The sequence below is a fragment of the Sphingobium sp. B2D3C genome (genome assembly GCF_025961835.1).
Taxonomy (GTDB): Bacteria; Pseudomonadota; Alphaproteobacteria; order Sphingomonadales; family Sphingomonadaceae; genus Sphingobium.
In genome coordinates this window covers 2,958,050-3,181,901 of record NZ_JAOQOK010000001.1, presented here as the reverse complement: position 1 = coordinate 3,181,901, position 223,852 = coordinate 2,958,050, and the positions used below count along the sequence as shown (strand labels likewise).

General features: G+C 64.4%; 222 protein-coding genes, 2 tRNA genes, 1 pseudogene and 1 riboswitch (2 of these 226 cut by a window edge). Of the genes and pseudogenes, 102 read left to right on the top strand and 123 right to left on the bottom strand.

Annotated features, from left to right (window positions below; translation table 11 throughout):
• From M2339_RS14770 to M2339_RS14700, 15 genes are all read right to left on the bottom strand, one after another.
• A protein-coding gene (locus tag M2339_RS14770) for a beta strand repeat-containing protein (RefSeq protein ID WP_264606448.1) crosses the window boundary here: on the bottom strand, window positions 1-6,688 show its 5' portion. It extends 233 nt beyond the left edge of the window; the window shows 6,688 of its 6,921 coding nt (coding positions 1-6,688); the start codon lies at window positions 6,686-6,688; its stop codon lies beyond the left edge, outside the window.
• A 51-nt stretch (window positions 6,689-6,739) separates the two neighbouring features.
• Window positions 6,740-8,401, bottom strand: coding sequence for a ShlB/FhaC/HecB family hemolysin secretion/activation protein (locus tag M2339_RS14765; protein WP_264588092.1), 1,662 nt, complete (start codon window positions 8,399-8,401; stop codon window positions 6,740-6,742).
• Window positions 8,402-8,836: 435 nt separating this feature from the next.
• Window positions 8,837-8,916, bottom strand: a riboswitch (cyclic di-GMP riboswitch).
• A gap of 453 nt (window positions 8,917-9,369) precedes the next feature.
• Window positions 9,370-9,894, bottom strand: a complete 525-nt coding sequence (gene ssb / locus M2339_RS14760) for a single-stranded DNA-binding protein (protein WP_264588093.1) — start codon at window positions 9,892-9,894, stop codon at window positions 9,370-9,372.
• A gap of 108 nt (window positions 9,895-10,002) precedes the next feature.
• A complete protein-coding gene (gene feoB / locus M2339_RS14755; RefSeq protein ID WP_181561161.1) occupies window positions 10,003-11,868 on the bottom strand; it encodes a ferrous iron transporter B in 1,866 nt (621 codons plus the stop codon).
• A complete protein-coding gene (locus tag M2339_RS14750; RefSeq protein WP_181561160.1) occupies window positions 11,868-12,131 on the bottom strand; it encodes a FeoA family protein in 264 nt (87 codons plus the stop codon). The genes feoB and M2339_RS14750 overlap by 1 nt, the downstream gene beginning before the upstream one ends.
• 104 nt (window positions 12,132-12,235) lie before the next feature.
• Complete coding sequence (locus tag M2339_RS14745; RefSeq protein ID WP_264573941.1) at window positions 12,236-12,931, bottom strand: COQ9 family protein; 696 nt, start codon at window positions 12,929-12,931, stop codon at window positions 12,236-12,238.
• A gap of 62 nt (window positions 12,932-12,993) precedes the next feature.
• The gene (gene ribH / locus M2339_RS14740) at window positions 12,994-13,413 is read right to left on the bottom strand and encodes a 6,7-dimethyl-8-ribityllumazine synthase (protein WP_264577097.1); all 420 of its coding nucleotides are present in this window, start codon (window positions 13,411-13,413) and stop codon (window positions 12,994-12,996) included.
• Between the two features lie 32 nt (window positions 13,414-13,445).
• Complete coding sequence (locus M2339_RS14735; RefSeq protein WP_264588094.1) at window positions 13,446-14,309, bottom strand: DMT family transporter; 864 nt, start codon at window positions 14,307-14,309, stop codon at window positions 13,446-13,448.
• Window positions 14,310-14,311: 2 nt separating this feature from the next.
• Window positions 14,312-15,598 carry a 3,4-dihydroxy-2-butanone-4-phosphate synthase gene (gene ribB, locus M2339_RS14730; RefSeq protein ID WP_264588095.1) on the bottom strand — a complete coding sequence of 429 codons (1,287 nt, stop codon included), beginning with the start codon at window positions 15,596-15,598 and terminating at the stop codon, window positions 14,312-14,314.
• Between the two features lie 55 nt (window positions 15,599-15,653).
• Entirely contained in the window at window positions 15,654-16,262 is a 609-nt protein-coding gene (locus M2339_RS14725; protein ID WP_264588096.1) for a riboflavin synthase, read from the bottom strand.
• A 10-nt stretch (window positions 16,263-16,272) separates the two neighbouring features.
• Window positions 16,273-17,229 (bottom strand): bifunctional diaminohydroxyphosphoribosylaminopyrimidine deaminase/5-amino-6-(5-phosphoribosylamino)uracil reductase RibD, encoded by a 957-nt coding sequence (gene ribD / locus M2339_RS14720; protein WP_264573943.1) that lies wholly within the window; start codon window positions 17,227-17,229, stop codon window positions 16,273-16,275.
• A gap of 26 nt (window positions 17,230-17,255) precedes the next feature.
• The gene (locus M2339_RS14715) at window positions 17,256-17,714 is read right to left on the bottom strand and encodes an OmpH family outer membrane protein (protein WP_181561153.1); all 459 of its coding nucleotides are present in this window, start codon (window positions 17,712-17,714) and stop codon (window positions 17,256-17,258) included.
• Between the two features lie 60 nt (window positions 17,715-17,774).
• Window positions 17,775-18,455, bottom strand: a complete 681-nt coding sequence (locus M2339_RS14710; protein ID WP_264573944.1) for an energy transducer TonB — start codon at window positions 18,453-18,455, stop codon at window positions 17,775-17,777.
• A gap of 129 nt (window positions 18,456-18,584) precedes the next feature.
• Window positions 18,585-19,925 (bottom strand): glutamate--tRNA ligase, encoded by a 1,341-nt coding sequence (gene gltX / locus M2339_RS14705; RefSeq protein ID WP_264573945.1) that lies wholly within the window; start codon window positions 19,923-19,925, stop codon window positions 18,585-18,587.
• Between the two features lie 3 nt (window positions 19,926-19,928).
• A complete protein-coding gene (locus M2339_RS14700) occupies window positions 19,929-21,593 on the bottom strand; it encodes an NAD+ synthase (RefSeq protein ID WP_264573946.1) in 1,665 nt (554 codons plus the stop codon).
• A gap of 174 nt (window positions 21,594-21,767) precedes the next feature.
• Here M2339_RS14700 and M2339_RS14695 point away from each other — a divergent pair, with 174 nt between their 5' ends.
• Window positions 21,768-22,703, top strand: a complete 936-nt coding sequence (locus M2339_RS14695) for a ribose-phosphate pyrophosphokinase (protein ID WP_181561149.1) — start codon at window positions 21,768-21,770, stop codon at window positions 22,701-22,703.
• A 32-nt stretch (window positions 22,704-22,735) separates the two neighbouring features.
• Here the strand turns inward: M2339_RS14695 and M2339_RS14690 are convergent, their stop codons facing one another.
• Both M2339_RS14690 and M2339_RS14685 read right to left on the bottom strand, forming a co-directional pair.
• A complete protein-coding gene (locus M2339_RS14690) occupies window positions 22,736-22,873 on the bottom strand; it encodes a hypothetical protein (RefSeq protein ID WP_264577676.1) in 138 nt (45 codons plus the stop codon).
• A gap of 166 nt (window positions 22,874-23,039) precedes the next feature.
• Complete coding sequence (locus tag M2339_RS14685) at window positions 23,040-23,741, bottom strand: NnrU family protein (RefSeq protein ID WP_264588097.1); 702 nt, start codon at window positions 23,739-23,741, stop codon at window positions 23,040-23,042.
• Window positions 23,742-23,842: 101 nt separating this feature from the next.
• On the opposite strand from M2339_RS14685, the gene M2339_RS14680 reads away from it, so the two are divergent.
• From M2339_RS14680 to M2339_RS14670, 3 genes are all read left to right on the top strand, one after another.
• Window positions 23,843-25,030 carry an aminodeoxychorismate synthase component I gene (locus M2339_RS14680; RefSeq protein ID WP_264606447.1) on the top strand — a complete coding sequence of 396 codons (1,188 nt, stop codon included), beginning with the start codon at window positions 23,843-23,845 and terminating at the stop codon, window positions 25,028-25,030.
• A 35-nt stretch (window positions 25,031-25,065) separates the two neighbouring features.
• Window positions 25,066-25,659, top strand: a complete 594-nt coding sequence (locus tag M2339_RS14675) for an aminotransferase class IV (protein ID WP_264588407.1) — start codon at window positions 25,066-25,068, stop codon at window positions 25,657-25,659.
• Window positions 25,660-25,733: 74 nt separating this feature from the next.
• Window positions 25,734-26,936, top strand: coding sequence for a pyridoxal phosphate-dependent aminotransferase (locus tag M2339_RS14670; RefSeq protein ID WP_264583821.1), 1,203 nt, complete (start codon window positions 25,734-25,736; stop codon window positions 26,934-26,936).
• A gap of 320 nt (window positions 26,937-27,256) precedes the next feature.
• Here the strand turns inward: M2339_RS14670 and cobT are convergent, their stop codons facing one another.
• On the bottom strand, window positions 27,257-29,083 hold the full coding sequence (cobT, locus tag M2339_RS14665; RefSeq protein ID WP_264588099.1) for a cobaltochelatase subunit CobT: 1,827 nt from the start codon (window positions 29,081-29,083) through the stop codon (window positions 27,257-27,259).
• Between the two features lie 749 nt (window positions 29,084-29,832).
• Here cobT and M2339_RS16240 point away from each other — a divergent pair.
• Window positions 29,833-29,940, top strand: a pseudogene (locus M2339_RS16240) (PEPxxWA-CTERM sorting domain-containing protein); the annotation flags it as partial.
• 45 nt (window positions 29,941-29,985) lie between these two features.
• On the opposite strand, the gene cobS reads toward M2339_RS16240, so the two are convergent.
• The 3 genes from cobS to M2339_RS14645 form a co-directional block, all read right to left on the bottom strand.
• The gene (gene cobS / locus M2339_RS14655; protein ID WP_264571700.1) at window positions 29,986-30,993 is read right to left on the bottom strand and encodes a cobaltochelatase subunit CobS; all 1,008 of its coding nucleotides are present in this window, start codon (window positions 30,991-30,993) and stop codon (window positions 29,986-29,988) included.
• Between the two features lie 84 nt (window positions 30,994-31,077).
• Window positions 31,078-32,385, bottom strand: coding sequence for an Hsp70 family protein (locus tag M2339_RS14650; RefSeq protein ID WP_264588100.1), 1,308 nt, complete (start codon window positions 32,383-32,385; stop codon window positions 31,078-31,080).
• A 65-nt stretch (window positions 32,386-32,450) separates the two neighbouring features.
• The gene (locus M2339_RS14645; protein WP_264588101.1) at window positions 32,451-33,074 is read right to left on the bottom strand and encodes a J domain-containing protein; all 624 of its coding nucleotides are present in this window, start codon (window positions 33,072-33,074) and stop codon (window positions 32,451-32,453) included.
• A 50-nt stretch (window positions 33,075-33,124) separates the two neighbouring features.
• Here M2339_RS14645 and M2339_RS14640 point away from each other — a divergent pair, with 50 nt between their 5' ends.
• Genes M2339_RS14640 through M2339_RS14630 form a run of 3 tightly spaced genes read left to right on the top strand, consistent with a single transcriptional unit; the run spans window position 33,125 to window position 34,777 of the window.
• The gene (locus M2339_RS14640) at window positions 33,125-33,409 is read left to right on the top strand and encodes a BolA family protein (RefSeq protein WP_181561141.1); all 285 of its coding nucleotides are present in this window, start codon (window positions 33,125-33,127) and stop codon (window positions 33,407-33,409) included.
• Between the two features lie 7 nt (window positions 33,410-33,416).
• Window positions 33,417-33,872, top strand: coding sequence for an NUDIX hydrolase (locus M2339_RS14635; RefSeq protein ID WP_264606446.1), 456 nt, complete (start codon window positions 33,417-33,419; stop codon window positions 33,870-33,872).
• Complete coding sequence (locus M2339_RS14630; RefSeq protein ID WP_264588103.1) at window positions 33,869-34,777, top strand: tyrosine recombinase XerC; 909 nt, start codon at window positions 33,869-33,871, stop codon at window positions 34,775-34,777. Before M2339_RS14635 ends, M2339_RS14630 begins: the two co-directional genes overlap by 4 nt.
• A 7-nt stretch (window positions 34,778-34,784) precedes the next feature.
• On the opposite strand, the gene M2339_RS14625 is transcribed toward M2339_RS14630, so the two are convergent.
• The 4 genes from M2339_RS14625 to rsmI form a co-directional block, all read right to left on the bottom strand.
• Window positions 34,785-35,396, bottom strand: a complete 612-nt coding sequence (locus tag M2339_RS14625; RefSeq protein WP_264588104.1) for a DedA family protein — start codon at window positions 35,394-35,396, stop codon at window positions 34,785-34,787.
• A 50-nt stretch (window positions 35,397-35,446) separates the two neighbouring features.
• Window positions 35,447-36,406, bottom strand: a complete 960-nt coding sequence (gene gshB / locus M2339_RS14620) for a glutathione synthase (protein ID WP_264588105.1) — start codon at window positions 36,404-36,406, stop codon at window positions 35,447-35,449.
• Window positions 36,407-36,497: 91 nt separating this feature from the next.
• On the bottom strand, window positions 36,498-36,872 hold the full coding sequence (locus M2339_RS14615; protein WP_264571693.1) for a YraN family protein: 375 nt from the start codon (window positions 36,870-36,872) through the stop codon (window positions 36,498-36,500).
• A complete protein-coding gene (gene rsmI, locus M2339_RS14610) occupies window positions 36,869-37,705 on the bottom strand; it encodes a 16S rRNA (cytidine(1402)-2'-O)-methyltransferase (protein WP_413714863.1) in 837 nt (278 codons plus the stop codon). The genes M2339_RS14615 and rsmI overlap by 4 nt, the downstream gene beginning before the upstream one ends.
• Window positions 37,706-37,715: 10 nt before the next feature.
• Between rsmI and M2339_RS14605 the strand changes: the two genes are divergently transcribed.
• Window positions 37,716-38,930: a penicillin-binding protein activator gene (locus M2339_RS14605; RefSeq protein ID WP_413714862.1), complete on the top strand. Its 1,215-nt coding sequence runs from the start codon at window positions 37,716-37,718 to the stop codon at window positions 38,928-38,930.
• Window positions 38,931-39,011: 81 nt separating this feature from the next.
• Here the strand turns inward: M2339_RS14605 and fsa are convergent, their stop codons facing one another.
• Window positions 39,012-39,665 (bottom strand): fructose-6-phosphate aldolase, encoded by a 654-nt coding sequence (fsa, locus tag M2339_RS14600; RefSeq protein ID WP_181561134.1) that lies wholly within the window; start codon window positions 39,663-39,665, stop codon window positions 39,012-39,014.
• 144 nt (window positions 39,666-39,809) lie between these two features.
• Here fsa and M2339_RS14595 point away from each other — a divergent pair, with 144 nt between their 5' ends.
• On the top strand, window positions 39,810-41,978 hold the full coding sequence (locus tag M2339_RS14595) for a primosomal protein N' (protein WP_264573961.1): 2,169 nt from the start codon (window positions 39,810-39,812) through the stop codon (window positions 41,976-41,978).
• 78 nt (window positions 41,979-42,056) lie between these two features.
• On the opposite strand, the gene M2339_RS14590 is transcribed toward M2339_RS14595, so the two are convergent.
• Window positions 42,057-42,617, bottom strand: coding sequence for an LPXTG cell wall anchor domain-containing protein (locus tag M2339_RS14590; RefSeq protein ID WP_264573962.1), 561 nt, complete (start codon window positions 42,615-42,617; stop codon window positions 42,057-42,059).
• A 704-nt stretch (window positions 42,618-43,321) separates the two neighbouring features.
• On the bottom strand, window positions 43,322-44,365 hold the full coding sequence (ada, locus tag M2339_RS14585; protein WP_264573963.1) for a bifunctional DNA-binding transcriptional regulator/O6-methylguanine-DNA methyltransferase Ada: 1,044 nt from the start codon (window positions 44,363-44,365) through the stop codon (window positions 43,322-43,324).
• 199 nt (window positions 44,366-44,564) lie between these two features.
• Here ada and M2339_RS14580 point away from each other — a divergent pair, with 199 nt between their 5' ends.
• Entirely contained in the window at window positions 44,565-46,169 is a 1,605-nt protein-coding gene (locus M2339_RS14580; RefSeq protein ID WP_264588107.1) for a S1C family serine protease, read from the top strand.
• A gap of 44 nt (window positions 46,170-46,213) precedes the next feature.
• Here M2339_RS14580 and rnk read toward each other — a convergent pair whose 3' ends face one another.
• The 3 genes from rnk to M2339_RS14565 all read right to left on the bottom strand — a co-directional run bounded on the left by rnk (window position 46,214) and on the right by M2339_RS14565 (window position 47,889).
• Window positions 46,214-46,612, bottom strand: coding sequence for a nucleoside diphosphate kinase regulator (gene rnk, locus M2339_RS14575; protein WP_264571686.1), 399 nt, complete (start codon window positions 46,610-46,612; stop codon window positions 46,214-46,216).
• Window positions 46,613-46,853: 241 nt separating this feature from the next.
• The gene (locus tag M2339_RS14570) at window positions 46,854-47,219 is read right to left on the bottom strand and encodes a hypothetical protein (protein WP_264588108.1); all 366 of its coding nucleotides are present in this window, start codon (window positions 47,217-47,219) and stop codon (window positions 46,854-46,856) included.
• Between the two features lie 4 nt (window positions 47,220-47,223).
• On the bottom strand, window positions 47,224-47,889 hold the full coding sequence (locus tag M2339_RS14565) for an EI24 domain-containing protein (RefSeq protein WP_264588109.1): 666 nt from the start codon (window positions 47,887-47,889) through the stop codon (window positions 47,224-47,226).
• 129 nt (window positions 47,890-48,018) lie between these two features.
• On the opposite strand from M2339_RS14565, the gene M2339_RS14560 reads away from it, so the two are divergent.
• Entirely contained in the window at window positions 48,019-49,029 is a 1,011-nt protein-coding gene (locus tag M2339_RS14560; RefSeq protein ID WP_264588110.1) for an adenosine kinase, read from the top strand.
• Between the two features lie 28 nt (window positions 49,030-49,057).
• On the opposite strand, the gene M2339_RS14555 is transcribed toward M2339_RS14560, so the two are convergent.
• From M2339_RS14555 to M2339_RS14535, 5 genes are read right to left on the bottom strand one after another with little or no spacing between them, the layout of a single operon-like run.
• The gene (locus M2339_RS14555; protein ID WP_264606445.1) at window positions 49,058-49,309 is read right to left on the bottom strand and encodes a ribbon-helix-helix domain-containing protein; all 252 of its coding nucleotides are present in this window, start codon (window positions 49,307-49,309) and stop codon (window positions 49,058-49,060) included.
• Window positions 49,306-50,028, bottom strand: coding sequence for an acetoacetyl-CoA reductase (gene phbB / locus M2339_RS14550; RefSeq protein WP_181561125.1), 723 nt, complete (start codon window positions 50,026-50,028; stop codon window positions 49,306-49,308). The genes M2339_RS14555 and phbB overlap by 4 nt, the downstream gene beginning before the upstream one ends.
• 34 nt (window positions 50,029-50,062) lie before the next feature.
• Entirely contained in the window at window positions 50,063-51,085 is a 1,023-nt protein-coding gene (hemH, locus tag M2339_RS14545; RefSeq protein ID WP_264588112.1) for a ferrochelatase, read from the bottom strand.
• The gene (locus M2339_RS14540) at window positions 51,082-53,361 is read right to left on the bottom strand and encodes a xanthine dehydrogenase family protein molybdopterin-binding subunit (protein ID WP_264606486.1); all 2,280 of its coding nucleotides are present in this window, start codon (window positions 53,359-53,361) and stop codon (window positions 51,082-51,084) included. The genes hemH and M2339_RS14540 overlap by 4 nt, the downstream gene beginning before the upstream one ends.
• Before the next feature lie 20 nt (window positions 53,362-53,381).
• Window positions 53,382-54,395, bottom strand: a complete 1,014-nt coding sequence (locus tag M2339_RS14535) for an Mrp/NBP35 family ATP-binding protein (protein WP_319799457.1) — start codon at window positions 54,393-54,395, stop codon at window positions 53,382-53,384.
• Window positions 54,396-54,519: 124 nt separating this feature from the next.
• Here M2339_RS14535 and hflK point away from each other — a divergent pair, with 124 nt between their 5' ends.
• The 4 genes from hflK (at window position 54,520) to M2339_RS14515 (ending at window position 59,855) form a co-directional block, all read left to right on the top strand.
• On the top strand, window positions 54,520-55,644 hold the full coding sequence (hflK, locus tag M2339_RS14530) for an FtsH protease activity modulator HflK (protein WP_264588114.1): 1,125 nt from the start codon (window positions 54,520-54,522) through the stop codon (window positions 55,642-55,644).
• The gene (hflC, locus tag M2339_RS14525) at window positions 55,641-56,486 is read left to right on the top strand and encodes a protease modulator HflC (protein ID WP_264588115.1); all 846 of its coding nucleotides are present in this window, start codon (window positions 55,641-55,643) and stop codon (window positions 56,484-56,486) included. The genes hflK and hflC overlap by 4 nt, the downstream gene beginning before the upstream one ends.
• A gap of 151 nt (window positions 56,487-56,637) precedes the next feature.
• Complete coding sequence (locus M2339_RS14520; protein ID WP_264588116.1) at window positions 56,638-58,137, top strand: DegQ family serine endoprotease; 1,500 nt, start codon at window positions 56,638-56,640, stop codon at window positions 58,135-58,137.
• A gap of 116 nt (window positions 58,138-58,253) precedes the next feature.
• Window positions 58,254-59,855, top strand: coding sequence for a DUF853 domain-containing protein (locus tag M2339_RS14515; RefSeq protein ID WP_264588117.1), 1,602 nt, complete (start codon window positions 58,254-58,256; stop codon window positions 59,853-59,855).
• Between the two features lie 20 nt (window positions 59,856-59,875).
• On the opposite strand, the gene queF is transcribed toward M2339_RS14515, so the two are convergent.
• Complete coding sequence (gene queF / locus M2339_RS14510) at window positions 59,876-60,322, bottom strand: preQ(1) synthase (protein ID WP_264571677.1); 447 nt, start codon at window positions 60,320-60,322, stop codon at window positions 59,876-59,878.
• A gap of 75 nt (window positions 60,323-60,397) precedes the next feature.
• Here queF and sseA point away from each other — a divergent pair, with 75 nt between their 5' ends.
• The 3 genes from sseA to M2339_RS14495 all read left to right on the top strand — a co-directional run bounded on the left by sseA (window position 60,398) and on the right by M2339_RS14495 (window position 63,541).
• A complete protein-coding gene (sseA, locus tag M2339_RS14505; protein ID WP_264588118.1) occupies window positions 60,398-61,243 on the top strand; it encodes a 3-mercaptopyruvate sulfurtransferase in 846 nt (281 codons plus the stop codon).
• Complete coding sequence (metC, locus tag M2339_RS14500; protein WP_264588119.1) at window positions 61,240-62,484, top strand: cystathionine beta-lyase; 1,245 nt, start codon at window positions 61,240-61,242, stop codon at window positions 62,482-62,484. Before sseA ends, metC begins: the two co-directional genes overlap by 4 nt.
• 319 nt (window positions 62,485-62,803) lie before the next feature.
• Window positions 62,804-63,541, top strand: coding sequence for a TorF family putative porin (locus M2339_RS14495; protein ID WP_181561116.1), 738 nt, complete (start codon window positions 62,804-62,806; stop codon window positions 63,539-63,541).
• Between the two features lie 130 nt (window positions 63,542-63,671).
• Here the strand turns inward: M2339_RS14495 and M2339_RS14490 are convergent, their stop codons facing one another.
• The gene (locus M2339_RS14490) at window positions 63,672-64,217 is read right to left on the bottom strand and encodes a peptidylprolyl isomerase (protein ID WP_264588409.1); all 546 of its coding nucleotides are present in this window, start codon (window positions 64,215-64,217) and stop codon (window positions 63,672-63,674) included.
• Window positions 64,218-64,531: 314 nt separating this feature from the next.
• On the opposite strand from M2339_RS14490, the gene M2339_RS14485 reads away from it, so the two are divergent.
• The 4 genes from M2339_RS14485 to pgeF all read left to right on the top strand — a co-directional run bounded on the left by M2339_RS14485 (window position 64,532) and on the right by pgeF (window position 67,791).
• The gene (locus M2339_RS14485; protein WP_264588120.1) at window positions 64,532-65,032 is read left to right on the top strand and encodes a sterol desaturase family protein; all 501 of its coding nucleotides are present in this window, start codon (window positions 64,532-64,534) and stop codon (window positions 65,030-65,032) included.
• A 125-nt stretch (window positions 65,033-65,157) separates the two neighbouring features.
• Window positions 65,158-66,021, top strand: coding sequence for a prolipoprotein diacylglyceryl transferase (lgt, locus tag M2339_RS14480; RefSeq protein ID WP_264583850.1), 864 nt, complete (start codon window positions 65,158-65,160; stop codon window positions 66,019-66,021).
• Window positions 66,011-67,030 carry a class I SAM-dependent methyltransferase gene (locus M2339_RS14475; RefSeq protein ID WP_264588121.1) on the top strand — a complete coding sequence of 340 codons (1,020 nt, stop codon included), beginning with the start codon at window positions 66,011-66,013 and terminating at the stop codon, window positions 67,028-67,030. Before lgt ends, M2339_RS14475 begins: the two co-directional genes overlap by 11 nt.
• Window positions 67,027-67,791 (top strand): peptidoglycan editing factor PgeF, encoded by a 765-nt coding sequence (pgeF, locus tag M2339_RS14470; RefSeq protein ID WP_264588122.1) that lies wholly within the window; start codon window positions 67,027-67,029, stop codon window positions 67,789-67,791. Before M2339_RS14475 ends, pgeF begins: the two co-directional genes overlap by 4 nt.
• A gap of 28 nt (window positions 67,792-67,819) precedes the next feature.
• Here the strand turns inward: pgeF and M2339_RS14465 are convergent, their stop codons facing one another.
• Window positions 67,820-68,488, bottom strand: coding sequence for an HAD family hydrolase (locus M2339_RS14465; RefSeq protein WP_264606444.1), 669 nt, complete (start codon window positions 68,486-68,488; stop codon window positions 67,820-67,822).
• 92 nt (window positions 68,489-68,580) lie between these two features.
• Here M2339_RS14465 and M2339_RS14460 point away from each other — a divergent pair, with 92 nt between their 5' ends.
• The 4 genes from M2339_RS14460 (at window position 68,581) to M2339_RS14445 (ending at window position 72,174) form a co-directional block, all read left to right on the top strand.
• Window positions 68,581-69,690: an ABC transporter permease gene (locus M2339_RS14460; RefSeq protein WP_264588123.1), complete on the top strand. Its 1,110-nt coding sequence runs from the start codon at window positions 68,581-68,583 to the stop codon at window positions 69,688-69,690.
• A complete protein-coding gene (locus M2339_RS14455) occupies window positions 69,687-70,487 on the top strand; it encodes an ABC transporter ATP-binding protein (RefSeq protein WP_264573979.1) in 801 nt (266 codons plus the stop codon). The genes M2339_RS14460 and M2339_RS14455 overlap by 4 nt, the downstream gene beginning before the upstream one ends.
• A 74-nt stretch (window positions 70,488-70,561) precedes the next feature.
• Window positions 70,562-71,524, top strand: a complete 963-nt coding sequence (locus M2339_RS14450) for an MlaD family protein (RefSeq protein WP_264571667.1) — start codon at window positions 70,562-70,564, stop codon at window positions 71,522-71,524.
• Window positions 71,521-72,174, top strand: coding sequence for an ABC-type transport auxiliary lipoprotein family protein (locus M2339_RS14445; protein WP_264573980.1), 654 nt, complete (start codon window positions 71,521-71,523; stop codon window positions 72,172-72,174). The genes M2339_RS14450 and M2339_RS14445 overlap by 4 nt, the downstream gene beginning before the upstream one ends.
• Before the next feature lie 24 nt (window positions 72,175-72,198).
• Here M2339_RS14445 and pepN read toward each other — a convergent pair whose 3' ends face one another.
• The 3 genes from pepN to argH all read right to left on the bottom strand — a co-directional run bounded on the left by pepN (window position 72,199) and on the right by argH (window position 76,631).
• Window positions 72,199-74,799, bottom strand: a complete 2,601-nt coding sequence (gene pepN / locus M2339_RS14440) for an aminopeptidase N (RefSeq protein ID WP_264588125.1) — start codon at window positions 74,797-74,799, stop codon at window positions 72,199-72,201.
• Window positions 74,800-74,964: 165 nt separating this feature from the next.
• Window positions 74,965-75,252, bottom strand: a complete 288-nt coding sequence (locus M2339_RS14435) for a hypothetical protein (protein WP_264583856.1) — start codon at window positions 75,250-75,252, stop codon at window positions 74,965-74,967.
• Entirely contained in the window at window positions 75,249-76,631 is a 1,383-nt protein-coding gene (argH, locus tag M2339_RS14430; protein WP_264588411.1) for an argininosuccinate lyase, read from the bottom strand. Before argH ends, M2339_RS14435 begins: the two co-directional genes overlap by 4 nt.
• Before the next feature lie 31 nt (window positions 76,632-76,662).
• Between argH and M2339_RS14425 the strand changes: the two genes are divergently transcribed.
• Window positions 76,663-77,292, top strand: coding sequence for a TlpA family protein disulfide reductase (locus tag M2339_RS14425; RefSeq protein ID WP_264588126.1), 630 nt, complete (start codon window positions 76,663-76,665; stop codon window positions 77,290-77,292).
• Window positions 77,293-77,307: 15 nt separating this feature from the next.
• On the opposite strand, the gene M2339_RS14420 is transcribed toward M2339_RS14425, so the two are convergent.
• Together M2339_RS14420 and M2339_RS14415 are read right to left on the bottom strand one after the other, a co-directional pair.
• Window positions 77,308-78,939, bottom strand: a complete 1,632-nt coding sequence (locus M2339_RS14420; protein ID WP_264588127.1) for a cisplatin damage response ATP-dependent DNA ligase — start codon at window positions 78,937-78,939, stop codon at window positions 77,308-77,310.
• The gene (locus tag M2339_RS14415; protein ID WP_264577712.1) at window positions 78,939-79,940 is read right to left on the bottom strand and encodes a ligase-associated DNA damage response exonuclease; all 1,002 of its coding nucleotides are present in this window, start codon (window positions 79,938-79,940) and stop codon (window positions 78,939-78,941) included. Before M2339_RS14415 ends, M2339_RS14420 begins: the two co-directional genes overlap by 1 nt.
• A gap of 77 nt (window positions 79,941-80,017) precedes the next feature.
• Here M2339_RS14415 and tldD point away from each other — a divergent pair, with 77 nt between their 5' ends.
• Window positions 80,018-81,460, top strand: coding sequence for a metalloprotease TldD (gene tldD, locus M2339_RS14410; protein ID WP_264588128.1), 1,443 nt, complete (start codon window positions 80,018-80,020; stop codon window positions 81,458-81,460).
• 30 nt (window positions 81,461-81,490) lie between these two features.
• On the opposite strand, the gene M2339_RS14405 is transcribed toward tldD, so the two are convergent.
• Window positions 81,491-81,787 (bottom strand): CcdB family protein, encoded by a 297-nt coding sequence (locus M2339_RS14405; RefSeq protein WP_181561103.1) that lies wholly within the window; start codon window positions 81,785-81,787, stop codon window positions 81,491-81,493.
• Window positions 81,787-82,032, bottom strand: coding sequence for a type II toxin-antitoxin system CcdA family antitoxin (locus M2339_RS14400; RefSeq protein WP_181561102.1), 246 nt, complete (start codon window positions 82,030-82,032; stop codon window positions 81,787-81,789). Before M2339_RS14400 ends, M2339_RS14405 begins: the two co-directional genes overlap by 1 nt.
• A gap of 67 nt (window positions 82,033-82,099) precedes the next feature.
• On the opposite strand from M2339_RS14400, the gene M2339_RS16210 reads away from it, so the two are divergent.
• Entirely contained in the window at window positions 82,100-83,215 is a 1,116-nt protein-coding gene (locus M2339_RS16210) for a DUF924 family protein (RefSeq protein WP_319801024.1), read from the top strand.
• 27 nt (window positions 83,216-83,242) lie between these two features.
• On the opposite strand, the gene M2339_RS14385 is transcribed toward M2339_RS16210, so the two are convergent.
• The 4 genes from M2339_RS14385 to M2339_RS14370 all read right to left on the bottom strand — a co-directional run bounded on the left by M2339_RS14385 (window position 83,243) and on the right by M2339_RS14370 (window position 88,906).
• The gene (locus M2339_RS14385; protein WP_264588129.1) at window positions 83,243-84,733 is read right to left on the bottom strand and encodes a DUF389 domain-containing protein; all 1,491 of its coding nucleotides are present in this window, start codon (window positions 84,731-84,733) and stop codon (window positions 83,243-83,245) included.
• A 98-nt stretch (window positions 84,734-84,831) separates the two neighbouring features.
• Complete coding sequence (locus M2339_RS14380; RefSeq protein ID WP_264573987.1) at window positions 84,832-85,968, bottom strand: ATP phosphoribosyltransferase regulatory subunit; 1,137 nt, start codon at window positions 85,966-85,968, stop codon at window positions 84,832-84,834.
• Window positions 85,969-86,060: 92 nt separating this feature from the next.
• A complete protein-coding gene (serA, locus tag M2339_RS14375) occupies window positions 86,061-87,644 on the bottom strand; it encodes a phosphoglycerate dehydrogenase (RefSeq protein ID WP_264571656.1) in 1,584 nt (527 codons plus the stop codon).
• Window positions 87,645-87,757: 113 nt separating this feature from the next.
• A complete protein-coding gene (locus M2339_RS14370) occupies window positions 87,758-88,906 on the bottom strand; it encodes a phosphoserine transaminase (protein WP_264588130.1) in 1,149 nt (382 codons plus the stop codon).
• 262 nt (window positions 88,907-89,168) lie between these two features.
• Between M2339_RS14370 and M2339_RS14365 the strand changes: the two genes are divergently transcribed.
• Together M2339_RS14365 and M2339_RS14360 are read left to right on the top strand one after the other, a co-directional pair.
• The gene (locus M2339_RS14365) at window positions 89,169-89,837 is read left to right on the top strand and encodes an extensin family protein (RefSeq protein WP_264588131.1); all 669 of its coding nucleotides are present in this window, start codon (window positions 89,169-89,171) and stop codon (window positions 89,835-89,837) included.
• Window positions 89,838-89,881: 44 nt separating this feature from the next.
• Entirely contained in the window at window positions 89,882-90,757 is an 876-nt protein-coding gene (locus tag M2339_RS14360; protein ID WP_264588132.1) for an LOG family protein, read from the top strand.
• Between the two features lie 117 nt (window positions 90,758-90,874).
• On the opposite strand, the gene M2339_RS14355 is transcribed toward M2339_RS14360, so the two are convergent.
• Window positions 90,875-91,516, bottom strand: a complete 642-nt coding sequence (locus tag M2339_RS14355) for a c-type cytochrome (RefSeq protein ID WP_264577048.1) — start codon at window positions 91,514-91,516, stop codon at window positions 90,875-90,877.
• Window positions 91,517-91,701: 185 nt separating this feature from the next.
• Here M2339_RS14355 and M2339_RS14350 point away from each other — a divergent pair, with 185 nt between their 5' ends.
• The 4 genes from M2339_RS14350 to M2339_RS14335 all read left to right on the top strand — a co-directional run bounded on the left by M2339_RS14350 (window position 91,702) and on the right by M2339_RS14335 (window position 95,080).
• Window positions 91,702-92,592 carry a prephenate dehydratase gene (locus tag M2339_RS14350; RefSeq protein ID WP_264588133.1) on the top strand — a complete coding sequence of 297 codons (891 nt, stop codon included), beginning with the start codon at window positions 91,702-91,704 and terminating at the stop codon, window positions 92,590-92,592.
• 199 nt (window positions 92,593-92,791) lie between these two features.
• The gene (locus M2339_RS14345) at window positions 92,792-93,130 is read left to right on the top strand and encodes a P-II family nitrogen regulator (protein WP_181561093.1); all 339 of its coding nucleotides are present in this window, start codon (window positions 92,792-92,794) and stop codon (window positions 93,128-93,130) included.
• A gap of 17 nt (window positions 93,131-93,147) precedes the next feature.
• Window positions 93,148-94,479, top strand: a complete 1,332-nt coding sequence (locus M2339_RS14340) for an ammonium transporter (RefSeq protein ID WP_181561092.1) — start codon at window positions 93,148-93,150, stop codon at window positions 94,477-94,479.
• A 199-nt stretch (window positions 94,480-94,678) separates the two neighbouring features.
• Complete coding sequence (locus M2339_RS14335; RefSeq protein WP_264588134.1) at window positions 94,679-95,080, top strand: MAPEG family protein; 402 nt, start codon at window positions 94,679-94,681, stop codon at window positions 95,078-95,080.
• A 22-nt stretch (window positions 95,081-95,102) separates the two neighbouring features.
• On the opposite strand, the gene M2339_RS14330 is transcribed toward M2339_RS14335, so the two are convergent.
• On the bottom strand, window positions 95,103-95,537 hold the full coding sequence (locus M2339_RS14330) for a TIGR01244 family sulfur transferase (protein ID WP_264577046.1): 435 nt from the start codon (window positions 95,535-95,537) through the stop codon (window positions 95,103-95,105).
• Between the two features lie 91 nt (window positions 95,538-95,628).
• Window positions 95,629-96,738 carry an N-acetyltransferase gene (locus M2339_RS14325; protein WP_413714916.1) on the bottom strand — a complete coding sequence of 370 codons (1,110 nt, stop codon included), beginning with the start codon at window positions 96,736-96,738 and terminating at the stop codon, window positions 95,629-95,631.
• Between the two features lie 207 nt (window positions 96,739-96,945).
• On the opposite strand from M2339_RS14325, the gene M2339_RS14320 reads away from it, so the two are divergent.
• Together M2339_RS14320 and M2339_RS14315 are read left to right on the top strand one after the other, a co-directional pair.
• Window positions 96,946-98,049, top strand: a complete 1,104-nt coding sequence (locus M2339_RS14320) for a fatty acid desaturase family protein (protein WP_413714860.1) — start codon at window positions 96,946-96,948, stop codon at window positions 98,047-98,049.
• A gap of 80 nt (window positions 98,050-98,129) precedes the next feature.
• The gene (locus M2339_RS14315) at window positions 98,130-98,468 is read left to right on the top strand and encodes a DMT family protein (protein ID WP_264577726.1); all 339 of its coding nucleotides are present in this window, start codon (window positions 98,130-98,132) and stop codon (window positions 98,466-98,468) included.
• Between the two features lie 23 nt (window positions 98,469-98,491).
• Here M2339_RS14315 and M2339_RS14310 read toward each other — a convergent pair whose 3' ends face one another.
• The 3 genes from M2339_RS14310 to M2339_RS14300 are packed head-to-tail and all read right to left on the bottom strand — an operon-like array spanning window position 98,492 to window position 100,710.
• Complete coding sequence (locus tag M2339_RS14310) at window positions 98,492-99,397, bottom strand: YdiY family protein (protein ID WP_264588136.1); 906 nt, start codon at window positions 99,395-99,397, stop codon at window positions 98,492-98,494.
• A gap of 58 nt (window positions 99,398-99,455) precedes the next feature.
• On the bottom strand, window positions 99,456-99,947 hold the full coding sequence (ruvC, locus tag M2339_RS14305; RefSeq protein WP_181561085.1) for a crossover junction endodeoxyribonuclease RuvC: 492 nt from the start codon (window positions 99,945-99,947) through the stop codon (window positions 99,456-99,458).
• Between the two features lie 19 nt (window positions 99,948-99,966).
• Entirely contained in the window at window positions 99,967-100,710 is a 744-nt protein-coding gene (locus tag M2339_RS14300; RefSeq protein WP_181561084.1) for a YebC/PmpR family DNA-binding transcriptional regulator, read from the bottom strand.
• 178 nt (window positions 100,711-100,888) lie between these two features.
• Between M2339_RS14300 and M2339_RS14295 the strand changes: the two genes are divergently transcribed.
• Genes M2339_RS14295 through kdsA form a run of 4 tightly spaced genes read left to right on the top strand, consistent with a single transcriptional unit; the run spans window position 100,889 to window position 106,578 of the window.
• The gene (locus M2339_RS14295; RefSeq protein WP_264588137.1) at window positions 100,889-101,998 is read left to right on the top strand and encodes a glycerophosphodiester phosphodiesterase; all 1,110 of its coding nucleotides are present in this window, start codon (window positions 100,889-100,891) and stop codon (window positions 101,996-101,998) included.
• A gap of 43 nt (window positions 101,999-102,041) precedes the next feature.
• On the top strand, window positions 102,042-104,840 hold the full coding sequence (gene polA / locus M2339_RS14290; RefSeq protein ID WP_264606443.1) for a DNA polymerase I: 2,799 nt from the start codon (window positions 102,042-102,044) through the stop codon (window positions 104,838-104,840).
• Window positions 104,841-104,867: 27 nt separating this feature from the next.
• The gene (locus tag M2339_RS14285; protein WP_181561082.1) at window positions 104,868-105,686 is read left to right on the top strand and encodes an SDR family NAD(P)-dependent oxidoreductase; all 819 of its coding nucleotides are present in this window, start codon (window positions 104,868-104,870) and stop codon (window positions 105,684-105,686) included.
• A 55-nt stretch (window positions 105,687-105,741) separates the two neighbouring features.
• Window positions 105,742-106,578, top strand: a complete 837-nt coding sequence (gene kdsA, locus M2339_RS14280) for a 3-deoxy-8-phosphooctulonate synthase (RefSeq protein WP_181561081.1) — start codon at window positions 105,742-105,744, stop codon at window positions 106,576-106,578.
• Between the two features lie 16 nt (window positions 106,579-106,594).
• Here the strand turns inward: kdsA and M2339_RS14275 are convergent, their stop codons facing one another.
• From M2339_RS14275 to hemE, 10 genes are all read right to left on the bottom strand, one after another.
• Window positions 106,595-107,527: a ParB/RepB/Spo0J family partition protein gene (locus M2339_RS14275; protein ID WP_181561080.1), complete on the bottom strand. Its 933-nt coding sequence runs from the start codon at window positions 107,525-107,527 to the stop codon at window positions 106,595-106,597.
• A complete protein-coding gene (locus tag M2339_RS14270; protein ID WP_181561079.1) occupies window positions 107,524-108,306 on the bottom strand; it encodes a ParA family protein in 783 nt (260 codons plus the stop codon). Before M2339_RS14270 ends, M2339_RS14275 begins: the two co-directional genes overlap by 4 nt.
• On the bottom strand, window positions 108,303-109,037 hold the full coding sequence (gene rsmG / locus M2339_RS14265; RefSeq protein WP_264588139.1) for a 16S rRNA (guanine(527)-N(7))-methyltransferase RsmG: 735 nt from the start codon (window positions 109,035-109,037) through the stop codon (window positions 108,303-108,305). Before rsmG ends, M2339_RS14270 begins: the two co-directional genes overlap by 4 nt.
• Window positions 109,034-110,908 carry a tRNA uridine-5-carboxymethylaminomethyl(34) synthesis enzyme MnmG gene (mnmG, locus tag M2339_RS14260; RefSeq protein ID WP_264606442.1) on the bottom strand — a complete coding sequence of 625 codons (1,875 nt, stop codon included), beginning with the start codon at window positions 110,906-110,908 and terminating at the stop codon, window positions 109,034-109,036. Before mnmG ends, rsmG begins: the two co-directional genes overlap by 4 nt.
• Before the next feature lie 78 nt (window positions 110,909-110,986).
• The gene (gene mnmE / locus M2339_RS14255; RefSeq protein ID WP_264588141.1) at window positions 110,987-112,282 is read right to left on the bottom strand and encodes a tRNA uridine-5-carboxymethylaminomethyl(34) synthesis GTPase MnmE; all 1,296 of its coding nucleotides are present in this window, start codon (window positions 112,280-112,282) and stop codon (window positions 110,987-110,989) included.
• Window positions 112,283-112,305: 23 nt separating this feature from the next.
• A complete protein-coding gene (locus M2339_RS14250) occupies window positions 112,306-112,572 on the bottom strand; it encodes a DUF6489 family protein (protein ID WP_264571637.1) in 267 nt (88 codons plus the stop codon).
• Window positions 112,573-112,750: 178 nt separating this feature from the next.
• Window positions 112,751-113,431 carry a YjbE family putative metal transport protein gene (locus tag M2339_RS14245; RefSeq protein ID WP_181561075.1) on the bottom strand — a complete coding sequence of 227 codons (681 nt, stop codon included), beginning with the start codon at window positions 113,429-113,431 and terminating at the stop codon, window positions 112,751-112,753.
• A gap of 28 nt (window positions 113,432-113,459) precedes the next feature.
• The gene (gene rho / locus M2339_RS14240) at window positions 113,460-114,716 is read right to left on the bottom strand and encodes a transcription termination factor Rho (protein WP_181561074.1); all 1,257 of its coding nucleotides are present in this window, start codon (window positions 114,714-114,716) and stop codon (window positions 113,460-113,462) included.
• A gap of 176 nt (window positions 114,717-114,892) precedes the next feature.
• Window positions 114,893-115,333, bottom strand: coding sequence for a CopD family protein (locus M2339_RS14235; RefSeq protein ID WP_264572334.1), 441 nt, complete (start codon window positions 115,331-115,333; stop codon window positions 114,893-114,895).
• A gap of 140 nt (window positions 115,334-115,473) precedes the next feature.
• A complete protein-coding gene (gene hemE / locus M2339_RS14230; protein WP_413714856.1) occupies window positions 115,474-116,520 on the bottom strand; it encodes a uroporphyrinogen decarboxylase in 1,047 nt (348 codons plus the stop codon).
• Window positions 116,521-116,812: 292 nt separating this feature from the next.
• Here hemE and M2339_RS14225 point away from each other — a divergent pair, with 292 nt between their 5' ends.
• The 23 genes from M2339_RS14225 to M2339_RS14115 all read left to right on the top strand — a co-directional run bounded on the left by M2339_RS14225 (window position 116,813) and on the right by M2339_RS14115 (window position 139,098).
• Window positions 116,813-117,655 carry a pyruvate, water dikinase regulatory protein gene (locus tag M2339_RS14225; RefSeq protein ID WP_181561073.1) on the top strand — a complete coding sequence of 281 codons (843 nt, stop codon included), beginning with the start codon at window positions 116,813-116,815 and terminating at the stop codon, window positions 117,653-117,655.
• On the top strand, window positions 117,652-118,257 hold the full coding sequence (locus M2339_RS14220) for a Maf family protein (RefSeq protein WP_264588142.1): 606 nt from the start codon (window positions 117,652-117,654) through the stop codon (window positions 118,255-118,257). The genes M2339_RS14225 and M2339_RS14220 overlap by 4 nt, the downstream gene beginning before the upstream one ends.
• Window positions 118,254-119,078 (top strand): shikimate dehydrogenase family protein, encoded by an 825-nt coding sequence (locus M2339_RS14215; protein WP_264588143.1) that lies wholly within the window; start codon window positions 118,254-118,256, stop codon window positions 119,076-119,078. Before M2339_RS14220 ends, M2339_RS14215 begins: the two co-directional genes overlap by 4 nt.
• Window positions 119,079-119,100: 22 nt before the next feature.
• Window positions 119,101-119,706, top strand: a complete 606-nt coding sequence (gene coaE, locus M2339_RS14210; RefSeq protein WP_264588144.1) for a dephospho-CoA kinase — start codon at window positions 119,101-119,103, stop codon at window positions 119,704-119,706.
• Between the two features lie 27 nt (window positions 119,707-119,733).
• Window positions 119,734-120,435: a DNA polymerase III subunit epsilon gene (gene dnaQ / locus M2339_RS14205; RefSeq protein WP_264588145.1), complete on the top strand. Its 702-nt coding sequence runs from the start codon at window positions 119,734-119,736 to the stop codon at window positions 120,433-120,435.
• Window positions 120,436-120,502: 67 nt separating this feature from the next.
• Complete coding sequence (gene hpf, locus M2339_RS14200; protein WP_181561069.1) at window positions 120,503-121,090, top strand: ribosome hibernation-promoting factor, HPF/YfiA family; 588 nt, start codon at window positions 120,503-120,505, stop codon at window positions 121,088-121,090.
• 181 nt (window positions 121,091-121,271) lie between these two features.
• The gene (locus M2339_RS14195; RefSeq protein ID WP_181561068.1) at window positions 121,272-121,739 is read left to right on the top strand and encodes a PTS sugar transporter subunit IIA; all 468 of its coding nucleotides are present in this window, start codon (window positions 121,272-121,274) and stop codon (window positions 121,737-121,739) included.
• Window positions 121,726-122,211 (top strand): PaaI family thioesterase, encoded by a 486-nt coding sequence (locus M2339_RS14190; protein ID WP_264588146.1) that lies wholly within the window; start codon window positions 121,726-121,728, stop codon window positions 122,209-122,211. Before M2339_RS14195 ends, M2339_RS14190 begins: the two co-directional genes overlap by 14 nt.
• The gene (locus M2339_RS14185) at window positions 122,208-122,549 is read left to right on the top strand and encodes a DUF1491 family protein (protein WP_264577027.1); all 342 of its coding nucleotides are present in this window, start codon (window positions 122,208-122,210) and stop codon (window positions 122,547-122,549) included. Before M2339_RS14190 ends, M2339_RS14185 begins: the two co-directional genes overlap by 4 nt.
• Before the next feature lie 174 nt (window positions 122,550-122,723).
• The gene (locus M2339_RS14180; protein WP_264588147.1) at window positions 122,724-123,344 is read left to right on the top strand and encodes a cell wall hydrolase; all 621 of its coding nucleotides are present in this window, start codon (window positions 122,724-122,726) and stop codon (window positions 123,342-123,344) included.
• A 105-nt stretch (window positions 123,345-123,449) separates the two neighbouring features.
• The gene (locus M2339_RS14175) at window positions 123,450-123,971 is read left to right on the top strand and encodes an MmcB family DNA repair protein (RefSeq protein ID WP_264588148.1); all 522 of its coding nucleotides are present in this window, start codon (window positions 123,450-123,452) and stop codon (window positions 123,969-123,971) included.
• Window positions 123,972-124,077: 106 nt separating this feature from the next.
• A complete protein-coding gene (gene acs, locus M2339_RS14170) occupies window positions 124,078-126,021 on the top strand; it encodes an acetate--CoA ligase (RefSeq protein ID WP_264606441.1) in 1,944 nt (647 codons plus the stop codon).
• Window positions 126,022-126,107: 86 nt separating this feature from the next.
• Window positions 126,108-127,640, top strand: coding sequence for an NAD(P)/FAD-dependent oxidoreductase (locus M2339_RS14165; RefSeq protein WP_264588150.1), 1,533 nt, complete (start codon window positions 126,108-126,110; stop codon window positions 127,638-127,640).
• 7 nt (window positions 127,641-127,647) lie between these two features.
• Complete coding sequence (locus M2339_RS14160; protein WP_264588151.1) at window positions 127,648-128,049, top strand: GtrA family protein; 402 nt, start codon at window positions 127,648-127,650, stop codon at window positions 128,047-128,049.
• Entirely contained in the window at window positions 128,046-129,821 is a 1,776-nt protein-coding gene (locus M2339_RS14155) for a hypothetical protein (RefSeq protein WP_264588152.1), read from the top strand. Before M2339_RS14160 ends, M2339_RS14155 begins: the two co-directional genes overlap by 4 nt.
• A 152-nt stretch (window positions 129,822-129,973) precedes the next feature.
• A complete protein-coding gene (locus M2339_RS14150; RefSeq protein WP_264577021.1) occupies window positions 129,974-130,528 on the top strand; it encodes a F0F1 ATP synthase subunit delta in 555 nt (184 codons plus the stop codon).
• 30 nt (window positions 130,529-130,558) lie between these two features.
• Window positions 130,559-132,088, top strand: a complete 1,530-nt coding sequence (gene atpA, locus M2339_RS14145) for a F0F1 ATP synthase subunit alpha (protein WP_264588153.1) — start codon at window positions 130,559-130,561, stop codon at window positions 132,086-132,088.
• An 84-nt stretch (window positions 132,089-132,172) separates the two neighbouring features.
• A complete protein-coding gene (locus M2339_RS14140; protein ID WP_181561057.1) occupies window positions 132,173-133,045 on the top strand; it encodes a F0F1 ATP synthase subunit gamma in 873 nt (290 codons plus the stop codon).
• A gap of 27 nt (window positions 133,046-133,072) precedes the next feature.
• A complete protein-coding gene (gene atpD / locus M2339_RS14135) occupies window positions 133,073-134,518 on the top strand; it encodes a F0F1 ATP synthase subunit beta (RefSeq protein WP_181561056.1) in 1,446 nt (481 codons plus the stop codon).
• Window positions 134,519-134,670: 152 nt separating this feature from the next.
• A complete protein-coding gene (locus M2339_RS14130) occupies window positions 134,671-134,925 on the top strand; it encodes an ATP synthase F1 subunit epsilon (RefSeq protein ID WP_181561055.1) in 255 nt (84 codons plus the stop codon).
• A 227-nt stretch (window positions 134,926-135,152) separates the two neighbouring features.
• A complete protein-coding gene (locus M2339_RS14125; RefSeq protein ID WP_264588154.1) occupies window positions 135,153-136,649 on the top strand; it encodes an ArnT family glycosyltransferase in 1,497 nt (498 codons plus the stop codon).
• Window positions 136,650-136,707: 58 nt separating this feature from the next.
• Entirely contained in the window at window positions 136,708-138,204 is a 1,497-nt protein-coding gene (locus M2339_RS14120) for a CpaF family protein (RefSeq protein WP_264571622.1), read from the top strand.
• 87 nt (window positions 138,205-138,291) lie between these two features.
• Entirely contained in the window at window positions 138,292-139,098 is an 807-nt protein-coding gene (locus M2339_RS14115) for a class I SAM-dependent methyltransferase (RefSeq protein ID WP_264588155.1), read from the top strand.
• A gap of 28 nt (window positions 139,099-139,126) precedes the next feature.
• On the opposite strand, the gene M2339_RS14110 is transcribed toward M2339_RS14115, so the two are convergent.
• On the bottom strand, window positions 139,127-139,804 hold the full coding sequence (locus tag M2339_RS14110) for a DsbA family oxidoreductase (RefSeq protein ID WP_264588156.1): 678 nt from the start codon (window positions 139,802-139,804) through the stop codon (window positions 139,127-139,129).
• A gap of 166 nt (window positions 139,805-139,970) precedes the next feature.
• Complete coding sequence (gene acnA, locus M2339_RS14105) at window positions 139,971-142,646, bottom strand: aconitate hydratase AcnA (protein ID WP_264606440.1); 2,676 nt, start codon at window positions 142,644-142,646, stop codon at window positions 139,971-139,973.
• A gap of 296 nt (window positions 142,647-142,942) precedes the next feature.
• Between acnA and M2339_RS14100 the strand changes: the two genes are divergently transcribed.
• Window positions 142,943-143,998, top strand: a complete 1,056-nt coding sequence (locus M2339_RS14100; RefSeq protein WP_264588158.1) for a hypothetical protein — start codon at window positions 142,943-142,945, stop codon at window positions 143,996-143,998.
• A gap of 143 nt (window positions 143,999-144,141) precedes the next feature.
• Here the strand turns inward: M2339_RS14100 and M2339_RS14095 are convergent, their stop codons facing one another.
• The 10 genes from M2339_RS14095 to M2339_RS14055 form a co-directional block, all read right to left on the bottom strand.
• Entirely contained in the window at window positions 144,142-145,203 is a 1,062-nt protein-coding gene (locus M2339_RS14095; protein ID WP_264588159.1) for a tyrosine-type recombinase/integrase, read from the bottom strand.
• On the bottom strand, window positions 145,089-145,388 hold the full coding sequence (locus M2339_RS16235; RefSeq protein WP_413714853.1) for a helix-turn-helix domain-containing protein: 300 nt from the start codon (window positions 145,386-145,388) through the stop codon (window positions 145,089-145,091). The genes M2339_RS14095 and M2339_RS16235 overlap by 115 nt, the downstream gene beginning before the upstream one ends.
• On the bottom strand, window positions 145,385-146,008 hold the full coding sequence (locus M2339_RS14090) for a hypothetical protein (RefSeq protein WP_264606439.1): 624 nt from the start codon (window positions 146,006-146,008) through the stop codon (window positions 145,385-145,387). Before M2339_RS14090 ends, M2339_RS16235 begins: the two co-directional genes overlap by 4 nt.
• Window positions 146,009-146,108: 100 nt before the next feature.
• Window positions 146,109-146,354, bottom strand: coding sequence for a DUF2312 domain-containing protein (locus tag M2339_RS14085; protein ID WP_264606484.1), 246 nt, complete (start codon window positions 146,352-146,354; stop codon window positions 146,109-146,111).
• A gap of 159 nt (window positions 146,355-146,513) precedes the next feature.
• Window positions 146,514-149,228 (bottom strand): toprim domain-containing protein, encoded by a 2,715-nt coding sequence (locus M2339_RS14080; RefSeq protein ID WP_264606438.1) that lies wholly within the window; start codon window positions 149,226-149,228, stop codon window positions 146,514-146,516.
• An 88-nt stretch (window positions 149,229-149,316) separates the two neighbouring features.
• A complete protein-coding gene (locus M2339_RS14075; RefSeq protein ID WP_264577011.1) occupies window positions 149,317-149,589 on the bottom strand; it encodes an ogr/Delta-like zinc finger family protein in 273 nt (90 codons plus the stop codon).
• Window positions 149,590-149,620: 31 nt separating this feature from the next.
• Window positions 149,621-150,124 carry a hypothetical protein gene (locus M2339_RS14070; protein ID WP_264606437.1) on the bottom strand — a complete coding sequence of 168 codons (504 nt, stop codon included), beginning with the start codon at window positions 150,122-150,124 and terminating at the stop codon, window positions 149,621-149,623.
• Complete coding sequence (locus tag M2339_RS14065; protein ID WP_264606436.1) at window positions 150,121-150,462, bottom strand: hypothetical protein; 342 nt, start codon at window positions 150,460-150,462, stop codon at window positions 150,121-150,123. The genes M2339_RS14070 and M2339_RS14065 overlap by 4 nt, the downstream gene beginning before the upstream one ends.
• Window positions 150,462-150,725 carry a hypothetical protein gene (locus tag M2339_RS14060; RefSeq protein WP_264606435.1) on the bottom strand — a complete coding sequence of 88 codons (264 nt, stop codon included), beginning with the start codon at window positions 150,723-150,725 and terminating at the stop codon, window positions 150,462-150,464. Before M2339_RS14060 ends, M2339_RS14065 begins: the two co-directional genes overlap by 1 nt.
• A 133-nt stretch (window positions 150,726-150,858) precedes the next feature.
• Window positions 150,859-151,149, bottom strand: a complete 291-nt coding sequence (locus tag M2339_RS14055; RefSeq protein ID WP_264606434.1) for a carph-isopro domain-containing protein — start codon at window positions 151,147-151,149, stop codon at window positions 150,859-150,861.
• Window positions 151,150-151,157: 8 nt separating this feature from the next.
• Between M2339_RS14055 and M2339_RS14050 the strand changes: the two genes are divergently transcribed.
• The 5 genes from M2339_RS14050 to M2339_RS14030 all read left to right on the top strand — a co-directional run bounded on the left by M2339_RS14050 (window position 151,158) and on the right by M2339_RS14030 (window position 154,905).
• Window positions 151,158-151,754: an XRE family transcriptional regulator gene (locus tag M2339_RS14050; RefSeq protein ID WP_264606433.1), complete on the top strand. Its 597-nt coding sequence runs from the start codon at window positions 151,158-151,160 to the stop codon at window positions 151,752-151,754.
• A gap of 257 nt (window positions 151,755-152,011) precedes the next feature.
• Window positions 152,012-152,653, top strand: a complete 642-nt coding sequence (locus M2339_RS14045) for a hypothetical protein (protein WP_264606432.1) — start codon at window positions 152,012-152,014, stop codon at window positions 152,651-152,653.
• 9 nt (window positions 152,654-152,662) lie between these two features.
• On the top strand, window positions 152,663-153,136 hold the full coding sequence (locus M2339_RS14040; RefSeq protein WP_264606431.1) for a thermonuclease family protein: 474 nt from the start codon (window positions 152,663-152,665) through the stop codon (window positions 153,134-153,136).
• A gap of 85 nt (window positions 153,137-153,221) precedes the next feature.
• A complete protein-coding gene (locus M2339_RS14035) occupies window positions 153,222-154,385 on the top strand; it encodes a hypothetical protein (RefSeq protein ID WP_264606430.1) in 1,164 nt (387 codons plus the stop codon).
• Window positions 154,375-154,905, top strand: a complete 531-nt coding sequence (locus tag M2339_RS14030) for a hypothetical protein (RefSeq protein WP_264606429.1) — start codon at window positions 154,375-154,377, stop codon at window positions 154,903-154,905. The genes M2339_RS14035 and M2339_RS14030 overlap by 11 nt, the downstream gene beginning before the upstream one ends.
• Window positions 154,906-154,937: 32 nt before the next feature.
• On the opposite strand, the gene M2339_RS14025 is transcribed toward M2339_RS14030, so the two are convergent.
• From M2339_RS14025 to M2339_RS13960, 14 genes are all read right to left on the bottom strand, one after another.
• Complete coding sequence (locus M2339_RS14025) at window positions 154,938-155,939, bottom strand: contractile injection system protein, VgrG/Pvc8 family (RefSeq protein ID WP_264606428.1); 1,002 nt, start codon at window positions 155,937-155,939, stop codon at window positions 154,938-154,940.
• On the bottom strand, window positions 155,936-156,346 hold the full coding sequence (locus M2339_RS14020) for a phage tail protein (protein ID WP_264606427.1): 411 nt from the start codon (window positions 156,344-156,346) through the stop codon (window positions 155,936-155,938). The genes M2339_RS14025 and M2339_RS14020 overlap by 4 nt, the downstream gene beginning before the upstream one ends.
• 12 nt (window positions 156,347-156,358) lie before the next feature.
• On the bottom strand, window positions 156,359-158,707 hold the full coding sequence (locus M2339_RS14015; RefSeq protein ID WP_264606426.1) for a phage tail tape measure protein: 2,349 nt from the start codon (window positions 158,705-158,707) through the stop codon (window positions 156,359-156,361).
• Window positions 158,708-158,709: 2 nt separating this feature from the next.
• Window positions 158,710-158,841, bottom strand: a complete 132-nt coding sequence (locus M2339_RS14010; protein WP_264606483.1) for a GpE family phage tail protein — start codon at window positions 158,839-158,841, stop codon at window positions 158,710-158,712.
• Between the two features lie 11 nt (window positions 158,842-158,852).
• Window positions 158,853-159,164 (bottom strand): phage tail assembly protein, encoded by a 312-nt coding sequence (locus M2339_RS14005; protein ID WP_264606425.1) that lies wholly within the window; start codon window positions 159,162-159,164, stop codon window positions 158,853-158,855.
• A 56-nt stretch (window positions 159,165-159,220) separates the two neighbouring features.
• Window positions 159,221-159,733 carry a phage major tail tube protein gene (locus M2339_RS14000; protein WP_264573695.1) on the bottom strand — a complete coding sequence of 171 codons (513 nt, stop codon included), beginning with the start codon at window positions 159,731-159,733 and terminating at the stop codon, window positions 159,221-159,223.
• Between the two features lie 39 nt (window positions 159,734-159,772).
• The gene (locus M2339_RS13995; protein ID WP_264606424.1) at window positions 159,773-160,942 is read right to left on the bottom strand and encodes a phage tail sheath C-terminal domain-containing protein; all 1,170 of its coding nucleotides are present in this window, start codon (window positions 160,940-160,942) and stop codon (window positions 159,773-159,775) included.
• A 17-nt stretch (window positions 160,943-160,959) separates the two neighbouring features.
• On the bottom strand, window positions 160,960-161,310 hold the full coding sequence (locus M2339_RS13990; RefSeq protein WP_264606423.1) for a GPW/gp25 family protein: 351 nt from the start codon (window positions 161,308-161,310) through the stop codon (window positions 160,960-160,962).
• On the bottom strand, window positions 161,307-161,879 hold the full coding sequence (locus M2339_RS13985; RefSeq protein WP_264606422.1) for a phage baseplate assembly protein V: 573 nt from the start codon (window positions 161,877-161,879) through the stop codon (window positions 161,307-161,309). The genes M2339_RS13990 and M2339_RS13985 overlap by 4 nt, the downstream gene beginning before the upstream one ends.
• 604 nt (window positions 161,880-162,483) lie before the next feature.
• Entirely contained in the window at window positions 162,484-162,891 is a 408-nt protein-coding gene (locus tag M2339_RS13980) for a response regulator (protein WP_264606421.1), read from the bottom strand.
• A 155-nt stretch (window positions 162,892-163,046) separates the two neighbouring features.
• Window positions 163,047-163,286, bottom strand: a complete 240-nt coding sequence (locus M2339_RS13975) for a hypothetical protein (protein ID WP_264606420.1) — start codon at window positions 163,284-163,286, stop codon at window positions 163,047-163,049.
• A 1-nt stretch (window position 163,287) separates the two neighbouring features.
• Window positions 163,288-164,886 (bottom strand): hypothetical protein, encoded by a 1,599-nt coding sequence (locus M2339_RS13970; protein ID WP_264606419.1) that lies wholly within the window; start codon window positions 164,884-164,886, stop codon window positions 163,288-163,290.
• A gap of 11 nt (window positions 164,887-164,897) precedes the next feature.
• Entirely contained in the window at window positions 164,898-165,449 is a 552-nt protein-coding gene (locus tag M2339_RS13965) for a phage tail protein I (protein WP_264606418.1), read from the bottom strand.
• Window positions 165,446-166,441 (bottom strand): baseplate J/gp47 family protein, encoded by a 996-nt coding sequence (locus tag M2339_RS13960; protein ID WP_264606417.1) that lies wholly within the window; start codon window positions 166,439-166,441, stop codon window positions 165,446-165,448. Before M2339_RS13960 ends, M2339_RS13965 begins: the two co-directional genes overlap by 4 nt.
• A 463-nt stretch (window positions 166,442-166,904) precedes the next feature.
• On the opposite strand from M2339_RS13960, the gene M2339_RS13955 reads away from it, so the two are divergent.
• The gene (locus tag M2339_RS13955) at window positions 166,905-167,684 is read left to right on the top strand and encodes a hypothetical protein (RefSeq protein ID WP_264606416.1); all 780 of its coding nucleotides are present in this window, start codon (window positions 166,905-166,907) and stop codon (window positions 167,682-167,684) included.
• A gap of 21 nt (window positions 167,685-167,705) precedes the next feature.
• Here the strand turns inward: M2339_RS13955 and M2339_RS13950 are convergent, their stop codons facing one another.
• The 11 genes from M2339_RS13950 to M2339_RS13900 all read right to left on the bottom strand — a co-directional run bounded on the left by M2339_RS13950 (window position 167,706) and on the right by M2339_RS13900 (window position 174,112).
• Window positions 167,706-168,389 (bottom strand): phage virion morphogenesis protein, encoded by a 684-nt coding sequence (locus tag M2339_RS13950; RefSeq protein ID WP_264606415.1) that lies wholly within the window; start codon window positions 168,387-168,389, stop codon window positions 167,706-167,708.
• Window positions 168,386-168,904, bottom strand: coding sequence for a phage tail protein (locus tag M2339_RS13945; protein WP_264606414.1), 519 nt, complete (start codon window positions 168,902-168,904; stop codon window positions 168,386-168,388). The genes M2339_RS13950 and M2339_RS13945 overlap by 4 nt, the downstream gene beginning before the upstream one ends.
• A complete protein-coding gene (locus tag M2339_RS13940) occupies window positions 168,904-169,101 on the bottom strand; it encodes a hypothetical protein (protein ID WP_264606413.1) in 198 nt (65 codons plus the stop codon). Before M2339_RS13940 ends, M2339_RS13945 begins: the two co-directional genes overlap by 1 nt.
• 28 nt (window positions 169,102-169,129) lie before the next feature.
• Complete coding sequence (locus M2339_RS13935; protein WP_264606412.1) at window positions 169,130-169,582, bottom strand: hypothetical protein; 453 nt, start codon at window positions 169,580-169,582, stop codon at window positions 169,130-169,132.
• 35 nt (window positions 169,583-169,617) lie between these two features.
• Entirely contained in the window at window positions 169,618-170,070 is a 453-nt protein-coding gene (locus tag M2339_RS13930) for a D-Ala-D-Ala carboxypeptidase family metallohydrolase (RefSeq protein ID WP_264606411.1), read from the bottom strand.
• 3 nt (window positions 170,071-170,073) lie between these two features.
• The gene (locus M2339_RS13925; RefSeq protein ID WP_264606410.1) at window positions 170,074-170,409 is read right to left on the bottom strand and encodes a hypothetical protein; all 336 of its coding nucleotides are present in this window, start codon (window positions 170,407-170,409) and stop codon (window positions 170,074-170,076) included.
• A gap of 2 nt (window positions 170,410-170,411) precedes the next feature.
• The gene (locus tag M2339_RS13920) at window positions 170,412-170,627 is read right to left on the bottom strand and encodes a tail protein X (RefSeq protein ID WP_413714848.1); all 216 of its coding nucleotides are present in this window, start codon (window positions 170,625-170,627) and stop codon (window positions 170,412-170,414) included.
• Window positions 170,628-170,635: 8 nt separating this feature from the next.
• Window positions 170,636-171,115: a head completion/stabilization protein gene (locus M2339_RS13915; RefSeq protein ID WP_264606408.1), complete on the bottom strand. Its 480-nt coding sequence runs from the start codon at window positions 171,113-171,115 to the stop codon at window positions 170,636-170,638.
• Between the two features lie 205 nt (window positions 171,116-171,320).
• Window positions 171,321-171,968, bottom strand: coding sequence for a phage terminase small subunit (gene gpM / locus M2339_RS13910; RefSeq protein WP_264606407.1), 648 nt, complete (start codon window positions 171,966-171,968; stop codon window positions 171,321-171,323).
• 197 nt (window positions 171,969-172,165) lie between these two features.
• Window positions 172,166-173,248, bottom strand: a complete 1,083-nt coding sequence (locus M2339_RS13905; protein WP_264606406.1) for a phage major capsid protein, P2 family — start codon at window positions 173,246-173,248, stop codon at window positions 172,166-172,168.
• 48 nt (window positions 173,249-173,296) lie between these two features.
• Window positions 173,297-174,112, bottom strand: coding sequence for a GPO family capsid scaffolding protein (locus tag M2339_RS13900; RefSeq protein ID WP_264606405.1), 816 nt, complete (start codon window positions 174,110-174,112; stop codon window positions 173,297-173,299).
• Window positions 174,113-174,259: 147 nt separating this feature from the next.
• Between M2339_RS13900 and M2339_RS13895 the strand changes: the two genes are divergently transcribed.
• The 3 genes from M2339_RS13895 to M2339_RS13885 all read left to right on the top strand — a co-directional run bounded on the left by M2339_RS13895 (window position 174,260) and on the right by M2339_RS13885 (window position 177,534).
• A complete protein-coding gene (locus tag M2339_RS13895) occupies window positions 174,260-176,119 on the top strand; it encodes a terminase large subunit domain-containing protein (RefSeq protein ID WP_264606404.1) in 1,860 nt (619 codons plus the stop codon).
• Entirely contained in the window at window positions 176,116-177,138 is a 1,023-nt protein-coding gene (locus M2339_RS13890; protein ID WP_264606403.1) for a phage portal protein, read from the top strand. Before M2339_RS13895 ends, M2339_RS13890 begins: the two co-directional genes overlap by 4 nt.
• Window positions 177,139-177,369: 231 nt before the next feature.
• Entirely contained in the window at window positions 177,370-177,534 is a 165-nt protein-coding gene (locus tag M2339_RS13885; protein WP_181561007.1) for a hypothetical protein, read from the top strand.
• Window positions 177,535-177,862: 328 nt separating this feature from the next.
• Here the strand turns inward: M2339_RS13885 and M2339_RS13880 are convergent, their stop codons facing one another.
• The gene (locus M2339_RS13880) at window positions 177,863-178,468 is read right to left on the bottom strand and encodes an SOS response-associated peptidase (RefSeq protein WP_264606402.1); all 606 of its coding nucleotides are present in this window, start codon (window positions 178,466-178,468) and stop codon (window positions 177,863-177,865) included.
• Between the two features lie 805 nt (window positions 178,469-179,273).
• On the opposite strand from M2339_RS13880, the gene M2339_RS13875 reads away from it, so the two are divergent.
• The 5 genes from M2339_RS13875 to M2339_RS13855 all read left to right on the top strand — a co-directional run bounded on the left by M2339_RS13875 (window position 179,274) and on the right by M2339_RS13855 (window position 184,250).
• Window positions 179,274-180,737, top strand: a complete 1,464-nt coding sequence (locus tag M2339_RS13875) for a hypothetical protein (protein WP_264606401.1) — start codon at window positions 179,274-179,276, stop codon at window positions 180,735-180,737.
• 92 nt (window positions 180,738-180,829) lie between these two features.
• On the top strand, window positions 180,830-181,621 hold the full coding sequence (locus M2339_RS13870) for a helix-turn-helix domain-containing protein (RefSeq protein WP_264606400.1): 792 nt from the start codon (window positions 180,830-180,832) through the stop codon (window positions 181,619-181,621).
• Window positions 181,596-183,131 carry a GNAT family N-acetyltransferase gene (locus M2339_RS13865; protein WP_264606399.1) on the top strand — a complete coding sequence of 512 codons (1,536 nt, stop codon included), beginning with the start codon at window positions 181,596-181,598 and terminating at the stop codon, window positions 183,129-183,131. Before M2339_RS13870 ends, M2339_RS13865 begins: the two co-directional genes overlap by 26 nt.
• Window positions 183,128-183,694, top strand: coding sequence for an ATP-binding protein (locus M2339_RS13860; RefSeq protein ID WP_264606398.1), 567 nt, complete (start codon window positions 183,128-183,130; stop codon window positions 183,692-183,694). Before M2339_RS13865 ends, M2339_RS13860 begins: the two co-directional genes overlap by 4 nt.
• 480 nt (window positions 183,695-184,174) lie before the next feature.
• Window positions 184,175-184,250: transfer RNA gene (locus tag M2339_RS13855), tRNA-Val, on the top strand.
• Window positions 184,251-184,266: 16 nt separating this feature from the next.
• Here M2339_RS13855 and M2339_RS13850 read toward each other — a convergent pair.
• The 5 genes from M2339_RS13850 to metX all read right to left on the bottom strand — a co-directional run bounded on the left by M2339_RS13850 (window position 184,267) and on the right by metX (window position 188,795).
• Entirely contained in the window at window positions 184,267-185,133 is an 867-nt protein-coding gene (locus M2339_RS13850) for a pirin family protein (RefSeq protein WP_264588200.1), read from the bottom strand.
• A 115-nt stretch (window positions 185,134-185,248) separates the two neighbouring features.
• Window positions 185,249-186,472, bottom strand: coding sequence for a multidrug effflux MFS transporter (locus M2339_RS13845; RefSeq protein ID WP_264571617.1), 1,224 nt, complete (start codon window positions 186,470-186,472; stop codon window positions 185,249-185,251).
• Between the two features lie 136 nt (window positions 186,473-186,608).
• Complete coding sequence (gene metW, locus M2339_RS13840) at window positions 186,609-187,202, bottom strand: methionine biosynthesis protein MetW (RefSeq protein ID WP_181561002.1); 594 nt, start codon at window positions 187,200-187,202, stop codon at window positions 186,609-186,611.
• Window positions 187,195-187,650, bottom strand: a complete 456-nt coding sequence (locus M2339_RS13835; RefSeq protein WP_264588416.1) for a GNAT family N-acetyltransferase — start codon at window positions 187,648-187,650, stop codon at window positions 187,195-187,197. The genes metW and M2339_RS13835 overlap by 8 nt, the downstream gene beginning before the upstream one ends.
• A 5-nt stretch (window positions 187,651-187,655) precedes the next feature.
• Complete coding sequence (gene metX, locus M2339_RS13830; RefSeq protein WP_264588201.1) at window positions 187,656-188,795, bottom strand: homoserine O-acetyltransferase MetX; 1,140 nt, start codon at window positions 188,793-188,795, stop codon at window positions 187,656-187,658.
• A 138-nt stretch (window positions 188,796-188,933) separates the two neighbouring features.
• On the opposite strand from metX, the gene hisC reads away from it, so the two are divergent.
• Complete coding sequence (gene hisC, locus M2339_RS13825; RefSeq protein WP_264588202.1) at window positions 188,934-190,049, top strand: histidinol-phosphate transaminase; 1,116 nt, start codon at window positions 188,934-188,936, stop codon at window positions 190,047-190,049.
• Complete coding sequence (locus M2339_RS13820) at window positions 190,049-190,957, top strand: prephenate/arogenate dehydrogenase family protein (RefSeq protein ID WP_264588203.1); 909 nt, start codon at window positions 190,049-190,051, stop codon at window positions 190,955-190,957. The genes hisC and M2339_RS13820 overlap by 1 nt, the downstream gene beginning before the upstream one ends.
• 40 nt (window positions 190,958-190,997) lie before the next feature.
• On the opposite strand, the gene M2339_RS13815 is transcribed toward M2339_RS13820, so the two are convergent.
• Window positions 190,998-193,364 carry a ribonuclease R family protein gene (locus M2339_RS13815; protein ID WP_264588204.1) on the bottom strand — a complete coding sequence of 789 codons (2,367 nt, stop codon included), beginning with the start codon at window positions 193,362-193,364 and terminating at the stop codon, window positions 190,998-191,000.
• 237 nt (window positions 193,365-193,601) lie between these two features.
• Here M2339_RS13815 and M2339_RS13810 point away from each other — a divergent pair, with 237 nt between their 5' ends.
• The 3 genes from M2339_RS13810 to M2339_RS13800 all read left to right on the top strand — a co-directional run bounded on the left by M2339_RS13810 (window position 193,602) and on the right by M2339_RS13800 (window position 196,073).
• Window positions 193,602-194,234: a PilZ domain-containing protein gene (locus M2339_RS13810; RefSeq protein ID WP_264588417.1), complete on the top strand. Its 633-nt coding sequence runs from the start codon at window positions 193,602-193,604 to the stop codon at window positions 194,232-194,234.
• Window positions 194,235-194,364: 130 nt separating this feature from the next.
• Complete coding sequence (locus M2339_RS13805; protein ID WP_264574049.1) at window positions 194,365-194,685, top strand: DMT family transporter; 321 nt, start codon at window positions 194,365-194,367, stop codon at window positions 194,683-194,685.
• Window positions 194,686-194,822: 137 nt separating this feature from the next.
• Window positions 194,823-196,073, top strand: a complete 1,251-nt coding sequence (locus M2339_RS13800; protein ID WP_264588205.1) for a mechanosensitive ion channel family protein — start codon at window positions 194,823-194,825, stop codon at window positions 196,071-196,073.
• Between the two features lie 46 nt (window positions 196,074-196,119).
• On the opposite strand, the gene dapD is transcribed toward M2339_RS13800, so the two are convergent.
• A complete protein-coding gene (dapD, locus tag M2339_RS13795) occupies window positions 196,120-196,962 on the bottom strand; it encodes a 2,3,4,5-tetrahydropyridine-2,6-dicarboxylate N-succinyltransferase (RefSeq protein WP_264588206.1) in 843 nt (280 codons plus the stop codon).
• Between the two features lie 252 nt (window positions 196,963-197,214).
• Here dapD and M2339_RS13790 point away from each other — a divergent pair, with 252 nt between their 5' ends.
• Together M2339_RS13790 and M2339_RS13785 are read left to right on the top strand one after the other, a co-directional pair.
• Window positions 197,215-197,643 carry a GlcG/HbpS family heme-binding protein gene (locus tag M2339_RS13790; protein ID WP_264588207.1) on the top strand — a complete coding sequence of 143 codons (429 nt, stop codon included), beginning with the start codon at window positions 197,215-197,217 and terminating at the stop codon, window positions 197,641-197,643.
• 18 nt (window positions 197,644-197,661) lie between these two features.
• On the top strand, window positions 197,662-199,776 hold the full coding sequence (locus tag M2339_RS13785; protein WP_264588208.1) for a malate synthase G: 2,115 nt from the start codon (window positions 197,662-197,664) through the stop codon (window positions 199,774-199,776).
• Window positions 199,777-199,834: 58 nt separating this feature from the next.
• Here M2339_RS13785 and M2339_RS13780 read toward each other — a convergent pair whose 3' ends face one another.
• Window positions 199,835-200,275 (bottom strand): DUF4168 domain-containing protein, encoded by a 441-nt coding sequence (locus M2339_RS13780; RefSeq protein WP_181560990.1) that lies wholly within the window; start codon window positions 200,273-200,275, stop codon window positions 199,835-199,837.
• Window positions 200,276-200,479: 204 nt separating this feature from the next.
• A tRNA-Thr gene (locus M2339_RS13775) sits at window positions 200,480-200,554 on the bottom strand.
• A 110-nt stretch (window positions 200,555-200,664) separates the two neighbouring features.
• Between M2339_RS13775 and M2339_RS13770 the strand changes: the two genes are divergently transcribed.
• From M2339_RS13770 to M2339_RS13730, 9 genes are all read left to right on the top strand, one after another.
• Complete coding sequence (locus M2339_RS13770) at window positions 200,665-200,832, top strand: hypothetical protein (RefSeq protein ID WP_264588209.1); 168 nt, start codon at window positions 200,665-200,667, stop codon at window positions 200,830-200,832.
• 267 nt (window positions 200,833-201,099) lie between these two features.
• Window positions 201,100-201,741, top strand: coding sequence for a CerR family C-terminal domain-containing protein (locus M2339_RS13765; RefSeq protein WP_264606397.1), 642 nt, complete (start codon window positions 201,100-201,102; stop codon window positions 201,739-201,741).
• A gap of 4 nt (window positions 201,742-201,745) precedes the next feature.
• Window positions 201,746-202,750 (top strand): HlyD family efflux transporter periplasmic adaptor subunit, encoded by a 1,005-nt coding sequence (locus M2339_RS13760; RefSeq protein WP_264588210.1) that lies wholly within the window; start codon window positions 201,746-201,748, stop codon window positions 202,748-202,750.
• 49 nt (window positions 202,751-202,799) lie between these two features.
• Entirely contained in the window at window positions 202,800-204,554 is a 1,755-nt protein-coding gene (locus M2339_RS13755; protein ID WP_264588211.1) for an ATP-binding cassette domain-containing protein, read from the top strand.
• Window positions 204,551-205,735 carry an ABC transporter permease gene (locus M2339_RS13750; RefSeq protein WP_264588212.1) on the top strand — a complete coding sequence of 395 codons (1,185 nt, stop codon included), beginning with the start codon at window positions 204,551-204,553 and terminating at the stop codon, window positions 205,733-205,735. Before M2339_RS13755 ends, M2339_RS13750 begins: the two co-directional genes overlap by 4 nt.
• Entirely contained in the window at window positions 205,735-206,862 is a 1,128-nt protein-coding gene (locus M2339_RS13745; protein ID WP_264588213.1) for an ABC transporter permease, read from the top strand. Before M2339_RS13750 ends, M2339_RS13745 begins: the two co-directional genes overlap by 1 nt.
• Window positions 206,863-206,867: 5 nt before the next feature.
• Window positions 206,868-208,319 carry an efflux transporter outer membrane subunit gene (locus M2339_RS13740; RefSeq protein ID WP_264588214.1) on the top strand — a complete coding sequence of 484 codons (1,452 nt, stop codon included), beginning with the start codon at window positions 206,868-206,870 and terminating at the stop codon, window positions 208,317-208,319.
• A 426-nt stretch (window positions 208,320-208,745) separates the two neighbouring features.
• Window positions 208,746-210,263 (top strand): chromosomal replication initiator protein DnaA, encoded by a 1,518-nt coding sequence (gene dnaA, locus M2339_RS13735; RefSeq protein WP_264588215.1) that lies wholly within the window; start codon window positions 208,746-208,748, stop codon window positions 210,261-210,263.
• Window positions 210,264-210,642: 379 nt separating this feature from the next.
• Entirely contained in the window at window positions 210,643-211,245 is a 603-nt protein-coding gene (locus M2339_RS13730) for a murein L,D-transpeptidase catalytic domain family protein (RefSeq protein ID WP_264588216.1), read from the top strand.
• Between the two features lie 29 nt (window positions 211,246-211,274).
• Here the strand turns inward: M2339_RS13730 and M2339_RS13725 are convergent, their stop codons facing one another.
• Genes M2339_RS13725 through M2339_RS13715 form a run of 3 tightly spaced genes read right to left on the bottom strand, consistent with a single transcriptional unit; the run spans window position 211,275 to window position 213,764 of the window.
• On the bottom strand, window positions 211,275-212,471 hold the full coding sequence (locus M2339_RS13725; RefSeq protein ID WP_264588217.1) for a L,D-transpeptidase family protein: 1,197 nt from the start codon (window positions 212,469-212,471) through the stop codon (window positions 211,275-211,277).
• A gap of 30 nt (window positions 212,472-212,501) precedes the next feature.
• Window positions 212,502-213,476 (bottom strand): TauD/TfdA family dioxygenase, encoded by a 975-nt coding sequence (locus M2339_RS13720; RefSeq protein WP_264588218.1) that lies wholly within the window; start codon window positions 213,474-213,476, stop codon window positions 212,502-212,504.
• Between the two features lie 57 nt (window positions 213,477-213,533).
• On the bottom strand, window positions 213,534-213,764 hold the full coding sequence (locus M2339_RS13715) for a zinc-finger domain-containing protein (protein ID WP_264588418.1): 231 nt from the start codon (window positions 213,762-213,764) through the stop codon (window positions 213,534-213,536).
• A 122-nt stretch (window positions 213,765-213,886) separates the two neighbouring features.
• Between M2339_RS13715 and M2339_RS13710 the strand changes: the two genes are divergently transcribed.
• Together M2339_RS13710 and M2339_RS13705 are read left to right on the top strand one after the other, a co-directional pair.
• On the top strand, window positions 213,887-214,546 hold the full coding sequence (locus M2339_RS13710) for a hypothetical protein (protein WP_264588219.1): 660 nt from the start codon (window positions 213,887-213,889) through the stop codon (window positions 214,544-214,546).
• 108 nt (window positions 214,547-214,654) lie between these two features.
• Window positions 214,655-216,256 (top strand): ABC-F family ATP-binding cassette domain-containing protein, encoded by a 1,602-nt coding sequence (locus M2339_RS13705; RefSeq protein WP_264588220.1) that lies wholly within the window; start codon window positions 214,655-214,657, stop codon window positions 216,254-216,256.
• A gap of 15 nt (window positions 216,257-216,271) precedes the next feature.
• On the opposite strand, the gene M2339_RS13700 is transcribed toward M2339_RS13705, so the two are convergent.
• From M2339_RS13700 to M2339_RS13680, 5 genes are all read right to left on the bottom strand, one after another.
• Window positions 216,272-216,604, bottom strand: coding sequence for a zf-TFIIB domain-containing protein (locus M2339_RS13700; protein ID WP_264588221.1), 333 nt, complete (start codon window positions 216,602-216,604; stop codon window positions 216,272-216,274).
• 333 nt (window positions 216,605-216,937) lie between these two features.
• Window positions 216,938-217,462 carry a 30S ribosomal protein S9 gene (gene rpsI / locus M2339_RS13695; RefSeq protein ID WP_264571594.1) on the bottom strand — a complete coding sequence of 175 codons (525 nt, stop codon included), beginning with the start codon at window positions 217,460-217,462 and terminating at the stop codon, window positions 216,938-216,940.
• Window positions 217,462-217,941, bottom strand: a complete 480-nt coding sequence (gene rplM, locus M2339_RS13690; protein WP_181560974.1) for a 50S ribosomal protein L13 — start codon at window positions 217,939-217,941, stop codon at window positions 217,462-217,464. The genes rpsI and rplM overlap by 1 nt, the downstream gene beginning before the upstream one ends.
• A gap of 145 nt (window positions 217,942-218,086) precedes the next feature.
• Window positions 218,087-218,419 carry a divalent-cation tolerance protein CutA gene (gene cutA / locus M2339_RS13685; RefSeq protein ID WP_264588222.1) on the bottom strand — a complete coding sequence of 111 codons (333 nt, stop codon included), beginning with the start codon at window positions 218,417-218,419 and terminating at the stop codon, window positions 218,087-218,089.
• Complete coding sequence (locus M2339_RS13680) at window positions 218,416-219,549, bottom strand: COX15/CtaA family protein (protein WP_264588223.1); 1,134 nt, start codon at window positions 219,547-219,549, stop codon at window positions 218,416-218,418. Before M2339_RS13680 ends, cutA begins: the two co-directional genes overlap by 4 nt.
• 111 nt (window positions 219,550-219,660) lie before the next feature.
• Between M2339_RS13680 and M2339_RS13675 the strand changes: the two genes are divergently transcribed.
• The 3 genes from M2339_RS13675 to M2339_RS13665 all read left to right on the top strand — a co-directional run bounded on the left by M2339_RS13675 (window position 219,661) and on the right by M2339_RS13665 (window position 221,432).
• Window positions 219,661-220,044 carry a MerC domain-containing protein gene (locus M2339_RS13675; protein WP_264574071.1) on the top strand — a complete coding sequence of 128 codons (384 nt, stop codon included), beginning with the start codon at window positions 219,661-219,663 and terminating at the stop codon, window positions 220,042-220,044.
• Window positions 220,045-220,175: 131 nt separating this feature from the next.
• Entirely contained in the window at window positions 220,176-220,565 is a 390-nt protein-coding gene (locus M2339_RS13670; protein ID WP_264576948.1) for a protocatechuate 4,5-dioxygenase subunit alpha, read from the top strand.
• 3 nt (window positions 220,566-220,568) lie between these two features.
• Entirely contained in the window at window positions 220,569-221,432 is an 864-nt protein-coding gene (locus M2339_RS13665) for a class III extradiol dioxygenase family protein (RefSeq protein WP_264588224.1), read from the top strand.
• A gap of 129 nt (window positions 221,433-221,561) precedes the next feature.
• Here the strand turns inward: M2339_RS13665 and M2339_RS13660 are convergent, their stop codons facing one another.
• Window positions 221,562-222,737, bottom strand: a complete 1,176-nt coding sequence (locus tag M2339_RS13660) for an L-lactate dehydrogenase (RefSeq protein WP_264588225.1) — start codon at window positions 222,735-222,737, stop codon at window positions 221,562-221,564.
• A 353-nt stretch (window positions 222,738-223,090) separates the two neighbouring features.
• Here M2339_RS13660 and M2339_RS13655 point away from each other — a divergent pair, with 353 nt between their 5' ends.
• The gene (locus tag M2339_RS13655; protein ID WP_264588226.1) at window positions 223,091-223,390 is read left to right on the top strand and encodes a hypothetical protein; all 300 of its coding nucleotides are present in this window, start codon (window positions 223,091-223,093) and stop codon (window positions 223,388-223,390) included.
• Window positions 223,391-223,464: 74 nt separating this feature from the next.
• On the opposite strand, the gene M2339_RS13650 is transcribed toward M2339_RS13655, so the two are convergent.
• A protein-coding gene (locus M2339_RS13650; protein WP_264588227.1) for a glutathione S-transferase family protein crosses the window boundary here: on the bottom strand, window positions 223,465-223,852 show its 3' portion. 269 nt of this gene lie beyond the right edge of the window; 388 of the gene's 657 nt are visible here — the last part of the coding sequence; its start codon lies off the right edge, out of view — the gene reads right to left on this strand; the stop codon is at window positions 223,465-223,467.

The following is a 223,852-nucleotide window of genomic DNA, read 5'->3' as shown; positions in this document are numbered from 1 at the left end:
GCGTGATGAACGTGTCCGTGATAATCTGGTTCGGGTTGATCTTGCCGCCAGCCACTACGGGCTGATCGTTGACCACGAACGACCCGTCGCCATTGCTGCTGATCTCCTTGAACACACCCTCGATGGTGCCGCCGGGCGCATCGACGACGAGCGCGCCGCCGTTGACCTGCACGTTGAGCGGCGTGTTCGACTGAAGCGAGATCGTGCCGCCCGAGCTGATGGTGCTGGTCACCGCGCCCGGTGCCGCCACCGACACGGCGCCACCGGCGTTGATCGCGCTGGAAATGCTGCCCGTGCCCGAGGTGACCGAGGCGCTGCCCGCCGTGACGATCTGCGAACTGATCGATCCGGCACTGGCCAGCACGGTGACCGGGCCGGTCGCCTTGATCGATCCGCTCACATTGCCGGACCCCGCCAAGACGCTCACGCCCCCGCCGGCATTGACCGTGCTCGATATGCCCGACTGCGAGGCGATGGACGCCGAGCCCCCGGAGGTGACGGACGAGCTGACCGGCCCCGTCGCGCTCAGCGCCACCGGCCCGGCGGCCTGGATGGAGCCACCCACGCTGCCGCTCGAGGTGAGCGAGACGCTGCTTTGCGAACTGACATCGCGCGAGACATTGCTGGTGTATGCAAGCTGCACCGGGCCACCCGCTATGATCGAGCCCGTGCCCGAACCGCCCGCGCTCACCGCCACGGAGCCACCCGCCACGATGGGGCCGCTCTCGCTGCCAGTTACCGAAGCGCTCACATTGCCGAGCGTATCCAGCGTGTTCGCGCTGAACAGCTGGTTGCCACTCAGTTGCGAGGTGAAGTCGCCCGCCAGCTTGACGGTTGCGGCGGAGAAGTTCCCGCCCGTGACGGACAGGCTGCCCAGCCGCACGCTTTCGCTGCCCAGATTGCCGAGGCTGACGTCACCATCCCCGGTGGCACCCGCAAGACCGGTGCCGGTGAGGAACGCCACGCTTTGCGCGGCATTGGCGGTGCCGATCAGATTGGGGCTGATCGCGATCGACCCGCCGGGACGCGCATCGAATTGGGTGAGCGCCTGTGTCAGGCGCAGCGTTGATCCGGTCGCCGTTCCGCTGAACGTCAGCCCGCTCGCCGTGTAGCTGCTGCCGTTCAGCACGACCTGATTGCCGATTACACGCGTTGCGCCGAGCCGGGTGATCTGGCCGATATTGCCCAGAGCGACCGTGCTCGCATTGAGCGTGAACGTCTGGCCACCGCCTGCACCCCCGTTGATGCCGAGGAAACTAGCCACCGCCAGCGCATCGACCGTGGTGGCGCCGGCCAGCGTCGTGGCGCCGTTCACGGAGAAGCTGGTTGCGCTGTACGTGCCGGCCAGCGTCGTCGCGCCGGTGTAGCTCTGCGCTCCCGTCGTGACAGTGCCCGCGGTCATGATCTGACGCCCGGTCGCCGTAATGCTGCCGACGTTCACCGACCCCAGCTCGATCGCGCCTTGCCCGGCGTCCACGGCCAGCGTCTGGGGTCCGCTGACGACACCCAGACGGACAGCCCCACCGTTCGTCACCAGCGTGGTTGCGCCACCGAGCATGGTCGCGCCATCCACGCGGAAGGCGCCTCCGCCTGTGCTGAACGTGCCGGAGAGGATGGTCGCGCCGGTGTAGGTCTGGGTGGCGGTCGTTGCGATGTTGGAGGCCGAGAGCATCGTGCCCGTGGCGTCCAGACGACCGATTGCCGCGCTTCCGATGGCGGCAGTGTTGCCGCTCAGGCTCAGCCCATGGTTTCCGTCGACCGAGGCAAGGCTGATCGTGCCCGCCGGCGCTCCAATCACCATATCCCCGGAGAGGGTGAGGAGACCGGCGGCGGTGAAGCCGCCCTGTCCCACCGTCACCGAGCCCCTGACACTGCTGCCAGCCGCGCCGCCGCCAAGTGTCATCCCGTCCAAAGTCGCGCCCTCGAAGATGAGCGCGCGCAAGCCGGACAGGCTGGCCGCTTCGCTATAGCGGCCGGCACCGACGAAGATCGCATCACCCATGCTGGAGCCGTCGAGCGCCGACTGGAGCGAGAGCATCGCCGTCCCCCCAGCATCGAGCTGCCCCTCGCCGACATAATAGGTGCCGCTGCTCGCCGTGCCAGACCAGCCCTGAACAAGGCTCGCGTTTGCCGCTGCAAGGTTGACGGCATAGTCGAAGGCGTCCTGCCGGCTCTTCTGGAAGAAGGTGAACTGCGCGCCGTCCTGCCGGTGCTCAGCATTCCGGACGATATAGTCGTAGCCCAGGATATTAATCGCACCTGGCGCCGTCATCGTGGAAGAATTCTGCAGGTAGAGGCCGTTCGATTCACCGAAGCTGTTGCTCGCCTCGATCGCGATATTGGTGAGTTGCTGGGTACTGCCACCACCGTCGATGTTGTTGGCCTGATAGAGCGCCAGCCCACCCCAGGCATTGCCGGCCGTCTGGCTGTTGCGCACAATGACATTGGCGCTGTCGGTGATCGAAATGCCGTTGCCGGCCACGACGCCGCTGACCGAAACCCCATCGATGATCGCGCCGACGACGGCGTTCAGATCGAGACCGGTTTTGTGCGATCCGCTGATCGCCACATCAGTAATCGCAAAGCCGGTGTTGCGAGAGTCGGCATCGCCGCGCTTTTCAACCTTGATGCCATAGGTAGAGCTGGTGTTCGCTTGCGAGCCGAGCAACGCGAAACCGCTCAAGGCGACATCGTCGGCATTCACTCTTATGCCGTAATGGCCGTGCCCGCTGGCATCGATCACGGTCAGCCCGGAGCCTTGGCCAACCACGTCGATATCCTTTGTGATAAACAGCGTGTCGGTGAGACTATGGGTGCCCGCCGACAGGTTCAGCCTGTTGCCATCTTGGCCCAGCGCCAGGGCGCGCCGCACAGCATCCGGGCCGGATGCCGTGGTGACGAAGAGCTGGCCGGCCACCACATGGGCGAGACCCGCGCCGGCCACGTCGACGCCATGGGTAATCCGATCTTCGACAGCGAAGAGCTGGTCCAGCGTCAGTGCGCTCGCCAGCACCCCGTTGAAGCTGACTCCGGTCAGATCGAGATCATTCGCGCTGCGCCACACAATATGCTGCACAGTGGCGTCACCCGCGACGAAATTGTTGCCGCTGCCGAAGCTGAGTGTCCCCCCGCCGGCGACATTGGTCGGCAGGTAGAAATCATAGCGATTGTTGATGAAGCTGTTGCCGGTGATGGTCGTCGCCGTCGGCAGGCCAAAGCCGGGCTCGACAGCCAGAACCTGATTGTTGTTGGTGAAGATGTTGTCGGTGAGGTTCAGCGCCTCGACGCCGCGCATCATCAGCACGGCGCCGTAGGTGGCTTCGCCGCCGGGAGTCCAACTGCTCACGCCGACATCGCTGACGCTGTTGCCGACGAAATCGACGGTTCCGGCGCGGAACGCCTTGAAGATCGCGCCAAACGAGAGGTCCGAATCGCCGCCATTGCGCACGATATTCTGGGCGATCGTTACATCCGGATAATCGAAGTCGCCGCTCTGCTGCCGGAAGGCGATGTGCCCTGCCGTGTGGTCGAGCAGATTGCCGCTGAACACGACACTACCAATCTGTGCGCCGTCACTGGCGCCGCCGGCGCCGCTGCGCGTATCGAACGCTGCCCAGCCGCGGATATTGAGGAATTCCGAGCCGGTGATCGCGATATCGCCGCCAATCTGCCCGCCAATGAAGCCGTGACGGCCCGCGGCATTTTCGCCGTCGATCCGCACGCCGCTCAGGGTCAGCCCGGTGATCGTCCCGCTGTTGCTGATCACCGCGGAGCCGGCCGAGCCCCGCACCGCAAAGTTCCGCAGGGTCAATCCGCTCGGGCTGCCGCTGATCGTCATGCCGCCGGTGATGACCGTCTCGTTCATGCCCGCGCCACTCAGGGTCAGCGCCTTGGTGACGGCTGCGGTCTCTTCATAGGTGCCGGCGGCGACATTCACCGTCGCGCCGGACCGCGCATCGCCGATCGCGGTGTTGATCGACAGACCTTCGGCCACGGTGAAGATGTTGGTCAGGCCGCCCGGGCCGTATCCCTCGATCGAACTGGCCGCAGCATTGCCCACGTCCCGCGCGAAGCTGAGCGCATCCGCCAGATCCGTGCGATAGAAGATGAACTGCCGGTCGAGATCATCGCTGCGATGATCGCTGTTGCGCACCGCATAGTCGAAGCCGGTCAGGTTGAGCTGGCCGAACTGCTGCGTGGTCGATTCAAGCTGGCTGAACAGACCCAGCTGTTCTTCGAAGCTGTTGAGAGCAGCATCGATGGTGATGTTCGTCGTCTGCCCGTTATAGCCGCTGCTCTTGTTGCTCTGATACAGCGCAACGCCGCCCCAATCATTGCCGAGCGTATGCACGCCCTCCAGCACCACATCGGCACTGTCGGTGATCTGCACGCCAGCACCCTCCGTGAGAATTGCGTCATCGGCGACGCTGCGGCCATCGGCGGTGAAGTTGGTGATGCGGGCGCCGACCACGCCATTGAGGTCCAGTTCGGCTCGCCGCGAGCCACGCACCGTCACATTGCTGATCGCAAAGTCGTGGACCCGCTCGCTCGTTCCGCCCGGCGTGCTGACATGCCCCGCCGGATTGGGCTGGACCTTGATGCCGTAATTACCGCCGGCGAGCGTGCTGCCATATAGCGTGAAATTCGACAGAGACACATTGTCGGCAAAGACGGAGATCGTCCCGAGCCCGTTGCCGCTGACCGCGCGCCCATCGAGGATCACGCCGCTTTCCGACTGGCCAGTCAGGGTCAGCGCCTTGCGGATGACGAGTTGCGAACTGCCAAGATCGTAGGTGCCGTCCCGCACCTCCACCATGCCGCCGGACACGACGGCGTTCACGCCAGCCTGTACCGACGACAGAGGCGTCGCCGCCGATCCCTGAGCGCCTCCAGAACCGTTTGTTGCGACCGTGACATGCGTTCGGTTCGAGGCGGTATAGGCCTGGTTGAACACGGACATACCGCCATTGGCGCCGCTCAGTGCCAGCAGTCGCGCCTGCTCCTCCAGAGAGATATTGGCGCCGAGCAGGCCGTTTCCGGACGTGGTCGTGGTGCCGTTCCACACCCCGTTCAGATGCAGGTTCATGCCCCACTCGTTGCCGAAAGCACCCGCGCTGTTGCCGCTGATCACGAACCCGGGGGCGGAACCATCGACATATTGGAGGGAAATGCCGCTCTTTGTATTGTCGATCAGATTGCCGGTGATCCGCAGATCGGCGACATTGCGTCCATCGACGAGAATACCGTTGCGCACGCCAATGATGCTGTTGCCGGCGATCGTTGCGTTATCTGCGCCATTGAGCAGCGCGATGCCACGCGTAACCGAGCCTCCCCAATCAAAACCCGATGCGGTCGCTCCTTCGGGCAGCGTACCGATGAACCGCATGCCGGTAATCGTCACGTCATCGGCATTGACGGTCAGGCCGTTGATCTGCCCGCCGGTTAGCGGGAGCAAAATTGTCGCGAGACCATCTCCATTTATGGTGACGTTGTTACGCGAAACGGTCGCGCCGGCGGCGTAGATGCCCTCGCCCAGGTTCAGCAGTGTGCCACCGGCGACGGTGCCGATCACACCGAGCGCATCCCCGATCACATCGCCATTGCCGCTCACATCGGCACCGCCGATGCTGAGGGACATTTCCAGCGCCCCATTGCTTACATTGATCTGCCCGGCCCCGCCGATGCGGGCGCCCTCCACGAGCATATCGCCAGACACAGACAGCGCCGAGGTGACGTCGATCCCGCCGGCCGCTCTCGCACCAACCAGACCGTCCGCACCGGCATCGATGGTTCCGCTCATCGCAAGGTCACCGCTCTGGGCGAACAGCACGACCGTCCCGTCGGGTTCGGAGGTCATGCCGGACGCCGTGAGCGTGCCGCTATTGACCACCTGATCGATCAGGGCTCCGGCTGTCCGGGCGGTGAGCAGGATCTGGCCGCCGCGCGCGGCAATCGTGCCGCTGTTCTCGACCAGCGCATTGTCCGCGCCGAGGCCGATCTCGAGAAAGCCGGTGCCATCCAGATCCAGCGTAGCGCTGCTACCCGAGGCGAGCACGACGCGCCCCAGCCGGGCCGAAATCACGCCCTGATTGCGCACGCTCGGCGCAAAAAACGCGGCAAGGCCCTGATCGGCAATGCTGATATTGGCGCCGGCGCTGACCACGATCTCGGCTGTCGATCCCTGCATACCGGTGAAGGCGAGCGGGCCGCCGTTCATGAAATCGGCATCCACCACATTGGCGCTGCTTGCGATCAAACCGCCGACGTTCACGTCCGCCGTGCCGGCAAACATCACACCATTGCTGTTGATCACCCCGACGATCCCGTTGGCATTGAGCGACCCGGCAATCTGCGATGGCGCGGTGCCCCCGACGACGCGGTTCAGCACAATGGCGCTGGCGCTGGGCTGTGAAAAGGTGACCTGCGCGTTCGACCCGATGTCGAAGCTGTTCCACTCGATCAGCGCCCGATCGCTCGTCTGGGTGATGGCGAGGCTGGAGGAAGCAGGCGCGCCAATGGTGGCGCTGCCGCCGACCACGACGCCGCCCGTCGGCAGGGCATTTGCGTCCTGCGCGAGAACGGGGCGTGCGCTGGCCAGCGCGAGAATGGCTGCCGAGAGCAGCAGCGCGGTCCGGCGGCCCCGAAGGGGTGAGAGGGCGGGCTGTGCTGCGAGAGTGGACGTGCTCATATCAGGTCTCCACGAAATCGGAACGATCGGCGCGACGAGGGTCGCGCCGGCTCAGTAAGCGGCGCTCAGGGACACGAAGATGCGGCCATCCCGGTTGCCCTCTGCGCTGACGGCGCGGCGGACGGGCTTGGCGTATTCCATCGAGAGGCTGAAACGGTCGGCAATGCCAGCCCGCAGGCCGGCGCCATAGGATCGCAATCCGGCGCGCGGGCGCTCGCCTGGCAGCAGATCGTTCTGCCAGACACGGCCGCCTTCATAATAGACATAGGGTTCGACCGTCCCCATGCCGCGCGCGGCGATGGTGTAGAAAAGCTCCACCTTGCCGGCGATGCCCTTGTCCCCGGTGATTTCGGAGGGATCATAGGCACGGCCATATTGGGCGCCGCCCAAGCCGAACTCCTCGGAGGCCAGCAAGCTTTCGGCCGACCACTGACCTGTGGCGCCGAGCAGAAGATGCAGGCCGCGATAGAGGGGCTGCACCCGCGTGACTTCGCCATTGAGACGGGTGAACATCGCCGATGCGGTACCCCGTGATTTCGCGGGGTCGCCCAGCCTTGTCGCATCGAAAACGTCGAGCCCCTGCGTCACGGAGGCGCGCAGCGTCGTCTGGCCGCCCAGCCGGTCGGCATGATTGCCCAGCAATTCGGCGGTGACGGTCCGAATGCGGTCATCGAAAACCGGATCGATCAGGCGATTGCGGGAACTGCTCTCCCGCGATTGCCAGGAGAACCGCCCGAGAACGTTGGTCTGCCGGCTGCGCACCAAGGGGTATTGGAGAGCAAGGCCCCAGCTGAAGCTCTTGCCCTTCACGGCCAGCACTCGCAGCTCGTCGCCCGGCTTGGTGCGCGCAAAGCTGGCAAAGCCGCTCATCCGCAGCCCGGAACCGCCGAGCGGCTGATCATAGGCGCCGGACACGAAGGCCAGTTCACCGCTTTCGTCGGGCGCGGCCACCGCGGTGAGTGCGAGGCGTCCGCCCAGCTGCGCGAGATCGTTGAAGACCAGCCCTCCGAAGAGTTGCACCGGCCCGAGCCAGCGCGATCCGCGATTATCCACCGCGACGAAGGCCTCAATCGGTTGGCGCGCGACGAGAAGAGAGAGGTCGGCGGCCCCTTCGTCGCTCGACGGGGTCAGCACGGCCCGCACGCTGGCGCCTTTGAGGTCGCGTGCGAGCAGCAGCGCACGTGCGAGATCATCGCCCGAGGTCGGCCGCTCGGCCCGCACCGGCGCGAAATAGCCTTCGAGGAGCGGGCGATAGCCGCCGGGATCGCCCTCGACGCGCACGTCACCGATGAAGCCCTCGACAATGTTGATCGTCGCAACGCCGTTTTCGATACGCTGCGGCGCGACCACCGCGCGGGACAGCACGAAACCCCGGCGCCGATATTCCGTCGTCACCGCTTCGGCGAGCCGGAAAAGGTCGGCCAAGGTGATGTCGCGGTTGAGATAGGGTTGGGCCAGAGCGTTCAGAACGTCGAGCGGCACCGCGGTCGCTCCCTCGAACCGGATGAGGGAGAGGCGGAGCGGCGCCGTGCTCTCCGGCGCAGCCTCCGATGTGGGCGCCTGCGGGAGTTCCGCCGGCGAGACCGAGGGCATGGCCGGCTGCCCGCGCAAACGCTCATCGACCCGCCCGGGATCGACAGTCTGCTGCGCGTGCGCGGATGTGCCCGCCAGCGCAATGGCGGCCAGCAATAAGCTACGAGTCGTCATGGTCATTCCGATCCCCTTGTTCCCCATCGGAAAGTGATTGAGCGCCACGATGCAGCCCCCCTGCATCGCGGTGTGCGAGCGCCGTCAGGCGGCTCTGAAATCTTTAACGAGAGCGGTTGTCGCGCGGCGGTCGGTAACCGTGACAGGCTGGCGGCCAAGTCCCTGACCGGCTGAAGCCCGACCCGCCTCTTGCTCTTGCTGCAAAGCCCGTGATCGCAGGGCGCCGCAGGGCCGCCTCACCGTGCCGGCCCGCTCATTCTGCGGTGACAAGAATGTGAGAGACGCCAAGCCTCGCCATCGCGCGCGCCACATTCGGCGCGCGAAAACACGCCTGTTTTCAAGATATTCAAAGGAAAACCCGAATAGCTCCGCTACGGAGCATGGTGGCTTTCGAAGGCTCCTGGGGGAGCCCGGAAGATCACGCGGTGTCATGTTCGACCTTTCGGCAACCCCGCTATCCTGAAGGCTCAGGACCGGAGGCTTTGCGTCCCGCCGTTACCGACGGTTTGCCCTTTCGAGATCATGGCGATCTCATCGGTCTGTTAATGGGCATAGTTAATCGAGCCCGTCAAGGTTAATGAGAGCCGATTGCAAAGATGAAGGATTAATAGAAATTTCACACTGACCCACGTTTGCGTAAAAATTTCGTAGATTCCGGAATGATCCGGGCATTTGCGAAGATAAGGAGCGAAATTTGTCTTATGGCATCGCGGGGTCGCCAATCGTGGGTCGCAATTGCTCTGCGAGATTGCGCTGAAGACTATAGTTAAACTCTATTTAACTGACGTAGACCCTGGGATTTGGACATGCTCACTATAATCAGCGGCGGCGCGGCCGACTCTTCGGCGGCCAATTGCTTACGCCGCAGGCCCGGACAGACCCACGCACAGAAGCGCTCCGCGCGTCCATTCAGACTGCCGGCGCTAGCTTTATCGCTGCAAGGAATCCGCGCGCCTTGTGCGCCGGACGACTCGTCAGAACGGAATTTCGTCGTCGTCCAGCCCGTCGTCGAACGCGCTGCTGCTCGAGCGCGCGCCACTGCCGCCAGACGAGGAGCGACCACCGCCGAAGTCGTCATTACCGCCGCCCCAGCTATCGTTGCGGCTGCCGCCACCACCGCCCTGACCGCCGCCACCGCCGCCGCCCTGGCCGCCATCGAGCATCGTCATCACAGCGCCGGGGCCGGAGAGCACGATCTCGGTGGAATAGCGGTCCTGCCCGTTCTGGTCCTGCCATTTGCGGGTCTGCAGCGAGCCTTCGAGATAGATCTTCTTGCCCTTGCGCAGATATTTTTCGGCAATGCCGATCAGGCCATCCGAGCGGATCACGACGCTGTGCCATTCAGTCCGCTCACGGCGCTCACCGGAGGCGCGATCGGTCCAGTTTTCCGACGTCGCGATGCGCAGATTGCAGATGCGTCCGCCATTGCTGAAGCTCTTCACTTCAGGATCGGCACCGAGATTGCCGACCAGAATGACCTTGTTGACGCTGCCTGCCATGGAGCTCTCCGAAAAACGCGACGAGGATAGGAAATCGAACGGCTGCTTATAAAGCTGAACGGCGTCTCGTCCAGATCGCAATACCGCTCTGCATCCGCCTCGCGTCGATTAAAGGCCGAAGGCGACCGCCGTCCAATAGGTCGCGCCCGCGGCCAGCCAGGCCAGCCCGAACAGATAGGCCGTCATGAAAAGCGGCCAGCGCCAGCCATTGGTCTCCCGCCGGGCAACCGCGATGGTCGACAGGCATTGCGGAGCGAACACGAACCAGGCGAGGAAGGCCAGCGCCGTCGGCAGCGACCAGCGCCCCTGCAGGCGTTCGCCAAGTGTGCGGGCGGTCTCGTCCTCATCCTCGCTCGCTTCGATGGCGTTGGCCGTCGCGAGCGCCGACACGGCGACCTCACGCGCTGCCATGGCCGGGATCAGCGCCAGTGCGATTTCATGGTTGAACCCCACCGGCCGCAGCACCGGCTCGATCACGCTCGCGATGCGCCCCGCCGCGCTATACTCGACCAGGCTGGCCGAACTGCCCGCCGGCGGCTTGGGGAAGGAGAGCAGCAGCCACAGGACAATGGTGGTGCCGAAGATGATCGTGCCGGCGCGGCGCAGGAAGATCCACGCACGCTGCCACAGGCCGATGATGACGTCGCGCAGCATCGGCATCTGATATTTCGGCAACTCCATCAGGAAGCTGCCGCCGGGCCCCTTGATGACACCCATACGCAGCAGCATCGCGACGATGACCGCGCCGATGATGCCGGAGACATAAAGCGCAAACAGCACCAGACCCTGCAGGCCAACCCCGCCCCAGACCGTGGTCGAGGGAATGAAGGCGGCGATGATCAGCGTATAGACCGGCAGGCGCGCCGAGCAGGTCATCAGCGGCGCAATGAGGATGGTCGTGAGGCGATCCTTGGGGTCCGAGATGGTCCGTGTGGCCATGATGCCGGGAATGGCGCAGGCAAAGCTGGAGAGCAGCGGAATGAACGCGCGACCGGACAGGCCGACCCGCGCCATCAGACCATCCATCAGGAAGGCGGCGCGGGTCATGTAGCCCGTCGCCTCCAGCATCAGGATGAAGAAGAAGAGAATGAGGATCTGCGGCAGGAAGACCACCACTGACCCCACGCCGTTGATGACGCCCTGCACGATGAGATCGCGCACGAAACCTTCGGGCAGGATCGCTTCCATCGCTGCCTGCAGAGAGGCGAACGCTTCCTCGATCATTGCGATCGGCGCCTCGGACCAGGCGAATACGGCCTGGAAGATAACGAACAGCAGCGCCAGCAGGATGAGCGGACCCAGGAGCGGGTGGAGCACGATCCGGTCGATCTGTGCCGTGATCCGGCGGGTCGGCGTTTCGGCGACGATGGCACGCTGGGCGATTCGGCGCGCTTCGCGACGCAGATCATCGGCGTCCCGCGCTGCGTGCGTTGCGAGGACGGCGGGCGCGGGGGCATGGGCCGGCACTGCCGCCACCATGGCCGCCTTCAGATCATCCAGCCCGCGCCGGCGCACGGCGACGGTCGGGATGACCGGTACGCCGAGGTCGGTCGCAAGCTGCGTCGCATCCAGTTCGAGCCCGTCGCGGGTCGCCAGATCGACCATGTTCAGCGCCAGAACGCAGGGCGAGCCGAGCGCGATCAATTCCAGCGCGAAGCGCAGGTGATTGTCGAGATTGGCGGCATCGACGACGATGACGAGGAGGTCCGGCCGCCGTTCGCCTTCCTGATGGCCGAACACGACGTTGCGGGTCACCTGCTCGTCCGGGCTCTTCGCATCGAGACTATAGGTGCCGGGAAGATCGACGAGATCGGCTGTCCGCCCATCCGGCAGCACCAGCCTTCCGAGCTTGCGCTCAACGGTGACGCCCGGATAATTGCCGACCTTCTGGTGCGCGCCGGTCAGCGCATTGAAGAGCGCGCTCTTGCCGGCATTGGGATTGCCGACCAGCGCGATGGTGAAGCGATCATCCATCACGCCGCTGCCTCACCCGCATCAGCCGCAGTACGGACGTGGATGGCATCGGCATGCGCCGCCCGCATGGCGACGATCATGCGCCCGATGCGGCAGGCATGAGCCCCGCGACCTGTGAATCCGGCGCGATGGAGCAGTTCGACGCTGGCGCCCTCATGCAGGCCGAGCTCACGCAAGCGGCGACCGTCCATCTCGGATATGGCGTTCCAGTCGACACTGTCGACATAGGCGGGGCGATTGGGTTCTAGGGAGGTCAGGCGCAACGCAATATCGATCTCTGGTGGTTTTGCGAACGACTATCAATATCGCCCGATAGAAGCAAGGCGATGCTGGCGCGGCCGTGGCTTATCGGCAGGACGCCAGATGTTTAGCGCCCCCGGTAGCGCAGCCGGCCCAGGAAGCGCGCCATGCTGAAATGCTGGTCGGTCTGCCCAGTCAGCCGGCCCTTGGCTTTCTCGAACCGCATGATCCCTTCGATCCGCCGCGCCAGAAAGGCACGGGTGTCGGCATAATCTGCGCTCTCGTCATTGACGAAGACGAGCAGGGTCGCGGCATAGACTCCCGCCAGCGTGGTGCGCTTGGAATAATGATTATAGTCCACCGCGCGGTCGCCAGCGGCACGCCACATCGCATCGGCAGCGCGCCAGCCCAGCCGGGTCGCCCGCGGCAGGTTGAGCGGCATCGCCAGCACGGCCTGAGCGCGGCGCAGCGCCTCGCGATTGGGCGCCAGCACCGCAAGCCGGGCTTCGACCAGTGCCGTGATCCGCTCACGAATTTTCATCGCAGCCAGACGCTCCGCCGGCAGGGCATCGAGCATGGCCTGATCGACGCTGGCGAACCACGCATCGATCATGGTCAGAGCGCCGCCGGAGAAAGCCAGCGCCGCCACGTCCCGATCCACACCAGCTGTGTCGGCTGCGACCGCGAGAGCCGCATCGGACCAGCCATCGAAGGCGGCATTGGCCGCGATCAACGGCGCGAGCCGCAGTCGCAGGTCGTCCAGGGTCTCATCAGCCAGCAGACCGGCAGTCTGCGGCGCGGCGGTGGAGGGCGCGAGGGTCATGGCCCCTGCTCTACGGCATTTTCACGCGCGAGGAAATCGCTGCCGCCATCGCGATGGCCGTCTCAGCGATACTCTTCGGCGATCTCCAGCATGCGCATCGCAGCAACGGCGGCCTCGCCACCCTTGTTCTTGCGGGCCGGATCGGCGCGTTCGAGCGCCTGCGCCTCGTTTTCCACGGTCAGAATGCCATTGCCGATCGGGATGCCATCCATGGTGAGCGCCATCAGTCCACGCGCGCTCTCGTTGGAGACGATCTCGAAATGATAGGTTTCGCCACGGATTACGACGCCGATGGCGACGAAACCCTCATAGCGCCCGCTCTCCGCGGCCAGCGACACGGCAGCCGGAATCTCCAGCGCGCCGGGCACGGTGAGTACGTCGACCAGATGGCCCGCCGCCTCCAGCGCCGCCCGCGCGCCGGCGATGAGCATATCATTGAGGTGGTCATAGAAGCGTGCTTCGACGATCAGAAACTTGGCCATGTCGGTTCCTTTCAAGACATATGTTCGTGAGCTTATCTGAACGCCGTGCCGGCAATCACCGCGAGCGTGCCCGCCATCACCAGCAGACCGCCCGTCAGGCGGCGCCAGCCGAGCCTCTCCTTGAGCATCCAAGCGCCGAGCACAAGCCCGAAGACGATGCTCGATTCGCGCACCGCCGCCACCGCGCCGACTGGCGCCAGACCAAGCGCGAACAGCGCCGGGGCAAACGCAACCACGGCCATCACCCCCGCCCGAAGCCCGGCGACCTTGTCGCGGATCATGAGGAACAAGGCGTTGCGACCGTGGCGCACCACCAGCGCGGCCGGCATGGGGAATGACCCGAGCAGGAAGAACCAGGCAATGAAGGTCAGCGAATCCGGGGCAGCTCGCACGCCCTTGGCATCGACCAGCGTGTAGCAGGTGGTCAGCAGCCCGGCGATGGCAGCGGCGGCAAAGCCGGCTGGTGAAATGGAGCGGCCGCTCGCCAGCACCAATATGCCGGCGCTCACGACCGCGATCCCGGTCAGGACGAAACCGTCGAGCCGGTCCCCCAGCAGCGCCATGCCGAGCAAGGCGGTGAACACCGGCACGAAGCCGCGGGCAATGGGATAGGCGGCATTGAAATCGCTGACCGAATAGGACCAGGAGAGGACGAGTTGATAGATGGCATGAACCACGACGGCCGCGAGCAGCCAGGGCCAGAGCCCAGCGGGCGGCAGGCCGATCCACAGCACGAATGGCAGGGCGAGCACGAATTCGACGCAGCGAATCCAGGCTAGCACCGCCAGCTTGTTCTCGCCCGATTTGAGCAGCGCATGCGCTGCCGCCGAGGCGAGCGCCGAAAACAATGCGAGCAGGAGGCCGGTCAGAACCGCCGCAGCGCTCCCTTCGATCATGGTCAGACGCCCGTGATCGCCCGCTCCTCGACAACCGCCAGATCATAGCCATCCAGCGCGATCAGATTGTGGTGGCTGTTGGTGAGCAGGATCATGTCATGCACGCCGAGATCGGCCAGGATTTGCGCGCCAACGCCATAATCGCGCAGCTCATCCATGCCGGCAGGGCTCGCCTCACCGGTACGGATCTTCATCTGCCGGCTGAACCGGTCTTCGCTCGGGCGATTGATGACGACGATGACGCCGGCCCCTGCCTCGGCGATCATTTCCATCGCGCGGGAGAGCAGGCTGGCGCGCGGCCCTTCTTCCCCGAAAATATCGGTGAAGACAGACACCTGATGCATGCGCACGAGCGTCGGCTGCTCGGGCGTGACATGCCCCTTGATGAGCGCAACCTGTTCGGACTCGGTCGCCCGATTGAAGAAGGTCACCGCGCGCCACTCGCCGCCCCAGCGGCTGGTGAACGTGGCTTCTGCGCGCCGCTCCAGCATGTGATCGTTGCGGCGGCGATAGGCGATGAGATCGCGAATGGTGCCGATCTTGAGGCGATGCTTCTGCGCGAAGGGGATGAGATCATCGAGGCGGGCCATGGTCCCGTCGTCCTTCATGATCTCGCAGATCACGCCGGAGGGATTGAGCCCCGCCAGCCGCGAGACGTCCACGGCCGCCTCGGTATGGCCGGTGCGCACGAGCACACCGCCGTCGCGCGCGATCAGCGGGAAGACATGCCCCGGGGTCACGATAGACTCGCGCCCCTTGGAGGCATCGATGGCGACGGCGACGGTCCGTGCACGATCGGCTGCGGAGATCCCGGTGGTCACGCCCTCGCGGGCCTCGATCGATACCGTGAAAGCCGTCTCATGCCGGGTGCCGTTGCTGGCGCTCATCAGGTTAAGGCCCAGCGTTTCGACGCGCTGACGGGTCAGCGCCAGACAGATGAGGCCGCGGCCGTGCGTGGCCATGAAGTTGATTGCATCCGGGGTCGCCATCTGCGCAGGGATGACCAGATCGCCCTCATTCTCGCGATCTTCGTCGTCGACTAGAATGAACATCCGGCCATTGCGCGCCTCGTTAATGATCTCCTCGGCGCTAGCCAAGGCCGTCCCGTGCGCGCGGGCAAGCAGATAGCTTTCCAGCTTGCCCAGTGTGTCGGCGGTGGGATTCCAGTCGGCTTCATCCAGCCGGCGCAGGCTGTTGGCGTGGAGCCCGGCGGCACGGGCGAGACCGGAGCGGGACAGAATGCCATCCCGCACCAGCTTACGGACGTTTTCGATCAATTCGCTGCTCATGACGGGCAGATATCACATTGTAATGTGATTGCCAACGTTTCCCGGCAGCTGCGCCTTAGTTGCGGGCCTGATGATCCTTCATGCGCGCCAGATATCGGGCCAGCACGTCGATTTCCAGATTGACCGGCTGGCCCGGTGCGAGCTGGCCGAAGGTCGTCACCGACCAAGTGTGCGGAATGATGTTGAGGCCGAAGGTCGAACCCTCCGGACCGTCTTCCACGGAATTCACGGTCAGCGATACGCCATCGACCGTGATCGACCCCTTGGCCGCGACATAGGGGGCAAGATCGGCCGGAAGCCGCACGGTGACCCGGTGCGAATCACCTTCGGCTGTGATGTCTGCGACTTCGCCGATGCCATCGACATGACCCGTGACGATGTGCCCGCCCAGCTCGTCCCCGAGCTTGAGCGCGCGCTCCAGATTGAGCAACCGCCCTTCTGCCCAGGCGCCCTGCGCGGTGCGCGAGACGGTCTCGGCAGACAGATCGACCGCGAACCAGTCGGCGCCCTTGTCCACCACGGTGAGGCACACGCCGGAACAGGCGATGGAAGCGCCGATATCCACGCCCTCCATGTCGTAATGGCAGCCGATGACCAGACGCAGGTCGCCGCGCTGCTGCGCGCTCTGGATGGTGCCGATGTCGGTGATGATGCCGGTAAACATGCCTGCTGCTCTATGCGGGCCGCACGCGTTCGTAAACCTCCAGCCGGTCTGGCGCGAAATCGCGCGCGTCGACCAGCCGCCAGCGACCGTGGGCCTCGGCCAGACGATTGAGCCCGATGTCGCCCAGCGCCGCCTTGCCGCGCCCGATGAGGATCGGCGCGCGATACAGCAGCAGACGATCAACCAGATCGGCCGCAAGAAAGGCGCCAGCCGTCTGAGCGCCGCCCTCGACCATCAGATGATCGCCGGGAAGGCCCGCAATTTGAGCCGGCGTCTGGATCGAAAGCCAATCATCCGGCGCCGCACCGCTGCGACTTAGGAGCACCCGGACGGGCGAACGCGACTCCAGCCCGGGCAGGCGCACGTCCAGCCGGGGCTGATCCTGTGCGAGCGTGCCGCGCCCAACCAGGATCAGCTCGTGCCGCGCCCGCTCCAGATGGGTATGTGCCCGCGCCGCCGGACCGGTAATCCACTGGCTCGTCCCGTCTTCCAGCGCAATGCAGCCATCGAGCGAAGTGGCGAGCTTGAGCGTCACGTGAGGTCGCCCCGCCCGCTGGCGCGTGAAGAAGCCAGCCATTGCGGCCCGCGCCGCGGGCGCCAGCTTTGGCAGAGTATCGACGATCAGCCCCGCGTCCCGCAAGCGCGCGATGCCGCGACCGTTGGTCCGTGGATCGGGATCGCCTGCCGCCACGACGACGCGGCGCACGCCGGCCTCCACCAGCAGATCCGAACAGCAAGGGCCGCGCGCGGATTGGTGCGCGCAGGGCTCCAGGCTGACATAGGCCGTGCTGCCCCGCGCCGATGCCCCGGCCATGGCCAGTGCCATCGCCTCGGCATGGGGGCGGCCGCCAGGCTGCGTCCAGCCTCGCCCGACGACGCGGCCTGCGGCATCGAGCATTGTGCATCCGACATTGGGATTGGGCGCGGTGCGACCGCGGGAACGGTGGGACAAGGCGATGGCTGCCATCAGCCAGGCGCTGTCGCCCGGAAGAGTCAGGGCGTTGCCGTGGCGGTGTTGCCCGCTACGCCGCCTTCCTTGGCCAGAGCCGCAGCAAGCTTCTGCTGCAGCTCCTTTTCCTTCGCATCGAACAGTTCTTCGCGCTCGCGCTTGGTGCGCGCGGCATCTTCGCGCCAGTCGATACCGAGACTATCGGCGAGGCGCTGAAACTCGCCCTGCTTGCTCTCAAGCGCCACCCGATACCGCGCGAAATCCTCAATCTGGCGCTGGATGATCGCACTGTCCGGCCGGTTGGCCTCCCAATTCTCGATGTAGATGATCTGCCGTTCCTGCTCCGGCTTGCGCGAGTCGATCGCGAACCCCCAGAGCAGAACGCCAGTCAGCGTCACCGAGAGCGCAAGAATGCTCCAGCGGTGCGGGCGATCGGGCGCGAACATCTCGCGCAGATCGGACGCAGCACTCCGTGGAGAAACCGGGCGGGGAAAAATGGCCATGGCGCCTACATAGGGAGGCACCATGGCCTTGAAAAGCAGCGCGTCATCGTGACGCCCCGCTTAACGCTCCAGTTCGAAGCGCAAGGTGAGCACCTGCTCGGACGCGACCGGTACGCCATCCCGCGTGGCCGGGCGGAAACGCCAAGCCCGCAGCGCGTGGCGCTGGGCCGCCTCGAAGAAGGCCGGATCGCTCGCGCGGACCTGCTCGACCGCGGTCACCCGTCCACGCTCGTCGATGCTGACCCGCACCGTGACGCTGCCCTCGCGCCCTTCGCGCTGCATGGCGGGCGGATAAGGCGGGCGAAACCGGTCAGCAAACCGCGCATCCGGCTGAGCGGGCACGATGACTGGCGCAGCGGGCGGCGTGACGATGGTCTTGCCGGCATCCGGGTCAGGCAAAGGCGGGTAGGGCTTCGTCGTCAAATCGGTCATGGTGCCGAGGTTGATTTGCGGATCGACCCTCACCGGGTCGCGTGGCGTATCGAGCGGGCGAGCCGGCTGAGTCTCCACTTTCGCGTCCGGCTCCGGTGTGACGGGCGGCGGCAACGGAGCGGTCGGCACGAACCGTACATCAATGGGAGGGGTCGGTGCGGGCCTCAGATAATGTGTGGCCGGCAAGGCGATCAACAGCCCGATGAGCCCGCCATTAAAGGCAATGGCCGCTGCCAGCGCGCCCGGTGACCGCCGGGCCGCATAGCGGGTCCGGGGTGCATAGGATGATTGAGACGACACAAGGGACATGACACCTCTCCTAATTTTATTTGTGATGTTATACTATCACTAAAAAGAGGCTACGCGAAGCGGTTTTTATCGGGTGTCAGAGCGCGCATGGATCGGCCGCCGGCGGGCGTTACCGGCGCCGACGATCGCTCAGCTGCTGGCGGCAGCGCGCAGCCGTGCGAGCGCGCGATCCTGCCCGATCAGCGGCAGCAGGGCGGCCATGTCAGGGCCGTGATCCACGCCGGTCAGGGCGAGGCGCAACGGCAGGAAAAGCGCCTTCCCCTTGCGCCCACTGCTCTGCTTGAGGGCGCTCGTCAGCGTGCGCCAGGGATCGGCGGCAAAGTCGATATCCGCTGCCACCTCGGCAGCCTGGGCGAGGAACGCGCGGTCGTCGGCATCGAGATCGGGCCGCGCGATCTCACCGTTGAGCACCGCCACCCAACCCGCTGCCCCGGCTACCGTTTCGAGGTTGGGCTGCACGACTGGCCATGCGGCAGCATCGATCTGCGCCGGGAGGCGATCGGCGACCGCCTCATAGGGCAGCATGTGGACGATCTTGGCGTTGAGGCCGAACAGCTCTTCATCCGAGAAGCGGGCGGGCGCTCGCCCGAAATGCGCGAAATCGAAGCGCTCGACCAGCGGGGCCATGTCGATCACCGGCTCCACCGGATCGCTGGTGCCGAGCCGCGCAAGCAGCGCGCTGATGGTGATCGCCTCGACCCCCGCTTCCCGCAGATCGCCAACGCCGACCGCGCCGAGTCGCTTGGAGAGCTTCCCTTCCGCGCCGGTGAGCAGGGCCATATGGGCAAACTGGGGCAGCGGCGCGCCCAGCGCAGCAAACATCTGCAACTGCGTGGCCGTGTTGGAGACATGATCCTCGCCGCGCAGCACATGGGTGACGCCCATGTCGATATCGTCGATCACCGAGGGCAGCATGTAGAGCCAGCTTCCATCGGCCCGGCGAATCACCGGATCGGAGAGCAACCGGGGGTCGAAGTGCTGGTCGCCCCGGATCAGGTCGACCCATTCGATCGGCGCATCATGATCCAGCTTGAAGCGCCAGTGCGGCTGCTCGCCGGCCGCCTGCTTCGCCGCGATCTCGTCCGCGCTCAGCGCCAGCGCCGCACGGTCATAGACCGGGGGCAGACCGCGCCCGAGCAGGATCTTGCGCCGCAAGTCCAGCTCCTGCGCCGACTCAAAGCAGGGATAGACCCGCCCGGCGGCCCGCAGAGCCGCCAACTTCTCCTCATAGAGATCGAACCGCGCGGACTGGCGCACCTCGCCGTCCATATCGAGGCCGAGCCAGGCGAGATCAGCCCGGATGCCCTCGACAAAGCGCTCTTCGCTGCGCGCGGTGTCGGTATCATCGATGCGCAGCAGGCACTGCCCGCCCATCTTGCGCGCCCACAGCCAGTTATGCAGCGCCGCGCGGATGTTGCCAACATGCAGATGGCCGGTCGGCGACGGCGCGAAACGGGTGATGACGGTCATGGTTCAGGCGGTCCGGAAAGCATTGGTGATGGGATAACGTCGGTCGCGGCCGAAATTGCGGCCACCCAGCTTCACCCCCGGCGGCGCCTGACGACGCTTATACTCCGCCACATAGAGCAGCCGCTCGATGCGGGCGACGGTTGCGCGATCGAAACCCATGGCAGCAAGCTGATCGACCGACTTTTCCTGTTCGACCAGGCCGTAGAGGATGGGGTCCAGCACCTCATAAGGCGGCAGGCTGTCCGAATCCTTCTGGTTCTCGCGCAACTCTGCGGTGGGCGGCTTGGTGATGACCCGCTCCGGCATCACCGGCCCATCCGGCCCTAGCCCAAGCGACGGCTTCTCCGCGTTGCGCCAGCGCGAGAGATCGAACACGGTTGTCTTATAGGCATCCTTGAGCACCGAATAGCCGCCGGCCATGTCGCCATAAATGGTGGCATAGCCCACGCTCATTTCGCTCTTGTTGCCGGTGGTCAGCAGCATGTGGCCGAACTTGTTGGAGAGCGCCATCAGCGTCACACCGCGAATGCGCGACTGGATATTCTCCTCGGTCAGATCCGCGGTCCGCCCGGTGAACGCCTCCGCCAACATGGCATCGAACGCGCCGACAGCGGGTGAAATCGGGATGGTATCGAGCCGGCAGCCGAGCAGCCGCGCGCATTCCGCTGCATCGTCCAGGCTTTCCTGGCCGGTGAAACGCGACGGCATCATCACGCACCAGACGCGATCCGCCCCCAGCGCATCCACCGCCACAGCTGCGGAAAGCGCGCTGTCTATCCCGCCCGAAAGGCCCAGCACCACGCCGGGAAAGCGGTTGCGATTCACATAGTCGCGCAGGCCCACGACCATCGCGTGATAAATATCCGCCGGATGCGCATCGAGCGCGTGCACCTCGCCCGGCTTGCAGAACCACCGGCCATCGTCGCCTCGGTCCCACTGAGTGATGACCAGCGCTTCCTCCCAGTCCGGCAGCATATGGGCGATGTCGCCATCCGCATTCAGCACGAAGGAAGCACCGTCGAACACGAGCTCGTCCTGCCCGCCGACGCGGTTGAGATACAGGAGCGGCAAGCCTGTCTCGTTGACGCGCTCCATGCACACGCCGCGGACGCGGAAATCATCCTTGGCCACCTCATAGGGGCTGCCGTTGATCGAGATGAGCAGCTCCGCGCCCTTTTCCGCCAGATGCCCGGTGACGAAGGGGAACCAGATGTCCTCGCAGATCGGCAGACCCAGCTTCACGCCGCGAAACTCGACTGGGTCGGGCAGTGGCCCGGGCGCGAACAGGCGCTTCTCATCAAAGGTTCCGTAGTTGGGCAGCTCGCGCTTCTGGCGGATCGCGACGACCTTGCCGCCATCGAGCAGCGCCACGCAATTGAACAGCAGGCCTTTGTTGGCGATGACCGTGCCGACAAGCATCGCCGGGCCGCCATCCGCCGTCGCCTCGGCAAGCCGATGCAGCGCGGTCTCGGCGCGTGCGGCCAGCGCGGGCTTGAGCACCAGATCCTCGGGCGGATAGCCGATGAGCTGCAACTCGGGATACACGATCAGATCCGTGCCCTGCTCGCGTGCTTTGTCCCGGCAGGCCAGCATGGCCTCTGCATTACCCGTGATATCACCCATGCTCTGGTTGAGCTGGGCCATGGCGATCCGGAGAGAGGCTGTCATAGCGCCGCTTTATGGGCGGGCGGGGGCGGGAGCAAGGGCGTCGCCGAGCCGGATATGCGGCCTTGCCGCACCATTGACCGCAACCCCTTGTCCCCGAACCGTCACAAGCGCCTTTTCAGCGGCGCACCTGCTCGCTAGAGGGGCCGCGACAACCGCAGCCATGGGGACCCCGACATGAAGATCATCTCTGGCAACGGCAACATGCCGCTCGCCCAGGCGATTGCCGATTATGTGGAGCTCCCGCTCACCGATGCGAGCGTGCGGCGTTTTGCGGACGAGGAAATCTTCGTCGAGATCCACGAGAATGTGCGCGGCGAGGATGTGTTCGTCGTCCAGTCGACCAGCTATCCGGCGAACGACAATCTCATGGAACTGCTGATCATGATCGATGCGCTCAAGCGCGCCTCGGCGCGGCGCATCACGGCGGTGGTTCCCTATTTCGGCTATGCCCGGCAGGACCGCAAGCCCGGCCCGCGCACGCCGATCTCGGCCAAGCTGGTGGCGAACCTCATCACCACCGCCGGCGCCAACCGCGTTCTTTCGGTCGACCTCCATGCCGGACAGATCCAGGGCTTCTTCGATATCCCGACCGACAATCTGTTCGGCGCGCCGGTGATGTCCGCAGACATTCAGGCCCGTTTCCCGAATGAGAATCTGATGGTCGTCTCGCCGGACGTCGGCGGCGTGGTCCGTGCTCGCGCGCTGGCCAAGCGGCTCGACAATGCCCCGCTCGCCATCGTCGACAAGCGCCGCGAGCGCGCCGGCGAATCGGAAGTGATGAACATCATCGGCGACGTGAAGGGCCGCTTCTGCATCCTGATCGACGACATCGTCGATTCGGCGGGCACGCTCTGCAACGCAGCCGCCGCGCTGAAGAATGCCGGCGCGACCGACGTCGTGGCTTATGTGACGCATGGCGTGCTCTCGGGCGGCGCAGTCGCGCGGGTGGAAGGCTCGGCTCTGCGCGAGCTGGTCATCACCGATTCGATTCTCGCCACGCCCTCCGTCGCGGCCTCGACCAAGATCCGTCAGTTGCCGATTGCGCCGCTGCTCGGTGAAGCGATCCGCCGGATCGCGGACGAAAGCTCGGTCAGCTCGCTGTTCGACTGATCGGGCGCCGGGGCAGTTCCCACGGCCGCAGATCAGAAACCGGCGTCGAGTCGGCGCAGACGCATGGTGGCGCCGATGAAGCCCATCACGCAGATCATCAGCGACCAACGCGCCGCCTCGGGCGCGGAACGCAGCAACAGCGCAAGGCCCAGCGCCGCGAACAGAGCCATTATTGCGCCTGCGATCCTGCCAAACCCGAACATGATACGCCTTCCGCTCCCGCGATAGCCGATGACACGGATTCGCCATGCGCCGAACAGCGGCTGACAATCCACGACATTGACGGTGCCGGCCGGCCCAAACCGGGGGGGCGCGTCGATTTTGGGAGAGACTGTGTCATCCAATCCACAGCCAAGGCGGCACGAACGGTCCGCCCAGCAAGGGATGCGCCCAGGTGGCACCGAGCCAGAGGATGACGCCGCCGAGCACCGGAACGACGCCCGGCCACAGCGCGTGCCACTCCGCCTTCCCGGACAGGAGCGCGACGAATGGCACAAAGCTCGTGCGCGCCTGCCACTGGCGCCATGGCGCACCCAGGAGCCGAGCCTTCTTCCGGTCCTGCCCCAGCGCGCCCACACAAGCGAGCACGGCGATGCCGCCCGTGAGGATCAGCGTCCGTCCGGATGGCCAGAGCGTGGCGTGAACCAGCGCCCAGAGAATGAAGCTCCACATCATCGGGTGGCGCGTCACGGCATAGACACCCCGGGCGCGCTCGGGCGCGGTCATCTGCCCGGTGGGGTCGACCATCGCGGGATTGCCGATGAGCGAGCCAACCAGCATCACGCCGGCGAGCGCCATCACCAGCCCGCCAAGGTGCCACAGGCCGATGGGCGCGATCCACAGCAGCGGCGCGGCGGGCGCGGCCCGGAAAGCGAGGATCGTCCAGCCCAGCGTGGCAAAGGCGGTGAGGGTATAGAGGCCAAGAAAGCCCCGCTCGCCCAGCCCCGCGACCAGAGGCGCGCGAAGGGGATGGGACAGGAGAAGGTGCATGCCCACGAAGCTCCCCATCGCCAGAGCCAGATGTATCAAAGCCTGCATGAGACGTGCCTCCTCAACGCTGCCGCCTGTGCAGCTTCTACACCGAGTCTGACGGTGCTGAAACGCTGGCCTTGATGCCATCACGCTGCCAATAGGGCCCCATGAATCGCGCCGCCCTGCCCATATCGTCCGACGCACCCTTCGTGCTGCTCGATGATGCGCGGGCAGACGGATCCGGCAGGGCGACGCTGTTCCGCGACCCGGTCGAGATCATCCGCGCCGATCGGCTGGTCGATGTGTTGCCTGCGCTGGCGCGGGTTGAGGCGGCGGTCAAAAGCGGGCTGCACGCCGCCGGCTACCTCTCTTATGCGGCGGGCCACGCCTTCGAGGCGCGGCTGAACGGCTATGTGCCGCGCGAGGGCGATGCCGGGCCCTTGCTCTGGTTCGGCTTGTTCGACGCGCCCCAGCCCATCGCGGCGGATGCCGTGGACGCGCTGCTCCCGGAGACGCCCGTCACGATCGGCCCGATCCAGCCGATGATTTCGCGCGCCGACTATGACTGCGCCATCGGGACGGTGCTGGACTATATCCGCGCCGGTGACATCTATCAGGCGAACCTGACTTTCCCCGCGCGCGTCGCCATCGATGGCGATCCCCTCGCCGCCTATCGCGCCATCCGGCCCCGTGCCGCCGCCGGCCACGGCGCCTTGCTGCGCCATGATGGACGGCATGTCCTGTCTTTCTCGCCTGAGAGCTTCTTCACGCTGGCCAATGGCATGGTGACGACCCGGCCGATGAAAGGCACCGCGCGGCGCGATGCCGATCCGGACCGCGATGCCGCCGCCGCGCGCGACCTCGCCAGCGACCCCAAGCAGCGCGCCGAAAATCTGATGATCGTTGACCTGTTGCGCAACGACATCTCGCGCGTGACGCAGGCGGGCAGCGTCGCGGTCCCGGCGCTCTTCCATGTCGAGCATTATCCGACGGTCCATCAGATGATCTCCGTCGTCGAGGGCCGGCTGCAACCGCAACTTGGCCCGGCGGACGTGCTGCGCGCCCTCTTCCCCTGCGGATCGATCACCGGCGCCCCCAAGCTGCGCGCCATGGAGATCATCCGCGAGGTCGAACGGTTCGGGCGCGGACTCTATACGGGCAGCATCGGCCATATTGCACCGGACGGCACCGCACGGTTCAATGTCGCCATCCGCACCATCGTGTTGGAGAAGGATGCGCGGGCGGGCATCGTGGGGCTGGGCTCCGGCATCGTTGCGGACAGCCAGCCCGAGGCAGAATGGCAGGAATGCCTCGACAAGGGACGGTTTCTGGCCGTTGAGGAGAACGTGCTTTGATCGCAAAGGCCCATCATTTCGACCTCATCGAAACCATGGCCTTCGATCCCGAAATCGGCCTGCCGCTTCTCGACCTTCACATCCGGCGACTCGAACGCAGCGCGCACGAACTTGGCTTCATTCTCGACCGGCATGAGCTGCGCAACGAACTGCAGGCCGCGACCTTCGGCTTTGTCGAGCCGAGGCGCGTGCGCATCCTGCTCGGCCGGATCGGCACGCTCAGTATTGAGGTTCGCGAAATGCCGCCCTTGCTGGAGGGACCGGCGTCGGTGAGCATCGCGCCTCGCCTGCTCGGCGGAGACGATATTCGCGTGCGGCACAAGACCACGGACCGGCGCCATTACGAGGTGCCCCTGCGGCAATCGGGCACGTTCGAAGTGCTGCTGACCGACGAGGCCGGCTATCTGACGGAGGGTTGCTTCACCAACCTGTTCGTCCAGCGGGGCGAAACCCTGCTGACGCCGCCCCTTGCACGCGGCCTGCTGCCGGGCGTGTTGCGCCAGAGCCTGATCGACCAGGGCAAGGCGCAGGAGGCCGACCTACGGCCCGAGGATCTGTCGGATGGCTTCCTCATCGGCAATGCCGCGCGCGGGCTGATGGCTGCGAGGCTGGTTGCGCCGCAAGGCTGAGCGCACTATGCACCGCGCCGTCCGGGAGCGTCCCGGGCGCCACGCGCATCATCCCTGACTGTCAGGAGCTTTCCATGTCCCGGACTTCCGCCGCCCTCGGCCGTATTCAGCCCAGCGCCACGCTCGCGATGACCGACAAGGTCATTGCCCTCAAGCGGGAAGGCAAGGACATCATCGGCCTTTCCGCCGGCGAGCCGGACTTCGACACGCCCGATTTCGTGAAGGATGCCGCCATCGCCGCGATCCGCGGTGGGCAGACCAAGTACACGAATGTCGACGGCACCGCCGAGCTGAAGGAAGCGATCGCAGCCAAGTTCAAGCGCGATAACGAGCTCTCCTACAAGACGAGCGAGATCAGCGTGAACTCGGGCGGCAAGCACACTCTGTTCAACGCGCTGATCGCGACGGTGGAAGCCGGCGACGAGGTCATCATCCCCGCGCCTTATTGGGTGAGCTACCCCGACATCGTGAACTTTGCCGGCGGCACGCCGGTGATCATCGCGGCCGGTGCCGACCAGCTCTACAAGATCACGCCGGCCCAGCTCGACGCGGCGATCACCCCCAAGACGCGCTGGGTGCTGCTCAACTCGCCCTCCAACCCGACGGGCGCGGCCTATTCCGGCGAGGAGTTGATGGCGCTCGGTGAGGTGCTGCGCAAGCACCCGCATGTGCTGATCCTCACCGACGACATGTACGAGCATGTCTGGTATGCGCCGACCCCGTTTAAGACGATCGCGCAGGTCTGCCCGGATCTCTACGAGCGCACGCTGACGGTGAACGGCGTGTCCAAGGCTTATTCGATGACCGGATGGCGCATCGGCTATGCCGGTGGTCCGCAGTGGATCATCAAAGCGATGGCCAAGCTGCAGTCTCAGTCGACCTCCAACCCCTGCTCGATCAGCCAGGCCGCGGCGACGGCCGCACTGAATGGCGACCAGAGCTTCCTCATCGAGCGCAACGAGGCATTCCGCAAGCGCCGCGATCTGGTGGTGGCCATGCTGAACGATGCGCCGGGCCTCAATTGCCCGACGCCGGAAGGCGCCTTCTACGTCTATCCCGATGCCGCCGGCTGCATCGGCAAGACCACGCCCGAGGGCAAGACCATTGCCACGGACGAGGACCTCATCACCTATTTCCTCGAGAGCAAGGGCGTCGCAGCCGTCCACGGCGGCGCCTTCGGCCTCGCCCCGGCCTTCCGCGTGAGCTACGCGACCTCGGAAGAAATCCTGCGCAAGGCCTGCACGCGCATCCAGGAAGCCTGCGCCGCGCTGAAGTGATAAAGGACAGGCCGGCCTGAGCGGGAACGCTGGGCCGGCCTGCCTCCAGCGCTGCTTGATGGGCGCCATTGCCGGCGTCGGCACGGATATTCTTCGAGCAGCTCTCCGTTCGTCCTGAATAGCTGCTGAGCCCGTCAAAGCAGCGTATCGAAGGACCGGCCCGTGCGCTGCGATGCTTCGATACGGCTCTTCGATATGCGCCTGCGGCGCTCCTCAGAGCCTACTCAGCACGAACGGTAAAGATCGGCGAAGACCGCTTCGGTGTCATGATCGGAGCTTCCCCAGGCGAAGAAACGCTCCCCGACGCAAGGCTCGTCCAATTAGTCCTTGTCGAACAGCGCCGCGAGCTGCTCCACCATCGCACCGCCCAGTTGCTCGGCATCCATGATCGTCACGGCGCGCTTGTAATAGCGGGTGACGTCGTGGCCGATGCCGATGGCGATCAGCTCGACCGGTGAGCGGCCTTCGATCCAGCCGATCACTTGCCGCAAATGCCGCTCCAGATAGGTTCCGTTGTTCACCGAGAGCGTCGAATCGTCGACCGGCGCGCCGTCGGAAATCACCATCAGGATGCGGCGTTCCTCGGTCCGGGCGAGCAGGCGATTGTGCGCCCAGAGCAGCGCCTCGCCGTCGATATTCTCCTTGAGTAGCCCCTCGCGCATCATCAGGCCGAGGCTGGCCTTGGCACGGCGCCAGGGCTCATCCGCCTTCTTGTAGATGATGTGGCGCAGATCGTTGAGACGACCGGGCCGGGGCGGGCGCCCGGCGGCGAGCCATTGTTCGCGACTCTGCCCGCCTTTCCAGGCGCGGGTGGTGAAGCCGAGCACTTCGGTCTTCACGCCGCAGCGCTCCAGCGTGCGCGCCATGATGTCCGCGCTGATCGCTGCGATGCCGATGGGGCGCCCCCGCATCGAGCCGCTATTGTCGATCAGTAGCGTCACCACCGTATCGCGGAAATCGGTGTCCCGCTCCATCTTGTAGGAGAGCGAGTGCGCGGGATTGACGACAACGCGCGCCAGTCGCGCGGCATCGAGCATGCCTTCCTCCTGGTCGAAATCCCAGCTGCGGTTCTGCTGGGCCTGCAGGCGCCGCTGCAGACGGTGCGCCAGCTTGGAGACCGCGCCCTGGAACGGGGCGAGCTGCTGGTCAAGAAAACCACGCAGGCGCACGAGTTCATCGGCATCGCACAGGTCGAGCGCCGTCACCACCTCGTCGAACTTCGTCGTATAGGCGTGGTAGTCGAAGTCCGGCGGCAGGTCCGACAAGGGGCGATTGGGGCGCACGGGCATGGCGCCATCGTCATCCTGCGCGTCGCCATCGCCATCCTCGTCCGAGTCGCCGTCCTGCTCCTCGCGCTCTTCGGACATCTCCTCGCCCGGCTCGCCCTTATCCTCGCCGCGCGTGTCGGCGCGGGACTGATCGTCCTCTTCGCCCTCGTCTTCTTCCTTGTCCTCATCCTGCTGCTCGGATTGCTCGTCCTGGTCCTCGTCATCCTCATCGGGCGATTCGGGGGGAACCTCCGCGCGCACCAGCTCGAGATGCTGGAGCATCGAGAGCACCTTGTCCTGAAAGGCCTGCTGATCGTCGAGGCACAAAGACAGGCCTTCAAAGTCGTCAGCGGCCTTCTCGTCGATCCACTCGCGCAGAAATTCGATGCCCTTGAGCGATTCGGGCGGCGGCGCTTCCCCGGTCAGCTTCTCGCGCAGCAGCAAGGCAACGGCGCCCTGCACCGGCACTTCATCGGCCGATTGCGCGCGCGTGATCGGGTCGGAATGGGTGCGCATGTCCAGCGCGGCGGCGAGATTGGCCCGCATGCCGGCGTAGTTCTTGGACCCCAGCGCCTCATAACGGACCATCTCGACGGCATCATAGACGGCGCGCGCAGCGGGCTCGCTCGGCGCCCGCGCGGAATGGAGTCGCGCATCATGGTGGCGAAGCTTGAGCGCGAAGCTGTCTGCAAAGCCGCGCGCGAGCGCGACCTGATCCGCCGGCAGATTGCGCGTCGGCGTGGGCACCTTGATCTGCTTGCCGGCGAGGTGCGGTGCATCGGGCGTGAAGCCGAGCTCAACCTCGGCATCATGCGCGACAGCGCGCGAGGCGCCGGTGAGAACTTCCTTGAAGCGGTCGAGGGGGGAACGGTCAGCCATGATGTACAATGGGCTGGTCCAGTGCCCCGATCCTGTCAACCCTCCTGCCCTTTGGCAGAGCGGCCCATCTCAGCTCGTCAACCTTTGCGCGCTCAACTGTGCCGCTGTGGAACAGCACCCAAATTATTAGGATTTCTTGGTTAAATCCATTTTCGAACGCGGCCTGCCTGCCTATCAGCGTCCCCAAGGGACGGTGCTGGAGCGGCTAGGTCGCGCAGCTTTTTGTGATAGGACGATTGCCCATGATCCGGACTGCCTGCCTTGCCGCGATGCTGACGAGCGGCGCACTCCTGCCGATCCAGAGCGTCAGCGCGGCGGTCAATCTCAATGCGCGCATCGCCCTGCTGACCAGCATTCTGCACACCGAGGCCAGCTTCTCGCAGCGCGATTTCAGCTTTGCGATCAACAGCGGCGGCAGCCAGCAGATGGTCTTCAAGGGCCTGGATGGCGTGCGCAACTTCAACAATTATGCCCAGCTCAACAATTGGCTGGGCCACTATGCGGATTCGCAAGGCGTTTTCGAGGGCGGCCAGTACAAATTCACCCACTCCGTGCTCGACAGCTATTTCACCAGCCCGGCGCCCGCCACGCCGATGGCGACCGTGACCGAACCGACGCCAACCGTGTTCGAAGGCGCGCCCTACAAGTTCACCCATTCGGTGCTGGGCAGCTATTTTGACGAGGCCGCGGAGCCGCAGGCAGAGTCGCACACGGAGACCGCCGGCCCGCTGATGCGCGCGATGATGGCGCCGCCGCCCGCCATTCCCGAGCCGGCAACCTGGGCCATGATGATTGCCGGCTTCGCGCTGGCCGGCGTCGCCCTGCGCTACCGGGTGACCCGCACGCGCATCGCCTGATCACCCATTCGCGAAGGCGGCCCGCGCTCGGGCCGCCTTGCCGCGTCAGGCGCTCTTGCCGACGACGCTTTCCGGCAGATCCTTGCCGAACACGCGCTGGTAATATTCCGCCACCAGCGCCCGCTCCGCCTCGTCGCACTTGTTGAGGAATGACAGGCGGAAGGCGAAGCCGACATCCTTGAAAATCAGCGTGTTCTGCGCCCATGAGATCACGGTGCGCGGACTCATTACGGTGGAAATGTCCCCGTTGATGAAGCCCTGACGGGTCAGTTCCGCGACGCGGATCATCTTGGCGACTTCCTCGCGACCGCCCGGATGATCATATTCGCCGGACTTGGCGAGCACGATCTGCGCTTCGGTCTCGGCCGGCAGATAATTCAGCGTCACCACAAGGTTCCAGCGGTCCATCTGGCCCTGGTTGATCTGCTGGGTGCCATGATAGAGGCCCGTGGTGTCACCCAGGCCGACCGTGTTGGCGGTGGCGAACATGCGGAACCAGGGGCTCGGACGAATCACCCGGTTCTGGTCGAGCAGGGTCATCTTGCCGTCGGCTTCCAGCACGCGCTGGATGACGAACATCACGTCGGGCCGACCGGCGTCATATTCGTCGAACACCAAAGCCACCGGACGCTGCAAGGCCCAGGGCAGCAGGCCTTCCTTGAACTCGGTGACCTGCTGACCGTCCTTGAGGACGATGGCGTCACGTCCGACGAGGTCGATGCGGCTAATATGCGCATCGAGGTTGATGCGGATGCAGGGCCAGTTGAGCCGCGCCGCGATCTGCTCGATATGAGTCGACTTGCCGGTGCCGTGATAGCCCTGCACCATCACCCGGCGATTATAGGCATAGCCGGCCAGGATCGCGAGCGTCGTGTCCGGATCGAACACATAGGCGGGGTCCGTATCCGGAACGCGCTCGTCCGCTTCGGAAAAGGCGGGGATCTCCATGTCGATATCGACCCCGAACACCTCGCGCGCGCTCACGACGCGATCGGGCGCATCGAGCAGCACCTCGCTGCGCATGTCGGAATTGGTGTTGGGCAGATCGGTCATAGTCATCATCTTCCTGCGAGTCACACAGCCCCTAACCGATTGCCGCGCGCCCTGTCGATAGAAGGTAGGGTTCCATCAGGCGGATCAGACCGCCCATTCCGCCGGATCGTGCTCCAGCCCGATCAGCGCGAGACCGTGCGCGATGGATGTCAGTTCTCCGCCGGTCGCGATCCGCTCGGCACCGAACCGGCGTTCGAATATGGCGCGAATCGCGGGGATGAGCGACGATCCGCCTGTGAGGAACACGCGGTCGATGGCGTCGGCGTCCAATGCGGCGTCTGCCAGGGCCTGATCGACCGTCTCCTCGATCCGCGCGACATCCGGCGCGATCCATCGCTCAAACTGGGCACGCGTCACATCGGCATCGATCACCAGATCATCGCTCTCAAAGCGGAAATGCGCTTCATCCTCGCTCGAGAGCGCACGCTTGAGCTGGCCGACCGCATCGTAGAGCGCATAGCCGAGCTCCCGCTCGATGATGGCAATCATGCGCCCGATGGCAGCGGGATCGACGGCAGCGCGCTGCAGCCGCGCCAGCTCTTCCATGGTCCGCCGGTTGCGCATCAGGGCGAGTCGGGACCAGTCGGCAAAGTCCGCGAAATGGCTGCGGGGAATTTCCAGAACCTTGTCGAAGGAGCGATAGCTGCTGCCCTTGCCAAGTATGGGAAGCACGAGATGATCGACGATGCGGTAATCGAACCGGTCGCCCGCAATGCCGATGCCGGCATGGCCGAGCGGCTCGCAGCGCCGCCCGTCGCCCGCCGGGCGCATCCGCACGATGGAGAAATCGCTCGTGCCACCGCCAAAGTCCGCGACCAGAACCGTCGCCGGCTCCGACAGGCGGCTGGCGAAGCTGAACGCCGCGCCGAGCGGTTCGTAGACATAATGGATATCGGTGCCGAAGGTGCGGAACATGGCATCGTAGCGCGTGCGGGCCAGCCCCTCATCCGGTCGCGAGCCCGCATACCGCACCGGCCGGCCCACGATGATCCGTTCGGGCCGCTCCGGCCCGGAGCCCAGCGCGCCACCGGCATGGGCGACCATGCGCTCCAGAAAGGCCTCGCCCAACTGCTCGAAGGTCATGCGCTGATCAAAAATGCTGGCATGATCGAACAGCGGGCTGGCGGCGACCGACTTGAACGACTGGATGAAGCGCGAGCCCTGCGGAAAATCCAGATATTCCGCGATGGCCCACGGCCCTGCCTCGCGCGCCAGCGCCGCCCGGCTCTCGCCCTCTTCCCAGAAGCACAGGGCCGAGCGGAAAACGGCGCCTGTCGCCTTGTCGCCCGAGAACTCCAGCATATGGGACGTGCCGTCCTGGGCAATCGCGGCAACGCTGTTGGTGGTGCCGAAGTCGAAGCCCATCGCACGGGCCGGCGTGCCGGTCGCCATATCAATCACCTTCCTGGAAGCGGGCCGGCGCCTATGGCAGCGTAGACCCGGCGCGGCAAGGTCCGTCAGGCGAAGGCCGGCGCCTTGCGGAGATGGGAATAGGCCGCGATCACGTCTTGCAGCGCTTTCTCATGCGCGCGGTCGCCGCCATTATGATCCGGGTGAAAGCGGCGGACCAACTCGGTATAGCTGGTGCGCAAGGCGCGCCGGTCGGCATCGGTCGAAAGACCAAGCGTCTTGAGGGCAGACCGATCCGCGCCAGACAGCGGCTTGCCATCCTGCCGTTGCGCGGTTTCCGCTGCCCGCATCTTGAAGCGGGCGCCAATCGCATCGAGCGGATCGGAGAAATCGGCCCAGCGTGGCGGCGGCGTGCCACTCGCTGCGGCCGACGAAAAGGCCCGCGTCTCTCGCTCCCAGCCGCCATAAGGACGCTGCGCCTGCGTGATCTCCTCCGGGCTCATCCCCTTGAAGTAATTATACTCGGTGTTGAACGCGCGGATGTGCTCCAGGCAGAACCAGCGCCATTGCGGCGGACCATCGGGTGCGCCGCGCTTTTCCTCTGGCGGCGCGCGGAACTCACCTGCTTCCATGCAGCCGGGATGCGAGCAGCGGCGCGCCTCACCTTCCACGCGACCGTGAAAGCGCGTGTGGCGGCGCGATGCACCCTGATTGAACCCCGACCCTGACACGACTGTCTCTTCCCTGTGGCTGCGTGACCCAAAACGCTTATATAGGGCGCATGGTTGACGCTTCGCTAGGCCCGGTCGGGCAAGAGATCGCACAGCGGCTGGAAAATGCCCTGTCCCCGCAACAGCTCGCCGTCATCAATGACAGCGCCAAGCATCGCGGGCATATGGGCGATGATGGCAGCGGCGAAAGCCACTTCACCGTGGAGATCGTCGCCGACTCCTTCACCGGCCAATCCCGCGTTGCGCGGCAGCGCATGGTCAACGCGGCGCTCGCCGATCTGCTGCGTGAGAAGGTGCATGCCCTCGCCATTCGAGCCCGCGCGCCGGGTGAATGAGCGGGGCGTGACCCGTCGCGCGAAACGTCCAGCGGCCCGCCTGCTGGTCACCGATCCGCAAGGACGGCTGCTGCTCTTCCGCTTCACGCCCGATGATCGCCCGCCTTTTTGGGTGACGCCCGGCGGCGCGGTCGATCGGGGCGAAACCTTTGAGCAGGCCGCGCGGCGCGAACTGCGCGAGGAGACAGGGCTCGACCTCGAACCCGGTCCGCTCGTGGCGGTGCGCGATGTCACCTTCGTCACGCTCGAGGGCATTCCCGTCGATGCCGAGGAGCGCTTTTACGCGGTCCCCGTCGCGGAGGCGCGAATCGACACGGCGGGTCACACCGATCTCGAGAAGGCCGTCATGCTTTCGCACCGCTGGTGGACGCCACAGGAACTGGCGGCCCATGACGAGGCCTGGTATCCGGTCGATTTGCTGGACATCTGGCAGGAGCTGCTCGCCGGCACCGTGCCGTCATGACCGGCGAAACGCGGGCAGGGCTGCTGGAAGGCTGGCGCGCGCATCTCGCCGAAGGCCGGCGCCGCTCGCTTCACACCGTGCGCGCCTATGTCTCCACCGCCGAACGCCTGCTCGACTGGATGGCGGACATGGACGGCCGCGCGCCGACATCGGCGGCCATCACCACGCTGACGACAAGCGATCTGCGCGCCTTTCTGGCGGCGCGCCGGGCGGAAGGCATCGGCAACAGTTCGGCGGCGCGGGAGCTCTCTGCCCTGCGCGCCTTTCTGCGGTTTGTGGGCGGCGAGGGCGCCACGATTCCGGTGATGCGCGGGCCGCGCGTCAAGCCCGGCGTGCCGCGACCGATCAGCCCGGATGAAGCCGTCGCGCTTGCCGAGGACATTGCCGAAACCGCGCGAGACGGATGGATCGGGGCGCGCGACTGGGCCGTGCTGATGCTGCTCTACGGCGCGGGCCTGCGCATCAGCGAAGCCTTGGGACTGACAGGCGACGCCTTGCCGCTGGGTGAAACGCTGCGGGTGCTGGGCAAGCGGAGCAAGACGCGGGTGGTGCCGCTGCTGCCGCAAGTGCGCAGCGCGATCGAGGAATATATCGCGCTCTGCCCCTATCCGACGCGCAAGGACGCACCCCTGTTCCGGGGCGCGCGCGGCGGCCCCCTTTCCCCGGCGCTGATTCGTCGCGCCGTTCAGGGGGCACGCGGGCGCCTTGGCCTGCACGATCGCACGACGCCGCATGCGCTGCGCCACAGCTTCGCCACCCATCTGCTCGGGCGCGGCGCGGACCTGCGCTCACTGCAGGAACTGCTCGGTCATGCCAGCCTGTCCTCGACGCAAATCTACACGCAGGTCGATGCGGTGCATCTGCTCGATGTCTATCGCAACGCGCACCCGCGCGCGGAAGGATAAGACATGATTACGGCTGGTCGCGCGGCTCGCTCTTCCAAGTGAACAGCCGCCAGAAATAGCCGACGACCAGAAACGCCACCGCGATATTGGTGAGCGGGCCAAGATAATCATCGATGCGCTCGAACCGCACGCCAAGATAATAGCCGGCCCCGACCAAGACGACGTTCCAGATCAGCGCGCCACCGGTCGTCCAGATGACGAAGCGCCAGAACGGCATGGCGAACAGCCCGGCCGGGAGCGAGACGATCGTGCGGAACACCGGCATGAAGCGGAAGATGAACACGATCTTGTCGCCATGGCGCAGGAAGATCCGCTCCAGCCACTCGACCTCCCGCCACCGCAACGTTGCCCAGCGGCCATAGCGCTCGACCAAGGGTCTCAGGCGCGCATAGCCGAGGCAGAGCCCCAGATAATACCAGAACAGATTGCCGATGGTGGTGCCGATGGTCCCCGCTGCCAGCAGGGGCACCACATCCATCTTCCCCTGGCCGACGCGAATGCCGCCAATGCCCATGATCAACTCGGACGGAATGGGCGGAAACACATTTTCCAGCACCATCAGCAGGGTGATGCCCCAATATCCGCCGGCATCGATCAGATGAACGACCCAATCGCTCATCTGTCGTCACCCATCATCGGCTTATCAATCATCTGGTTGTTGCAGCAGCCTCAGGCCGCCCGCTCCGCCAGTCGACGCTCGACCGCATCCCAGATCATGCCGCCGGTATCCGTGCCGTTGAAGGTATCGATGGCAACGATGCCGGTCGGTGACGTCACGTTGATTTCGGTCAGCCATTTGCCGCCAATGACATCGATGCCGACGAACAGCAGGCCGCGCTTCTTGAGCTCCGGCCCCAGCGCGGCGCAGATCTCCTGCTCCTCCGCCGTCAGCTCGGTCTTGGCGGCGGTGCCGCCGGCGGCCAGGTTGGAGCGGATCTCGCCCTTGCCGGGAATGCGATTGATCGCGCCGGCCACTTCGCCATCGACGAGAACGATCCGCTTGTCGCCTTGCGCCACGTCCTTGAGGAAAGCCTGCACCATGAAGCTTTCGACCCACATCTCACCGAAAAGTTCCACCAGAGCGGCGAGATTGGCCCCATCTGCGCCAATGCGAAACACGGCCGAGCCGGCATTGCCGTACAGCGGCTTCACGACGATCTCGCTATGCTCGGCAAGGAAGTCGCGCGTTTCCTCAAGGCTGCGCGTGATCATCGTGGGCGGCATGAAGCGCGCGAAATCCAGCACGAACAGCTTTTCCGGCGCGTTGCGCACGGCCACCGGATCGTTGACGACCAGCGTTTCGCCGGTGATCCGCTCCAGCAGATGCGTCGCGGTGATATAATTGAGGTCGAAGGGCGGGTCCTGCCGCATCCAGACCACATCGACATCGCGGCCAAGGTCCAGCTTGACCGCCTCGCCGAAGCGATAGTGATCGCCTGCAACCTTCTGCACCGTCACCTCACGCGCCTGCGCATAGAGCCGTCCGCCGCGCCAGCTCAGATCATCGGTACGATAATGGTAGAGCCGGTGCCCCCGCGCCTGGGCGGCGATCATGATGTGAAAGGTCGAATCGCCGGCAATGTTCAGCGACTCCATCGGGTCCATCTGCAGAGCGACCTTGAGCGACATCCGTTCTTACCTTCCACCGTTCGGGCTGCTTCGAGCCCTGCCTTGTTCTGAACCGAGACGCTGACACGTGACGCAACCGGGACCGCAGGCGCTAGCCGCCGTGCCAGACATTTTCCAGATGGCGTGGCCGATGACCCGGCGCAAGCAGCATCACGTCGATGCGCATGTCGTCATCCGGCCCCAGCCAGTTATGGGCGACCGCTTCCGCCGCCGCCGCGACGCGCGCCAGCCGCCGCTCATCGATCGCTTCATCGAGCAGCGCCTCGCTGGCCCGCGTCTTCACCTCGACGAAGGCGACGATCTTGCCACGCCGGGCAATCAGGTCGATCTCGCCGGCGCGGGTGCGCACCCGCCGCGCGAGGATCGTCCAGCCCTTGAGCCGCAACCACCAGCCCGCGATCCGCTCGCCCTGCCGGCCGCGCTTCTCGGCGGCGAGCCGCGCCGGCGTGGGCGGGCTGCCTTTCACTTCCCCTTGAGCTCCATGGCGCGCGCGTAGAGCGCCTTGCGGTCCGCCCCCAATGCGCGGGCGACTTCGCCTGCCGCTTGCGAGACAGTCAGCCGCTCCAGCGCCTCGCGCAGCGCTGCATCGATCTCGTCGGCTTCCGGCGCGGCGCGCTCTCCCGGCGGACCGACGACCAGCACGATCTCGCCCCGTGGCTCCTTCTGCGCGCAGGCCGCCGAGAGTTCGGTCAGCGTGCCGGTCAAGCTTTCTTCATAGGCCTTGCTGATCTCTCGACAGAGCGCGGCCGGACGATCGCCGAGCACGGCCGCCATGTCCGCCAGCGATGCCGCGCAGCGCGGCCCGCTCTCGTAGAAAACCAGCGTCGCACGGAGCGCCACCACTTCCATCAGCGTATCAGTGCGGGCCTTCGTCTTTGGGGGCAGGAAGCCCATGAACAGAAAACGGTCACTGGGGAGGCCAGAGAGCGTGATCGCCGCAATCGCCGCGCAGGGACCGGGCACCGTATTGACGGATCGGCCTGCCGCACGGGCGTCTCGCACCAGCTTGTATCCAGGATCTGAGATGAGCGGCGTTCCTGCGTCCGACAACAGCGCTATAGCTTCGCTCCCCATCCGCTCGACCAGACGAGCGCGAACCCGCTCATCGCTGTGGTCATGGTAGGGAATCATGGGCCGGTCGGACCCGGCATGGCGCAGCAATTTAGCACTGACCCGGCTGTCCTCTACGGCCACTACGTCCGCGCCTTGGAGGACCGCGGCAGCGCGGGGCGACAGGTCGGACAAGTTGCCGATCGGTCCCGCAACGATATATAGGCCAGGCTCAAGTGAAGCGGACATGAGGTGTGCCATGGCAGAGAGGAGCCTTGCGGGGCAAGTGAGGTTCGACATCGCGGCTGGAGGCACCCCGACGCCCCGTCGCATTCTGCAGGGCATTGTGCTGATCGGCGCCATGCTGCTGGCGGCCTGTACGCGCGTGGTGCCGCCGGCGCAGCAGCCTGCTCCGCCGCCCAAGACACAGCAGCCGGATGTGACGCAGGGCCTGCCGACCGATACCGAGCGGCACCGCATTGCCCTGCTTGTGCCAATGAGCGGCGCAAATGCCGGCGTGGGGCGCTCGCTGGCCAATGCCACCACCATGGCGTTGCTGGATACCAAGACCGAGCGACTGCGCGTCACCACCTATGACACCGGGCGCAACCCGGCCGAGGCCGCGCGCAAGGCCGTGGCGGAGGGCAACAAGCTCATCCTCGGCCCGCTGACGGCGGACGAGGTGCGCGCGGTTGCCCCGATTGCGCGCGCAGCCAACATTCCGGTGCTGAGCTATTCCAATGACGAGAGCGTCGCAGGCAATGGCGTCTATCTGCTCGGCTACAGCCCGGAGCAATCGGTCTCCCGCGTCGTGCGCTTTGCAAGGGCGCGCGGCCTGAGCGATTTCGCAGCGCTCGTGCCGCGCGGCGTGTATGGCGAGCGGGCCGGCAAGGCATTTCTCAGCGAGGTGAAAGCCGCCGGCGGCACGGTCGTGGCGATGGAGACATTCGATCGCTCGGCCAATTCGGTTCAGTCCGCAGTCCAGCGCCTGTCGGCCAGTTCCAGCTATGATGCGCTGCTGATCGCCGATGTCGGTCGCATCGCGCTGCAAGCCGCGCCGCTGGTCCGCACGGCTGGCGCCAGGGATGCGCGCATCCTCGGCACCGAACTGTGGGCGACCGAAGCAGGTTTGTCCGCCAGCACGGCGCTGCGCGGTGCCTGGTATGCCGGCGTATCCGATGGGTTGTATCGCACGCTCGCAACCAAATATCGCTCGACCTACGGCGCCGCGCCATATCGCCTCGCGTCGCTGGGTTATGATTCGGTGCTGCTCACCGTGCGGATCGCGCAGGACTGGAAGCCCGGGAGCGCCTTCCCCGCAGCGCGACTTCGCGATGCCGAGGGCTTCGCCGGCATCGACGGCGCCTTCCGCTTCGGCCGGGACGGGATCGCCGAGCGCGCACTGGAAGTCCAGCAGGTCGGCGCCAGTGGATCGACGGTGGTGGATACCGCGCCCAAGGGCTTCGGGCGGTAGATCGCGCCGCCCTGCGAGCCAAAGAAAAGGGCCGCTGCCTCCCAGGAGACAGCGGCCCTTCTTATTGAAATGCGGCAGGTCCTAGAGGATCGACTGACCCGTCTTCTCCCAGTCCGAAGCGAAAGCGGCGAGGCCCTTGTCGGTCAGCACATGGTTGACCAGCGACTTGATGACCGCTGGCGGCGCCGTAATCACGTCCGCACCGATCTTCGCGCATTCGAGCACATGGATGGGGTGACGAAGCGAAGCCGCGAGAATCTCGGTCTCGAAGGCGTAATTGTCGTAGATCAGCCGGATGTCCTCGATCAGCCGCATGCCATCGAAGCCATTGTCATCGTGCCGTCCGACGAAGGGCGAGATGAACGTCGCGCCTGCCTTGGCGGCGAGCAGGGCCTGATTGGCCGAGAAGCACAGGGTCACATTGACCTGGCAGCCATCCTGCGTGAGCGCCTTGCAGGTCTTCAAGCCATCGATGGTGAGCGGCACCTTGATGCAGACATTCTCGGCGATCTTCCGGAGCACAGCGGCTTCCTTCATCATCGTCTCATGATCGAGCGCCACGACTTCTGCTGAGACGGGGCCATCGACCAGCCCGCAGATTTCTTCCACCACTTCGAGGAACTTGCGGCCCGATTTGTGGATGAGGCTGGGATTGGTCGTCACGCCGTCCAGCAGGCCAGTGGCGGCAAGCTCGCGAATGTCGGCAGTGTCGGCGGTATCGACGAAGAATTTCATGGCCAGAGGTTCCCGGTTGTGGAGAGATTGGCGCCGCCTATAGCGCCGCACGCCCCCGGATGTAAGGCCCGCCTGCCGTGCGGAGGCGCAAGCGAGGCCGACGATGCCATTTCCTCCGAGCCAGACAGTCTCTAAGGCCGGAGCATGACCCGCGCCCGGATCATTCTGCTCAACGCCGCGCTAGGCCCGCTCGATTACCGGGTGCCGCATGGCATGAGCGTGGAGCCCGGGCAGATCGTCGTCGCCCCGCTGGGTCCGCGCCCCATGATCGGCGTGGTGTGGGAAGCGGACCGCTTTCCGGACGTCGCGCCGGTCGGCGACAATCGTCTGCGCCCCATTACCGGCGTGCTGGATGCGCCGCCTTTGCCCGCTTCGCTGCGCCGCCTCATCGAGTGGACGGCGGATTATTATCTCGCCCCGCCCGCTGCCGTGCTGCGCATGGCGCTCGCCTCCATGTCCGCGCTGGATGGCGAGAAGACAGTGGTGGAATATCGTCCAACCGGCGCCGTGCCGGATCGGCTGACGCCCCAGCGCGCGCAAGCGCTGGAACGCATCGGCGAGCGTCAGGGGCTGGTGCGTGAACTTGCCGCCATTGGCGAAGTCAGCGACGCGGTGATTCGCGGGCTGGTAAAGCAGGGCGCGCTGGAGGCTGTCGAAGTCTCCACCGATCAGCCCTATCCCGATCCGGACCCCGACTTCGTGACCGTCACGCTCAGCGCCGACCAGCAGGCCGCGGCCGACAGGCTGACAGAGCATGTTCGCGCCCATGCCTTCCAGACCGTCCTGCTTGATGGCGTCACCGGATCGGGCAAGACGGAGGTGTATTTCGAGGCGCTGGCCGAGACTCTGCGGCAAGGCAAGCAGGCGCTGGTGCTGCTCCCCGAGATCGCGCTGACCGAGCCGTTTCTCGACCGGTTCACCGCCCGCTTTGGCTGTGAGCCGGTGCCCTGGCATTCCGGCCTCAAGCAATCCGACCGGCGTCGCGCCTGGCGGGCGATCTCACGCGGCGAGGCGCAGGTGGTGGTGGGCGCGCGCTCGGCGCTGTTCCTGCCTTACCCCAAGCTCGGCCTCATCATCGTGGACGAGGCTCATGAGACCAGCTTCAAGCAGGAAGAAGGCGTGCGCTACCATGCGCGGGACGTTGCGGTGATGCGCGGCATGTTCGAGAGCTGCCCGATCATCCTCGCTTCGGCGACGCCGGCCATCGAGACGCGCCATCAGGTCGCTCTGGGGCGCTATGAAGAGATTGCCCTGCCCAGCCGGTTCGGCGGCGCCGAACTGCCGGAGATCATCGGCCTCGATCTGACGCGCGACCCGCCCGACCGGGGACGATGGCTCGCGCCGCCGCTGGTCAAGGCCATGGCGGAGACGCTGGAGCGCGGCGAACAATCTTTGCTGTTCCTCAACCGGCGCGGCTATGCGCCGCTCACCCTGTGCCGCCATTGCGGCCATCGCTTCCAGTGCCCGCACTGCACCGCCTGGATGGTCGAGCATCGCCTGACCCGGCGCCTCGCCTGCCATCATTGCGGCCACAGCATCCCCACGCCCGACGCCTGCCCGGAATGCCATGAAAGCGATGCACTGGTCGCCTGCGGCCCCGGCGTCGAGCGTATCGCGGACGAGGTGAAGCTGCTCTTCCCGCAGGCACGCACCGCCATCGTCACCTCCGACACCTTATGGTCTCCGGCTCGGGCGGCTGCCTTTGTGCGGGACGTGGCGGGCGGGGCCGTGGATATCATCATCGGCACGCAACTGGTCACCAAGGGCTATCACTTCCCCGAACTGACGCTCGTCGGCGTGGTCGATGCCGATCTTGGGCTGGATGGGGGCGACCTGCGTGCCGCCGAGCGCACCTATCAGCAGATCATGCAGGTCTCGGGGCGCGCGGGGCGTGGCGAGAAGCCTGGACGGGTCTTCATCCAGACCCGCGCCTCGGAGACACCGGTGATCCGCGCCCTGCTCGACGGCGATGGCGCGCGCTTCTACGCGATGGAGACGGAAAGCCGGCGAATAGCCAACGCGCCGCCGTTCGGGCGCTTCGCGGCAATCATCGTCAGCGATGCCGACGGCGCGCTGGCCCGCGAGACGGCCCAGCGAATCGGTAAGATTGCGCCGCATCAGGATGGTCTGGACGTTTATGGGCCAGCCGAAGCGCCGCTGGCCGTGCTGCGCGGTCGACACCGGTTCCGATTGCTCGTCCACGCGCGGCGCGGGGTGGATTTGCAGGCCATCGTCCGCAAATGGCTGGGCCAGATCGATTGGAAGTCCACGACGCGGGTGAGTGTGGATATCGATCCCTACAGCTTCGTCTGATTGCGAACGGCGCTGTAGTGAAACAGCCGCTCCTCGTTACGAAGAGCGGCTGCATCTTAATCTACGGACCGATGGAGATCAGGTCGTGCGCGGCTTTAGGGTCGGGCGGACGGTCGTCCCGCCGAAGCTATAAATCGTCTGACGCGCAGGGGCTTGCGGCTGGGTTGCGGGCGCTGCCGCGGTCTGGCGGTCCATCGTCGCCGGCGCAGCCTCAGGCAGAGCGCCTTGGCGCATCAGGAAGTTGGCGCGACGCAGACGGTTCTTGCGGGTAAGAAACGGGTTTTCCCGCGACGGCGCCGCCGCCACCTGTTGTTCCAGATCGCCCTCGCGGACCACAGTGGAGCGCTGCATGATCGGAGCAGAAGAATCAACCGGTGCACGGGGCGCTACGGCAGGTGCAGAGGCTGGATTCACGACCGTATCCTGCTTCGGCGTGACGACGGGTTCACGGATCACCTCCCGCTCCATCGCATCTGCTTCGATCTCCCGATCATAGGTCTTGCGGCGACGGAAGGCCATGAAGCCGGCTCCAAGCAGGACGAGCGCACCAGCACCGCCGATGATGATCGCGGTGTTATCGCTGGAAGCAGCCTCACCGGTGGTTTCAAGCGGCGCGGGTTGCGGTGTCTCATTGACCATCGGCGCCTCAGTCGCAGAGGCTGCCTCAACCGCCTGGGGTTGGGCTTCGGCCGGCGCGACAGTATCGCTGGCGACCGGCTGCGGAGCCGGTTCACGCGCCGCAGTCGGACGCGTCGATTCCGCGCGGGCACTCGATGTGCGCTCGGCAGGTGCTGAGGCGGTCTCCGCGGACGCCGGAACGACCTGACGCGCCTGGGGAGGGCTTTCAGCAGTACGGGCGGTTGTGGCCTCCGGGGCAACAATGGGCGCAGCGGTTAAGGCGCTCGATGAAGGCGCTGCCGGGCTCTGCGTGACGATCGGAGCCACGGTCGTCAGGGGCGGCGCGGTTGTCGGGAGCGGGACCGCCGTAGGCGCAGGCTGCGCATCCGGAATCACGATTTCACTACCTGCGGGATCGACCGCGGGTGGAGCGGTTCCGGCCTCCTGCGCCAGAGCCGAGGTGGAGCCAAGCGCCAAGACGGCGGCAATCGCGGTCAGCGCTGTACGAGGGGTTTCATGGTTGCGTGTCATAGTATGGGAAAAACCGCTGAACATGTCTGCTGGTTTCGCGTCCCCTGGCTGAATCCGGCCAGTTGTTAGGCAATGGCGACAAGTTGAACTGAAAATTTACTTGGCAGCCGGCGCGTAAGGCAATGAGTTTTCGTTGTTTTTTCGCCACTGATCTATTGGGGCCGACTCTATCCTCATGTTCCCCCAGAAAAGTCCTACTTCAGCCGTTTTTCCTTCTCCAGCAGGACCGTCTTGCGATCCGTCCCATAGGCATAACCGCCCAATCCGCCATCGCTGCGAAGAACCCGGTGGCAGGGAATGAGCACCGCCAGCTTGTTATCGCCACAGGCCGACCCCGCCGCGCGGACGGCAGCCGGCTTGCCGACCGCTGCTGCGATCTGCGTGTAGGTGCGCGTTTCACCGATGGGGATCGCCCGCAAGGCCGCCCATACCGCCTGCTGGAATGCTGTGCCGGCGACATCGACCGGCAGATCGACCGCGCGTGTCGGATCGTCGACCAGCGCCACGACCTGCGCTACCAATGCCGCAAAATCGGCACCCCCGGCAACGATCGTCGCGCGCGGGAAATGCCGCCGCAGGTCGCTTTCCTCCTCATCAAAGCTGATCCGGCACAGGCCCTTGTCGGTCGCCGCGACGAGCATGTCGCCCAGAGAGGTCGCCGTGACCGTGAAGCGAATCGTCACGTCCGCGCCGCCGTTGCGCCAGGCGGATGGTGTCATGCCAAGTCGCGTCCGCGCGTCGGCATAAGCGCGGCTGGGTGCTTCATAGCCGGCATCGTAGATCGCATCTGTGATCCTTTCGGTCTGGTGGAGCGCGCGCGTCAGCCGGTCCGCTCGCAGGCCGCGCCAGTAGGCCGCGGGCGAGACTCCGACGGCCCGCTTGAACAGGCGCTGGAAATGGTGGGGCGTGTAGCCGACGGCGCGTGCCAGCTCGGCCAGCGGCGGCATGACCTCACCAGCTTCTAGCAACGCCAGCGCTTGCGTGACGGCAGCGCGATCCGGCGCGACATCGTCCGGGCGGCAGCGCAGGCAGGGACGGTAACCCTCCGCTCGTGCCGCGCCGCCATCGGGCAGGATCGTGACATGCTCCGGCCGGGGGCGGCGCGCAGGACAGCTCGGTCGACAATAGATGCCGGTCGTCTTGACCGCGACGACGAAATGCCCGTCCATGCGGCGGTCGCGCGCCGCGAAGGCCGCCCATGCCGTCTCTTCATCAATGGCCGGCGCGATGGCGGGCATAGCAATTTTCCTGTCTCTTCCGCAATCGAGCGGGGGCTATCCGATGTAAGCGGGCCGGTCATGCTTACGCAAGGCGCGGGGTCAGCGGCGGGTCCTTGTCGCACCGGCAATGCGGGCAAGCTTCCCGTAAATTGCTTTCAAAGCGCGTGGACCGTGAAAACCTCTGTCGAGAGCTCGAAGGGCGCGTTAAAGGTTCCCCATGATCAAGCCTCGCACCGGACTGTTCGGTTCCTTCAAAGCGGTCCTCCACCTCGCCCTTGCGCTGCTGCTGCCTCTTGCCCTGACGCCGGCGCTGGCAGATGTGCAGGACATCGCCGCCGCCTCGCGCAGCGTCGTGCGGGTGGCGCTGGTGGCAACGGACGGCCAGAATGCCTATTTCGTCGGCCATGGCAGCGGCGTCATGATCGCGCCGGGCCGCGTGCTCACCAATGCCCATGTCGTCGAACTCGCCCGCAGTGAATCCAACATCGTCATCGGCATCATCCCGTCCGAGGGCACGAACAGCTATGGCGGCCGCATCCTGGCCTATTCGCCGGGCAATGATCTGGCCTTGCTGGCGGTCGACGATGCCCCATCGATCCCCATCGCGACCTTTCTGGCCGGCCCGGTGGAAGACGGCACGCGGGTGACCGCCATTGGCTATCCCGGCTCGGTCGATCGCGCGCAGGGCATGAGCATCGAGGATATCATTCGCCCGATGAGCGCCGTCCGCACCTCTGGCAATGTCTCGGCAGGGCGCGCCTCCCGCCAGTTCGACACCGTGTTGCACACCGCGCCACTGGCGGCGGGAAACAGTGGCGGGCCGCTGGTGGACGATTGCGGCCGCGTCATCGGCATCAACAGCTTTGGCTCGCTCTCGGACGGCAGCGACGCCGAATATGGCTTTGCGGTATCGACGCGCGAGATTGCGAGCTTTCTGCGGCAGGCCAATGTTCAGGTGCGCCGATCGAGCGAAACCTGCCGATCCATGGCGGAAATCGACGCGGCCCAGCAGGCCGCCGACGAGCGCGCTCGGGCCGAGGCGGCGCGGCGGCAGAACGAAGCCGCCCTGAAAGACCGCGAACGCGCCATCGCCGCGCGCGAGCAGGCCCAGCAGCAGGTCATCGCCCGCCGGGAGAACATGATCGCCATCGCCGCGCTGCTTCTTGCCGCTGCGGCTCTCACCGGCGGTGCCGCGGTACTGGGCCAGTCGCGCGGCAACATCCGCCACGCCCGGCGCTTTGGCGGGGCGGCAGGCGTGCTGCTGCTGGCTGCAGTGCTGACCTTTGCGCTGCGCCCAAGTTTCGACAGCGCCGACGCACCGGCCGAGCCGCTGCCGGATGCCGGCAATGCGGTCGGCAACGAGACGGACGGCGCGGCGTCGGCCGAAAGCGGTCGCTGGCTATGCCGGCTCGAACCGGGGCTGAGCCGAGTCACCGTCTCGGAAACGGCGGATCTGAGCTTTACTTGGACGCAGCAGGGGTGCCTTGACGGGCGCACCCAGTTCCAGAACGGCGCGACCGGTTGGTCCCGCGCCCTCGTGCCGGCTGACGAGGCCGCTGTTTCGGTGCGGCGCTTCGACCCCGGTATCGGCCGCTACCGCACCGATAACTATCTCGTGAGCGCGCAGAGCGCCGCCGAGATGCGCGCGCTGCGGGACAAGATCGGCTGGTCCGGCTGCTCGAGCGACCCAGAGCGGCTCGCCAAGCTGATGCAGATTCAGGGCGAGATCGAGGCGCGGCTGCCATCCAGCCCGAACGAGCGCCTCGTCTATCGCTGCGAGCGGCAGGTGCCCAAGACGGCGGGACCAGGCACAGCGCCCTAAGTCCCGACGCCCTGTCCCGACGCCCGGCCTGCCCACATGGCGCTTCAGTGGCTGACGGACTGGATGCGCAGCCGCCGCCGCTTGCCGCTGCGATCCGGCCAGTTGATCGACTGACCCTCGCGCAGGCCGATCAGCGCCGCGCCGATCAGGGTGAGGATGGAGACGCGGCCGGCATTGATGTCCGCCTCGCCGGGATAGACGAGCTGGACAGACCGTTCGGCGCCGCTTTCTTCGTCGATGAACGCCACCGTGGATTGCATCCTGACGACATCGGGGCCGATCTGGCTGGCGGTCTTCACCGTCGCGCGCCCGACTTCATCGAGTAACAAGGCGCTGACCTCGGGAAACCGGTCTTCGGCGCCGAGCGCAAGTTCGGTCAGGCGATCGGCTTCGGTGTCGATCATATGGATGGCCGGCCTGCGGCCCGCCTGTGTGCTGGTCATGGATGGATCTTTCAAGATGGAGGGCCAGCGCCACCTAGGGGGGACGCTGGGCAAGATGCGCGAATTCACCCCGACAGTCGGGGCGAGACGCGCCGACTCCCGGGGCTATCGTCCCGTGAGGATCTGACCTCGATAAGATCGGTTGCCCGACAGGCAACAAGGCTGGCCAACATGCTCAGTCATGCCTGCAAGCTGTCATTGCCTGATCGGGAAGTCAATCGATGCGCCCCGGCGCGCCATCCTACCGCCTGCGGAGCAGGCCTGCGCAGGCAGCGGCGTCCATGTCATCGCCCGCGCTGTTGCGGGCATCGACATGCGTCACAACGGGCTCCCGATTCGCGGCCGGGGGATAGAGATAGGCATCCAGCACGCACTGGCCGTTGGCAAACTGCAGCTTGCGCACTGCAGGATCGCGAATGTCCAGCCGAGGCTCCCCGAAAAGCCGTTGCAGGCCCCGCGCATCCGCGCCGACGATGCCGCCCGGCTGGGACCGCTTGGCCGGCGCATAGCCGACCGCGGGCGCCTGGCCGCCAGTCTGCGGGACAAGCGACGCGCCGCAGCCGGAGAGGAGCAGGGCAAGCAGGGGAAAGCCAAAGCGCAAGAGCATCTGTTCAGGTCTTCCGCGGGGCGTGAAACATGTGCGCGGCCATAGCTACGCTCCAGATCGGCGCCAACAGGTTCACGACGGGTGGCAGGAATAGAAGCGCCGAAACGAGGCCCAGCTGCCAGCGCTGGCCAGCGGTGAACGCCGCCAGGCCCGGATGCCGCCCCTCGATCAGTTCGGCGAGGTCGCGGCCGAGCAGATAGGCATTGAGCACAAGGAACAGGATCGGCGCGCCGACGCCTGTGACCAGCAGCGCTACATAGAGCGGCAGCACCGCCAGATTCCAGCCGACCGCGCGGCCGGCCGAGCGCAAGGCGATCCGCATTCCGGTGGCGAAAGGCACGGCCGCCGCCTGCGCATGGCGTGTGGGATAGTCCGTCTGCTCGACCACCGCCACGATGCGATCCGCATAAAGTCCAACGATGGCAATCGCCACGGCGCGAAACAGCAACCAGCCGATGACCAGCGCGATTGCGACGGCGAGCGCTGCGCCGGCGAAACCGTCTGCATCCAGCCAGCCGGTCCGGGTCAGCAGCAGGCGCAATCCAAGCCAGACGCCCGCGCCGATAAGCGCAAAGATCGCCACGGTGATGGCGAGACTCTGCCAGAGCACCGCGCGAATGCCGGGCAACAGGATTTGCGGGAGGGCGCGCAGCAAGGCGGGAAACACCATGGGACAGGTTTTGCCCGAGCACGCGCGGCGGTCAAGCGGCCGGCGTTCCCCATGCCCTGCCCCACGCTGCTTGCCGGGGCGAGATCAGGCGGATAAGGACGGGCTTTCTCCCGCCCTGCCTCATCCTTCATGAAGGAATGCCTCTTGTCCGAAGCTGTTCTTGATGTCGTCGCCATCGGCAATGCCATTGTCGATGTGATTTCCCAGGAAAACGATGCCTTCATCGCCAGCCGCGCGCTCACCAAGGGCGGGATGCAGCTTATCGATGCCGACCAGGCCGAGGCACTGTATGCCGATATGGCGAGCGGCCTTGAGATTTCCGGTGGGTCGGCGGCCAACACCCTGGCCGGCATGGCCGCACTGGGCGGCAAATGCGGCTTCATCGGCCAGGTCGCCGACGACCAGCTCGGCCGCATCTTCGCGCATGATATTCGCGCACTGGGCATTCGCTATGAAACCGAGGTGGCGAGCGACGGCCCGCCCACCGCGCGCTGCCTCATCATGGTGACGCCCGATGCTCAGCGCACGATGAACACCTTCCTTGGCGCATCCCAGTTCCTGCCCGCGGCCGCGCTTGATCTCGACATGATCCGCTCGGCCCGCATCCTCTATCTTGAGGGCTATCTGTGGGACCCCGAGCAGCCCCGCGCCGCGATGCGCGATGCCATCGCCGCCGCGCGCGAGGCGGGCCGCGAGGTGGCCTTCACGCTGTCCGACGCGTTCGTCATCGAGCGCCATCGCGAGGACTTCATCAGCCTGATCGACGGCGGGATGATCGACATCCTCTTCTCCAACGAAACCGAGATCTGCTCGCTGGCGCAAACGCAGGACTGCGAAAAGGCCATTGCGCGCTTTGCGGACAAGCTGCCGACGCTGATCGTCACCCGCAGCGAGAAGGGCGCCATCGCCATCCAGAACGGCACGCGTTATGAAGTGGCGGCAGCGCCCGTCGAGCGAGTGATCGACACGACCGGCGCGGGCGATCTCTTCGCCGCTGGCTTCCTGACCGGCCATGTGCGTGGGCAGGACCCGACGACCTGCCTTACGCTCGGCGCCATCGCCGCTGCAGAAGTCATCTCACATTATGGCGCGCGGCCCGAGGCCGATCTCAAGGACCTGGCCGGCACGCTGCTCGCCTGAGGCTTGGCAGGCGCCGGAACACCGGCGCCTATCCTGCCCGCACCAGCAACCAGCACCGGATCGCGCTGGCGAGGTTGGGCGGCTCGCTCTGTCGAATCCGCTCGGCATCGATGCGGGCGACGAGCGCGCTCAGCGGCAGGTCTGCCGCGCGGGCGCTGTCTTCCAGCGCCCGCCAGAAGACAGGCTCCAGGCTGATCGAGGTCGTGTGGCCGGCAATGGTCATGCTGCGCTTGACCGGGCCGGCATAAAGCGGTGGCGTCTCTTCCACCGCCCGGCTCAATACATGTGCTGGCCGCCGTTGATCGACAGGGTCGATCCGGTCACAAACCCGGCATCCTCGCTGCACAGGAAGGCCACGCCGCGCGCGATTTCTTCCGCATGGCCCAGACGCCCGACGGGAATGCGCGCCACGATCTTCTCCAGCACCGCGGCCGGCACGGCGGCGACCATGTCGGTATCGATATAGCCCGGCGCGATGGCGTTGACGGTGACGCCATATTTGGCGCCTTCCTGCGCCAGCGCCTTGGTAAAGCCGTGGATGCCCGACTTGGCTGCGGCATAGTTCACCTGGCCATATTGGCCGGCCTGACCGTTGATCGAGCCGATGTTGACGATGCGCCCCCAGCCGCGCTCGCGCATGCCGGGGAAGGTGGCCTTGGCCATGTTAAAGCAGCCGCCGAGGTTGATGCGCATCACCTCGTTCCAGTCCTCGAAGCTCATCTTCATGAGCACGCCGTCTCGCGTGATGCCGGCGTTGTTCACGACAACGTCGATCGGACCAAGGTCGGACGCGACCTGGGCGCAGCCATCGAGGCAGGCCTGATGATCACCCACGTCCCACGCGTAGGAGCGAATGCCGGTCTTGTCCGTGAAAGCCTTGGCGCGCTCGCTATTGCCCGCATAGTTGGCAGCGACCTCAAACCCCTTTTCGCGCAGTGCCAGACTGATTGCTTCGCCGATACCGCGGGTTCCGCCGGTCACGATCGCTACTCTGCTCATTCAATGCCTCTCCTGCGCGTCATCAAGGGTTCGGTCAAATGCTGGACGGCTCTACCCAGCCGGCAAGTTCTCGCCCGAGAAGCTGCCGATACATGGCAATAGCGTCCGCCTGAGCGTTAAGACAGGGCAAAAAGGCGAAATGCTCGCCACCCGCGGCGACGAAGCTCTCCTTGCCGCGCAGGGCGATTTCCTCAAGCGTCTCCAGGCAGTCCGCCGAGAAGCCGGGCGTCATCACCGCGACCGAGCGCACGCCCTGGCCGGGCAGTCCCTCAAGCACGGTGTCCGTCGCCGGCTCCAGCCATTTGGCGGGGCCGAAGCGGGACTGGAAGGTGACGATGATCTCACGCCCGAGCGCCTCGCCGAGCAGACGCGCCGTCTCCACGCACTGCGCATAATAGGGATCGCCCAGTTCGCGGGTGCGCTTGGGCATGCCGTGGAAGCTCACCAGCAGGCGATCCGGGGCGAATGGCAGGGCCGCCAACTGGCTTTGCGTGCGGGCGCGCAATGCCTCGATATAGGCGGGATCGTCGAAATAGGGCGGCAGGGTGCGGATGGCGGGCTGCCACCGCATCGCTTCCAACGCCTGACCGACTGCATCCATCACGCTCGCCGTCGTGGCGCCACAATATTGGGGATAGAGCGGGGCGATGAGAATGCGCTCATGGCCGCTCTCTTTCAGTGCGGTCAGCCGGTCGGCGATGGATGGCGCGCCATAGCGCATCGCCCAGTCGACCGTGATCGCGTCCTCCCAGATGACCCGCAAGCCCCGCGCCGTATCCCGCGTGTGCATCGCCAGCGGGGAGCCATCGTCCGTCCACACCTGCTGATAGGCATGCGCCGACTTGCGCGGGCGCACATTGAGCACGACACCGCGCAAGATCGGCTGCCAGACTGCCTGCGGAATCTCGACGACGCGCGGATCGGACAGGAACTCGCGCAGATAGCGCTTCACCGCTGCGGGCGTCGGCGCATCAGGGGTGCCGAGATTGACGACCAGCACGGCCACCCGGCCCCCTTGAGCGCCCATGGCGCCGCCCGTCATCTGCGCTTCGTTCATCCATCTTCTCCCATGACCGGCAAGCGACGGTAGCGCCGCCCCGTGACCGTCGCCAACGCACTGGCGAGCGCTGGCGCAACCGCCGGCACGCCGATTTCCCCAAGGCCGGACTGGGTCGCGCTGCTGTCGATGAATTCCACGCTCACCTCCCCCACATCCGCCATGCGTGGCAGGGCATAATCGCCAAGCTGCAGACCGGCTGGCAACGATCCGGCATAGGTCGGCGCGCCACCGAGCGCCATGGCGAGGCCGAAGATCAGTCCCCCTTCGATCTGCTGACGGGCGATCCCCGGATTGATCAGCTTCCCGCAATCGGCGACCGCGCAGATTTTCTTCACCGCGACCCGTCCCTGCGACAAGCCGGCCTCCACCAGCACCGCGATGTGGCCGCCAGCCATGCTGTGGCAGGCGATGCCCTGACCGCTGCCCGGCACGCCGCCCTGCCAATCGCCAAGCGCGGTGACGGCGGTGAGGCATTGCGCCAGACGGGGATTGTTGCCGAGCAACTGCATCCGGAAGGAAAGCGGCTCGACCTGCGAGACCACCGCCAGCTCGTCGATGAAGCTCTCGGAAAAGAAGCAGCCATAGCTGTCCGCATTGCCCCGCCAGCGACCCGCCGCCAGCGCGAGGTCGGCGGGGAAATGATCCACCGCGAAATTGGGAATCGCATAGGGCAGGTCCATGCCGGAGACAGCCAGAGCGTCGGCCTTGTTTGCTGTGTCGGCCCGCGCTTGCGCGCGCGTGCGCCCATGCGCGATCCGCCGCCACTGCTGAGCCAGCGCGGCGGGTGCAGCCACCTTGGCGGACCAGCCCTCGATCAGACCGGTCGGCCCCAGCTTGGCAACCATCCGCGCGCGGGCCGGCGGCCGCGGATAATCGCGGATGATATCCTCCGCGCGGGACCACATGAGCTGCACCGGCGCATTGGCGGCACGGGCGATGAGCGCTGCCTGGACGCCGGCATCGACCTCCATCTTGAGCCCGAAGGAGCCGCCCGCGAACAGGGGATAAATGGTCACGTCGCGGGCTGACACACTCAGCGCCTTGGCCACGGCGTCGCGGGCCAGCGTCGGGGCCTGGGTGGGCATCCACAGCTCCACGCCCTCCGGCCGCACGCGCGCCGTTGCCGCCATGGGTTCGAGCGCGAGATGCAGCGCCGGCGCCACATCGTAAACGGCGCTGACGACCTGCGCACCGGCAAAGACCGGCTCCAGATCACCCCGGCGGAAATAGCGCCCGCCCTGACCGCTCTCGAACGCCGCTTCCAGCGCGGTATCAATGGCTGCGTCGTCCAACTCCGGCCCATCGAGCCGGAACACGGGATCCAGCCGGCTCAACGCCTGATTCGCCGCCCACCAGGTGCGGCCGGTCACCGCGACCCAGCCTGCCTCCCGCACGATGTCGATCATGCCAGGCACCGCGCGCGCCGCCGCCTCGTTGATCGATTCGAGCGCGACGGCGTTGACCGGCCCCTGCCGAATCGAGGCATAGATCATGTCCGGCAAGCGGATGTCGGCCGCGTAATTGGCCGATCCGTCGATCTTCGCCGGCACATCCAACCGGGGCGCTTCGGTGCCGATCAACGCATCCTCGCGCCCTTCTGGCCGGAAGGGCAGCGGCTCGGGCGGCGTGAAAGCGGCGGCCTCTTCGGCCAGCGCGCCGATCCGCGCCTTGTTGGTCCCATCGCTGACAATCCCCGCGACAATATCGCAGCTTTCCCAGCCGACGCCCCAGCGATCGGCCGCCGCCATGCAGAGCAGCACCCGCGCGGTTGCACCGGCCTCGCGCAAGGCGTCGCGGAAATTGGCAACCGAGGTCGCCCCGCCCGTCAGGACCAGATTATACCGACGCGCATATTCCGCGATCGCCCGATCGCTCAGATCCCCGAACTGCTCGGTGACCGGGCCGGAGAACCATTGCCGCAGGAGCGTGGGATTGGCATAAAGCGGTCCGGGCGGGGCGGGCTGGACCGCGACGGTGCGCCAGTCAGCGCCGAGCTCATCCGCAACGAGTTGCGCGAACAGCGTGAAGATGCCCTGCCCCAGCTCCGCTTGCGGCACCATGACGATGACCTGCCCATTCCGGTCGATCTTCAGGAACGCGCCGAACGCGGTCTCGCTCTCCGTTGCATCGGCGGTTTGCGCATAATCGCGCGGCCAGAGCCCCCAGGCCAGGGCCAGTCCGCCGCCTGCCGCAGCCCCGATCAGGAGCGTTCGGCGGTTGATGGATGAACGAAGCCCCTTGCCGGACTTCTCTGCGCCGCCGCTGCTGCCCATCCTGTTGCGCGGCGTCCGCATCAACCGGCCGTGGCGCCCGACCCGTTTCGATCGAGCCAGCGGGCGACGCGCTCGGCAATGGCTCGGAACGGCTGGCCAGCCACGCCCTCATCAGCAGCGGGCGGCTTGCCGGCATCCGATGCGGTGCGGACTGCGATATCCAGCGGCACGCGCCCGAGGAACGGCAAGCCCATTTGCGCGGCGCTCGCTTCTGCTCCGCCGGACCCGAACGGATCGGATACCTCGCCGCAATGCGGGCAGACATAGCCTGCCATATTTTCCACCATGCCGATCACCGGCACCTTTGCCTGATCGAAGAAGCTCACCGCGCGCGTCGCGTCGATCAGCGCCAGATCCTGCGGCGTGGAGATGATCACCGCCCCGGCCGGCTTGTAGCGCTGGATCATGGTAAGCTGCACGTCGCCTGTGCCCGGTGGCAAATCCACCACCAGAAGATCGATGCCCTGCCAGTCCGCATCCAGCAACTGCCCCAAGGCATTGCCGGCCATCGGGCCACGCCAGGCAATCGCCTGCCCCTTTTTGGCCAGATGCCCCATGGACAGCATCGGGATGCCATAGGCGTTCTGGACCGGGAACAGGCGGTTGCCTTCCGCCTTGGGTTTGGCATCCTCGCTGTCCAGCAAACGAGGCAGCGACGGGCCATAAATGTCCGCGTCCACCATGCCGACACGCTTGCCGAGCGCCTTGAGGGCAACGGCGAGGTTGACCGAGAGCGTCGACTTGCCGACGCCGCCCTTGCCCGACCCCACCGCAATGATCGTGGGGCGCGCGGCGCGTTCCGCCGTCATCGCGACCCGCACATCCTCCAGACCGAATTCGCTCGTCCCCGCGGCAACGAGCTGCGCGGCGAGGGAATCGCGCTGCTCCGCGTCCAGCCCGCTCACATCCAGCACCAGGCTGAGGACATTGTCGCGCAGGCGAAGTCCCCCGGCGCGGCCCGCTGCCAGGCCTTCGATCCGGGCGGTGAGAGCGGGAGGAAGGGCGGACGCATCATCGATCGGAGAGTCAGTCATGCGGGCGCTCTAGAACATGCCGACTGTTTTGTGAATCGAAGAGCGCCCGAATACGCCCTCACCAAGGGGCAATTATCGCAGCACGGCCCTGTATTTCCGCAAAGACCGTCCCTATAACCACGGCATGAGTAAGGAATTGATGGAAAATCCCGGCCAGACTTTGCCAATGAGCGAGGGTGGTCCTTGGGGCACGCAGGGCGAGGAGCCGTCTTCCGGCAAGGGCAAGGAAGGTCCGCGCAACCCGTGGACCCCACCGCCCCGGGATGACAGAGGTGGCGCGGATTCGCGCGGCCCGAGCGCAATCGATGAGTTGATGCGCCGCGCGCGGGACAGCTTCGGCGGCCAGGGTGGCGGCACGCCACGCAGCCCCGGCGGGCGCGCGATCTGGTTCTATGCCGCCATCGCCATCGTCGTGCTGTGGATTGCCACCACCAGCATTCACAGGATCGGCCCGCAGGAGCGCGGCATCGTCTCCATCCTGGGCAGCTACAGCCGCACCCTTGGCCCCGGCATCAACTGGTCGCTGCCCGCCCCGCTCGAAAATGTGACCATCCTCGACGTCGAAGAGATCCGCACGGTCGATCTCGGCTCGGCGGGCGATGAATCCGAGAAGCTGGTTCTCACCGGCGACCAGAACATCATCAATCTGGGCTATTCTGTCCGCTGGAATATCCGCGACCCGCAGCAATATCTCTTCCAGATCGCCAATCCTGAGGAAACGATCACCGCCGTTTCCGAATCCGCCATGCGCGCAGTGGTGGCGACGGTCTCGCTGACCGACGCGCTCGGCGCGGGGCGTAACGCCATCGAGGCACAGGTGCAGGAGCGGATGCAGCAGATTCTCGACAGCTACGGCGCGGGCGTGCGCATTCAGGGCGTCGCCATCAAGCAGGCCGATCCGCCAGCCGCCGTGAACGATGCCTTCAAGGAAGTCAGCGCTGCGCAGCAGGCTGCCGAAACCTATCTCAATCAGGCCCGCGCCTATGCGCAGCAGCTCTCTGCCCGCTCACAGGGTGAGGCCGCCGCGTTCGACAAGGTGTATGAGGAGTATCGCCTCGCACCTGACGTGACGCGTCGCCGCATGTATTATGAAACCATGGAAAGTGTGCTCTCCGGCGTGAACAAGACCATTGTCGAAACCCCCGGTGTGACGCCCTATCTGCCGCTACCAGCCCTTCGCCCCCGCGCGAATGTGAGCGTGGAGACGCCTGCACAGCCGCAAGCCCAGCCGCAGGGAGGCGCACAATGAACCTCTCCTTGCGCAACCCCATCCTGCTGGCCGTTCTGGCGACCGTCGGCCTGATCCTGCTGGCCAGCACCTTCTCGATCGTCCCGGAAACCAAGCAGGCCGTCGTGCTGCGCTTCGGCGAACCGGTCCGCATCTACAATGCCTACAAACCCAATGAGGTGTTCGGGAACACTGGGGCCGGCCTCAAGGTCCGGCTGCCGTTCGTCGATCAAGTCGTGTGGATCGACAAGCGCGTGCAGTCGGTCGCCATGGAGCGCCAGCAGGTGCTCTCCACCGATCAGCTGCGCCTTCAGGTCGACGCCTTTGCGCGCTATCGCATCATCGATCCCCGGCGCATGTTCATCTCGGCCGGTAGCGAAACGCGGGTGGAGGACGCGCTGCGCCCGATCTTGGGTTCGGCTCTGCGCAACGAGTTGGGCCGCCGCCGCTTCGACCTGTTGCTCAGCCCTGAGCGTAGCGAGGTGATGAACAACATCACCGCCAGCCTGAACCGCGTCGCGCGGCAATATGGCGCGGAGATCATCGACGTGCGGATCATGCGCGCCGACCTGCCCGACGGCACGCCGCTGCAGAGCGCGTTCCAGCGGATGCGCACCGCGCGCGAGCAGGAGGCTCTGACCATCCGCGCAGAAGGCGCCCGGCGCGCCCAGCTGATCCGCGCCGATGCCGATGCCGCCGCAGCCAAGGTCTATGCCGCCAGCTTCGGCAAGGATGCGCAGTTCTACGATTTCTATCGCGCCATGCAGTCCTACCGGACGACCTTCGCCGAAACCGCACCGGGCGAAACCAGCGCCGTCCTGTCCACGGACAACGACTATCTCCGCCAGTTCCGGGGGCGCTAAGGCTGATTGAGGGCGCGGCGTCTTTACGTCGCGCCCTGACCATTCAATGCCCGTTCATCCGGGCGATTCCATGGCCGGTGGGTCACTCCCCGGCTCCGGGCCTTCCGTTCCGGAACACCCGGCGAAAGATGAAGAGAAGAGGAACATCTTCGTGCGCTACGCTTATGCTATTACCGCAGCCCTCCTCCTCGGCGGCACCGCCATTGCCCTGACATCCAATTCATCCACCGTCGTCGCGCAGACCGCGCAGAACGAGAATATGGCCGCAGCCGCGCCGCGCGGCGCGCCAATGAGCTTCGCCGACATGTCGCAGCGCCTGCAGCCGGCCGTGGTGAATATTTCCACCCGCCAGCGCGTGCAGGTGCAGAACCCGTTCGCAGGCACGCCGTTCGGCGCCCTGTTCGGCTCGGGCGACCAGCCGCAGACGCGCCAGGCGCAGTCGCTCGGCTCGGGCTTCATCATCTCGGCAGATGGTTATGTGGTCACGAACAACCATGTGATCGCGCCCGGTGCGCGGGGCGCGCGGGTCGACTCGATCACCGTCACCCTGCCCGACCGCACGGAATATGAGGCCAAGCTGATCGGCACCGATCCGCGCTCGGACCTTGCCGTGCTCAAGATCTCCACCACCAAGCCACTGCCCTTCGTGAAGTTCGGCGACTCGACCCGTGCCCGCGTCGGTGATTGGGTGATCGCCATCGGCAATCCCTTCGGCATCGGCAGCACGGTCACCGCCGGGATCATCTCGGCGCTCCACCGTAACACCGGCGGCGGCGAGCGCTTCATCCAGACCGACGCGTCGATCAACCAGGGCAATAGCGGCGGCCCGATGTTCGACATGAACGGCAATGTGATCGGCATCAACAGCCAGATCCTCTCGCCCACCGGCGGCAACATCGGCATCGGCTTTGCGATCCCGGCCGAGCAGGCTGTCCCGATCATTGAGACGCTGCGGAAGGGCCAGACGATCACGCGCGGCTATCTCGGCATCCAGATCGGCCAGCTTTCCGAAGACATGGCCGATTCGCTCGGCCTGCCCCGCAACCGTGGCGAGTTCGTGCATGGCGTCGAGCCGGGCCGCGCTGCCGACAAGGCCGGCATCAAGGCTGGCGATGTCATCGTGAAGGTCAACGATCGCGAGGTGAACCCGGACGAGACGCTGTCCTACATCGTCGCCAATCTGCCGGTTGGCTCCAGCGTGCCGATCGAGCTGATCCGCAATGGCAAGCGCATGACCATTCGCGCGACGATCGAGGAGCGTCCGGCGGAAGAGGAACTGGCCAACTTCAGCCAGCCGGCCGAGGACGATTTCTCGGACCAGGATGCCCAGGCCACCAAGGAAGCCTCGCAGCAGTTGCTCGGCATCGCCGTTCAGTCGCTGACGCCCGCCATCGCCCGCCAGCTTGGCGTGCCGGCGGATACGCGCGGCGTGGTGGTGACAGCTGTCGACCCCGCGACCGATGCCGGACAGAAGGGGCTGCGCCGCGGCTTCGTCATTACCACGGCCAATGGCCAGCCGGTCACCAGCGAGGCGGAACTGGGCAAGGCCGCGCAGGCTGCCAAGGATGCCGGCCGCAACGCCGTGCTCCTGCAGGTGGTCCGCCGCGGATCGCCGCCGGCCTTCGTGCCGATCCGCCTGCGCGGCATGTAAGCGCGGGGCATCCCGACGGAGTGAAAGGGCGCGATGACCTCGCGCCCTTTTCTGTTTGTGCCGCTTTTCTTGCTCCCTTTGCCAAGCTACCTCTGGCCTGTGGTTGGAGAACGGGCATGAGCGACGACACGAGCATCTTCATTGGCCAAAGTCTCGACGGCGAACCGCAGCGTCTGGTCCTGCGTCGCGCCAACCGGCACGGCCTGATTGCCGGCGCAACTGGAACCGGCAAGACGGTCACGCTGCAGGGATTGGCCGAGAGCTTTTCGGCGCAGGGCGTTCCGGTCTTTCTTGCCGATGTGAAGGGCGACTTGTCCGGCATCGCCATGGCCGGCTCGCCGACCGCCAAGAACGCCGACAAGCTGATCGCCCGCGCACAGGAAATCGGCATGACCGATTATGCCTTCTCGGATAATCCGGCGATCTTCTGGGATCTCTATGGCGAGCAGGGCCATCCGGTCCGCGCCACCATTTCCGAAATGGGGCCGTTGCTGCTCGCCCGGCTGATGGGGTTGAATGAAACGCAGGAAGGCGTGCTGACCATCGCCTTTCGTTATGCGGACGACGAAGGGCTTCTGCTCCTCGATCTGGGCGATCTGCAGGCGATGCTGGCTTATTGCGCCGACAATGCCGACATGCTCACCAGCCGCTATGGCAATGTGACCAAGGCCAGCGTCGGCGCCATCCAGCGCCAGCTTTTGCAGCTCGAATCGCAGGGTGGCGACAAATTCTTCGGCGAGCCCGCGCTGGAGATCAGCGACCTGATCCGCACCGATGAAAAGGGGCGCGGGTTCATCAACATCCTCGCCGCCGACAAGCTGATGCGTAGCCCGAAGCTGTATGCGACTTTCCTGCTCTGGCTGCTGTCCGAGCTCTTCGAAACGCTGCCCGAGGTCGGCGACCCTGCAAAGCCCGTGCTCGTCTTCTTCTTCGATGAAGCGCATCTGCTGTTCGACGATGCCCCCAAGGCGCTGGTCGACAAGATTGAGCAGGTCGTGCGCCTGATCCGGTCCAAGGGCGTGGGCGTATATTTCGTGACGCAGAACCCTATCGACGTGCCGGAGGATGTGGCGGGGCAACTCGGCAACCGAGTGCAACATGCCCTGCGCGCCTTTACCCCGCGTGAGCAGAAGGCGATCAAGGCCGCCGCCGAGACGTTCCGCGCCAATCCAGCTCTCAACGTCGAAACCGCGATCATCGAACTGCGCGTGGGCGAGGCACTCGTCTCCCTGCTGCAGGAAGATGGCGCGCCCTCGATGGTCCAGCGGACGCTGATCGCGCCACCGCGTTCGCGGCTGGGCGTGCTGGAGCCCAAGGAGCGCGCAATCATCCAGTCCATTTCGCCCTGTGACGGCAAATATGACGAGGCGATCAATCGCGAATCGGCCGAGGAAATCCTGCTGGCCCGCACGCAGGCGGCAGCTGCCGCCGCAGACGCAGCCAAGGCACAGGCCGAGGCAGACAAGGCAGCCGCACAGCAGGCCAGGCTGGAAGCCAAACAGCGCGAGGCAGAAGCCCGCGCTCAGGCACGGGAGGCGGCCAAGCCGAGCAATCTCGACCGGGCCATCCAGTCCGCGACACGCTCGGCCGCCTCATCGGTGGGCCGGCAGGTCGCCAATGAGATCGGCAAGGCGATTCTCGGTGGATCGAGTCGCAAGAGCAGCGGCGGGCTTGTCGGGCGTCTCGTGCGCGGCGTGTTGGGCGGACTGCTTAAATAACGGTTCGCTCGGGCGCCCGCTTAGCCGCGGCCGCGATAGCCGGGGACATCCTGAGCGGGAAGCCATACGCCCTCCAGCGGCGGACCGGACTGCCAGAATACATCGATGGGAATGCCACCACGCGGATACCAATAACCGCCGATGCGCAGCCAGAGCGGCTGCATTTCGGCCGTCAGCCGTTCACCGATGCCGACCGTGCAATCCTCGTGGAAACCGGCATGGTTGCGGAAACTGCCGAGGAAGAGCTTGAGCGACTTGGATTCCACGATCGTTTCGCCCGGCACATAATCGATGACCAGATGCGCGAAATCGGGCTGGCCGGTGACGGGGCAAAGCGATGTGAACTCCGGCGCGGTGAAGCGCACCAGATAGGGCCGGCCCTTGCGGGGATTGGGCACGTAATCGAGAACGGCCTCCTCCGGGCTTGCCGGAAGGCCGCTTGTCTGACCGAGATGCTTGAGTGTCATGCCACGCGCCTTAATATGATTCGCGGCCGGCGCGAACCCCTTGCGCCAACCAACCCACCTCAAGGATGCGTCTCCATGGATATGCTGGTTTCCACCGATTGGCTCGCAAAGGCGCTCGGCGCCCCGGACCTCAAGGTCCTCGATGCCACGGCCTTCTTGCCGGGCACCCCGCGCGACCCGAAGGCGGAATATCTGGCGCAGCATATTCCCGGCGCTGTGTTCCTCGATCTCTCGACGCTCAACGATACGGGCGATCCACGCCCCGCGATGGTGCCGACCAACGCCCAGTTCGCCGAGCGGATGGCCGCCCTCGGCATCGGGCAGGACGACCGCATCGTCATCTACGACAATAGCCCGCTGAGCAGCGCGGGCCGGGCGTGGTGGCTGCTGCGCATCTTTGGCGCGCGTCAGGTCGCTATTTTGGATGGCGGGTTGGCGCGCTGGACCGCCGAAGGCCGCCCGACCGAAGCAGGCGAGGCAACCAGGTCGAACAACGGTGCCTTCACCGCCGCCCGCGACGACAGCGCCATTGCCAGCAAGGCCGATGTGCTCGACAATCTGGAGAGTTGCGCCGCGCAAGTCGTGGATGCCCGCAGCGCCGACCGGTTCCGGGGCGATGCCGCCGAACCGCGCCCCGGCATGGCGGAAGGCCATATCCCCGGTTCGGCCAATCTGCCGTCAAACCTGTTGCTGGACGAACAGGGACGCTGGAAGCAGGGCGACGCGCTGCGGCAAGCCTTTGACGATGCAGGCGTCGACCTCGACAAGCCGCTGATCATGAGCTGTGGCAGCGGCGTCACCGCCTGCAATCTGCTGTTCGGCGCCGCCCTGCTCGGCAAGGAGGATGTACGGATCTACGACGGGAGCTGGTCCGAATGGGGCGCTGATCCCGCGACACCCAAGGCGGTCGGCCCGGCATGAGCGGTACCCGCGACGCCGGAAAGACCGGCAAACCTCTTGGCCCCGGCACGCGATTGGTTCAGGCCGGTCGCCGCCCGGAATGGACCGGGATGCCCGGGCAACCCGGCGGGATCGTCAACCCGCCTGTCTGGCGCGCTTCCACCATATTGTATGAGGATGTGGCGCATCTGCGCAGCGCCACGACCGCCGATCCGCACCGCCTCTATTATGGCCGGCGGGGCGCGCCCACGAGCTGGTCGCTGACTGAGGCCATCACCCAGTTGGAGCCGGAAGCGGACGGCACGATGCTCTACCCCTCGGGCGTCGCCGCCATTGCCGGCGCTTTGCTCGCGGTGCTGAAGCCCGGCGACGAACTGCTGATGGTCGACAGCGTCTACGGCCCGACCCGCGCGATGTGCGATGGAATGCTGCGCGAGTTCGGCGTGCGGACGATCTATTATGATCCGCTGATCGGCGCCGATATCGCTGCGCTTTGCACCGAGCATACCCGTGCCATCTTCCTCGAAAGCCCCGGCAGCCTGACCTTCGAGGTGCAGGATGTGCCCGCCATCGTCGCGGTGGCAAGGGCGCGCGGGATCATCACGCTGATCGACAACACTTGGGCGACACCCTTGCTGCTGCCGGCCCTCGGGCTGGGAGTGGATGTGTCGATCCTCGCCTGCACAAAGTATCTTTGCGGCCATAGTGACGTCATGATGGGGTCAGTCACCGCGAATGCCGCGCTGTGGCCCGCCATCCACAAGCGCGGCCACATGCTCGGCCAGACCGTCAGCCCGGACGATGCCTGGCTGGTGCTGCGCGGCATGCGGACGCTGGCCGTGCGCCTCAAACATCAGGGCGAAAGCGCGCTGGCGCTGGCCCGCTGGCTGGAAGCGCGACCCAAAGTTGCGCGCGTGCTGCACCCGGCTTTGGAATCCTGCCCCGGTCATGAAGCGTGGCGCCGCGATTTCGCCGGGAGCGCCGGCCTGTTTGCTTTCGAACTGGCGAGCAACGACGACTCGGCCCGCGCGGCCTTTATCGACGCGCTGACGCTGTTCGGCATCGGCTATAGCTGGGGCGGGTTCGAGAGCCTTGCCCTGCCGGTCGATCCCGCCAGCCTGCGCACGGCGCGACAGTGGGAGGCCAAGGGTTTGCTGGTGCGGATCAATGTCGGGCTGGAAGAGCCTGACGATCTCATTGCAGACCTCGAACAGGGGCTTCAGCGTTGGCAGCTTGCGATGGAGCACCACGCCGCTCGTTGAGTCGCCCGCCGCTTGCACTGCACCCTGGCTGACCGCCCATGGGGGCACTTCGCGCCTGAACAAGTCTGGCGAAACCTCCAGATGCGCCTGCTTCCCCTACGGTTTCGGTCAATAGCCAGCGTGGCGCGGCTGCAACACTTCATGAGTTCGCAACACATATGTGCAGTTTCTGTCTTGTGCGTCGCACAAGACAGAGGCATCAGGATCGCGGCTTGCCGGCAAGTCCGCTCAACCGCAACAAATGCGGATCCAAAATGAAGCGATCGCCCGGCGCTGCAGGCAGGGACGATCGCATTTTTATCTCGTTAAGGGGAATCCCATGCGTAAGTCCATTCTGGGCCTCTCGGCCCTCGCTATTTTTGCCACTGCCACCCCTGCTCTCGCGCAGGACGATGACAGCGGCCTGACCGTTTCCGGCTCCGCCACCGTTGTGTCCGACTACCGCTTCCGCGGCTTCTCGCAGACGAAGCAGAATGCTGCCATCCAGGCCGGCATCACCGTGACGCACGACAGCGGTTTCTACTTCGGCACCTGGGGCTCGAACGTCGACTTCCCGGATCTCGACGGCGCTGGCAATGGCGCGACCGCTGAGCTCGACTTCTTCGCCGGTTATTCCACGGAGCTGGCTCCGGGCGTGACGGTCGACGCCGGTCTGCTCTACTATCTGTACCCCAAGGACACGGTCACCGACGTCGCGACCGACTTCTTCGAGCCTTATGTGACGCTCAAGACCACGCTCGGCCCGGTCGGCCTGGCAGTCACGGCGAACTACGCCTGGAAGCAGGACGCGCTCGGCAAGAACGATGCCTTCTACATCAAGGCCGCTCCGTCGCTCGCCATCCCCGGCACGCCCTTCACCGTTGACGGCAGCATCGGCTACGCGACGAGCGACAGCTTCCTCGGCGGCGTTGACGGCGAAGTGTTCGACTGGTCGGCTGGCGTGAGCGCGAGCTGGAAGCAGCTGACCTTCGGCGTGCGCTATGTCGACACCGACGAGCCCGGCCAGATCCGCGGCAGCGACGCAGCGGTCGTGTTCTCGGTCGGCGCCGCGTTCTGATCGAACAAAGTGCAGCCGTCACCGGGGGGAGACGGCTGAACCAAGGGGGTCGCGACATCCGTCGCGGCCCCTTTTTATTTGGGGCAGCGATGCAACGGCCGCGCTCTTACAAAACCGATCTGGAACCGGATCATTCGGCCTTGGCCCGCCGGGCCGTGATGATGCGAATGGCAGGCTCAAGCATCTGCCCTTTCATCACACCTTCACCCTTTGTGGCGCTGCGCGGCGCGTTCCAGATGCTGCGGATGACATCCATGCCGTCGATCACCCGCCCGAAAGCGGCAAAACCCGGCTGATCCTGCGTCGCGTCGAAGCCGCGCATGTCGCCGACGATGATGAAGAAATCACCGGTCGCCGTCCCCGGCGCACCTTGCGCCATGGAAATGACGCCTTCGATATGGCTCAGCCCGGTTTTGCTGGTCGGCTCATGCGGCACGGGCTTCAGGATGCGCTTTGGATCATTCTGCGTCCCGCCCTGGATGAATCCACCGGGCGTGCCATCCTCCCATTTGAAGGCGCGATAGAAGAGCGTGCCATCGAGCCGCTTCCCATCGACATAGGCGAGGAAATTGGCCGCAGTCACCGGCGCCCGCTCCGTCTCGATCGCGAGGGTGACGGTGCCGGCGCTAGTCGTCAGGACGACGGGCACGGTCTGGTAGACCTGCGTCTCGACCACCTCCCGCGCCTTGGCAGCCTCCTCCTCAGCCTTGCGTTGGACCGCGGCCGCTTCGGCCGCCCGCGCGGCGGCCTCGGCACGGTTGATCGCTTCCAGCTCGGCATCGATCTTCGCCTGAATCTCGGCTTCGGATCGCTGGGCGTGGGCCGGGGCAAGCGCCGTTGCCGAGAGGGTGGCCAGGGCGACGGGCATCGTCAGCCGGCGAAGGCGTGAGAGGATCATCATGACGCCATGCTAACCCGCCCGCTCCCCGCAAGACAAGGCAGCCCTTTTGCTTCACAGCCTGCCTCCGCAAGCCTATAGGCGGGAGCACCATGTCGTTCCTCAGCCTCGTCGCTCTCTTCATCCTCACCGTCGCGCTGATGGAGGGCTTCGCCTATGTGATGCACCGCTGGGTGATGCACGGGCCCGGCTGGTTTCTGCATGCCAGCCACCATCGGCCGCGAAACGGCAATTGGGAGCTCAACGATTTCTATTTCGTGATCTTCGCCCTGCCCTCGATCCTGATGTTGCTCGGCGGCGTGCAATGGGGCTGGGGCAACTGGGCGACCGCCGTCGGCGCCGGGATCGCCGCTTATGGCGCCATCTACCTCGGCTTCCACGACATCATCGTTCACCAGCGGGTGAAGCATCGTTATGTCGCTCGCTCGCCCTACATGAAGCGCATCGTGCAGGCGCATCGCCTGCATCATGTGGTGGAGACGCGCGAGGGCAATGTGAGCTTCGGCTTCCTGATCGCGCCGGCGCCGGAAGACCTCAAGCGACAACTCGCTGGCATGGATACAGGCCGCATCCGCGATGCCCGGGGCCGGTAGAAGGCTCTCGCCGCCAGGGCTGCTTTCCCTGCCGAGGATATGGCTTGCAGCGCGGCCTGTCATTCTCCGGCCTTGGTGTTGCTGACGTCTTGCACTATGCAGCGCAAAACTGACGGGGAAAACACTTGACGCTTGCTGTCCTGGCCGCTGCTCAGCCCATCTATTTCCAGAATCTCGGGCTCGATCCGGTCGCCCTCGATCTCGGCTTCTTCGCGATCAAATGGTATAGTCTGGCCTATCTCGCCGGCATTCTGATCGGCTACTGGTATCTGACCGTGCTACTCCGCCAGCCCGGCGCACCCATGGCCCGCCGCCATGCCGACGATTTCATCTTCAATGCCACGCTCGGCATCATCGTGGGCGGACGGCTCGGCTATATTCTCTTCTATCAGCCGTCGATCCTCCAGAACCCCATCGACATCTTCAAGCTGTGGGAAGGCGGCATGTCGCTGCATGGCGGCACCATAGGCGTCATCGCCGCGATCTGGTGGATGGCCCGGCGCGAGAAGCTCTCCTTCCTGCGGGTGGCGGACTATATCGCCTGTGTCGTGCCGTTCGGGCTGTTCTTCGGCCGACTGGCCAACTTCGTGAATGGCGAATTGTGGGGCAAGGTCACCACCGTGCCATGGGGCATCGTTTTCCCCGGCGGGGGCGACATGCCCCGGCATCCCAGCCAGCTTTATGAAGCGCTGCTGGAAGGGCCGCTGATGTTCGCGATCCTCGCCTTCTTCTTCTGGAAGACCAAGGCCCGCTACGAGCCCGGCAAGCTGTTTGGCATCGCTGCGCTCTGCTACGGCGCTGCCCGCTTCTTCGTCGAGTTCTACCGCGAGGCGGATTCCCAGTTGATGGAGTTCGCGGAACGCACCGGCCTACATATGGGCCAGTGGCTGACCCTGCCGATGCTGGTGCTGGGCCTTTATCTGGTGGTGACCGCGAAGGGCCGCCGGACCCGCGTCGAGCCGATTGCCGGGCGAGACAGTGTCGCCTGACATCTGGCAGGGCCGCGACACTCTTTCGCTCCACGACTTTATGGCGGCAGCCAATGCCGCTTATTATGCCGGGCGCGATCCCTTGGGGGCGCGCGGGGACTTCATCACCGCGCCGGAGATCAGCCAGATGTTCGGCGAGCTGATCGGACTTTGGGTGGCCGATCTTGCCTTGCGCGCCGGCGTCGGCCCTTCCTTCGCCTATGTCGAGCTGGGACCGGGTCGCGGGACGCTCGCGGCCGACGCCCTGCGAGCAATGGGCCAGGCCAGGCTCTCGCCGCCGGTCCATCTCGTCGAGACCAGCCCCACGCTGCGCGCACGCCAGCAGGCCGCGGTGCCGGGGGCGATCTGGCATGACAGCGTGGCGAGACTGCCCGATGATCGCCCGCTCATTATCATCGCCAACGAGTTTTTCGATGCGCTGCCGATCCGCCAGTTCCAGCGCACCGGCGCGGGCTGGCGCGAGCGCTTCGTGCAGCGCGAGCCCGCCGCTTTCATCCTTGGTCGTGAGGATTGCGGCCAGCACATTCCTCTCCCGCTCAGCGACGCGCCGTTAGGGTCCATGGTCGAGCGCAATTTTGCGGCCGAAGCCATCGTCGCCGATCTCGCACAGCGGCTCTGCCGACAGGCCGGCGCGCTGCTGACCATCGATTATGGCTATGAGGGACCGGCATCGGGCGATACGCTGCAAGCGATGAGCCAGCACCGCTTTGCCGATCCGCTCGATGCGCCGGGCGCCCGCGACCTGACCGCCCATGTCGACTTCGGCATGATCGCCGCCGTCGGCCGGGCGCAGGGGCTGCGGCCGCAACCATGCATCGGGCAGGGCGCCCTGCTCACGGCGCTGGGCATCGATGCGCGCGCAGCCACGCTTACCCGCGCAAATCCTGCGCGTGCCGAGGATATCCGCGCCGCGCGCGACCGGCTGGTCGAGCCCGATCAGATGGGCACGCTGTTCAAGGCCCTCGCCTTGCGTCACCCGGACTGGCCGGCATCGGCGGGGTTCGCATGAGCATCGAAGTGCTGCGCGCCGGCGCGCTGGGCGATGTCCCCCATGGCTTTCTCGGGCGGACGGGCGGCGTCTCAACCGGCGTTCACGCCGGACTGAATGTCGGCTTGGGTTCGGATGACGAACGCGATGCCGTCCTGACAAATCGCGATCTGGCCCGTGACGCCGTGCTGTCGCAATCGAAGCTGGTAACGCTTCATCAGGTCCATTCCGCCCGCGTCGTCATTGCGGACAACGCCTTTCCGCTCGACGCCCGACCGGAAGCCGATGCGCTGGTGACAGCCCGCCCCGGGCTGCTGCTGGGGGTTCTCACTGCCGATTGCGTGCCGATCCTCTTTGCCGATCCCACCCATGGCGTCGTGGGGGCGGCCCATGCGGGATGGAAAGGCGCGCTCCACGGCGTGGCGGAGGCGACCATAGACGCCATGACGTCTCTGGGCGCAACGCGCGCCACCATCGCCTGCGCCATTGGCCCCTGCATTGGCAAGGCGAGCTATGAGGTGAGTGCCGGTTTCGAGCGCCCGTTCCTGGAACGCGATCCCGATGACGAGCGCTTTTTCGCCGAGGGCCGCCCGGGCCATCTGCAGTTCGACATTGCCGGTTATGTCGGCGCGCGACTGGCGCAGGCGGGCATCGGCACGGTCACCTTGCTGGATGAGGACACGTACAGCCAGCCCGCGCGCTTCTTCTCCTACCGTCGCGCCTGCCATGCCGGAGAACCTGGCTATGGGCGGCAGATTTCGCTGATCGGATTGCCGGCTTAAGCGCGGCCTTGTGTCGCGCCGCGCAACTTCACCAGTGAAGAACCGGCCAGCCCTCTTCCGCCGCCAGTGACGCCAAGGCGCGATGGGGATTGGCCGCATAGCCCTCGTCCGCAAAGCCCAACAGCGGCGCATCAGTGACATGATCGCTATAGGCGCGGACGTGCGCATAGGCCCGGGCAATCCCTTCGCGGGACATCCACGCCTCGATCATCCGCAACTTTGCGACGTCATAGCAGTTCTCACCTGCAATGCGTGCCCGGATGTAATCGACACCCTGGCTGAAATGATCGGTAGCAATCACATCATCAAAGCCCAGCCTCTTCGCAATCGGTTCCACATAAAGCCGGAAGGATGCCGAAGCGATCACCAGCCGGCAGCCGGAGGCGCGATCCTGCGCGATCTGGGCCAGCGCGCCAGCGCGGATGTTGCGCGCAATCACCTTGTCGGCATAGGCCTCCACGGCCGGGCGGATCCTCTCGCGATTGACCCGTCGCCCGATCAGCAGCGCCTGATTGAGTTCCTTCGCCCGGCCACGATCGACCAGCCGCAGCACGTAGCCGAGCATGACGAAGCCCGCCAAAGGCATGAAAATCAGCCGCCACGGCGCCAGCGAGAGAGCCATGTGCGTGAGAAACGCCGCATAGGTGCCGCGCACCGTGATCGTGCGGTCCATGTCGTAGATCGCGATCCTCTGCACCGCTCAATGTCTCCCTGTACTCTCGGGCTGCGGCCCGCCAGATGGTCCAATTCGGCTTGCCGTGCAACGCAAACTGGCCCACTGTGGCTCAGATGACGCAATCTGCCGACCTCATCGAGAGCAACGATGCAACAGGCCGGACGGTTGCCTTCACCGGCAGCCTTGCGCTCGCCCAGCTTGGCGATCTGCCCAATCGCACCGAGGCGATAGAGGGCGATGTCGCCCGGATCGACCTCACGCAGGTCACCCAGATCGACACAATCGGCGCGTGGATCGTCCACAGCCTCGCCAAACGCACGCAGGCGAAAATCACCGGCGCCAGTGACGACGCAATGCGGCTGATCGACGTCGTCTCGCGCAACGATCAACCGCTGGAAACGCGCAATGTGCCGCCCCATCCGATCGTGCGCATTCTTGAGGAAGTGGGTGTTGCAACCCGGATGACCTTCAACACGATGATCGGCCTGCTCGGCTTTCTGGGCGCCGTCGTCATCACATCGTTCATGCTGCTGCGGCATCCGTCTCGCATCCGTCTGATCGCGGTCGTCCAGCGTATCGAGGTCGTCGGAATCTCGGCGCTCTTCATCATCGGGCTGATGAGCTTCCTCGTCGGCATCGTGATCGCGCAGCAGGGGTCGGTGCAGCTCGAGCAGTTCGGCATGGAAGTGCTGACCGTCAATCTCGTTGGGCGCCTGACCTTCCGCGAACTGGGCGTGCTGATGACGGCCATCATGGTCGCCGGCCGCTCAGGATCGGCCTTTGCCGCGCAGATCGGCACAATGCAACTCAATGAAGAAGTGGACGCGATGCGCACCATCGGCGTCTCGCCCATGGAAGCGCTGGTGATGCCGCGCATCATGGCCGCGGTCATCATGATGCCGCTGCTCGGCTTCTATGCCTCGGTCATGGCGGTGATCGGCGGTGCCTTCCTGTGCGCGGTCTCGCTCGACATTCCGCCCGTCACCTTCTTCCAGCGGCTGCGCGAAGTCGTGCCGCTGACCGACCTTTATATCGGCCTCATCAAGGCCCCGGTCTTTGGCCTGATCATCGCGATTGCCGGCTGCTTCCAGGGCCTGCAGGTGCGCGGCAATGCCGAGGAAGTCGGCCTGCGCACCACCGCCGCTGTGGTGCAAGCGATCTTCATCGTCATCGTGCTCGATGCCATCTTCGCGGTGTTCTTCACCTGGCTGGGGTGGAAATGAGCGCTAGCGACGATCCGGTCATCTCCATCCGCGGACTGGTCAATCGCTTCGGCGACCAGACCGTGCATGACGGGCTGGACCTCGACGTGCGGCGCGGCGAGATTCTCGGCGTCGTGGGTGGATCAGGCACCGGCAAGTCGGTGCTGATGCGCTCGATCATCGGACTGCAAAGCCCTTATGACGGCTCCATCGAGGTGTTCGGCGAACAGATGCTGGACCGCGACCCTGCGGACCCGGAATTGCTGGCAATCCGCAAGCGCTGGGGCATCCTGTTCCAGAACGGCGCGCTGTTCTCCACGCTGACCGTCTCCGAGAATGTGCAGGTGCCGTTGCGGGAGTATTATCCCGATCTGCCGGTTCAGCTGCGCGAGGAAATCGCCGCCTACAAGATTCTGATGACCGGCCTTCCGGATAATGCGGGGCCGAAATTCCCCTCCGAGCTCTCCGGCGGAATGCGCAAGCGCGCCGGCCTTGCCCGCGCGCTTGCGCTGGATCCGGCCTTGCTGTTCCTCGATGAGCCGACCGCTGGGCTCGACCCAATAGGTGCTGCGGCTTTCGACGAGCAGACGCGGGCCTTGCAGGAGACGCTGGGCCTCACCGTGTTCCTGATCACGCATGATCTCGATACGCTCCACGCCATTTGCGACCGCGTTGCCGTGCTCGCCGATCAAAAGGTCATCGCGGTCGGGACGATCGACGAGTTGCTGGCGCTCGATCATCCCTGGATCCAGGAATATTTCAACGGGCCGCGCGGGCGCGTTGCCCATGGCCAGAGCGCCAAGATGAGAGGCGCGTGATGCACAATCGGCCGCAGACATGGACAGGGTGGAACCACGGCGCCATAAAGCCGTTGGGGGAAAGCAGGAAATAGATGGAAACACGATCCAACAATGTGTTCGTGGGCGCGGTCGTCCTGCTCCTGATGGCCTTGACGGTCGGGGCAGCCTTCTGGTTCTCACGCATCGGCGAATCCGATCGCAAGGAATACGACATCTTCTTCAAGCAGTCGGTGAGCGGCATCGCCCGCGGCTCTGCAGTGACTTATGCCGGCGTGCCCTCGGGGCAGGTCCAGTCGATCGAGCTTTGGGAGCGAGACCCCCAGTTCGTGCGCGTGCGCATCGTCGTCAGCCGGACGACGCCCGTCCTGCAAGGCACGACCGCGACGATCAATGGCGTGGGCTTTACCGGCGTCTCGGAAATTCAGCTTGAGGGGGCAGTGCGCGGCGCTCCGCCGATTGTCTGCCCGGAGCGCAATACGCAGGCGGTATGCCCGGAAGGCGTGCCTGTCATCCCGACCAAACCCGGTGCGCTTGGCGAACTGCTCAACAGCGCCCCGATGCTGCTGGAGCGGCTGACGACGCTCACCGAGCGACTGACCGAGCTGCTGGATGATCGCAACCAGAAGCATATTGCCGGCATCCTGCAGAATCTCGACAAGCTGACCGGCGACATCGCCGCGCGTGGGCCGGAACTGGCTGATACCATCACGCAAGCCAAGCTGACGCTCGAAAATGCCTCCAAGGCTGCCGAATCGCTCGCCCAGGCCGCGAACAACACCAATGCGCTGGTGAACGAAGAGGGTCGCCCCCTCATCCGCGATCTGCGCACGACGATCCGCAATGCCGGCGCGACGCTGGAAACGCTGGATGCGACCCTGAAGGAGGCACAGCCTGGCATGCGGACCTTCACCCGCGACACCATGCCGCAAATCGGCTTGCTGGTCCGCGATCTGCGTCAGGTCTCCCGTTCGCTTCAGGCTGTGACGGATACCGTTGAACAACAGGGTGCAGGCGCCTTGATCGGCTCGCCCAAATTGCCGGATTACAAGCCATGACGAACAGCAGAGCGAACGTGCAGACAGCCCCGGCGACCAGCGGAGTAGCGATGCGCAAGGCAGCGCGGGCGGCCCTGATCACGGGTCTGCTCATCTCGGCGGCCGGGTGCGTGAAGTTCGGTGCCGAGCCGCCCGACCGGCTGCTCGCGATTGCCAGCACGGCGACGGTGCCGGCCGGGGTATCGGCGTCTAGTGCCAGTGAATCCGCGCTGTTCATCGACGTGCCGAACGTGCCCAAAGCCCTCGCGACACCGCGCGTGGCGGTGCGCGAGAACAGCACCAGCTTTGCCTATGTGAAGGATGCGATCTGGGTCGACACGCCGGCCCGGCAATTCCAGTCGCTGCTGTCCGAGACGATCCGGTCCCGCAGCAATATCCTGGTGCTCGACCCCGGCCAGTATCTCGCCCGCACCGGCTACATCCTCAATGGCGATCTGGTCGAATTCGGCATCGATGCGACGCGCCGGGAAGCGGTCGTCACGTTCGACGCGACCATGCTCTCGCCGGACGGCCTGACGGTGACGCGCCAGCGGTTCACCGCCTCCGCGCCGGTGAGCCGCATCGACGCAGATGGCGTCGCCCCGGCGATCAGCGCCGCCGCCAACGATGTCGCCAATGCCGTGGCGACCTGGGTCTCCAGCCGGACCTGACGTCCGGCCGCAGCCGTATCCCGCTCAGGCGAGGCTCTTCGTCGCCTGCTCCATCACGTCCCGCGACAGGCCGGGTTCGGCGATGATCCGCTCCAGCGCCGCACGCATCGCGGCACCCCGCTGCGCATCGAACCGGCGCCAGCGACCAAGTGGCGGCACGAGCCGCGCGGCGGTCTGCGGATTGAGCTTGTCGAGCGCGATGATGGCGCCTGCCACCATCTCATAGCCCTTGCCGTCCGCCCGATGGAACGCCCATTGGTTGGCGGCAAACGCACCGTAAAGCGCGCGGGCGCGGTTCGGATTGGTCAAGGTGAAATCGGGGTGGCTGCTCAGCGCCGCGACATTATCGACCGTCTCCGGATGGAAGGCCAAAGCCTGGGTCTGGAACCATTTGTCGATGACCAGCGCATTGCCCGCATAGCGCGCGTGGAACGCCGCCAGTGCTGCGTCCCGCTCTGCCGCCGTGCCGTTGGCGAGAACAGCCAGCGCGGCCTGGCGCTCGGTCATATTATCCGCCTGCTCGAACTGGGCGAAGGCAAGCGCCGGGCCATCCGATGCGCCTGATGCGACCAGATAGCTCAAGGCAACTCCGCGCAGCTTGCGGGCCGCGCGCGCGTCCGCCGAGAGTGAGAAGCCGTTACGCGCGCAATCGGCATGGAGCCTGCGCCAGTCCTGCTCCAGTTGCGCGCCGATCTCGTGCTGCAGCGCCTCGCGCGCCGCATGGATGGCGTCGGGATCGACGACCTGCATCTGGTCGCCAAGATAGGCCTCGCTTGGCAGCTTCACCGCTTCGGCGATCAGCGCCCGGTCCAGCGTGTCGTCGCTGATCGTCCGGCGGATCGAGTCGATGATCACGCCGCTCTCCAGCGGTCCGCCCGCAATGTGGCTGAGCAGGCCATTGATCATGAGTTGCTGCAGGGCCTCATAGCGGCTGAACGCATCGTCATCGCGCGCGGCCAGAAAGGCCAGATCCTCGGCGCTCTGCTCGGCGTCCACGACGATTGGCGCAGAGAAGCTGCGATTGAGCGAAAGCACCGGTGGCTGCGCGAAGCCGGTGCGCGTGATGACCGTCTCCGCCTGCGTCAGCACCTCCAACTCCTCGCCGGCATGGGCGCCCCTTTCCCGGTCGAACAGAGCGAACAGGAACGGGATGGCCATGGGCTGCTTCTCGCCCTGCCCCGGCGTCGGCGGCACGGTCTGCCGCAAGGTGAGCGTCACCGTGCCGCTCGTCGCATCATGCGTAGCCTCGACCGTCACGCGCGGGGTGCCGGCCTGGCTGTACCAGAGCCGGAACTGTGCGAGATCGATGCCCCCGCCATCTTCCATCGCGCGCACGAAATCCTCGCAGGTCGCCGCCTGCCCGTCATGCCGGTCGAAATAGAGGTCAGTGCCCTTGCGGAACCGCTCCGGCCCCAGCAACCGGGCCATCATGCGGATCAGCTCGGCGCCTTTGTTATAAACGGTCGCCGTATAGAAGTTGCTGATCTCCATGTAGGATTCGGGCCGCACCGGATGGGCGAGCGGACCGCCATCCTCCTGGAACTGCGCCGCGCGCAGCACCCGCACGTCCTCGATCCTCTTGACCGCCGCCGAGCCCATGTCGGCAGAAAATTCCTGATCGCGATAGACGGTGAAGCCCTCCTTGAGGGAAAGCTGGAACCAGTCCCGGCAGGTCACCCGGTCGCCAGACCAGTTGTGGAAATATTCATGCGCCACCACCGCCTCAATGGCGTCGTAATCCGGGTCGGTCGCCGTCTCCGGGTCTGCCAGAATGTAGCGCGTGTTGAAGATGTTGAGGCCCTTATTCTCCATCGCGCCGAAGTTGAAATCCGCCACCGCCACGATGTTGAACACGTCGAGATCATATTCGCGGCCATAGACGCGCTCGTCCCACGCCATTGAATCCTTGAGCGCCTTCATCGCATGGTCCGTGCGCGGCAGATCGCTTTCCGCCACCCAGATGCCGAGCTTCACCGGCCGGCCGCTCATGGTCGTGAAACTGTCCGCATTGCAGGCGAGATTGCCCGCGACCAGCGCGAACAGATAGCTGGGCTTGGGGAACGGATCGGTCCAGCGCGCCCAATGACGCCCGCCCTCCAGATCGCCCGCCTCGACAGGATCGCCATTGGCCAGCAGCACGGGGTAGGTCGCCTTGTCGGCGCGCAGCGTCACATCATAACGCGAGAGCACATCCGGCCGGTCGGGGAAGAAGGTGATGCGACGGAAGCCCTCCGGCTCGCACTGGGTGCAGAGCAGGCCCCCAGAGGCGTAGAGTCCCATCAACTGCGTATTGGCCGCAGGATTGATCTCCACCTCGGTCTCGACGACGTGGCTCTCGCCGGTCAGCGGGATCAGCAGCGCGCCATCCTCGAGCCGCCAGTCGGAGGGGGCGAGCGCGCGGCCGTCGACAGCGACCCGCAGCGGCGTCAGTCCGTCGCCATCCAGTCGCAGCGGCTGCGCATGATTGCCGACGCGGGTGAGCTCAAGCCGGGCCTTAACGCGGGTGGCGCGGGAATCGAGATCGAAGTCGAGGCTGATCTGCGGCACCTGCCAGAGCGGCGGGCGGTAATCCTCGCGGCGGATGACAGGCGGCGTGGCGGCGGCTTGGGTGGTCTGAATATCCATGCCTCAGTCCTATGCCCGCATCAGGCGGGGCACAAGCGGGGGAAGCCGCCGATGGCCAGAACTCCACCACCACGTTCCCGTTCGTGTCGAGCGAAGTCGAGACACGTTAGCGCTGTCCTTGGTGTCTCGACTTCGCTCGACACGAACGGAGCACCAGCAATCTATTTAGTCCCCACTCCGCCCGTTGTTCGGCCCGGGCGGCAAATCGAACGGGTCCTCCGCGCGCTCCATGGAGCGGTCGAGCAGGTCCGCCTGCCGATCCGGCTTTGCCTGAGTGGATGGCGTCATGAGCTGCTTGGGCGTCTCCCGCTCAGGCGCGGCGGCGGCCTTGGGCACCTGACCCATGCCCTCCTTGGGGCGCAGATCCTTCACCGAGCCGCAGCCCGCAAGACCAGCCGCCACGATCAGCGCCAGAGCGGCGCGCGCGATCATCCCTTGGTTCATCGCCTTCATCGACCGGTCTCTCCATCCAGCACAGCTTGCGCTTCGGCAATCCGCGCGCGCACCTGATCGGGTGCGGTGCCCCCATAGCTCTTGCGGCTGGCGACGGAGGCATCCACCGTCAGCACTGCAAAGACGCGCTCGTCGATCCGCGCATCAATGGCCTTGAGCGTCTCGATGGGCAGCGAAGCAAGCTGCACGCCCGCCTCTTCCGCGGCCTTGACCGCACGCCCGGTAATATGATGCGCCTCGCGAAACGGCACATTGCCTTCCCGCACCAGCCAGTCGGCAAGGTCGGTTGCGGTTGCGAAGCCGCTTTCGGCCAGCGCCCGCATCCGCTCGGTGCGGAAGGTCGTCGTCTCCACCATGCCGGTCATCGCGGTGATCGAGAGGCCGAGCAGATCATGCGCCTCGAACAAAGGCGGCTTATCGTCCTGCATGTCCTTGGAGTAAGCCAGCGGCAGGCCCTTCATGGTGACGCACAGCGACGTCATGCAGCCCATGATCCGCCCGGCATGGCCGCGCACCAGCTCGGCGGCATCGGGATTGCGCTTTTGCGGCATGATCGAGCTGCCGGTGGAATAAGCGTCGGGCAGCGAAATGAAGCCGAAAGGCTGGCTTGCCCAGATCACGAACTCTTCCGCCAGCCGCGAGAGGTGCAGGCTGCACTGGGTGGCGGCCATAAGATAATCGAGCGCGAAATCCCGGTCGGAAACGCTGTCGAGGCTGTTGCGCGTCGGCCCGTCGAAGCCGAGCGCTCGCGCAGTCATATGCCGATCGGTCGGAAAGCCCGTGCCTGCCAGCGCCGCCGCACCGAGTGGCGAGAGATTGAGCCGCGCGCGCGCATCGGCAAAGCGCGAGCGATCCCGCGCGATCATCTCATAATAGGCCATGAGGTGATGGCCGAGCGTCACCGGCTGAGCGCTCTGCAAATGGGTGAAACCGGGCATGACGCTCTGCGCATGTTCGCTCGCGCGCCCGATCAGCGCGCGCTGCAGAGCCTTGAGGCTGGCATCGACCTCATCGATGGCATCGCGCACGAAGAGGCGGAAGTCGGTCGCCACCTGATCGTTGCGCGAACGTGCGGTGTGCAGCCGCCCCGCCACCGGCCCGATCTTCTCGGCCAGCCGCGCCTCGGTGGCCATGTGTATGTCCTCGAGGTCGAGATCCTCGGGCAGATCACCGGCTTCATACTCGGCCTGGATCGCCTCCAGCCCGCCAATGATCGTCGCTGCCTCGTCCTGCGCAAGGATGCCTTGCGCGCCGAGCATCCGGGCGTGCGCGATGGAGCCGGCGATGTCCTGCCGCCACAAGCGCTTGTCGAACGGGAGCGAGGCATTTATCTCGCGCATGACGGCGGCCGGCCCGGCCGCGAAGCGACCGCCCCACATGCTGTTCGCGCCCTTGCTTGCGGAGTCTGCCATGCGCTCTATTTCTGCCCTTGCTATGCTGATCGGCCTCTCACTGGCCGCGAGCGGCTGCGATAGGCAATCCGCTCAAAGCGCGCAAGGCGCCGGCAACGACGCCGCGGTGGGCAATGCCCTCTCCCCCGATGAAGTGAGCCCGGACGAAGCCGCACCGGGGAGCGCGGGCAAGACCTTCTCCCATGTCATCGACCGCAGCCACAAGGGCGAGGCGATGCCGGACAAGCCCTTCACCACCATCGAGGGCAAACCGGCGACGCTCAAGGCCATTGCGCAGGGCAAGCCGATGCTGGTCAATCTGTGGGCGACCTGGTGCGCGCCTTGCGTGGCCGAACTGCCTGCCCTCGACCGCGCCGCCAAGGCTGCGGAGGGCAAGGGCGTTAAAGTGATCGCCGTTTCTCAGGACATGGAGCCGGATGGCGTCCCCGCCTTCTGGTCGGCGCGCAAGCTCTCCAACCTGCAAACCTGGCTGGACCGGGAGAATGCGCTCGGCTTCCATTACGGCACCGGCACGTTGCCCACGACCATTCTCTACGATGGCGCGGGCAAGGAAGTCGCCCGCATCGTCGGCGCCCTGGAGTGGGACGAGGAAGATGGGCAGAAACTGATCGCCGAAATTGGCGGGTAAGCCGTCCCGACTCCCCTAGCCGGAGATCATCGCCCGCAAGCTTTCGATCCGGTCGGCCTCATGGGCGGGCTTGTCATTGCGGATGCGGCTGATGCGCGGGAAGCGCATGGCGAGGCCGGACTTGTGGCGCTTGCTCTCGTGGATCGAATCGAACGCCACCTCAAAAACGAGACTCTTATCCGTCTCCCGCACCGGGCCGAAACGATTGACGGTGTGCCGGCGGACGTGGGAATCGAGCCACTTCAGCTCCTCGTCGGTAAAGCCGAAATAGGCCTTGCCGACAGGCAGCAACTCGGCGCCGGCATCGGGATCGCCATCCCAGCAGCCGAAAGTGAAATCGCTGTAGAAGGAGGAGCGCTTGCCGCTGCCGCGCTGGGCATACATCAGCACGCAATCGGCGAGCAGGGGATCGCGCTTCCACTTGTACCACAAGCCCGTGCGGCGGCCGGCGACATAAGGGCTATCCCGCCGCTTGAGCATCACGCCCTCAATGGCATCATCGCGTGCGCGCTCGCGGATGGCGGCAAGATCGGCAAGGCTCGCAGCCTCGATCAGCGGCGAAATGTCGAAGCGGGCGGAGTCGAGCCGGGGCATCAGCGCCTCCAGCACGGCGCGGCGCTGCTCCCAGCTCAACGCGCGATGATCCTCGCCGTCGAAGAGCAAGACATCGTAGAGGCGGACGAAGGCGGGAAAATCGGTGAGCATCGCCTTAGAGACAGTCTTGCGCCCCAGCCGCTGCTGCAAGGCGTTGAAGCTCGCCGCGCCGCCCTCTTCGCCGCCCTGATGCGTGCCGCGCACCAGCAGTTCGCCATCCAGCACGCCGGGCTCGCGAAAGGCCGCCGCAATATCGGGGAAGCTGCCGGTGATGTCATCGCCGGTGCGGGAGAAGAGCCGCGCATCCCCGCCCGGCCCCGCGCCATCCGACTCCGGCACATGGACGATCTGCACGCGGATGCCATCCCACTTCCACTCTGCGGCATAGTCGGCCATGTCGAGCGTTTCGCGCGCGATGACATCATCCTCCAGCGGATGCGCCAGCATGAAGGGACGGAAGGTAGGGATATGGTCGACGCGCGGCGGAGGGCCACCCTTGGCGGCCCAATCGAATAGCGCGCCATAGGGCGGCGTCTGGCCGTGCCAATATTCCTCGACATCGTCCACCGGCACATCGAACGCCTGCGCGAAGGCGACCTTGGCGAGCCGCGCCGAAATGCCGATGCGCATCGCCCCCGTGGCCATCTTGATGAGCGCGTAGCGGCCGTTCACATCGAGCCGATCCATGAGGTTTGCCAGCGCGGGCGCCACGGATTGGCGGGTCATGGCGGACAGCGCGGCCACCGTTTCGCTCAGGCTCGGCGGATCAAGCGCGGCGGGATTGTCCGGCCAGAGCAGGCTTGCCGTCTCCGCCGTATCGCCGACGAAATCGCGGCTGAGCTTGAACAGAACCGGGTCCACACGGTCCATCAGCAAGGCACGGATCGCGCCGGCCTTCACCGCCGGAAAATCGAGGCCGTCCGTCAACGCAGCAAGCGCCCAGCCCCTGTCAGGATCGGGCGTCTCGCGCAGATAGGCAGCGATCAGGGCGAGCTTGCCGTTGCGCGAGCGGGTGTAGACGAGCGCATCCAACAGGGCAGCGAAGGCCTCCATCAGTCGTCCTCATCCTCATAGCCGACAAGGGCGAGCGCGCGGGCCCGGCGTTGGTGCAGCTCGCACCAGCGCAGCAACGCATCTTCCCGGCCATGGGTGATCCAGGTCTGCGCCGGATTCACTTCCGCGATCGTGGTCGTCAGTTCCGCCCAGTCGGCATGGTCCGAGATCACCAGGGGCAGCTCGACATTGCGCTGCCGCGCACGCTGTCGCACCCGCATCCAGCCGCTTGCCATGGCCGTGACCGGATCGGGCAGGCGACGGCTCCAGCGATCGTTGAGCGCCGAGGGCGGACACAGGATGATCTGCCCGGCCAGCGCACCCTTGGGCATTCCGGCGATCAATCTCAGCTCGCCCAAATCGACGCCGAGGTCTTCATACAACCGGCACATCCGCTCCAGCGCGCCGTGCAGATAGATCGGCTCGACATAACCAGCTTGGCGCAGCTCGGCGATGACCCGCTGCGCCTTGCCCAGCGCATAGGCCCCCACAAGGATGCAGCGTTCGGGATTGGCCTCGCGGGCCTTGAGCAGCTTGCCAATCTCCTCACCGATGGGCGGGTGACGGAAGACCGGCAGGCCGAACGTGGCTTCGGTGATGAATACATCGCAGGGCGTAATCTCAAAGGGCGGACATGTCGGATCTGCCCGGCGCTTGTAATCGCCAGTAACGATCACCCGCTCGCCGGCATGTTCAAACAGGATCTGCGCGGACCCGAGCACATGCCCCGCCGGCAGGAATGTGGCCTGCACGCTCCCCGGCAGGCTGATCGTCTCGCCATAGGCCACCGGTTGCGCGGCGCCGGGCGGACCGTAACGCAGGTCCATGATGGCCAGCGTCTCTGGCGTCGCGATGCAGCGGCCATGGCCGCCCCGGGCATGATCGGCATGGCCATGCGTGACGAGGGCTGTCTCCACCGGATCGGCCGGATCAACCCACGCCTTGGCCGGCACGACATGCAGCCCATGCGCCTCTGCGCGAATCCAGGAGAAGTCGGCCATGGCCTCTAAATGGCGACCGGCACGTCCCGGTTCCAGCACGGCTTTGCGATGTGCCCCAAAGGACCTATATCAAGGCCATGACAGATGCTGCTCCCCAGACCACAGACGTGCGTTCCTTCCTGTATCGCGATGGGTCTCTCGACCCGGATAGCGCTCGTCGGCTCACCGCCGAGGCGCTTACCGGCTGCGAGGATGGCGAGCTTTACCTGCAATATGTCGCGACCGAGAGTTTTGGGTTCGATGATGGGCGGCTGAAGACAGCGGATTATTCCACCGATGCCGGATTTGGCCTGCGCGGCGTCTCTGGCGAGATGACCGGCTTCGCGCACGCCAATGACATCAGCGAGCGGGCGATCCGCAAGGCAGCGCAGACGCTCCAGCTGCTCGACCCGGCGCGTGAGCCGATGACAACGCCGCCTCAGCGCACCAACCGGCATCTTTATACCGACGCCAACCCGCTCGATCTCGTCCCCTTCGCGCAGAAAGTGGACCTGATGGCCAAGATTGACGCCGCGGCGCGGGCCCGCGATCCGCGCGTGGTGCAGGTCTCTGCGGTGCTGGCCGGTAGTTGGTCGGTCGTTGAGATCGTGCGGCCGGACGGCTTCGTGGCGACCGACGTGCGTCCCCTCGTCCGCCTCAACGTCTCGATCATCATGGAAGAGAATGGGCGGCGCGAAACCGGCTATTTTGGCATTGGCGGGCGCTATCTCTACGATTCCCTGTTCGAGGAGCCGACCTGGCAGCGCGCGATCGACGAGGCGCTTAAACAGGCGCAGGTCAACCTCCGCTCAATGCCCGCGCCAGTGGGCGAGATGACCGTGCTGCTTGGTCCTGGCTGGCCGGGCGTGATGCTGCATGAGGCCGTCGGTCATGGCCTGGAGGGCGATTTCAACCGCAAGGGCACCAGCGCCTTCTCGGGCAAGATCGGCGAGCGCGTGGCGGCGCCGGGCGTGACGGTGGTCGACAATGGCGCGATGGACGCGCGACGCGGGTCGCTCAGCATCGATGATGAGGGCACCCCGACTCAGGAGAATGTGCTGATCGAGGATGGCATTCTGCGCGGCTACATGCAGGACCGGCTCAACGCGCGGTTGATGGGCGTGGCACCCACGGGCAACGGCCGGCGCGAAAGCTATGCCCATGCGCCGATGCCACGCATGACCAACACTTATGCGCGCGCGGGCAACGACGATCCCGCCGAGCTGCTCAGCCGCGTAAAGACCGGCATCTTCGCGCGCAGCTTTGGCGGTGGGCAGGTGGACATCGTCTCGGGCAAGTTCGTTTTCTCCTGCACCGAGGCGTACAAGGTGGAAAATGGCAGGATCGGTGACCCCATCAAGGGCGCGACGCTGATCGGCGATGGCCCCGCCGCGCTGCACCGCATTGTCGGCATCGGCAACGACCTCGCGCTCGATGAAGGGATCGGCATGTGCGGCAAGGCGGGACAAGGCGTGCCCGCGGGCGTGGGCCAGCCGACACTGCTGCTCGAAGGGCTGACGGTCGGCGGCACCGGGGGCTGAGGCGCCGGTCGGGACGACCAGACGACGCCCTCACACCCCGGTGAGCAACATGTCGAGCGCGTTCTTGATCCGGTATTCTTCTTGCGCGAGGGAGCCGGCGATTTCTTGGATTTCCGACACGGACACTGCACCTGCAAACTGGGTGACAAGCACCCAGTCTTCGCCCTGCATACGAAAGCGGGGATTGAGGCCCGGCCGGGGCGGCGGCGCGTCGTTTGGGTAAGCCAGCGGAACGACAAACCGTGTGTTGATGCCCGACAGCACCTCAGCCTGACAGTCTACGACATACTGCCCCGACCTCAGCCGAACGACATCATATTGGGCCATTAAAACATGCGGTAACGGGCAAGGGGAAGGCCGTTCTTCTCAACCCACGCGTTGTGGGCTTCGACCCACTCCTTGTTCTCCTCCTGCCAGCGCCGCTCGCGCTCTGCCTTCGCCGCCGCGCGCAGGGCCGCTTCGCAGGTCTGGGAGAGATTGATCCCGGCCTCCCGCGCGGCCTCCACCACGCCAGTATCGAGCGAGAGATTGACTGGCTTGCGCTTGCCGGACGCGATAGGATCAAGCTTCATATGCGCAAGCTATGCGCATGAACCATGCGCGTCAATGTGCGCATCCGACCAGCAAGACCTGAGGCCCATGTCTGAATTCTTCACTGCCATTTCCGACAAGCAACGCAGTTTCATCGAGAAACAGCCGGTCTTCTTTGTCGCCACCGCTGCGGACGGCGCGCGGATCAACCTCAGTCCCAAGGGCATGGACAGCTTCCGCGTGCTGGGGCCCAATCTGGTCGGCTATCTGGATGTGGGGGGATCCGGCAACGAGACCCAGGCCCATCTTTCAGCGGACGGGCGCATCACCATCATGTTCTGTGCGTTCGACCAGCCCCCGCTGATCCTGCGACTCTATGGGCGAGGCAAGGCGGTGCTGCCTCAGGATGATGAATGGGATTTCGCCTCGCGGCCCTTCACAATCCTGCCCGGTACCCGGCAGATTTTCATGATCGCGGTGGAGAGCGTGCAGGAGAGTTGCGGCTGGGGCGTGCCCTTCATGCGGCACGAGAAGGATCGCGACACGCTCTCTCGTTATCATGAGCAGAACGAAACGCCGGAACGGCTGGCGCGCATTTCCACCCGGACGCAAAGCATCGATGGCCTGCCCGTACGCGTGCAGGACCATTTCCCCGAGCGCAAGCCGGCGCAGGTGCATGTCGATCCCGACTGGGTGCCGGCGGTGCTCAATCACTGGCTCAATGAGATCGGCCCGGAGGGCTGGTTCGATTCGAGCGAGGAAGAGGATGTGCGACTGACGCATCTCTTCCGTTCGCTCTGGGAAGCGCAGCGCGACAAGCCTGCCGATATGTTCGTGGCCGATGCCGACACGGCGCTGGCGGCGCTAATCCTGTTCGACCAGTTTCCGCGCAACATGTTCCGGGGCGAGGCTCGCGCCTTCGCGACCGATCCGCTCGCCCGCGAAATCGCCCGCACGGCATTGCAGCGTGGCTTCGACAAAGCATTCGTCGAGGGCGCCCGCGCCTTCTTCTACATGCCGTTCATGCACAGCGAGGACCTGTCCGATCAGGACTTGTGCGTGGCGTTGTTCAGCGCGCCGGGCTTCGAGCATAATCTGAAATTCGCCGAGGCCCACCGCGAGATCATCGCCCGCTTCGGCCGCTTCCCGCATCGCAATTCGGCGCTCGGACGGGAAACCCGGCCCGAGGAGCAAGAGGCGGTGGCGGAGGGCAGCGACTGGTAACCCACCGCCGCTCGCAGCGGATCGGCATCAGTCCGGCAGGCGCCAACTCAGGCGGACATCTGAATCGCCATTGGGCGCGATGAGCAGGCGCTGGTCCGGAATTTGTTGGGCGCGCAGAATCTCGCGCACCATCTCGGCGCGTGCGGCCTGCCCCGTAATGGTGATGCCCAATGGCACCCGCCGCGCCGCCCACACGGCCAGATCGAGATCGGCGGCGCCCTGCTGGGTCAATGCCTCGCCCGAAAAGCCGATGACCGGCAGCGGGGCGGGCGGCGGCGTTAGCACCAGCGTCCAGCCCTCCAGGCCGGCGGATGCGCGCCGTTCCAGCTGGCGGTAGAGATCGAGCGACGCGCCGGTGAGCGGCTCGGCTGCGACCGTGGCCTGGCGCCGGCCCCGGTCCACCAGGACCGCATCGCTGGACACGCCAGCGACGAGGGCCAGTCGGTCCACGGCCGTCGTCGCAAAGCGCTCAAGGCTCTGCGTGCGCTCGCGAGACTGGGCGGCGGCCACCTGAGCCGCCTCGCTATTGCCCGCCCCCACCTGGATCTGGTCGATGGTGACATCCAACTCCCGCTGCAGCGCATCGCGCAGGCTGGTCGCGGTGTCCCGCTCGGCATCCTTCGCATAAGTGGGCGTAAGCACGGTGGCGACGACCCGCATGGGCTGGCGGTTGAAGTCGGTTTCCAGATCGCTGATGCGTGCCGTCTGGGGGAACTGGCGCTGGATCACGTCCCGCACCTGGCGGGCGGCCAGCGTTTCCCAGGCGATGTGCCGCAAGGTAAGCGCCAGCGGCACCGAAAGCGCCGTCATGCAGACCACCATCACAATGCTTTGCAGTCGGGTATGCGCCGGCGTGAGGTGGGAGCCAAAGCCGTAGAGCCGCGCCATGAATGCGGCCGTGAGCGTGATCGTGACCGTGTTGGTCATGAAGAGCAGGAAAGCACCGCCGGCAATGGTCCAGTTCCATGTGGCGATGCCGAAGCCGACGGCGGCCAACGGCGGCATGAGGGCGATGGCGATGGCAACGCCCACGACCGTCTCGCCCCGCCCGCGAATAAGTGCATAACCACCCGCGAGTGCCGAGAAGAAAGCGACGAGAAGATCGAAGAGGTTGGGGCGGGTGCGGGCCGCGATTTCCGTCGTCACGGTCTGCACCGGTGAAACCAGGACAAACAGCGCGGTGAACGCGATCGCAATCACCGCGCCGACCGCCAGCGCGAAGCCGGACGCGCGCATTTCGGCAAAATCCAGCGTTGCAAGCGCAAAGCCCAGGCCTATGATCGGCATCATCAACGGAGACAGCAGCATGGCGCCGATGAGGACCGCGCTGGACGGCAGCAGCAGCCCGAGAATGGCGATGCCGGCGGATATGACCGTCATGAAGACATAACGCGGCGACCAGCCGGATTCCTCGACGATCCTCCGCAGGATCGCGTCGTGATCCACCGTCGCAATCGAGCGTTCCCGCCAGCTGACCCAGAGGGGGTTGCGCGAAACCGCGTAGGTCTTGTTGGTCAAGCGATTGGCTCCTCTGCTACGTCCGTCATTCCACCGACGCCCTAGCAGGGAAAATTGCTGCGTTTCCAGTCCGCTGCCCCTGCGGGCGAGCCCGGATGTTACAACCGCCGAAGCTCGGTGCCGTCCAGAATCGCTTCGCAACCCAGCGCCAGTGGGTCGTCGGCCTCGTCCAGCGCGGCGATGGTCACCCAGCCTTCCGCCCTGAGCGCCGCAGCCCGGGCGCCATCATGTCCAATGGGCAAAAAAGCCCGCTGCGCGGCCGTGGTGCCGAACCCGGCATCGATGAGCGGATCAGGGTAGAGCGAGAAGCCCATGGCCGGCTCAGCCTTGCCGTCCGCGCCCGCCACCGCATAGCTGCCGCCCCGGCCGATCTCGCCGATGAAGCCCTCGGCAAAGACAGAAAAACCGAACCAGCTCTGATATTCAAAACCGTGGCGCTCGGTGGGATCGAGCGTCAGCGTGATATCCCAGCCGATCGGCTTGGCAATCGCCCGCAGCGCCGCAATGAGGTTATCCAGCCTGCCTTTGGCTGGCCCCGCGTTGAAGGCCTGCAGCCGGTCCATGGCGGGGTGGAATGGCCCGGTCGCTTCAATGAGCGCCAGATAGGGCCGCGCCGCTTCGCCCAGCGCCGCCAGCGAACCTGCATCCTTCGCGTCGAGACTGTCGCGGACCGCCTCGACGTCGCCCTGGGGAAGCGGCATCGGGCCATCGGCAAGCATCGTCACGAGGTCGGGCAAGGTGAAGTCAATGGTGATGCCGCTGACACCCGCGCGCTGCAGCGCTTCGATGGCGACATTGACGATCTCGACTGCCGCCGCGACGCTGTCTGTGCCGATGATCTCGGCGCCGACCTGCATCCGCTCGCGCTCGGGCCGCAGCTGGTCGGCTCGCAGCTTCATCACCGGCCCGCCATAGCACAAGCGCAGCGGACGCGGGGTCGCAGCCATGCGGGTGGCGGCGATACGGCCGATCTGGGCGGTCATGTCCGGCCGGATCGCCAGGCTGCGCTGGGAGAGCGGATCGACGGCGCGGAGCAGATCTTCGGCGCGGGCCGACTGCAGGCGCGCGACCAGCGTTTCCTCAAACTCGGCCAGGGCCGGCATCACGCGCCGATAGCCATGCGATGCAACGGTATCGAGCACTTCGCGCACAAGGCGGGCGGAGGCCTCCGCCTTGGGCGGCAGACGATCGGCAAGCCCTTCGGGCAGCAATCCGGGAGCGATGGCTTCAGTCATGGCGCGGCATTTAGCCGATTCCGCTCGCCAAGCGAGGATAAATTACAAGCGTGACCGGCCCGACGTGATGACACGCCGGGCCGGGCCGTGATTTAGAACTTGAGCGGGCAGACCCGGTGCACGTTCGGCAGGGCGCAGATCTTGTCGACCAGCGTCTGCGGCACGGTCTCGTCGACCGAGAGCAGCAGGATCGCCTCGCCACCGGCCTCGCGACGGCCGAGGTGGAAGGTGCCGATGTTGATCTTGGCCTCGCCAAGAATGCCACCCACGCCACCGATGAAGCCCGGCGCATCGACATTGGCGATGTAGAGCATGGTGCCATCGAGATCGGCCTCGACCTTGATGCCGAACAGCTCGACCAGACGCGGCGCGCCGTTGCCGAACAGCGTGCCGGCCACCGACCGCTCGCCCTGCGAGGTCTTCACCGAGACGCGGATCAGGGTGCTGTAGTCGCCCTCGCGCTCGGTCTTGATCTCGCGCACCTCGATGCCGCGCTCGCGGGCGAGGAAGGGCGCGTTGACCATGTTCACCGTGTCCGTCTGCGTGCGCAGGAAACCGGCGAGAACGGCCGAGACGATCGGCTTCTGATTGAGCTCGGCCGCCGCACCCTCGCTGTGGATCGAGATCCGGGGGATGACGTCGCGCGAAAGCTGGCCGACCAGGCTGCCCAGCTTCTCGGCCAGCGCCATATAGGGCTTGAGCTTGGGCGCTTCCTCAGCCGACAGGCTCGGCATGTTGAGCGCGTTGGTGACGCCGCCGCTCAGCAGATAGTCGCTGAGCTGCTCGGCGACCTGCAGCGCCACGTTCACCTGCGCTTCGCTGGTGGACGCGCCGAGGTGCGGGGTCGAGATGAAGTTGGGCGTGCCGAACAGCGGGCTGTCCGTCGCCGGCTCGGTCTGGAACACGTCCAGCGCCGCGCCGCCGATGTGGCCGCTGTCGAGCCCCGCCTTCAGCGCCGCTTCGTCGATCAGGCCGCCGCGCGCACAGTTGATGATGCGGACGCCCTTCTTGGTCTTGGCCAGATTCTCAGCCGAGAGGATGTTGCGGGTCTGGTCGGTCAGCGGCGTGTGCAGCGTGATGAAATCCGCCTTGGCCAGCAGCGTGTCCAGATCTGCCTTTTCCACACCCATTTCGATGGCGCGCTCAGGAGTCAGGAACGGATCGAAGGCGACGACCTTCATCTTGAGGCCCAGCGCGCGGCTGGCGACGATGGAGCCGATATTGCCGGCACCGATCAGGCCAAGCGTCTTGCCCGTGACCTCGACACCCATGAAGCGGTTCTTCTCCCACTTGCCGGCCTGCGTGGAGGCATCGGCCTCCGGCAGCTGGCGCGCGAGAGCGAACATGAGGGCGATGGCGTGTTCGGCGGTGGTGATCGAGTTGCCGAAGGGCGTGTTCATCACCACAATGCCCTTGGCCGAAGCGTAGGGAATATCGACATTGTCGACGCCGATGCCGGCGCGGCCAATCACCTTGAGATTGGTCGCGGCGTCGATGATCTCCTTGGTCACCTTGGTGGCCGAGCGGATTGCCAGACCATCATATTTACCGATGATTTCCTTGAGTTCATCGGGCTTCAGTCCGGTGATCTCGTCCACCTCGCACCCGCGCTCGCGGAAAATCTGCGCGGCCTGCGGGTCCATCTTGTCGGAAATGAGAACTTTGGGCTTGGTCATTTTACTGTCCTTCAAAGAGAGACAGTGCCCCTGCGAAAGCAGGGGCCCAGGGCGGGATGGCAGTGCTGCTGAGCCCTGGGCTCCTGTTTTCACAGGAGCACCGGAAAGTGGGGTCAGGCGGCAGTCGCGCTCAGCGCGGCCTTGGTCTCGGCATAGGCCCAGTCGAGCCAGGGGCCGAGCGCCTCGATGTCCGCGGTGTCGACCGTGGCACCGCACCAGATGCGCAGACCAGCCGGGGCGTCGCGATAACCTGCGACGTCATAAGCGGCATCCGCCTTCTCGAGCAGCGAGGCCATCTTCTTGATGAAGTCGGCATCGGCGCCCTCGACGGTGAGGCATACGCTGGTGATCGAGCGGGTCGCCGGATCAGCGGCAAGATGCCCGAGCCAGTCGCGCGATTCCACAATGGCATTGAGCGCATCGGCATTGGCCTGCGCGCGGGCGATGAGGCCCGTGGCGCCACCGATGGTCTTGGACCATTCGAGCGCGAAGATCGCATCTTCGACCGCCAGCATGGACGGCGTGTTGATCGTCTCGCCCTTGAACACGCCCTCGGCCAGCTTGCCCTTGGACATCAGGCGGAACACCTTAGGCAGCGGCCAGCTCGGCGTGTACTGCTCAAGCCGTTCGACGGCACGCGGGCCGAGGATCAGCACGCCATGGCCGCCCTCACCGCCCAGCACCTTCTGCCAGGAGAAGGTCGCCACGTCGATCTTGTCCCACGGCAGGTCGTAGGCGAACACTGCGCTGGTGGCGTCTGCGAAGGAGAGGCCCTCGCGGTCGTCGGCGATCCAGTCGCCATTGGGAACGCGCACGCCCGAGGTGGTGCCATTCCAGGTGAAGAGCACGTCATTCGACCAGTCGACCGCATTCAGATCGGGGATCTGGCCATAATCGGCGCGCAGCACCGTCGGATCGAGCTTGAGCTGCTTGGCGGCATCGGTGACCCAACCTTCACCGAAGCTCTCCCAAGCGAGCGTTGTAACGGGGCGAGCGCCCAGCATCGTCCACATTGCCATCTCGAAGGCGCCGGTATCGGAGCCGGGCACGATGCCGATGCGGTGCGTGTCGGGCAGGTTCAGCAGCTCGCGCATCAGGGCGATGCAATAAGCGAGGCGATCCTTGCCGAGCTTTGAGCGGTGGGAGCGTCCGAGCACTTCGGTGGCCAGCTTCGCCGGATCATAGCCGGGCGGCTTGGCGCAGGGGCCGGACGAGAAATGGGGGCGGGCCGGCGTGGTCGCCGGCTTCGTAACGTCAGTCATGGTATGCGTCTCCTTGCAGAGAGCACGCGCGGCGTTGGGACCGCGTGGCCCGCCGGCGGCCATAGAGATTTGCAGACAGGTGTCAATGTAAGATCGGGACCGGCGTGCCGTGCCCGGGGTGAACGGAGCCTCGGCGGACAGGCGCCAGACCGCGCGCGGCGGTCGAGGCATCCCCTTGCACTGTCTAGGTTTTGTTCAGCTGCGATGCGTGATAAACGGCGCTATGGTCCATTGGGCGTCATCGGTCGGATTGAGGGCGGGGATGCGCAGGCTGGTCGGCCTGCTGCTGGTCACCAGTCTTGCCGCCTGCGCCGACCGCCCCAGCCCGCGCCCGGGTGTAAGGGCGCCGGTGGCCGCCGCGCCGGCACAACGCACAATGCCGAACAGCGAGAGCTATCGCATGTGCGCCGCGCGCCTCTCGACCGCGAAGGTCCGCTTCGAGCCGCTGCCCAATCAGGATCGCGGCGGCGGCTGCACGACAATCGATACCATCCGCCTGCTGGAAATCGGCACGCCGGTGGCCAATCTGGGGCCGATGACCTGCCCCCTTGCCGCCAATTTCGCGGCCTGGGTGCAATATGCGGTGCGCCCCGCCGCGCGACTCTATCTGCGCAGCGAAGTGGTGCGAGTCGAGACCTTCGGCACTTATGCCTGCCGCGATGTCCGTGGCACTGGCGGGACTATCGCCGGCAAGCGCAGCGAACATGCCCATGCCAATGCCGTGGACATTTCCGCCTTCGTGCTGGCCGACGGGCGCCGAATCAGCCTGGTGAACGATTGGCAGGGCGAGAGCACCCACGCCCAGTTCCTGCGGGTCCTCCACCAGAGCGCATGCAAGCGATTCCGCACCGTGCTCGGCCCGGACTATAACAGCGCCCACCGCGACCATTTCCATTTCGACATGGGCGGGCGGGGCAGTTTTTGCCGTTGAACCCGCCGGTTTTCTTCTCCGCCGAAATCGTCTAGCGCCACTGGATGACAGACCAGCCTACAGTGCGCGAAAGCAAGTTTCGCCGTGCCCGCGAAGAAGCCGTCGATGCCAAGCGGATCATCCCCACTCCGCAGACGGAAAGCAAATCCTACAAGCTGGCCTTTCAGGACAACGAGTTCCTGCTGCGGGAAGACCTGCGGCCGGTCCGCTTCCAGCTCGAGTTGATGAAGCCGGAGCTGCTGCTCGATGAAGCGAAGATCGCCTCGACCTTCGTCTTCTATGGTTCGGCGCGCATTCCTGAGCCGGAGGCCACGCAGGCGCTGATCGATGCCGCGCCCGACGAGCGCGCCCGGAAAGTCGCCGAGCGCCTCGCCGAAAAGGCGCGTTATTATGAGGAAGCCCGCAAGCTGGCGCGAATCGCGGCGCAGTATCCCCCGAACGAGGCTGGCTGCCATCACTTCGTCGTATGTTCGGGCGGCGGCCCTTCGATCATGGAGGCGGCCAATCGGGGCGCGGCTGACGTCGGCGCGCAAACCATCGGGCTCAACATCGTGCTGCCGCACGAACAGGCGCCCAATCCCTATGTGACGCCAGATCTATCCTTCCAGTTCCACTATTTCGCGCTGCGCAAGATGCACTTTACCCTGCGCGCCCGCGCGCTGGCAGTGTTCCCCGGTGGTTTCGGCACGTTCGACGAATTTTTCGAGCTGCTCACCCTGGTGCAGACCGGCAAGATGAAGCGCATCCCCATCCTGCTGTTCGGCAAGGACTTCTGGACACGCGTCGTGAATTTCGAGGCGTTGGCCGAGGAAGGCGTGATCAGCCCACGCGATCTCGATCTGATCAGCTGGGTCGAGACGGCGGAAGAAGGCTGGGCCGTGGTCGAGAGCTTTTATGCGGATAGCCAGCCGGGCTGCTGAGGTCAGCGCCCGTCCGGCTCGCTGATACCAGCGGGTCCGATAACAAAAGCGGCGCGGGTTGCCCCGCGCCTGCTTGAATATTTGACCGAACCCAAGCCTGGGCTCTGGCTAATGAGATTATTCGTGCGGCGTCGCAGCGTTGGCGGCAGCGCCCTCAGCGCCCGCTTCCGCCGCATTGCCTGCAGCGGCTGCATTGTCGGCACCGACCTCTGCCGCAGGGGCCTCGGCCGGTGCATCGGCAGCCGGGAGAGGCAGGTTCGAGCCCTGCGTGTTGAGATAGGCGATCAGATTGGCGCGATCTTCAGGCTTGCTGAGACCGGCGAAGCTCATCTTGGTACCGTTGGCGAACGAACGCGGCGAGGTCAGCCAGTGATCCAGCTGCTCGAAGGTCCAGTTGCCGCCCACCTTCTTGAGCGCATCCGAGAAAGCGAAGCCGCCACGGCCATGGCCGATCGGGTCGCCAACGATGGCCCAGAGGTTGGGGCCGATGCCATTGGCGCCGCCCTGATTGACCGTGTGGCAGGCCACGCACTTGGCGAAGACCTTCTCACCGGCTGCCACGTCCGCCGAGGCGAGCAGCGTGTTCAGCGAAGGACCGGACGCACCGCCCTCGCCTTCCGCCTCAACGCCCTCGATCGCGTAGCCCATCGGCTCGGGACGCTCGGCGTGAAACAGCTTGCTGCTCACAATGCCGCTGCCAAGCGCAATGATGCCGCCAAACAGTGCCCAGCCTGCAATGGTATTGAAACGATCGCTCATGCGCCCTCAATCTCCAGAAATCTACCCGACGCGCGACCTCCTCAATCGCGGCGCTGCCGGTGCCCGTCGGCGCTCCCCTTAATGACTGCATTGCGCGGGTGCAAGCCTGTCGGAAGGCCTGTGTCGCGACACATGCGCCGGTGCCTTGCGCGGCAGGGCCCAAAGCCCTAAGCGCAGCGGCCATCATGGACACCTATCCGCTCCCCGCGCAGCGCCTTGTCGCCGAGATGACGGACGCCGCCGCGCGCGCGCCTGAGCGTGCGATCAGCTTTCAGGGCGCGCCGGGCGCCAATTCGCATCTGGCTGTGATGGATTTTGCGCCGGACGGCCTGCCCCTGCCCTGCTTCAGCTTCGAAGACGCGCTGGATGCCGTGCGCGATGGCCGCGCCGACCGCGCGATGATTCCCATCGAGAATTCGCTGCACGGGAGGGTTGCGGACATGCACTTCCTGCTGCCCGAGTCCGGCCTGTCGATCATCGACGAATATTTCCTCCCCATCCACCACAGCCTGATGAGCGCCGACGATACGCCGCCGGTCAGCGCACTCAGTCATGTGCAGGCGCTGGGGCAGTGCCGGAAATATCTGCGCAGCCGTGGCATCCGCCCGATCGTCTATGTCGACACCGCCGGCGCGGCCGCGCTGGTCGCCGAGGTCCGCGAGCCCGGCGCAGCGGCGATTGCGCCCTCGCTCGCCGCGCGACTCTATGGCCTCACGATCCATGATGAGAAGATTGAGGACAGCAGCGACAACATGACGCGCTTCGTCGTGCTGGGCCGCGATGCGATCATGCCCTCGCGAGACGGGCCGGTGATGACGAGCTTCCTCTTCGAGGTGAAAAACATCCCCGCCGCGCTCTACAAGGCAATGGGCGGCTTTGCGACCAACGGGGTGAATATGACCAAGCTGGAGAGCTATCAGCGCGGCGCCAGCTTCTCGGCGACGGAATTCTACGCCGATATCGAGGGGATGCCGGGCGACCCCGCCGTCGATCGCGCGCTGGAAGAACTGGCGTTCCACAGCAAATGGGTCCGTCTGCTGGGCAGTTATCCGCAGGGGCGCTCCCGCTCGATCTGACGTCGCTGGACCTCGAGGCCCTATCTACCTGATAACTGCGAATGGTCTGTGCGTACTTTTTAAGCACTGCCCACACGTGCCGCCTCAATTTGAGGCAATCGCCTCAGCGAGGCCCGACTGCCGACCGCTTTAACGCCTCGTTTATGATTTGGCACAGCTCTTGCTTGGCATTCCCCTGCAACCAATGGGGGCGCAAGAGATGAAACTCATTATGGCAATCATCAAGCCGTTCAAGCTGGACGAGGTGCGTGAAGCTCTCTCTGCGCTGGGCGTAGCTGGCATGACAGTAAGTGAAGTGAAGGGTTTTGGCCGCCAGAAGGGCCAGACCGAAATCTACCGCGGTGCGGAATATTCCACCAACATGGTCCCGAAGATCAAGGTCGAGGTCGTCTGTGACGATGCCCTCGCGCCGCGTGTTGTGGAAGCCGTGCAGCAGGCCGCCAACAGCGGCGCCATCGGCGATGGCAAGATCTTCGTCCTCGACGTGGGACAAGCCATCCGCATCCGCACCGGCGAAACCGGCGAAACCGCGCTGTAAGTTAAAGGGGGTAACGCATGACACCTTTCAAGACATTCTGCGGCGCGGCGGGGGCTCTGGGCCTTTCGCTCTTCGCCGCCTTGCCCGCATGGGCGCAGGAGGCCGCAGCGGAAGCCGCGCCTGCCGTTCCCAATCCGGGTAACAACGCATGGATGATGACGTCCACCGTCCTCGTTCTCCTCATGATCCTGCCCGGCCTCGCCCTGTTCTACGGCGGCCTGACGCGTTCCAAGAACATGATCGCCACCATGACGCAGATCGGGGCCGTAGCGGCGCTCGCGATGCTCATCTGGGTGATGTACGGCTACGGCCTCGCCTTCGGTCCTGAAGGCAATCAGTTCATCAGCTGGGGCAAGTTCTTCCTTGCTGGCATCACGCCGGATTCGACCGCCGCGACCTTCACGTCTGAAGTGATCTCGGAATATGTGTTCGTCAGCTTCCAGATGACCTTCGCCGCGATCACCATCGCCCTCGTGCTTGGCGGCATCGTCGAGCGCATGAAGTTCTCGGCCATCATGGTCTTTGCCATCGTCTGGCTGACCATCGTCTACTTCCCGGTCGCCCACATGGTCTGGGAAGCGCGCGGCGTATTCTTCGCCATGGGCGCTCTGGACTTCGCCGGCGGTACGGTGGTGCACATCAATGCGGGCGTGTCCGCGCTGGTCGCCGCCCTCATCCTCGGCAAGCGCAAGGGCTTCCCCAGCGAGCCGATGCCCCCGCACAGCCTGACGCTGACCATGGTCGGCACCGGCTTGCTGTGGGTCGGCTGGTTCGGCTTCAACGCCGGTTCGGCGCTTGAGGCCAATGGCTCTGCGGCGCTCGCCATGATCAACACCTTCGTTGCCACCGCCTCGGCCGGTCTCTTCTGGATGCTCACCGAGCGCGTGATGGGCCACAAGGGTTCGGCTCTCGGCTTCTGCTCGGGCATCATCGCCGGCCTCGTCGCCGTGACACCCGCTGCGGGCAACTCCGGTCCGTTCGGTGCCATCGTTCTCGGTGCCGTTGCCTCCATCGTCTGCTACTTCTTCGTCGCGAAGGTGAAGCCGGCTCTGGGTTATGACGACTCACTGGACGCCTTCGGCATCCACGGCGTGGGCGGCATCATCGGCGCCATCGGCACCGCAGTGGTCTACTCGCCCTCGCTCGGCGGCCCTGGTGGCGCCGACTATGCGATGGGCGGCCAGCTGGTCACGCAGATCACGGCCGTGCTTGCCACGATCGTCATCGCCACCGTCGGCACCGTCATCGCCATGTTCATCGCAAAGGCCCTCACTGGCCTGCGGGTGAGCACCGAAGTCGAGCAGGAAGGCCTCGACCTCGGCGAGCACGGCGAGCGCGCTTACAACTGATCCGAATTCGGCGGGGGCGAAAGGTCCCCGCCGTCCGTTGTTCCTCCTGCGAACATCCCTGGGCCGGCGTGAAAGCGCCGGCCTTTTTTTTGGGCGGCCCGCAGCTGACGATTTGCAGTCTCGGACACGGCAATTTCATTTCGCGCCTGACCGTCCTATTCCTCGTCCGGCGAAAGACGCCCGATGAGGAGACTGAACGATGCAGGTTGAACTGATCATTCTGGCCTGGGGCTGCCTGCTGGCCCTCGTTCACATCTTCGCTGCCGTGCGGGCGAAGACCGCGCAATATGGCACCGCCTGGAATGTCGGCGCGCGCGATCAGTCGCTGCCCGAGCCCAAGCCCCTCGTCGGGCGGCTGGCGCGAGCGCAGGCAAATTATTTCGAGACCTTTCCGATCGTCGCCATCGCCATCCTCATCGATGCGCAGCTCGGCCTGTTCGATCGGTGGACGGCCATCGGCGCCGCGCTCTGGCTCGGCGCGCGCATCGTCTATCTTCCGCTTTATGCTGCAGGGGTTCCGGTGGTGCGGACGATGGTATTCGGTATCAGCATGATTGGCGTGCTGATGTTGCTCTGGCCGGCGCTGAGCCTCGCGTTCTGAACAGGAGTGCCGGTGGGGGCCGTCAGCCCTTCTGGTTGGCCAGTGCGTGCATCATCTCGCGAATCGGCGAGAGATCATAGCCCGCCGCGGCCGCCTGCTCGGCCAGGACATCCGGCGAATCGCCCGCCCGTGCCCGCGCCAAGGCCCAAAGCAGTGTGCTGCGGGTGCCGGAGCGGCAATAACAGAGCGCCTTGCCCTCGCCATTCTTCGCGAGTGCCTCATCCAGCGCATCGAGCTGCCAGGGCGCAAAGCCGCTATGCGAGACGGGAATGGCGACATAATCGAGCCCCGCCGCCCGTGCCGCCGCCTCGATCGTGTCGCCGGACGTCTGGTCCACCGATTCACCTTCGGGTCGGTTGTTCACGATGAGCGAGATGCCCATTGCCGCAGCCTGCGCCACGACATCCGCATCGATCTGCGGGGCGACGAATAGGGATGGGGTCAGTTGCCGCAACATGGCGCGTCTCCGATAAGGGCCTTGCCCGTCCCTAGGCCCGGCAGTCCCCTGCGCGCAAGAGAGGGGTTGCCGGTACGGATTAGCGAAGCGGTCAAAGCGGCTTCTGGTAGATCACATAGCTGCGGTTGATGCGGCTCTCGATCGCCTCGGCAATGGCTTTCATGCCCTGATTATCATCGAGGATCCAGCCGATCTCCCCACGCGTCGCGCCATAATGGGTGATGGCGTCGCGCCGGATATATTCGATCATCATGAAGGCAAGCTGGCTCGCCATTCGCGAGGATTGGAGCCGCTGGACCACACCCATCAGCGGCACGCGCATGGTGCGGACCTTGGGCTTGCGCAGCCACCAGAGCAGCTTTGCCCAGCCGAAGGGAAAGAGCGTGCCGTTAAGGCGGGCGAGCGCTTCGTTCATGTCAGGCAGCGTCATCATGAAGGCCACCGGCTCGCCATCCAGCTCGGCAATGCGAATCAGGTCCTCGAACACCAGCGGCTTGAGCGCCTTGCCGAAATGCGCGACCTCATGATCGGTGATCGGCACGAAACCCCAGTTGCGGCCCCAGGCATCGTTGAGAATATGCAGGATGATCGCTGCATCCCGGTCGAACTCGCTCTTGTCGACATGGCGAATGCGAATGCGCTCGTTACGCTCGCCGGATTGGACGATCCGCTGGATCAGCGGCGGAAATTCCTGCGTGATGTCGAGCTCATAAGTATCGAGCTGCTTGGCATGGGCATAGCCAGCCGATTCGATCCAGGCGCGATATTCCGGCCTGTTGTGGCCCATCATCACCGTAGGGGAATGGTCGAAGCCCTTCACGAGAAGGCCTGGCTCCTCCCAGATGGAGAGCGAGATCGGGCCGAGCACCCGGATCATCCCCCGCTCGCGCAGCCAGCCTTCCGCCGTCGCGATCAGCGCGTGCGCGGTTGCTTCATCCATGGCTTCGAACATGCCGAAATTGCCTGTCCCCGGCCCCATGCCCTGCTCGGCAGGCATGGAAATGGCGAGATGATCGATATGCGCGCTGATGCGCCCGACGACCTTGCCACCGCGCCGCGCGAGGAAATACTGATGCTCGGCATGTTCGTGAAACGGGTTCTTGCCCGGTGTCAGCAGGCCGCGCACTTCGCTCTTCAGCGGCGGCACCCAATGGGGATCATCGGCATAGATGGTCCATGCCAAATCGATGAACGCCGCCATGTCGGCCTTGCCGGAGACGGGAGTGATCACTAAATCGGCTGACGTCACGGCGATACCCCTGTCCCGCGCTTCGACGATGAGGCGCTGCTGAGAGGGCACAGCACTGCGGAACTGGCGGCGGATTTGTCAAGCCGCGCGCCGTGGCGGCAGAACAAAATCACATTGCTGCCATGATCTGTGCTCATTCGACCGATAGGACCCCTCTGCATGACCGCAATCGACCAGAGACTGGACGCCGCGCCGTCCGCGCCAGCCGGCAAGGCCCCCGCCGCAGCGGGCCCTGCGTTGGCAACCACGCCCGATGATATGGCGATGCTCCGCGCCGCCGTGGATTTGACGCGCGATCTGGCAACCGCGCGGCCCGGCATCTACTGGCCCGATTTCCTGGCCTCGGCGCTGATCGGCTATGCCGCCATGGGGCTGGCCATGCTGGCCTCGCAAGGCTGGATCGTGGCCCTCGCTGGCGTGATTTCCGCCTTGGCGCTGTATCGCGCGACGAGCTTCATTCACGAATTGACGCACATCCGGGCAGGTGCGCTGCCGGGCTTTCGTTTCACGTGGAACCTGCTGATCGGCATTCCCTTGCTGTTCCCCTCCTTCCTCTATGAAGGCGTGCACACCCAGCATCATGCCAAGACGCGCTACGGCACCATCGATGACCCGGAATATCTGCCGCTTGCGCTGATGAAGCCGTGGAGCCTGCCGCTGTTCATCCTCGTGGCTGCTCTGGCCCCGGTGGCGTTCATCGTGCGCTTCGGCGTGCTGGCACCGCTCAGCCTCGTCATCCCGCCGCTTCGCCGGTTCATCGTGGAGCGCTACTCGGCCCTGTCCATCAATCCAGATTATCGGCGCCGGGCGCCGGAGGGTGACTTTGCGCGGATGTGGGCCTGGCAGGAAGCCGGGACCAGCCTGTGGTCGATGGCGCTCATCGCCAGCGTGCCGCTGCTCGGCTGGCGTCCGCTGCTCACCTATCTTGCGATCCTCTCGGTGGCGATGGTCGCCAATCAGCTCCGCACGCTGGTCGCCCATCTCTGGGAGAATGAAGGCGAGACGATGACGGTGACCGGCCAGTTCCTCGATTCCGTCAATGTGCCGCCACCCGCGCCACTGGCCGCGCTCTGGGCACCGGTCGGTCTGCGCTATCACGCGCTTCACCATTTGCTGCCGAGCATGCCCTATCATGCGCTGGGCGAGGCCCATCGCCGGATCGCGCAGCATCTGGGCGCGGGGTCGACCTATGATCGGGCCAACTATCCCGGCATGGTCCCACTGGTCGTTCGGATCGCGCGGAGCACGATGGTCGCGCGATAGTCACCACCGGGGAAAATCACGCTCCCGAGCGGCGTATTTTCCCCATCGCCTTCCCACGGCGAACCTGCCATTTGGGCTTCATGCCCACGATCGCGCTGCTGCTCGCCTCCAACATCTTGATGACCACGGCTTGGTACTGGCACCTCAAGGGCGGCATGAGCAAACCGCTCGCCCTGGTCATCCTGATCAGCTGGGGCATCGCCTTTTTCGAATATTGCTTTGCGGTGCCAGCCAATCGCATCGGCTATGCCAGCGGCTGGAGCGCGGGCCAGCTCAAGATCACGCAGGAAGTCATCGCGCTAACCGTTTTCGGCGTCTTCATGGTCACCTTTCTGGGTGAACCGCTCCACTGGCGCCATTTCGGTGCCCTGGCCTGCCTCATCGGCGCGGTGGCGTTCCTCTTCTGGGGCAAGGCCTGACGCTGGCAGCAGCGAGGCGTGCGTCAGAAATCGTAGACCAGCGTCGCGCGCGTGATCGTATCCGTCATCTCCGAGCCTGCGGGCGGTGACGTCTCATGGCGCACCGCATAAGAGAGGCGCGCGGAAAGCGAACCGTTGAGCTTGCCAGTGAGGCCCGTGGTATTCGCATAGCTGCTATTCCCGGAGCTCCACACCGCCTGGGCATTGTTCTTGAGTTCGAAGGCGCGCGAAATCTGCCAGCGCAGATCGGCGGCGGCCAGCGTGTTCAGCTCAGTCGTATCGGGCTCGTCGATCCCGACGGTGTGCCGCCAAGCCGGCCCGCCCTTGATGTCTAGACTGAAATCGGCCTGCCGCACCAGCCGCACACCGACGCCGCCTGAGGCCGTGGTGCGGTCCGAAAAGCCCTGGAACCGGTCTTTCTCGTAGGTCGCGAGCCCATAAGCGTAGATCGCGTCGTTCAGGGTGAAGTTGGGCTCATAACTTGCCAGCCACTGGTTGCGCGTCGTGACGCCATCGCTGCGCTGATAATCGACATTGGCGCGGAACTTGTGCAACCAGTCGATCCCGCGCCGTTCGAGCGAGAGGCCCGCGCTTATGCCGGAGCTTTCGGTGTTGCCGGTGGTGATAAAGCCACCCAGTTCGCCACTGCCTGACCAGGCGTGAAAGAAGCTCGCCTGCCTCAGCCGGGCTTCCCGCTCAGCATCAATGGCGGCCTTGTGCGCCTGAATCTTCTCGTCGATCTCCGCGGCATTGTCGGGATGCGTCTGCTTGGCAAAGCGCGCGACGGTGGCGAGCGCCCCGGCATCCCCGCTTGCGATGGCGGCATCCAGCATGGCCTTGACCGATGGCGGCAGTTCGGCCGCTGCGGGTCCAGCCGCGATGCTGCTTGCGATGATTGCCAGCACACCAACCCTTCGGGCCGACCTCATGCCCAACTCCTTCTACAACGATGGCACGCCCGTCCCGCACGGGGACGGCTTCCAGACCTCACTCGCCCCGTTCGAGCCGCCGACTGGCGCGAAGATGCGCATGGGTGATGGCGACGGCAAGTGCATCTGCTGCATCAGGACCGACCACGCTCGTTCCCGGCAGCAACCGCATGACCATGGCGTGGATCTGATCCTTGCTTGCATTGCCGACGCCCACAATGGCTTTTTTGACGAGCCGGGCTGCATATTCGCCGACCGGTATGCCGGTGCGCGCGGCGCCGAGCAAAATAACGCCCCGCGCCTGCCCCAGCTTGAGCGTCGATTGCGGGTTGGTGTTGATGAACACCTCTTCGACCGCCGCTTCCGCCGGCCGATGTTCCGCGATCAGTGCCGCCAGCGCCGCATCGAGCGCCACCAGCCGGGCGGGCAAGGCATCGCTCGCTGCGGTGCGGATCTGGCCATTGGCAATATGAGACAGGCGATTGCCCTGCGCCCGGATCAGGCCCCAGCCCGTGGTGCCAAGGCCGGGGTCGAGACCCAGAATGATCATGACCGCAAGATGCGGGCGATCACCCCAGCTTTTCCATCACGTCGTCGGGAACCTCGTAATTGCCCCAGACGGTCTGCACGTCGTCGTCATCGTCCAGCGCGTCGACGAGCTTGAGCAGCGTGCCGGCATTGCTCTCGTCCAGTTCCACGGTGGTCTGCGGCTTCCACGCGAGGTTGGCGCTTGCTGCAGCGCCGAGCTTGTCCTCCAGCGCCTTGGCGACCTCGTGCAGGGCATCCATGGCCGTCCAGATCTCGTGCTCATCGTCGTTCGACGACACATCGTCCGCGCCCGCTTCCAGGGCAGCCTCGAAGATCGCGTCGGGATCGCCGACGGAGGCCGGATAGGTGATCAGGCCCATGCGATCGAACCCGTGGCTCACCGCGCCGGACGCGCCCAGATTGCCACCATTTTTGGAGAAAGCCGTGCGGACGTTGGTCGCGGTGCGATTGCGGTTGTCGGTCAGCGCTTCGACGATGATCGCCACGCCACCCGGGCCGTAGCCCTCATAGCGCACTTCCTCGTAATTCTCCGCGTCGCCCTTGCTCGCCTTGTCGATCGCGCGCTGGATGTTGTCCTTGGGCATGGACTGCGCCTTGGCCGCATTGATCGCCAGCCGCAGACGCGGATTCATGTCCGGGTCCGGCGCGCCCATCTTGGCCGCGACGGTGATCTCGCGCGAGAGCTTGGAGAACATGGCCGAGCGCTTCTTGTCCTGCGCGCCCTTGCGGTGCATGATGTTCTTGAATTTGCTATGGCCTGCCACGGCCGGCTCCTTCGATTATGTGATCCGGATTTTTCTTGGGGGCCTCCTATCGCGGCAAGTCCAATCAGGCAACGGGCGCGAGGGCAGGAGGCAAAATGAGCGCCATCGTCCTATCACGAAGATGCGCCAGCACGACGCATAGGCTCGTGCCCGTCCTGACTCTCGCGGTAGAGGTGGAATGTTGACCCGAAGGGATGCCATCGGCTTGGGCGTCGCAGCGTTGGCGACACCCGCTATCGGCAGGGAAGCCGGCCGCGCTCAGACGCTCGACGGCAAGCCGCCCCTCGTGTTCGCCCACCGGGGTGCGAGCGCCCTGCGGCCCGAGCATACGCTGGAATCTTATGGCCGGGCCATTGCGGACGGCGCGGATTTCATTGAGCCGGACCTGGTGATGACGCGCGACGGCGTGCTCGTTGCGCGTCATGAAAACGAGATCGGCGGCACCACCGATGTCGCAACGCGCGCTGAATTTGCGGACCGCCGGACCACGAAGCAGATCGATGGCGAGGCGGTCACCGGCTGGTTCACCGAGGATTTTTCGCTGGCGGAACTCAAGACCCTGCGTGCCGTCGAGCGATTGGGTGCCATCCGCCCGGAAAGCCAAAGCTACGACGGCCAGTTCCCCATCCCGACGCTGGACGAGATCATCGCATTCGTCGCGGTGCAGGCGAGCACGCAGGGCAGAACGATCGGCCTGATTCCGGAAATCAAGCACTCCACCTACTTCGCCAGCATCGGCCTGCCGCTTGAAGACGCCCTGCTCAGTGCGTTGGCCGGCCACGATTATATGCGCCGCTGCCCGATCGTCATTCAGTCCTTCGAGACCGCCAATCTGCGCGCCATTCGGCAGAAAATCGGCCGGGCGGCGAATATCCAGCTGCTCCAGTTGTTTGAAACCTTTGACCGCCAGCCCGCCGATGCCGCCCTCGCCGGGCTGAAGACGACCTATGGCGACATGGCATCCCCAGCCGGGCTCGCAGCCATTGCCGACTATGCCGACGCCATCGGCCCCTCCTCGCGCTCGGCCATGCCGCTGGACACCAATGGCCCCCTCGGCAAGCCGACCCGCCTTGTGGCCGATGCGCATGCCGCCCGTCTCCGCGTCTATCTGTATACCTTCCGCCCCGAGAACCGCTTCTTGCCGAGCGATCTGCGCGGTCCCGGCGGCGAAAATGCCCGGCATGAGGCGGGCTCAGTGGCAGAGATCCGGCGCTACCTGTCGCTTGGGGTGGATGGCTTCTTCACCGATGACCCGGCCCTGGGGCGCCTCGCCGTGGATGGAGCCTGATCGGCGCTGGCCTCCCGCCCGTGGCCGCGCTATCCCGCTTCGCATGGCTTCCCGCAATCATCTCTATCTCGTCGATGGCTCGAGTTACATCTTTCGCGCCTATCACCAGCTTCCACCGCTCACCAACCGCCATGGCACGCCCGCCGGCGCGGTATACGGTTATACGGCGATGCTCTGGAAGCTCGCCGACGCGCTGGACAAGGAGGAGGGGCCGACCCATCTCGCGGTGATCCTCGACAAGGGCTCGCACACCTTCCGCAACGATCTCTACGATCAGTACAAGGCCCATCGCCCGCCGCCGCCGGAAGACCTGATCCCGCAGTTTCCGCTGATCCGCGAGGCCACCCGCGCCTTTTCGCTGCCGTGCATCGAGGAAGCCGGATTCGAGGCCGACGATATCATCGCCACCTACACCTGCCAGGCGGTAGCGCAGGGCTGGGACGTGACGATCGTCTCGTCCGACAAGGATCTGGCCCAGCTCATCCAGCCGGGCGTGGACATGCTCGACACCATGAAGAATGAGCGTCGCGGCCCCGATTATGTGCAGGACAAGTTCGGCGTCGCACCCGAGCAGCTGCGCGATGTGCTGGCCCTGATGGGCGACAGCGTCGACAATGTCCCCGGCGTGCCCGGCGTCGGCGCGAAGACCGCTGCGAAGCTCATCGGGGAATATGGCGACCTGGATGCGGTGCTCGCCGCAGCGCCGCACATGAAGCCATCCAAGCTCAAGGAACGGCTGATCGAGCATGCCGAGCTCGCCCGCCTCTCGCGCGAACTGGTTACGCTCCACTGCGAAGTGCCGCTGCCGCACGCGCTCGATGATCTCAAGCTGGATGGCATCCCCGCCGAGCCGCTGCGCGCCTTTCTTGAGGATCAGGGCTTCAAGGCGCTGCTGGCCCGCATGGCCAGCCATGCGCCGGGCCGGCAGACGGCGGATCCCGTCGCCGAGGCGGTCGTGGACGCCGCGCTCGACCCGACGACGCCGGATTTCATCCCCCTGCCCCCGATCAACTGCGAGAGCTACGAGACGGTGACGACGCTGGAGCGGCTGGATGCGTGGATTGCGCAGTCCTACGCCAGCGGCATCATCGCCATCGACACGGAGACGGATTCCCTCGACAGCATGGCTGCCAATCTGGTGGGCATCTGCCTCGCCACCGCCCCCGGCACGGCCTGTTATATTCCGCTGGACCACCGCAGCGGCGACGACATGTTCGCCGAAGCGCCGCCACAGATTCCCATGGCGGACGCCATCGCCCGCCTTCGCCCGTTGTTTGCCGACGCGAGCGTGCTGAAGATCGGCCACAACATCAAATATGATCTCAACGTGCTGGCGCGGCATGGGCTGTCTGTCACGCCCTTCGACGACACGCTGGTGATGAGCTTCGATCTCGATGCCGGGCAGTCCCTTGCCGGCCACGGCATGGATGAGGTTGCGCACGCGGTGCTTGAGCATACGTGCATCAGCTTCAAGGACGTCACCGGCACCGGCAAGAAGGCGATCAGCTTTGCGCAGGTGCCGCTCGATGCCGCCACACGCTATGGCGGCGAGGATGCGGACGTGACCTGGCGGCTGTGGACGCGGTTCAAGCCCCGCCTCGCCCAAGAAGGCGCGACCCGGGTCTATGAGCTGGTGGACCGCCCGCTCATTCCGGTGGTCGCCGGCATGGAGCGCAGCGGCATCAAGGTGGATCGCGATCATCTCTCCCGGCTCTCCGGCCGGTTCGCGCAGGAAATGGCACGGCTGGAAGAAGAGATTCACGCTGAGGCCGACCAGCCCTTCGCCATCGGATCGACCCAGCAGCTGGGCGCGATCCTGTTCGAGAAAATGGGCCTCAAGGGCGGCAAGAAAGGCAAGTCCGGCGCTTATTCCACGGACGTGACCGTGCTCGAGCGGATGAAGGCGGATGGCGTCAAGATCGCCGGCCTGGTGCTGGACTGGCGCCAGCTTTCGAAGCTCAAATCGACGTATACCGACGCCCTGCAGGCCCAGATCAACCGCGATACCGGACGTGTCCACACCAGCTACTCGCTGACCGGCGCGCAGACCGGCCGCCTCTCCTCGACCGACCCAAACCTGCAAAACATCCCCATCCGCACCGAAACCGGTCGCCAGATTCGCGATGCCTTCATTGCCGAACAGGGCAATGTGATCTTGGCTGCGGACTACAGCCAGATCGAGCTTCGCCTTGCGGCGCACATGGCCGACGTGCCCCAGTTGCGGGACGCCTTCCTGCGCGGCGAGGATATTCATGCCGCGACCGCCCAGGAGCTGTTCGGCGAGATGACCCGCGAGACGCGTGCGCGGGCCAAAACGATCAACTTCGCCATTCTCTACGGCATCTCACGCTGGGGGTTGGCGGCCCGTCTGGAGATCGACGCGGACGAAGCCCAGGCCATGATCAGCCGCTATTTCGACCGCTTCCCCGGCATCTCGGCCTATATCAACGAGACACTGGAGAAGGTGCGTTCCACGGGGCACACGACCACGCTGTTCGGCCGCAAGACCTGGTTCAACCAGATCAAGTCGCCGGTGCAGCACGTCCGTCAGGGGGCGGAGCGCGCCGCGATCAACGCCCCTATTCAGGGAACCAGCGCGGACATCATCAAGCGCGCAATGGTGCGCATGGGTCCGGCTCTTCGGGATGCCGGGCTGGACCGGGTGAAGATGCTGCTGCAGGTCCATGACGAGCTGGTGTTTGAGCTGCCGGAAGACGATGTGGCGGCCGCCACGCCGATCATCCGGTCTGTCATGGCCAGCGCCGCAGAGCCACTCGTTACGCTCACCGTGCCGCTTGGCGTGGAAATTGGCACCGGATCGAGCTGGGGGGCTGCCCATTAGGGGCAGCCATATGCGGAACTCGACCTGATGCCCCACATGCTGATCTTTGGACTTGGTTACACCGCTACACGGCTCGCCGAGGCGCTCCGATCGCGCGGTTGGACGGTCGAGGCGACCGGGCGTGCCGGCACGATCGCATTCGATGACGACGCGGCGGTTACAAACGCCATGCGCCGGGCGACCCACATCCTGTCCTCTGTTCCTCCAACGGACGAAGGCGATCCAGTGCTGCAGCACTATGGTGCCTTGCTGGAAGAAGCACCTGCCGGTTGGATCGGCTATCTGTCGTCGACCGGGGTCTATGGGGATACCGGCGGCGCATGGGTGGATGAAAGTGCACCCGTCGGCAAAGGCCGGCGCAATGCTCGAGCCGCTGCTGATCTAGCGTGGCAGAATCTTGGCGCGCGCGTTCGGGTGTTTCGGTTGCCCGGCATTTACGGCCCGGGGCGCAGTGCCCTGGATCGTGTTCGCGAGGGCCGGGCCCGCAAAATAGATCTCCCTGATCAGATATTTAGCCGAATCCACGTGGAGGATATCGTGTCTGGCATATTGGCCGGCATGGCCGGGCGCTCAGGCGTTTATAATCTCGCCGACGACATGCCCTGTTCGCAGAATGACGTCATTGTGTTCGGCTGTGCCCTCCTCGGCCTTCCTGTCCCGCCCATGCAATCTTTGGAAGATGCGGGCCTGTCTCCGGCCGCACGGGCTTTCTATAGCGAGAACCGGCGTGTCGCGAATGGCAAGGCGAAACGCCTGCTCGGCTGGGAGCCGCGGTTTCCAGATTATCGCAGGGGTCTCGCCGCCTGTCTGGGAGCAGAAGGGATAAACGGCCAGCCTCCCCTGTGATGCGTGGGCGCTGCGCAGGCTTTGCGGGATCGCGCAGTCCAGCTATGCGGAATGCATGACACAGACAGCACCGCGCAGCATCACCATAGGGCAGATGCGCATCGCAAATGACCGCCCTCTCGCCTTGATCGCCGGGCCATGCGCGATGGAATCGCGGGCGCATGCGCTGGAGACGGCGCAGGCCCTTGTCGAGATGACCAGCGCGCTTGGAATGCCGCTCATCTACAAGAGCAGCTTCGACAAGGCGAACCGCACCTCCGTGGATGCGCCGCGCGGCATCGGCCTAGCCCAAGCGCTGGATGTGTTTGCAGAGGTGAAAGCGCAGTTCGGCTGCCCGGTGATCACTGATGTGCATGATGCGGCGCAATGCGCGCCAGTCGCTGAGGTGGTGGATGTCCTCCAGATTCCGGCCTTCCTCTGCCGCCAGACCGATCTCTTGCTGGCTGCTGCCGCAACCGGCCGCGTCGTCAACGTCAAGAAGGGGCAGTTTCTGGCCCCTTGGGACATGGCGAATGTCGTGCGCAAGCTGCGCAGTGCCGGAAACGATCTGGTCATGCTGACCGAACGCGGCGCGAGCTTTGGCTATAACACATTGGTCAGCGACATGCGGGCGCTCCCCCTTCTGGCAGAAACCGGCTGCCCGGTCGTGTTCGATGCCACCCACAGTGTCCAGCAGCCGGGCGGACGAGGAGAAAGCTCAGGCGGCGAACGACGCTTCGTGCCCGTGCTGGCGCGCGCTGCGGTTGCAATCGGCGTCGCGGCCATATTCATCGAAACGCATGAAGACCCTGACCGCGCGCCGAGCGACGGCCCGAACATGGTGCCGTTGCGCGACCTGCCAGCGCTTCTGCGCGACCTTCAGGCGTTCGACGCGCTGGCCAAGCGGCGCTGACGCCCGAAGGAAGCGATTAGAAGCCGCCGCCGGTCAGCTTCTGGCAGATCATGTCCAGCTGTTCGAGGCTGGAATATTGCAGGGTCAGCGTGCCTTTCCCGCCCTCATGATTGATGCCGACGCGCAGGCCGAGCAGATCAGACAGATGCTGTTCCATGGCGATCAGATCGGGATCACGGCCCAACGCGGGCCGCGCCTCAGCACGTGGCGCCGATTTTCCTTCACGTGCCAAGCGAACTAAGCGCTCGGTTTCGCGGACGGAAAGGCCCTTTGACGCAACATCTTTCGCCAGGTCCGCGCAATCGGCGGAGCCGATAAGGGCGCGCCCGTGCCCCATGGACAGGGCCCCGGTCATCACCAACTCCTGAACAGGCTCCGGCAGATCCAGCAACCTGATCAGGTTCGCAATATGGCTGCGCGACTTGCCGACGATCCGGGCCAGCGCGTCCTGGGTGTGGTGAAACTGATTGATCAGGCGCTGATAGGCCTGCGCCTCCTCGATCGGATTCAGCTCCTCGCGCTGGATGTTCTCAACCAGCGCGATCTCAAGCGTCTCCGCCTCGGTGAAGTCGCGGACGATCGCGGGGATCTGGTGAAGCTGCGCCTTCTGCGCGGCCCGCCAGCGCCGCTCACCCGCGACGATCTGATAGCGATCATTCCCAAGCGGTCGCACAACGATGGGCTGGATGATTCCCCGCTCGCGGATGCTGTCTGCGAGTTCAGAGAGCGCACCTTCATCAAAATGTCGCCGCGGCTGATCGGGATGAGGCGACACGCGCACGATTTCAAGGAAGCGCACGGCCTTGGGCCGGTCCGCATCGCTTGTCCCGCTATCCGCCCCAGCCCGGCCCTCCTCGGAAACCGATACGTCGCGTTCGGCTTCACCGAGCAGGGCAGAAAGACCACGCCCCAAACGACGCGGCTTGCCGGATACATCTGCGTCGCTCATGCCGCTACGGTCTCCTTGGGAAGCTTCTCGATCAGTTCGCGCGCGAGCGCCATATAGGCTTCCGATCCGGCACAGCGCATGTCGTAGATAAGGGCGGGCAGCCCGTGGCTGGGGGCTTCCGAGAGGCGCACGTTGCGCGGGATGACCGTCTTGAACACGAGGTCGCCGAGACAGGCCCGCACATCGTCCGCGACCTGATCGGTCAGCCGATTCCGGCGATCGTACATCGTTAGCGCCACGCCGAGGATTGACAGGTCCGGATTGAACCGCGCCCGAATGCGCTCGAAGGTCTGCAGCAGCTGCGACAGGCCCTCAAGGGCAAAGAACTCGCATTGCAGCGGCACAAGGATCGACTGCACCGCGACCATGGCATTGACCGTCAACAGCCCTAGCGACGGCGGGCAGTCAATCAGGCAGACCTCCCAACGACCGGCCTCCGTATTGTTTAAAGCGTTGGCAAGACGATGGGTCCTTTGCTCGACATCGATCAGTTCGATCTCAGCCCCAGAGAGATCCTGTGTGGCAGGAATGAGGTCTAGGCCCGGCACGACCGTGCGAATCACCGCATCGTCAAGCTCACAGTCCCCCATCAGAAGATCGTAGCTCGACCGCGCGCGATCCTTCGTCGTGACCCCCATCCCCGTGGAGGCATTGCCCTGCGGATCAAGATCGATCAGCAGGGTGCGGTGACCAGTGGCAGCCAAGCCAGTAGCGAGATTGATCGCCGTGGTGGTTTTGCCAACGCCGCCTTTCTGGTTCGCGATTGCAATGCTGATCATGACTGTCCTTTTGGCCTCGCCGACGTCGCTGCCGCTTTGCGCCTCTTGCCATTCCGTCTCGAACTGACCGGCTTTTTATCGGTCGCTCTGACCGGGACACGTTTTTTCAGCTGGCGGACTGTTAGAATGGCGCTTTCGGCGTCCGTGACGCTTTGTTCCACGTGAAACACAGCTTGCCAGTCCGGTCGGACAATTTCCAGTTCCTTCTCACTGCTCCGGCCCTTGGGAAGCAGCCAGATTGTGTTTTCGTCCGCCAAATGATGCGCTGTGGCGAGCAGTCGATCCAAAGGCGCATAAGCGCGAGCACTGATCACCGCGGCGGGCCGATCAAATCCGGCCGATTCCACCTTGGATTGAACCACCTCCACGTGACCAAGATCGAGAGCTTCGGCACAGCGTTTGAGGAAAGCGACTCGTAAGGGACGGACCTCTACGAGACGAATCGGCGCCTCGCGCAAGCAGCCGATAACCAGGCCCGGAAACCCAGCGCCGGTTCCGAGGTCCAGCCACAGTCCATCGGCGGGCGTTTGATCGGATACCGCATGAGTTAGCAACTGGGCGGAGTCTACAATATGCCGCGCCCAAATGGATGCCTTGGTCCCAACAGAAATGAGGTTCTGCCGGCCGGCCTCTTCCAGTACGAGGTCCACAAAAGTCCGCAGCCTATCCCCGGTTGGACCATCCCACCAGCCTTGATCGGAGAGCCACGCTTGCGCCTCTTCCTCCGTCATGCGGCGCGGCCCGTCCGCGCTGCGACGAGCAGCGCGGCCAAAGCTGCCGGCGTAATTCCCCTGATCCGGGCGGCACCACCAAGCGTCTCGGGGCGCGCAAGGGTCAACCGTTCGACCATCTCTGTGCTCAAACCGCCGACCGCAGAAAAATCGAGGTCGGCGGGCAGCGCAATGGCGTCATTGGCGCGGAGGGCCCTCACTTCCGCGTCCTGCCTTTCGACGTAAGGCGCATAGATCGCGTCCTGCAAAAGCTCTTCGACAAGGCCGTCTTCTCCCGTTTCCAGGGCCGGCGCATATTTGGCGAGATGCCCGCGCACCACTGCCGGGAAACGAGCCCACTCAGCGAGGGATCTGCGGACACCGTCGTCGCGAACATTTGCCCCTGCCGCGCGTAAATCAGTGCCGGACACTTGCTTCTCCAACACGTTAGCGAGCGCCGCGCGTGCTTCCTCCCGCTCGTGCCAACAAGTCATTCGGGTAGCGCTTGCCAAGCCAAGCCGAACGGCCGTCGGCGTGAGGCGCGTTGCAGCGTTGTCCGCACGCAGTCGCAGCCGGAACTCGGCGCGCGCGGTCAGCATTCGGTAGGGTTCGGTGATCCCCTGCAGGCAGAGATCGTCAATAAGAACGCCAATATAGCTTTCTGCCCGGTCAAGCAGTAAAGGATCAAGACCCAAGGCATGAGCGGCAGCGTTCGCGCCAGCCACAAGCCCCTGTGCCGCAGCCTCCTCATAGCCGGTGGTGCCATTGATCTGACCGGCCAGAAAGAGCGCAGGCATCTCACGGAGCGAAAGGGTCCGATCCAAGGCGCGCGGGTCGATATGGTCATACTCGACCGCGTAGCCGGGAACGGCGACCTCGACTTGCTCCAGCCCTTCCATGGACCGGAGGAATGCAATCTGCACATCCGTCGGCAGGGACGAGCTCAGGCCATTGGGATAGACAAGATTGTCATCCAGACCCTCGGGCTCGAGGAAGACCTGATGGCCCTCCCGGTCTCCGAAGCGGACAATCTTGTCCTCGATTGAGGGACAATAGCGTGGTCCCCTCCCCTCAATATCGCCAGAGAACAAGGGTGAGAGGCCGAGGTTATCGCGAATGATGCGATGCGTTTCGCCGTTGGTCCGGGTGATGGCGCAGCGAAGTTGCGGCAGCTGTTCGCGTTCAACCAGACCTAAATAGGACATCGACCAGGCGTCGAGATCTGACGGCTGCTCTTCCAGCCGGGCCCAATCAATCGTGCGTCCATTCAGACGGGCCGGTGTCCCCGTCTTGAGGCGCCCCATCGGGAGGTCGAGGTCCCGCAATTGTTGAGCCAAGGTATTCGCGGCATGCTCACCGATCCGCCCGCCGACAACTCGCTCCGCGCCCCTGAACATCAGGCCGCCTAGAAATGTTCCGGTCGTGAGGACTACGGCTTGTCCGCCCAGCTTCTGCCCATCCGCGAACACGACGCCGTTCAGGGCCCCGGCAGGGCCGGCATCCAAGGCCGCCACTTCACCGCCAATGACCGAAAGGCCCGCTTGCGCAGCGATCATGCTCTGAATGGCCGCGCGGTACTTCCGCCGATCGGCCTGAACACGCGGGCCTCGGACAGCGGCACCCTTGCTGGCATTGAGCATTCGGCGATGGATGGCGGCGCTGTCTGCGGCCCGCGCCATTAACCCATCCAGGGCATCCACTTCGCGTACGAGGTGGCCCTTGCCCAACCCGCCGATGGAAGGATTGCAGGACATTTCCCCGATGCGGCTCGGATCGGCCGTTACCAAAGCGACACGCGCGCCGCGGCGCGCGGCTGCGGCCGCAGCTTCCGTGCCGGCATGGCCACCGCCGACAACGATGACATCGAACATGGCTTGCGCATGCTTGCTCATGTCCCAGCCCCTAGCGGCCACATCAAAGAGCGTCAAAGCATTGCGGACAGGCCGACGTTCCACGTGGAACAACCCGCTCTATTTGCCGATGCAGAAGCCGCGAAACACCTCGTCCAGTACAAGCTCAGTCGTGGTGCGTCCGGTCAATTCATCCAGAGCGGCCAGCGCCTGACGAAGATTTTCTGCAACCAGGATTTCGTCTGGCTCACCAGCGCAGGCGTCCAAAGCATCACCCGCTCGTTTTATGATAGCTCGTTGCCGCTGTGATAGCGCATAGTCGCCGGGCGCCGGCAGCATGCTGCCGGCCAGCGCACACAGTTCCTCAATGAGAGAATCAATCCCCTCACCTGTCACGCTCGACACGTGCAGGCTCGATGCCTCGCGATCTGCGAGAGCAAGATCGGCTTTCGGTGCGACCTGCACCAATTCCCCTCGACCTGAGGGCGCGTCTTCAGACCGCCCTAGCCACAGCACGATGTCAGCCTCGGCCAAAAGAACTTCCGCGCGTCCGATGCCGATCTGCTCGATCTCGTCACCGGCTTCGCGTAGTCCCGCCGAGTCAGACAACACGAATGCGATGCCATTGAGGGCGACTGACGCCTCGATCACATCGCGGGTCGTTCCCGCATGAGGGGAGACAATCGCAGCATCGCGTCCAACCAGCTGGTTGAACAGGGACGACTTGCCAGCATTGGGCGGACCGCCGATGGCGACGCGAATACCATCGCGTAATCGGTCCGCGGAGGGACGCTGCAGTTCATTACGCATGTCTGCGCTGATCTCAATCGCTGCGGCTGTGATGCGCGCGAGGTCCGCGCCCGATACGTCCCCTTCATCGGAAAAATCGAGCTGAGCCTCGATCTGTGCGGCGAGCAGTCGAAGGTCTGTCGTCCAGGAGTCGATCTTGCGGGAGAACGCTCCACCCATCATCGCCATGGCAGCACGCCGTTGCAGCGCCGTCTCTGCCGCGATCAAATCGCCTAAGCCTTCGATCCCGGCGAGATCCATCTTGCCGTTCAGAAAGGCGCGCCGGGTAAACTCGCCCGCCTCTGCCCGCCGAAAGCCCGGCATGGCAGCCAGAGCGGCTTCCAACGCCCGCACCACCGCATGGGAGCCATGGCATTGGAATTCGGCCATGTCTTCGCCGGTCTCTGTATTGGGGCCGGGAAAGCAAATCAGCAAACCCTCATCAAGCAAGTCGCCATTCGCCGGATCGAAAAACCGCCGCAACGCCGCTTGCCGAGCCGCTGGGGCATCCCGACCTGTTATGACGCGAGCAGCCTCAAGCGCGAGAGGTCCGGATACCCGGAGGATCGCAATCGCGGCAGGCAGTTGCCCGCTGGAGAGCGCAAAAATCGTATCCCGATCCGTCATCGATCGTCAAACCACGTGAAAAATCAACCGTCGTTCTTGGATTTTGCAGGAGAGCCAGCGCCCGCTGCGCCCATGCCAATATCCATGAGGCTGGAAAACAGCTTCATGCCTGCATCGCCCAGCGGCGACATGCTGCGGAACATCCGCTCCATCTGCTCAAGGTTGGTCTGGCCGCTCATCGTATCGAGCACCGCCTGAATATAAAGATCATGGATCGGCTTCAGATCAGGCAGACCGAGAAACGACCGTGCCTCTTCCGGGGTGCACTCAACATCGACCTTGAACTTCATGATGGCAGGGCTCCGCGCGAGATAGGGTGGGCATGACATGCCGCATCGGGGCTCATTTCGCTAGCAAATTGCCCTCGGCCGGCGATATCTCCCGGCAACGGTTAGCCAGAAACAAGGAAACCGGCAGCGCTCCTTTGCTGAGCGCTGCCGGTTCCTGTTTAGCGATTTGCCTCTCCGCTCAGGCGAAGAGCTGAAGCAGCCCGATATCCTTGTCTGTGATGCCGGTGTAGATCATCGTCGCGGCCACATAGAGAATGACCAGCAAGCCGATCCAGGCAATCCAACGATAGCGCTCGATATATTTCGCGATGATATTCGCAGCGATGCCCATCAGAGCGACCGCGAAGACCAGGCCGATCATCAAAATACCGGGGTGCTCGCGGGCTGCACCGGCCACCGCCAGCACATTGTCGAGGCTCATGGAGACGTCTGCAACCGCCACAGCCCAAGCCGCGCCGATGAAGCTCTTCGCGGGACGAAGCCCGGAATGCTCGTCACCTTCCACCTCAGGCGAGCCGGCATTGTGTCCTGCCCCCTGCACGATCTCGCGGTACATCTTCCAGGATACCCACAGGAGCAGGATGCCGCCGGCAAAAATCAGCCCGATGATCTGCATAAGCTGCGTGACCACGAGCGCAAAGGCGATGCGCAGCACCAGCGCGGCAATGATACCGATGAAGATGACCATCCGGCGCTGATGCGCCGGCAATCCCGCCGCGAGCGCGCCGATGACAATGGCGTTGTCCCCGGCCAGGACGACGTCGATCAACAGAACTTTGACGAACGCGGACCAGGCGCTGATATCGCCCGAGAACAGCGTGGAGACGTCCGAGACGATATGTGACCAGATTTCAGCCATGGCAGCGCGTAACCCCTGTTGAAATGCGTTACTGGTTCATCGTGGCGAAGAAGTCTTCGTTGGTCTTGGAATCCTTCATCTTGTCGAGCAGGAATTCCATCGCGTCGATCGTGCCCATCTGCATGAGAATACGACGCAGCACCCACATCTTTGAGAGCTTGTCCTTCTCGACCAGCAGCTCTTCCTTACGGGTGCCGGATTTGCCGACATCCAGCGCCGGGAAGATGCGCTTGTCCGAGACCTTGCGATCCAGGACGATTTCCGAGTTACCGGTGCCCTTGAACTCCTCGAAGATCACTTCGTCCATGCGGCTACCCGTATCGATGAGTGCCGTGGCGATGATCGACAACGAGCCACCCTCCTCGATGTTCCGCGCTGCGCCGAAAAAGCGCTTCGGGCGCTGCAGGGCGTTGGCATCGACACCGCCGGTCAGCACCTTGCCGGAGCTGGGAACGACGGTGTTGTAGGCGCGGCCCAAGCGCGTGATGGAATCGAGCAGGATGACGACATCCTTCTTGTGCTCGACAAGGCGCTTGGCCTTTTCGATCACCATTTCGGCGACCTGGACGTGGCGCGTCGCGGGCTCGTCGAAAGTGGAGGAAACCACCTCGCCCTTCACGCTGCGCTGCATGTCCGTGACTTCCTCCGGCCGCTCGTCGATAAGCAGCACCAGCAGGAAGACCTCGGGATGATTGTCGGTGATCGCCTTGGCGATGTTCTGCAGCAGCACGGTCTTGCCGGTCCGCGGCGGCGCCACGATGAGCGCGCGCTGGCCCTTGCCCTGCGGCGCGATGATGTCGATGACGCGGGCTGACTTGTCCTTGATCGTAGGATCAAGCGTGTCGAGCCGCAGCTTCTCGTCGGGATAAAGCGGCGTCAGATTGTCGAAATTGACGCGGTGACGGACCACATCGGGATCGTCGAAATTGACCGAGACGAGCTTGGTCAGCGCGAAATAGCGCTCGCCATCTTTGGGTGCGCGGATCTCGCCTTCCACCGTGTCACCGGTGCGCAGGCCGAATTTGCGGACCTGATTGGGCGAGACGTAGATGTCGTCCGGGCCGGCCAGATAGTTCGCCTCAGGGCTGCGCAGGAAGCCGAAGCCATCGGCCAGCACCTCGATGGTACCCAGACCCATGATCTGCTCGCCATTTTCCGCCTGCTCCTTGAGGATGGCGAACATGAGGTCCTGCTTGCGCAGCGTCGAGGCACCTTCAACGCCGAGTTCCTCGGCCATGGCGACCAGCTCGGCCGGGGCTTTGCGCTTCAAATCTTTAAGATGCATGGATTGGGTCCGACGGCGGGAGTGAAAATAAAGGAAATATGACTGTGCCGGAATGCCTGGAGAGGGCAATCAGGCGCATAGGTCAGCGCCTGTAAAGGGAACGCCCCGAATTACGCACTGGCCGATTCCAAGTCAAGCGCAGAGCGATGGCCGTCTCACCGCTCGCAACGGTCCGTTCAGAACGGGCGGACGATCACCAGAATGACGATCAGGGTCACGAGCAGCGCCGGCACCTCGTTGATCATGCGCAGGCGCTTTTCCGGCCAGGGGCGCAAGCCTCGCGCGAGCTTCTTGGAATAGCCCACGATCCAGCCGTGAAAGCCCGAGAGGACGATCACCAGCAGCAGCTTGGCGTGGAACCAGCCCTCGCTCCAGGCCCCGGTCTGAAAGGCCAGCAGCAGGCCGAGCACCCAGACCAGCACGATTGAGGGGTTCATGATGATGCGCTTCATCCGCGTCTCACGCTCGATCCACGCCTGATCCTCGGCCGAGCCGGGCTCGGTCTGATGATGGTAGATGAAGTAGCGCGGGATCATGAACAGGCTGGCCATCAGGAAGATGACGAAGATCACATGTGCGGCAAGAACCCACGGATAAGCAGCGCCGAGAAAGCCGATGCCGGGCAGGATGGACATGGAGACTGAACCTCTTCGTCGTGCTTCAACAACCGCGCGCGATCACCAAGCCTTCTAGGCCAGCCGACGAGGAATTGGAACGGGGTGCGAGGCGCAGGTTTGCGTTTTCCAAGAGCCGCCGATCACCCGCGAACGCGCGCCACCAGTTGCTCGACATGGGCAATCGGCGTGTCTGGCAAGATGCCATGGCCCAGGTTGAAGATGTGTGGCCGGCCGGACAGAGCCTCGAGAATGGCGTCCACTGCCCGATCCAGCGTCTCGCCGCCCGCGATCAGCGACAATGGATCGAGATTGCCTTGCAGCGGCAGATGGGCGGGCAATTCACGCGCCGCCCAGGCCGGATCGAGCGTCTCATCGAGACCCAGCGCATCGACGCCGGTTTCCTGCGCATAGTCGACGAGTTTGGCCCCTGCCCCCTTTGGAAAGCCGATGATCGGCGTATCGGGATGGCGCAGCTTCAAGGCTTTGACGATACGCGCGTTGGGCGCGATCACCCATTGGCGGAACTGTGCCGGGCTGAGCGAACCGGCCCAGCTATCGAAAAGCTGCACGGCATCCACGCCGGCCGCGATCTGGTCGGAGAGATAATCGACCGTCGTTTCGATAACGGCATCGATGATGGCGCCGAACTTCGCCGGCTGCTGATAGGCCATGCGACGGGCGGCCGCGTGATCCTTGCTGCCCTGCCCGGCGACCATATAGGTCGCCACCGTCCAGGGACTGCCCGCAAAGCCCAGAAACGTCGTCTGCGGGGCCAGCGCGGCCCTCACGCGCCTGACCGTGTCAATGATAGGCGCCAGCCGCTGCGGTGCCGGTACGAGACTTGTCAGCTCGCCCTCGACCAGCGGCGGGGCAAGGCGCGGTCCTTCCCCGGCCTCAAACCAGAGATCCTGACCCAGAGCATGGGGGACCACCAGAATATCGGAAAACAGGATCGCGCCATCGAACCCGAAGCGGCGAATGGGCTGCAAGGTGACTTCGGCCGCGGACTCGCTGTCATAGCAAAGATCGAGGAAACCGCCCTTCTCGGCGCGCAAAGCCCGATATTCCGGCAGATATCGCCCGGCCTGACGCATCAGCCAGAGGGGCGGACGCGCCGGGACAGCGCCGCGCAGGACGCTCAGCAGCGGTGCCGTCACACCGGGATCGATCACGGACGAGTCATGCACAGACCAATATCCTATTTATATAAAAGAGAAGGTTGTTGGATTCTGTTGGGGAGTGGACAACGGGCATTATTCGCTCATCACCCTTTTGCCAACAGCTTGACCTGAACGGATCCATGAAGGCGCGACGAGTCATCAGGCTCATCCCCATGATTCACAGCCTGTGGGCAAGCCTGTGGGCCTGTGGATAGATGATCGGGTTCCGACAGGGTGAGTGCGCATGAAATGAGGAGGGGCGGTTATCCACAGTTCTGTCCCTTGTGTTATCCCGCAATGTTCCACATGAACGGTGGATATGGACCGCCTGAACCTGCATCTGCTTTCGGATTCCACCGGCGAAACGCTCGAGCATATCGGAAAGGCGGCGCTCGCCCAGTTCGAGAATGTCGAGACGATCCGCCATTTCTGGCCGATGGTGCGTTCCGAACAGCATCTGGAGCGCATCTTGGAGGAAGTGGCGCGCAATCCCGGCATGGTGCTGTTCACGCTGGCCAATCCGACCCTGCGTCGCCGGCTTGAAAATGGCTGTCGGGCTATCGGCATTCCCTATGTCGCGCCGCTCGATCCAGTGACGGACGCCATGTCCAATTTGTTGGGCCAGGAAATGCGCAATCGTCCCGGTCGCAAACATGTGCTGGACGAAGCCTATTTTGCGCGGATCGACGCCATCCAGTTCACCATCGCCCATGATGACGGCGTCGGCTGGGAGAATTGGGAGGAGGCGGATATCGTCCTCGCCGGCGTGTCCCGCACGTCGAAGACGCCGACGAGCATTTATCTCGCCAATCGCGGCTACAAGACGGCCAACATCCCGCTGGTGCTGGAATCCCCGCCCCCGCCGAGCCTGTTCAAATTGCGGCATCCGATGGTCGTCGGCCTGACCGCGGGCGCCGAGCGGCTGGTGCAGGTGCGGCGCAATCGGCTGCTGTCACTCAATCAGGCCCCGGAAACCGCCTATGTAGATCTGGAGCGTGTGAATGGTGAGGTGGCCCATGCCCGCCGCATGTTTGCCGATCAGGGTTGGCCGGTCATCGATGTCACCCGACGCTCCATTGAGGAAACGGCCGCAGCCATCGTCAATCTCTATCAGGAACGGCTGAAAAGCAGCAGCGGCTTGCCGGGGCTTGGGCCGGTATGAGCACACCGCCTCTGCTGCTCGCCTCGCAGAGCGAAAGTCGCCGGCGTTTGCTCGCAGACGCTGCCGTGCCCTTTGAGACGGTTCCAGCCGGCGTCGACGAGGATGCGATCAAGGCCAGTCTGGTCGCTGAGGGCCTGAACGCCCGCGATCTGGCCGACGCGCTGGCGGAATGGAAATGCCGTCGCCCGTCGATGCGACATCCGGACGCGTTCGTGCTGGGCTGCGACCAGACGCTGGAGCTGGATGACGGCAGCCTGATCGACAAGGTGGAGACACGGGAAGCCGCGGCCGATCTGCTCGCGCGGATGAGTGGCCGGTCGCACAAGCTCCATAGCGCGGCGGTGATCGCGCAGGCCGGGCAGGCGCAATGGCGCCAGATCGAGAGCGTCACGCTCCAGATGCGCCCGCTCAGCGCGGCTTTCATCGACCATTATCTGGACCTCGACTGGGAGCAGTGCCGCTGGTGCGTCGGCTGCTATCGGATCGAGGGGCCGGGCGCGCAGCTTTTCTCGCGCATTTCCGGCAGCCTCTTTGCCGTGCAGGGCCTGCCCCTGCTTCCTTTGCTCGACTATTTGCGCGTGCGCTCTATCTTGCCGGCATGAGTCAGGGAAAACCATATGCCGAAGTGATCGGCGACCCCATCGCGCACAGCAAGTCGCCGGTCATCCACAATTTCTGGCTGGAAGAGCTCGGTATCGATGCGGAGTATCGCAAGACCCGCGTCGCGCCGGAGGACCTGGCCGGCTATTTCCTCAGGCGCCGGGCCGATCCGGACTGGCTGGGCTGCAATATCACCATTCCGCACAAGATCGCGGCTCTGGATTATGTCGATGATCCCGGCGGGGTGCGTGATCGCATCGGCGCCATCAACACGGTGGCCTGCGAAACCGGCGGGCCGCTGATCGGCACCAACACCGACGCCGGCGGCTTTCTCCAACCGCTGCTGGCACGGGGCTGGAGCGGCACCAGCGCGATTCTCGCCGGCACCGGCGGTGCGGCGCAGGCAATCGGGTTCGCCTTGCGGTCCGTGGGTGTGACCGACCTGACGATCGTCGCGCGTGATGCCGCCAAGGGGCAGGCTTTGCTGGACCGGCTGGGTCTGGCCGGCCGGGTGCAGGGCTTCGATGCGGCACTGCCGGCAGCTCATCTGCTGGCCAATTCCACCTCGCTTGGCATGGTCGGGCAGCCGGCATGGACGCCCGATCTGTCAAAGTTGCCGGATAAGGCAATGGTCTACGACATCGTCTATGCCCCGCTGGAAACACCGCTGCTGGCGCAAGCGCGCAAGCGCGACCTCATGTGCATTGACGGGCTGGAGATGCTGATCGGCCAGGCCGCGCTTGCCTTTGACATCTTCTTCGATGCCCAGCCGCCGCGCGAGCTGGATGCGCAGTTGCGCGAACGCCTGCTTGTGCCTGCCTGACCGCCGCTTGTCGGGTCTGCGCGTGAGACATCGTCCATTCCGCATCGGGCTGACCGGATCGATCGGCATGGGCAAATCGACCGCAGCCGCCATGTTTCGCGCAGCGGGCGTGCCGGTGTTCGATGCCGATGCCGCAGTCCATCAATTGCAAGGGCCGGGCGGCGCCTTGCTTGGCGCGATTGAAGCGCGCTTTCCCGGCACGACCAGCGCTGCTGGCGTCGATCGCCGGATGCTTGGTGCCCGGGTGATCGGCCAGCCAGAGGAACTGCGGGCCTTGGAGCGGATTGTGCATCCCGCCGTTGCCGGGGCGCGCGCAGCGTTTCTGCGCCGTCATTGCAGCCGGCCGATGGTCGTTCTCGATATCCCGCTGCTGTTCGAAACGCGGGGCGAGCGGCACATGGACATGGTCGTCGTCGTTTCCGCCGCGCCGTCTCTCCAGCGGAGGCGCGTGCTTCGCCGGCCCGGCATGACCGCAAAGCGGTTTGAAGCCATCAAGGCCAGTCAGCTTCCCGATCACCTCAAGCGATGCCGCGCTGACCTGGTGCTGGATACAGCACAGCCCAAATGGCGGATGAGAGCGCGGATTTTTCGTCTCGTTGCTTGCCTTCGCACGGCGCTGGTCCGATAATGCCTCCCCAACGAGTGAAATGCCACGATGCGTGAAATCGTCTTCGATACTGAAACCACCGGCTTCGATCCGCTCAGCGGTGACCGTCTTGTCGAAATCGGCTGTGTCGAGCTGATCAATCGCATCCCGACCGGCGAAACCTACCACGCCTATTTCAATCCCCAGCGCGATATGCCCGCCTCGGCCGAGGCGGTTCACGGGCTGTCCGCGCGCTTTCTCTCCGACAAGCCTTTGTTCGGCAGCAAGGCCGCAGAGTTGCTCGAGTTTCTCGACGATTCAATGCTGGTCGCGCACAATGCGCGGTTCGATTTCGGCTTTCTCAATGCCGAGCTGGAGCGGTGCGGCCATCCCACCGTCGACATGGGGCGGATGATCGACAGCCTGACGATTGCGCGGACCCTTCACCCCGGCGCCAAGCACAGCCTCGATGCCCTGTGCAGCCGCTACGGGATCGACCGCAGCCACCGCATCAAGCATGGCGCGTTGCTGGACGCGGAATTGCTCGCACAGCTCTATATCGAACTGACCGGCGGGCGTCAGATCGGCCTCACCTTGATGGCGGAAGAACAGATCACCGTCACCGTAACGACCACACAATCCATGGCCATTCCGGCTACCCGCCCGTTCCGCCCGGCCCGTCTGTTTTCGCCGAGCCCGCAGGAACTGGCGCGCCATGCCGCGTTTCTGGAAAAGATCGATCACCCTTTGTGGCTCGATCGCCCGGTCTGAGGATTATCCTCACTAGGCGGCGCGCCACGTTCACAGACCATCAGGTCCAACAAGAAGGAGAAATCAGATGGAAATCCGCGTATCGGGTCATCAGGTCGACACCGGCGAGGCGCTTCAGGCGCATGTTGCCGAGCGGATGCAGGCGATCGCCGACAAGTATTTCTCGCGCACCATCTCCTCCAGCGTGACGTTCAGCAACGCGCCTCATGGCGCCTTTCGCTGCGACATCGTCTGCCATGTGATGGCAGGGCTGATCCTCAAGGGCGCGGGCGAGGCCCATGATGCCCATGTCTGCTTCGATCAGGCCGCGGAACGCATCGAAAAGCAGCTGCGCCGCTACATGCGGCGGCTGAAAGATCGCCACAGCCAGGCGCTCGCCGCCGAAGCCCAACGCGATGCGCCCGGCATCGACGATGCCAATTATGTCGTCTTCCAGTCCAGCGAAGCGGAAGAGGAAGTGGACGTCGATGCACCGGTGGTGATCGCGGAGATGCGCGTGGATATTCCGCGCGCCAGCGTATCCGATGCGGTGATGATGCTCGATCTGCGCAATACCAATGCGCTCATGTTCCTCAACAGCAGCACGGCCACCTTCAACATGGTCTATCGTCGCACTGACGGGACCATCGGCTGGGTGGAGCCGCCCCGCGCCTGAATGCGCTCGAGGGCTGCGCGCGATGCGCAGCCCTCCCTCCCCTGACTCCGTCCCCGGCAACCGGTTGACCCGAATGGCCTTTGCGCCTATCAGCCGGCCAAGTTTTCTCCAGGCGGCCATGATGGGTGGACTTCACCCCGGCGCAGAAATCCCCAGGTCGGCCGCAGGACACGGGTTGAACATGGATAATTTCAGCGACTTGCTCGCGGCGAACGCTGTTTCGTCCGCGGTGGCCCTTCCTAACAAGAAACAGCTTTTCCTGAAGCTGGGTCAGTTGGCGGCCGATGCCTATGGGCTCGATGCCGCCGAGGTTGTCGAGCGCATCACCGAGCGGGAGCGCCTTGGCTCGACGGGCTTTGGTGGCGGAATCGCGATTCCCCACGCCAAGCTGGAAGGCCTTGAGAGCGTCCATGGCGCGGTGGTCCTCCTCGCCGAGCCGATCCCCTTCGATGCAATCGACGATGTGCCCGTGGATGTCGTATTCATGCTGCTCTCTCCGCAGGATAGCGGCGCCGAGCATCTCAAGACCCTGGCCCGCGTCTCGCGCCTGCTGCGCAACGAGCGCCATCTTGCGCGCATTCGTGGCGTCGGCTCGGACGCCGCGCTCTACGCCCTGCTCGCCGGCGGCGAGTCGCGTGACGCAGCCTGACGGCACGCCGCCATCCGGCGAGGCCGCGCATTTCCGGGCGCTCGAACGGCTCTATGCCTCGGCGCCGATCAACGGATTATTCCCCTCAAGGCTGGATATCTCGGCCCCCGGCGAGGCGCGCATCGTCATCGACGTGACGCCGGACTATTTCCATGCCGCCGGCGCTACCCATGGCACGCTGTATTTCAAGATGCTGGACGATGCGGCTTTTTATGCCGCCAACAGCCTCGTCACGGATCGCTTCCTCCTCACCACCGCATTCAACCTGCTGTTCACCCGCCCGCTTAAGGCTGGGCCGATCGTAGCGGAAGGGAAATGGCTGAGCGGCAAGCGGCGCGTTTTTGTCGCCGAGGCGCGCCTTGTCGATGCCGAGGGTGAGGAAGTCGGTCGCGGTACCGGCACGTTCATGCGCTCCACCATTCCGCTGGTCGGCCTGCCGGGTTATGTGCGCCCGGAAGCAGGAGACCGGTGACCGCGCGCCTGACGAGCCAGATCCTCATCGGGGTTCTGTTGCGCCGTGTCCAGGCGCAGGGGGGGCATGGCACCGTGCTTCACAAAGGGGAGCCGTTGAGCGGAACCATCGTCGTGCAGGCGGTGGATCGCGGCCGGACAATCGGGCTTTTTGAGCGTGTTACGTCCCTTGACGGGACTCTTTCGCTCACCCCCTGCGGGCCTCGGGATTTAACCCAAGACTCTGAAATATCACAATATATAGATAGAAGAACCCGGGTGGACCCCGATATCTGGTTCGTGGAACTGGATGTCGCAGACGGGGAACGGCTCGCCGCCGAGATACTGTGCACGAGTTGACAGTTCCCGGTTGAGCGGCCAAAGGCCCCATCAACTCGCGCAGGTTGCGTGTGGCCGTCATGGGGACAGGTCATCGCAAACACGCAGACGGGGGGCGGACCGGAGCGCTGAGCGTTGCACGATAGATGCGACCTGCATTCCGATCTCCGACCCACCGCACAGTACTGAGAATGAATGCCCAATCGTGTCGTGGTCGCCATCGTGGCGACCGTTGGACTTCTCTCGTCCACAATCGCTCTGGCTGCTGCTCCTGAGGGGACAGCCCGCCAAGGTTTCTCGACCATGCTCGAGGTTCCCGCCGTCGTCGCTGCAAGCCTGACGAGTCCCGCAACGGTTGAACCCGATGCCGAGACGGCTCCGAACGAAGCCGCTTCTGCCGACTCTGTCGATTCGCTGGCCGAACTGGTCCAGCAGGCTAATGTCGAAGAGATTTCCGACGCTGACGCGAAATGTCTCGCCACCACCATTTATTATGAAGCGCGCAGCGAGAGCCTGACCGGCCAGCTCGCCGTCGCCAATGTCGTGCTCGAGCGGGCGCGGTCCGGGCGTTTCCCCACCAGCCTGTGCGGCGTCGTCACGCAGCCGGGTCAGTTCAGTTTCGTTCGTCAGGGCCAGCTGCCCACGCCCACCCATGCCGGTCAGTGGCGCACCGCGCGCGCCATCGCCCAGATCGCGCTGGACGGAAGCTGGGACAATCCGGTGGAAGGCGCCCTGTTCTTCCATTCCGCGCGCGTCTCGCCGAACTGGAAGCATGATCGCCTCACGCGCATTGGCGGTCACATCTTCTACCGCTGAACCAACCAATCATCACAAGCCGGGCCGGGTCAGCAGAGCGCTGGGCCGGCCCGTCTCGTTTGAGACTGTCTTGCAGTTGTTCTTATTGTGTTCTAATCCCGCCTCATGGCCTCACATCCTGAACCTGCGCCTGAACCTGTGATCGCCTGCGATCCTGCATTGACCGATGGAACGGCGCTGGCCGTCACGCGCGGAGTGCTGCGTCTCTTTGCGCGCCACGATATTTTCGGCATTTCCGAAGTGCCGCTCCCCAATGGTCGGCGGCTGGACATCATGGCCGTGGATGCCCGCGGCCAGATCATTGCCGTCGAAATCAAATGCAGCCGTGCCGACCTGCTCGGGGACGGCAAATGGCCGGACTATTTCGATTATTGCGATCGCTACTTCTGGGCCGTGCCTGCCGGCTTTGATTTGACGCTGTTCGAGTCCGAGGCGCTGTGGCCAGAGCGCACGGGCCTTATCGTCGCCGACCAATATGATGCCGAAATCCTCCGCCCCGCGCCCAGCGAGCCTCTGGCGCCCGCGCGGCGCAAGGTCGAAGTGCAGCGGCTTGCGCGGCGGGCAGCGCGCCGGCTGACCCAGATCACCGATCCGGACGGCCAGTTGCTATGGAGCAACGACGCCTGAGACTGGGCGCCTGCTTCTTGGATCGGCGTTCCGTGCCATCCGCGATGGACTTGGCATGGCCGGCAAAACGGCTAAGGTTGGCGCATAACAGTCTTTGGAGAAGTGCGTGAGCCAGCCCCTCTACCCTGTGCCTGCGAATTGGCGCGAGCGCGCCTATGTGACCGGTGACGATTATTCACGCCTTTATACGCAATCGATTGCAGAGCCGGACAGCTTCTGGCGCAAGGAGGCGGCGCGGCTCGACTGGATCAAGGACTTCACCCAGGTCAAGGACGCCAGCTTCCATGAAGCCGATTTTGGCATCAAATGGTTTGCGGACGGCACGCTCAACATCGCGGCCAATTGCCTCGACCGGCATCTGGCGGAGCGCGGCGATGTCCCGGCGATCCTCTGGGCTGGTGACAATCCCGATGAGAGCCGCACGATCACCTATCGCGAATTGCACGGGGAAGTCTGCCGCTTTGCAAATGTGCTGAAGGCGCAGGGCGTCCGCAAGGGCGACCGGGTCACCATCTACATGCCGATGATCCCGGAAGCGGCGATGGCGATGCTCGCCTGTGCCCGCATCGGCGCCATCCACTCGGTGGTGTTCGGTGGCTTCTCGCCCGACAGTCTGGCCGGGCGCATCACCGATTGCGATTCCTCGGTGGTGATCACGGCCGACGAGGGCGTGCGCGGGGGCAAGACCATCCCGCTCAAGGCCAATGTGGATGAAGCGCTGGACGACTGCACCTGCGTGGAATCAGTGATCGTGGTGCGCCGGACCGGCAATGCCGTTGCGATGACAGACGGCCGCGATCATTGGTATGACGTGCTGCGCGACAGCGTCTCGGACCATTGCCCGGCCGAGGAAATCGGCGCCGAGGATCCGCTGTTCATCCTCTACACCTCAGGCTCCACCGGCAAGCCCAAGGGCGTGCTGCACACCAGCGCAGGCTATCTGCTCTGGGCGGCGATGACGCATCATTATGTGTTCGATTACCGCCCCGGCGATATCTATTGGTGCGCCGCCGATATTGGCTGGGTCACTGGCCACAGCTATATCGTCTACGGCCCGCTCGCCAACGGCGCGACGACGGTGATGTTTGAGGGCGTGCCGCATTATCCCGATTTCAGCCGATTCTGGCAGGTGGTCGATCAGTTCAACGTGAGCACCTTCTATGCCGCGCCGACCGCGATCCGCGCCCTGATGCGCGAGGGCGATGCCTGGGTGCAGAAGACCAGCCGCAAGAGCCTGCGCATCCTCGGTTCAGTCGGGGAGCCGATCAACCCCGAGGCGTGGGACTGGTATCACCGCGTCGTGGGCGATGGGCGCTGCCCGATCATGGACACATGGTGGCAGACCGAAACAGGCGGCCATATGATCACCCCCCTCCCCGGTGCGATCGATCTCAAACCCGGCAGTGCGACCAAGCCCTTCTTCGGCGTGGTGCCGCAGATCGTCGATACAGAGGGCAATGTCATGGAAGGCGCCTGCGAGGGCAATCTGGTGATCGCCGAGAGTTGGCCGGGCCAGATGCGCACCGTCTGGGGCGATCATGAGCGCTTCTTCCAGACCTATTTCAGCACCTATCCCGGCAAATATTTCACCGGCGATGGCTGCCGGCGCGATGAGGATGGTTATTACTGGATCACCGGCCGGGTCGATGACGTCATCAACGTCTCCGGCCACCGCATGGGCACGGCTGAGATCGAATCGGCACTGGTTGCGCACGCCAAGGTGGCCGAGGCCGCCGTGGTAGGCATGCCGCATGACATCAAGGGACAGGGCATCTACGCCTATGTCACGCTGAATGTCGGCATCGAGGGCGATGACGACCTGCGCAAGGCGCTGGTGCAATGGGTGCGTCACGAGATCGGCCCCATCGCCACGCCCGATGCGATCCAGTTCGCCCCTGCCCTGCCCAAGACCCGCTCGGGCAAGATCATGCGCCGGATTCTCCGCAAGATTGCCGAGGACGCGGTGGATCAGCTTGGTGATACCTCCACGCTGGCAGACCCCGCCGTGGTGGATCACCTCGTCGCCAACCGGCAGCGACCGGCGCGCTAAGGCACCGAGCGGCGTGGATTAATGGAATATTAGGCAAGATCCTTCACTCCAGGAGTCGACCTGTTCGGTTCCGGGGACCTGCCTGAATGTCGAATTCCGCCCATTCCGTTGATGTGGCCATCATTGGTGCTGGCCCGGCCGGGCTGACCGCTGCCTATCTGCTGACCAAAGCGGGGCTGCGCGTGATGGTGATCGAGAAGGATACCGCGCAGGTCGGTGGCATCAGCCGCACGGTCGAGCATGAGGGATTCCGCTTCGATATCGGCGGGCACCGCTTCTTCTCGAAATCGCAGGAGGTGGTCGATCTGTGGAACGAGATCCTGCCCCATGATTTCATCGAGCGGCCAAGAATGAGCCGCATCTATTATCAAGGCCGCTTCTACAGCTATCCACTGCGCGCGTTCGAGGCGTTGCGCAATCTCGGCATCATCCGCTCGACCCTTTGCATGTTGAGCTACGCCAAGGCCAAGATCGCGCCGATCAAGCCGGTGCGCAGCTTCGAGGACTGGGTGGTCAACCAGTTCGGACGCAAGCTCTATTTCATCTTCTTCAAGACCTACACCGAGAAGGTGTGGGGGATGCCGTGCGATACCATGTCCGCCGACTGGGCGGCGCAGCGCATCAAGGGCCTGAGCCTGGGCAAGGCGGTGCTCGATGGCCTCAAGCGCAGCCTTGGCCTCAACAAAAAGCCAAACAACGGTATGGGTGCCAAGACCCTGCTCGAGAATTTCCGCTACCCCCGTCTCGGACCGGGGATGATGTGGGACGCCGCGCGCGATCGCGTGGTCGAAGGCGGCAATCATGTGCTGATGGGCCATGCCCTCAAGCAGATTCACCGCGATCAGGTGACAGGCCGGTGGCGCGTCACCGCGACGCGGGCGGCCGGCGATACGGTCGCGATCAGTGCTGACCATGTGATCAGCTCCGCGCCGATGCGGGAGCTGGCGAGCCGCATCCATCCGGTGCCCAAGACGCTCGGGCACGCGCTGGCGCTCAACTATCGCGATTTTCTGACGGTCGCGCTGATGATCCGCTCCGAAGACCTGTTTCCAGACAATTGGATCTACATTCACGATCCGCGCGTGAAGGTGGGTCGGGTGCAGAATTTCCGCAGCTGGTCACCCGAAATGGTGCCCGATCCCGATATCGCCTGCGTGGGCCTCGAATATTTCTGCTTCGAAGGCGACGGGCTCTGGTCATCCAGCGATGAGGAGCTGATCGCGCTGGCGACCGAGGAGATGGTACTGATGGGCCTCATCCGCGCGGATCAGGTGGTCGGCGGCGCTGTGGTGCGTCAGGAGAAAGCCTATCCCGTCTATGACGAGGCTTATGCGGCGAATGTCGCGGCCATTCGCGCCGAGCTGGAGGATACATATCCCACGCTGCACCTGATCGGGCGGAACGGGATGCATCGCTATAACAATCAGGATCACGCGATGATGACGGCCATGCTGACCGTGCGCAATATCATCGCCGGCAAGCGGGTGTTCGATATCTGGGGCGTCAACGAGGATGCCGAATATCATGAAGCGGGCCATGAGGGCGCCCTGAGCGCGGGAGAGCGTGCGGCGCTGGAGAGCCAGCGCGCCGTGCCCGCCGGGCGCCGCATGGTGGCATGATCGGGTGATGGGCGCGTTCCTGGCCGGGCTGCTCGGCCACACCTATCTGCGTTATGGTCTTGCCAGCCTCGTGGCGCTGGCTGGCGACGTGGGGCTGTTCATGGCTGGCCTGCACCTGGGCATGGCCCCTGCCACTGCGGCGGCTTTTGGTTATATGACCGGAATCCTCATGCACTGGCTGATCTCCTCGCGCCTGGTCTTCGCGCAAGGCCCCGCTGCGAGCGGCGCGGATCGCGTTCGTCAGAAGGCGCTGTTCGTGGGGTCTGCGCTGATCGGTCTGGCGCTGACGACCGGTATCGTCGCGCTCGGCGCGATGCTCGGGGTGATGCCCCTGCTCGCCAAAGCGCTGGCGGTCGCTGTCAGTTTCCAGGCGACCTATATGTTGCGCAAGGCGATCGTTTTCGCATGACTGCCGGGGATGTTTCGGGCCAGCGCCTCGGGCACGGTGAGCCCTTTTACCGGTACGTGCCCCTCATCTGGCTTTTCGCCATGGCCCTTCTCGCCATTCCCAATTGGACCGAGACAAGGGCGGGTTCGCTCGGCGATCCGGACAATTACATGCGCATGGTCCAGGTCCGCGACTGGCTGAATGGCCAGGCGTGGAGCGACGTCACCCAATATCGCATGAACCTACCGACCGGTGGGGACCTGCACTGGTCCCGGCTGGTGGACCTGCCGATCGCTTTAGTGATCGTGCTGCTCCGGCCCCTCGTTGGCCAGCCCATGGCGGACGTCGTCGCATTGGTGGCGGTGCCTGCTATGCTCTGCCTCGCGCTGATGCTCGTCATGGGCCGGCTGCTCCGGGATATCGCCGGCCGGGAAGTCGCATTGCTGATGCTCGCCCTGCTGCCTGCGTGCCTCATGGTCGGGCTGCAGTTTGCGCCGATGCGGGTCGATCATCATGGCTGGCAGTTGCTGATGGCGGCCTGCGCCCTGCTGGCGTGGACCCGACCCGGCCGCTGGCCTGCGGTCGGATGCGCGCTTGCTTGTGCGGTCTGGATGCATGTGTCGATCGAGGGCCTGCCTTATGCGGCGCTGTTCGCCGGCCTCTATGCCCTGGCGTTCGTGCGCACCGGCGACCGGCGCATCCATCTGTTCATGGCGACGCTGATCGGCGCGAGCCTGTTCCTGATTCTCGGCACGCGCGGCGCTGGCCTGATTGTGGAGAGCCATTGCGATGCGATCTCTGCACCCTACATCGCCGCGCTGTTCATTGCGGGCGCAATGCTCTTCCTGGTCGACCGCCTGCTTCGTCCCGCCAATCCAGCGCTGCGCCTCGTCCCGCTCATTGTCGGTGGGGCCGGGGCCGCCGCTGCGGTCGTGCTGATCGCGCCCGCCTGTCTGGCCGGGCCATTTGCCGGGCTGGATCCTCTGGTGCGCGATTACTGGTATTATAGCGTCCGCGAGGGCCTGCCCTTCTGGCGACAGGGCGGCGCGTTCGCGACCTTGATGATTCTGGCCCCTCTCCCCGGCGTCATCGCCGCCATGTGGCGGGCTTGGGCTTGTCGCAGGTCGCTCCATGCGATGATGTGGCTGGGCTTGGCGTTGGCGGCCGCCTTTGCCTGGCTGCTCGGCATGACCGTGATGCGGGCGACAGCGGTGGCAGAGCTCTATGCCCTGCCCGGCATGGCCGCCGCCATTATGCTGCTCGCCGGCCAGCGCCATCGTTTTCGGCCGCGAATCGGCTGGAGCCTCACGATGGCGGGCACCCTCCTCCTCTCGACGGCACTCCCGGCCTATGAGCTCGGCCAGATGCTGTTCCCGCCCGATAAAGGCAGCACCGAAGCGCGGACGGATGGCGACTGCCCGACCGCCATTGCCACCCCGATGTTCAAGTCTCTGGGGTCCGGCCAGATCTTCGCGCCGATCGATATGGGGCCGTTGATTCTCTATCGCACCGATCTCTCGATCGTCGCTGCGGGCTATCATCGGAACAGTGCCGCGATGGCGACGGTCATTCGCGCCTTCACGGCCAAGCCGGACAAGGCGCGCGCGATCGTCCTGGCGACTCCCGCCCAATATCTGCTGCTCTGCCCGACCGCACCGGAAGCGCGCAATTATCTCAAGGCCGCGCCTCACGGCCTTGCTGCCAGTCTGACGGATGGACAGGTGCCGCCTTGGCTGGTCTCCGATGACCGCCTGCAGCAGCCGGGCGCGCGTTTGTACCGGATTTTGCACTGACGCCACGCCTTCCGGCGCATCCGTGCCCGGCCTGTCCCTCCCGACTTGCATCGCAGGGCGACCCCTGCTAACCGCCCCCCCGTGTCAAGGGGGGTGCAGCCGTACCTCCCCTTTTCTGGCGCGATTCAATTCGGACAAGAGGCAAGGCGCGCGTGGAGCATTCCAGCGGTATTCAGGCTAGCTTGGCGGGGCGTTATGCGCTCGCGCTTTTTGAGCTGGCGCGGGACAAGGGGGCGCTCGATTCGGTGGCGGCAAGCCTTGAGACTCTCAAGGCCGCGCTGGCCGAGTCGAACGATCTCAAGGCGTTGACGCAGAGCCCGCTGGTCGGCCGCGACAATGCTGCCAAGGCAATCAAGGCCGTAGCGCAGAGCCTCGGGCTCGATTCGCTGACGGAGCGGACGCTGGGCGTGCTGGCGCAGAATCGCCGCCTCTCGCAGATTCCTGCCGTGATTCGGGCATTCTCTACGCTGCTCTCTGCCCATCGTGGCGAGACGCGTGCAGAAGTGACCTCCGCCTTCCCGCTGACCCAGGACCAGCAGAACGCGCTGGCCAGGCAGCTCAAGGCGCGCACGGGCCGCGACATGGCTCTTGATCTTACCGTCGATCCCGAAATCATGGGTGGCCTCGTCGTCAAGATGGGCAGCCAGATGATCGACAGCTCGCTCCGTACCCGACTGAACAAGCTCGCCCAGGCGATGCGCGGCTAACGCGCCAAAGAATCCGATGAAAGGCTGAACATGGATATCAACGCCGCAGAAATCTCCAAGGTCATCAAGGACCAGATCGCCAACTTCGGCGCCGAAGCGGAAGTCAGCGAAGTCGGCACCGTGCTCAGCGTCGGTGACGGCATCGCGCGCATCCACGGCCTCGACAAGGTTCAGGCCGGTGAGATGGTCGAGTTCTCCAACGGCGTGCAGGGCATGGCCCTCAACCTGGAAGCCGACAATGTCGGCGTCGTGATCTTCGGTTCGGACGCCGAGATCAAGGAAGGTGACGTCGTCAAGCGGACCGGCACCATCGTGGACGTTCCGGTCGGCAAGGGTCTGCTCGGCCGCGTGGTCGACGGCCTCGGCAACCCCATTGACGGCAAGGGCCCGATCCAGTCGGACCTGCGTTCGCGCGTCGAGGTGAAGGCGCCGGGCATCATTCCCCGCAAGTCGGTGCATGAGCCGGTGCAGACCGGCCTCAAGGCCATTGACGCGCTGGTGCCGATCGGCCGTGGCCAGCGCGAGCTGATCATCGGTGACCGTCAGACCGGCAAGACCGCCGTCGCGATCGATACCTTCATCAATCAGAAGGGCCCGAACGCCGGCACCGACGAGAGCAAGAAGCTGTATTGCATCTACGTCGCCGTCGGCCAGAAGCGCTCGACCGTTGCGCAGATCGTCCGTCAGCTCGAAGAGAATGGCGCTATGGAATATTCCATCGTCATCGCCGCCACCGCTTCCGAGCCGGCGCCGCTGCAGTTCCTCGCGCCCTATACCGGCGCTGCGATGGGCGAGTATTTCCGCGACAATGGCATGCACGCCGTGATCGTGTTCGACGACCTTTCCAAGCAGGCCGTCGCCTATCGCCAGATGTCGCTGCTGCTGCGTCGTCCTCCGGGCCGCGAAGCCTATCCGGGCGACGTGTTCTATCTGCACAGCCGTCTGCTCGAGCGTGCCGCCAAGATGAACGACGCCAACGGCGCCGGTTCGCTCACCGCGCTGCCGATCATCGAGACGCAGGCCGGCGACGTGTCCGCCTACATTCCGACCAACGTGATTTCGATCACCGACGGTCAGATCTTCCTCGAAACGAACCTGTTCTATCAGGGCATCCGTCCCGCCATTAACGTGGGTCTCTCGGTGTCCCGCGTGGGTTCGGCGGCGCAGACCAAGGCGATGAAGAAGGTGTCCGGCTCGATCAAGCTGGAGCTGGCCCAGTATCGCGAAATGGCCGCGTTCGCCCAGTTCGGCTCGGACCTCGACGCCTCGACGCAGAAGCTGCTGAACCGTGGTGCGCGCCTGACGGAGCTGCTCAAGCAGCCGCAGTTCTCGCCGCTGCCTTTCGAGGAGCAGACCGTGTCGATCTTCGCCGGCACCAATGGCTATCTCGATGGCATCGCGACCAGCGACGTCACCCGCTACGAAGCAGCGATGCTGGCCCATATGCGCGCCCACCATGCCGATGTCCTGACCGCGATTCGCGACAGCCGTGACCTCGGCGACGACGTGAAGGCCAAGGTCAAGGACGTGCTGGACGCGTTCGGCAAAACGTTCGCCTGAGATGGTTCGCATCCCCATCGGCCTAGCCGGTGGGGACCTGATGCCGGCATGACCGGCACGACGATGAAAAGGTAGGTTGAGCCAGTGGCTTCGCTCAAGGAACTCAAGGGTCGGATCGCCTCGGTCAAGTCGACCCAGAAGATCACCAAGGCCAAGCAGATGGTCGCTGCGGCCAAGCTGCGCAAGGCGCAGGCGGCGGCCGAAGCCGGGCGCCCCTATGCCCAGCGGCTCGAGAAGGTCGTTGCCAGTCTTGCCGGCAAGGTGACCGGCGACAGCGCACCGCGTCTGCTTGCTGGCACGGGCAAGGACGACGTGCATCTGCTCGTCGTGGCCAATGGCGACAAGGGTCTGGCGGGTGCCTTCAACGCCAACATCGTCAAGGCGGCTGTCGCCAAGGCGCGGGTGCTGATCGCGCAGGGCAAGACGGTGAAGTTCTACCTCATCGGCCGCAAGGGTCGCGCGGTAATCGCGCGCACCTTCCCCGGCCTCATCGCCGGTCAGTTCGATACGACGGACGTGCGCACGCCCGGTTTCGACGAGGCGCAGGCCGTCGCGCAGGACATCTCCGAGCGCTTCTTTGCCGGTGAGTTCGACGTGGCCCATCTCTTCTATGCCGCGTTCCGCTCGCCGCTAGTGCAGACGCCGACCGAGCAGCAGATCATCCCGGTCGCTGTGCCGGCGGATGCGCCCGCCTCTTCGGGCGCCGCTGTCGAATATGAGCCGGACGAGGAAGCGATCCTCGCGGATCTTCTTCCGCGCAACATCACCATCCAGATCTTCAAGGCGTTGCTGGAGAACATGGCCAGCGAGCAGGGCGCATCGATGACCGCGATGGACAATGCGACGCGCAACGCCGGCGATCTCATCAATCGTCTGACGATCGAGTACAACCGCAGCCGTCAGGCCGCGATCACCACCGAGCTGGTGGAAATCATTTCGGGCGCAGAAGCGCTTTAACGGACAAGCAGGCAAGGAAGCAGAGACATGGCAGCCACCAACAATGTCGGCAAGATCAGCCAGGTGATCGGCGCCGTCGTCGACGTGATCTTCGAGGATCGGCTCCCGGCGATTCTCTCGGCGCTCGAGACGGACAATAACGGCCAGCGGCTGGTGCTCGAAGTGGCGCAGCATCTGGGCGAGAACACCGTGCGCACGATTGCCATGGACGCCACCGACGGTCTGACCCGTGGTCAGGACGTGGTCGACACTGGCGCGCAGATCTCGGTGCCGGTCGGCCCGATGACGCTCGGTCGCATTCTCAACGTGATTGGCGAGCCGATCGACGAGCGTGGCCCGGTGAATGCCGCGACCACCGCGCCGATCCACGCCAAGGCACCGGAGTTCGTCGACCAGTCGACCGAGACCAGCATTCTGGCGACGGGCATCAAGGTCATCGATCTGCTCGCACCTTATGCCAAGGGCGGCAAGATCGGCCTGTTCGGCGGCGCCGGCGTGGGCAAGACCGTGCTCATTCAGGAGCTGATCAACAACATCGCGAAGGGCCATGGCGGCACCTCGGTGTTCGCTGGCGTTGGCGAGCGGACTCGTGAGGGCAACGATCTCTATCACGAGTTCCTGGATGCCGGCGTTATCGCCAAGGATGCCGACGGCAACCCGACGCCGGAAGGCTCCAAGGTGGCGCTGGTGTTCGGCCAGATGAACGAGCCGCCGGGCGCCCGCGCGCGCGTTGCGCTTTCCGGCCTGACGATCGCCGAATATTTCCGCGACCAGGAAGGGCAGGACGTGCTCTTCTTCGTCGACAACATCTTCCGCTTCACGCAGGCCGGCTCGGAAGTGTCCGCTCTGCTCGGCCGTATTCCTTCGGCCGTGGGCTATCAGCCGACGCTCGCGACCGACATGGGCGCGCTGCAGGAGCGCATCACCTCCACCAACAAGGGTTCGATCACCTCGGTGCAGGCCATTTACGTGCCGGCAGACGACTTGACCGACCCGGCGCCGGCCACCAGCTTCGCGCACCTTGACGCTACGACCGTGCTCAACCGCGCGATCTCGGAGCTGGGCATCTACCCGGCCGTCGACCCGCTCGACTCGACCAGCCGCGTGCTGACCGCTGCCGTCGTGGGCCAGGAGCATTACGACACGGCCCGCCGCGTTCAGGAGACGCTGCAGAAGTATAAGTCGCTGCAGGACATCATCGCGATTCTGGGCATGGACGAACTGTCCGAAGAGGATAAGCTCACCGTTGCCCGTGCGCGCAAGATCCAGCGCTTCCTCTCGCAGCCCTTCCACGTCGCCGAGGTGTTCACCGGCATTCCGGGCAAGTTCGTCCAGATCGAAGACACGGTGAAGAGCTTCAAGGCCGTGGTCGATGGTGAGTATGACCATCTGCCCGAGGCTGCCTTCTACATGGTCGGCGGTATCGACGAAGCCATCGAGAAGGGCAAGAAGCTGGCGGCGGAAGCAGCCTGATCTGACGGCTTGAAGCGCCTTTCGCTTACGGCGGGAGGCGCCGGCGCCCCCCCCCCGCGGGGCGCAATCGTAACAGGGTCGGCGCCGGGCATGTTCAGCCGGCGCGACCATTCCACCCTTTACCCCTCCGATGTGAGGGGGGAGAGAAGACCATGGCACTGCACTTCGAACTCGTGACCCCTGAGAAGCTCGTCCTCTCGCAGGACGTCCACATGGTCGTCGTGCCCGGCACCGAGGGCGAATTCGGCGTGCTGGAAGGCCACGCGCCCTTCATGTCCACCGTCAAGGACGGCGCCCTGAAAGTCTACGACCGCGACGGCGCCGAGCCGCGGGTGATCATGGTCGAAGGGGGCTTTGCTGAGGTGAGCGAAGCTGGCCTGACGGTGCTCGCTGAGAAGGCTGGGTAAGAGTAGCTGACAAAAGTCCCAATACGGTTTTTTAACCGTATTCGCTGCAAGGCCAATGCAGCGGTGTATCGGCCTGTTGCGATAATCCGCCAGGGTTTCGCGATATGCAGCATGTGCGCGTTCAGTCAAAAGCTCCAGCGCAACGATCGCGCTTAGCAACATACCCCAAGAAGATATCGCAGTTCGTCCGACGGCATCAGTCTATACTGATCGGAGTGGCTTTGCTCTTGGCCACCGTCGTGACCCGTGCTCCATGGTTTGGCGACCTCGCTTATCATGAAGACGAGAACTATTATCTCGTTTTCGCAAAGGCGATGCATCAGGGTGCAGTTCCCTATGTGGATGTATGGGACCGCAAGCCATTCGGTCTTTTCATAATCTACTGGCTGATCGCGTTTCTTCCGGGAAATGGCATAGAGGCCACCCAGCTGGTTGCGGGGCTTTTTGCCTTCTGCACCGCCCTCACCATTTCCAGTATCGTCCGCCGCTTCTATCCGGCTATTCCGGCCTGCTTCGCCGGTGTGGCTTACCTCGCTTGCTTGCCGATGTTGATCGGAGCAGGAGGCCAATCGCCGGTCTTCTATAACCTCTTCATTGTCCTTGCCGTTTCATTGTTGCTGCCCTCAGCCGATCGGCAGGCTCAGGATGAAATGCCAATCCGCCGAGCGTATATCGCGATGCTTTTGTGCGGCCTTGCGATCACCGTGAAACCGACGGCGATCGTCGAGGGCGTTTTTATGGGCATTGTGGCAGCCTATCACGCGCTCCACCCGGCCAGCCCCTCGGGCCGAACCCGATGGGTAAGGATCATCCAGTTCGCGCTTCTCGGCGCTGCGCCAACGCTCATGATCTTCTTTGGCTTTGCGGCGATCGGGAAATTCGAAGACTATTGGTTTGCTTCCATCCGCTCAGTGGGCTTGAAAGCCCCTCAGTCTCTCGACGTGACAATCCAGGTTGCCAAATGGCTTAGCCTTATTCTCTGTCCGTTGATTTTGATGAGTGTTGCAGGCGCGCATTACCTCGTCCGTACGCCAGACAAGAAGACCGTTGCTGTCTTTCTGGTCTGTTGGATGTTCGCTGCGCTGGGCGGGTTTCTCATGATTCCCAACTTCTGGGATCATTATGCGTTGCCCCTCTTGCCACCTCTGGTCGTGCTGGCTTCGCCCATATTCGCGCGCAAAGGGACCGGTTTCCTTTGGCTCTTGGTCCTTATCATCTGGGCGGCACTCATAAGCGGGTGGCCAGATCGCTCTCGTGTTTTGGAGCGCAGAGGATACATCGAGCAGCTTGCGAGGGCAATTGACGGTGCCCGCCATGGAGGTTGCTTCTACCTGTTTGAAGGGCCGCCCGTTCTGTACGCACTCACAGATGCCTGTCACGTGACGAGCAGGCTGTTCCCGCAGCATATGAGCTTTTCGCTGGAAAGCCCCGCCATCGGACTCGATCCTTCCGAGGAAATGCGGCGAATTCTCTCACGTCGCCCGGCGGTGATCGCGTTGTCACACACCCCTCTCGTGCGCCCGCACAACGAAGCGACGCGCGCTATTCTCATGCAGGGCTTGCAGCGCAATTATCGTTTGATAGCAAGGCTTCCAATGAACGAGGCCCATCGGCCCCGTTATGAAATGGAGGTCTGGGCGTTGCCCGCCCCCCCGCCGCACCGCCGTTTCACTGCACCTGGGTCGAAATCCGACCACCTCTTAGCATTTTCCAAACAGTTCTGAGCGTAAATCAAGCGCAATGGTCGGCGCATGCCGACGACAGCTGAAAGCAGACCTGTCGATGAATGCATTTGGACGAAAGACCGGTTTAGGCGCCAAGTCGTCCTTTGGGGTTGCGCGGCCGATGCATGGGGGCGTTCCCTCAGCCAGTCCAGCCGTCGCGCCGCTAGAACCAGCCGCGCCAGATATTTCCCCTGCTGGCGTAGGCTCCACCCCCGACCGCCACGCCGATGCCCTCGGGCGCCTGAATGAGCGGATGAATTCCGAGCATGCGCAGACCGATCATTCGCAGGGTTTCGAGGCCAACGTCCATCGCATCAAGGAGCAGGTGCTGCCGCGCTTGCTGGAGCGGGTAGATCCGGAGGCGGCGGCGACGCTGACCAAGGATGAGCTGGCCGAGGAATTCCGGCCGATCATCATGGAGGTGCTGGCGCAGCTCAAGCTCACGCTCAACCGGCGCGAGCAGTTTGCACTGGAGAAGGTGCTGGTTGATGAGCTGCTCGGGTTCGGGCCGCTCGAGGAGTTGCTGGCCGACCCGGATATCAGCGACATCATGGTCAACGGCCCGGCCCAGACCTACATCGAGAAGAAGGGCAAGCTGCAGCTCGCGCAGATTCATTTCCGCGATGAGGAGCATCTGTTCCAGATCGCCCAGCGCATCGTGAATCAGGTCGGCCGCCGGGTCGATCAGACCACGCCGCTGGCGGACGCCCGCCTGCCGGACGGTAGCCGCGTCAACGTGATCGTACCGCCGCTCTCGTTGCGCGGCACGGCGATCTCGATTCGTAAGTTCGCCGCCAAGCCGATCACGCTGGACATCATGGCGCGGGGCGACTCGATGTCCGACAAGATGGCAACGGCGCTCAAGATCGCCGGGGCCTGCCGGTTCAACATCGTGATTTCAGGCGGTACCGGCTCGGGCAAGACGACGATGCTGAATGCCCTCTCCAAGATGATCGATCCGGGCGAGCGCGTGATCACCATCGAGGACGCGGCGGAACTGCGTCTCCAGCAGCCGCATTGGCTGCCGCTGGAAACCCGGCCACCGAATCTGGAAGGGCAGGGGGCGATCACTATCGGCGACCTGGTCAAGAACGCCCTGCGTATGCGGCCGGACCGCATCATCCTGGGCGAAATTCGTGGCGCGGAATGCTTCGATCTGCTCGCGGCGATGAACACCGGCCATGATGGCTCCATGTGTACGCTCCACTCCAACAGCCCGCGCGAGTGCCTGGGCCGCATGGAGAACATGATATTGATGGGGGACATCAAGATCCCCAAGGAAGCGATCTCCAAGCAGATCGCCGATTCGGTGGACCTGATCGTGCAGGTGAAGCGCCTGCGCGACGGCTCGCGGCGCGTCACGAACGTCACCGAGGTGATCGGCATGGAAGGCGACGTGATTGTCACCCAGGAGCTGTTCAAGTTCGAGTATCTGGATGAAGATGCGGACGGGCGGATCATCGGCGAATATCGCTCGATGGGCCTGCGCCCCTATACGCTGGAGAAGGCGCGGGGCTTCGGCTTCGATCAGGCGCTGCTGGAAGCCTGCCTCTAAGGGCAGCGCGTTCGTCCGTCATTGGGTTGCGCTCCGTCCGGGCTTGCGACATCTTGCCGCATAACGCCCCTCACGGAGAGACACCCCATGCCTTTCAGGACATCCCTCATGCTCGCCGGTGCGTTTCTGCTGGCTGGCAGTGCCGTCGCCACCGCTCCGGCTCTGGCGGCCACTGAAGCAGCCGTCCCCATCAAGCCGGACATCGCCGCTGCCGTGGCTGCGCCGACCCGCACGGCCAGCAATGTTGCACGCGATATATATCGCCACCCGGCCGAAACGTTGAGCTTCTTTGGCGTGAGCGGTAAGCAGACCGTCGTCGAATATTTCCCCTCCGGCGGCTGGTATCTCGAGATTCTCGCTCCGTTGGCGGCCAAGGGCGGCGGCACCTATTATGGCGTCCAGCCGGGCGGGCAGGGGCGCCAGTCCACAGAGAAGCTGATCGCATCCAATCCCGCGCTCTATGGCGGGGTGAAGCTGGTCGAGCTGACCGAGGTGCCAGATGGCGCGGCGGATACTGTGCTCACCTTCCGCAATGTCCACAATATGGTCATGCGCGGCAATGGCGGCGAGATTTTCGGCCAGTTCTTCCGGATGCTCAAGCCCGGTGGCGTGCTGGGGGTGGTCGATCATCGCCTGCCCGAAGACCGCGACACCGCGGCCGAGAAGACGAGCGGCTATCTGAAAGTCTCGACGGTGCGCAAGCTGGCGGAGGATGCCGGCTTCGTACTGGAGGCAAGCTCTGACGTGAACGCCAACCCGCGTGACACGGCGGACTGGGCCACCGGCGTCTGGACGCTGCCGCCGACCCTGCGCAATGGCGCGGTCGATCGGGACAAATATCTGGCGGTGGGCGAAAGCGACCGCATGACGTTGCGGTTCCGCAAGCCCGGCTAAACGGCACGGCCCCGCTCAGCCCCATCTTCTACGCGGGGGCGGGCGGATTGCCGTCCGATTGCGGCTGTGCGGCGATCTGGCGCAACGCCTGCTCATAGGCCTCGGCGGGCTGCGCGCCGGAGATCAGGTAGCGACCGTCGATGATCGCGGCCGGCACGCCTGTCACGCCGCGGGTCTGCCAGAGATATGCGGCCTGACGCACGTCATTGGCATATTCATCCGAGTCGAGCACCGCACTTGCTGAATCCCGGTCCAGCCCGGCTTTCTCGGCGGCGTCGAGGAGCACGTCAGCGGTCGCGATATTCTCGTTGCGGCTGTGATAAGCCTCGAACAACGCGCGCGCGAGGGCCGGCTGCCGGCCCTGCAGCCCTGCCCAATGCATCAGGCGATGGGCATTGAAGCTGTTGTAGACGCGCGTCTCCAGCGAGGTCTTCATGTCGAAGCCCAAAGCGGCGGCGCGATCGCTCACCACGGCGCGGCGCTGGAGGATCTCGTCGGGCGTTGATCCATAAGCCTGCGCAAGATGATCGACGACAGTGCGTCCCTCCGGCGCCATATCTGGGCTGAGCTCGAACGGTTGGAAATGCAGATCGACATCCACGTCACCCGCCAGGCGACCGATGGCCTCTTCAAGCCCGAGCAGGCCCAACACGCACCAGGGACAGGCAATGTCGGATACGAAGTCTATTCTGAGGGTGGGGGTCATGGTCTCTCCTGATCGCGACGAGTGTAGCGGAGGGGAGGGGGAGCACAACCCCGGCGAGGGCCGTCTACCGCCGCCTCTGGCACATGAAGAAGGGGCGACAGACTATCGTCCATCGCCCCCTTCATGTTGATCGTCGGCCGGGTCAGCGTGCCCGGCGATTTGAGCCTCAGGCTGCGAGCTTGCGCAGCACGTAGGGCAGGATGCCACCGTTGAGGAAGTAATCCAGCTCGTTCACCGTATCGATGCGGCACAGCGCCTCGAAGGTGAAGCTGGTGCCGTCCGCGCGGCGCGCTTCCACCGTCACGGTCTGGCGCGGCTTAAGGCCGGCGACGTTGCGGATGGTGAAGCTCTCGTCGCCCGTGAGGCCCAGCGTCTCGCGGTTCGTGCCCTCGGGGAACTGCAGCGGCAGCACGCCCATGCCGACGAGGTTGGAGCGGTGGATGCGCTCGAAGCTCTCGGCCACGACCGCACGCACGCCGAGCAGGCGCGTACCCTTGGCCGCCCAGTCACGCGAGGAGCCGGTGCCATATTCCTTGCCGGCGATGACGACGAGCGGCGTGCCGTCGGCCTCATGCTTCATGGCTGCGTCATAGATCGGCATCACTTCGCCGGCATAGCTGGTCATGCCGCCTTCCACGCCGTCCAGCATCAGGTTCTTGATGCGGATGTTGGCGAAGGTGCCGCGCATCATCACCTCATGATGGCCGCGACGCGAGCCGTAGCTGTTGAAGTCGGCAGGGGCGACCTGCCGTTCCTGCAGCCACTGGCCGGCCGGGCTAGCCGCCTTGATCGAGCCGGCCGGAGAGATGTGGTCGGTGGTGATCGAATCGCCGAAGATGGCGAGCGGCTTGGCGTCGATGATGTCGGCGACCGGCGCGGGCGTCATCTCCATGCCCTCGAAATAGGGCGGGTTGGCGACATAGGTGCTGCCGGCGCGCCACGCATAGGTATCCGAGCCGGTCACGTCGATCGCCTGCCAGCGCTCATCGCCGGTGAAGACGGCGGCATAGCGGCTCTGGAACATGTCGCGCGTGAGCGCGCCTTCCATCACCGAGCGGACTTCCTCGTTCGAGGGCCAGATGTCCTTGAGATAGACGTCTGTGCCATCGCTGCCCTGGCCGATCGGCGTCTCGACGAAATCGGTCGTGACCGTGCCCTTGAGCGCATAGGCAACCACGAGGGGCGGGGAGGCGAGGAAGTTGGCGCGCACATCCGGGCTCACGCGGCCTTCGAAGTTGCGGTTGCCCGAGAGGACCGAGGCGGCGACGATGTCGTTGCCGTTGATCGCCTTGCTGATCGGATCGGCGAGCGGGCCGCTGTTGCCGATGCAGGTCGTGCAGCCATAGCCGACGAGATTGAAGCCGACGGCATCAAGATAGGTCTGGAGGCCCGCCTTCTCGAGATAATCGGTAACCACCTGCGACCCAGGCGCGAGGCTGGTCTTCACCCATGGCTTGGGCTTGAGGCCTTTTTCGGTGGCCTTCTTGGCGACCAGACCGGCGGCGACGAGTACGCTCGGGTTGGAGGTGTTGGTGCAGCTGGTGATCGCGGCGATCACAACGTCGCCGTCACCAATGTCATGCGCCGCGCCGTCGACGGGCACGCGCACGGCGGCATCCTTCTTGTAAACCTTGGCGAGGTCGGCGTTGAACACCTCGTCCACCTGCGTGAGGATCACCTTGTCCTGCGGGCGCTTGGGGCCGGCGAGGCTGGGCACGACCGAGCCCATGTCCAGCTCCAGCGTGTCGGTGAAGATCGGGTCGGCAGCTTCGGGGTCGAGCCAGAAGCCCTGCACCTTGGCATAGGCCTCGACCAGCGCGATCTGGTCTTCGTCACGGCCGGTGAGGCGCATGTAATCGAGCGTCTTGCCGTCGATCGGGAAGAAGCCGCAGGTCGCGCCATATTCCGGCGCCATGTTGGCGATGGTCGCACGGTCGGCGAGGCTGAGCGCCGAAACGCCCGGGCCATAGAACTCCACGAAGCGGCCCACCACGCCCTTGGCGCGCAGCATCTGCGTAACCGTGAGCACGAGATCGGTGGCGGTGATGCCCTCGGCCAGCGTGCCAGTCAGCTTGAAGCCGACGACCTCAGGGATGAGCATGGAGACCGGCTGGCCGAGCATCGCCGCTTCGGCCTCAATGCCGCCGACGCCCCAGCCGAGCACGCCAAGACCGTTGATCATCGTCGTGTGGCTGTCCGTGCCGACGCAGGTGTCCGGATAGGCGACCGTCTCGCCATTGGCGTCGACCGAGGTCCACACGGCCTGCGCGACATGCTCCAGATTGACTTGGTGGCAGATGCCGGTGCCGGGAGGAACGACTTTGAAGTTGTCGAGGCTCTTGGAACCCCATTTGAGGAAGTCATAGCGCTCGGCGTTGCGCTGATATTCCAGCGCGACATTGTCCTCGAACGCCTTGGGCGTACCGAACTCGTCTACCATCACCGAGTGATCGATGACGAGGTGGACAGGCACCTGAGGGTTGATCTTGCTGGCGTCCGCGCCGAGCGCGTTCATCGCATCGCGCATCGCGGCGAGGTCGACCACGCAGGGTACACCGGTGAAATCCTGCATCAGCACGCGCGCGGGGCGATACTGGATCTCGTTGCTGGAGGCCGTGGGGTTCTTGAGCCAGTCGATGACCGCCTGCGCATCGCTGGTGGTGACGGTGACGCCATCCTCGAAGCGGAGCATGTTCTCCAGCAGCACCTTCATCGAGAAGGGGAGGCGCGAGCAATCGCCGAGCTTCGCGGCGGCCTTCGCCAGCGAGTAATAGCCATAGCGCTTGCCACCGACATCCAGTGTGTCGCGCGTGCCAAGCGTATCCTGTCCGATCGCGGTCATCAGCGGGTCTCCTCGAAAAATATCAGTGGCTGGCACTCCGCATGGTTCTAGCCGTTCAGTGCGGTCGCAGCGCAGGGCGTTTTGATCGGTTGGGCCATAACGGTTCAATGCGACCTGTCAACGGGAGCGCGAGCGCGGGCCGGGGCAATTAAAGCGCGGACATAGCACCCTGGTGGGATGCGGATGGGACTGGATTGGTGGCGGGGAAGCCAATTCATCCAAAATGGAACAAAACTGGTTCAAAAGGTTAATCGAATGGCGCATATTGGTGCCAGATCAAGCAATTGAGGCTCCAAATGTTAACAGGCTTCGATGACAACCCGCGTTATGATGCAAGCTTTGCGTCCCGGCTCGACCAGATGCTGTGCGAAGCGTTGGAGCAGCCCACGGTCCTGGTGGGAGGGGATCGCCCGGCAAGTGACTTTTTGTCGCGGGCTGCAGAGCGCGCGGGACTGCAATGTATCGGGTCTACAAGCCTCACGGCCCTGCTTTGGTCGGCGGTCTCGACCGTGCCTGACCTGCTCCTGCTCGATCTAAGGGGTGAGGAGGCGCGCGACTGGCTGGAGCATCCCTTGGCGCCACAAGTCATGCTGAAGGGGCGCCGGGTTTGTGTGCTCGTCGATCTGGCTTCCCTCGAGCGCGCTTTTGCGCTTCTCGAAGGCGTCGAGGCCGAGGTCTTGTGCGATCCCAGCCTTGCGGACATCGTCACGATGCTGGTCTCCGCCGGGCTGCGCCCAATGACGTCCGGACCTGCGACGATGCGCGATATCGCCGGGGACGGGGAGGGCGTTCGGCTGGAGAGACTGAGCGAGGAAGTCCGCCGGCTCGCCCAGACGCTCGAGCGACTGTCCGGCAGCGCCAAGCCTGCCTCGTCGCTAGCGGGTTCGACATCGCAAAGCGGACAGGCGCTTTCCCCGCCGCCCTCCACACAAAAGCCTCAGGTCGCAGCGGTCCCAGCCCAGCCGGCCATGGCGGAGCGGTCGCCGATCGAAAGCCGCGCCAGTGCCGCGGAGATCCGCGCCCTCATCCGGGCACGGCGGCTCCGCGACGAGTTTCTGCCGGCGGACCTGTTCGCCGATCCCGCCTGGGACATGCTGTTGGACCTGCTGGCGGCCCGCCTTGCCGGCCAGCGCGTTTCGGTTTCGAGCCTCTGCATTGCCGCTGCCGTTCCGCCGACCACGGCGCTGCGCTGGATCACGCAGCTGACCGAGCGCAAAATCCTGGTCCGGCTTGCTGATCCCACCGATGGGCGGCGGGTATTCATCGACCTGACCGACGAGACGGCGGACGCGGCGCTGCAATGGGTCGACAAAGTGCGCCGCAGGGGCGGGCTTCTGGCGCCGCAGCGTTGAAGCACAGCTTGACCCGCCCCCATAGCGACCGATAAGGGGCGCCTGTGACGGACGAACCGTCACGATGCTGCTGGGGCGATTAGCTCAGTTGGTAGAGCGTCTCGTTTACACGGACCCCGAGAAATTCACATAATAGCTTGATATTAGGCCGTTTTCCGGGTCGATTTTTTATGATCTTCGGGGGTAGTTCGGGACTCGGATGCGTCCAATGCTGCGCGCACATCGTCGTCAAAGGCATGTGCATAGCGGAGCGTCGAACGGATGTTTCGATGGCCAAGAGCCTTCTGAGCGGCGGCAAGATTTCCTGTCCTCCGCAGGATGCGCGTGCCACGTGTGTGCCGAAGATCGTGAAATCTGAAATCGGCAATGCCGGCAGTTTCGAGTGCTTCGCTCCAAGTCTTCCGCCATCCGTCTTTTGAAATCGGATATCGCTCGCCCTCGCGGCGCTTCTGCCGGCTCTTCTTGCACACGTAGGTAAAGACCTGCGCGCAAACCTGCGGTTGCGACGCCACGATGACGATCATGTCCGTCGTGAGCGGACGTTTGATCCTCCGACCACCCTTAACGGTGCGCCATGCAACCTTGGCGGGAAAATCGATATCAGACCACAACAGCCCTCGGACTTCGGCGGCGCGCCAACCAGATAGGAGCGCAAACGATACGAATGGGCGATAATCTTCCCGGATGGCCGCGAGTAGGCGGTCCTCCTCGTCAAACTGCAACTCACGTGGGTCATGCTCTCGCACTGCGTATCGCATCGAGGCCCAATCGGGCTGCTCGCCGATGTCATATTTTGCCCTGGCAGTGGCGCGCCAAAGAGCGCGCGCTACGTCGATTTCGCGGTTGACGCTCGCGCCGCTGACTTCCGCAGCCCGGGAGCGGAAATATTTCCCAATCGCCACGTGATTGATCTCGCCAACGAACTGCTTCGGACCGAGCGAATTGACCAGTCTGTCGATCCAAGATTCTGTGGACCTGCTCCACCGCCCTTCCTTGCGCAGCTTCTCCTCATAAATTCCCGCCGCTTCATCGAGTGTGATCGCTGGTTTCGATGTAAGGTTAAGCGCGGCCTCGGCTCGCTTCTGCGCCTCTACAGTTTCGGCGGCACGCTTCGTTTTTTGGCCCGTCGAGCCATAAAATCTGCGGCCACGATGTTGGAAGTCGTAGAGGTAGACCGTCGAGTTTTTCGGCTTGTAGACTGACATTGCTCATTCTCGCGGACGCGGCTTGCTACATAAGCGTCACAATCTTCCGGCCGATACCGAATCTTTCGTTCGGTGATAGCGACATAGCGGATATGCCCTTGCTGGCGAAGGCGTCGCAAGGTCTTGTCGCTGATATGGAGCCGAGCGGCAGCTTGCGCGGGCGTGAGGAGCAAGTCTTTGGTCATGCAGCTGCTCCCTCCGGCTCGGCCACCGTTGCATATGCGCCGCGCGGTGCGAGGGTGAAGGGGATAAAGTGGTTGCGGTGTTCTGCGTAGGCTTCGCGCCAGATGCGATGGTGCGACGCGGTCATTGCGGTGGGATCGCGACGATAACGCTCCAGCTCTTCCGGCCAGAAGCCCCGCCCAAGCGCCCAATATAGAAAATGGGCGGCCTCAAGCCGCTCGAGCTGGCCGCGCAGATCGGCCGGCGAGCGATCGCCGGTGGCGAGCATGCGGGGATAGAATTTGCGTCGCATCGCGATCTCGCGGCGGAGGCAGCTCACCAGCTCGCGCCAGCTGAACGGGGCGAGGCGTTCATCTGCCTCGCGCCTTGCCTTGGCAGCGGCGTCCTCATTGCCGGGGGTGAGCAGGAGATCAGCGGCCAGATCTGCATGAATGGCGGCCATGATGCTGATCTCTCGATTGGCATCCTCGCGCGTCATTCTTCCGCTGGCGATCCGGTTTGGATAATGCTGGCGCCGCATGTGCAGCTCGCGCGCCAGTTCATCCACGATCGCCGCTTTGGGCACCGTGAGCGGATCGGCGCTTTCGTCTGACATGCAGCGGAAAAAGAGATCGAAGCTCATCGCTTTTCTCCAGAAATGCGGGCGATGCCGCGAGCGAACAGGAAGGGAATCGCGATGATGATGGCGAGGATGAGCAGCGTGCGCTGTAGGGCGACCAGCATCATTCCATTCCCAGCGCGCACAGGTAGGTTTCGAGGATGGCCGCGTCCTCGAGGCGAGTGCTGGGATCAAGGCTGCGCAGTCGCAGGATCGCCCGCACGGCCTTCACGTCATAGCCGGTGGCTTTGGCTTCGGCGTAAACATCCTTGATATCGTCAGAGATCCCGCGCTTTTCCCCTTCGAGGGTTTCGAGCCGTTCAATGAGCTGGCGAAGGCTTTGAGCCGCCGCATCGGGATTTGCATTGATTGGATCCGGCGAGGGCCGGGCCTTCTTTTTGCCCTTTCCTGCAGCGATAGAGGGAGAGACAGGCATAAGCTTGTGGACGGTGCCGCCCATTCCATCGGGCACGGCCATCATCCGCATTTCAACGGGCGTGGAAGTCTGTGGCTGCATGATTGCGCTCTCCTATGAGTGGCTGCTGGTGGAGCCTGCGGGGCGCTCGAACACCCAGCAGGCAGTGGTCTTGCCGGTCACGCCGGAATTGATCGGCTTATAGGCAATGAATTTGCGGCTTCTGCTGGTGCGCAGCAGGCGCTTAAGTTCATTAATGGGTGGCAGCGAGAGGCGCAGATCGCCGCACTTCTGTTCAAACTGCACGAGGTTGACCGCGATCGTGCCATCGATGCGGCTGTGATTGATCCGGTGCGTCGTGCTCTCGGTTTCCTGCCCCTCAATGTAATCGAACCGCTCCCAGAACAGCTCGACATGCGGGTGATCGTTCTCGGTGAGGCGCTGGCGTTCGGCCAGCATCACGCGAAACTGCGCCTGCACCTCGCTCGCAACATCGTCGGGAATGTTGGTGAGCACGATGCGCATCGCATCGAACATCGCCGCGAGCTGCGCATGGTTCTTGGCCAGGCGGTCGTTGCGGATGCCCTCTTGCCTGAGCATCTGCTCATAATGGACGGCGAAGCGCTCGCGGTAGCGCGTGAGGATCTCGGCCTCTCGCTTGACCATGTGAACGATGAAGCCGCTCACCTGATCGCGCTCATAGCGGTTGATCCGCTCGGCAGCCTCGCGTGTCTGCGGCCCCCAGCCATCCTTGGTGATGCACAGGCCCATGATGCGCTCGCGCAGCGCCGGCGATGCCTCCACAGGGTCATTCTGGACGATTGCGATCGCGCCGCGAAATGGCGGCTCGAATGTCTCCATGCCGCCATTGGCGATCGCGCGCGTTCGCACCGCCCGTCCGTTATAAGCGGTTTTCAGCTCGTCCCATTCGAAGCGGCGGCTATGTGGCGTGTCCTGATTGCGGTCGCCCTCGATTAGGACCACTGGGAGATTGCCGACTTGGCCCAAAGTGCGCGCGATGCCGGCATTGGTCGCCTTGGTCGGATCGAAGCCCTCATAGTTGCCGACGCGGCCCATGAGCTTCCACAGGAAGGCGATCAGGGTCGTTTTGCCGGTGCCGGGCGGGCCAGTCACCTCGAGGAAGGCGAGCGATTCCTGCATGGCGCGGATCTGCTCGGCAAAGAGCGAGAGGCCCCAGAATGTCATCACCGCGAGGCCCTTGGCGCCCCACGCGCGATAGATGTCGCCCGTCCACCGGATGTCGAGTTTGTCGGGGTCGTATTTGATGGAGAGCAGGCGGTCGCTCGTCCGCAATTTCACCGCCTTGCGAGAGAAAACGAAATAATCGTCCTCGTTGATCTTGGCGACCTTGCCTTTGGAGACGCCCAGATCCCCCAGCAGCCAGCCTTCATGGTCAATCGAATAGCCGGTGAACTGGATCGCCTCGACCGTCTGGATATCGGTCCACTGGCGCAGCATGAGCTTGTCGAGCTGGTAATTCGCGCCGACCCACTGCGCGCCGGGCGCGACCGCCGCGAGCCGCTTCTTGAACTCGCCCGAGGATGAGCAGGCAGAGCCGGAAAACGGCGCCTTCACCGCGTCTTTGCGCGGGCCGCCCTTCGTCTTGGGGAAGTCGATGCGGAAATAATAAGCGCCCTCTTCCATGTTCGTATCGCGCTGGAAATAGAGGGTGCGGAAGGTGCAGTTCGCCAGCTCGGCAATGTCCACGGACTGGCGGGCCGCCAGTTCCCATTGCTCGCCATAGGGAAGCTCGGCGATCGAAGGATCAGCCTCGCGCAGCTGCTCGAGGTGCTGCTCGATTCGCTCCAGCGAAAAGGTGGCCCAGAGTTGGCGCCCGTTGAACACCAGCGGGAACGACGCCGAGCGATGCTTCTTGTAGATCAGGAACGCCTTTTCGTCGGCGCTCTGCGCAATCGTGACGTCGCCCGCCCAAAGATAGTCCTCGATGTGCTCTGGCTTGAGCTTGTCGGCCTGAAACAGATCGTTCCAGTCGGTCTTCTTGCCTTCACCATCCACGCGCACCTGAGCGGCGCCCACCGGCCAGCCTGCCTCCCGCGCCTGCTTGGCAAAGCGCCGTGACCACTCCACGCCGGCAGCGCCCTGATCGAAGGCCCAGATAATCTTTGGCATTGGCCGATTGAGATCCGCGCAGGCCTTGCGCAGATCGGCGAGGAAATGCTCCGGCCAGATGTTGCACGTCATGGCCGAGACGGCGGCGAGGCCGGCCTGCCTCAGCGCGATCGCATCAAAGATGCCCTCCGCAATCCAAATCTCGCGCTCCACGGCCAGCGTCTCGAAGCCGTCGCCGGGGTAGAGCCAGCAGTGGCCGCGATGCTTTGACCCGGGGCTGAACGTCGCCTTCTTGTCCCCAAAGCGGCCGGGCTGATCGATCAGGCGCTGCCAGTAGCCGCCACCGGGCAGCGGAAAACGCACTGTTGCGGATGTGATGTTCAGATCGGGGTCGCGATACCATTCCTGCGAAAAGCATCCGGCGAGGGGTGCGATGTCGAAGCCTCGCGCGCTGCGCAAATAGGCATCGGCGGCGGCGTTCGGCTTCTCGGGCGTCGGCTTGTGGCGCTTCGACCAGTCATCGAAAATGTCTGGATAGCTCTGCTTGACAGAGATCTCGGCGCCGCAGCTGTCGAGGCGGCCGCAGCGAAGCATCCACGGGTGTTCCGCATGGGTATAGAGCGACTTCTTGGCGCCGCACTCAGGGCATTTGCCCTCGCGCAGCCACTCGCCTTTTTCCGCAAAGCCATAGTCGCGCTTGAGGCGGGGGAGCAGTTCATTGAGCAATTCATCGCGCACGGGATGGCATCCAAAAGGCAAAGGGGCAGCGTTCCCGGAATGAGGCTTTCCGGGCGGCGGAATTCCGTCTGTGAGGGGCTGGCGGCCGTTAGGCTTTTAGCGCGCCAGCATTAGGTTCAGGATTGGGGGAATCGTCGTTCGCCGGCCCCCTGCGCCACTCTGAGATCGGCAAGGGATGGATCGGCGGATTTCGCTGACTGACACGCACCGTCCTGATCGCCGTGAGTTCGGCCACGAACACATGACCGCAGCCCAGCTCATCGCGGCAGTGATAATAGATCTCGCGATAGGTGAGCGCGACCTTGCCCACCCGGCGCGCCTTCGCACCTCCCCCGCAGGCCGGACAGCTTGCGCCCGGCATCCGGTGATTTTCTCGTGCCAACATGGCCTCCTCATGCACAAAGCCGCCCCGCGCGGCTTCCCCGTTGTTTCGCGCCGCCGTCATGAACGATCATGCTGTTGAGGCGGGCGCGGACGCGATTGAGCGCGTCAATTCCTTCGTTAACCTCACGCTGGGCGCTGCGCATGTCTGGCAGCGTCGCGCCGGGCTGGATCAAGGTGATGCTGATGCTGATCGCCTCGGCCGTCTCGCGCGTGGCGGTGGATATGTCTGATGCCAGACCGGCAGGGCAGGGACTGCTCGTCCAGGTATGAAGGTCGAGCTGACCGGCATAGGCCTCGAGGAGCGGGGCATGGTTGCCCCCGGCGGCCAGATAGGCCCGGTCGAGCATCATGGCCTGCTCAAGCGATGGCTGCGCGCGGTGGTCCTCATCAGACCAGTAGCGAATCAGTCGCTCTGACTTGCCGAGGATCTGGGCGAGCTGCGCCCATCCCACCAGCGATCCCACGGTGTTGACGGCTGCAGCAAAGCTCAGCGGTTCGCGGCGCTTCGTCATGCCATCACCTGCTTTTCATTCACGGTGAGCGTGAACGAACGCCCGCCAGCGATCAGCCGAACCTCCGCCCCCCTCTCCCGGTGATGCACCGTCACGGCCTCGATATCGCGGCGGCGGTCCCGCTCCTCACGAAGCAGCGCCGCGACGAATTCCGCAGCTTTGGCAATTGTGGTAGGGGCTGGCACTGTGGGAGTTGCGCCAGCCCCTCCGCGCAAGGTGAGCTGGGCAGGCTTGTTCGTGGGGGAGGTGGGAGCCTCAAGCCTGTTCAGCTCATCGAGCGCGATCTCTTCGCGCACGATGGCGCGGATGGTTTCCTGATCGACACGGGAGAAGGTCATCAGCCTTGGCCTCCCAGCAGAAGGGCGAGGGCGAGCAAACCGCCGCCAACCCCAAGACCGATCAGCCAGTAGCGCAGATTATTGCGCTGCTGCTCGGCGAAGCCATAAGGGTCGCCAACCTTGTGCGTGCAGCGGACGCGGATAAGCCGCGGCACGGCCCAGGCGGACGAGTGGACGTTCTGCAATGTGCCCTTGCCGTGGCAATAGCGGCACTCGTTCGCCGGCATGATCTCGCCGGGCCGGTAAATGCGGCTGCTGATCATTTCTGTGACCCTCCTTGGAAAAGAGCGGAGAGGGCGGCACGCGCCTGCACCCGATAGTCCGCCCCGCTTTTGATGATCGTGGCGAGGGCAGCGGCCCCGGCCAGTGGGAAAAGGATGGAGCCGAGGGCGAGCATCAGGCTTGCCCCTCGCGCTTCGTTTCGTCCGCATGATTGAAACAGACCGCTTTCGCCGGATCGGCTAGGTCCGTCGCGTCGGTAGCAGGACGGCCGAGGGGGAAGACGACATGGTCGGCGGTAATCGGAAGTCCCAGAGCCTGACCGACCTTGAGAACATGGGGCTGCTTCTCAGCGGGGATGCGCCCCACGCGTTTCCACGCGGCCACGTTGGATGGTGGTTCGCCAATGGCGCGGGCTGCAGGGCGAATACCCCCGAAGAGACTGAAAATGTTCTGTTCCGAACTCATGCCCATTAATGTGCAGAACTTTTGAACAGTCGTCAACAGTGATTCTGAACGGACAGTGTTCAAAAATTCTGCATGGTGCTGACATGTCTCCTGTTGGCCCCAAACTGAAGGCGCTACGCCTTCGCGCAGTCCCCCCTCTTTCGATCCGACGAGCGGCGGAAAAGCTGGAGATGGGCCACTCGTCTTACAATTTTTACGAGAACCCGAACTCGTACAAGAAGTCGCACCTGCCCTTGGACTTTGCGCGCAAGGTAGCCGCGATGCTGGCCGAATACGGCGTGGACCCTGCCGAAGTCATGATGCTCGCTGGACTGAATGAGAGCGAGGCGGAGCCGGAAGCGCGTGCCATCGAAGCCGCCAAGCCCGCCGTCCAGTATGTCACCCTGTCAGTTGCTTTCCCTAGTGAAGACGCGCTGGCTGATATGTTCCAGAGCTTGCTCGCACTGGTGCCAGCGGACGCAACGAGGGCCGAAGCCGCGCGAATTCTCGCTCAGCGCCTTCCAGCTGGCTTTGCAGCGATCGGACCTGTCGCGCCCGATCAGGGCAAGGCGCCAATGATTGCGCCCGCAGAAGCTGCTCGGTCTCTCGCCACAGATCGTCCCTGACCGCCGCAATTGTCGCACACCGCACACTGCATCGATTGCAGGCAAACTCGCACCCTGGCGTCAATCGCCACGTCTTTCCCGTCACCAACCTTGTCCGTTTGTTCTTGGTTCGTTCCAGATATTAGAATCGTTATGTGTAGGAAAGACCGTAAAAAAGTTAACGGAACTCGAAATAGTTGAATTTATCAACCACGGTCGACTACTGTAGTTATCAGAGTAGTGCCGCTAGGGGATGCGGCTCATTTAGGGGGAACGTCATGAAAGTTCACGCTGTTGTCGCGTCCAGCATTTTGGTCGCTATGCCCGCTATAGCGCAGGATATCGCGCCCGCGTCTCAAGCCGTTTTAATCGCTCCAGTGGCTGAAAACGTGATGCGCGCCGGCACTGAAATTCCCCTTCAAATGCGTGAAGAGCTGACCACCAAAAAGAAGAAACTGCGCGTCGGCCAGCGGTTCCAGATGGAGGTCGCCTCGAGCGTCACGATGAACGGCGTGACAGTGATCCCAGGCGGCACGCCTGTCGTTGGAGAAGTCACGGAAGTCCGCAACAAAGGTATGTGGGGAAAATCCGGCTACATCGGTGCGCGGGTAGTCTCCATGCGTCTTGGTGATCGGCACGTTCGACTGACCGGCACGTTTGATGACAAGGGCGTCACCGGAACGGCTGGCGTCATTGGCGCTGTTGCACTTGTTCCATTGGCGGGCTTCTTTACGACAGGCACGAGCGCTTACATTCCCATGGGTTCGAGCGTGAAGGCGTTTCTTGACGAAGATCTCGCTTTCGTCACGCCGCACACGCAACCTGCAGCCGCGCCTGTGACGCAGCCCACTATGGAAGCTGCCCCTAAAGCGGCCGCTGCCGAACGGGACTTCACTGCGCCGGCAGTCGTAAGGAACTAGGACGAGGTGATGGGCTTGCGGCCGCTGACTATCTTCGCGGTTGCCATTCTGCTCGGGACCGGCGCTGGTGCAGGCTTTTCATATTTTGAGGACCGATCAGCGCCGACGAGCACTCTAATAGCTACCGAGGGAGACGGCGCTACGCGCTATGAGATCTGCGGTGTTATTAGACATAACTGCGTCGCGGACGGGGACACCTTGTGGATCGACGGCGAGAAGATTCGCATTGCCGATATCGACACACCAGAAATCGGTTCGCCTCGATGCGATGAGGAGAGGGCGCTTGGCCAGCGTGCGAAGCATCGCCTCCGCGAGCTTGTCAACGAAGGCCGTTTTGAAGTCCGCCGCATAGGCGACCGCGATGTGGACAAATACAATCGCAAACTTCGCGTTCTCGTTCGCGATGGCCGGTCTCTCGGCGAGCAGCTCGTGAGGGAAGGGCTTGCGCGGACCTGGAACGGTCGCCGCGAACCATGGTGCTAAGGAGAATTGCGTCTAACGCTGAGAGGAATAGCCGCTTTTCGGCTCGTTATAACTGATTGGGTAATAGGCAACTGTAGGGGGTAACGTGGAGCTTTCACCAATTAGACTGCTTCGCGACGATGTTGCAGTCTGGCTAATCTATGCCGGAAGCAATCGGCGCTTTCTCGACGATTTCTCGAATAACAACCGAGTGTTTCTTAATATTCCTGGATTTGACGCTACGCCGGCGGCATTTAGAGACGACGTTCTGATGCGCCGGCATCTTGCCATGTCCGATGCGGTCAATGAGCTCATTCGAGGGCATACCACTGCACACCCGTCACGCAACCCGCTTGACTATCTTCCCAATCCACATGCAGGCAACACGCCATCCGCCCGACAATTTGCCGCAGAAATTGGCAACATAACTAGACTATTTAAAATGGCCAAAATCGGTGACATCGTTATGTCGCCAGGGCACGGTCAGTTTGATCCCTTTTTAATCGGCGAAATATCAAGTAATTGGTCGAAATCGGACGACTTAGTTGTTCCACAGCTGGAAAACGAAATAGTTCCCACGCGTCGCGTTCGGTGGATAAATGCTGTCGCGACCCGACGCGATTTCGCCCCCCGCACCGCTAGGCGTCTCATAAATCGACACGCGATCACAATGATTGATCGCCGATTCTATCAAGATATCTTCGACAATGTCTATCCAAGCTACTCATGGCGTGAGAGGTCAAAGCTCGACCTGTTTGGAAACGGCTACGCTGGCAAAGATCCACTGCAGCCTTACGAAGCCGCAAAACTATTGAAATACGTTATGGCAGCCGTCTTTTCATATGAAGACGGGGAATTCGACGCATTTCAGGCGCTCGACATCGATGCCGCAATTCTTCAGTTTTATGATGAAAGTCGGGTCGCAGAGCTTGCGCAGAATTTTAACTCGCCGGGCAAGTTCACTGTCACTGCAAAGAGTGGGCTAGCCGCCATTTTGCTAGCAGGCGGTATTCTGATGGCGACCGGCGATCCCAACGCAAATTTTGCGCAGCAACGCGCCCATGTTTCTGCTCAGGTCGCCGGCGCTCTACAAGGTGCCAATGAAGCAGAAGCTAAAACTGAGCTCGACAATTTTATTAACTCATTCAACAGTGCTGCATGGAGTCCAGTCCAATCGAGCCTTGGGAAATCAGCTAAGAATACCTTGGATTTGACGTTAGATAACTCGGCTGAGGTTCAGCGGCACAAAGATGAGTTAAATGCTAAGTAGATTTCTCAACTGGCTAAGGAGTGCATTCCCTGTCTTCTTTGAAGAGAAGATGCCGGTATGGATGACTATATTAGCTAGTTTAGCTGCAGCAACACTAACTTATTATTTTGCGCCTATGTACTCTAGGCAGTTCCAGATTGAAGATGGCCGAAGTGCCCATCTTAAGCAAACAACGGATCAGCTTAATAGTGAAATTATTGAGCTTTCTCAAAAGGTTCGTAGGTTTGATTCTGCGCTTGTCAATGAAAAAGAAAATGCGTCTGATCTGCGTGAAGACTGCCTAGATCTAGTTACTAAACTTCAGTGGAGATTGGTCGATCTGCGCGTTATTTTGACGCATCCTGATGACGAGAAGTACGTTTCTTCTCTTTCAAAGGCGATAGAAGCCTTGCGCGTCAAACTGAACGCTCCGGTCACGGTCAACTACACGCGAGATGTGAGAACGGCGATGGGAGTGTTGGGTTCTGCGACTGCTGCCGTGCTGGATCGGCTTTACGCTAAGGCGTCGCTACAAGGCTGATGTATGCCTTGGGGCGCAGCCACCGCAGTGGCTCATCCAGTCTCCATTTTGATGCTCGACACGAAGCCGCCGGCTTTATCGAGCCGATGAGCCACCTCGGTGATGAGCCATGTGGTGGCATCAATCTCATCTTTGAAGCCGCTCACCGTGGCGCGCGCGTCCGGCGTCGCGTCCGGGCGCCCCAGAGCGACGCTTAGATCGAGCGTGGCCGGCGCGCGCTTGAGCCGGTCGCGTTCAGCGATTGCTGCGCGCGTGGCGCTGGCCTCATCCGGATAGACCTTGCGCAAGCGCTTGGCGCCTTTTTGCACGCCCACGGTCACAGCCTTGCGTTTCGCCTCTCGGCGATCGTGCCAGCTGGCCGCGACGCCTTCTTGACCCTCTCGCTTCTGCCGCTGCCATGAATGGCTCGAGACATGGCTGCGCGGGATCTCGATGTGCGGGAGGGCCTTGCCGCTGGTGGTGGCGCCGGCGCCTTTGCGCGCAAAGATGAGATTGCCATTCTTGATCGTGGCAACCGCATCATGCTCGCGGCCGAGCCGGCGAAGGAACGCCACATCGCTCTCGCGGCTCTGTGCGAGCGATGCCAGGGCGATCGATGACAGATCCGGCGCCACCTTCGCACCAAGGCCGTTGCGGCCCGCCACGTCCTGCAAAACCGCCCCCAGTGTGGTATCCTTCCAGCTGCCTTCGCGGCGGTTGCGGATCTCCGAGGTAAAATCCGCCGACCGCGCGCGGATCGTGATCTGATCAGGCGGCCCGGCATGGGTCACATCATCCACCTTGAAGCTGCCCTTGTGAACAAGGCCGATCGGCACATTGCGGCCCTGTTTCCAACCGATCTCGACGCTCAACACCGCGCCCTCTTTGGGAATCGCAAGGCCGCCATCGGTATCGCTCAGCACGATATCGAGCTGATCCGCCTCATCATCGCGACGCTCGGACAGGCTGAGTGAGACAAGGCGCGGGCGCAGCCGGTCGGAGAGATCGACGCCATCGAGTGTCACGCGCCAGTCCGCGATATTGTGGCCGCTCATTGCGCAGCCTCGGGGTCCTCGGGCGCCGGATCATCCACGCGCAGCAGATCAATCGCGAAATCGATGCGGCGCGGGCGACCATTGGCCGTCAGATAGGCATGGCGCTCATCAATCGCCTCAATCACGAAATTGCCAAGCACCTCGCCGGCGCCACTCACCAGTGGAACGGCATCGCCAGCGCTGGCCATCTGGCGCAGCTGGTCGATGCTCACCTGTCCATCGCTCAGCTCGGCATATGTGGCGCCGGATAGCGAGATAGTTTCGGTGCCCGGCCCGGTGAACTGCACCGCGTCGCGCGCGCCCATGCGCGGAGCGCGGGCATGTTGCCAGTCTGCCTTGCGTTGCAGCTCGTCGGGGGCAAGCGATCCCATCTCGAAAACGAACATGCCCAGAGCCATCAGATGCATCGCGCTGCCTCCTTAATCGTCGCCATAGCCGCGCCCACGCTTCTCGCGCTCGATCTGATCAATGGCCCGGCGCACGGCATCGGCAATGTCCTCGGGCACGCCGGCGCCGCTCACCTTGATCTCGATATGATAGGTGGAGGGTGCCGCAGCCGGCGCAGCAGACGCGCTGGCGCCTCCCTGCGCCGCAGCCGGTCCAGCGATCGCCACGGCTGCTCCACCGGCGCCCACGGCCAGCGCTCGGGTCATCAGGCCGGACAGCTCGGAGATCCGCTGAAGCGGCCCAGCGGTGTTCGCAGCAAGGCCCTGATCGAGGCCCTCCATCACGAACCCGCCCAGCCCCGCGAACACGCGCGAGGGCGAATGGATGCCGAGCTTTTCCTTGAACCACTTCGCCACGCTGCTGGCCGCGCCGACGATCGTATCCTTGAGAGCGGCAAGCTTGCCCAGCATGCCGTTGATCAAGCCCTGAATGAGATCCCGGCCGATCTGTCCGAAGTCGAGAGAGCGCAGGAACCCCACTGCGTTTCGGATCGCGTCTAGAATGCCGCTCCAGAGGCCGCTGAAATAGGCAACGATGCCATCCCAGCTGTCATAGATGAGATAGGCAGCAGCGGCGACGGCGGCGACGGCGGCCACGATGAGCAGCAGCGGGCCGAGCGCGATTCCCAGTGGCGCGGCCGCAGCGGTGAGCGCCGCAAAGCCGAGCGCCAGCGTGCCGAGCAGGATCAGCAGCGCCGCGCCGGCGCCGACGAACATCATGATGCCCTTGGCCAGCACCGGATGCTCTTGTGCCCAGCTGCGCATGGTCTTGGCCGCTCCGGCGACCATGCCAGCGACCTTCACTACCGTGGGGAGCAGATATTGTCCCATGGTGATGTTGAGCGCCTTGAGCCCGTTGGTGGCAAGGCCGGTGGCGCCCTCGGCCGTGGCGATCGCGCCGAGATATTCGGCATTCATCGAGCCGGCATAGCGACTGCTATCGCCCACCAGTGCGAAGTTCTCCCGCAGCTGATCGAGATTGTTGAGCATCGGCGCGATCGCGCCGACGCTCTCGGATCCGAAGAGCTGCGTGAGCGTGGAAGCCTGCGCCTCTTTCGATAGGCCCTGCAGGCGCCCGAGGACATCGAGGATCGCGCCGCCGGCATCCTTCTGCATGGCTTTGCCGACTTGCTCGGCATCAACGCCCAGCGACGAGAACGCCTTCTGCTGCGATTTGGTGGCGGCGCTGCCCTTGGTGAGCGCCAGCATCATATTCTTGATGCCCGTGGCGCCGATCTCGCTTTCAACGCCCACGCTCGAGAGCACTTGGCCCATGGAGGCGATCTGGGCTGCAGCCAGGCCACCCACCTTGCCGAGCGGGCCGATGCGCGTCACCATCTCGGTGACGGCGCTCACATTGCCGCCATAGGTGTTGGTGAGCGCGTTGATCTGATCGGCCAGCTCCACCACGCCATGTTGTGGCAGCTCGAATGCAGTCCGCCACTTGGCCATGGTTGCGCCGGCATCCTCGGCCGTGCTCTCAAAGGCCACGCCCATTTTGGCCGCATCCTCAGCGAAGCGCAGCAATTCCTCGCGCGGCACGTTCGCGCGGCCGGCGGCCGCCACGATCGCAGCGATGCCCTCGGCCGCCATCGGGATCCGCTCGCTCATGTCGAGGATATCGCTGGTCATCTGCGCAAAGGCTTGCGGGGAATCGAAATCAACCACCTTGCGCACGTCGGCCATCGCCGCCTCGAGCGTCATGGCCTGTTTGGTTGCCATGACGATCGGCGCGCCAGCGGCGGTGCCGGCGGCCACCATGCCGAGGCCAAGGCCGGTCGCCTTGGCGCTCACTTCATTGAGCCGATCGGTGTTGCGCTGTGCTCTCGCCACCTTGTCGAGCTGCTCGGTCTGGCGCTTCAAGGCCTGATTGGCGTCATAGGTGCGGACCGCCAGATCATGCTCGTGGCGCGCGAGATCTCCGACGTCGATTCCGGCCTCGCCCAACTGCCGGGAGAGCTGCTGCAGCTCATCCCCGCCCCTGTCCACCTTGGCCGTGAGAAGGGCGGTTTGCTTTTCAGCCCGCGCAAACTCATTGCGCAGCTTCTTGGTCGGCGCCTCGGTCTTTTCGAGCGTAGCGCGCAGCTCTTCCATTTTCTCGCGCTGCTGCGCCAGAGCCTGCGTATCGGCCGCAAAGCGACCCTCGGCTGCCTTGTATTTGCCCACCTGCTGCTGCGCCGCGTCGAGCTTTTGCAACTGCTTGTGCGTCTCGGCCAGATCCTTGCGCGCGTTCGAGCTGGCTCCGGTGATCGCCTTGAGCGGTGCGGTCACGCGATCGAGGCCCTCGAGGATGACCTGCAGGCGAAGGTTCTTGGATGCCATGTCTAGCGCTTTCCGGGTCTTTCAGGGGGCCTTGATCGGCGGGCGGCATGCTCACGCCAGCCCAGCAGCTCGCTCACGCTCATTTCGTCCATGACGGCCGGCCACCAGTGGAACGTGATCGCCAGATCCGCCATGGCATCCTCGATCAATCGTGGAGCGCCGCTCTCTGCGATCTCTGCAGCAAAAAACTCCCGATCTCCGCACCGCAGGCCAGCAGATCAGAGGGATCGAGATTGGCCACCTCGGCCTCGGTCAGCGTGGGTGAGGAGATCCGGGGGATGATCTTGGTGAGCGCATCGACCTTGAGCTGGCCCAGATCGACCAGCGAAAGGCCGCGCAGCTCGCCCGACTTGGGTTTGCGCAGCTGGATGCTCTCGATCGACTGCTCGCCGCGCTGCACGGGGCTATCGAGGGAAACGGTGCGAAAGGTCGGCTCGGCCGGGATGGTCATGATCATGCTCTCCAGAAGGGCAAGGGGCACGCGGCCCGGCCGGTGAAGCCGGGCCGCGACGTTTAGAAGAGGCCGATGGCGTTGCGCTGGGCTGCGAGGCGATCCACGCCATCCACGATCTCGATCATGTTGATGAAATCGATCTCGATCTCAGTGCGACCGTTCCAGAGCAGCTTGTAGTAGACGAGCGCGCTGGAGACGCTGAATTCGCCCGGCTCGCCCACCTCCTGATCGCCCATCTCGATCTCGCTGTGGCGGCCGCGCATGATCACCTCGATCGCGTCGACGTTGCCGCTGTCATCCTGCTGATAGGCACCGGCAAAGCGAAGATAGACGCCATCGATGGTTGTCGCGCCAAACTGGCGCAGAACGTCGCGCAGAGGGCCACCAGCTGTGAAGGAAGCCGAAAGCGCCTCCATGCCCATGTCAAAGCTCACCGGGCCATTCATGCCGCCGAGGCGGCTCTCTTCCATCTTCCGGGTGAGGGTCGGGAGAGTGACTGTCTTGACTTCGCCCAGATAGGCCGAGCCTTCGTTGAACAGCATCATATTCTTGAGGACGCGGGGGAGGCCCATGATTTGCTCCTATGATCGGGGAAAGAGGATGGCGGGGGGTCAGGCCTCGCTCAGCGCTGCGCTGAAATCGGCCAGATACTTGTCAGTGATGCGCTGATTGAAGCCGAGATCCTCGAGCGGGGGCGGCACCGTGTAGTCATAATCGATTCGCAGCTTGCCGGCCTTGAGGCTCTCCACCGAGTTGAGCGCGGAATCGAACCACGCATTGGCACCCAGCACCACGCCCTGCGCCTTGAGCTGGCGGAAAAAGCCGTTGATCGTCTCGATGATGTCGCGGGTGAGCGACGGGGTGAGCGGCTTATCCACCGCCCACAACATGCCCTTGGCGATCGTATCGGCGAGCAGCTGCGCCACGCGCACCGTGCTCTCATACTTATAGAGGCTGGTATCCGCTGCGCAGGTGCGGTTGCCCCAGAAGCGATAGCCGGCATCGGTGCGGATGAGGCTGGTGACGTGCGCCTGATTGAGCACGCCCACATCGCTCGCCATGTTCTCGATGTCCCAATAGAAATCCTTGGTGATGCCAAGGACGCCGGGCACCGGGACATTCGAGAGGGTCTTTTGCGGCCCGTATTGCTGATCGATCAGCGCGCGCATGGCGCCGGCATAGGCAGCGGCATGGCCGGTGACATTGGCGCTGGTGGCCGTATCCCAGACAAGCCAGTCGGGCGTGATCAGCATCAGCTCGCGCTCATCAAAATTGGCGCGATAAAGGCCGGCCTCGGCCACGGTGTCGCCGACGACGCGGGCATAAGCGAACGCGCGCAGCTTCTTTGCCACCACGGCCAGCGCCTTTGTGACGGCCTGCGTCTCGAGGCCGGGCGTGATCAGGATCTTGGGCTGAGCCGTCGTCTGGGCGCGCGATGCGAGCAAGGCCTGCATGCCAGTCTTTTCGCCGGCCACATCGCCGCCAATCACATTGCTCGCCGTCTCGGCCGCATCGCCGCCCTCTTCCACGCGCACCACCACCACGGGCGTGCTCACAATCGCATTGATCGCGCGCAGCGAGCTGGCGAGCGTACCATTGGTGCCGGCTTTGCTGATCGCATCGGAAAGATCCGTGATCAGCACGGGCTTATCGAGCGGGAAGGTGGCCGCATTTGCATCGCTGGCGATGGCGACAAGGCCGATGACGGCGGTCGCCACCGCAGTGATCGTGCGCGCGCCGCTATCGATTTCGGTGATGGTGATGCCGTGCTTGAAAGCCATTGGACGGTTCCTCGATTTTAAGCGTTGAGGGGGTAAGTGAGGCGCAGCCGGGCGTTCGGCGCTGGGGCATCCGTGCGCTCGGCATCGATGGTGAGTGAGGCAGTGCCAGGGCGATCGCCCGCAACGAGCTGGACGCGCCGCAAGCGCAGGCGCTTTTCCCAACGCGAGAGCGCCAGAGCCGTGGCTGCATAGAGGCGCAGGATATTGGGTGCGGTCATCGGCCGGTCGATCAGCTCGGGCAGCAGCGAGCCATATTCGCGGCGGCCGACGCGCGCGCCGATGGCGGTGCTGAGAATATCGCTCACGGACTGGCGGATATGGTCTGGCCCGTCGAGCGGGGCGCCCGTGCGGCGATCCATCCCGCTCATGCCGGCGGCCCGCTCTGCGCCGCACCGGCCGTCACGCTGCTGTGCCGGTGGCTCTTGAGGCTCTTGCCGTCCGCCAGCACATCCTGCTCAGCCGTCAGCGTGCCGCTCATGCTGATATCGCCCTCGAGGCTGATATCGCCCTCGATCGTCACATCGCCTTTGATGGTGATGCCGCCGGGCGCCTCGATCTGCGCGGTGCCGCCGGCGGGCAGCGTCGCGCGTAATGAATGGATGGCCTGATCATATTCGATCACCGCGCCATCATTGAGCGCCAGCTGCACGAGATCGGGATTGGTCGAGGGTGCCGGGTGCGCATTGCTGTAGAGGCCGAGCACCACCAGCCCGTTCGCCAGATCGCCCTCGGGCGCCAGCACCACGCATTGCTCGCCAACGGTCGGCGGCGACCATGAGCGCACGCCGCCGGCACGCTGGGCGAGCCATGGCAGCTCGCCGGTGGTGATCTCGCCAATCGTCACGGTGCATGTGGCGTTCGCGGGATCCACGGAGGCAATCGCGCCCAGCTGGATCACTTCGCCGGTGGTGTGCTCAAGGTCGGAAGGGTTGCGCATGGGCAGGACCATGCCGCGCGGTTATCGCTCATGCGCGGGGCTTCATCGGGTGAGAACGTCTCGCCCGATGAAGATGATTGAGCTCGGACAGTGGTAGGCAGGCGGCTGTTGCCCCTCAAGCCCCTCCAAGGCGTTCTGGCACGTTGATCGATACAGTTGAGGCCGATTTTTGCCCGAAGGGACAGGTACTGCGGGGCAGCTTATCGGGCTAGTTGCGCCCATGATCAGACTTCGAATTCGGGATTCCGGGATGCGCCTGTTGCAGCAAGCTTGCGCCGAGATGGCAAAGAAAATGAGCGATAATGAGCTGGCTTGGATGGCACGACGAAGTGCAGCGGCCGATTGCGTGTCTGCGCTTCAAGCTGCTGTTCTCGAGGAAGCAAACCGGCGCGGCATTAAGCCGCTAGCGCTGTCCAATGTGGGACCGGGCTAAACAAGCATTGCCATAACCGCGAGGACGGAAATGGCGAGAAATACTGCAACGATTGCAAGATTTCCTCCGCCCCTTGAAGATGGAGGACGTTCCGGATCATCGTTGCTTGATGCCATTGATCACTCTGCTGTTTTTGAACGTTTGGGCGCTTAAGCCCAGCGGATTTTGAAACTAGACCGCAGTTTTTAGCGGCTCAGGCTTTTTCGTGTCTGGGAGAGAGGCGCGAAGATGGTCGTGGACCTTCTGCGCACTAAAAGGCTTGGCAACAAATGTGGCGTGCTCCGGCATGTCGCCGGGCTCAGGGGCTATTCGTCCGCTGGCAATGACGATTTCGATGTGTGGCCAGTGCTCGGTGACATGACGGGCCAATGCAAAGCCATCAATGCCACCCGGCATTTCCACATCTGAAAAGAGCAAATTGATTGAGGTGGCATGCAAATCGAGAAGCTCGACTGCGGCTCGCCCATCACAGGCATCGAAACAGCGAAACCCGGCGTCCTCCAGAATATTGCAGGCATGCATCAGGATCAGCGCGTCATCGTCGACTACAAGAGCAGCAAGGGTTGTTGATTTCTCCACTTCCGGCAAACAAACTTGATGAATGTTAGTTTCACCGATGCCGGTTAATCACCACCTAATTGCCATATAGAGAAGGCAACTGGTCGTTTTTTCAATGACCGATGCAAGTTGGCATCACCTGTCATGACAATCGCGGGTCGAATGAAGGCACGGGTTTACTCAGTGCCTGATGAGTGCGGCGGGGCAGAGGTGATGACGCCGACCCTGATCTTTTCCGCTACGCCCCGCGCTACCTCATTGACGCGCTCGACGGTTGCGGCGCGATCATGCGTGCCGTTTTCCTTGATCACGGCGTTAACGGGGCGCTTGTGTTCAATCTCACCCAGCATGAATGTGACGGGCACTGTGCCGGTCGCGCTGTCGAGCGCGCCAATCTTGATGGTCATGTCTTCCATTTCAAACGCCTTTGGTCTGGATGCGAACATATTGGCCATAGTTCACGGCCGAATAGATGGTGACGTGCGAGGTCGTGGCCGAGACGATGCCAACGGTCTGCTGGGCGTTGTTTTCGCCATTGTTGATCGACATGGCGATGACGGGATTCACCCACGAGCTATGCGCGACGGGAAGCGCCCATGTCGCCGCGCTGTCGGCGGGCACCCAGAGCATCGTCCAGCATTCCTTGAGGCCGTTCGAGTGGACAACATAGCCATCGGTGGCAGACAGATTTTGCGCAACAAATCGGTCGAAAGCATCGGCGTGAAGGCCGTCCAGCATATCGGCATCCGTCCCGGAGCCGGCGCCGTCGTTGCCCGAATGCCAAAGGACGTGGCCGACGCTGCCTAAACTCCATCCGCCGATCTTGAGTTGATTATCAATGTCCAGCCCGAAATAGAACGCATGAGTGCCGGGGCGGTGAAAGGCCATGAATGCGCCACCGCCCGCGCTGGCCGTTACCTCTAACTCGGCACCACCCGCCGCGCCGATCCAGCTACTTCCAGCGCGCCCGGCGTTGAAAATTATATAGCCGTACGCTGTGTCCCCGTTTTTATTCAAAGGCGTGTAGCCGAGCCTGTCGGGAATGTTGGTGTAATAGGCGCCTTGCTGGCCATCGAGCAGATCCGCATCGATGCCCGACCCAGCGCCATCAACTGTCAGCAGCTTCGAGCGCACATCGGAAGCCGTATATGCCGTTGAATTGAGCGGGGTGTAGCCGAGCCGGGCAGTGATACTGGTGTAATAGCTGGGCAACTGGCCAGCCAGCAGACCGGCATCGAGGCCGGAGCCAGCACCGTCGTTGTTCGGCCCCCACGGCACAAAACCGAGGCGCGCAGGAATGTCAGCATAATAAGCGCCATGCTGCCCATCGAGCAGATCCGCATCGAGGCCGCCTCCCGCACCTTCGTCCTTAAGCGCACCACTCTTGATCCCAAGAGCCAAGCGCATCGCAGCTGCCGAGGCGGTGGAGAGCAGGCCTTTCATGAATGCCGACGGGTTTCCCTCGCCGAAGCGCGCGTTGAGCCAGCTCGTGACGGTATCCTTGAGGCCCTTGGGATGCACCGCGCGCGTGGTGTCGACGCCAGCGGCGGTCTCTGCCGGAGTCGCCAGTTCCACCACGCCCTGCGCCTCCTCGGTGGCAGGTGGGTTGATGAAATTGGCATCGCCGAAGGTGATCGCGGCGGCATCGATATCGGCAAAGGCAATGTCGATCGCGAGCAGCATCATCGCCTGCGCGGACTTCTCCACAACCGGCTCGGGTTGGCCATAGATGGCGAACAGCGTGCCATCGGCGAGATAGAGGCCGAAGCTGCGCAGCGCGTAGCTATCAGCTGTCTCATCACGCACAACGAGGTGGATCATGTCATCGGCCACCACATCACCCGAGAATGTCGAGATGCGTTTGATCTCGCCGGGAATGGCGGTGGCGCTGGCTGAAGGCACGACGGCGGTGGCAGTGATGCCGGCTTGCGTGATCACCACCGGATTGGTGCCGTTGTTCGCGGCATTGACCAGAGCAGCGCGCCCGGCATCGGTGACAATGATAGAAAGAGCCATGGAACCTCCGATTAGGCGGCCGGCGCGGCGCAGCTGAGCCGGGCGAGCAGCGCAGGCCTCGCACGCGCGACAAGGCCGATGCCGCCGCGCGCCGTGATGCCCTGGGTGAATGTGAAGTGAGAGCGAACCGGCTTGGCGCGGCTCACCTCGGCAATGACCTGATCGACAAAGGCGGCGCTTGCCGGGGCGCCAGCCTGCTCAAGATTGAGCAGCAGCTCGAATGTGTGCGGGATGCCGCGCGGCTCCTGCTGCCACCACTCGCGGATCGCAACCGAACCGCCAAAGCTCTGCACGACGCTGCGCACGCTGGCGGCCGTGCCCTTCTGGCGCGCGATCGGGATCGCCTTGCGCACGCGCTCGCGCTTGATCGCCTCCGACCAGTCCGATGACCAGTTATCGAGGCTCAGGCCCCAAGCCAGCCATGGCAGCAGCTCGATCGGGCATTGATCCGGCGACCAGACATTGCGGATTGGTGCCGGGATATCGAGCGCGGCGGCGATCACCTGCTCGAGCGCTTTCTCGAGCGGCGTTGAGCCAGACGGCAGGATGCTGGGCGCGGTCATTCGCCGGTGCCCGCATAGGTGAGCGAGATCCCGGTGCAGAAGGGTGCCTGCGTCCGGCTGATGATGAGATCTGCGGTGGGCTGGGCCAGCACGACATTCTGCACGCCTTCAACGTGCAAAGCCGCGTGCAGCCCCGAAATCGTAATATCGCGGCCGATCCGGTGGCTCTCTTCCACATAGCGATCGAGGCTCGCGCGCGCGGCATCGAGCACCACCGCGCCATCTGGCCCGCTGAATGTGGTGAGGGTCGCATCCACCTCGAAACCGACGATCTCGGCCGATTGCGCGATCACATGATCCGTGAGCGGCCTGATCGTCTCATCGGAGAGGTGCGCCTCCACGGTCGCGATCAGCGCTGGGGAAGCCTCGCCAGTCTCTGCGCGTGAGAGCACGGAAACGACGACTTCGCCCGGCCATGTGGCGCCATCGAGCGCCTGCGTCATGGCATCGATCAGCGCCGGATTGGCATCGTGATCCGCAAGCACCGAGAGCACGAGCGCGCGAATGTCATCCGGCTCCGGGCTGGCGGCGCTGGCATCGAGCACCAGCGGATCGGCGCTCAGCGCATGGAAGATATAGGCCCCTTCCGGCCCGGCGACGGAGTAACCCTCGGGCGCCAGCACCATGCGCCGGCGGAAATCGACATCGCTCTCCATGACCGCCGGGATGCCCAGCTCGGTATTGGCGGGCGTGAGCGTGAGGCGGGCGATGCCGAACAGGGCTGCGATGTTGTCGAGATCCGCGCCGGTGGCATAGGCAGGCATGACGGCGCGGGCGGCATCGTTGACACGCTGGCGCAGAAGCTGGGCGAGATAGGCGGTGACTTGCAGCAGTTTGGTCGCGGGATCGCTGTCACGCGCCTCAAAATCAGGCATGCGCGCCTGCATCTGCGCCACCGCATCGGCGAAAATCGTCTCAAAGTTGAGCTTTTCGATCACATCCGGCGCTGGAAGGCGCGAGAGATCGACTGCGGTGAAAGTTGCATCAGCCATGCCGGCCATTTCGGCCGAGGCGGACGGGCTATTCTACGAAGTGCATAGGGCGAGACGCTCTCGCCCTATGGCAAGTCATTGAGCTAAAGACGAAGACCCAGAGACCAGATATTTAATGGGGCGCTACGGATTGGTTACCCCTCCACGGCGAACCCGATTTTGATTTGTAGCCACGATCTAGTTTGATTCTATTGGGCCGATTGATAGGATTTAATTCCGGTTTGGCCGCTGTTTTCGAGTGGGGGGTGAGATGCGTTCACGCGCTTTAATCGTTTTGTTGAGCACGCTAGGCTGCGCGAACGCGGCGTTAGCGCAGCCTCCTCATTATTATCGCGGGCCCAATGTTCCCCTCCCGACGCCTGAGCGACCTGTTGCGCTTCAAACTCCGACGAGCAGCCCTGACGACAATTATACTTATGTGTTTTTTCAACCTAAGTTTTGCTCCGGAGGAGCTGGTCTGAAAATGACTGCCTACTACTCAGCAAGGTATGATGAGCCACAACGCGTGGGTGGTAAACGGCAGCCCACGAAAATGGCGGATCTCAAATTTTGTGATGGAAATCTCACCGTCGCCTTTTTCAATGGAATGACCTACGACAGTTTTCGAGAGGACGTCGAGAAAGGTCGGTTAATCGACAACAAGGGAAACGCATTCACCGCCCGACTGGCTGACATTAGTCACACAGTAAATCTGGAATACATCGCTAACGCGGATGTCAATTATTATTGGGATGCTCCGCCAAAGCCCTCGCAACCTCAACTTGCTTCTTCACCTCGTGCTAATAATGCACCGGTTCCTCTGAATGCTATGCTCGCAGCGTCATTAGCAGAGGCATTTGCACGCGCGCCACGTATCCAGATCGGCATGTCCATGGGCATGGCCAAGCTCAGCAAAAATGAGGTGGTTGTCGACATCGGCATCCAAACTCAGGAATACGTGTTCGATGTCCGTCCCGACGCGCGCTGCACCCCAGTAGGCGCGAAGCAGCGCTGCACGTACGCTTTCATGATTACGGGCAACGGTTCATTCGTCGGCGGTAAGCTGCCTACACAGACAACTGGTTGGGTAACGCGCACCGATGTGTTCGACAGAAAGGGTGCATCCTACCGGTCGGCCGCTACTGATCAGCTGATGCTGCAGGCGGCGACGCCTCCGGAAGGCCCTGCCCGGCCAGATAGACCGATTAAGCAAGCCCCTACTATTGGATGTGATGCCGGCATCGTCTGGCTCTGTAAATATTAGTCCAACAGTAGGTCGGCCATCCTAGACATCTAAGACCAGAGCCGCCTCGACGAGCTGTTGATAAAGCAGGTTGATGAGCATTTCCCGGTCCGCCTCGGTCGCCCCGATCAGTTCGCGTTTGGGATAAGAAATCGCACGGGCGCGCAGCGAGGGCTTATCGCGCAGCCCGTGCTGATGGATGCCGGCGATCTCGCTCGCTTTCCCGCTAAACCCCACCCAAAAGCCGCGATCATCCACGCCAGAGCGCAGATAGCGGCCCGATGAGAGCCGCCGGAACATAGCGCGGCGGCGTAGGCCGCCCTTGCGACGCAATGTGCTGCCGCCGCCCCCGCGATATTCCTCGGGCACGGGAAGCCACTTCACCACCTTGTCGAAGTGGAAGGATCGAATGCCGCCCGCCTCAACATCGAAGCCGGTCATCATGCGATCGCTGTCCCATGAGAAGCCGCGCATGATCACGCGGCGCACGCCGCTGCTCGATGGATAAAGGAAGCAAGCTGGACCGCGCGAGGGGATCGCAGGCGTCTTTTGTGTGCGCGGCTCAAAGGCGCTGCCATCGGGCGCGCGCTGGGCGGCGATGCGCTGGCGCTGGCTCAGGGCAAGGCGCTGGGCCATCTTGCGGAGCATGGAACGGCGCTCGCCGGCGCTCAGCGCCCGCACGATCGCCCCGGCCATCGCCTCCAGTTCGAGCAGTTCCTCGCTCATGCGTCTGGCGGGATCGCCGGTGTTAGAATGGTGCCAGGCGCTTTGCTTGCCACGAGCGGCTCGGTGCCGCCCCAGCCTTGGATGAATGGATTGTCGATGCCGGGGAACGTCTCAAACACAGGCGGCTCAGCCGGGTGTTCAAGGTCAAAGCCGGTGCCATCCTCGCGAGGCTTGGCAATCACGCGCTCGGTGAGATCGATCGAGATCAGGATATCGCTGGTGTCGCTGTCCAGCAGCTCGGCCTCAAAGGTGAAGGGCGTTGCATCGCGATCACGCAGGCGCTCGGGCTGCTCTGTCTCCAGCCAGATCAGCAGCGGGAGCATGAGGCTATCGGCCGACCCGGCAAAATCCCAAAGCCCCACCTGCAGCTTGTAGGCATATTCGAAGCTATGGGTGCGCGACTGGAGAGCGCGGACGCTGCCGCTCTCGACATAGATGGCAAGGCGATCCGGGTGCGTCTGCAGCTCGGGCAAATAGGCAGTGAGGTGGGCACGAAGGCTCGCCGGCTTTTTCATCAGCGCGGATCCGCGCAGGCGCCCGGCTCATGCCAGCGGATGACGCGCAGCAGCTGATCGCGCGTGTCCGCGTAAGCCGTGGCAAGGGCGATGAGCGCCGATCGCACCGCCGGCGGGATTGTGGCCGCGGCATCGCTCGGGAATGGCGCAGGCATTGCCGGGCAGGCCAGCAGATCCGCCGGGGGCGTGTCTTTCACTTCCACCGCAATGACAGCCGGCGCCGTTTCAATCTGGCGCTGGGCGCAGCCCTGCAAGGTCGTTGAGGCGATCAAACCAATCACCCCCAACGCGATCATCCGGCCCGATCGTTTCATCTGCTTTCTCCATGGCTTGAACATTGGCGGTGCGGCGCGCGGCCTGCGCGATTGCAAGGGCGTGATCGGCGGCGACCTTCGCCTGCGTGCGCTCAGCTGCGCGGGCAAGAGTGGTGGCCGTGGCGCTCTGCGATTCCCGTTTGTAGGCGGCATGGCTGGCCACCAGCGCGGTGCAGCCGTCCAACGCGGCTTTGCCCTTGGGCTTGGTGCCGGTAAATTCGCCGCCGGCGGCGAGGCAAAGCTGCCGCGCCCATGCCTCGAGGCGGTCGCGCTCGGCGCGGCCGCTTGCCCCCCAGGCGTAAAGCCCGGCTGCTGCACCGGCGAGGCCCAGCAGGATCAGCGTCTCACGCGAGCCGCTCAGCATGGCCCAACTAGCCTTGAGGATCCCGAGCGCCCACTTCACGACAAAAGGCCCGTGAAAAAGGTACGGCGGGAATAAGTGAGGGCCTCATGCCGCAGGCTACCGGCGCGATAGCTCACATGGATCCAGCCACTATCGTGCTGGCCCCGCACATAATTCTCGAGAATGAGCTGATCGAACGGCAAGGCATCGCGAATGAAAGTGGCGGCGGTGAAGTTATCGACGCCGACCACCTCGAGATCGGCCGCCTCGCCCAGCGCATGCTGGCTTTTGACCGTGGATCCCACGGCCACGCAAAGTGCCGGCGATCGATAGCCAGAGGTGACGCGCACAGGCTTGCCATAATGCGCGCGCAACGGCTCGAGCACCTTGGCGCAGAGCAGTTGCATCGCAGCGATCTGCTGCGCGTTCGGGCTGTTGTCGATCTTCTGTGCCTTCGCGGTGGCCGATGCGGTGAATTCGGCCAGAGAAAAGTTCGGCGAGAGCTGCATGGCTCAGTCCTTCCATTTGCCAAAGATGAGATCGGAAAGGCGGCCCGGCGCATGGGTGAGCGTGTCAGAGGCCGAGGCGATCACGCGCGGCGTGGCGTCGAAGGCGACCAGCGCGATGCCGAAGCCGATCGACTGCGCCACAAACTCATTCCAGCCTGTGAAGGCGACGATGCCCTGCGTGGCGTAGTAGCTCACCGTCGAGCCGACCACCCATTGCACGAACCGTTGGCGCCAGCTCAGACCCGGTTTCCACGCCTGTGCGACGGCCGAGCCGATGAGCGCGGGCGTGAGCGAGCTGATCGTTTCGATGGCGGCCGGCAGGATCGATTTAGGGTCCATGATCAGTCCCAGAGCTGGATGAGGGGGCGCTGGCGGGTCGCCTCGGGCGCCTTGGAAATCGGCACCATGACGACGGTGCCGAGCGGGAGAATGGGGCCGAGATCAGCGAGGCCCGGATTTGCATCGAGCACCGCGCCGATCGAGCCGGAGCCAAGGCCAGCCTCGCGCCAGATCAGTGCGTCCACGGTGTCGCCTTGCCGGGCCGTGAGGGGCTGCATGCGGGCCATCAGATGAGATCCACGGTGGTGCGCGTGCGGCCCAGCATGTCGCGGATCGCATGCGCGGCATCGCGGCGCAGCTCGCGCACGCTCTCATCGAGTTCATCGCCCTGGCTTGCGCCGGCGGCGGTGGTGTCAAAGTCGCGATGTCGATCGATCAGCTCGGCCTTGGCGAGCAGAGCGATGACGCGGCGATAGCGGATCAGGTTGCGGCTTTCTCCACCCAGCTGGGGCGCAGGAACGTCCGCCAGCGTGGCGTGCCCCTGCCCCGTCTGCTCGGCCACCCACGCGCGCAGATCGATCTCCGTCGCATCCATGGCGGCCAGAATGGCGCTGCGCAGGCGCGGCGCGGTGATGCTGGATGTGATGCGTGCCAGCTCGCGGATCTCGCGCGGATCGATCGCGGGGAAAAAGCCGTCATTCTCGATGACGGTTTCCGTCGGCTGTGGGCCGCTCTCAGGCGACGGGGGCTTGGCGACGAAGCTCATGCCATGATCGCTCGCGCGAGGGGCGCCATTCCCCCAAGCATGATTCCGATTAAGGCGAGCAGCAGATAGTCGTTGCGCGTCAGCATCGGGCGTCCTTTCCGGCTCTCCGGCTTACGGGGGTGAGGATCGGGACAGAGGGCGGCCCTTCGGCTGTAAAAACCTCCCGCCTCGCGCGATCCGCCCCCGAGCGCCGGGGGCGAGCTTGTCAGGCGGCTGAGCCGTCTTCGTGGTTGGGTTGCTTTGTGGTGGCCGCCGCAGCGGCGTCCTGCGCCGCGAGCATCTTCTCGGCGCGCTTGATCTTATCCTTCACCCCAATCCGGTCATTGAGCGCCTGCGCGGCCTTGAGGGACGCGAGCGCCGCCTCGAGCATCGCCCGGCTTTCGGCATTGGCTTCCATGTCCTCGGCAATGAAAAGCTGCTGCGCGCCGGTGGCCTTGCGCAGCTTGGCGCGGGCCTGATCGTGCATGTCGATCGCGTCTGTCAGCTCGGCCACGCGGAGCAGAACGCCCAGATCGAAATGGGCGCCTGCATTGTGCGCCTTGAGGGCCGCCTCCGCGATCTCTTCCACCACGATCGTGGCGGCATCGCGGTTGTAGCGCGCCGGCATCTGCACATTGTGGCGCAGAACGAAGGGCACCAGCTCGAGCGCACCATCAAACGCGCCCACGTCGATCAGCCAGACCATAACAGTGGGCAGAACTTCGGCAGAAACGCCCGTCCCTACGCCGGCATCGACATCGAGCAGGCCTTTCACCCAATCGGCATATTCAGGCAGCATTTCGCGCTTGGCGGCGATCTTGAGATCCACGCCCTTGATCTCGTGAAGGCGGCGCAGATCGTGCGTCAGGCGCATGGCGATTTGGGCGGCCGCGCGATCAGCGGGCGATCCCCCCGCCGCCGGAAGAGGTGCGGCGGCGGGGGTGGCCGCTCCAACATTGGGAGCGGACGCAGCGGTCTGTGCAGCAAGGATGCGATCCCTGTGGCGGCGAGCGAGGCTCATGGTGCGTGTCCTGTCAGTTGGAGCGAATACGGGGAAAGGGCGCCGGCGGATCAGTCCGGCTTGGCGCCCATCACGATGTTCTCAAAGAGGGCGCAGCGGCCGTAATCCTCGACCACGAAATCCTCATTGACGCTCTCGTAATTCTCGATCTGGTCGAGGGCCGGCTCGTCCCTGATGTGGCGTCGGCGCGTCTCCTCCTGCCAGTAGATCGACAGGTTATCGAGGCTGGTGACCAGCAGGCTCGTCTCCGGGAAGAAGGGGACGATGATCGCGCGCTTGCCGGCGAGCTGCTTGGGCAAGGTGAGGATGCGATGGGCGGCCTCGCGTTCGGTGGCCGTATCGCCCGCCGCCTGCAGCAGGTTCAGATATTTGTCCTTCACCAGCTGCCAGCCAACGATGACCACCAGATCGGTATCGCCCCGGTGCCAGGGGTCGAGCAGATCCAGCGCATCGAAGGCGAGCGCATCGAGATTGGCGTAATCGGCCTTCGCGGTGTCCGTATTGGTGCCGGCACCGTTTACGACTTCGACGCCGGCGGCGACGTAGATGGCCTTCGTGCCGCCCGAGGTCAGCGCACCGTCCTCAAGATGACGCGAGGGCGCCTTGGTGCGGATCTTATGCAGCCAGCCCTCGTTGACATCCTGCAGCAGCGGGTTGTCAGCGCGGTTGGTAGTTGCGGCGGCGGACGTGCCGTTGAAACCGATCATGATCCGGTCCCGGCCCTGCTGCTTGATGATCACGTCGCGCAGGAGGGTCTGGAATTCCGGCTTGTGGCGCCATGCGTCCAGCTTGGCATAAGGAATCGCATGATCGTAATTGGTCTGGCGACAGAAATAGCCGCCTTCATCCGAGGTGTCCGTGGGATCGGTGGGCGTGCGGCGGTTGCCACCGGCGGTGTTGGTACGGCCTGCGAGCGGGCGGGTGACGCCGACGCCGACTTTGTTGCCGCTCTGCTGCACGACTGGCTGGATGTTGATCATGCCAAGGAAATCGCTCGACTCCTTGATCTTCTCTTCGAGCTTCTGCTCGACAACAGGCGCGACGGTGAATTTGGTTTCTGCGGATGCCACGCCATTGATGAGTGCGATCTGGCTCACATAGGCGGCAAACAGGAGGCGGGTTTCGTTACGCATGGTCAGGCTCCAGTGGGGCGGGTGCGGGAGGGGTAGCGGGGCGTGTGATCAGCAATCCGTGACCACCGCGCCGCTGCCGCCGGTCGCGGGCGTGCGCGTGAAAGTGCCGGGCTGCTCCGTCTTGGCGAGCTTCGCATCGAGTACGTCGAAGCGCGCATTGATCGCCGCGATCGCATCATTGGCCGGCTTCACGGCGGCCGCGACCTGATCACCAATGGCACTGGCGAAAGCCTTCACATCGAAGCTGTTGTCGTTCGCCGGCTGCTGCTTGGGTGCCGGCTCTTCCTTCGGCTTCTCTTCCGAGCGCGTGAACAGGGCCGCTACGCCGGCGAAGCCGGATTTGATCGCCTCGGCGATGCCGGCAGGCTCGATCGGCTCGGCCGTCAGCTCGAGCGATGTCTCAAGCGCGTTGGTGAACAGGTTGGGGCGTGTCATGGCCGCAAATTTGAGCGGTTCGGTGCCCAGCGATGCCGGCTGATCGGTAACAGCCAGGCCGACCAGATAGGCCTTGCCGCTGTCCGCGAAGTTGGGGTGGATTTCACAGCTGGTGAACAGCTTCTGGCCGGCCTTGTTGATCGCGAGCAGCTGGTCGTTCGCCTCGATCTCGCCTTCGAGCGCCAGCTTCTTGACGGTCTGGCCATTGATCTGCAGCTCAACCTCGGCCGTCCGCAGGGCGAGAATGGTTCCATAGGCGTTGAATGGCTTATCCGGGCTGTAGCCGGCGATGTGCTCGCAGTTGATCCGCGCCGTGTACGTCTTGGGATCGTAGCTGGCGGCCATCTGTTCGAGCCATTCGCGCTGGATCACGCGGCCGTCGACGGTTTCACCTTCAACGGCGATGCGGAAAAACTTGCTCTTGGCCATGGGGGCGGGTTCCCTTGCTTTGGATCGGCGGTGCTGGCGCCAGAAGGGCCGGACGGGGCGTGATCCTCAAGCCAGTCCATCGGGCGAGAGCTTCTCACCCGATGGAGAACCGTGATCTGATCGGCGCGGACGGCATGGTCAGGCGCGATGACCGTTGCCCAGCCTCTCACCGCCCCAGCAGGGCCGCCCAGCTTCTGGCAGTTCGATCCGCGCCGGCATGCGCGCAGCCTCTATTGGCGTGGCTGGGGCGTCGCTCAGATCGCGGATGAATTCGCGCTGCATGGCATCGTCAACGACAAGGGCAGCGCGATCCCGCGCGCGACGATCGAAAGCTGGAAACAGCGCGATCGCTGGGACGATGCGCCCTCGATCAGCAAGATCGAGGACAGCCTCGAATGCCGGTTCATGGTGCTGGTCGCCAAGGAGAAGAAGACCAACGCGGATCTCGCCGAGCTGGACGCGTTATCGCGCTCGATCACCGCCATGGCGCGCGTGCGCCGCTATCAGGCCGAGGGCGGGCATGAGGGCGATCTCAATGAGAAGGTCGCCAATCGCAATGCCGGGCCGCGCAAGAAGGCGAAGAAGAACCACTTCACGGAAGAGCAGGCCGCCGAGCTGAAGCGGATCTTCCTCGAAGGGCTTTACGACTATCAGGCGCAATGGTGGGAGGCGAAGGATCAGCGCACGCGCATGATCCTCAAGTCCCGCCAGATCGGCGCGACCTATTATTTCGCTTTCGAGGCGCTGATCGATGCGATCGAGACGGGCCGAAATCAAATCTTCCTCTCGGCTTCCAAGGCGCAGGCCCACCAGTTCCGCAGCTATATCGTGAGCTTTGCCAAGCTGGTCGGCGTGGCGCTGACCGGCGATCCGATGCTGATCACGTCGGATCTGCGCCCGGCGGAGGAAGCGGCGGCCGAGCTGCATTATCTGGGCACCAATTTCCGCACCGCGCAGGGCCGCCACGGCAATTTCTATTTCGATGAGTTCTTTTGGGTCCACTCATTCGAGGACTTGAACAAGGTCGCCTCGGGCATGGCGACGCACAAGAAATGGCGCAAAACCTACTTCTCGACGCCATCGAGCGTGGCGCATCCGGCCTATCCCTACTGGACTGGCGAGCGCCGGAACAAGCGGCGCAAGAAGGCTGATCGGATCGAGATCGATGTGAGCCATGCAGCGCTGGCGATCGGCTCGGTTGGGCCGGATCGGGTGTGGCGCCACATCGTCAACATCCGCGATGCCGAAGCCGGCGGCTGTGATCTGTTCGACATCGAGGAACTGCAGGACGAATATGCACCCGACGAGTTCGCCAATCTGTTCCTGTGCGAGTTCGTCGATGACAGTCTGTCGGCCTTCCGCTTCAACGATCTGATCGCTTGCGGCTGTGACAGCTTGGTGGAGTGGCGCGACTTCGATCCCGACGCTCTGCGCCCTTATGGCAATCGGCGGGTGTGGGCGGGCTATGATCCGCAGGAGAGCGAGGACGGCGACAATGCCGCTCTGGTGATCGCGGCGCCGCCGGAAAAAGAAGGCGAGCCTTTCAGGATCCTCGAGCGCCACCAGCTGCGCGGTCTCGATTTCGAGCAGCAGGCCGATTTCATCAAGGTGATGCTCAGCCGATATAACTGCACCTATCTCGGGGTTGACGCCAAGGGCGTGGGCGCGGGCGTCTATCAGCTCCTTGCCAAGGTGGGTGCCATGCCCGGCTGCACGGTCGCGAAGATCGAATATTCGCTCGAGCTGAAAGCCCAGATGGTGATGAAGGCGCAGAATGTCGTGCGCCGGGGCCGGCTCGCGTTCGATGCTTCCATGCTCGATCTCGTTTCATCATTCGTCTCGGTGAAAAAGACCCTCACCGCCAGCGGGCGCAGCATGACGTTCAAGGCCGGGCGCGGCGGCAATGACGGCCACGCGGATCTCGCCTGGGCCACGATGCACATCCTCATGAATGAGCCGCTCGACGGCAAGGAAAAGCCCAAGGGCACAATGGAGATAATCGAATGAGCAAGCGCCGGTCCCGCCGCCAGACTGCACGTGCCCTGTCCACCGCTATGCCGGCCACCGTCGGCGAGGTGCAAGCCTTCAGCTTCGGCGATCCCGAGCCGGTGCTGAGCCGCGCTACCATGCTCGATATGATGGAGTGCGGGCACAATGGCCGCTGGTATGAGCCGCCGATCTCGCTCAACGGCCTTTCCCGTGCGTTTCGAGCCTCGCCGCATCACTCGAGCGCGATCATGCTCAAGCGCAACATGCTGGCTGCCAGCCTCGAGCCAACACGCTGGCTGAGCCGCAAGGTGTTCGCCGGCATGGTGCTCGATTATCTCGTGCTCGGTAACGCTTATGCGCAGGAGATCCGCAACCGCCTGGGCGATCTGCTGCGCCTCGATCATCCGCTCGCCAAATATACTCGGCGGGGCGTCGTGCCGGGCGCCTTCTGGTGGGTGCCGGGGTTCAGGAATGAGGAGCAATTCCCCCTCGGCACCGTCCACCAGCTCCTCGCGCCAGATCTCAATCAGGAGATCTATGGCGTGCCGGAATATATATCGGCCCTGCAGTCAGCCCTGCTCAACGAGAATGCCACCCTGTTTCGCCGCCGCTATTATGAAAACGGGAGCCATGCGGGCTATATCATGTATGCGACCGGCGAATTTGCCGAGGGGGACGTGGACAAGATGCGCGATGCGCTCAAGCGATCGCGTGGGCCGGGCAACTTCCGCAATCTGTTCGTTCACTCGCCCAACGGGAAAGAGAACGGGATCAAGCTGCTGCCGATCGCCCAGATGGGCGCGAGCGATGAATTCCTCGGCATCAAGAACACCACGCGCGATGACGTGCTGGCCGCGCACCGGGTGCCGCCGCAATTGCTTGGCATTGTACCGGCGAACGCGGGTGGCTTTGGCGATGTGACGAAGGCGACGGACGCCTTTTTTGAGCTGGAGCTGGCGCCTCTGCAGTCGGTGTTTCTCGATTTGAATGAGGCGGTCGGGGCTGAGGTCGTGCGGTTCCGGCCACGCGATATGTGATTGGCATATCTCAGCACCGAGATAAGAATGGAGGGGCGCCGCAGAGCGACGCCCCTCTTTCTTGGCGGTTGTATCCGGGGGGGATGGGCACCGCCAAGCAGAGCCGACAGAGTCGGCGCCTGCAATTCTGCTTTTACGACAGTTCGTCGCGTCAGCCAAGTTTCCCGAGATTCTTCCATTGACCGAATCGCACCGTGTTCCACATATGTTCTCTATCAGGAGAACATGCACATGGACCGAATTGACGACATTCGCGACGCCGTCGCGAAGGCGCTGGAAGAGCGCGGCCACGGTAACCGCCAGTTTTTGGAAGAGATCCGCGCAGGCGCGCGAGACGAGGGACCTTTTATGTTTGGTGCGCTCGCATGCGCGAAGCTGCTGAACACTGCGCGATGAAGTGGCCCGCTATGTTGGCGACATAAGGGTCGCGACGTGTATTTTCGAAGCGGCAGCATGGCACAACGCCGTGCGCGTGGTGTGCCGATGCGGACATGCCGCGCCCTTTGATCCGCACGGGCTATGGTGGTGGTTTCAGCAACGCCATTGGAACGACACGTTTTGCGAGGCCCGGATGAGATTTTATTGCCGGCGATGCTCGGCTGCTCTCGGTAGGCGCGTGCGGCCAATGCTGATCGAAACGAGCCAGGACAGGGAGACGATCCTGCTCCCGCTTCCAGATAAGGTGGTCTGGAAGAAAGCTCTGCGGAGATACCGCACCTGACGTTCAGGCGACTGCCATAAGTTGGCTGGGAAAGGGCTGTGCGAGAGCGCGAGCCGTATCCAGATCACCTGTCAGCCAAACCTGATAGTCCTCGGGATGGAGAATGACCGGCATGGCCTTCGGGTGAAGCGGGGCGACGAGTGGGTTGGGTTCGCAGGTCAGGAACGCAAAGACGATCCCGGCCTCGCTCGGACGCCAGATCCCGGCGAAGCATGACACCGGCTGCTGATTGATCGTGAACCACCACTCCTCACGCCCTTGGCCGATCTTCGGCTCGGCAAACTGCGTGAAGGGCACAAGGCAACGCTGCGCCGGCGCGGCGATCATTGATCGCCAGAACGGACTATCGAGATTGCGGACGTTGGTGATGTGCTTGGTGATCGTCGTGCCGGGGCGCTTGCCGGGCATCTTTCGCGGGACGCCCCACATCATCTGATCAACGATGGTTTGCCCTTCACTACTGCGCGCCACGATGGCGGGCTTGCGGGGCCAGATATCCTCGGATGCTGCTTGCAGCTCAGTCTCGGGAAGGTGGGCGCCGATATACTCTGCCCATGTCGAGAGCTTGGAGGGGTCGGCCCGGAAGTGATTGCAGATGGCGGCCTCCATCAAACGCCAGCGCTGATCGCATGACTAGCATCGATCCGCAGCCCGACAAACGCCTCTACGCGCCGGCCCCCTGCGAAACGCGCTTTTCCCCCCGCCTCGCCCGCGCACTTTTTGGGTCGGTTTCGATGCACCATACCAGCCTCCGGAAATCGGCTCAGCTCTAAGGCCGGTCAGTGGTCTTCCCGCTCCCGCAAAAGTTGCGAATTCATGCACCTAGAGCGGTCAATGGAGGCGAAATCGATCCGTGCCTTCCGCAGGCCGAACTCGCACAAATATTTTCGAGAATTTGCTCTTCCGGCCGAAGTCAGAGGAGTGGGTCGGGAAAACCATAACATCCATAATGTGTGAGAGTAGAAGTCGTAAAACCCTCGGAAAACTGCCATTCTAGTGGTTACGGTTCCACCATAATATTTGATAACCTCAGTCGCGGAAAAACATAATGTCATTGAAAACAAAGGCCTTTTTCAAGGTCGCACATCACTCCGAGAAGGCATAATCAGGTTATGGTAATATTATGGTAGATGTTATGGTGTAAGCCGTTGAAATCGCGTCCATGTTATGAATGTTATGGTTTTCCCGACCCCCATCTTAGCGACACGCCGAGCATCACCATACGGTTAAGCCAAGGGTGGTCTGCCGTCCCTCTTCGACCAAGACACGCCGGTCTCATGCTGGCTCAGAATGGCGGCGACCGCCGAAACCAGTCATTGCTAGCTGGTAGCTCAGTCTATCACCGGTTTATTCTAGAAGCCATGTGAGCGAGGAGCCATGGAGATGGCACTGGGTAAGGAGTCGGATCGGCAGCATGGGAGAAGGAAAAGCAAAGGCTGCAAAGTGGCGCCGCCAACAGTGCCTGACGCAAGAGATGGCCCGACAGCGATTCAATCTGCTAGCAATCGGCACGCGGATGTCTCCAACCACACTGTTTTCGGAAGAAATATCGTACTGGAGCGACGAAGAAGAGCGGCTGCTCGGCCTCGTCTTCCGTGACCGGACCGATGATGATTTCGGCTGGATCCTGCTTGCCCGGGACCGGATCGGCCGGTTTCGCTGTGTCGACCTGACAGTCGATTTGCGGACGCCTGGGCACGCCGCCCAAGGGGTCCGCCAACGCATTGCCGACGCGATCGAGTCCGATGAAATTCCGACCCTTGGCGACCAAGGCGACGAGACCAATTATCCGACCGATCTACTGACGGTACCCGCTGGCACAAACCCGGAGGACCTCCATCCACATTTCCGCATCCTGATGGACACACCTGGCCGCGCGCCAGCCCGCGCCGCGCTGCGCGAAATCGGGCCGTGGCTGGCGCCGACCGATCCGCATTTCGTGCGAGAATTCCAATTTTCGCAATTTGACCAGCGGATGTGGGAACTTTACCTCTGGGCCGCCTTTCGCGACATGGGTTTCGACGTCCGCCAGCCCGAGGCGCCTGATTTTCTGTGCTCGCGGCCAGGGTTCAAATTCACGGTTGAGGCGACCACCGTCACTGCGTCTCAGCGGGGACCGCTTGCCAATCATCCCCAGCCTAAGACCACTGAGGAAATGAAGGCGTTTCTCGCCGACTATATGCCGATGAAGTTCGGATCGAGCCTGACCAGTAAGCTTAACAAGAAGGACAAGGACGGCAGGAACTATTGGGAACGCGGCGACGCGGCGAGCAATCCGTTTGTCATTGCCATCGCGGACTTCCACATTCCTGGTGGCGACGGAAATGTCGGGTCGATGACCTATACGCAATCGGCGCTGTGGCCCTATCTCTACGGGCATCGAGTCGACTATGAGCTAGTCGAGGGGCAGCTCGTTACGAAGGCGACCAAAGGAGCCGATCACGTTTATGGTGAGAAGGTCGTGCCAACCGGCTTTTTCGATCTACCGGGGGCCGAGAACATATCTGCGGTGCTGTTCTCGAACGCCGGCACAATGTCCAAATTCGATCGCATGGGTGTCGGGGCCGGGTTCGGCGCTGCCGATCATTGCTATTTCCGGTTCGGTCTGCGGCTTAACCCCGATCCCAACGCAGTGGAAGGCGACCCGTTCATGGACGAGATTGAGGCGGGGCATGACGAACGGTGGGGTGAGGAGTTGCAACTGTTTCACAATCCCGCCGCCCGCAACCCCCTGCCGAGACACAGCTTGCCGGGCGTCACCGAGCATTATTTCCGCGATGGCAAGCCGTTGTCCTATTCCTATGGTGAGCCTGTCCTTGGCTCCCGGACATTGCTGATGCACCTTGTCGGTGACCAGAAGGAGACGCTCTCGGTGTGATCGCGCGCGCCCTGCGTGAAACAAAATGCTAGCATGAATATGCCTTTGATGTAATATTCCTGACGGTTGTGCGGATCGGGTGCGAGGTCTGAATGAAGGTTGTCGGTAAGGTGTTCGAGGCGAAGCCGGCGAATGGCGAGATGGACGATGCGCATATCGGCCAACGTCTGCGGGAAATCCGCAAGCTTGCCGGCCTTACGCAGGAGCAACTCGCCGAACGCCTGAATATCGGACAGGCGGCGCTGTCGCGTGTCGAGAAGCGGCGCGACATTCTTGTGTCGACGCTGCGGGACTATCTCGGCGCGCTCGGCGCGACACTTCGGATCGATGCCCGGTTCGACGATGCCTCGGCACTGGTGGCGAATGTGCATGAAGCCGAATTTCGCTTCGATCCGGTCGATGAGAACCAACTCGTTTTGCCGATAATCGGCGAGGACCGGCTGCCGGCTCGGCGTGATGTCGTGTTCAGCATCAAGCCGGACTATTGTGATAAGATCGTCAGCGGCGCCAAGACGGTCGAGCTGCGCCGGCGGTTTCCGATGTCAGTGCCCAAAGGCACGACTGCGCTAATCTATGCGACGAGCCCGACTAGGGCGCTGCTCGGCATCGCCGAGATAGGAGAAGTGCATCGCTGCGCACCTGAAGAAATCTGGGAGACCTTTGCGGAGCGGGCCTGCATCGCGCGCAAGGATTTCGACACCTATTTTGACGGTGTTGAGCGCGGCTATGCCATCGAGTTGAAACGCGCCCGGCGTCTCAGGCGCGCGCTCGAACTGAGTGAACTCCGCGACCGATTTAACTTTGAGCCCCCGCAGTCCTTCCTCTACGCGACCCCACAGATGCGGGAAGCCCTCACCTATGAGTGTTCCGAAGTACCTAATTGATACCAATGTCTTCATCGGCCTCGAGGATCATGCAGAGGTCGCCCCAAACTTCGCCGCGCTGCTACAACTGACGGCGCGCTACGGCGTGGGCGTGTTCGTCCATGCCGCGGCAGTCGACGACATTCAGCGCGATCGCGATCAAGCGCGGCGCCGTGTCTCGCTCAGCAAAATTCGCAAATTCCCCGTCATCGACAAAGTGATCGGCCTGGATCAGCCCGCGCTCGAGGCGCGGTTCGGACCAATCCGAAAGCCCAATGATCTGGTCGATGCGACGCTGCTGCATGCTCTGGAAATCGGCGTGGCCGACTTCCTCGTTACGGAAGATCAGGGTCTACATGAACGCGCCCGGCGCACTTCGGCAACGCTTGGCGACCGGGTCCTCTACGTCGCAGACGCCGTGTCGTTCCTGCGCACCACCTACGAACCGATCGAGGTAGCGCTTCCTCAGATACAGGAGGTGGACGCGCACCGCATTCCGGCGGATGACCCGATCTTTGCGAGCCTGCGAGGCGACTATATAGGTTTCGACGCGTGGTGGCGTGAAAAATGCGTAAAACCGATGCGCAAATGTTGGGTGGTCGTCGACGAAGGAGCGATTGCCGGACTCGTCGTGCGCAAGGATGAGGTGCCGGGTGATACCGACGCGAGCCTGCCGGGCTCGAAAGTCCTTAAGGTCTGCACCTTCAAGGTGCGGCCCGAGAGCCGCGGGGTCAAACTCGGCGAGCTGCTGCTCAAGCAAATCCTCTGGTACGCACAGACGAACCGGCACGATGTCGTCTACCTCACCACCTATGCAGGCCAGGCGACCCTCATCGATCTGCTCGAATTCTATGGCTTCATGCACACCCATGACAACGCGAACGGTGAGCGGGTTTATGAAAAGCCTCTCTCACGGGACCGTCTCGCGATTGTCCCGGGCCAGTCCCTTTTTGACCTTGCTCGCCGCAACTATCCGCGGTTCGCTACGGGAACGGGCGTCAACGCATATGTCATCCCGATCCAGGAAGCCTATCACGAAGTCCTGTTCCCGGAGCTGATGCAGCGCAGTCAGTTGAGCCTATTTGGCACGGCCGCGGATTTCGGCATCCACACGCCAGGCAACACGATCCGTAAAGTGTATCTGTGCCGCGCGCAGGCGCAGATCGTCCAGCCGGGCGCGCTCCTGTTCTTCTACAAGGGGAAGTCTGGACATCCTCCGTCGCAGGCGATCACGACCGTCGGTATCTTCGAGGAGATGGCGCTTGCCCGGTCGACCGAAGAGTTGCGTCGCATCGCGGGCGGACGGTCGGTCTACAGTGATACGCAGCTCACCATGATGGCGGCGACGCCGGCTCGCCCGGTCAAGGTCATAAACTTCCTGCTTGCCGGGCATTTCGAGCCGGTCATGAACCTGCAGACCCTGAAGGGAGATAGAGTGTTCGCCGACCATCCCCCCCAATCAATCAAACATCTGGACCGGGCGCAACAGGGCGCGCTGTTACGCCATGCGCAACTTGGGTTCACGATGTGAGTCGGCGCGTTGCACTCTTGGGTCTGTCGGGTGTGGGCAAGACGACGCTGCTGAACCGGCTCTCCGACAAGCTCGCGTTTACGCATCTGGAGGCGAGCCGCCTCATTAAGGCCGAGCAGGCGCGCCGGTCGGTCGCGGCGCAGTCATCAGAGGCACTCCGGACAGGGCCGGTCCTCGACAATCAAGCGTTGCTAGTCGCCGGATTTCAGCATGAGGCGCGCTCCATTGACGGTGCGATCGTTTTTGACGGCCACAGCGTGATCGATGGCGGCAATGGGTTGATCGAGATACCGGCTGACGTTTTTGCTGCACTTGAACTCGATGCCATCTGCATTTTGCAGGCAGCACCTGCCGAGATCCTCTTGCGGCGTCAGGGCGACAGCGCGCGGCTGCGACCGGTCCGGTCAGAGGAGGCACTTGCCGAACATCAAGAGAAAGCAACCAAGGTTGCACGGGCAATCGCGGAGCAGCTGAACGTGCCCTTCGCGCTGCTTGGCAATGCGGACGAGACGAAGCTTGCGGCATTGATCCGCGGGACGCAGCAAAACCGCGCGACCGGCTGATCGCCGGCAACAGCGCAGACAGGATAGGACGGAAACGCTGGGTCTACCTCGCTGCCGTGCTCGATCGCCATCGCCAACGGCGCGGTGCCGCGAACGTCGGGGTCGTCGAGCTTCACGATGATGCGTGTCACTCTGACTTCTGCTGTTGTATGTGATCCGGAACCGGAAGAGATAATTCTTGTACCGCCTGTGGAACGGCTCGAGCGGTTCCACGATTGGCCGGTGGCGGCGTAACCGGACGTTTCCTGTCGCGGTGCCGACCGGCAGCAAAGTCCCATTTGGCGACGCTGACGCTGATCTAACCGACGCCCGACTTGGACGAGCGCTATTTCTCCAACTCAGGGAGCCAACCCTCTTCGGACTTCGGGAATAGTTCGGGACTCTCAGTTCCGCCTAGTGCCAAATGTATCCGCTCTGTTCCGCTTATGTACCCTTGACCTGCAGCAGGAAAACCTAGAAAGCGCGGGAATTCCCGCGAGGGGGCGATTAGCTCAGTTGGTAGAGCGTCTCGTTTACACCGAGAATGTCGGCGGTTCGAGCCCGTCATCGCCCACCAGCATCCTGTCCGGCGATCACATGGGCGCGCCAAAGCGCCCGCTGTTGAAATCATCGATCGCCGCGTGGATTTCCGCTTCGCTGTTCATCACGAAGGGCCCGTACCCGACAATCGGTTCGTCGATCGGTTCACCGGTGAGGACGAGCAGGCTCGACTCGCCCGCGGCCTGGATTTGAACATCCTTGCCGTCTTGGCTCAGCAGCAGAACCTCGGCCTCCTCAAGCGGCTGGGTGCCATTGATCGTGAGCCGGCCAGTCAGCGCGACGATCAGGGCAATGTGCCCCTCCGGCAGAGCGAGCGTCGTGTCCGCGCCTGCGGTCAGCCGTACATCCCACACGTTGATGGGCGTGAAGGTACGGGCCGGCCCCTGAGCGTCGCCAAGGGCGCCCGCGATGATGCGTGCGATACCCGTAGCAGCACCGAGGTCGACGGTGGGAATGTCTTCGGCCGAAATCGCCTGATAACCCGCCGGCCCCATCTTGTCCTTGCCGGGCAGGTTCACCCAGAGCTGCACGATCCGGAACGGACCACCGGCGCGCGCGAAGGCGGGCGAATGAAACTCCTCGTGCAGAATGCCGCCGGCGGCCGTCATCCACTGCACGTCGCCAGGGCCGATGATGCCGCCATTGCCCGTGGAATCGCGATGTTCCACTTCACCATCATACACGATGGTGACCGTCTCGAAGCCACGATGGGGATGCTGTCCCACGCCCCGCCGCGCCTGGGTCGGTTCGAACGCGTGCGGCCCAGCATAATCGAGCAGCAGGAAGGGGCTGATCTGTTGCCCAAGATCGTGATAGGAAAAGAGCGAGCGAACCGGGAAGCCATCGCCGACCCAGTGACCCTGATTGTTGCCGTAACGGCCTAGAATTGCCTTGCGCACGAACGATCTCCGCAGGCGGGCACGCGCCAGCCTTTCCCTATTCAGATAGGGTGAGGGCCTCAGGAAATGAAGGACGGACGGCGCAGTTGCTCGTCCGGCGCTCGCCCGAGACCGCTCAGCGCGGCGGCAGTGGGGGCCGCATGGCGTTGCGGCGCGGGCGGGTGAAGAGGCGTCCGCGTTCGGCCAGCAGGATGAAGACGAGCGCGACCAGACCGGTGGCCATGAAGCCTTCCGCCAGTGGCTGGGTGGTGCCATCGAACCTTTGTCCGGTCGCCGCCCCGATCAGCGTCGCAATCGCCATGCGCGCAAAGCTCTGGAAGCTGGCGGCCGATCCGGCGATGTGACCGAATGGCTCCATGGCGATCGAGCCGAAGTTCGATCCGGTAAAGCCGACCATGCCCATGTTGAGCGCGATCAGCACCATGAACAGCAGCAGCGGCTCGGGATGCATCTGGCTGGCCAGCAGCTGGGCAATGCTGACGACGATGAAGAAGATGAGCGCGAGGTGCGAAACCCTGCGCGCACCGAAGCGCTCGACGATGCGGCTATTCGAGAAGTTCGCCACCGCCATCGACCCCGCCACGCAGGCGAAGGCGAGCGGGAAGAAAGCCCCGGCATCGAACACGTCGAAGAAGATTTGCTGCGCGCTGTTCAGGAAGCCGAACATGCCGCCCATCATGATCCCTGCGCCGAGCATATAGCCCAGACCCTGACGATCCTTGACGACCGCCGCCCAGTTGCGGGCGATGACCGGCAGGGAAATGCGCTGACGCTGGTCTTCATCTAGCGTTTCCGGCAGTCGGCGCCATGTCCACACCAGCACTATGCTGGCATAAGCCGCAAGGACAAGGAAGATCTCGCGCCAGGATGCCACGGTCAGCACCAGTTGGCCCACGGAGGGAGCGATGACCGGCACCAGCATGAAGATGATGAAGATCACGCTCATCAGCCGCGCCATGGTGTCACCCGAGTAGCGGTCGCGGATCACGGACACGGCGAGCACGCCCAGGCCCGCGGCAAAGAAGCCGTGCACCGCGCGCATCGTGAGCAGCATCTCGTAGGTCGGCGCCAGCGCGCTGGCGAGGCCGCCGAGCGCCGAGAAGGTAATGCTGAGCAGCAGCATCGGCCGGCGCCCGAACCGGTCCGCCAGCGGGCCGGCGACCAGCGATCCTACGGCGTTCGCCAGCATATAGGCCGTGATCATATATTGCAGCGAATTGGGGTCGGCCACGTTCAGGGACGCGCGAATCGCCGGGAAGGCCGGCAGCATCGCATCGATGGCGAGCGCATTGAGCGCCATGATCGACGCCATCAGGCCGACAAATTCACGTTCGTTCATGGGAAAGGGCTTGGCCGCAGCAGTCATGTCGTCGTTTCGCTGTTCTGTTCGTGGCACGCCCTATGCACCGCCTGTTGCCATCTGGCCACCCCGTTGTTGCACTGCAGCATAATTCGGAAGAGTGGTGTTGCGCCCATCAGGCATGCAGCAGGAAGACGGCGTGTTCGGCGAACAGATTGGCATTGGCCGATCCCGTCGTTCGGCCATGGTTGAGGAACCACTGGGCATCGATGGTCCAGCCGCGCTCACGCACCAGCGCCCGAAAATCGTCGATGGTGAGGTGATGGATGTTGGGCGTGTCGTACCAGCGCTCGGGCAGCAGCGGCGTCACCGGCATCCGCCCGCCCCACATCAGCGAGAGGCGCCCGCGCCAGTGCGCGAAATTGGGAAAGGAGACAAAGGCCTGTTTGCCGATGCGCAGCAGTTGCTCGATCACCTTGTCTGGCCGCCGCGTGGTCTGGAGCGTCTGACTGAGGATCGCGAAATCGAAGCTCTTGTCTGGATAATAGCCCAGGTCGGTGTCGGCATCGCCCTGAACAACCGGCAGACCGCGCCCAACGGCCGCAGCGACATTGGCCGGATCGATCTCCAGCCCGCGCACATCCGCGTGTGCTCCGTCGCGCATCGCCGCCATGAGGGCGCCATCGCCGCAACCCACGTCCAGCACCCGAGAGCCCGTGGTGACGTGGCGCGCGATCAGTGCAAGATCCGGACGCAGGCCGTCAGTCATGCGGCGAAGTCTCTTCGCCATTCAGCAGCGTGTCGAAGGCGGGGTCGAGCCGTTCCATATAGCGGTCCGGCCTTCGCGGACTGCGGAATCCGAGCGGGGCATAGACGCCATGCGCATCGAGCGTGGTGAGGCCGATACGCCGGATGCCCTGGAAATCAGAATGATCGAGAAACCACTGGACCATGCGGCGTGCGAGGCCGGCCCCGCGTGCGGCTTCATCGACCCACACGTCGCTCACCCAGGCAAAGGTGGCATGGTCGGTGATCATGCGGGCGAAGCCGATTTGGGTGCCATTGCGGTAGGCGCCGAGGCAGTGCGATCCGTCAATGGCCCGGTCCACCAGCGCGCGGGCGATGCCGGGCGACCAGTAGCTCGAGGCTAGCCAGCCATGAATGCGCGCGCGATCCAATCGGGCCGGATCGTCGCTCAACGTGATATCAGCGGGCATCTCGGTCACGCGCCGCCTCTCAGGAAGCCGTCGAGCACGCGATTCATCTCCGGCGCATCCAGCAGGAAGCTGTCATGCCCGAAGGGGCTCGAAAGCTCGACGAAGGTCGCGGCCCGACCGGCGGCATGGAGCGCGTGCACGATGTTGCGGGACTCTGTCGTCGGGTAGAGCCAGTCGGTATCGAAGCTGATGATGCAGAAGCGCGCCTGCGTCCGCGCGAACGCACTGGCCAGGCTGCCGCCATGATCCTCCGCCAGATCAAAATAATCCGTCGCCCGGGTGATATAGAGATAGCTGTTGGCGTCGAACCGCTCGACGAAGCTGATGCCCTGGTGGCGCAAATAGCTCTCGACCTGGAAGTCGGCATCGAAGCCGAAGGTCTTCGCCTCCCGCGCCTGCAGCTTGCGGCCGAACTTTTCGGTCAGCCCGGCTTCGGAGAGATAGGTGATGTGCGCGGCCATGCGCGCCACCGCCAGACCCGCCGCCGGGGGCTCGCCGCTGGCATAATAGTCGCCGCCGCGCCAGCGCGGGTCGGCCATGATCGCCTGGCGCCCGACCTCGTGAAAGGCAATGTTCTGCGCGCTGTGACGGGCGGTGGTGGCAATCGCCAGCACGGCGCGCACGCGCTCGGGATAGAGGGTCGGCCATGCCAGCGCCTGCATCCCGCCCATCGAGCCGCCGACCACGGCGGCAAGCTGGGCCACGCCCAGATGATCGAGCAGCATCGCCTGTGCGCGGACCATGTCGGCAATGGTGATGACCGGGAAGCGCATCGCAAAAGGCGCGCCGGTGGCAGGATCGATGCTGGCCGGGCCGGAAGAGCCGAGGCAACTGCCCAACACATTGGCGCAGATGATGAAGTGCCGCTCGGGGTCAATGGGCTTGCCGGGTCCCACGGCGCGCGTCCACCAGCCGGGCTTGCCGGTCACCGGATGTTCCGATGCGACGAACTGGTCGCCGGTCAGCGCATGGCAGATCAGCACGGCATTGCTGCCCTGCGCGTTGAGCGTGCCATAGGTTTCGTAAGCGATCTCGACGGGCGTCAGGCTGGCGCCGCTATCGAGCCGGAGTGGCCCTGCCAGCCGGATAGACCGCCGCAGGCCGAAGCGCTGGTCTGTGGAAGCGATGGCACTCTCCATGGACATGATCCAGCGCTTGAGCCGAAGAACGGGCATTGTCAATCGGGCCGGCTGGGCGTGTCGGCGGAGTGCATCCTCGCGGAGGTTTGGGTGAATCGTACAGGCCTTTGCCAATTGCACACAGCGGGGCTAAAGCGCCACGCCATGACAGACGATCTTCAAAAGCCCGCCGCACCCGTCGCCAAAGACTGGATCATGGCCATCGCGCCTTATGTGCCGGGCAAGTCGAAGGCGGATGATGGCCGCGAGGTCGTGAAGCTTTCGTCCAACGAAAATCCCTTCGGCACGGCCGAGCCAGTGCGCGCGGCATTCCGCTCCGCTGCCGACTGCCTGGAGCGCTATCCCGACTCCGCTGCGGTGGAACTGCGCGAGGCGATTGCACAGCGGCACGGGCTTGATCCGGCCCGGATCATCTACGGCACCGGGTCGGACGAAGTGCTGCACATGGCTGCCGGCACCTTTGCAGGCGCGGGCGACGAGATCATTTTCATGCGCTATGGCTTCTCCGTATACCCGATCGCGACGCGACGCGTCGGCGCGGTGCCCATCGAGGTGGCGGACAAGGATTATGCGACGGATGTCGATGCCATCCTGGCCCATGTCACGGACCGCACCCGACTGGTGTTCCTCGCCAATCCGAACAACCCGACCGGCACGTTCACACCCCGCGCGGAGATCGCCCGCCTGCACGCCGGGCTGCCGCCGCATGTGCTGCTGGTGCTGGATCAGGCCTATAGCGAATATCTCGACGCCGAGGATGACGATGGCGGGCTGGAGCTGGCCCGCACCGCACCCAATGTGCTGGTCACGCGCACCTTCTCCAAGATCTTCGGCCTTGCTGCCGGCCGGGTGGGCTGGGGCTATGCCAGCGCGGAGGTGATCGACGCGATGCACCGCATTCGTCAGCCCTTCTCCTTCCCCATCGCCTCGTCCCGCGCGGCGGTCGCGGCGCTGGAGGCGCAGGACTTCGTGGAGAAGAGCCGCGCGCACAACAGCGAATGGCGCGCCTGGTTCGAGACCGAGATCGGGGCGCTTAGCAACAAGGGGCTGCGCGCCGTACCCTCCAAGGCCAATTTCAGCCTCGTACTGTTCGAGGGCGAGACGAGCGCCGAGACGGCCTATAAGGGCCTGATGGACGCGGGCTATATCGTGCGCTGGCTGCCCGGGCAGGATCTGCCCAACGCCCTGCGCATCACCATCGGCACGCCGGAAGACATGAAGGGGCTCGTCGCTGCACTCCGCCGGATCGTCGGCGCCTGATGCTGCCCTTTTCGCGCGTTTCCATCATCGGACTGGGCCTGATCGGCTCGTCGCTGGCGCGCGCCCTGCGGGCCTATGCGCCGACCGTGCGGGTGGTCGGGCACGATGCCAATCCGGAAGTGCGGGAGACCGCGCGCCGGATCGACCTATGCGACGATGTGACGGACACGCCCGGGGCGGCGGTGATCGACGCCGATCTGGTTGTGCTGTGCGTCCCCCCCGGCGCGATGGCACCCGTTGCCGAGGCCATTCGCGACGATCTGGCAGCCGATGTCATCTTCTCGGAGGTGGCCTCCTCCCAAGCGAGCATCATTGCCGACATCCACCGGGTCCTGCCCGACGTGACGCTGGTGCCGGCACATCCGGTTGCCGGCACGGAGAATAGCGGCCCTGAGGCAGGGTTTGCGACGCTGTTCCGCAACCGCTGGTGTATCCTCACGCCGCCGGCCGGGACCGATCCGGTTGCGGTCACGCGGGTCGAGGCGCTGTGGCAGCGACTGGGCGCCAATGTCGAGACCATGGATGCCGCGCATCATGATCTGGTGCTGGCCGTCACCAGCCATTTGCCGCACCTCATCGCTTATACGATCGTGGGCACGGCCAATGATCTGGAGAGCGTGACGCGCAGCGAAGTCATCAAATATTCGGCCGGCGGCTTTCGCGACTTCACCCGCATCGCCGCATCCGATCCCACCATGTGGCGCGATGTCTTCCTCACCAACAAGGACGCGGTGCTGGAGATGCTTCAGCGCTTCTCGGAGGATCTCTCGCAACTGCAAAGGGCCATTCGCTGGGGCGATGGCGACGCGCTGTTCGAGCATTTCAGCAAGACGCGGGCGATCCGCCGCTCGATCATCGAGCAAGGGCAGGACGACGCGGCGCCTGATTTCGGCCGGCAGCACGAATAATCGGCTGACACGCGGGTCGTCCTGCGTCGGAGCGCGGCAATCAGCGGCGTTTGACCGGCCCCTTGCGGCGCGCGGTGTGCCGGATGTTCGGCGGGCGTCCGGTGCGGCGGACGGGCGCACTGCCCGGACGGCGGCGGTCCTTGCGCTCGGCCATGTGGCTGGCGCCGTGCGGAATCTCGAAGCGCAGCGCGCCGCTCACCGGGTCGGATTCGGCGATGCGCAGGTCGATGCGGTCGCCCATGGCATAGCGGTCGCCGCTATCCTCGCCGATCAGCGCCTGCTGCACCTCGTCATAGCGGAAATATTCGCCACCGAGCGTCGAGACGGGCACGAGGCCATCGCCGCCCAGCTCGACTACAGTGGCGAAGAAGCCGAAACTCTGCACGCCGGTGATGCGGCAGGCCATGATCTCGCCGACATGCTGTGCCAGAAACGCTGCGACATAGCGGTCGACCGTTTCGCGTTCCGCTTCCATCGCCCGACGCTCATATTGGCTGATCCGCTCGCCGATGGGCGCGAGATCGGCCACGTCTTCCGAAGAGAGCCGCGTTTCGCGCGGGAGCGACTTGTCTGCCGGGGCTGGCATTTCCAGCCCATAGGCGCCGACCAGCGAGCGATGCACCAAAAGGTCCGAATAGCGCCGGATCGGTGAGGTGAAGTGCGCATAAGAGCCGAGCGACAGGCCGAAATGGCCGAGATTGCGCGGGCCGTAATAGGCCTGCGTCTGGCTGCGCAGGATCTGCTCCATGATTTGCGGCCGCGCGGCGGCATCATCCGGAATCTGCTCGATCAGCCGGTTGAAGGTCTTGGTGGTGATCACCTGCCCGAGCGCCAGGCTGATGCCGTAGGTTTCAAGATACTCCTTGAGCGTCGTCAGCTTCTCCCGGCTGGGCGGCTCATGGACGCGGTACATGACCGGCGCCTTCTTGGCTTCCAGCGCCTTGGCGGCGGCGACATTGGCGGTGACCATGAAGTCCTCTATCAGCCGGTGCGCATCCAGCCGTTCGCGGATGGCGATGCTGACGATGCGCCCTTCCTCGTCGAGCACGACCCGGCGCTCGGGCAGGTCGAGATCGAGCGGGCCACGGGCATCGCGCGCCTTGGCCAGCGCGCGCCAGCATGCCCAGAGCGGCACCATTGCGTCGTCAATCAGCCCATCGCCCTTGAGGCGATCGATCAGGCCCATATCGAGCCGGGTGTCGGAAAAGGTCCGCTCGGGCTTGCCTTCCACGCGGTCGATCGCGGCCTGTGCCATCTCATAGGGAATGTTGGCGGCGACACGGATGATCGCGCGGGTGAAGCGCCAGGATTTGAGCGCACCGCCCGGTCCGATGACGAGGTGGCAGGCCAGTACGGCGCGATCCTCGCCTGCCTTGAGCGAACACATGTCCGACGAGAGCGCATGGGGCAGCATCGGCACGACACGGTCGGGGAAATAGACGCTGTTGCCGCGCTTGCGCGCCGAGCGATCCAGCGCCGAGCCGGGGCGCACATAATAAGAGACGTCTGCAATGGCGACGATGGCCTTGAAGCCGCCTTCATTGGCCGGATCATCGTCGGGCGCGGCCCACACGGCATCGTCGAAATCGCGGGCATCGACCGGATCGATCGCCACGATGGGCAGGACGCGCAGGTCCTCGCGCGCATCGGCGTGGAGGGGCAGGTCGTGGACCTTCGCGGCTTCGGCCTCGGCCTCCTCGGGAAACACATCGGGAATGCCATATTTGTGAATGGCGATCAGGCTGAAGCTACGCGGCTGGAAGGGGTCGCCAAGCACGTCCGTCACCCGCGCCGTGACGCGCGGCGGTCGGCCACTCTTCTCGGCCAGCACGAGATCGCCCGGCTGCGCATCGCCCTGGTCGCTGATCGGCGTCTCATAGCGGATGCGTTTATCGACGGGACGCAGGATCAGCTTGCCACGCTCGTCCTTGGCCACCACGCCGAGCATCTGCTCGGTCGCGCCGGCCAGCTTCTTCATCGGATGGGCGACCCAGCCATGACCGGCCTGCTCGGTGCGCGCCAGGATCCGGTCGCCAATGCCCAGCGCGCCGCGCTTGCCGCGCTCGATGACGCGCAGCTTGGGAATAGGGTGGCCCTCGGCTTCCCAGCGCTCCGGCACGGCGATGACCTGACCGCCATCGGACTCGACCACGCGCAGCACGGTGACCTTGGGGACGCCGCCCATCAGGTTGAAGGCCCGCGCCTTGCCGGTTTCGAGCAGGCCTTCATCGGCCATGTCGCGCAGCAGGGCCTTGAGCGCGATCTTCTCGTTGCCGCGCAGACCGAAGGCCTTGGCGATCTCGCGCTTGCCTGCCGGTTGATCGGCATTGCTGATGAAATCGAGGACTTGGTCGCGCGTCGGAAGGCCGGCGGGCTGGGGGCGGATGGGCTTTCTGGGTGGTGCCATAGCGTCGATATAGGCATGTGCCGGTGCCGGCGCTAATCAATTGCAACGCGGCACGTTCGACGCATTTCGGGACTCGGCATGGGCCGCGAGTCGACGGATGGGATTTGCGCCGGCAAGCGAGCCTGCTATTTGCGGGGAGATTTCCTCAGCCCCGCTGACGTCCGGGAGGCCGGACGGACGCCGCGCCGAGCGACGGATCTAGAGAACGTTTTTTTGGATAGGAAGCCGATTGTGCCGATGCCGGCAGACCAGTCCAACCCAGCGGCCGCTCGGCCTTCCCGCACGAATCTGCTCCTGTCCGCGACTATCGAGGCGGAGGGGATCGCCGCTCCGGTGCGCATCCGCAATCTCTCCGAGCACGGCGCATTGCTGGAAGGCGCTGCGCTGCCGCCGGTCGGTGCTGGCCTTATCTTGCGGCGCTTGCAGCTTGAGATGGGCGCCACGGTCATCTGGGTGGACAAGAATCGCTGCGGCGTGCGCTTTGAGGGCACGATTTCGGTGTCCGGCTGGCGCGAGGGCAATTGGATCGCTGCCGCAAGTCAGACCGGGTTGCCCCGCGCCGATGCGTCTCTGCCGTCATCACGGCCCGCTGCGGCTGGGACGGCGCCCCGCGCCTCGGCCCCGACTGCGGAGCTGGATCGGCGGATCGCCGAGGAACTGGATGTGCTGCGGCATCTGATCGAAGACCTCGGCACGCAACTGGTCGAAACGGTGGACGCCACGAACCGGGCGACCGCCTTGCAGCAGTTCGATCTTGCCGCGCAGACGCTTGGCTATCTGGCCGAGGTGTTAAAGGCGCCCGATCGCGCAGTCGCCATTGACGCCATCGGCATGGAACGCCTCCGCCAGCGCCTGCTCGGCGGCGGCTGAGGGCATGATCACCTCAGGGCGTAACTGCCCTTGATCGGGCGTGGTGTGGCGCCTAAATTTTCCTTGCGGCGACCACGTTCCCGCCTCTGACGTCAAGACCGGGACGGCCCGGCGCTTTCAGGAGGCTGTCATGGCGTGGATTGCGCTTTTTATCGCGGGGTTATTCGAGGTCGTCTGGGCAACGGCCATGAAGCAGTCGGATGGCTTCACCCGGCTATGGCCCACCCTCGTCATGATCGCGGCGATGCTGCTCAGCTTTGCCTGCCTGGCCTGGTCGCTGAAGGTTTTGCCACTCGGCACGGCCTATACGATCTGGACGGGCATCGGCGCGCTTGGCGCATTCGCTGTCGGCATCGCGTTTTTTGGGGAGGCGCTTACAGTGCTGCGATTGACCGCAGCCGCGCTGATTGTTTCGGGCCTCGTCCTCATGAAGATTTCAACGCCGGTCTAGATCGTCTGGCGCAGCCAGCGGCCCGCACAATCTGGCCGCTGGTTTGACTTCATGCCTAAAGGCAGGCAGGTTGGCCGCCCAATTTGAGATAAAACAGGAGCTTATCGCCGGCCCCTCTCGCGGCCGCGCCCTTTGTCATGATTGATTCTATTCCCGCGGCAACCGACCCTTCCTTTTCCATTCCCTTTCTCGATCGGTGGTTCGCCGGTCTGCCGGCCTGGGCTGAAAGTCTCGCCGGGCTGGCAATCCTGATCGCGGTCGCGGCGCTCGCGAACTTCATCTTCAAGTCGATCCTGCTGCGCATGGCGCTGCGCGTCCTGCCGCACGACACGCCGGCGCTCGGCCGCGCGGTGGCCCGGCTGACCAATATCGTCCCGGCTATGGTCGTCTCGCGCGGGATCGCGGCCGCACCGCATCTGCCGCCGTCGCTGGTGACGGTGGTGCAGAATGTGGCGGGCGCGTTCGTGATCCTCACCATCGTGCTGGCGCTCAGTCATGCACTGACCTTCGTCAACGATCTCTATCAGCGGCGGCCGCACGCCGTGAACCGGCCGATCAAAGGCTATATCCAGGTTCTCAAGATCGTGCTGTTCGCGGCGGCGGCGATCCTGATGATCGCCCAGCTGATGGACAAGTCGCCGCTGCTGCTGCTGTCCGGCCTTGGCGCTATGGCGGCGGTCATCATGCTGGTGTTCAAGGATACGATCCTGTCGCTGGTGGCCTCCGTCCAGCTGACCTCCAACGACATGTTGCGCGTCGGTGACTGGATCGAGATGCCGCAGCTCAATGCTGATGGCGACGTGATCGACATCGCGCTGCACACGGTGAAGGTGCAGAACTGGGACAAGACCATCACCACCATCCCGACTCACCGGCTGATCGAGGAGAGCTTCAAGAACTGGCGCGGCATGTCGGAATCCGGCGGGCGGCGGATCAAGCGCTCGTTGATGATCGACCAGACCAGCGTGCGGTTTCTGTCCGATCAGGAAGAGCAGAGCCTGCGCCGCTTTGCGCTGCTGGGCGACTATCTGGCGGATAAGCAGGCGGAGCTGGAGCGATGGAACAGCCGCATCGCCCATGACGGCCTCGATCCGGTGAACAGCCGGCGCGTCACCAATTTCGGGACATTCCGGGCCTATATGGCCGCTTATTTGCGAGCCAATGCGCGCATCTCGAAGGAGATGACGCTGCTGGTGCGGCAACTGGACCCGACGCCGCAGGGCATTCCGCTGGAAATCTACTGCTTCACCACCACCACGGCATGGGCGGCCTATGAGGCGATCCAGGCCGACATCTTCGACCACATGCTGGCCGTGCTGGACTCCTTCGATCTGCGGGTCTTCCAGGAGCCAAGCGGACGGGATCTGCGCCAGCTCAAAGCCGCGTGAAAATGTTGAAAAGCGGGGCGAGGTCTGGCCCCGCCCCCTTTCCGGATCAGTCGCGCAGCAGGTCGTTGATGCCCGTCTTGGAGCGGGTCTGTGCGTCGACGGTCTTGACGATGACGGCGCAATAGAGGCTTGGGCCGGGCGTGCCGTCCGGCAGCGGCTTGCCGGGGAGCGAGCCGGGCACAACCACCGAATAGGGCGGCACCTCGCCCATATAGACCTTGCCGGTGGCGCGATCGACGATTTTGGTCGACTGGCCGATGAACACGCCCATCGACAGCACCGAGCCCTGGCCGATGCGCACGCCCTCGACGACTTCCGAGCGCGCGCCGATGAAGCAATCATCCTCGATGATCACCGGGTTGGCCTGCAGCGGCTCCAGCACGCCGCCAATGCCGACGCCGCCGGAGAGGTGGACGTTCTTGCCGATCTGCGCGCAGCTGCCCACCGTCACCCAGGTGTCGACCATTGTGCCTTCGCCGACGAACGCACCGATATTGGTGAAGCTGGGCATCAGGATGACGTTCTTGCCGACATAGCTGCCGGCGCGGACGATGGAGCCAGGCACGGCGCGGAAGCCGGCGGCGCGGAAATCCGCCTCGCCCCAGTTGGCGAACTTGGACGGCACCTTGTCCCACCAGTGGCCGGCGCCGGGGCCATTGTCGATCAGCGCATTGTCGTTGAGGCGGAAGGAAAGCAGCACGGCCTTCTTGAGCCATTGGTTGACCTGCCAGCCATTACCGCTGGGCTCGGCAACGCGTGCCTCGCCGCTGTCCAGCAGCGCCAGCGCCTTCTCCACCGCCGCACGGACGTTGCCGGTGGTGGACAGGCCGATATTGGCGCGGTCCTCCCATGCGGCATCGATGGTGGCGATCAGCTTGGTATCGGTCATGACGTCCCTCGTATTTCATCGCGAGTGCGGAGTGTGGGCCGCCCCTTAATGCGTTTTGGCGCGATGCTGAACCGCTTTGTGACCGGGGCGTTGGCATTTCGGCAGTTGCTGTGACCGGTGTCCTGTCGCCAGCAAGGCGTTGCGCTTCGCAGCTGATTCGACGCGGACGTCGCTGGTCTCGACTGAATGGGCCGGCTATGTCCACGCACAGCCAAATCCCGATGATCGCACGTGAGCGGAAGGAACAGATTTATGAGCCGGATCAGTTTGCAACAGGCCAATGCGGTCATCGAGGGCGTCTTGGCGAAAGCGCAGGCCGCAGGGTTAAAGCCGCTGAGCGCCGCCGTCGTGGATGCCGGTGGGCATTTGATCGCCTTTCAGCGCGGCGATGGCGCTTCTTTCGCGCGCGCGCAGGTGGCGACGGGCAAGGCGGCCGGGGCGCTCGCCATGGGCGTTTCGTCGCGCAAGCTGGGGGATATGGCGCAGGAGCGTCCCTGGTTCATCGGGGCTTTTGCGGCCTCCGCGCCGCATGCGGTGATCCCGGCTGCCGGTGGCGTCATCATCGTCGATGATGAGGGCGTGGCGATCGGCGCGGTCGGGGTGACCGGCGACACATCGGACAATGACGAAGCGGCCGCGCTGGCCGGGCTGGCAGCGGCTGGTCTCAAGGCGCAGGGTTGAACAGCGGGGATGCAAGGCATGACGAACAAGGTGGACCGCGCCGGGCTCTCGGTGGCGGAGGAACTGGCCGACTTCATCGAGCAGCGCGCGCTGCCGGGTACGGGGCTGACTGCGCAAGCCTTTTGGGCCGGCACGGCGGCGATCTTCGCCGATTTTGCACCGCGCAATCGGGCGTTGCTGGCGAAGCGCGACGATCTTCAGGCGCAGATCGATGCCTGGCATGAGGCGCGGGCCGGCCAACCGATCGATCAGCCGGCCTATGAGGCGTTCCTGCGCGAGATTGGTTATCTCGTTCCAGAGCCGGCGCCCTTCACCATCGATCCGCAAAAGGTCGATGCCGAGCTCGCCACGCTGGCCGGTCCGCAATTGGTGGTGCCGGTGCTCAACGCCCGCTTCCTGCTCAATGCCGCCAATGCCCGCTGGGGTAGTCTGTACGATGCGCTCTACGGCACGGATGCCTTGCCGGGAACGGCCAAGCCGGGCGGCTACGATCCCGAGCGCGGCGCGCAGGTCATCGCCTGGGCCAAGGCCTTTCTCGACAGGGCCGTGCCGCTGGTGTCCGGGAGCTGGGCGGACATGGGCGATCCCGCCAATGGCTTCGCGATCGCGGATGGCACCCAATATGTCGGCCAGACGCCCAAGGGCCGCCTGTTCCGCAAGAACGGCCTGCATATCGAGGTGGTGTTCGATCGCAATCACCCCATCGGCAAGAATGACCCCTCGGGCATCGCTGACGTAGTGATCGAATCAGCGCTCTCGACCATTGTCGATCTGGAGGATTCGGTCGCGGCCGTGGATGCGCAGGACAAGGTGGCGGCCTATGCCAATTGGCTCGGGCTGATGCAGGGTGACCTCTCTGCGACGTTCGAGAAAGGCGGCAAAACGCAGACGCGCAGGCTCAACCAGGACCGGGTTTTCAAGGATCGCGACGGGTCGGAATGGTCGCTCAAGGGACGCAGCCTCCTGCTCGTCCGCAATGTCGGCCATCTCATGACCACGCCGGCGATTGTGCTGCCCGATGGTGCCGAGGCGCCCGAGGGGATTCTCGATGGCATCGTCACCAGCCTGATTGCCCTACACGATCTCAAGGGCGCCGGCCCGGTGCGCAACAGTCTCGCCGGCAGCGTCTATATCGTGAAGCCCAAGATGCACGGGCCCGAGGAATGCGCCTTCACCAACGACCTGTTCGATGCGATCGAGGATATGCTGGGCATGGACCGGCACACCATCAAGGTCGGCGTAATGGACGAGGAGCGGAGGACGTCTGCGAACCTCGTGGCCTGCATCGCGGCAGTCAAGGATCGGGTGGTGTTCATCAACACCGGCTTCCTCGACCGGACGGGCGATGAGATTCACACATCGATGCGGGCCGGGGCGATGATCCGCAAGGGCGACATGAAGAGCGCCGCCTGGATCAAGGCCTATGAGGATCGCAACGTGCAGATCGGTCTGGCCTGTGGGTTCTCCGGCCGGGCGCAGATCGGCAAGGGCATGTGGGCGGCGCCGGACCGGATGGCCGACATGCTTGAGCAGAAGATCGCGCATCCCATGAGCGGGGCGAACACGGCCTGGGTGCCCTCCCCGACGGCGGCGACGCTGCACGCGACGCATTATCACACCGTCGATGTCGCGGCGCGCCAGCAGGAGCGCGGACACGAGCCGGTGGCGCCGCTTTCGGACCTGCTCACCGTGCCACTCTCGTCCGGCACCAACTGGTCCGAGCAGGAGATCGTCGAGGAGCTGGAGAATAATGCGCAGGGGATTCTCGGCTATGTTGTGCGCTGGATTGATCAGGGGGTTGGCTGTTCGAAGGTGCCGGACATCAACGACATCGGCCTGATGGAAGATCGCGCGACGCTGCGCATTTCCTCCCAGCATATCGCCAACTGGCTGCTCCATGGCGTGTGTACGCCAGCACAGGTCGATTCGGCCTTCGAGAAGATGGCGGCCAAGGTCGACGCACAGAATGCCGGCGATCCGCTCTATCGACCGATGGCAGGCCATCCGGAGAGCCTCGCCCTGCAAGCCGCACGGGCCTTGGTCTTCGAGGGCGTCGCGCAACCAAACGGCTATACCGAGCCCCTGCTTCATGCGTGGCGATTGCGGGTGAAGGGGCAGGACAACCGGGCATGAAAATGGGCGGCTCCGGAGGGAGCCGCCCAATTCGTTTCAGCGTTGTGCGCGCCGCGTCTTAGGGATTCGCGGTGGCCGGCTGCTGTGTCGCCATGTCGGCCGAGGCCAGTTCCTGAATCTTCTTTACGAGATCCGGATTGGTCCGGGTCGCCTGGGCAATCTCGTTGTAGCGCGCCGGCGTCAGGCCATTGGACTGCACTGCGGCGAGCATCTGCTCCTGCTTGGCGTCGGCAGCGACCGTTGCGTCCTTCTGGATCTTGTCCGCCTGGATAGCGGCCTTGGCAAAGCCGACCAGCTCCGCGTCCGTAAAGCTCGTGGGAGCCGCTGCCGTGGCCGGTGCGGCCGGCGTGGCAGGAGAAGCCGGCGCTGCGGGCGAGGCGGGCGACGCGGGGGCCGCCGGCTGTGCCGTGGCCGGCGCTGCGGTGTCCTGCGCCATGGCTGGCACAGCAATGCCGCCGCTCAGCAGCAACGCAGCGGTGTAAAGCAGTGATGACTTCATGACGGATACCTTTCAGATGTTTCGAACCGTGCTTGAAAGGTAGGGAGCGATGGGGAGGGGGCAAATAAACGTCGATTACACGTTTACTCACCGGGGTGAGGTGTGTCTGCAGCGCCACTCACGCACCGTAAGTCGATGATTTCTCATGGCCCACAACCAACCCTTCACGGGATGGTTCTGCGTTCTTCACAGCAAATGGGAAAATGGTGCTGCCGGCGAGGATTGAACTCGCGACCTCAGCCTTACCAAGGATGCGCTCTACCACTGAGCTACGGCAGCACTGCCGTTCGCAGGGGTACCCCGCGTCAGCAAGGCCGCGCCTATGGCCTTACCGTCTGGCCTTGTCAAGGCGACTTGCAGCGCAAAAGCCGGATTCGTAAAGCAAGGGCATGAGTACCCCGCCCTCCGACCGCCAACGCCGGCTCGCCGAAGCGCTGCGGGCCAATCTGCGCCGCCGCAAGGGGCAGGCCCGTGCCAAGACGGATGCGCCGGATTCAAAGGCCACGCTGGATCCACCTGTCGAGGGGCGCGAGGAGGAGGCTCCTACGGATCGCTAGGGCGTCGCAGCGGTTCAACCCAGCCTTCCTGACGGTTACTCTCACCATTTGACATTGTTCGTTCGATCGAACAAATATCCTTCATGCGGTCTCCATCGTCATTGTGCTGGTCATCGTTGGACGCCGCTCGACGAAGGATGTCGAGATCGAGCGGTTCAGGGACGTGCCACCAGCACGTCCGCCACGCCACGACGCGCAAAGAAAATGCATGAGGCCGTAACCCGCACGCGCAAGAAAGCGCTCGCAACGGATATCGGGGCCGCATCCGTGGACACAGAAACCCCTGCAAGAAGCGATCTTCCGTTGCAGATTATCGAAGCTGCCTTGGAGCAATTCGGCCGCTTCGGTTTCGATGGGGCAAGCACGCGCGAAATTGCCCGCGCTAGCGGGACGGCGATGTCCTCGATCACCTATCATTTCGGCTCCAAGGAAGGGCTGTACCTCGCCTGCGCCGACCATATCGCCTCCGTCGTGGGCAGTATCTACGCGCCGCTGATCGCCATCATCGAGAAGCAGCCACCGCAGACGCCCGCGCAGGCCCGCACACAGATGCTGGCGCTGCTGGAGACGCTGGCGCGCTTCCTGCTCTCGTCGCGCTCGGCGACCTTTGCGCAGTTCGTGGCGCGCGAGCAGCAGCACCCGACCGAGGCCTTCACGCGCCTCTACGATGGATTGATCGGGCCGCTGGTGGAGACCGCGATCCTGCTCTCTGCCGTCGCGCGGCCCTCGCTCGCCGAAGCGGAGCGCCGCCCGCTGATCCTCCATATCATGGGCATGGCGCTGATTTTGCGCCTCGGCCGCGCCTGCGTGGTGCGGACCATGCAAGTGCCCGATCTCGATTCCGCCACGGGCGAGGCGCTGGTCGCCAGCCTGCTCAAGTCCGCCGAAACCCTGCTCACCGAGGAATGACGCCATGACCCGCCAGCGCCTGATCGTGCTCATCATCGTCGCCGTCCTGCTGATCGCTGCCGTGAGCACGCGCGGCTTCGGGTTGCTGGGGCGGGATGACGGGCCTCTGACGCTCTATGGCAATGTCGACATTCGTGAAGTGGATCTCGGCTTCCGGGTCGGCGGACGGATCGCGCAGATCCCGGTCGAGGAAGGCCAGCGAGTCAAGCAGGGCATGCTGCTGGCCGAGCTGGACCGGGCCTCTATCGACAGCGCCGTCGCCCAGTCCGATGCGCGCGTGGCGCAGGCTCGCGCGGAACTGCTCAAGCTCCAGCGTGGCAGCCGGCCGGAAGATGTCGCCCAGGCGCAGGCCCGCCTTGCGGCGGCGCAGGCGGCGGCGCGCGATGCCCAGCGCGATTATGAGCGCCGCCAGCCGCTGGTCGCCCCGGGCGCAATCAGCCGCGATGTGTGGGAATCGACCGTCGCCATGCGCGATCGCGCTAATGCCCAGCTCGCCGAGGCGCAGGCGGCGCTGACCCTGGTGCGCACCGGCGCGCGGCGCGAAGACGTCGAGGCGGCGCGCGCGGCGGTGCAGGCGGCAGAGGCTGCCCGCAAGGGCGTTGGCACCGATCTCGACGACGCCCGCCTGCTCGCGAGCGTGGATGGTGTGGTGGTGACGCGCGCGCGCGAACCCGGCGCGATCGTGGCGCCGGGCGAAACCGTCTTCACGCTGGCCATCGATCGTCCTGTGCGCGTGCGAGCCTATGTGGCCGAGAACCAGCTCGGCCGGATCGCGCCGGGTATGACGGTCACGATCACGGCGGACGGCAACCCCAAGTCTTATTCAGGCATCATCGGCTATATTTCGCCGCGCGCGGAATTCACCCCCAAGACGGTGGAGACGAGCGATCTGCGCACCGACTTGGTCTATCGCTTGCGGATCGTCGTGGATCATCCGGACGGCAAGCTGCGGCAGGGCCAGCCGGTGAGCGTTGCCATCGCCGATCCCGCCCCCACAGCGAAGCGCTGACCATGCGCGGGACGTCGCCATCGCGACGGAATAACGGCGGCAGGCCGATATGAGTGACCTCGCGCCAGTCGCTGGCGATAGCCAGCCGGTCGCGACGGCCACGGGGATCGTGAAAGCGTTCGGCGACACACGTGCGCTCGGCGGGGTCGACCTGGTGGTGGTGCCGGGCAAGGTCACCGGGCTGGTCGGGCCGGATGGCGCCGGCAAGACGACGTTGATTCGCGTGCTGGCCGGGCTGATGCGGGCGGACCAGGGCGCCGTTTCCATTCTCGGCGCGCCGCCGGCCGACCGCCTTGATTCGATCGGCTACATGCCGCAGCGCTTCGGCCTCTATGAAGACCTGACCGTGCGTGAGAATCTCGTCCTTTATGCCGAGATGCGGGGTCTGCCGCGCGATGCGCAGGAGAGCGTCTTCAAGCGCCTGCTCGAATTCACCGATCTCGCCCGCTTTCAGGCGCGCCCGGCCGGCAAGCTCTCGGGTGGCATGAAGCAGAAGCTGGGCCTGGCCTGCGCGCTGGTGAGCACGCCGCCATTGCTGCTGCTGGACGAGCCGGGCGTGGGCGTCGATCCGATCAGCCGCCGCGAGTTGTGGGCCATGGTTGCTGAGCTGACCAAGGAGGGCATCGGCGTGCTCTGGTCCACCGCCTATCTCGATGAGGCCGAGCTGTGCGACACGGTGTACCTGCTGAGCGAGGGACGGACGCTGTTCACCGGCCCGCCGGCCACGCTGACCGATGCGATCAGCGACCGCGTGATTCGGGTCACCGGCTTTGCGGAGCGTCGGCGGCAGGCGCTCACCCGCGCACTCGACCGGCTGGACGTGATCGACGGCACCTTGCAGGGCCGCGCGATCCGCCTGCTCATCGGCGAAGGCCATGCGGTGCCTGATGCCGATGCACTCGATATGGGGCCGGAAACGCAGGTGTCTCGGGCACCCGCGCGCTTCGAGGATGGGTTCATCGAGCGGCTGGGGGGCGGGCCGGAAGGGACCAGCGCGCTGGCGGCGGCCTATCGCGAGATTCCCGCCAGCGATGCACCGGCCATCGAAGCCAGGGGGCTGACCAAAAGATTCGGCGACTTCACGGCGGCGCGCGATGTGAGCTTCACGGTTCCGCGTGGCCGGATTTTCGGCCTGCTCGGGCCAAATGGCGCCGGCAAATCGACCACGTTCAAGATGCTGTGTGGCCTGCTCACGCCGAGTGAGGGCAGCGGATCGGTGGCCGGGCACGATTTGCGCCGGGCCGCCGCACAGGCCCGCGGATCGCTGGGCTATATGGCGCAGAAATTCTCGCTCTATGGCGATCTGTCGGTCGCCCAGAATCTCGATTTCTTCGCCGGGGCTTATGATCTGGCTGGCGCACAGGCGCGCGCGGCGATCGAGCGTGTGACGGACATTTTCGAGCTCGGCGGCAACCTCAAGCGCAATGCCGGGACGCTGCCGCTCGGCTTCAAGCAGCGCCTCGCTCTGGCCTGCGCGGTGATGCACGAGCCGCCGGTGCTGTTCCTCGATGAGCCGACATCCGGTGTCGATCCGGTGATGCGCCGCGAGTTCTGGACGCATATCAACGGACTCGTCCGGCGCGGCGTCACGGTACTGGTCACCACCCATTTCATGGACGAGGCCGAATATTGCGACGATGTGACGCTCATCTATCGCGCGCGGCAGATCGCCAGCGGTCCGCCCGATTCGCTCAAGGCCAAAGCCGGCGAACTGACCGGCAAGGATGATCCCACGATGGAGGATGCGTTCATCGCCCTCATCGAGGCGTCCGACGCCCACCGGGACGCGGAGGCAGCGGCATGAGCAGGGCCGATCCCGACCCGGGTCTGGCGCAGGTGGAGGCGGGTGCCGGCGCCATGGCGGGCTCTTCGCGCCGCCGGCTGCTGGCGCTGATCGTCAAGGAATATGCCCAAATCCGGCGCGATCCTTCGACCTTCCTCATCGCCTTTGCGATGCCCCTGCTGCTGCTCTTCCTCTTTGGTTATGCGATTTCCCTCGATCCGCGCGACACCAAGATCGCTTTGGTCGTGCAGGATGACAGCGCGCCGGCCGCGCGGCTGGCGCAGGCCTATGCCCATTCGCCCTATTTCCAGGCCACCCCGCTCAATGCCGTGCTGCCCGCCCGCGCGCTGATGCAGCAGGGGGCGATCCGTGGTTTCGTCGTCATTCCGCCCGATTTCGGCCGGGCCATGGCCCAGGGCACGCCGCAGCCGATCCAGATCGTCACCGATGGCACTCAGCCCAATCAGGCGAATTTCGTCGCCAGTTATGCCGAGGGGGTGCGGCAAACATGGATGGCCGACGAGCTGGGGATGCGGCTCGGGCGCAGGGCTGCGCCGCCCATCGATGTCTCCCAGCGCATGTGGTTCAATCCGGGCCTGCAGAGCCGCTATTTCCTCGTGCCCGGCGCTATCGCCATCGTGATGACGATGATCGGGACGCTGCTCACCGCGCTGGTCGTCGCGCGTGAATGGGAGCGCGGCACCATGGAGGCGCTGCTGGCCACGCCGATGCGGATGACCGAGTTCATTCTCTCCAAGGTGCTGCCCTATTTCCTGCTCGGCATGGTCTCAATGGCGCTGTGCACCGTGATTGCCGTGACCGCCTTCGGGCTGCCCTTCCACGGGTCGATCTTCGCCCTGTTCGCCATCGCTGCCGCCTTTCTGCTGCCGGCGCTGGGGCTGGGGCTGTTCATCTCGGCGGCGACGCGCAACCAGTTCGTGGCGAGTCAGGTGGCGTTGCTCGCCTCCTTCCTGCCCACCTTCCTGCTCTCCGGCTTCATCTTCGAGATCGGATCGATGCCCTGGCCGATCCAGGCGCTGACCTATGCCGTGCCGGCGCGCTACCTCATTCCCGCGCTGCAAACCGTGTTCATGGCCGGGGACATCTGGGCGATCATCCTGCCCAATATCCTCATCATGCTGGGCTTTGGCCTCCTGTTCTTCATCCTCTGCTTCCGCGCGACGCGGCGGAGCCTCGACTGATGCCGATGCTACAGTTGCCTGCCCGGTTCACCCGCCTGCGCGCGATGATCGTCAAGGAAATCTGGGCGCTGCTGCGCGACCCCAAGTCGCGCATCGTGCTCGTGCTGCCGCCGCTGATTCAGTTGCTGATTTTCACCTTCGCCACCACGCTGGACGTCAAGAATGTCGACATCGGCCTCGTCGATCGTTCCGGCGGCGGCCATGCGCAGGAATTGCTCCAGCGCATTGAGGGCAGTCCGCGCTTTCGGGACGTCATCGTGCTGCCCTCCATGGCGGCGATGGAAGAGGCGATCGACGAGCAAAAGGTGCTTGCGGCGCTCGTCATTCAGGAGGATTTCGACCAGCGGCTGGCCCGAGGCCAAAGCGCCACGCTGGGCCTGGTGCTGGATGGCCGCCGGTCCAATGCCGCACAGATCGTCGCGGGCTATGTGAACCAGATCGCGGCGGGCTATGGGGCGGAACTGGCGCCGATCAGTGCGCGCATGGCCGGCGGCAGCGCGGTGACGCATTGGTACAATCCCAGCCTCGATTATATGTGGTTCACCCTGCCGGGGCTGGTGGCGCTGATCATCTCCATCGCCGGCATCGCCATCACCTCGCAGGCGGTGGCCCGCGAGCGGGAACTTGGGACGTTCGATCAGCTGATGGTCTCGCCCATGCGAGTGCATGAGATTCTCATCGGCATGATGGTGCCACCGCTCTTGGTCGGCATGGTCAATGGCGTGTTGTTTCTGGTGGTGGCGCAGGTTGCCTTCGGGGTGCCTTTCACCGGCTCCTTCCTGCTCTTCATCATCGCGATGCTGTTCTACCAGCTTGCCCTCATCGGCCTGGGTCTGCTCGTCTCGGCTATGTCGATGACGCAGCAGCAGGCGTTTCTCGGCTCGTTCATCGTCACCGTGCCGCTCATCCTGCTCTCCGGCTATGCCGCGCCGATCGAGAATATGCCGGACTGGCTGCAGATCATTACGCACGCCGATCCGGTCCGCTATTTCCTCATCATCGTGCAGGGCCTGTTCTTGAAGGCCATGCCCGCCGCCGTCGTGTTCCATCAGCTCTGGCCGCTTGGCGTCATAGCCCTCGTCTCTCTGAGTGCGGCGGCCTGGCTGTTCCGTGCCCGAATGGAGTGAAGTCCATGCGTGTTACCTCTCTTCCTCCGCTCGCCGGCGCTGCGCTGGCACCACTCCTGCTCTCCGCTTGCGCGCTCGGTCCCGCCTATGCGCCGCCGCAGACCCAACTGGCGGATCGCTGGCTGGGCGAGGCTGGGACGGGCGCCGTGCAGGCCGAGCGGTGGTGGGAGCAGTTGCACGATCCCATGCTCAACGGGCTGGTCGAGCAGATGCTGGCCCGCAATCCGGACCTGCGCGAGGCACAGGCGCGGGTCGCGGAGGCGCGGGCGAATCGCGATGCCGTGCGCGGCGGGCGCCTGCCGCAGGTGACGACGAGCGCCAGCGGCAATCAGGTGGTGCTGAGCGAGAATGGCCAGATGCCGGTGGGCCAGATTCCCGGTTTCGCGCGGGACTTCCCACTGTTCGATGTCGGCTTCGACGCCAGCTGGGAACTTGATTTGTGGGGCCGGCAGGCGCGTCAAAGTGAGGCCGCGCAGGCGCGTAGCGAGGCGGCGGCGCTCTCGGCGCAAGCGGTGCGGATGCAGCTCATCGCGGAGCTGGCCCGGGCCTATGTCGGTCTGCGGCAGGCGCAGGCGGATCTTGCGGTCGCGCAGGAGATGCTTGCCGCGCGCACGCAGCTTGCCGATCTGGCGGGGCTGCTGGAGCGTGCTGGCGAAGCCAATGCCATCGATGCCGGCCGCGCGCGGGGCGAGGCCGAGACCGCCCGGCTGGCGGTAACGCAGGCGCAGGCCGGCGTGCGGAGCGCAGCGGTGCAGGTGGCGCGGCTCGTCGGCAAGGAACCCGCGGCGCTGGTCCCGCAACTGGAGCAGCCGGGCGCCATTCCCGCGCCGCCGCCGGCCATTGCGGCGGGCCTGCCCTCCGAGCTGTTGCGGCGTCGGCCGGATATTCTCGGCGCCGAGCGGGAGCTGGCGGCAGCCACGGCCGATATCGGCGTGGCGCGGGCCGATCTGTTCCCGCGCCTGTCGCTCAGCCTGGCTGTCGGCCAGCAGGCCCGCGCGATCGGCGATCTGGTGAGCGGGGACAGCACCCGGCTGCAGGGCGGGGGCGGTCTGTTCTGGCCGCTGTTTAACGGCGGGCGGGCGCGGGCGATGGTGCGTGCGGCCGATGCGCGCGCGCAGGCAGCGGCGGCCCGCTATGATGGCGCCGTGGTCGGCGCGCTGGCGGACAGTGAAGACGCGATCAATCGATTCGACCGCAGCGTTGAGGGGCTCGCCGCTGCACGCGAGACGCTGGCGCGGGAAGAGGCTGCCTATGCGCTGGTGTCCCGCCGCCAGGCCGCTGGCGAGGACGACCGGCTCGCCCTGGCGCGGGCCGCTCTGGCGCGCCAGTCCGCGATGCAGCAGCTGAACCGCGCGCAGGCGGGGGCGGTCCAGGCTGCGATTGCACTCCACAAGGCATTGGGAGGTGGCTGGACGTCCGAGTCGCAGGCCTCGATGGAACCCGACGGAGCGCGCTGAGCGAGCCGCGTGAGAACAAGAAGAGGACAAGCGCAAATGGTGTCCGAACGGTTAAACTTTCGGGGCGCAGGAGCGCCGTGACCTGATCTTCGGAATCCCAACGATTCGCAGCGGGCGCAGCCAATTCCGGCCTCCCAAGTCTGGAAAAACATGCTAAATATCAGTGGTTTATCTGTTTAACCGTCCTTCCGGTCGGGATTCCGTGGTCAAGCATTTTATTTCAGATTTTTGACAGAGGGCGTGCTTGATCGGGGGGGCGAGCACTGCCACAACTTGCCCTCGGCGGGGCTCGAATCGTAGCCTCGTCATACAGCGGTCTGAGTTGAACACTGGACGTGGGAGGGGCACTCCCGCGAGGGATTTTCGCGTCCAGCGTCTGACAGCAGATCACCTGCGAGGAGTAGGACGATCGGGGATCGGGAAGACATGGGGCAACACGTGAATCAGCAACATTTCAGCAGCGTTGCCGACGGCATCGGGCCAGTCGACATCGGCGAGCAGCCCGAGCGCGAGGCGCTGGAACAGGCATGGACGGAGATCCGCGCGGGGCTGCGCAGGGCCGTCGGGGTTCGCCTGTTCGATCAATGGATTCGGCCGTTGCGGCTGGGCAGCTTCTGCGCCCAGTCCGGCACGCTCGATATCGAGGCGCCGTCGGAATTCGCGGCGAGCTATGTTTCCAGCAATTTCGCCACCCGTATTGCTCTGGCCTGGCGCACGACGCCGGTCGGCGTGCATGACCTGCGCATCGTTCGAGCCAGCGAAGCGCCTGAAACGGTGCCGGTCACCCCGCGCGGCTTCCGCCCACAGGAGAGCACGGCGCGTCCGGGCCAGTCGGCGCGGGCGCTTGCGTCCTCGCAAGACGCATCGACCAACCGCGAGTCGGCGGGGCGGCGCGCTGCGCAACGCTTCGAGCCGCGTCACGATTTCGCTGGCTTCATGACGGACGAGAGCAATGTGCTGGCGGCGTCGGCTGCCAAGGCCATGGCCGGCGCGACCCGCCCGGCCTTCAATCCGCTGTTCATCCACGGCCCGACCGGCTTTGGCAAAACGCACCTCCTCCACGCCATTGCGCAGGCCTATGGCGAGACGCTTGGCGGCAGCACCGGTGCGCCGCCGAGGGAGGGGGCGATCCTCTATATGTCGGCCGAGCGGTTCATGAACGAGTTCGTGGCGGCGATTCGCGCCAACGACACCTTCTCGTTCAAGGCCCGGCTGCGCGAAGCACGGATGCTGCTGGTCGACGACATCCAGTTCATCGCCGGCAAGGGGCCGACACAGGAGGAATTCCTCCATACGCTCAACGATCTCATCGATGCCGGTGCGCGGATCGCGATCGCCGCCGATCGGCCGCCCCAGCAGCTTGGCTCGGTCGATCCGCGCATCCTGTCCCGCTTGGCGGGCGGGCTGGTCGCCGACATCCAGCCTGCCGGCCTTGAGCTGCGCATGAAGATCTTGGAAGCGCGGCGCGAGGCGGTGGCGGACATCGCCGTGCCGGACGACGTCATCGCCCTGCTCGCCGGGGCCATCCGCACCAGCATTCGGGAGTTGGAGGGCGCCTTCAACAAGCTGGTGGCTTATGCCCAGCTCGTCGACAAGGCGATCACCACCGAACTGGCCCAGTCGATGCTGGCCGAATCGCTGCGGGCCAGCCACCGGCGCATCACCATCGATGAGATCCAGAAGCTGTGCGCGGCCCATTATCGGATCGACCAGTCCGAAATGCGCTCACAGCGTCGCGCGCGTGCCGTTGCCCGGCCGCGTCAGGTGGCGATGTATCTGGCCAAGAAGCTCACGCCGCGCTCGCTGCCGGAAATCGGCCGCGTGTTCGGTGGACGGGACCACAGCACGGTGATCCACGCCGTGAAGACCATCGAGGCGATGCGTCTCGATAATCCCGAGATGGATGCGGATATCCGCACGCTGCAGAAGCAGCTCGAGGGATGAAGGGGTGAAGAGGCGGGCTGGGTGCGGTGTGCATCCGGCTCGGCAGGCGGCGCGCCGCTGCTACCCGAGATAATTATGTCCCGCCTCAGCCAGCTTGAGGAGATCACTTGGTCTCCATCCATCCACCACGTGCTCCTGCGAAGGCAGGAGCCCAGGGCGGTTTGGCGGTCCCATGCGCCCTAGGCTCCTGCCTTCGCAGGAGCACGGGGTGGTCAGGTCGTGGGGTTTTCTTGCCCATCGCGCGGCCAGCGAAACGCGCGATGCACCGCACGGGGGTTGGCAAATGGAGGCTCTTCCCCTATTTTCCGATCTATCGAAGCCTCCGCGGGGACGGGATGCGGGGCGCGTTGCAATCATCGATTGATCGAAAAGAGCCGTCATGTCCGTTGTGCATCGCCGTCAGTTTCTTACGCTCGCTGGAGCGGCCGCATGGGCTGCTCTGGTGCCTGCCAGTGTGCGCGCCGCCGTGCGCACGCCGCCGCAATGGGCCAAGCTCGTTGCCAAGGCGGAAGCGGCCATGGACCAGTATAGCGTCAAGTTGCGCGACCGGTTCGTCGTCGTGGACTTCTCGCTGCCCTCGGCCGCCGCGCGGATGCTGCTGGTCGATCGCGAGAGCGGCCTCCACCGGCTACTGACCGTCGCGCACGGGCGTGGGTCCGATCCGGCGCATAGCGGCTTCCTGCACAGCTTCAGCAATGCGCCCGGCTCAAACGCCAGCTCGCGCGGAGCCTATCTCACCGGCGCCCATTACACCGGCCAGCATGGCCGCTCGCAGCGGCTGATTGGGCTGGAGACGAGCAACGACAATGCCGAGGCGCGCGCCATCGTGATTCATGGCGCCTGGTACAGCAATGACGACATGGTGAAGCGCCTCGGCAAGCTCGGCCGCAGCGAGGGCTGCTTCGCCGTGAGCGAAACGCAGATCAACCCTCTGCTCGACTGGCTCGGCCCCGGACGGATGCTCTACGCCGACAAGGTGTGAGGCGCCACTGACGAGCGTGTTACGGGCGCCTAGCCGGCCAGACATCCCATGCTGGAGAGTTGCCGGGTCGCGGCGAGGTTGCCGGCGCCGAGGGCCGCGGCAATGTCGCCATCCAGCCCGTAGACATCATCGAACCTGTTAAGCCGGCCTTTCGCATCGGCACGCACGGTCATGTAGACGATGTAGACCGGAAGCGGCGGGGACAGCTTGGCCGTCACGGTGGTGCCGGCGGCGACTGCAGCGTCGATCCGCGCTCGCGTCCAGTCCGTGCCGGCGAGCATCGCCACGGCGAGGTCGAACGGTTGGTCCGTGCGCACACAGCCATGGCTGAAGGTGCGCTCTTCTTTCTCGAACAGGCTCTTGCTCGGCGTGTCGTGCAGGAAGATGGCGAGCGGGTTGGGCATGTCGATCTTCATCTGCCCGAGTGCGTTGCCGGGGCCTGGCTGCTGCACGACCTGCAGGCTGCCGCCTTGCTGGGTCCAGCTATAGCCCCGCGCGCGGGCTGTGGCCGGGCGCGTGCGGATCAGCGCACCGACGCTCTCGCGCACGATCGACTGCGGCACGGTCCACGTCGGGTTGAGGATGACCCCAGTGGCGGTGGTGGTGAATTGGGGCGTCGGCGTGCCGGGTTTGCCCACGATCACCCGGTGCGTGACCAGCACCGCACCGCGATCGACCAATTGCGCCACATATTCCGGCACGTTCACGATCAGATAGCGCGGCCCCATGTCGCGGGGCAGCCAGCGCCAACGCTCGAGATTGGCGCGCAGCCGGGCACGGTCCGCCACGGCATCGGCCGGCAGGCTCAGCAGCGCGGCCCGGAGCCGGCGATAATCGGCATGGGCAGGGGCCAGCCGGTCCAGCTCGGCAGCGATATCGCCGCTGCTCAGCGCGCGGTCGATCAGGGCGAGCACCGCGTCCGGGCTGAGATTGGGGGTGCGGAAATAGGAGAGGCGGCGCTGGTCGGCAGGCACCCGGCCATTGGCGAGGTCGCGGGCTATCAAGGCAAAGCTGCGCGTCGCAGCGATGTCAAGGCCGCGCTGGTCTCCAGCGCCAAGGGCAGTGCTGAGCCGGTCCAGCTCATAATCGCGCGGATCGAGGCCGTGCGAGTCGATCTTCCGGCCATAATCGAGCAGCGTGGTTGCCGCGGGGCGGGACCAGGGCGTGCTGGCCTGCGCCGGCATCGCGATGAGAAAACACAGAAGAGCGAGCAGGATACGAGGCATGGGCCGTCCTCCCAAGATGATCGGTCCCTCCTAGGCCGGCACCGCAACCCCGCCATGATATGCATCAATCTCCGCCGTCAGGCTGCGCATGGCGGGATGAATCGGCCGTCCGTCCGGGATGTTCAGCCACAGGCGCAGCAGCAGGCGGCGCGCATCGGGCGTGTCATGGAATTGCTGGCGCGAGTGCAGCACGAGGAAATTGTGCCAGAAGAACATCTCGCCGGGCTGCAGCACGAAATCGGCGCGGACATCGGGCCGCAGCGCGATCTCGTCGAACAGGGCGAGCGCCTCGCGGAACGCAGCAGGCAGCTTCTCCGGCTCGCGGCCATGGCGCAGGAACACGCGGTTGTTGAACCCGCTCGTCTTGCCATCCAGTGTCCAGAAGAAGGGCAGCGCCTCTTCATGAGGCTGCTGCCGCTGGGGCCAGTCGATATAATGGCCTTCGTAGAGACGGGCGAGAAGATCGGGTCGCTCGCGGGCCATGATGTTGTGGATGGCGAGCAGGCTGACAGCACCACTCTCGCCGCCCTGCGCCGAGGCACGAAGGCCGTAGAGCGAGAGGACTTCGTGAAAATCGGTATGGGAGCGCAGTTCCAGATCGGACGTGTAGCCGCGCGGCGGCCCGCCCTCTTCCTTCTGGACATGGGCGATATGGTCGCCACGCGGGCTTTGCACCACGCCGGCGCCGATATGGGTGCCGAGCCCCCAATAGAGCCGCTCATGATCTGCCAGATCATAGCGGCCAGCATCGATCCCGGCGAGGATGACCGCGCCGCAGCCATGGAAAAGCTGCCAGCGCGCTGCCTTCATCAGCGCGTCGATTTCAGGGCAGGAGAAATCCTCGCGCCGGATGTCATGCGCGACTCGGCCGCGCACGCGGAGCACGGCGCGATCGATAGCGTCGCGTTGCGCAGGGGAAAGCCGATGGGTGAAGCCCTCGCGTCCACCGATTTCGGTACTGGTCCAGACAGCGGGATCGTCGACCGGCACGGGATGCAATGGCATGGGCGGTCGATCCTCTCCGTTGATGGCCCGGTCTTCGCCGGGTGGGTCGTCAGCCGTTCAGAGGCTGGCGCCGGACGAAATGTCTGGCTTGTTCACGATGTCTGGGGTGTCGGCCGGGCCACCCGCCAGCACGAAGCGCCTGTCGCAATAGCCGCAATCGACATAGCCATGCTCGTCGATCTCCAGGAAGATGCGCGGATGCCCCAGCGCAGCGGGGATGCCGTGGCCCGAGCCATCACAGGAGACTCGGCGAGCATGAACGTGAATGGTTTCAGGCGGCGTGTGCATGAGGATGGCGGTTAGCACCCCCGCCGCCAGCGGGCAATATGGAGGATGGGTTGATCCCGCGCAAAGCCCTGCGCTGATGGCCGACCTATCCTGTGCACATCTTGGGAGACGAGCGGCAGACGATGGGCAATCCTTCAGAGCAGCAGGACCGCGCGATCGCCGCACGGCTCGCTTATGCGGCTGCACTGGCCTGCGCATTGCTCGCCCTCGCCTATGTCGGCGGGCAACTGCTCGAATGGCTCGGCTTGCTGGGCTCTGCCGGCGGCCCGAATGCTGCCAGCACCCCGCGCGGGCTGGCGCTGCTGCTCACGCCGTCGCTGCTGCTCGGCCCAGCCTTTGTGATCCTCATGGCCGCCCTGCATCGGCTCGCGCCGCTGGGGCGCCGGGCCTTCAGCCAAAGCGCGTTCGGCTTCGCGATCATGTACGCGACGCTTACGGGCCTCGTCTATTTCGTTCAGCTCACTTTCGTCGCGCCGAGACTGGCCAGCGGCGATACGGCCGGCATCGAGCCCTTTCTCTTCCTGCCCTATCGTAGCTTCCTCTTCGCGGTGGATCTGCTGGGCTACGCTCTGATGAGTCTCGCTACCTTGCTGGCTGCCTTCGCGCTTCCCGCCGGGCGGGGCGGCCACGCGGCTCATGCAGCCCTGCTCGCCAATGGCCTCCTCATGCCGGCGCTGGCGCTGCAGATGTTCTGGCCGTGGCTGATCTGGGTGGGTGCCTTGTGGGCACTCAGCTTTCCCGCCGCGATGCTTCTCGTTGCGCGCTTGGTGCGGCGGATTTGATTCCGCGCACGATCGCGCTTACATCGCACCTTCAACGCCAGCAGGAGCACATCATCATGGACAAGGCACCGGACATCCGCCCGATTGTTCCTTCGTCACAGGTGTTCCATGCCCGGCCCAAATCCCGCTCTTCTCACCCTCGATCACGTCACGCTCGCCCGGCCTGACGGGACGGCGCTTTTCTCTGACCTGACTCTCGCCATCGGGCGGGAGCGGGTCGGCCTTGTCGGGCGCAACGGCGCCGGCAAGTCGAGCCTGCTCGCGCTGATCGCAGAGGGCGGCGCGCCGCAGGCGGGGACGATCCACCGGACCGGGCGCATCGGCACCTTGCGGCAGATCCAGCCGGATGCTGGCAGCGTTGCACATGCGCTCGGCTTGTCCGATGCGCTGGAGAGACTGGCGCGCCTGGACGCGGGCGAAGGATCGCTGGAGGATGCAGCGGAGGCGGACTGGACTCTGCCCGAGCGCCTTGAGCGAGCGCTGGCCGATGTCGGGTTGACCGGCACCGGCCTTGATCGCGATTGCGCGACGCTGTCTGGTGGGGAACGCACCCGCGTCGGGCTGGCGGCGATGCTGCTTGCAGAGCCCGAACTGCTGCTGCTCGATGAACCCACCAACAATCTCGATGACGCCGGCCGGGCCGCGGTGGCGGCGTTGCTGGGCCGCTGGCCGGGCGGCGCGCTCGTCGCCAGCCATGATCGCGCGCTGCTGGAAGGCATGGACCGGATCGTCCAGCTCTCGCCGGTCGGGGCCTTCAGCGTCGGCGGGGGTTGGAGCGCCTTTGTGGCGAGTCGCGATGCGATGCGCGCACGGGCCGAGGACGAGCTGGATCGCAGCCAGCGCACGCTCGCCCGGCAGCAGCGGGATGCCCAGGCTCAGGCCGAGCGCAAGGCCCGGCGGGACAAGGCCGGGCGCACTGCCCGGGCGCGGGGGGATCAGCCGCGCATTCTGCTCGGCAAGCGGGCGGAGCAAGCCGAGCAAAGCGGGGCGCGCGAGCGTCATCAGGCCGAGCGCCAGATCGGCGCCGCCAGCCAGTCGCTAGAGGCCGCCCGCGCGCAGGTGGAGGTTCTGACGCCGCTGCAGATCAATCTGCCATCGGCCGGCCTCCCGCATAATCGCACGGTACTGCGGCTTGAGGATGTGGTGCTGGCACGGGGCGGGCGCCGGCTGTTCGGCCCGCTGTCCTTTGCTATGACCGGGCCGGAGCGCGTCGCGATCACGGGCCCGAACGGCAGTGGCAAGACCAGCCTTTTGGCCTTGGCGGTCGGCCTGGCCGAGCCGAGCGCGGGGACCATCCATCGCGGGCCGGGCCGGATCGCGATGCTCGACCAGCATGCCGACCTTGTGAGGCCCGGCCAGACCCTGCAAGCAGCGATGCTGGCCGCGCATCCCGGTATGACCCCGCACATGGCGCATGAGGCGCTGGCTCGCTTCGCCTTTCGCAACCGCGATGCCCTGAAGGATGTCGCGGTGCTGAGTGGCGGCGAGCGGCTGCGCGCCGCCCTGTGCGTGATCACAAGCGGGCCGGTGCCGCCGCAGCTTTTAATCCTCGATGAGCCGACCAATCATCTCGACATAGAGAGCACCGAGCTCCTTGAGCAGGCGCTCGCCGACTATGACGGCGCCTTGCTCGTCGTGAGCCACGATGCCGCGTTTCTGGACCGGATCGGCATTGAGCGGCGGCTTGCGCAGGGCGTGGACGGCTGGTGAGAGCTAAACCCTCGATCAGTCGAACAGCTCTTCGAGGAACGACTTCTTCCGCTTGGGATAGCCTTTATGCGAGCGGTAGCCGCTGTCTCGATAGCCCTGCTCGCGATATCGCTCGTCGCGGTACGGCTGCTGGATCTGAGGTTGGGGCGGATAAGGCTCGGCGCGGGTCTGCGGCGGGGCGGCAGGCGCCAATTCGGCACTGGCGCGCTCGATAATCTTGTCCAGCTCGCCCCGGTCCAGCCACACGCCACGGCATTGGGGGCAATAATCGATTTCGACGCCTTGGCGCTCGCTCATCACGAGCGGCACGCGGCAGACGGGGCAGGGCATGGACTGGGCTGATGACATGAAAAACCTCCGATGGAACGACTGTCGATCGGGTGACTGATGCAGGTCTTCAATGGGTCTGGACCCGGCACCGAGCGCACTCGATGCGGTCCGACATCACGATCCATAGGGGATCGCCAGAGGGGCCCGGCCCGCAAGGCCAAAGTAGGTGAGCCCTGTTGCAGGTCAAGCCGTCGCGCGTGAACCTATGAGCGCTGCGCCCACAACGCGTCCAAAAGAAAAGGGCCGCCCTGAAGAGCAGCCCTTGTTCCGATCCCGGACGGGAAATTCTGAAGCTTCTGCTCGTCCGCGGAGCCGGACCATGGTCTGCTCCGCGAAACGACGCCGACGTTCTTAGCGCTTCGAGAACTGGAAGCTGCGGCGAGCCTTGGCGCGGCCGTACTTCTTGCGCTCGACGACGCGCGGGTCGCGCGTGAGGAAGCCTTCTGCCTTCACGGCGGCGCGCAGCGTGGGCTCATATTTGCTGAGCGCCTGCGCGATCCCGTGCTTCACGGCGCCGGCCTGACCGGAAAGACCGCCACCCTTCACGGTGCAGATCACGTCATACTGGCCGGTGCGGTCGGTGACCGTGAAGGGCTGATTGATGACGAGACGCAGCGTGGGACGTGCGAAATAGGTTTCCTGATCGCGGCCGTTGACCGTGATCTTGCCGGTGCCGGGCTTCACCCACACGCGGGCGACGGCATCCTTACGACGGCCGGTGGCGTAGGCGCGGCCCTGCTTGTCCAGCTCCTGCTGGCGCAGCGGCGCGTTCGACACCTTCACCGGTGCCTGCACGGCGTCGGTGGCGGCGGGCGCATCGGCGTTACCCTGGGTGAGGTCCTGCAGATCGGACAGCGAGTTGACGGTATCGGACATCAGGCACCAACCTTGTTCTTGCGGTTCATCGCCGCAACATCGAGCACTTCGGGGTTCTGGGCTTCATGCGGATGTTCGCTGCCCGCGAAGACGCGCAGGTTGCGCATCTGCTGACGACCGAGGGGACCGCGCGGAATCATGCGCTCCACGGCCTTCTCCAGCACGCGCTCGGGGAAACGACCCTCGAGCACCTTCTGCGGAGAGGTCTCCTTGATGCCGCCGGCATAGCCGGTGTGCTTGTAATAGCGCTTGTCGGTCAGCTTGTTGCCGGTGAACTTCACCTTGTCGGCATTGATGACGATGACATTGTCACCGCAGTCGACATGGGGAGTGAAGCTGGGCTTGTGCTTGCCGCGCAGGATGTTCGCGATGATGCTCGCGACGCGACCAACGACGAGACCCTCGGCGTCGATCAGCAACCATTTCTTCTCGACCGTGGCCGGGGTTGCCGGCTTGGTGGTCTTCATGAGCGCCTTCATGGCCTCTTGCCTCCAGGAATGAGTATCCAGAAAATAACAACAGCGGCGCCCCGGAAAAGGCACCGCCCGCGCGGCCCCAATGGCGATGAGGGGGCGGAGAGTCAAGAAAAAGCACGCCCTTGCTGACGGGTATCAGAATACCCTATCAGTCCAGACGGGCGTCAGGCCGGGTTTTTTCGTGCACCCAGGTGGCATAGGCCGGGGTGGTGTGCGCGGGCCAGGTGAGGATCGCGGGGAGATCATAGGCATGGGCCTGCGCAATGGCGGTCATGAGCGCCGCGCAGCGGTCCGGCGCGGTCTTGAACAGCACCACCGTTTCGGCGCTCTGCTCGATGACGCCATCCCACGGATAGATCGAGCAGCCTTCGCCGAAGACATTGGCGCAGGCGGCCAGTCGCTCTTGCACCATCTGGCGGCCCGCCGCTTCAGCTTCCGCGCGCGAACCATAAGGCACGTAGACCAGAGCGATCTCGCTCATGCGCGCGCAGGCGTGAGATCCGATTCGCGATCCCGCTGGCCGAGTCGATGCGCGCCGGCCACCGCGATGGCGAGAAGCAGCGCGCCGGTAACCTGATGCGTCACGGCAATGTGCAGCGACACGCCGGTCAGCACCGTGCCGATGCCGAGCATCACCTGTACCAGCGTGGCGCCGGTCAGCGCATAAGAGAGGCGAAGCGCGCCCTGGGCATGAAGGCGCCCGGCCATCCACAGCATGGCGCCCGCCGCGACCATGGCCCACCAGCGATGGAGGAAATGGACGAGGAACGGATCGCTGGTCAGCGTCATCCACAGCGACCCCCACCATGCGATGCCGTCCGGCACGAAGCGGTCGTTCATCATCGGCCATGTGTTGGAAACATAGCCGGCGCGCAGGCCGGCGGTGAGCGCACCGAGCAGCAACTGGACGAAGAGGATGAGCACGGGGATGGTGCCCGCCCATGTCGGCACGGCCCGTCGCGGCGCGAGGGCGGCAGACGTGGTGGGGCTGGCGGGATTGGCGGCATCGTGCCGGGCCAGGCGCAGGAAGTCGCAGGCGGTCCACACCACGGCGCCGAGCAGGATCAGTGCCATGCCCAGATGCGCGGCGAGCATCGCCGGCTGCACGTTCACCCGGTCGACAAGGCCGCTCTTCACCATCAGCCAGCCGACGGCGCCTTGCGCGCCGCCCAGCGCCAGCAGCACCAGCAGGCGGACACCGAAGCCGCGCGGAATGGCGCGCCGCAGCGCGAACCACGCCAGCGGCACGGCATAGGCAAGGCCGATGATGCGGCCGACCAGACGGTGGAAATATTCCCAGAAATAGATGTGCTTGAACGCTTCGAGCGTCATGCCCTTGTTCATCAGCGCATATTGCGAGCTGGTGCGATACTGGTCGAACTCTTCCTGCCACTGCGCCTCATTCATGGGCGGCAGGGTGCCGGTCACCGGCTTCCACTCGGTGATGGAGAGGCCCGACTCGGTCAGGCGGGTGATGCCACCCACCGCCACCATGAAGAGAATCAGGCCCGCGACGACAAACAGCCAGCGTGCCAGCGTGGCGGGACGGCCAAGATGGCGCCCGCTGACCGCGGGCGCACCGGGCGAGGACGAGTGCGCAAGTTCAGCCATCCGGTCCCCATGCGCCGCGGGATCGGCGGAAGCAAGCCCCCCGCATAAAGGGCTCACCCGGAGGCAAAGGATATGTTGTATCTTCCCGCGAGGGGGCGTATGGCCCTTGCAATGAGAACGCTCACCGCACCCCGGATGTGGACAATGCCACAGCTCGACCGGCTGGCCATCGGCCTGTCCGGCCTGTGCGCCGTGCATTGCCTGACGACGGCCATTGCCGTGGGCGTGCTGTCTTCGGTTGCGGGCATTTTCGAGGCGGAGATCATCCACGAAGCCGGCCTGATGATCGCCATGGTGCTCGGCGCGCTGGCGCTCGGCCACGGCGCCCTCAAGCATGGCATGGCGCTGCCGGTCGCGGTCGGCGCGCTCGGCCTTGGCATCATGGCCGGGGCGCTCAGCCTGCCGCATGGCTGGGCCGGCGAGACGCCTTATACGCTGCTCGGCGTCGCCCTGCTTGCCTTCGGTCACGAGCTTAATCGCCGCGCCTTCTGGTGACCCCCTAGCGCCAGGGGCGCTGCGACGACGACCCCCCGCGCGATCAACATCCCCTGCTTGATCAAGGTCAATGTCTGCTCAGCGCGGGGAGCGCAGTGACGGATCCAGTCCTGAAGCAGGAGCATGGATCAATGGGTGCGATCGAAACGATCGAGGCGGGAACGACCGCCAAACGAGTCATTCCCGGTACGCCGGTCTTCGACGGTGATGCGGCGGCGCGCGGCTTCGCGCTGAACGCCATGTGCTTTTCGTTCAACGATGCTGCCAATCGCGCCGCCTATCAGGCGGACGAGGAAGCCTATTTCGAGCGCTTCCATCTGACCGAAGAGCAGCGCGAGGCGGTCCGCGCCCGCAATGTCCTCCAGATGATCGAGGCGGGCGGCAACATCTATTATCTCGCCAAGCTGGCCGGCATCTATGGCCTCAACGTGCAGGATGTGGGGGCGCAGCAGACCGGCATGAGTGTCGAGGCTTTCCGTCAAATGCTGCTTGACGCAGCCCATCAGCAAGAGGAGGCCTGAGCCATGGCGCATATTCTCGGCGGTATCTTTACCAGCCACGTGCCGGCAATCGGCGGCGCCATTGCGCGCGGTCAGGAGCAGGACCCTTATTGGAGCCCGTTCTTCGACGGGTTCAAGCCGATCCATCGCTGGCTTGCGACAGCCAGACCGGACGTTGCGGTGGTCTTCTACAATGACCACGGGCTCAACTTCTTCCTCGACAAGATGCCGACCTTCGCGGTGGGCGCGGCGGACAGCTACCACAATGCCGATGAGGGCTGGGGCCTGCCGGTGCAGAACGGATTCAAGGGCGACGCTGCCCTCTCCTGGCACATCATCGAGGGACTGGTGGAGGACGAATTCGACGTCACGACCTGCCAGTCGATGCTCGTGGATCATGCGCTGGTCGTGCCGTTCCAGCTGTCATGGCCCGGCGGCGGCCAGTGGCCGGTGCGCATCGTGCCCATCGCCATCAACACCGTGCAGCATCCGCTGCCGAGCCCCAAGCGCTGCCTTGCGCTCGGTCGCGCGGTCGGCAAGGCGCTGCGCAGCTGGCAGGGCGATGAGCGGATCGTGGTGTTCGGCACCGGCGGGCTCTCCCACCAGCTCGACGGGGAACGCGCCGGCTTCATCAACCAGCGCTACGATCAGTTCTGCATGGACAATCTGGGCCCCGATCCGGATGCGCTGACGAAAATCAGCGCGCTCGATATTGTCGAGGAAGCGGGCAGCCAGGGCATCGAGATCGTCAACTGGATCGCGGCGCGTGGGGCCTTGGGTGATGATGTGGCCGAGGTCAGCCGGAACTATCACATCCCCATTTCCAACACGGCGGCGGCGACGATGTTGCTGGAAAGCGGTTCGACCGCCCTTGAACAGGCGGCCTGACGGGGAGGCTTAATCTCCCCTCCTGTTGAGAGGAGGGGCCGGGGGTGGTGGCGATGCGCGCGCATCGCATCGCCAAGAGTCATCGCGAGGTTGCTGCACCACCCCAACCCCTCCTCTGAACAGGAGGGGCTAAGGTTGCGCGTGTCCCGAACCGAACCCGCCCCGATGATCGAGCAGATGCGGCCCGGCGTCCGCTACGCGGGCGCAGCCGGTTAGCGCGAGGCCGGAGCGCAGTTCGAGCGCATATTGTGCGAGCATGCGGGAGACGGCGGCTTCTCCCCCGGCGGCGAGGGCGAAGGCCCAGGGGCGGCCGATCATGACGCCCTTGGCACCCAGCGCCAGCATGCGCAGCACATCGAGGCCGTTGCGGATGCCGCCATCGATCAGCACGGTAAGGCGATCACCCACCGCTGCCACGATATCCGGCAGCGCCTGCGCGGTGCCGACCGTGGCATCGAGCTGGCGGCCGCCATGGTTGGAGACGACGATGCCATCGGCACCGATCTCCGCCGCGCGGACTGCGTCGGCCGGGTCCATGATGCCCTTGAGCACCAGCGTGCCGGACCAATGCTCGCGAACGAAGGCCAGATCCTTCCAGGTGACGGACGGATCGAAGTTCTGGCCGCTCCAGCGCAGAAAATCGCCCATGCGCACCTTGCCGTTCATGATCGGCACCAGATTGCCGAGCGTATGCGGGCGGCCATGCAGTCCCACATCCCAGGCCCAGCCGGGATGGGCGAGGATCTCACGCCAGCGCCGGGTCTGACCGCGCAGGCCGGGCGGCCCCGATAGCCCCGAGCGCTGGTCGCGCCAGCGCGGGCCGGGCAAGGGCAGGTCGACGGTCATGAACAGCGTGTTGCAGCCCAGTGCCTTCACCCGGGCCAGCAGATCGGCGATGAACGCGCGATCCTTCGCCATGTAGAGCTGGAACCAGAAGGGGTGGCCGGTGCCGGCGATTTCTTCCGCCGAGCAGACCGTCACGGTCGAGGCGACCATCGGCACACCGTTGGCATGGGCAGCGCGGATCGCCTGCGCCTCGCCGCGCCGCGCCAGCAATCCACCCATGCCGATCGGCGCGAGCATCAGGGGCATGGCGAGCTTCTGGCCGAACAAAGTGGTCGAGAGGTCGGATGCCGAGACGTCGTTCAGCACTTGCTGGCGCAAGGTGACGGCGCGAACGGCGGCGCTGTTGCGCGCCAGGGCCAGCTCGTCGATGCTCCCGCCATCGACATAATCGAACAGGAAGCGCGGTAGCCGGCGGCGGGCGGCGTCACGCAGATCGGTGAAGCTGTGCGGCCAGACCATTCAGCGCCGTGCCTCGCGGGCCTTGGCGGGCGCGTTCGACGCCGCCTTCGTCATCCTCATCATCTGGCTCTCCTCACGGGGTGTGTGCCCCCCATTCTGTTCGCGGTGGTGAGCGTAGAGCGGATGACGCGCAAACAAAATAGCGTGCTCTCGATATGGCGCTCGGTGTGTGATGGTGAATTTCGCCAACTATCTGAATGAATAACCAACCTGTGGGAGGAGACTTTTGAAGGCGCTGAGCCTCCTGATTTTCAACCCACTGAAAAGACGTGTTTTTATGATTTGGCACGCAAAGTGCAGTGCCTTGTGTGTCAGTCATTCGGGACTGAAAAAATTCAGTAGGGAGAACCAACATGTCGAGCAAATTTCATCTGATCGCCGCCGCTGCCGCTATCGCCATCCTGCCGCTGGCCCAGCCGGCGCTGGCCGCGCCTGCTGCCGAAGCTACCTATCAGATCCCGGCCAAGGTGCTGAAGCGTGGTGGCCAGACCTTCTATTGCTTCAAGCAGCAGGCGACGACCGGCACGCGCATGTCCCGCCGGGTTTGCGTGACCGAGAAGGAGCTGAGCTATGCCGGCGCGCGGATCGAAGGCGCGGGTGAGACCGTGCAGATCAGCAAGGGCGGCGAAACCCGGATCGCGAGCCAGCACTGATCACTACAGGGGCCACAGGCCGGGGGGAGCGTGGGAGCGTGACCCCTCGGCAGCCGGCCGATGGTTAGAGGATTTCAATCCCGGTCCGGCGCGCCGAGCGGGAAATAATGGCGATAGGGCCTCGCGCCCTCGATGCAGCGGGCAACCGACGGGCGCTCGTTCAGCCGCCCGCGATAGGCGCGCACTTCCGGATAGCGCTCGCCGATGGGGTGGACCCAATCGGCATAGAACAGAGCCGGCGCGGCGGCGCAATCCGCCATGCTGAACCCTTGCGGCGAGGCCCAGAGATGCCCGGTCAGCCGCGTTTCCAGCCAGCCATAAATGGTCTCGAGCGCATCGCGCGCGCGCTGGGTGCGCACCGGATCGCTCGCGCCGATGAGGTGGGGCAGGGCCTCGGTCACCGCCGCCTGAACCGGCGTCATCACATGATTGTCGAACACGCGATCCATGAAGCGCACATCC

What these genes read in the sequence shown, in the direction of transcription:
- M2339_RS14765 (WP_264588092.1), bottom strand. Translation starts at nt 8,401, where the DNA reads ATGACCATGACGACTCGTAGCTTATTGCTGGCCGCCATTGCGCTGGCG.
- ssb (WP_264588093.1), bottom strand. Translation starts at nt 9,894, where the DNA reads ATGGCAGGCAGCGTCAACAAGGTCATTCTGGTCGGCAATCTCGGTGCC.
- feoB (WP_181561161.1), bottom strand. Translation starts at nt 11,868, where the DNA reads ATGGATGATCGCTTCACCATCGCGCTGGTCGGCAATCCCAATGCCGGC.
- M2339_RS14745 (WP_264573941.1), bottom strand. Translation starts at nt 12,931, where the DNA reads ATGACCCTCGCGCCCTCCACCGCCGCGCCGCAGACTGCCGGTCTGCTG.
- ribH (WP_264577097.1), bottom strand. Translation starts at nt 13,413, where the DNA reads ATGGCCAAGTTTCTGATCGTCGAAGCACGCTTCTATGACCACCTCAAT.
- M2339_RS14735 (WP_264588094.1), bottom strand. Translation starts at nt 14,309, where the DNA reads ATGATCGAAGGGAGCGCTGCGGCGGTTCTGACCGGCCTCCTGCTCGCA.
- ribB (WP_264588095.1), bottom strand. Translation starts at nt 15,598, where the DNA reads ATGAGCAGCGAATTGATCGAAAACGTCCGTAAGCTGGTGCGGGATGGC.
- M2339_RS14725 (WP_264588096.1), bottom strand. Translation starts at nt 16,262, where the DNA reads ATGTTTACCGGCATCATCACCGACATCGGCACCATCCAGAGCGCGCAG.
- ribD (WP_264573943.1), bottom strand. Translation starts at nt 17,229, where the DNA reads ATGGCAGCCATCGCCTTGTCCCACCGTTCCCGCGGTCGCACCGCGCCC.
- M2339_RS14715 (WP_181561153.1), bottom strand. Translation starts at nt 17,714, where the DNA reads ATGGCCATTTTTCCCCGCCCGGTTTCTCCACGGAGTGCTGCGTCCGAT.
- M2339_RS14710 (WP_264573944.1), bottom strand. Translation starts at nt 18,455, where the DNA reads ATGTCCCTTGTGTCGTCTCAATCATCCTATGCACCCCGGACCCGCTAT.
- gltX (WP_264573945.1), bottom strand. Translation starts at nt 19,925, where the DNA reads ATGACCGTCATCACCCGTTTCGCGCCGTCGCCGACCGGCCATCTGCAT.
- M2339_RS14700 (WP_264573946.1), bottom strand. Translation starts at nt 21,593, where the DNA reads ATGACAGCCTCTCTCCGGATCGCCATGGCCCAGCTCAACCAGAGCATG.
- M2339_RS14695 (WP_181561149.1), top strand. Translation starts at nt 21,768, where the DNA reads ATGAAGATCATCTCTGGCAACGGCAACATGCCGCTCGCCCAGGCGATT.
- M2339_RS14690 (WP_264577676.1), bottom strand. Translation starts at nt 22,873, where the DNA reads ATGGCTCTGTTCGCGGCGCTGGGCCTTGCGCTGTTGCTGCGTTCCGCG.
- M2339_RS14685 (WP_264588097.1), bottom strand. Translation starts at nt 23,741, where the DNA reads ATGCAGGCTTTGATACATCTGGCTCTGGCGATGGGGAGCTTCGTGGGC.
- M2339_RS14680 (WP_264606447.1), top strand. Translation starts at nt 23,843, where the DNA reads ATGAATCGCGCCGCCCTGCCCATATCGTCCGACGCACCCTTCGTGCTG.
- M2339_RS14675 (WP_264588407.1), top strand. Translation starts at nt 25,066, where the DNA reads ATGGCCTTCGATCCCGAAATCGGCCTGCCGCTTCTCGACCTTCACATC.
- M2339_RS14670 (WP_264583821.1), top strand. Translation starts at nt 25,734, where the DNA reads ATGTCCCGGACTTCCGCCGCCCTCGGCCGTATTCAGCCCAGCGCCACG.
- cobT (WP_264588099.1), bottom strand. Translation starts at nt 29,083, where the DNA reads ATGGCTGACCGTTCCCCCCTCGACCGCTTCAAGGAAGTTCTCACCGGC.
- cobS (WP_264571700.1), bottom strand. Translation starts at nt 30,993, where the DNA reads ATGACCGATCTGCCCAACACCAATTCCGACATGCGCAGCGAGGTGCTG.
- M2339_RS14650 (WP_264588100.1), bottom strand. Translation starts at nt 32,385, where the DNA reads ATGGCGACCGGCACGCCGGCCCGTGCGATGGGCTTCGACTTCGGCACC.
- M2339_RS14640 (WP_181561141.1), top strand. Translation starts at nt 33,125, where the DNA reads ATGGTTGACGCTTCGCTAGGCCCGGTCGGGCAAGAGATCGCACAGCGG.
- M2339_RS14630 (WP_264588103.1), top strand. Translation starts at nt 33,869, where the DNA reads ATGACCGGCGAAACGCGGGCAGGGCTGCTGGAAGGCTGGCGCGCGCAT.
- M2339_RS14625 (WP_264588104.1), bottom strand. Translation starts at nt 35,396, where the DNA reads ATGAGCGATTGGGTCGTTCATCTGATCGATGCCGGCGGATATTGGGGC.
- gshB (WP_264588105.1), bottom strand. Translation starts at nt 36,406, where the DNA reads ATGTCGCTCAAGGTCGCTCTGCAGATGGACCCGATGGAGTCGCTGAAC.
- rsmI (WP_413714863.1), bottom strand. Translation starts at nt 37,705, where the DNA reads ATGTCCGCTTCACTTGAGCCTGGCCTATATATCGTTGCGGGACCGATC.
- M2339_RS14605 (WP_413714862.1), top strand. Translation starts at nt 37,716, where the DNA reads ATGGCAGAGAGGAGCCTTGCGGGGCAAGTGAGGTTCGACATCGCGGCT.
- fsa (WP_181561134.1), bottom strand. Translation starts at nt 39,665, where the DNA reads ATGAAATTCTTCGTCGATACCGCCGACACTGCCGACATTCGCGAGCTT.
- M2339_RS14595 (WP_264573961.1), top strand. Translation starts at nt 39,810, where the DNA reads ATGACCCGCGCCCGGATCATTCTGCTCAACGCCGCGCTAGGCCCGCTC.
- M2339_RS14590 (WP_264573962.1), bottom strand. Translation starts at nt 42,617, where the DNA reads ATGGTCAATGAGACACCGCAACCCGCGCCGCTTGAAACCACCGGTGAG.
- ada (WP_264573963.1), bottom strand. Translation starts at nt 44,365, where the DNA reads ATGCCCGCCATCGCGCCGGCCATTGATGAAGAGACGGCATGGGCGGCC.
- M2339_RS14580 (WP_264588107.1), top strand. Translation starts at nt 44,565, where the DNA reads ATGATCAAGCCTCGCACCGGACTGTTCGGTTCCTTCAAAGCGGTCCTC.
- rnk (WP_264571686.1), bottom strand. Translation starts at nt 46,612, where the DNA reads ATGACCAGCACACAGGCGGGCCGCAGGCCGGCCATCCATATGATCGAC.
- M2339_RS14570 (WP_264588108.1), bottom strand. Translation starts at nt 47,219, where the DNA reads ATGCTCTTGCGCTTTGGCTTTCCCCTGCTTGCCCTGCTCCTCTCCGGC.
- M2339_RS14565 (WP_264588109.1), bottom strand. Translation starts at nt 47,889, where the DNA reads ATGGTGTTTCCCGCCTTGCTGCGCGCCCTCCCGCAAATCCTGTTGCCC.
- M2339_RS14560 (WP_264588110.1), top strand. Translation starts at nt 48,019, where the DNA reads ATGAAGGAATGCCTCTTGTCCGAAGCTGTTCTTGATGTCGTCGCCATC.
- phbB (WP_181561125.1), bottom strand. Translation starts at nt 50,028, where the DNA reads ATGAGCAGAGTAGCGATCGTGACCGGCGGAACCCGCGGTATCGGCGAA.
- hemH (WP_264588112.1), bottom strand. Translation starts at nt 51,085, where the DNA reads ATGAACGAAGCGCAGATGACGGGCGGCGCCATGGGCGCTCAAGGGGGC.
- M2339_RS14540 (WP_264606486.1), bottom strand. Translation starts at nt 53,361, where the DNA reads ATGGGCAGCAGCGGCGGCGCAGAGAAGTCCGGCAAGGGGCTTCGTTCA.
- M2339_RS14535 (WP_319799457.1), bottom strand. Translation starts at nt 54,395, where the DNA reads ATGACTGACTCTCCGATCGATGATGCGTCCGCCCTTCCTCCCGCTCTC.
- hflK (WP_264588114.1), top strand. Translation starts at nt 54,520, where the DNA reads ATGAGTAAGGAATTGATGGAAAATCCCGGCCAGACTTTGCCAATGAGC.
- hflC (WP_264588115.1), top strand. Translation starts at nt 55,641, where the DNA reads ATGAACCTCTCCTTGCGCAACCCCATCCTGCTGGCCGTTCTGGCGACC.
- M2339_RS14515 (WP_264588117.1), top strand. Translation starts at nt 58,254, where the DNA reads ATGAGCGACGACACGAGCATCTTCATTGGCCAAAGTCTCGACGGCGAA.
- queF (WP_264571677.1), bottom strand. Translation starts at nt 60,322, where the DNA reads ATGACACTCAAGCATCTCGGTCAGACAAGCGGCCTTCCGGCAAGCCCG.
- sseA (WP_264588118.1), top strand. Translation starts at nt 60,398, where the DNA reads ATGGATATGCTGGTTTCCACCGATTGGCTCGCAAAGGCGCTCGGCGCC.
- metC (WP_264588119.1), top strand. Translation starts at nt 61,240, where the DNA reads ATGAGCGGTACCCGCGACGCCGGAAAGACCGGCAAACCTCTTGGCCCC.
- M2339_RS14495 (WP_181561116.1), top strand. Translation starts at nt 62,804, where the DNA reads ATGCGTAAGTCCATTCTGGGCCTCTCGGCCCTCGCTATTTTTGCCACT.
- M2339_RS14485 (WP_264588120.1), top strand. Translation starts at nt 64,532, where the DNA reads ATGTCGTTCCTCAGCCTCGTCGCTCTCTTCATCCTCACCGTCGCGCTG.
- pgeF (WP_264588122.1), top strand. Translation starts at nt 67,027, where the DNA reads ATGAGCATCGAAGTGCTGCGCGCCGGCGCGCTGGGCGATGTCCCCCAT.
- M2339_RS14460 (WP_264588123.1), top strand. Translation starts at nt 68,581, where the DNA reads ATGACGCAATCTGCCGACCTCATCGAGAGCAACGATGCAACAGGCCGG.
- M2339_RS14455 (WP_264573979.1), top strand. Translation starts at nt 69,687, where the DNA reads ATGAGCGCTAGCGACGATCCGGTCATCTCCATCCGCGGACTGGTCAAT.
- M2339_RS14450 (WP_264571667.1), top strand. Translation starts at nt 70,562, where the DNA reads ATGGAAACACGATCCAACAATGTGTTCGTGGGCGCGGTCGTCCTGCTC.
- M2339_RS14445 (WP_264573980.1), top strand. Translation starts at nt 71,521, where the DNA reads ATGACGAACAGCAGAGCGAACGTGCAGACAGCCCCGGCGACCAGCGGA.
- pepN (WP_264588125.1), bottom strand. Translation starts at nt 74,799, where the DNA reads ATGGATATTCAGACCACCCAAGCCGCCGCCACGCCGCCTGTCATCCGC.
- M2339_RS14435 (WP_264583856.1), bottom strand. Translation starts at nt 75,252, where the DNA reads ATGAAGGCGATGAACCAAGGGATGATCGCGCGCGCCGCTCTGGCGCTG.
- argH (WP_264588411.1), bottom strand. Translation starts at nt 76,631, where the DNA reads ATGTGGGGCGGTCGCTTCGCGGCCGGGCCGGCCGCCGTCATGCGCGAG.
- M2339_RS14425 (WP_264588126.1), top strand. Translation starts at nt 76,663, where the DNA reads ATGCGCTCTATTTCTGCCCTTGCTATGCTGATCGGCCTCTCACTGGCC.
- M2339_RS14420 (WP_264588127.1), bottom strand. Translation starts at nt 78,939, where the DNA reads ATGGAGGCCTTCGCTGCCCTGTTGGATGCGCTCGTCTACACCCGCTCG.
- M2339_RS14415 (WP_264577712.1), bottom strand. Translation starts at nt 79,940, where the DNA reads ATGGCCGACTTCTCCTGGATTCGCGCAGAGGCGCATGGGCTGCATGTC.
- tldD (WP_264588128.1), top strand. Translation starts at nt 80,018, where the DNA reads ATGACAGATGCTGCTCCCCAGACCACAGACGTGCGTTCCTTCCTGTAT.
- M2339_RS14405 (WP_181561103.1), bottom strand. Translation starts at nt 81,787, where the DNA reads ATGGCCCAATATGATGTCGTTCGGCTGAGGTCGGGGCAGTATGTCGTA.
- M2339_RS14400 (WP_181561102.1), bottom strand. Translation starts at nt 82,032, where the DNA reads ATGAAGCTTGATCCTATCGCGTCCGGCAAGCGCAAGCCAGTCAATCTC.
- M2339_RS16210 (WP_319801024.1), top strand. Translation starts at nt 82,100, where the DNA reads ATGTCTGAATTCTTCACTGCCATTTCCGACAAGCAACGCAGTTTCATC.
- M2339_RS14380 (WP_264573987.1), bottom strand. Translation starts at nt 85,968, where the DNA reads ATGACTGAAGCCATCGCTCCCGGATTGCTGCCCGAAGGGCTTGCCGAT.
- serA (WP_264571656.1), bottom strand. Translation starts at nt 87,644, where the DNA reads ATGACCAAGCCCAAAGTTCTCATTTCCGACAAGATGGACCCGCAGGCC.
- M2339_RS14370 (WP_264588130.1), bottom strand. Translation starts at nt 88,906, where the DNA reads ATGACTGACGTTACGAAGCCGGCGACCACGCCGGCCCGCCCCCATTTC.
- M2339_RS14365 (WP_264588131.1), top strand. Translation starts at nt 89,169, where the DNA reads ATGCGCAGGCTGGTCGGCCTGCTGCTGGTCACCAGTCTTGCCGCCTGC.
- M2339_RS14360 (WP_264588132.1), top strand. Translation starts at nt 89,882, where the DNA reads ATGACAGACCAGCCTACAGTGCGCGAAAGCAAGTTTCGCCGTGCCCGC.
- M2339_RS14355 (WP_264577048.1), bottom strand. Translation starts at nt 91,516, where the DNA reads ATGAGCGATCGTTTCAATACCATTGCAGGCTGGGCACTGTTTGGCGGC.
- M2339_RS14350 (WP_264588133.1), top strand. Translation starts at nt 91,702, where the DNA reads ATGGACACCTATCCGCTCCCCGCGCAGCGCCTTGTCGCCGAGATGACG.
- M2339_RS14345 (WP_181561093.1), top strand. Translation starts at nt 92,792, where the DNA reads ATGAAACTCATTATGGCAATCATCAAGCCGTTCAAGCTGGACGAGGTG.
- M2339_RS14340 (WP_181561092.1), top strand. Translation starts at nt 93,148, where the DNA reads ATGACACCTTTCAAGACATTCTGCGGCGCGGCGGGGGCTCTGGGCCTT.
- M2339_RS14335 (WP_264588134.1), top strand. Translation starts at nt 94,679, where the DNA reads ATGCAGGTTGAACTGATCATTCTGGCCTGGGGCTGCCTGCTGGCCCTC.
- M2339_RS14330 (WP_264577046.1), bottom strand. Translation starts at nt 95,537, where the DNA reads ATGTTGCGGCAACTGACCCCATCCCTATTCGTCGCCCCGCAGATCGAT.
- M2339_RS14325 (WP_413714916.1), bottom strand. Translation starts at nt 96,738, where the DNA reads ATGGCGGCGTTCATCGATTTGGCATGGACCATCTATGCCGATGATCCC.
- M2339_RS14320 (WP_413714860.1), top strand. Translation starts at nt 96,946, where the DNA reads ATGACCGCAATCGACCAGAGACTGGACGCCGCGCCGTCCGCGCCAGCC.
- M2339_RS14315 (WP_264577726.1), top strand. Translation starts at nt 98,130, where the DNA reads ATGCCCACGATCGCGCTGCTGCTCGCCTCCAACATCTTGATGACCACG.
- M2339_RS14310 (WP_264588136.1), bottom strand. Translation starts at nt 99,397, where the DNA reads ATGAGGTCGGCCCGAAGGGTTGGTGTGCTGGCAATCATCGCAAGCAGC.
- ruvC (WP_181561085.1), bottom strand. Translation starts at nt 99,947, where the DNA reads ATGATCATTCTGGGTCTCGACCCCGGCCTTGGCACCACGGGCTGGGGC.
- M2339_RS14295 (WP_264588137.1), top strand. Translation starts at nt 100,889, where the DNA reads ATGTTGACCCGAAGGGATGCCATCGGCTTGGGCGTCGCAGCGTTGGCG.
- polA (WP_264606443.1), top strand. Translation starts at nt 102,042, where the DNA reads ATGGCTTCCCGCAATCATCTCTATCTCGTCGATGGCTCGAGTTACATC.
- M2339_RS14285 (WP_181561082.1), top strand. Translation starts at nt 104,868, where the DNA reads ATGCCCCACATGCTGATCTTTGGACTTGGTTACACCGCTACACGGCTC.
- kdsA (WP_181561081.1), top strand. Translation starts at nt 105,742, where the DNA reads ATGACACAGACAGCACCGCGCAGCATCACCATAGGGCAGATGCGCATC.
- M2339_RS14275 (WP_181561080.1), bottom strand. Translation starts at nt 107,527, where the DNA reads ATGAGCGACGCAGATGTATCCGGCAAGCCGCGTCGTTTGGGGCGTGGT.
- M2339_RS14270 (WP_181561079.1), bottom strand. Translation starts at nt 108,306, where the DNA reads ATGATCAGCATTGCAATCGCGAACCAGAAAGGCGGCGTTGGCAAAACC.
- rsmG (WP_264588139.1), bottom strand. Translation starts at nt 109,037, where the DNA reads ATGACGGAGGAAGAGGCGCAAGCGTGGCTCTCCGATCAAGGCTGGTGG.
- mnmG (WP_264606442.1), bottom strand. Translation starts at nt 110,908, where the DNA reads ATGAGCAAGCATGCGCAAGCCATGTTCGATGTCATCGTTGTCGGCGGT.
- mnmE (WP_264588141.1), bottom strand. Translation starts at nt 112,282, where the DNA reads ATGACGGATCGGGATACGATTTTTGCGCTCTCCAGCGGGCAACTGCCT.
- M2339_RS14250 (WP_264571637.1), bottom strand. Translation starts at nt 112,572, where the DNA reads ATGAAGTTCAAGGTCGATGTTGAGTGCACCCCGGAAGAGGCACGGTCG.
- M2339_RS14245 (WP_181561075.1), bottom strand. Translation starts at nt 113,431, where the DNA reads ATGGCTGAAATCTGGTCACATATCGTCTCGGACGTCTCCACGCTGTTC.
- rho (WP_181561074.1), bottom strand. Translation starts at nt 114,716, where the DNA reads ATGCATCTTAAAGATTTGAAGCGCAAAGCCCCGGCCGAGCTGGTCGCC.
- M2339_RS14225 (WP_181561073.1), top strand. Translation starts at nt 116,813, where the DNA reads ATGGACCGCCTGAACCTGCATCTGCTTTCGGATTCCACCGGCGAAACG.
- M2339_RS14220 (WP_264588142.1), top strand. Translation starts at nt 117,652, where the DNA reads ATGAGCACACCGCCTCTGCTGCTCGCCTCGCAGAGCGAAAGTCGCCGG.
- M2339_RS14215 (WP_264588143.1), top strand. Translation starts at nt 118,254, where the DNA reads ATGAGTCAGGGAAAACCATATGCCGAAGTGATCGGCGACCCCATCGCG.
- dnaQ (WP_264588145.1), top strand. Translation starts at nt 119,734, where the DNA reads ATGCGTGAAATCGTCTTCGATACTGAAACCACCGGCTTCGATCCGCTC.
- hpf (WP_181561069.1), top strand. Translation starts at nt 120,503, where the DNA reads ATGGAAATCCGCGTATCGGGTCATCAGGTCGACACCGGCGAGGCGCTT.
- M2339_RS14195 (WP_181561068.1), top strand. Translation starts at nt 121,272, where the DNA reads ATGGATAATTTCAGCGACTTGCTCGCGGCGAACGCTGTTTCGTCCGCG.
- M2339_RS14180 (WP_264588147.1), top strand. Translation starts at nt 122,724, where the DNA reads ATGCCCAATCGTGTCGTGGTCGCCATCGTGGCGACCGTTGGACTTCTC.
- M2339_RS14175 (WP_264588148.1), top strand. Translation starts at nt 123,450, where the DNA reads ATGGCCTCACATCCTGAACCTGCGCCTGAACCTGTGATCGCCTGCGAT.
- M2339_RS14165 (WP_264588150.1), top strand. Translation starts at nt 126,108, where the DNA reads ATGTCGAATTCCGCCCATTCCGTTGATGTGGCCATCATTGGTGCTGGC.
- M2339_RS14160 (WP_264588151.1), top strand. Translation starts at nt 127,648, where the DNA reads ATGGGCGCGTTCCTGGCCGGGCTGCTCGGCCACACCTATCTGCGTTAT.
- M2339_RS14155 (WP_264588152.1), top strand. Translation starts at nt 128,046, where the DNA reads ATGACTGCCGGGGATGTTTCGGGCCAGCGCCTCGGGCACGGTGAGCCC.
- atpA (WP_264588153.1), top strand. Translation starts at nt 130,559, where the DNA reads ATGGATATCAACGCCGCAGAAATCTCCAAGGTCATCAAGGACCAGATC.
- atpD (WP_181561056.1), top strand. Translation starts at nt 133,073, where the DNA reads ATGGCAGCCACCAACAATGTCGGCAAGATCAGCCAGGTGATCGGCGCC.
- M2339_RS14130 (WP_181561055.1), top strand. Translation starts at nt 134,671, where the DNA reads ATGGCACTGCACTTCGAACTCGTGACCCCTGAGAAGCTCGTCCTCTCG.
- M2339_RS14120 (WP_264571622.1), top strand. Translation starts at nt 136,708, where the DNA reads ATGAATGCATTTGGACGAAAGACCGGTTTAGGCGCCAAGTCGTCCTTT.
- M2339_RS14115 (WP_264588155.1), top strand. Translation starts at nt 138,292, where the DNA reads ATGCCTTTCAGGACATCCCTCATGCTCGCCGGTGCGTTTCTGCTGGCT.
- M2339_RS14110 (WP_264588156.1), bottom strand. Translation starts at nt 139,804, where the DNA reads ATGACCCCCACCCTCAGAATAGACTTCGTATCCGACATTGCCTGTCCC.
- acnA (WP_264606440.1), bottom strand. Translation starts at nt 142,646, where the DNA reads ATGACCGCGATCGGACAGGATACGCTTGGCACGCGCGACACACTGGAT.
- M2339_RS14100 (WP_264588158.1), top strand. Translation starts at nt 142,943, where the DNA reads ATGTTAACAGGCTTCGATGACAACCCGCGTTATGATGCAAGCTTTGCG.
- M2339_RS14095 (WP_264588159.1), bottom strand. Translation starts at nt 145,203, where the DNA reads ATGTCAGTCTACAAGCCGAAAAACTCGACGGTCTACCTCTACGACTTC.
- M2339_RS16235 (WP_413714853.1), bottom strand. Translation starts at nt 145,388, where the DNA reads ATGACCAAAGACTTGCTCCTCACGCCCGCGCAAGCTGCCGCTCGGCTC.
- M2339_RS14090 (WP_264606439.1), bottom strand. Translation starts at nt 146,008, where the DNA reads ATGAGCTTCGATCTCTTTTTCCGCTGCATGTCAGACGAAAGCGCCGAT.
- M2339_RS14075 (WP_264577011.1), bottom strand. Translation starts at nt 149,589, where the DNA reads ATGCCGGGCGCAAGCTGTCCGGCCTGCGGGGGAGGTGCGAAGGCGCGC.
- M2339_RS14070 (WP_264606437.1), bottom strand. Translation starts at nt 150,124, where the DNA reads ATGACGAAGCGCCGCGAACCGCTGAGCTTTGCTGCAGCCGTCAACACC.
- M2339_RS14065 (WP_264606436.1), bottom strand. Translation starts at nt 150,462, where the DNA reads ATGACCTTCTCCCGTGTCGATCAGGAAACCATCCGCGCCATCGTGCGC.
- M2339_RS14060 (WP_264606435.1), bottom strand. Translation starts at nt 150,725, where the DNA reads ATGATCAGCAGCCGCATTTACCGGCCCGGCGAGATCATGCCGGCGAAC.
- M2339_RS14055 (WP_264606434.1), bottom strand. Translation starts at nt 151,149, where the DNA reads ATGAGTTCGGAACAGAACATTTTCAGTCTCTTCGGGGGTATTCGCCCT.
- M2339_RS14050 (WP_264606433.1), top strand. Translation starts at nt 151,158, where the DNA reads ATGTGCAGAACTTTTGAACAGTCGTCAACAGTGATTCTGAACGGACAG.
- M2339_RS14045 (WP_264606432.1), top strand. Translation starts at nt 152,012, where the DNA reads ATGAAAGTTCACGCTGTTGTCGCGTCCAGCATTTTGGTCGCTATGCCC.
- M2339_RS14040 (WP_264606431.1), top strand. Translation starts at nt 152,663, where the DNA reads ATGGGCTTGCGGCCGCTGACTATCTTCGCGGTTGCCATTCTGCTCGGG.
- M2339_RS14030 (WP_264606429.1), top strand. Translation starts at nt 154,375, where the DNA reads ATGCTAAGTAGATTTCTCAACTGGCTAAGGAGTGCATTCCCTGTCTTC.
- M2339_RS14025 (WP_264606428.1), bottom strand. Translation starts at nt 155,939, where the DNA reads ATGAGCGGCCACAATATCGCGGACTGGCGCGTGACACTCGATGGCGTC.
- M2339_RS14020 (WP_264606427.1), bottom strand. Translation starts at nt 156,346, where the DNA reads ATGCATCTGATGGCTCTGGGCATGTTCGTTTTCGAGATGGGATCGCTT.
- M2339_RS14015 (WP_264606426.1), bottom strand. Translation starts at nt 158,707, where the DNA reads ATGGCATCCAAGAACCTTCGCCTGCAGGTCATCCTCGAGGGCCTCGAT.
- M2339_RS14010 (WP_264606483.1), bottom strand. Translation starts at nt 158,841, where the DNA reads ATGGCGGATCTGGCGATCACGTTCCACTGGTGGCCGGCCGTCATGGAC.
- M2339_RS14005 (WP_264606425.1), bottom strand. Translation starts at nt 159,164, where the DNA reads ATGATCATGACCATCCCGGCCGAGCCGACCTTTCGCACCGTTTCCCTC.
- M2339_RS14000 (WP_264573695.1), bottom strand. Translation starts at nt 159,733, where the DNA reads ATGGGCCTCCCCCGCGTCCTCAAGAATATGATGCTGTTCAACGAAGGC.
- M2339_RS13995 (WP_264606424.1), bottom strand. Translation starts at nt 160,942, where the DNA reads ATGGCTTTCAAGCACGGCATCACCATCACCGAAATCGATAGCGGCGCG.
- M2339_RS13990 (WP_264606423.1), bottom strand. Translation starts at nt 161,310, where the DNA reads ATGAGCGGGATGGATCGCCGCACGGGCGCCCCGCTCGACGGGCCAGAC.
- M2339_RS13985 (WP_264606422.1), bottom strand. Translation starts at nt 161,879, where the DNA reads ATGCGCAACCCTTCCGACCTTGAGCACACCACCGGCGAAGTGATCCAG.
- M2339_RS13975 (WP_264606420.1), bottom strand. Translation starts at nt 163,286, where the DNA reads ATGGAAGACATGACCATCAAGATTGGCGCGCTCGACAGCGCGACCGGC.
- M2339_RS13970 (WP_264606419.1), bottom strand. Translation starts at nt 164,886, where the DNA reads ATGGCTCTTTCTATCATTGTCACCGATGCCGGGCGCGCTGCTCTGGTC.
- M2339_RS13965 (WP_264606418.1), bottom strand. Translation starts at nt 165,449, where the DNA reads ATGACCGCGCCCAGCATCCTGCCGTCTGGCTCAACGCCGCTCGAGAAA.
- M2339_RS13960 (WP_264606417.1), bottom strand. Translation starts at nt 166,441, where the DNA reads ATGGCTGATGCAACTTTCACCGCAGTCGATCTCTCGCGCCTTCCAGCG.
- M2339_RS13955 (WP_264606416.1), top strand. Translation starts at nt 166,905, where the DNA reads ATGACTGCCTACTACTCAGCAAGGTATGATGAGCCACAACGCGTGGGT.
- M2339_RS13950 (WP_264606415.1), bottom strand. Translation starts at nt 168,389, where the DNA reads ATGAGCGAGGAACTGCTCGAACTGGAGGCGATGGCCGGGGCGATCGTG.
- M2339_RS13945 (WP_264606414.1), bottom strand. Translation starts at nt 168,904, where the DNA reads ATGAAAAAGCCGGCGAGCCTTCGTGCCCACCTCACTGCCTATTTGCCC.
- M2339_RS13935 (WP_264606412.1), bottom strand. Translation starts at nt 169,582, where the DNA reads ATGCTGAGCGGCTCGCGTGAGACGCTGATCCTGCTGGGCCTCGCCGGT.
- M2339_RS13930 (WP_264606411.1), bottom strand. Translation starts at nt 170,070, where the DNA reads ATGCAGCTCTCGCCGAACTTTTCTCTGGCCGAATTCACCGCATCGGCC.
- M2339_RS13925 (WP_264606410.1), bottom strand. Translation starts at nt 170,409, where the DNA reads ATGGACCCTAAATCGATCCTGCCGGCCGCCATCGAAACGATCAGCTCG.
- M2339_RS13920 (WP_413714848.1), bottom strand. Translation starts at nt 170,627, where the DNA reads ATGCAGCCCCTCACGGCCCGGCAAGGCGACACCGTGGACGCACTGATC.
- M2339_RS13915 (WP_264606408.1), bottom strand. Translation starts at nt 171,115, where the DNA reads ATGAGCTTCGTCGCCAAGCCCCCGTCGCCTGAGAGCGGCCCACAGCCG.
- gpM (WP_264606407.1), bottom strand. Translation starts at nt 171,968, where the DNA reads ATGCGCCTGACGCACGATCTGCGCCGCCTTCACGAGATCAAGGGCGTG.
- M2339_RS13905 (WP_264606406.1), bottom strand. Translation starts at nt 173,248, where the DNA reads ATGCGTAACGAAACCCGCCTCCTGTTTGCCGCCTATGTGAGCCAGATC.
- M2339_RS13900 (WP_264606405.1), bottom strand. Translation starts at nt 174,112, where the DNA reads ATGGCCAAGAGCAAGTTTTTCCGCATCGCCGTTGAAGGTGAAACCGTC.
- M2339_RS13895 (WP_264606404.1), top strand. Translation starts at nt 174,260, where the DNA reads ATGACCGTTGCCCAGCCTCTCACCGCCCCAGCAGGGCCGCCCAGCTTC.
- M2339_RS13890 (WP_264606403.1), top strand. Translation starts at nt 176,116, where the DNA reads ATGAGCAAGCGCCGGTCCCGCCGCCAGACTGCACGTGCCCTGTCCACC.
- M2339_RS13885 (WP_181561007.1), top strand. Translation starts at nt 177,370, where the DNA reads ATGGACCGAATTGACGACATTCGCGACGCCGTCGCGAAGGCGCTGGAA.
- M2339_RS13880 (WP_264606402.1), bottom strand. Translation starts at nt 178,468, where the DNA reads ATGGAGGCCGCCATCTGCAATCACTTCCGGGCCGACCCCTCCAAGCTC.
- M2339_RS13875 (WP_264606401.1), top strand. Translation starts at nt 179,274, where the DNA reads ATGGGAGAAGGAAAAGCAAAGGCTGCAAAGTGGCGCCGCCAACAGTGC.
- M2339_RS13870 (WP_264606400.1), top strand. Translation starts at nt 180,830, where the DNA reads ATGAAGGTTGTCGGTAAGGTGTTCGAGGCGAAGCCGGCGAATGGCGAG.
- M2339_RS13865 (WP_264606399.1), top strand. Translation starts at nt 181,596, where the DNA reads ATGAGTGTTCCGAAGTACCTAATTGATACCAATGTCTTCATCGGCCTC.
- M2339_RS13845 (WP_264571617.1), bottom strand. Translation starts at nt 186,472, where the DNA reads ATGAACGAACGTGAATTTGTCGGCCTGATGGCGTCGATCATGGCGCTC.
- metW (WP_181561002.1), bottom strand. Translation starts at nt 187,202, where the DNA reads ATGACTGACGGCCTGCGTCCGGATCTTGCACTGATCGCGCGCCACGTC.
- M2339_RS13835 (WP_264588416.1), bottom strand. Translation starts at nt 187,650, where the DNA reads ATGCCCGCTGATATCACGTTGAGCGACGATCCGGCCCGATTGGATCGC.
- metX (WP_264588201.1), bottom strand. Translation starts at nt 188,795, where the DNA reads ATGTCCATGGAGAGTGCCATCGCTTCCACAGACCAGCGCTTCGGCCTG.
- hisC (WP_264588202.1), top strand. Translation starts at nt 188,934, where the DNA reads ATGACAGACGATCTTCAAAAGCCCGCCGCACCCGTCGCCAAAGACTGG.
- M2339_RS13820 (WP_264588203.1), top strand. Translation starts at nt 190,049, where the DNA reads ATGCTGCCCTTTTCGCGCGTTTCCATCATCGGACTGGGCCTGATCGGC.
- M2339_RS13815 (WP_264588204.1), bottom strand. Translation starts at nt 193,364, where the DNA reads ATGGCACCACCCAGAAAGCCCATCCGCCCCCAGCCCGCCGGCCTTCCG.
- M2339_RS13810 (WP_264588417.1), top strand. Translation starts at nt 193,602, where the DNA reads ATGCCGGCAGACCAGTCCAACCCAGCGGCCGCTCGGCCTTCCCGCACG.
- M2339_RS13805 (WP_264574049.1), top strand. Translation starts at nt 194,365, where the DNA reads ATGGCGTGGATTGCGCTTTTTATCGCGGGGTTATTCGAGGTCGTCTGG.
- M2339_RS13800 (WP_264588205.1), top strand. Translation starts at nt 194,823, where the DNA reads ATGATTGATTCTATTCCCGCGGCAACCGACCCTTCCTTTTCCATTCCC.
- dapD (WP_264588206.1), bottom strand. Translation starts at nt 196,962, where the DNA reads ATGACCGATACCAAGCTGATCGCCACCATCGATGCCGCATGGGAGGAC.
- M2339_RS13790 (WP_264588207.1), top strand. Translation starts at nt 197,215, where the DNA reads ATGAGCCGGATCAGTTTGCAACAGGCCAATGCGGTCATCGAGGGCGTC.
- M2339_RS13785 (WP_264588208.1), top strand. Translation starts at nt 197,662, where the DNA reads ATGACGAACAAGGTGGACCGCGCCGGGCTCTCGGTGGCGGAGGAACTG.
- M2339_RS13780 (WP_181560990.1), bottom strand. Translation starts at nt 200,275, where the DNA reads ATGAAGTCATCACTGCTTTACACCGCTGCGTTGCTGCTGAGCGGCGGC.
- M2339_RS13770 (WP_264588209.1), top strand. Translation starts at nt 200,665, where the DNA reads ATGAGTACCCCGCCCTCCGACCGCCAACGCCGGCTCGCCGAAGCGCTG.
- M2339_RS13760 (WP_264588210.1), top strand. Translation starts at nt 201,746, where the DNA reads ATGACCCGCCAGCGCCTGATCGTGCTCATCATCGTCGCCGTCCTGCTG.
- M2339_RS13755 (WP_264588211.1), top strand. Translation starts at nt 202,800, where the DNA reads ATGAGTGACCTCGCGCCAGTCGCTGGCGATAGCCAGCCGGTCGCGACG.
- M2339_RS13750 (WP_264588212.1), top strand. Translation starts at nt 204,551, where the DNA reads ATGAGCAGGGCCGATCCCGACCCGGGTCTGGCGCAGGTGGAGGCGGGT.
- M2339_RS13745 (WP_264588213.1), top strand. Translation starts at nt 205,735, where the DNA reads ATGCCGATGCTACAGTTGCCTGCCCGGTTCACCCGCCTGCGCGCGATG.
- M2339_RS13740 (WP_264588214.1), top strand. Translation starts at nt 206,868, where the DNA reads ATGCGTGTTACCTCTCTTCCTCCGCTCGCCGGCGCTGCGCTGGCACCA.
- dnaA (WP_264588215.1), top strand. Translation starts at nt 208,746, where the DNA reads ATGGGGCAACACGTGAATCAGCAACATTTCAGCAGCGTTGCCGACGGC.
- M2339_RS13730 (WP_264588216.1), top strand. Translation starts at nt 210,643, where the DNA reads ATGTCCGTTGTGCATCGCCGTCAGTTTCTTACGCTCGCTGGAGCGGCC.
- M2339_RS13725 (WP_264588217.1), bottom strand. Translation starts at nt 212,471, where the DNA reads ATGCCTCGTATCCTGCTCGCTCTTCTGTGTTTTCTCATCGCGATGCCG.
- M2339_RS13720 (WP_264588218.1), bottom strand. Translation starts at nt 213,476, where the DNA reads ATGCCATTGCATCCCGTGCCGGTCGACGATCCCGCTGTCTGGACCAGT.
- M2339_RS13715 (WP_264588418.1), bottom strand. Translation starts at nt 213,764, where the DNA reads ATGCACACGCCGCCTGAAACCATTCACGTTCATGCTCGCCGAGTCTCC.
- M2339_RS13710 (WP_264588219.1), top strand. Translation starts at nt 213,887, where the DNA reads ATGGGCAATCCTTCAGAGCAGCAGGACCGCGCGATCGCCGCACGGCTC.
- M2339_RS13705 (WP_264588220.1), top strand. Translation starts at nt 214,655, where the DNA reads ATGCCCGGCCCAAATCCCGCTCTTCTCACCCTCGATCACGTCACGCTC.
- M2339_RS13700 (WP_264588221.1), bottom strand. Translation starts at nt 216,604, where the DNA reads ATGTCATCAGCCCAGTCCATGCCCTGCCCCGTCTGCCGCGTGCCGCTC.
- rpsI (WP_264571594.1), bottom strand. Translation starts at nt 217,462, where the DNA reads ATGTCCGATACCGTCAACTCGCTGTCCGATCTGCAGGACCTCACCCAG.
- rplM (WP_181560974.1), bottom strand. Translation starts at nt 217,941, where the DNA reads ATGAAGGCGCTCATGAAGACCACCAAGCCGGCAACCCCGGCCACGGTC.
- cutA (WP_264588222.1), bottom strand. Translation starts at nt 218,419, where the DNA reads ATGAGCGAGATCGCTCTGGTCTACGTGCCTTATGGTTCGCGCGCGGAA.
- M2339_RS13680 (WP_264588223.1), bottom strand. Translation starts at nt 219,549, where the DNA reads ATGGCTGAACTTGCGCACTCGTCCTCGCCCGGTGCGCCCGCGGTCAGC.
- M2339_RS13675 (WP_264574071.1), top strand. Translation starts at nt 219,661, where the DNA reads ATGAGAACGCTCACCGCACCCCGGATGTGGACAATGCCACAGCTCGAC.
- M2339_RS13670 (WP_264576948.1), top strand. Translation starts at nt 220,176, where the DNA reads ATGGGTGCGATCGAAACGATCGAGGCGGGAACGACCGCCAAACGAGTC.
- M2339_RS13665 (WP_264588224.1), top strand. Translation starts at nt 220,569, where the DNA reads ATGGCGCATATTCTCGGCGGTATCTTTACCAGCCACGTGCCGGCAATC.
- M2339_RS13660 (WP_264588225.1), bottom strand. Translation starts at nt 222,737, where the DNA reads ATGGTCTGGCCGCACAGCTTCACCGATCTGCGTGACGCCGCCCGCCGC.
- M2339_RS13655 (WP_264588226.1), top strand. Translation starts at nt 223,091, where the DNA reads ATGTCGAGCAAATTTCATCTGATCGCCGCCGCTGCCGCTATCGCCATC.